The sequence below is a fragment of the Thioclava litoralis genome (genome assembly GCF_045278885.1).
Taxonomy (GTDB): domain Bacteria; phylum Pseudomonadota; class Alphaproteobacteria; order Rhodobacterales; family Rhodobacteraceae; genus Thioclava; species Thioclava litoralis.
This window is the reverse complement of the sequence record NZ_CP135445.1, coordinates 173015-382500: the sequence shown is the minus strand read 5'-3', so window position 1 is coordinate 382500 and position 209486 is coordinate 173015. Positions and strand designations below refer to the sequence as shown.

Sequence of the window (209486 nt, the reverse complement as noted above, 5' to 3'; positions counted from 1 at the left end):
GTCTGACGCCTGCCCGGTGCCGGAAGGTTAAAAGGAGGGGTGCAAGCTCTGAATTGAAGCCCCGGTAAACGGCGGCCGTAACTATAACGGTCCTAAGGTAGCGAAATTCCTTGTCGGGTAAGTTCCGACCTGCACGAATGGCGTAACGATCTCCCCGCTGTCTCAAACGTGGACTCAGCGAAATTGAACTGTGTGTCAAGATGCACACTACCCGCGGTTAGACGGAAAGACCCCATGAACCTTTACTACAGCTTCACACTGGCATCAGGATTGTGATGTGCAGGATAGGTGGTAGCCTTTGAAACCAGAACGCCAGTTCCGGTGGAGGCATCCTTGAGATACCACCCTTCGCACTCTTGATGTCTAACCGCGGTCCGTTATCCGGATCCGGGACCCTGTGTGGCGGGTAGTTTGACTGGGGCGGTCGCCTCCCAAAGAGTAACGGAGGCGCGCGAAGGTGGGCTCAGACCGGTCGGAAATCGGTCGTTGAGTGCAATGGCAAAAGCCTGCCTGACTGCGAGACTGACAAGTCGAGCAGAGACGAAAGTCGGCCATAGTGATCCGGTGGTCCCAAGTGGGAGGGCCATCGCTCAACGGATAAAAGGTACTCTGGGGATAACAGGCTGATGGTGCCCAAGAGTCCATATCGACGGCACCGTTTGGCACCTCGATGTCGGCTCATCTCATCCTGGGGCTGGAGCAGGTCCCAAGGGTACGGCTGTTCGCCGTTTAAAGAGGTACGTGAGCTGGGTTTAGAACGTCGTGAGACAGTTCGGTCCCTATCTGCCGTGGGTGTAGGATACTTGAGAAGAGTTGCCCCTAGTACGAGAGGACCGGGGTGAACGGACCACTGGTGGACCAGTTATCGTGCCAACGGTAGTGCTGGGTAGCTATGTCCGGACAGGATAACCGCTGAAAGCATCTAAGCGGGAAGCCCCCTTCAAAACTAGGTATCCCTTGAGGGCCGTGGAAGACCACCACGTCGATAGGCTGGAGATGTAAGTGCAGCAATGCATTCAGTTGACCAGTACTAATTGCCCGATTGGCTTGATTTGATCCAGTAGTAGACAGACACTCCTGCAGATCAAAATCATGCATACAATTTGACTTGGACGCTCTTTATTCGGTTTGGTGGTCATAGCGCTGGCTATACACCCGGTCCCATTCCGAACCCGGCCGTTAAGGGCCAACACGCCAATGGTACTGCGTCTCAAGACGTGGGAGAGTAGGTCACCGCCAAACCTAATAAAGAGCGTCATTCATCTCTATAACGATAACACCCCCCAAATCAGACACAAAATAACGCGGGATGGAGCAGCCCGGTAGCTCGTCAGGCTCATAACCTGAAGGTCGTAGGTTCAAATCCTACTCCCGCAACCAGCTTTAGCGAACAAGCCGCGCCCGAAAGAGCTGCGGCTTTTTTGTTATCTGCAAAACTCAACATCTCCAACAACTTGCCCGATACGTCCAGCTCATGAGGCTTCTGTTCTTTGTCCCAAGTGACAACAACGCGGTCGATCAAGCCATGCAGTTCATCCGCCGCAGGCCCCGAAACTGTATCATCCATCAGGATCGAAGACAGGTTGTCGACATAACGCCGATAGTGGGCAGGGAGGTCCGGTGGCAGTGTTACCGGTACGGGTACAAGGCTGTCGCGCGCGGTGCGTAGCGTTTTGAGATCCTTAGCCGCGCTGTCGAGTGCGTCGGCGATGGATTCCGAGTATCTGCCGTTCTTAACTGCCATGAGCAGGTTTGCGTGCTCTCTCTCCAGATCCTTGATCTTCCTGTCATGTGCCTTCAGCGCTTCGCGGGCCTCTTTCTGGCCCTTATGCAGGTGCGCTTCGAACTGTGTCGCAAAGCGCGCATAGGCTTCATCCTGCATTAGTCCATGCCGCAATCCGCTGAGCAGCGCCGCGGCCGCAGAAGATTCCTTGACGCCGGGCATGCCGGTGCAGACGGCCGCGCCCTTCTCCTTGGCGTTGGCACAGTAGTAGCGACGCCGTTCGCCTTTACCGGCAACGGTCATATTGCCCCCGCATTGGCCGCAAGTGAGCAAGCCGGACAGCAGATACTTCCGCCGACGCGCAGCCTGCGCAGCACCGGCCCCGCGTTTGCCTGTCGCTTCCGCCTTGGTGCGACTGTTGTCGATCAGGTCTTGCTGTCCCTTCACGCGCTCCCAGAGATCTTGCTCGATGATCCGCAGATCGGGCTGTTCGGTAATGATCCATTCCTCACGCGGGTTCGGTTTGGACGCACGCCGACCTGTCTCCGGATGCTTGTGATAGCTGAGCCGGTTCCAGACCTGATGGCCGATGTAGAGTTCGTTGTTCAGGATGCCGGTGCTGCGGGACCGGTTGCCATAGATGGTATTGGTCTTCCAATGGCCGCTCCCTGCGCCGCTTCCACGCGGGGAAGGGATGCCACGGAGATTTAAGTTCGCTGCGATCTCGCGTGGGGACTTGCCTGAGGCATAGTGCTCGAAAATCTCGCGGACAATCGCCGCTTCAGACGGGACGATTTCCATCACGCTGCCGGTACCTTTGCCGTCAACCTCCGGTAGGGGGACGGAGCGGTAGCCATATGCGCGACCCCCGGTATTCTTGCCCGCCTCGACGCGACCTTGTTCGCCATCGGTAGCTTTCCGGATCGGGAAGCGGAAAGTTACGATGTCGCCGGGCGAAATATGGTCCTGCCAGGCAGACGTTATCGTCAGCGGCAAGTTTGGATTGTCGAACATTGTCGGGTCCTTTTGATATTGTTGGGATACCGACGCGCCAACCTCCCTTCCTCTTTCTCGGCCGGGATCGTCTGTCATGCGCGTCACAAAGCGCGCGCATGACTGAGGAGCCTGGCCCTGCCTCCTATGCCTGATGATCTACGGGTATGTGCAGCCAGAGCGCGGAGATGGGTTCGGGAAGAGAGGCGCTACGCTCTTCCCGGGAGCGGGGGAGGTTCGGAGGCGAGCGCGGAGCGGCCCTCCGTGAACTGGGGGTCTCGGGGAAGTGTGGAACGTCACCCCGAGCCCGTCGGGCAGACGCCAGAAGGGGTGCAGGGGATCGTGGCGAACATTCCCCTGCCTTGGGAGTCCAGAGGGGCAGGGCGTCCTCAGGTCCGGCTGAAGGCCCCGGGCGGGTTCGGGAGGGCTGTATCGACCCACTGAAATCCTGCTCATGCTACAATGGAGAACGTAGCCATGAGTAAGACGATGGAAGACAGCATCAAACGGTGGACGGCGAAGCGAAAGACGGCGCTCGTCATCGAGATCATTCAAGGCAAGACCACCGTGTCGGAAGCGAGCCGGTCGTTCGACCTCACACCCTCCGAGATCGAGGGCTGGGTCGATGATGCCAAGCGCGGCATGGAGAACTCGCTGCGGGCCAACCCCCTCGACATCCGCGAGCAATACGAGAAGCAGCTCCGGGACCTTCAGGAGGCCTACGGCGAGGCGATGCTGGAGCTGCGGGCGCGAAAAAAGCTCCAGGCCCTGTTGGATGCGCAGGACGGGAATTGATCCGTCGCATTCAGCAGGGCCTCCTGGCAGAGGGCGTCGTGGTGTCGATCACAAAGCTCTGCGCTTGGTTCGGCATTCCGAGGCGGACGGTCTATTACAAGCCGGTGAAAGCCGCGCCGAAGGTCGATCCCCGCTTCGCCGAGCCGATCAAGAAGATGATCGAGGAGGAACCGTCCTTCGGTTATCGCACGGTCGCCTGGCTCCTGGGCTTCAACAAGAACACGGTGCAGCGGATCTTTCAGATCAAGGGCTGGCAGGTTCGCAAGCGCGCCGTGGGCATGCGCCCCCGTATTCAGGCCGTGCCGTCGGTTGCCGCGGCGCCGAACGAACGTTGGTCAACCGATCTTGCCCGCATCTGGACCGGCAAGGACGGCTGGGCCTCTCTGGCGTTGGTGATCGATTGCCACACCCGCGAGCTGTTGGGCTGGCACCTGTCAAAATCCGGCAAGGCCACGACCGCCAGCGCTGCCTTGGAGCATGCCTTGATCGCCAGGTTCGGCACTCTGGGCAAGGTCGAGGAGGCGTTCCTTCTACGCTCGGACAATGGTTTGGTCTTCACCAGCCACCACTTCACGAAGATTGTCCGCAGCTACGGGCTGAAGCAGGAGTTCATCACGCCACACTGCCCGCAACAGAACGGCATGGTTGAACGCTTCATCCGGACATTGAAGGAGCAATGCGTGCATCGAAATCGTTTCGACAGCATCCAGCACGCGATGCGCGTCATCGGTGACTGGATTGCCTTCTACAACGACCGCCGCCCTCATCAGGCTCTTGCCATGCGCACGCCTGCCGAGGCATTCAGATTAGCGGCTTAACCTGAGCAGATTCAGCTGGGTCGATACAGGGCGGAGCACATCCCGAGCGGCGCGCAAGCGCCGCCGGGGTTCGGGGGCTGTGCCCCCGACGAACGCGTAGCTGGAGCAAGGACCGAAGGGACGATGCGCCAGCTACTTAGTGAGTAAAGATAAAAGGGAGTAGGAAAGAGTTGAGTGAAGTAATGAGATACTAACCAAGCCCGAGGCCTATCAGTTGCTCTGGTAGGAGTCGTGAATACGGATTAACGCCACATTTTGTAGAACTTGGCGGTATTGCAGATAGGTGTCGTCTTTACCGTAAACACACTTATACCACTCCGCTATGCCACGTAGCCGATCTTTATTTTGGTCTGCCCAGTGGACATTTCGTGATGCTTTGAAAAATAGCGAGCGATAAATTCGTCGTTGTCTACCTGGAATTTTAGGGCTGTCGCCGTGCGTCAATAGCCCTAAAGTCGTTCTCGGCACACCCTTCGCATAATACTTAGTTTTGTCGCCATTCGCGGTGAAGCCAGCGTCTGTAATTATTTTTTGAGCAAAAGTCGTAAGCTTGGGGTGATTGAAATTCTTATGTTTATAAAAGAAAATATCGTCACTGTAACGAAGGTACTTCATTTCCCATGTGCGGGCTAAGGCCTTCATACCAACGTCCATACCACGTACGATTAGATTTGATATTACAGGGCTCGTTGGTGCGCCCTGTGCAATGCGGTCATTTACTGTGGTGAGGCGTGCCAAAATGTATGCTGCTGCTGGTGTAAAACCGAAGGATTTGAAAAGCCCAAGCACCCTCTTAAAGCTAATGGTGGGAAAGAAGTTTTCGATGTCGAGCTTCAGGACTGCTTTTCCGGAGCAGAACTCCCGTGCCGCCGTTATGATTGATCGAGATGAAACGTACGAATGCACACAATCATCGAAAACGTGCTCAGACAGAATCTTTCTATAGATAGCTTTTTGAACGCCTTTTAATTCAGTTCGCGGGATCTCAAGTGTTCTGAATTGCGTTGGATCAGATCTCTTCGGGATTTCGATGCTAACATAGAAATTTTCCGGCGCCTCTACGAGATAATAGAGATGCTGCGGCGCGAAGCCCAGAAAATCAGCAGTTGACTGAAGATCTTTGCATTCGGCCGCAGCATTCATTCCTACTTCTTCTCAATTTCGATGTCTGGCAATGAATCTAAAAGAGAGGAGTCTCTTTTCGACTTCATTGGCAGACAGGCTTCTGCGTACTTCGCGTGCCCGCAACGATAACATTGCGTCCCCCGGAGGGGTTGCTAGGAATAACTGCACCATCTTTTATTTATTGCAGTATGTCAAGTGCTTAACATAGTCTCGACCTCAGTTTGCTTAATGCTGTGGTGCTAAAGGGGCTTAAGATTTCGTCTCTAAACCCCTCAATTGCTCGGTAACGCCCCGAGTTGACTTTTTCGATTTTTCTTTTGTCTAAAAGACGATGTAGCGCTTTACTAAGTTGGTCAGGATGTAGGCCTGACAATAGCAACAACTCCGCGTAACGAGGTCTGTCGGCTGCCAGAATTGCTATCAGCGAAGCCGCTTCATGATAATCTTCTCGGATGGAACGAATGTAAGCAGGATATTGTCCTACAATTATCTCTGGAAGGTTCGTTTTGCCATCTCGCTTTATCTCGCTCAATCGTGTTTTCTTTAAGTAATCGGCTTTATGTTTGTACTGCGCATATTTGTAGAAAGTGAGAGGATAGCGCACCTTGCTCAGCATTTCTGATTTATTCTCAGCGTCAAAATAAATTACGCTATTGGGGTTGATCTTAGAAAGTAGGCTCAACGGGCCACGCGCAATGTAGCTCTCAGCTCTATAAAATCGACTCGATAAAAGAACGATTAGCCGTTCCCTGATTGCCGGTATCTGGGTGAATGTACCCAGCTCTGCAATTGACCCAGGGGATTCAAGTATAAGCAATGTGAAATCCACATCGAGCGCAAATTGAACTTCCAATGTTTGAAGGTCTAAGGCCTTGTTTCGATAGCTAAATTGGCTTTCAATCTCTTCGCCATAGATTGCTTTGACCTTCGGCACAGACTGGAGGGTTTCTCTTGCTTGTTCTCTCACTGCAATGCCGTTCGAAGAATATCCCGGACCACAAACAAAGACGCGCGAGTTAACATTTTGAGCATCAATTTTGAGGAGGTCCGGTTGAATAATCACGTTACACCTTTGACCATCATCTGCAAATCGTTTGCACATCTCGTTGGCCCATTTGCGATGATAAAGACATGAGAATATGATTAGGTCAATGGATTGATACTACTCAGCTTTTGTTTCTGTGGAATGCTTCCTTTGAGCGCCGATACGAATATTTCACCATGAAATCGCGTTCGAACCCAATTCCTGACCTCCACCATCAAGGAGGTCAAAAATGGATGGATCACCCTTAGCAAAATACCCTGTGGTGCTGCGCTTTAAAGGGATGTTTCCCCACCAGCTCGGTAAGTTCCAGATGCATGGTCGCCGTGAGGGTGGCGACCTTGGGCATATCGATATGGGCCGCTTTGATCCCAACCGGCCGCCGTTGATCGGTGGCGTAGATTGGCTTGAGAAGGCGCATACCGAGGTTGAATGGATGCGCGCCGAAAACTTTGCCAACGAACTGGCATCGCTCGAAAAACGCAGACGCAAGGCCGACGTCATCAGGCGGACGAGCGAGGGCCCCAAGAACCCTTGGCGCGCATCGAAGCACGGGCCAATGCGTGAGGTGATCTTGACCGCAAACAAAAAATTCTTCGGCGACGGTCTGGAGGATTTTTTTGGCGAAACCTCTAACGTGGATAGCTTTCGTGAGCTTGCGGTCAGTTGGTTAAAGGAAAACTTCGGTGAAGACTGCATCCATGCGCGAGATGACCTCGACGAAGAAGCCTACCATATCGACAGCGAGACACCAACCGGTGCGATCATCGCAACCACAAAAAACCTGCGTATTGGCTCGAACTATCCATCGTCAGCCAGCAACACACCTGTAGAGATCGCAGCGGCTATGGCCGCATCGCGCTGGATGACCGATGACGAGCTGGTTCTGATGTATGGACGCATCCAGATCGCGCTGGCGCAAGACGGCATTGGAGTTTGAAATTAAGGTATGGCTACGCCTATACCTTGCAGCTTTGTGAACTGCTCATTTGTCTTGCTCCCAGGATCTTGATGGGCTTCTTGTTCCCCACTCGGCTTGATAGACAACTTACGAGCTTCCGAGTTAGGCCGAAAATATCGCGAATAACGAACCGTTTTTCTTCCAAAAACATCAACCCAACTTGTTCGAAAATCTATACGAAGTGTTCCAGCGGAAGCCACTTTGTATAAATGATGGCAATTGCCCTGACGGCTAGCAGTCGGATTTAAGATGGAGAACCTGTGATTGACCCAGGAGAAGCTAGCAACATCGTCGTAGCTTCCTGGAAACACAGAGGTTTCAACTGTAACTCATGAGGCTGGAGTTCCACCATAATTCTTGACTAGAAATGATAGCGCTCCACCTGCGTCGATGGCCGGTTCCTCAATTCCGATATAGGCTCGTAGTTGATCCATCCCTGCTCGCCGTGTCCATTCGAATGTTCTGTTTGTCAGTATATATGTGCGAACCACCAGTAAGGTCCCTATCAAGGAGAGGACACTCCCGCCGATAGCGACCCATAGTGAATAAGTGGCAAGTATTAGGTTCTGCTCGGCTCGTCCTTCGGCTCGATCATCACGAGCTTTAGCTTCACGATCCTCCAAAACTAAGATCGGCAGGTGTGGCGGAAGTTCTTCAGAACGCATTTGACCGTCAATCGGCCGCTCGATGGCTTCTTTTGCTTGCAAACTTCCGCCGTATGTTACCAAAAATGCCGCTGCGATCACGACCGTTAGAAGACGCATTATCAATTTCCCATGCCGACAGACCAATCTGTGTAATGTCACCGTCGGAAGCGTGGTCGTCAATTTCCTTATAGAAATTCGGCAAATTGCAGGGACCGTTCGAATTTCTAGATCAAATTATTATCATGTCGTTCGTTGACTATTGAAGCAGGTATGAACACCGCAATTCAGAAAATCGTTTGCTGAAGAAATCCGTGTCCCAGACTGAAAAAGTCCGTGTCGCGCTACAGTCGGGCAAAAGGATTTGGCCGAGCGAACTCAAACGCGAGGCGACCAGGCGCCTTCGGGAAGTCGAAGACTTGAATGCCGAAGTGGCGGCACAAACGGCGCGCACTGTAGAATTTCTGCATGAACAGTACAGCCCGAAATCTGAAACGGTAAAAGCAAAAAGACGTCAAGGGGCTATGCGTGCTGATGATCAACGTGTGGAAAGCGACCCCGCCTTGTCCAGACGTCTCAAGAGTTATGCCGTCGTTCCGCCGCCGAACCTCGTCACAGGAATGGTCGTGGCGCGAAGAATTGGGATGACCTGGAGCGCGTCGTAGTCCCGATGGAGTTTCCAGAGACGTGTCCATGTGGCTGCGGCGGGACAGTTAGAAATTACGATATTGACGAGAAACGTGAGGTAGTACCCGCAAAGTTCTATATCGCAGTTCGCAAGTATCCTCGCTATCGCTGCCGAAAAGACGACGTCACCGTCGGCACTCTGTACAAGCCTACGCTAATGCCTGGCGTGACCTGCGGAACAAGCATGCTGGCTTACTTGGTGACCATGCGCTACGGATGGGGCATGCCCATGTATCGGATTGAAAACATGCTCAATCATAGCGGCATCACCTATCATCGCGCGACTATGTGCAAGCAGATAGGCCGACTTGCCGCCGAACTTGGGCATGTAACATCTGAACTCCAACGCCATACTTTGGATGATGCGTCCCGCATCTTCTTCGACGAGACGGTGTTGAAAATACTACGCCCGGGTGAGGGAAAGACTGGGCAATCCTATATGTATGCGGCTCATCGCGACGATAGCTCATTTGGCGGCAAAGCGTCATCACGTTCAGCGGAGAAGTCGTCAATCTGACGCTCCCAGCCAACTACCCTCTGAACGATCTGGTCGTTCTTATCCAGACGCTGGAGCGCGGATAGATGTTTGTGCCTGCTGGGAACTTAAAAATCTATCTCGCCAGCCAGCCTGTCGACTTCCGGAAAGGAATGGATGGTCTCGCAGGGATTATACAGGCGGAATTCGACCTCGATCCCTTCTCGGGCGCAATCTTCGTCTTCCGTTCGAAACGCAGCGATCGTCTCAAATTGATCGTCTGGGACGGTACAGGGCTTGTGTTGGTGAAGGCGGTTTTGGACGTGGCCCGCTCACGGGGCTTCCGCGAGCCTTCGACGATGTGCTGCCAAGCGATAGGGGCTTTCTGTTGGGCGACGGTAAGGGAGTCCGTGTGCAGGCTGACCCAAATACTCTTGCGCTCTTCCACGCCCTCATAGCGGCGCGGCACGCGCTTGTGCAGGTGGTAAGTGCTGCCCCGCTTCATGATGGTCATGGCCGTTTCCCCGCTGGTGGTGTGTGCGGATTGTGCGGCGAAATGTGTTGCAAAAAAAGGAAAAATGACGGACCACGCTCAGGGCGTTGCGATCTAACATCTTGTTTTTATTGGGTAACTTTCCAAAGCAAGGCGGGTTTTGGTGGCGGAGACGAAGGGATTCGAACCCTCGATACCGTTCCCGGTATACTCCCTTAGCAGGGGAGCGCCTTCGACCACTCGGCCACGTCTCCGTTGACCCGTATAGCCGACCAACTCTCGGATATACAAGAGCAAATTTTAGATTTTGGACAAAAAGACAAAAGCGCCTTCAAGCCTCTGAAAATGCCGAAAAACACCCAGATTTACGGTACTTTTAGTCAGGATCTGATCGTCGCCTTAAGGCTGTATTTTGCGCGGAATTTATCCCCACGGAGATCAATCGCGCAATAGGTCCTCGGTTCTTTGCTCATGGATCTGAAAAACTCCGCCAGAATTCGCCGCTTCTATTTCTGAGACGTCCAGAACGATCCCACCTCCTTGTCAGCGCAAAGGAGGTCTTATGAAGCACTCGGATTCACGCAGCGGCGAATGTGCCGCACGTCACAAAAAAGAGGCCGCAATAGAAACTGCGAAGCTTTTACGTAGCTATGCCCGCGCCTTATCGCGTCACACGCTTAGAAGCTTCACACAAGAGGAGTTACGTCAACGCTGGCGGCTTGGCCCTGACACCGTGCGCGCAATTCTCGCTTCGGTATACCCAAACGTCAGCACTCTGCCGAAGTCTTTCGAGCTCCTTGAAGTTCTATCGATCGACGGCGTCAATGATGCGATCAGGGAATGGGTCGACACAACAGATCTTGGTCGTGCCATTTTTTGCGCTGACCTTCTGACGATGGATGAATGGCGAGAGACCGTCATTCGAGAGACGAAGCTTGATGCCTCCCATTATTACCGTGCGCTCAAAACGGGGAAGCATCCTTCTATTCGCTTAGGCAAATCTTATCGCTTTCGTCCCGCGCACGCTGTCCACGAAAGGAAAAATCAAAAATGACTCGAGGCGACAATACCGACATTCAATGCGCCCGATCCACTCAAGAAAAGTTATAAAAATTCGATACTTAACTCAAAGAAATGACGCTTATGGATACCGGTCATGGTTCAATGGTCCGGCAGCCCCGTTGAGTTAAAATACGCAACAATCGCCGATTTGACTGCACTTTCTGCATATCTGCCCTGAGGGTCGGCCCTTCTTCATCACTTGCTTTCGATAGAAGAAAGGACGTCCCTATGCTTGAAACCCATCAGTCATGTAATACGCCGCTAACACCGCAAATCCTATTCGCAAACTGGAATGCCGGTCTTTATAACGCGTGTTGGGCAACCTCGGTCCAGCCACGTAAAGTTGCGGCATTGTGCAAGGCCGCGGCAGTTTTTCGTTGGGCCGGAAATATAACTGATAATGCGGACTCTCTTGCTTCAATTGATGAGCTTCGATATTTTGCCGATCAATACTATACGACAGAACCGTTACCAGCACGGTGCAAGCTGAAATCTTCCAAGCACGCCCAGAAGTGGCTCAATGAGTATATTTCCGTGTTACGCGTTGGAGTGACGAGGCGCACGCTCAATACCCTTCCCCAAGTTTGTCGGACGATTGGAAGACTCTCTTTGACCATCTGAGTGGACGGACGTCCGGCGTCACGATCCTTGCGAATCCTGAACTAAGACTTGTCTTGGATTGCCCGTAGCTTTGTGACACCGCAGGGCTTAGGATATGCTCGGCGCGGGAATCCCGATCGAGAAGGTCGCACAGGTGATCGGCCGCTCGAACGTGTCGGGTCTATGGGCGCTTCGTGCCGAACCAGATGCAAGATGCCGTTGCGGCGCTAGATTTCATGAACCTTCGGCGCGGATAGTCCTCTGATTTTTGACGGATCCGACGATTTTGGGTTCACGGAACTTTGGAAAGCTTCGTTGAATGCGTCATATAATCATGTAAGTGATTGTTTTATATGGTGGGCGGTGAGGGACTCGAACCCCCGACATCTTCGGTGTAAACGAAGCGCTCTACCAACTGAGCTAACCGCCCGCCTGAAGGTGCTTCTACCGACAGTTTCTTTGCACCGCAAGAGCATTATGTCGTAAAATATCTGAATTTCCGGAATAGGTTTCAGGGGGCATACCCGATAGAACGTCAGTCGCAGCCCCGCAGACCAACCGACCCAACCCCATATTTTTAAAGGGACTCTTCGGCAGGCAAGCCAGCGGATCAACCGCCCTCCTTGGCACAAAAGACCGGATGGCGCGGGGCGCGCATCGGATCTGGCAGGTGGGCGGGACATCATGCGCGCCTGCATATGGAACCCCCCGCCTTCCGGAGGGACGGCGGGGGGTTCCGGTACGCTATGCCGCGCAGACAGGGGGTCAGGCCGCCTGCGTTTTCAGCTCGGCTTCCGAAGAAATCAGGAACTGATCGATGAAGTTACGGATGTCCTCGACAGGAGCATCCAGCAGTTCAAGCACCTTGCCGGTCTCCGACCATTCGCTGGCGATCAGATCGGGGCTGTCTTGCAAAGATTGCCCGTAGCTCGGCACGATATCACGCAGCTTGGCCTGCCATGCGGCGCTGGAGACACGCTCGGGGAAGACCTGATCCAGCAGCTTGAGCATGATCGGAGCGGCCGTGGACGCGCCCGGAGATGCGCCAAGAAGCGCCGCAATCGAGCGGTCCTCACAGGCTACGATCTCTGTGCCGAGTTTCAGCTGACCACCGTTTTTCGGGTCTTTCTTGATGATCTGCACACGCTGACCCGCCTGCCACAGGCGCCAGTCCTCATCACGGGCTTGCGGGAAATAAGCACGCAGGGCTTTCATCCGGTCTTTCTCCGACAGCATCAGCTGACCGGCCAGATATTCGACCAGATTGAAGTTATGCACACCCACCTGCATCATCGGCACAAGGTTGCGCCGCGTAATCGAGGACGGCAGATCCCACAGCGACCCCTCCTTCAGGAACTTGGTCGAGAAGGTCGCAAACGGACCGAACAACAGCATGTCCTTGCCATCAATCACCCGACGGTCGAGATGGGGCACCGACATCGGCGGGGCACCGGTCGAGGCTTTGCCATAGACCTTGACGTTATGCTTGTTCACCACGTCGGGGTTTTCGCACACAAGGAAGGACCCGCCAACGGGGAACCCTGCGTATTCGCGGGCCTCGGGAATGCCGGACATCTGCAACAGCGGCAGCGCACCGCCCCCAGCCCCGAGGAAGACGAACTTCGCATCGACGATCTGCTTGTCGCCCCCATGCGAATTGGTGCACACAACGCGCCAGCCACCCTCTTTGCGACGGCGGATGCCGGTCACGGTGCGGCCCGTATTCAGTTGGAAGCGCGGACTGCTTTCAAGGAAGCGAATATATTGGCGGGTAATTTCACCATAATCGACATCGGTCCCTTGCGGGGCCCATGTGGCCGCCACTTTTTCGTCGGGGTTCAACCCCTCGCCCATGAGCGGTGCCCATTTGGAAATTTCCGCATGATCGGTCGAGAATTTCATGCCGGCAAAAAGCGGGCTCCGCACCAGCGCCTCATAACGCTTGCGTAGGAAATTCACGTTTTTCTCGCCCCAGACAAAGCTCATATGGGGGGTGCGGTTGATAAAGGAGCGCGGATTGGTCAACACGCCCTGCCGCACCTGATGGGCCCAGAACTGGCGCGAAATCTGGAACTGCTCGTTAATCGACAGCGCCTTCTCGATATTGATCGTGCCGTCTTCGGCTTCAGGCGTATAGTTGAGCTCGCACAGCGCCGAGTGGCCCGTGCCGGCATTGTTCCAGCCGTTCGAGCTTTCCGACGCGACCTCATCCAGCCGTTCGGTCAGCTCGATTGTCCATTCCGGTTCCAGCTCATGCAACAGCACACCCAAAGTTGCGCTCATGATGCCGCCACCAACAAGGAGTACGTCGACCGAACGGTCTGCGGTTTTGTTTTTGAAATCCATGATAACCGCCCCCTTCGCGGATCCGATGGGGCGAAACTATGAATTTGGCGAAAGGATGCAACCGCCGCGTTGCAGCATAAGCGGCCCGAGAATTCCTGAACAAAATTGTGAGGAAACGCAAAGTCTTACGGCTAAAGCTATGTTTGGGAAGCATTTTACTTTGCAAAAGCAGCATCGCAAGTTGGATCTGAGATATGCGTTTCACGCCTTATCTGCAAATCCGCTATGCATCAGGCGGGCAGCTCTTGCCCGTTATGGGGTCTGCGTCAGCTTGTCGCAGCCCGTGATGCTATCGCTAACTGACCGGACTCGTTTCATCTGGTCATAAAAACTAACCACCGAGCCAGGGTCACAAACGAATCATTCAGGGCCACAAAGATGGAAGTCGCCGTTCCACCTTTCAATGACACAGATTGTCGCATGCAATTGCATACCGAAACGGAGAGCACAATGGACGACGTGCCATTTTGTGTAGAACCGTCGCCTTCAGCCGAGCAAGACCTCGGTCACGCCGCGCTTCGTCGAACCGCTTGACGCGATATGGGAGACAATGTGGCCTTGACGTAAAAGACGAGGCCCCGCCAAGCGCCGTCATGCCACGGTATGCAACAGGCAGCTCGGCTATACAGGTCAACGGAGACGTGGCCGAGTGGTCGAAGGCGTTCTCCTGCTAAGGGAAAGTCAATTTTCTCAAAAATGTCATAAAATCAGTTAAATATGAATGTCATAAAATCAGTTAAATATGAGAATGGCGCGCGGCGCTTACACCACATTGCCCGCGCGCCATTTCCGCGCATCTTCCGGTGCATTCGATACACGCAAGAGGATGCATGGAAGATAACGGATTTCGTGAAGGGGCTGGGCGCGACGCAGGCGTTTTACACGATGCTTGCAGGGCATTCGTGCGGGGCGACAATGGTGGCGCGCGGCTTGGGGCTTAATACGCATGCGGCTGAATTCGACAAGAGCAAGGAAATCAATCTGGCACGCGCGGATCTGCGTGGCGGCCCGGCGCTGCGGTCTGGACGCCGCGTGGGGCTAGTCGGTTCAGCATGTCGTCTAGTCTTCGTCAAAATGTCACCAGCCCCACAGGTAAAACCCCACAGACGGCGTGTACTTTGTAGCAATTCTCTGCACGGCCTTGCAATAAATTAACCATTTAATATGCTGATTTTACTGAATTTATATCATGCGCTGTAAAACAATTCGTTCCGGAGATGGGGCCGATCTGCGTTGCAGGCAGGTCAACGCCCCGCGCGGTGGCGGGGCGATTCTTGATTGCGGTTACCCCATCAGGGCCTTGCGCAGCATGTTTCCGGCAAGCACCAGCACGGTCAGCGAAAAGACCAGCCGCAAGCGTTGGGGGCTTAGCCGGTGCGCCAGTCGCACGCCGAAGGGCACCGCAATCAGCGAGGTGACCATGATCATTGCGACGGCGGGCAGGTTGACATAGCCGACTGTGCCGGGGGGCTTGCCGGTCAGGTGCCAGCCCGTCAGCAGATAGGCGATGAAGCCGGGGATCGAGATCAGTAATCCGAAGCCGGGCGAGGTGCCGACCGCACGATGGGGCGGCACATTATAGGCGGTCAGCAGCGGCACGGTAAAACTGCCGCCGCCAATTCCCATCAGGGCCGAGAAAAAGCCGATAAGGCTGCCATAAAGCGCGGCAAGGCGACGTCCGGGCAGGCTGTCGGACAGGCGCCAGCTTTTCTTGCCCAGCAGCATATACAGGCCCAGACAGACGCCGATACCGCCAAAGATCACTTGCAGTTCATGGCTGCGCAGGCTGGCAGCGGCCAGCACGCCTAGCACCGATCCTATCGCGATGAAGGGCCCCCAACTGCGGATCAGCGCGAGGCTGACAGCGCCGCGCTGGTGATGGGCGGTGACCGATCGCAGCGAGGTGACGATGATGGTGCCTGTCGATGTGGCCACGCAGATCTGCATCAGCTGTTCGGGCGCATAGCCCAGCCCCTGAAAGACGTAATAGAATGCGGGCACCAGAATGATGCCACCCCCCACGCCAAGCAGGCCGGAGATCAGTCCGGCAACAAGCCCTGCGACACCGATCACAAGAACAAAAATCAGAATATCCATTTCAGGTCGGGGCCTTCGCGGTCAGGGGGACAGGCGCACCCTGTTCGGCCAGATCGGAGAATAGCCCCGTCATGCCGATAAGGGCCTGTCGTGAAAGGGATTTCAGCACATGCTCATTGGGCGCATGCTGGTTGCATCCCGCATAGGAATGGGGCACCCAGATCGTGGGCAGCCCCAAAGCGTCGGAAAAACAGTCATTGGGGAGAGAGCCGCCCAGATTGGGCAGGATATGCACGGCTTCGCCCGTGCTGCGGCCGAGGGACTCTGCGGCAAAGCGCACCCAGGGATGGTCCGGGTCCAGACGCGTGGCGGTAAAGCTGCCATGGTCGGTGTGCCGGATGGTGACCTTGTCGAAGCCTTGCGCATCCAGATAGCGGCGCAGGGCGGGCAGGATCTCGCGGGCCTCGGTTCCCACCACATAGCGCAGCTGGCAGGTGGCCCGTGCCTCTCCTGAAATCGCGTTCAGCGGGGCCTCCGGCACGCCCGACACCATCGCCAGCACGGCGAAACTGTTCCAACCGAAGACACGCTCGGCCATGCTCAGGTTTTCCTCGCCCCAATCGGGATCAAGGGGGAAGCCCGACTCTACCGGCGGGAGGGCCGCCAGAACCTCGCGCAGGCGCGGGGTCAGGCTGTCGGGGCGCCATTCCGGCACACGGATCTGGCCGCGCGCATCGGTGATACTGGCCAGAGCATGGGCCAGATAGATCGCGGGGTCAGCCAGAAGCCCGCCGAAATTGCCCGAGTGATGGGCCCCCTCGCGCAGCGCGACGACCAGCTCGAACATGATCGCGCCGCGCGCGCCGGTAAAGATGGTGGGCGCTTTGGGGGACAGGCGCGGCCCGTCCGAGGCAATCAGCACATCGGCGGCCAGCAGCGCCTGATTATCCTCACAAAACTGCCGCAGTCCCGGCGAGCCGGTTTCTTCGCCGGTCTCGATCAGCACTTTCGCGTTGAACCCCAGCCGCCCTTGTGTGGCGATCACCGCCTCCAGCGCGCGGAGATTGATCAGGTGTTGGGCCTTGTTATCGGCGGCACCGCGCCCATAAAGCCGGTCCCCCTCCTCGATAAGGGTGAAAGGGGCAAGCCCGTCGCGCCACTGGTCTTCCTGCGCCCGCACCACATCGGCATGCCCATAGATCAGCACGGTCGGCAAGGCGGGGTCTTCACGGCGACAGGCCACCAGAAACGGCCCCGCCTCGGGATCGGGGTTGGCATGGATCGTTGTCGTGAAGCCCATTTCCGTCAGCATCGGTTGCATGGCCTCGTGCAGATAGGCATGCAGATGGGGCCTGCCGCGCGGGGTCTGGCTTTCGGTCGGGCGGGCCACCAGTCCGGCCAGATCGCGCTGGAATGTCCCGTTGTCGAAATAGGCGCTGATCCGGGTTATGGCGGCGTGGCCGAGTGTCATGAACTGCCTCCTTCGTCGGTCGCGGGCCTGCCGCTGCAAGGCGGACAAGGGGGTCTTCTGCCGGAGGGGGCCACGGCCATACGCCTGGCATCCGGTCCTTCACCGCAGAGCATAGGCGAAAGCCGCAGGCTTGGCCAAGGCCGGAACGGGCCGGATTGCCCGAAAGCGCGGTCACAGGCCCGTGTGCCGGAACACAGGCTGGATGCTGCGGCGGCGCGTGCTCTGCGGGGCCGTCCGGAAAAGGGTTTGCAGGCCGCGCCCGAGGGGGCCGCCTGCAGACAGGGCTTGCCTAGAACGTATAGGAGAAGATCGCCTTGAAGGTCTGGTTGCGGACATTGCCGCGGAAGCCGTCATAGCGCACATAGGCAAGGTTGAAGAACAGGTCCTTGCCGATCTGCCGTCCCAGCCCGACGGAGCTGTAATAGAAGTTCTGCTCGTTCGAGTAGCTGTCAAAACTATTGACGAATTCATGCTTGAGACCGAATTCAAGCTGCGGCGACCATGCGCCCGGACCGTAGACGGGCTTTTCGAAACGCAGCGTGGCCATGCCTTCGCTGTAATGGATTTTCTGTTTGTCGACCTTGGTGCCGAGGCTGTTGATGGAGGAGGAATTGGTCAGCTCTTCGATGGCAAAACCCAGACGCGGATGCATCAGCCAGCCTGCAGGCAGAAAGCCGATCTCGGCATCGGAATAGGTGCCCACAAGATCGCTTTGCCAATAGGTCAGGGCGGTGTGCTGGCGGTCGGTCAGCGTGGCAAAGCCCAGCGGGATTTCGCTGCGTGCGTTGCCCCATTGCGCGACAAAGCGGTTGGCCAGCGCCCAGTGATCGTTCATCTTGTAAAGCAGGTCACCCCGAATGCCGCCCCAAGGGTTGTTGATCTTGCCGTCATTCTGCTTGAGATTGGTATGGGCATATTGCGCGATCGCGCCAATGCCCCATGTCAGGTTGTCGCTGGGCATATTGAGATATTCGACAGTCAGCGTGCCGATCCCGCCGCTGGCATAGGCCAGATCGGGCGAGGCCGAGAAGCCGTTCAACGACAGGTTCGTATAGACCATCGCGTGATCGCTGATACCCACCAGCGCCGAAATCGGGACCTCGGCCGTCGAGATATTGTCCCGATAACCGGACAGGACGCCGGAATTCTCGGCCTGATTGAAATGCAGCATGCCGTTATTGATCTTGTCCTGCGTGATGCCGAAGATCTCGTTGCTGCTCCAGATCGTCAGCAATCCGGCATGGCCGAAGCTGCGCTGGAAACGGGATGTGATGGCCGAGCGTTCCGTTTGTGCTCCTGTTGTCCGGCCATCCGGCATATCGGCGAAAACGGGGGCGGCTGTCATCAGGCCGATTCCCGTGGCGACTGCTGTCAGAACAGTAAGTGCTTTCATTATTTCCTCCCTGATAGTGACGATGGTCTGGCCGCTCTCCTCCCCGAGGCGACCGGTTTGCGGACATGACCCGACGCGCCCGCAAAAGCTGTTTGCGGGGATAGGGGCGGGTCAGGTTGTCGTTCTGGCGTCTGGCGTCTGGCGTTAGCGGGTGCTCTCCGCGCTGTTGCGGTAGCGCGCGGCAAGCTGGCGCAGGGCATGGGCAAAAACGGTGACATCAATGCCTACGCCCACAAAACGTGCCCCCGCCTGCGTGCAGGCTTGGATGAATTCGGGATCGGTGCTCAGGACACCTGCGGCCTTGCCGGACCGGTTGATCCGTTCAAGCGCCTCCAGCACGGCCTGCCGGACTTGGGGATGGCCCGGATTGCCCAGATGCCCCATATCCGCCGCCAGATCGGACGGGCCGATAAAGACGGCATCCAGCCCTTCGATCTGCAAGATGTCATCCAGCGCGGCCAGTCCCGCGCGGCTTTCGACCTGCACGATCAGGCAGATCTGCGCATCCGCCGTGTTCAGGTAGTCAGGGATCTCGGCAAAGCGCGAGGCCCGCGCCAGCGCGGAGCCAACCCCGCGCAGCCCGTTGGGGGGATAGTGGCAGGCCGCCAAGGCGCGTTGTGCCTGCGCCGCGGATTCGATCATCGGCACCAGCAGGGTCTGCGCGCCGATATCCAGCGCCTGTTTGATCTTGGCGGGATTGTCATCGGGCAGGCGCAGCACGATATCGCTTGGCCCGTTCTGCAGCACACCGATCTGGGCCGAAAGCGAGCGGATGTCATTGGGCGCATGTTCGCCATCCAGCAAAAGCCAGTCGAACCGCGCGGTCGCGGCGATCTCGGCCAGATAGGGGTCGGCCAGACCCAGCCACAGGCCATGCGTGGTCTCGCCGGCTGCCAGACGCTGTTTGAGACGGTTCACAGGGGCAGGCATATCAGCTCTCCGCAAAGGTTAGGTCGACATGGCCGAAGGGGCCGAAATCGGCATGGAAACAACTGCCCGGCGGAGCCTCTATCGGGCGGATGAAGCTGCCCGACAGAAGGATGTCTCCCGCGGCGACCCCTTGGCCGTACTGTGCCAGACGCCGCACAAGCCAGACGATCCCTGCAACCGGATCATCCAGAACCCCCGCGCCAAGGCCGGTTTCCTCGACAATGCCATCGCGTCGCACGATGGCCCCGATCCAGCGCAGGTCGATGCTCTGCGGGGCGTGCCGTGCCGTGCCCAGCACGATGCCCGCATTGGCGGCATTGTCGGATACCGTGTCATGGATCTTGCGCGAGACGCCCGTGACCGGATCTGCGCGCAGGATGCGGGTGTCCAGAATTTCAAGCGCCGGTGCCACGAAATCGGTCGCGGCCAGCACATCGGCCCGCGTGACATCGGCCCCCGCCAGCGGAGCGTTCAGGACAAAGGCGATCTCGGCTTCGATCCGTGGCTGGATGAAGCGGCCCAGTGGAATGGTCGCGCCGCTGGGAAAGGCCATATCGCTGAGCAAGACACCGGAATCGGGGGTGTCGATATTCAGCGCCTGCTGCATCGCGCGCGAGGTCAGGCCGATTTTCCAGCCGATCACCTCCAGCCCTGCCGCCCGTTTATGTGCGATCAGGGCGGCCTGCACCGCATAGGCGTCATCCAGCGTCATCTGCGGATATTGCTGCGACAGGAGGCCGGTCTGCTGTCTGCGGCGCTCGGCCTCGAACAGGGCGGCGGCGGCGGCGGCGATCTCGGCGTGGCTCAGGGTCAGGGTCATTCGTCAGCCACTCCGTTGGACAGGGTGCCGATGCCTTCGGCGGTGATGTCGATCCTGTCCCCCGGTGTCAGCCAGATGGGCGGATCATGGCGCGCCCCCGCCCCTGTGGGGGTGCCGGTGACGATGATGTCGCCGGGCCGCAATGTGGTGAAGGTCGAGATATAGGCGATCTGTTCGGCCACCGGAAACAGCATCCGCCCCGTGCGGTCAGACTGGCGCAGCTCGCCATTCACGCGGGTTTCCAAGGCGATATCAAGGATCTGCGCGGGGTCGGTAAAGGGTACAAGCCACGGCCCCATTGCCCCCGAACGGTCCCAGTTCTTGCCCTGCGTGACGTTGAATTTCGCATGGCGCACCCAGTCGCGGATCGTGCCCTCGTTGCAGAGGGTCAACGCGGCGATATGGGAAAGCGCCTGATCCCTTGCGATGCGCCGCCCTTCCTTGCCGATGACAATCGCGATCTCGCCTTCGTAATCCAGCTGTGCGCTCTCGGGCGGGCGGATCAGGTTTTCTCCTTGCCCGACAAAGCTTTGCACGAAGCGTGGGAAAAGCGACATATGTGGCGGTGCCTCTTTGCCATCCTTATATTCGGCGTTGCGGTCGGGGAAGTTGACCCCGACACAAAGGATCTTGCCGGGATCGGGGATCGGCACCGTATAGCGGAACAGGCCCGCCTTATGGCTGGCGGTGCGGCCTTGCGCGGCGGTCAGGATGTCGGGCAGGGCCTGCGCGGCAATCACGTCGCGCAGGGTGCGATATTGCGGGAATTCCGGCGACAGGGCCAGAACGCCATCCTCTCGCGCGACACCCCAGAAGGCGGTGCCCTGCGCGGTGAATGAGACCAGATTCATAGGGGATCTCCGAAACAGGAAAGGATAGGACAGACGGGCAGCAGGGCGGCCCGTTCAGAAGCGGTGCTGCGGTGGCGCGGGCAGGGGCTGGCCCTGTGTCAGCGGGAGGCCCGCTGCCGGTGGGCGGCCAGAAGGGCCTTGCCGTAGTCATTGCCATTGGGGATGCGGCTGATGACATGGATATGGAATTTGGCGGGGGCTTCATTGCCGAGCCACATGCCGGAATGATGGTCGAATTCCAGCATCACGACCGGCGAGTGGATATGGTAGTAGAACGGGTCGTCGGGGCCATGCCCGCCGATCCAGCTGAAATACGTCCGGTCGAGATGGGCCTCGATTTGTTGCAGGCGGGCCTTGCGCGGACCATCCGGCCAATGGATGTGGAAGGTTTCGCACAGATCCATCAGGGCCTGCCGCTGCGCGGGGTCGAACTCTGCGGCGCAGACGCCCTCCAGTGGCACGATCCTGTTGTCCTGAAAAGCTCCGCCCAGATGCCGCTGGTCGGCAAAGTTGAAACGCCATTGCGGCAGGGCGGGATCTTCCATCTCCTTGTAAAGCGTAGCGCGCTCCTGAAGGGGCGGCGGCAGGCTGCGCATCAGGGCCAGCCCCTGCGCCTCTTCCTCCTTGAACATGCAAAACGTCTCGCCGCTGCGCAGCACGACCTCATTGGGTTCGGTGCCCATGAAGGTGGGGGAAATCACCATCTGCCGTCCCAGAATGAAGACGTTGAAGCCGACATGATGGCCGTAGATATGCCAGCCCCACGGCTCTGTTACGGACGGGGTGCCGAAAATCTCGAAATGATAGGACCACTCGTTCATGATCGTCGTCAGATCATAAAGCTCGCCCAGAAAAAGATTCGCCTTCATCAGACGCCGGATCTTCTGGAATCCCCGCGCCGAGGTGCAGGCCGCCAGCAGATCCCAGAAACAGTCGCGCGAGGCGGGGCCGAGATGTTCCAGCCGGACGCCTTCGGTGTTGAACACCAGTTCGGGATTATACCAGCCGCGCCAGTTGCGATGGTCGATCGGCTTCATGGCGGCGGCCTTTTCCTGCGGGCGCAGCGTGGCCAGTAGCGCCTCCATTGCCGAAACCGCAAGCGCCACGTCGAACCCTTCATCCGCGAGGTCGAACAGGCCCGTCTCTGCGGTGCCGTCATGGGTGACACCGATATAGGGGGCATCCTGTAGCCGTGCCCATTCCTCTTTCAGCGCAATGGCTTGCGGGGTGGCTAGAACCGGCTGGGAATAGGTGACAGGGTCGAGGCCATGCGATTTCCCGACCCGATCATAGCTTTCGGGCAGAATATAGGCGCGATAGTCTTGTGCAGTCATTTGGTCCTCTCCGCTGCTCCTCGCCGTCTATCAGGGCCAGCCCTGAGGGCCTGCGCAAGCGGCATGGGGGGAATCTTCCATATTCCGGAAAATCTCGGATCTGTGACAAAATAGATTTTGACAAAAATATATATTTTATGGTGAGCTTCCTCATGAACGCAGGACCGGAGGGCGGCAGGATGGCCATCAGCAAGACCGCGGCGCTTTATAGCGACCTCAAGGAAGAGCTGCTGAATGGTGGCTACGCGCCGGGATCGAAGCTTGCGATCGACTCCCTTGCGACGAATTTCGAGGTCAGCCCCAGCGCGGTGCGCGAGGCCCTGTCGCGACTGACATCGGACTGGCTGGTGCAGGCGATGCCGCAGCGCGGCTTCACCGTGGCACCGGTCTCGCGCGAGGATCTGATCGACCTGACGGCTGTGCGGATCGATATCGAGGCGCGCTGTGTGCGGCGGGCCATTGCGGTGGGCGATCTGGATTGGGAGGCGCGGATCTTGGCGACATGGCACTGCCTGTCGAAGACCGGTGCCTCTGCCGAGGGGCGGGCGCATGCCGACTGGCCGCGTCTGCATGCGCAATTCCATGATGATCTGGTCTCGGCCTGTGACAGCCTGTGGTGGTTGCGGTTGCGCGACCAGCTTTACGTGCAGGCCGAGAGGTATCGCCGCATCCTGCTGCCCCATGCGCGGCAGGACCGCGATACCGAAACCGAGCATCGCCAGATCATGGAGCTGGTGCTGGAGCGCAAGGCCGAGGAGGCGGCCGAGGCTCTGGGGGCACATCTGCATCGCACGGCGCAGGATCTGCTGGATGCGGGGCTGGTCTGAACCGGACAGGGATACCGAATGCATATGCCGGGTGGAGACGGCAAAGGAGGAGGACAGAATGGGCTATCAAGAAACAGGGGGCGTGCTGCGCAACGAGGTGACCGGCACGCAAAGCATCCGGCGCAGTTTCGCCATCATGCGGATGCTGGCGGGGGGCGATCATGACGGGGAGAAGCTTGTCGATATTGCGGGCTCGCTCAAGCTGTCGCATCCGACGGCGCATCGCATCCTAAAGGCGCTGGAAAAGGAAGGCGTTGTCGAGCGGGCGGGGGGCACGTCGCGTTACCGGTTGGGGGCAGAGGCCGCATGGCTCGGGGTGGCCCCGTTCAACCGCTGCCCGATCACCCGCATCTCTTCGCCTGTTCTGGACGAACTGGCGCAGCTGACCAAGGATTCGATCTTCCTGTCGGTGCCATCGCATAATGATGCGGTTTATGCCGACCGCCGTTTCGGCAGCTGGCCCGTGCAGGCGCGCGGGGTGCATGTGGGCGCACGGCGTCCGCTGGGGGTCAGCGTGGCGGGACGGGTCATGATGGCCTATCTGGGCGAGGCCCGCGCCACCGAAGTGTTTCAGGAAAACCTTGAACGCTATGCCGAATGGAACTGCCCCGAGGCCCTGATCCTTGACGGGATCACGCGCGCGCGCGAACAGGGGTATCTGGTCGAGGACAGCCTGACGGGTCGCGGGCGGCGGGCGCTTGCGGTGCCGGTGCGCGATATCGGCGGGCGGGCCATCGGGGCGCTCTGTGTCATTGCGCCTGCGGCACGGCTGGGGGCGGAACGGGTCAACCGGCTGTGGCCCGCCTTGCGCGAGGCCAGCCGCAAGGTCAGCGCCTCGCTCTTCGAGACCCGTCTGGCGGGATGAGCCATGTGCTGCTCCGGCACCGGTCTGGCCGGTTTCGGGGCAGGGTATTCCGGCATGTGAACAGAACGCCCCGCAGCGCTTGCCCGAACCCTTTCCGGAACGAATGCTCGGTTCATACGAGCGCGGGGTTGCCCCGCCGTCCAGAGGAGGAAAGCATGCATATTCCGGACCCAGTTCTGACCCCGCCTTTCAATATCACCCGCTCAAGCCATGTGGTGCTGAGCGTGCGTGACCTCGAGGCCAGCCGGACATTCTACACCGATCTGGTGGGGCTGGTGGTCAGTGATGCCGATAGCGAAACGGTCTGGCTGCGCGGGCGCGAGGAGAACGCGCATCATTCGCTGGTGCTGCGCAAGGGCGAGACCCCGAACTGTCAGCGGCTCGGGTTCCGCGTGCAGACCGAAGACGACATCCACAAGGCCGAAGCCTATTTCAACAGCATCGGCACCGAGGCAAAGCTGGTCGATGTGCCGTATCAGGGCAAGACATTGCAGTTTCGCGATGCGATCGGGATGCCCGTCGAGCTGACCGCCTCCATGCCGATCCGCGAGCGCATGTTTATGGCCTATGACCAGTATCGCGGGGCGTCCGCGCAGCGCATCGACCATTGGCAGATTCAGGCACAGGATGTGCGGAAGGCGTTCGACTTCTGGCACCCTCTGGGCTTCCGGACCTCGGAATATACCTATTCGGACGGGGCGCAGGGGCAGGTGGACCTGTGGGGGGTCTGGATGCAGCGCAAGGGTAATCCGCATGATCAGGTTTTCACCAACGGGCCGGGGCCGCGCCTGCACCATTTCGCCTATCTGCTGCGCGATACCGCCGATCTGATGCATGCCTGTGATGTGGCGGGGGCCTTGGGGCTGGGCCGCAGACTGGAGCGCGGCCCGGGCCGTCACGGGATTTCCGGCGCGATGTTCTTGTATTTCCGCGATCCTGACGGCCACCGCATCGAATTGTTCAACACCCATTACCAGCATATCGATCTGGAACCGCCTGTGGCATGGAGCCTCGATAACCCCAAACGGGCCGATCAATGGGGCATGCCCGCACGGGCGAAATGGTTCAACGAGGCGACCGTTTTTGAAGGTGCGGCGCCGGTCGAGCCGGATCTGTCGGTCGAAGCTCCGACACTCGAGCGTTTTCTGGAACTGACCAGCTAGGGCCCTGTCCTGCCTGACCCGTTTCATGGACATGACCGCCGGAGCCCGAGGCTCCGGCGGTCGGCGATGTGAAGGGCGGATATTCGGCCTAGAGGGATTTGGCCATATGGGCATGGATCGAATTGGTCTTCCATGACCCTTCGGGATCGGCCTGATCGACATAGAAGGTGATGCCCAGACCACGCCGCGCACTTTCGGCCTCGAAATGGGCGACGACAATCTCGTAGGCCTTGGAAAAGAAGGCCTTGCGGATATCGGCGGGGCGGCCTGCGCCGATCCGGCACATCACGTTGACAAACGCATGTTCGGGATTGCCATCGGCAATCACATAGCGCGTCACCGGCCAGGCCCGCACCCGCACGCCACCTGTGGGGAAGACCTCCGGCGCGGTGCGGAAATGCGCGGCGATCTTGTGCAGGAGCGCGTCGATCTGGCCGCTTTCTTCGAGATTGCTGGAATATTCGATAATGCAATGCGGCATGGCTATGTCCTGACTTGCCAGAGAAAAGGGTAGGGTTTTCGTAGTCTTGCGCGGCGCGGCGGGAGATCAATCCCTGCGCGCGGTTGTGTTCATCATGTGGAGCCTCTTCGTGTGAGCGCCGCCGATTTCGCCTGCGGTTTCGCAATGTGAACAAAACCTGTCGTCCTGCTTGCCCCCATCGCCCTGCCACGGGCCAATGGGCGCACCCCGAACCACAGGAGCCGCCCGATGACCGCCAGAGATCTTGCCTATAGCCTTGCCGGAACCACCATGTCGGGCCGGTTTGTCTGCGGGGACAGCCCCTTGCCCCGACCGGCGCTGCTACTGGTGCACGGCGCCCACGGTCTGGACCGGTTCATGCTGGACACCGCTGTGAGGCTGGCAGATCTGGGCTTTGCCGTGCTGGCGGTGGATCTGTGGGGCGGGCGGGCCCTGCCGGAGGGGCCGCAGCAGATCGAGGCCCGCATCGGAGCCTGCCTTGCCGATCGGGCCGCATGGATGGCGCGGCTGGAGGCGGCCCGTCAGGCGCTGGCGGCCCAGCCGGAGGCCGATGCCACGCGGATCGGGATGTTGGGATATTGTTTCGGCGGCAGTAGCGCGCTGGAATTCATCCGCACGGGCGGGGCTGTGCGCTGTGTGGCAAGCTTCCATGCAGGGCTGGATCTGGTCGCGAATGACTGGTCTGCGGCCTCGGCGGGGCGTGTCCTGCTGTGCACCGGCAGCGATGACCCGATGGCGCAGAGCACGGACCTGCAGCGTCTGACGGCGGCCATGTCGGCGGCGGCGGTCCCGTGGGAGGCCGATATCTATGGCGGGGCGCGTCATGCCTTCACCGAACCCGATGCCCCCGGTCGTCCGCCCTTTGCCAGATACGATGCCTATGCCGACCAGCGTTCATGGGCGGCGATGGCGGATTTCTTCACTCATTGTCTCGCTTGAGGATAGCTATATGGAACTTGGATTACAGGGCCGCAGCGCGTTTGTATGCGCCTCGTCACAGGGGTTGGGGCTGGCCTGTGCCACCGCCCTCGCGCGCGAGGGGGCGCGGGTGACGATCAATGGTCGCACCGAAGGCAAATTGCAGCGCGCGGTCGCGACGCTGCAGGCCGCGCATCCCGATGCGGTGGTGGGGTATATCGTTGCCGATCTGAACAGCGCGCAGGGCCGCGAAACCATCCTGAAGACCCTGCCCGAGGTCGATATTCTGGTGACCAATAACGAAGGCCCGAAACCCGGCGGTCTGGAGGAGTGGACCGAGGAGGCACTTCTGGGCGCGATGGAGATGAATATGATCCCTGCCGTGCAGCTGATGCGGCAGTATATTCCCGGGATGCGGGCGCGCAAATTCGGGCGGATCGTCAATATCACTTCGGCGATGGTCAAAAGCCCGCGCTATTTCATGGGGCTGTCAACAGCGGCCCGCACCGCGCTGACAGCGATTTCGAAGGCCATCGCGCGCGAGGTGGTGGCGGATAACGTCACCATCAACAACCTGATGCCGGAAAAGATCGACACCCCGCGGCAGGACGCGGTGGCGGCGCATTTTGCCAAGACCGAGGGGCTGACCCGTGACGAGGTGCGCGCCCGCACGATTGCGACCATTGCCGCCAAGCGCTTCGGGCAGGCCAGCGAATTCGGTGATGCCTGCGCCTTCCTGTGTTCGGCGCAGGCGGGCTATATCTCGGGGCAGAACCTGCAACTGGATGGCGGCACGTATGAGGGGCTGATCTGATGGCGCGGCTGTCTCATGACACCGCGCTCGCGCAGGCCCTTCTGGCGTTCGAGGCGCGGCGCTGTAACGCGCTGGTGTCGGCGGATGCGGCCGAATTGCACGCGCTTTTGCATCCCGATCTGGTGCATGTGCATTCAACGGGGATGGTGCATGACAAGGCCGCGTTCATGGCGCATGTCGCGCGTATGGGCGGCTTTGTCGAGATCGAGCGGGGCGAGATCGAGCTGCGCCAGACAGGAACGGATGCGGCGGCGGGGGCCATTATCAGCGGCCCGACCCGCAATCGCGTCCGGCGTCTTGATACAGGGAAAACCGTTGATCTGATTGGCTTTAGTACGGTTGTCGCGACCCTCGGGGAGGAGGGGTGGCAAGTGCTTTTGTCGCAGCTCACCTTGACGGGCTAGGCCCGATATCCAGCCGCGTTCCGCAATATGAAATATCTCAGAAGTAACATTGGCGGAAGGCGCAAGGGCACGACAGACTACCTTTAGAGGGCGCCGCAAGCGCAGAGAGGACTGCCGGTCGGGAGAGATCCGGACCAAGCTTGCACCGCCCGTCTTCATCTTGGGAGGGGACTTTATGTCGACTGTGATCACGTCGCCGTTCGGGCGCGTTCTGATCGTCTACGGGCTTGGTGTAGCTGCCGCGATGTGCGTCAGCGAAGCTGTGACCGAACTGGGAAAGATTGCACAGGAATTCCATCCGGGCTCGCATTCGACAATCGGTTTCATCATGTCGATGCCGTCGCTTGTCGTGGCCCTTGGGGCATTGCTGGCGGGCTATCTGGTGGACCGTCTGGGAGACCGCCGCGTGCTGTATGCCGGTGTGGTCGTGATGATCCTTGGCGATGCCTGCGCGATTGCGGTGCCGTCGCTGGGACTTTTGCTGGCGGCCCGTGCGCTGACCGGTGTGGGATATGTCCTGACGGCGGTCGCCGCGATCACCGCGCTGATCCGCCTGACCAAGGGCCACCAGCGGACGATGGCGCTGGCGCTCTGGTCGACATTCGTGCCGATGAGTTTCCTGCTGCCGTTCCTGTCGGCAGGGCTGGCCGCCGAACTGGGCACCTGGCGCGCGGCTTTCGGCTTCCATATCGCGCTGATGCTGGGGCTTCTGGTGCTGGCGGTGCTGGCAATCCCGCGCCGCACCGAGGGCGAACGCGCTGTGCGCAGCCGTGGTGTCGGCAAGGTGCTGCGCGCACCGATGGTCTATCTGCTGGGGATTTCCTTCGCAGGGGACTCCTTCCTGCAAACCGGTGTTCTGGCCACGCTCGGCCATTATCTGGCGGCGAAATACAATCAGCCGGAAGTGGCGGTGGCGCACTGGAATGCGGTCTCGATGGTGGTCAATGCGCTGGCCTGCCTCAGCGTGGGCCTGCTGCTCCGGCGGGGCGTGTCCAGCCGCGCGGTGACCACGCTCGGCATCCTGATCACCGGCATTCCGGGGGCGCTGCTATACGGCACGGATCTGGGCTTCATGAATTCCATCTATGCGGTCTGGGGGCTGATGTTCGGCTCGGGGCTGCTGGTCGGGATGTGGACGCTGGTTCCCTATACCGCGCCGTCTCCTGAAACCAACGGTGCCACCAGCGGCCTTGTGACCCAGTTCACCCTGCTTGGTGTGTTGCTTGGCCCGCCGGCCTATTTCGCCGCACAGGCCGCAGGGGCCGGCGTCACGGTGGCCGTCTTCCTTGGTGCGCTGGTTGTCTGTGCACTGCGCTATCCGGTCTGCCGTCTGGCCGATCACGCTCCGAAGACCTCTGCGGCCCGTGCCGTTGTCGTCGAAGCCACTCATTGAACGCTTGGTCACCGCACCAAGCCCCCGAAAGGAGAACCCTATGCTTGATATCGCCATCATCGGCGCAGGCCCCGGCGGCCTTGCCACAGCCCTCCGCCTTGAACAGAAAGGCTTCCGTCCGAAAATCTACGAGGCCGTGCCCGATCTGCAACCGCTCGGCGTAGGCGTCGACATCAAGGTCTATGGCACCAAGGAACTGACCGAGATGGGACTTCTGGAACGGTTTCAGGAGATCTCGGTCGAGGCGACGGAATCGATTTTCTATACCGGCCACGGTCAGGAGATCTTCGGCGAGAAATGCGGCAAGCATATCGGCTATGATCACGAACAACGCTTCGTCCATCGCGGGACGCTGCAGTTTCTGCTGCGCGAGGCGGTGATCGAACGTCTGGGCCCCGATGCGATTGTCTATGGCGCGAGGTTGCAGACCTTCGAGCAGGACGAGACCGGCGTCACGCTGCATTTCGCCGAGGCCGAAGGGGTGCCGCAGACCGTACGTGCCGATGTCATGCTGGGGATTGACGGGATCCATTCGGCGGTGCGCAAGCAGCTTTTGCCCGCCTCCACCCGCACCCATTATTCCGGCATCGCGATGTATCGCGGGGTGACGGTGATGCCCGCCTATCGCGATGGCGGCACGATCTTGCATATCGGGGACCCGATCCGGCAGGGCAGCCTGATTGTCTATCCGATCCGCAACGATGTGGATGGCCAGGGCAATGTGCTGGTCAACTGGGTCTGCGAACAGCGCGGCAAGCCCAAAGGGGTCGAGGATTGGTCGGTGCGCGTCAGCCCCGACGAGATCGCCCATGTGTTCGATGACGTGAAGCTGGATTTCTTGGATGTGGGCAAAATGATCCGCGAGGCCCGCGAGATCTATATCTACCCGCTGATCGACAATGATCCGCTGGAGCAATGGTCCTTCGGGCGGGTGTCTCTGGTGGGGGATGCAGCCCACGCCATGTATCCGCGCGGCGGCAACGGGGTCTGTCAGGCGCTGGTCGATGCCCGCGTCATTTCCGAGAAACTGCACGAGATCGACGATCCGGTTGCGGCCCTTCAGGCCTATCAGGACGCCCGTCTGGAGGGGGTCAACCGTCTGGTCATCGCCAATCGCGGCGAAGGCCCCGAGGTGATCCGCCGGCTGGTGGAAGAGAAATCCGGCGGGCAGCCCTTCGACGATATCGACACGGTCATTCCCCGTGCCGAAGTCGAGGCGCTGTTCATGGAATACCACCGCATGGCCGGGATGAAACGTCCCGACGATGCCCAAAAGGCCGCGTTCAAGGCCGTCTTCACCGAAGAAACCATGAAGAAAACGGCATTTGCCGAAGACATCCGCTGAGTGAGTAGGAAAGAGAGACTGAAAATGGTTACGAAACCGCGCGTCATTGACGCAAATATGCACTGGCTCCCCGATACGCTGTTTACCGATGACGACCTGCGCGAGAAAATGATGCGCTGTATCCCGCGGCAGAACAATATCCACGTCAAGATGGTGCCGATCGAGGGCAAGAACCTCAACCAGATCATCATTGAAGAGCCGAAGGGCTTTGTGAATATCAACTACGCCGAAGGGCAGTATAATATCGAAAGCCAGCTTGAGGATATGGACCGCGCGGGGATCGACCATGCCGTGTTCCGTATTCCGGTCTGGCAGGAGTGGCTGGATCTGGAATGCTCCAAGCGCATCAATGACGGTCTGGCCGAATATGTCAGCCGTTCGAACGGGCGGTTCACCGCGCTGGCGGTCTGCCCGCCTTGGGGCGACAAGACCATGATCGACGAGGTCGAGCGCTGCATCGACCAGCTCGGCTTCAAGGGCGTGCAGCTTGCCTGCAAATACGGCGACATCTATCTGGATGACGAGGCCTTCTACCCCTATTTCGAATTCCTCAACGACCGGAAGATCCCCGCCGTTGTCCACCATACACCGCTGCCGGTGGATTATGACTCGATCCTGTCATTCAACAACCAGCGTCGCCAATATGGCCGTTGCATCGCGCAGGGCACGGCGGTCGGGCGTGAATTGTTCTCGGGGCTGTTCGATCGTTTCCCGAACCTGCGGCTGAGCCATTCGATGCTGGGCGGCGGCTTCTTTGCCTTCGTCGATATGTTGGTGCCCAAGCCCAAACATGCCTATGGCGATGCGGTGGACCGCTTCGACACCGGCAATTCCAACCTGCGCGAAAAGCTCAGGAACAACCTGTTCTTCGATATTTCCGGCCCGCCGCAATGGGGCAAGAAACAGCTTGAATGCGCGGTCGAGGTGCTGGGCGAGGACAATATCCTTTACGGTGCCTCCTATCCGATCCGTAAGGACTGGTTCTTTGACGGTGTGCCAACGGTCGAAGCGCTCGATATTTCGGACAGCGCGAAAGAGAAGATCTTCTCGAAAAATGCCGAGACGCTGTTCGGGCTGTAAGCCCGCAGGTTCGGGTGGCCGGAGCTTGTCCGGCCGCCCTTTGTGAAAAACGATGTAGAACAAGGCGATATCAATGAAACTTGCCCGCTTCACCGAAGCGTCGCGCACCCGGATCGGCAAGGTGCTTGGCGACGAGATCTTGGATCTGACCCCTGTGCTGGGCGAAGGGGCCTCGATGCGCCGCGTGCTGGCCGATCTCGATGCCCTGCGCCCCGCTCTGGAGGCGCTGGAAGGGCCGCGTTATGCGCTGGCCGATATCCGGCTGGAAGTTCCGGTGCCGGACCCGCAGAAATTCATGGCGATCGGCATGAATTATGCCAAACATGCCCAAGAGGCCGCAAAGGCCGGTATCCCGACCCCGACCAGCCAGTTCTGGTTCAACAAGCAGGTCTCGTGCCTGAATGCGCCCTTTGATCCGGTGGTCAAGCCGGACGCCTCGGAGAAGGTCGATTACGAAATCGAACTGGGCGTGGTGATCGGGAAGGCCTGCCGTCATGTCGCGCGCGCGGATGCGCGGTCGGTGATTGCGGGATATGTGATCGTCAATGATGTTTCCGCGCGGGACTGGCTGCCCAAATCGCCCACCTTCACCTTGGGCAAATCCTTTGACACGCATGGGCCGGTGGGGCCGTGGATCACGACCGATGACGAGATCCCCGATCCTTTGGATCTGGCCATGAAACTGTGGGTCAATGGCGAATTGCGCCAGAATGACCGGACCAGCGATATGATCTACGACATCTATGACCAGATTGCCTATCTGAGCACGGTTATGACGCTGCAGCCGGGTGATATTCTGGCCAGCGGAACGCCCAGCGGCATCGGTGCGCCCAGCGGGCGGTTCCTGCAACCGGGCGACCGGATGGAGTTGGAGATCGAGCGGTTGGGCCGGATTGCGGCGGAGGTCATCGCAGAGACGGCCTGACCGAAAGGCGCTCGGTATTTGGCCGGAGGCTTGTGGCACCCGTGCTGCGGCGTCCGGTCAATGGCGGCACCTTGGCCCGAGGTTGCCGCCACCCTGTTATGCCGGATCGGCGAGGGCGAAACCCTGCTATGGCCCCTCCCGAGACCGGCGCAGTGCTTTGTGCCGCGGGATTTGCCTCTCCCATGTGGCACAGGTTCAGGGGCGGGTGGCCTTTACGCTTCTGGACGGGGGGCGCATGATCGCATAAGCCAAGGGGGCATCCTGCGATTTGCGGCCCTTCTCGGCGCGTCGGGCCGGTCCCGCAGATCGGCTGGTGCCCGCAAAGACGTTTCGATTGGAACGCTCCGGCGGCTCTCGCCGGACGGGGTACGCGGAACGTCCTGCGGTCAGGCAATAAGAAAAGACGATGAGGCAAATCAATGCGTGGTCACACCTTTCTCAAAGTAATGGCGCTTGCGCTGCTGGCAGGCTGCACCGGCATGGGGTCGGGGGGTGTTGTGGTTAAAGGAGCAGGGCCGGACGAGCTTTTGAAGCTGCGTGCGGGGCCGGGCCTTGGCTACAATATCATCATGGGCCTGCCCAATGGCACCCAGTTGAAAAAGCATGAATGCGTCACCGAGGTCGGGCAGCTCTGGTGCCATGTCTCGCTGGTGAATGCGCCGCAAGTCATGGGCTATGTCTCTGCCGATTATCTGGCGATCCGCTGATCCGGCCCCGCCGCCATAGGCCGGAGCGGTGTCTCCGGCCCGAGCGGGCGGCTGAGACGGCATGGGTGCGCGCGAACGGTGCGCGATCAGCCCAGAAAAAGCGGCAGGAAATCCGATAAGGTGGCCGATTGTTCCCGATCGCTGCGCCAGATTGCATGGATCGGCGTGCTGTAGCGGAAAAGTTCCGGCAGCAGTTCGTGGCTGCGCCCGTGCAGATGCCGCTGGCAGTGAACGGGCAGGAACCCGATATAGATCCCGCTTTGGATCAGCCCCATCACCGCCTCGGTCTGATAGGCGGTGCTGCCTTGCGGAAAGGCCAGTTTGCGCTGACGCAGCAGATCGCTTTCGAAATAGCCGCGATAGACCAGTGCATGTGCGCGGATCTCGCGCTCTGACAGCGGCGCGCCCCGATCCAGCGCCTGCGCCAGCGGATGGTCCCCGCCGCAAAATAGCCCCACCGGTTCATCGTAAAGCGGGTGGCATTGCAGCCCCGGTGTCCGGTGGTAATCCGGCACGACCCCAAGATGCAGGCGGCCATCCAGCACCCCGCGCTCGATTTCGGCGGGTGTGCCGACCGTGATATTCACGGTCAGGCCGGGCGCATCGGCGCGACAGGTCTTGATGGCCCCAAGCAGCGGATTGGCCTCGTCGGTCAGCGCAAAATCCATCAGGCCGATTTCCAGCCGTCCCACCAGACGGTTTCCCATCGCGGCGATATTGGCGCTGAAGTCATCGGCGGATTTCAGGAAGCGGTCCACATAGTCCAGCACCTGCCGCCCCGCCTGTGTCAGGCTGAACCCCGCCCGTCCCCGATGGCACAGCCGCAACCCAAGCCGCGTTTCCAGATCCGCGATCTGGCGCGAGATCGTCGAGCGCCCGACCCCTAGTTCGGTCTGGGCTGCCGACAGGCCGCCACATTCGATCACCGTGCGGAAGACGCGCATCAGCCGGATGTCGACATCACTGATCTGCCCCGAAAAGACCTTGCGTCGCCGTGCCATGAGTTCTCCTGCGCAATGACGTGCATGAATATGCAACTTATGTTTGATTCTTGCAAGTTTAAGAAACTTTTGCCGCCGCTAGGATAGGCCGCATAAAGACAGTTTGCCGGAATGGACCCATGTGGAATGACGAAAAACTTGCAAAGCTGCGCCAGCAGTTCTGCAATACGAATGGCGGCGAGATGGTCGATCCGGATTTCCGCCGGATTGCGGCGCAAATCTTTGATCCGCAGGGGCGCCGCACCGCGCCCTATGCCGGCCTGCCGACCTTGCTGGATGCCCCCGCACGGGCGGATGGAAGCGCCGAGGGGCTTCAGGTCGCGCTTTACGGGATGCCGATGGATCTGGGCGTGACCAATCGCAATGGCGCACGTTTCGGTCCGCGCGCGCTGCGCGCGATCGAGCGGATAGGCCCCTATAACGATGCGCTGGTCTGCGCGCCCGTGCATGAGATGGCGGTGGCCGATATCGGGGATGTGCCCTTCCGCAGCCGCTTCGACCTGACGCGGAGCCATGAGGATATCGAGGCATTCGTGGCGGGGATTGTCGCGTCGGGGGCCTTGCCGCTGGGGGTCGGGGGGGATCACTCGGTCAGCCTGCCGGTCTTGCGGGCCATCGGGCGGGAACGCCCTGTGGGGATGATCCATATCGATGCGCATTGCGATACGGGCGGGGCCTATGAGGGCGAGAAGTTCCATCATGGCGGCCCGTTCCGCAATGCCGTCCTGGAAGGGGTTCTGGACCCGGAGCGGACCATCCAGATCGGTATTCGCGGGGCGGCGGGATATATCTGGGAATTCTCGACCCTGTCGGGCATGACGGTCATTCCCGCACAGGAAATCACCGAGGCATCGCTACCCGACATCATCGCCCGTGCCCGTGCGGTGATCGGCACCGGCCCGACTTATCTGAGTTTCGACATCGACAGTCTCGATCCGGCATTCGCCCCCGGAACAGGGACGCCGGAGGTTGGTGGCCTGACCCCGCGCGAAGTGCTGCGTCTGCTGCGGGGCCTCAAGGGGGCCAATATCGTCGGTGCGGATGTCGTCGAGGTGGCTCCGGCCTATGACAGCACCACGAATACCGCGCAGAACGCGGCCCAGATGCTGTTCGAGATCCTCAGCCTCATGCAGTTTTCTCCGTCACTTCCCAAAGGATAATCATGTTTCCTCCGATTACACGTCTTGAGCCCGGCCCCCGCATGAGCGAGGCCGTCATTTACAACGGTCTGGTCTGGCTGGCGGGGCAGGTGGGCGAAGGGGCCACAGTGGCCGCCCAGACCGCTGATATGCTGGCCCGTGTCGAGACCCTGCTCGGGCAGTCGGGCAGCTCGAAATCCCGCATTCTGTCAGCCCAGATCTGGTTGGCGGATATGGCCGATTTTGCCGATATGAATGCGGTCTGGGATGCTTGGATCGACCCCGAGCATCCGCCCGCACGCGCCTGCGCCGAGGCACGACTGGCGACAGAGGAGTATCGCGTCGAGATCCTGATCCTTGCGGCGCAGGGCGACGATGCGGCGGCATAACCGCGAAGCGATAGTGTGAAGACACGCAACAGCCGCAAGATGACTTGCGGCTGTTGTCCTGATGGCGCGCGCCGCCATCGCCTGGACTTGGAACGCCCGAAGCATAAGAAAGCGTCGCGCTCCGGCGGTGCCATCCCGCAGCGCGCGTCGGGGATGGGCGCATGGGCAGTTTTTGCGCATTTTGCAACCAAGGAGGGAAATGCCGTTCCGGAAATATCGCATTTGGGTATGGAAGGGCATGGGCAAGCCGTGGCAGAATGGTTAATGTCGGGGCTGTTATTTGTGCTCCCGAGCATATTGTTGAACTCTTCCCGCCCACGTTGTCCATTTTAACGGATCCCACAGGTTTCATGGCCCATCTTGACACGACTTCTTCGCTTGCGATCCGTTTGGCGCGGGTGCTCTGTATCACCCTGATGATCGGGATCCATTTCGCACCGGGGATCAATACGCTTCTTGCCCTGCCGCTGACGCGGCTCGAGCATGGGCTGATCTGGTTGGTGCTGGATGAATTCGGCCGTGCCAGCGTGCCGCTGCTCAGTATCGTTTCGGGGTTTCTGGTCACGCAGGCGATGTCCTCGGGCCGCGCCCGCACCAAGATCCTGCGTTCCAAACTGGCGCGGCTGGGCATTCCGCTGCTGTTCTGGTGTTCTGTCAGTTTCGTCCTGCTTCTGGCCTATAGCCCTGCGGCTTTACAAGCGGCTCTGGCACAGACAGACTGGCTGCAACGCATCAGCTGGTTCACCGCCCTGACCGAGATGCCCGCCAATACACCCTTGTATTTCCTGCGCGATCTTCTGGTCTGCAATGTTGTCTTGCTGGCGCTTTGGCCCTTGGGCAAACATGCGCCGGCCTTGCTTCTGGGGGTGCTTCTGGCGGTCTACGTGGCCGCATGGGGAGTGAATAACCTGCATCTGCCGATGCTGCCGATCTTCATCAAATCCCGCATCTTCATTTTCTTTCTCTTTGGCGTCGCGATCTCGCTATTTGCCAAGGCCCCGCCGCGTCCTGCATTCTGGCTGATCGGGATCGTCTATGCGGCACATCTTCTGGATCTGTGGACGGGGCGCAGCTATCTGCCGCAAACCCTGAGCGACATTCTGCACCGTCTGGCGATTTCGATGCTGATGTGGCGGGTCTGCCTATCGCTGGCCACGAAACCTGCCGTGTCGCATCTGCTGGGACGGTGCGAGCCTTACATGTTCTTCATGTTCTGCTCGCATTGGATCGTGACGATCCTTTATATGCGACTTCTCGACCATCTCGGGATCACCGATAATGACCGTGTGTTCCTGTTCCTATTCTTGCTGAATTATCCGCTGTCTTTTGTGACCGCATGGCTGCTGCAACATATGGCACGGCATGTGCCGGTGGCACGGCTTCTGATGACGGGCAAGGGGCCCTCCAGACATCGCCCGACCGTTCTGGCACATACCGCCCCCGCCTCTGGCACGTCCGAACAGGAGCTTCCCTCGCGCTGACGTGGCGGCACACGCGGCCTGTCCCGTTCGTCGGGGAGCGCGCAGGTGATTCAACTTATGGTTTTGTGGTGGGGGCTGTCATTCGGGCACTGCCCGCCTGTTGGGCATCACGCGGCGGATCTTGGCGCATCGGGGCCGTTCTATAAGCAAAACGGCACCGAAAGCGGCTGCAAACCCCGCAAATACCATTTTACCCTACGGTTTTTTCATCCTCTTTCGGGCGAGTGCTCTTGGCATTTCTCGCAAGGTGGGGTTTCTTGGCCAAAAGCCTGAGTTTATCCAAGGACTTTCTCATGACTGTCTTTTCCCGTCAAAAGATCACTCCCGTTATTCTAGCGGGAGGGTCGGGGACGCGGCTGTGGCCGCTATCACGTAAATCCTACCCCAAGCAATTCGTGCCACTGGTCGGGGAAGAAACCCTGTTCCAGTCTTCCGCAAAGCGGATGGTCGGTGCGGTCGGGACTATGGATTTCGCAGCGCCCGTGGTGCTGACCAATTCCGATTTCCGTTTTATCGTGACCGAGCAGCTTGCCGAGGCAGGCATTGATCCGGGCGCGATCATGATCGAGCCCGAGGGGCGCAATACCGCCCCCGCCGTGCTGGCGGCGGCGCTTCATGCGCAGGCCAAGGACCCGCAGGCGATCCTGCTGGTCTCGCCCTCCGATCACGTCATCCCCGACGGGGACAGCTTCCGCGCCGCCGTCGAGGCGGGGCTTGCGGCGGTTGCGCAGGGCAATCTGGTGACCTTCGGCATCACGCCCGACCGCCCCGAAACCGGCTATGGGTATCTGGAGCTGACCGGCACGCCATCCGGCACCGATCCTGTCGCGCTCAAGCGCTTTGTCGAAAAGCCCGATGCCGCCCGCGCCGCCGAGATGCTGGCCGCAGGCACCTATCTGTGGAATGCGGGCATCTTCCTGTTCCGCGCGGCGGATATCATTGCCGCTTTCGAAACCCATGCCCCCGATCTGATCCCGCCGGTACAGGCGTCGGTGACCGAGGCGCAGCCCGATCTGGGCTTCCTGCGGCTGGACCCGACCGCTTGGGCGGGGGCCAAGGATATTTCCATCGACTATGCGGTGATGGAAAAAGCCGGAAACCTATCGGTCGTGCCGTTCTCGGCGGGCTGGTCGGATCTGGGCGGCTGGGATGCCGTCTGGCGCGAAGGGGCGCGCGACGAGAACGGGGTCGGGCTCTCGGGGGCGGCCACCGCGATCGACTGCGAGGACAGCTTGCTGCGTTCCGATAGCGACCGTCTGGAAGTCGTGGGCATCGGCCTGAAGAACATCATGGCGGTCGCGATGAATGACGCCGTGCTGGTGGCCGATATGAGCTGCGCGCAGGATGTGAAAAAGGCGGTGGATGCGCTCAAGGCCAAGAAATCGCAGCAGGCGACGCATTTCCCGAAAGACCATCGCCCGTGGGGCTGGTTCGAAAGCCTTGTGGTGGGTGCGCGTTTTCAGGTGAAGCGTATCCATGTCCATCCGGGGGCGGCGCTCAGCCTGCAAAGCCATTTCCACCGCTCCGAGCACTGGATCGTGGTCGAAGGCACCGCGCGGGTGACGATTGATGACGAAGTGACCCTCGTCACCGAGAACCAGTCGGTCTATATCCCCTTGGGATCGGTGCACCGTATGGAAAACCCGGGCAAGGTGCCGATGGTGTTGATCGAGGTGCAGACCGGCTCGTATGTCGGCGAGGATGATATTGTGCGCTACGAGGATATTTATTCCCGCGGGCAGGGTGAAAAAGGATAATCCGGATGAAAATTGTTGTTGCTGGCCTTGGGTATGTAGGCCTGTCGAATGCTGTGCTTCTGGCGCAGAACAACGCGGTGGTGGCAGTCGATGTGGATGCCCGCCGCGTGGAGATGGTCAATAACAAGAAATCCCCGATCGAGGATCGCGAGCTGGAAGACTATCTGGCCAACAAGGATCTGGATCTGGTGGCCACGACCGAGGCAGGTCCGGCCTATGAGGGGGCGGATTATGTGATCATCGCGACGCCCACCAATTATGACACCAAGTCGAACTATTTCGATACCTCTTCGGTGAATTCGGTGATCAAGCAGGTGATCGCGGTCAACAAGACGGCGACCATCGTGGTGAAATCCACGATTCCGGTGGGCTATGTGCAGGATATCCGCGAGGAGCTGGACACCCAGCAGGTGATCTTCTCGCCGGAATTCCTGCGGGAGGGCCGCGCGCTTTACGACAATCTCTACCCCTCGCGGATCATCGTGGGCGAAGAGAGCGAGCGCGCCAAGATCTTCGCGGACCTGCTGCTGGGCGGCGCGATCAAGAAGGACGTGCCGGTCATGTTCACCGGTCCGACCGAGGCCGAGGCGATCAAGCTTTTCGCCAATACCTATCTTGCGATGCGCGTGGCCTATTTCAACGAGCTTGACAGCTATGCGATGGCGGGGGGCATGGACAGCCGCCAGATCATCGAAGGCATCGGTCTCGACCCGCGGATCGGCAGCCATTACAACAACCCCTCCTTCGGCTATGGCGGCTATTGCCTGCCGAAAGACACCAAGCAGCTTCTGGCCAATTACAATCAGGTGCCACAGAACCTGATCCGCGCCATCGTGGATGCCAACCGCACGCGCAAGGACTTCCTGTCGGACCAGATCCTGATGCGCGGCCCGAAAGTCGTGGGTATCTACCGTCTGGTGATGAAGGCGGGTTCGGACAATTTCCGCCAGTCCTCGATCCAGGGCATCATGAAGCGGCTGAAGGCCAAGGGCGTCGAGGTCATCGTCTATGAGCCCGTGCTGAACGAGCCCGAGTTCTACCGTTCGCGCGTCGTCAATGATCTGGCGGCCTTCAAACGCGAGGCGGATGTGATCGTGGCCAACCGGATCACGGATGATATCAGCGATGTCGAGGCCAAGATCTTCACGCGCGATCTCTTCCACGCGGATTAAGGAACGAGGATGGCACCCGCTTTTGGTACGTCAGGCCTGCGTGGCCTTGTGACGGAGCTGACGCCCGAGCTTGTGGCGTCCTATATCGAAGCGTTTCTTGTGGCCTGTCCGCAGGGACGCGCGCTTTATGTCGGGCGTGACCTGCGCCCGTCCTCGCCCGAGATTGCCGCCGCCGTCATTGCTGCCGCACAGGCGGTGGGCATGGATACGGTGGATTGCGGGGCGCAGCCCACGCCGTCTCTGGCGATGGCCTCGATGGCGGCGGGCTGTGCCGCCGTGATGGTCACTGGCAGCCATATTCCGGCAGATCGCAACGGGCTGAAATTCTACATCCCCGAAGGCGAGATTTCCAAAGCCGACGAGGCCGCGATCAAGGCAGCCCGCGCGGCGGGGCACAAGCCGCAGGGCAGCGGCGGGCAGGCGCGTCCGGCCCCCGATGCCGGTGCCGCCTATATCGCGCGCTATGTGCAGGGCTTCGGCGCGCAGGCGCTGGCGGGGCTGCGCGTCGGTGTTTACCGGCATTCCTCGGTGGCGCGCGATGTCATGGAGGCCGTGATGGCGGGGCTGGGGGCCGAGATCGTGCCGCTTGCCAACTCCGATGTCTTCATTCCCGTCGATACCGAGGCCGTGGACCCCGGGACCCGCCACCAGTTGGCGCAATGGTGCAGCGAGTACGGGCTGGATGCGGTGATCTCGACCGATGGCGATGCCGACCGCCCGATGCTGACCGACGCGGCGGGCAATGTCGTGTCGGGCGATATTCTGGGCGTTCTGAGCGCGCGCTATCTGGGCGCCGAGGTGATCGTCACGCCTGTGTCGTCGAATGACATGGTGCGCCAGATCCCCGAATTCCGTCACGTGCATCTGACCAAGATCGGCTCGCCCTTCGTGATTGCGGGCATGGAGGCCGCACGTGATCGGGACCCGCAGGCGAAAATATGTGGTTTTGAAGCCAATGGTGGCTTCCTTCTGGGGTTCGAGGCACAGCAGCGCCAGCCGCTTGCGCCGCTGATGACGCGTGACAGCCTGTTGCCGATCGTGGTGCCGTTGATTGCCGCGCGTGCGGCGGGCCTGTCGCTGGCGGCGCTGGTTGCGGCGCTGCCGCCCTGTTTTACCGCCGCAGACCGCTTGCAGGATATCGACCGTGACAAGGCGGGGGCATTCCTGAGCCGGTTGAGCACCGATATGCAGGCGCGGGCCGCCTTCTTCGCGCCCGAAGGCCCGATTGCCGATATCGACCTGACTGACGGGCTTCGGGTGAATTTCACCTCGGGCGCTGTCGTGCATCTGCGGCCCTCGGGGAATGCGCCCGAATTCCGCATCTATGCCCAGGCCGGAACCGCCCAAGCGGCGCAGGATCTGGTGCCTTCGGTTATGGAACGCGTATCCGCCCATATGGGCTGATGATGGAAAACGCAAAAAAGGGGGTCATGCCGTCGCGGCATGGCCCTTTTTTTATTGGTTTTTGCGTAATATCTACTCGGTTGCGGCGCGCAACCTGAGGATGCAAAAGACATATCCACATTGCAGAAAATACGCGCATAGTTTGGATTAATTGTCGCGATCCGCCCAATAATCGCCACGAACATGACGCGGCTTTAGCGCCGCGCGCATGCAGCCTGTTCTCACGTAGACGTATCTCCACCGGTGCGCCTGCGTCTCACGGATTTTGAAACCACTCCTTGTTCCGAGACCAGAAAGGGCCTGCCCGATGACGAGCTATTCGACCATTTCCGCGACCGGAAATGATAATCCGACACTGGCTTTCAATTTGTCGCGTATCACCGATTGGAATTCTGCCTCGCAGTTTCTCGATCAGATGAAGATGATGCGGCAATGGCTTGTCCATGAAGACGGTGTCTGGGGTGGAGGTAGCCTGTCTGAGGCGATCGAGGCCGGTATTTTCGACGAGAACGGCTGGCCTACGGAAATTCCCGAAGGGGTGGACGGGATCGGTACGGTGTTCGACTGGACCACCTCCTCGACGGCGGATGCGGCCCTGGCCGAGCAACGGGCCGGCGTCTATATCGTGGAATACGAGGGCGAGGGGACGCTGAAACTTCAGGGCGATGTGACGATCCTGTCGAACGAGGATGGCAAGATCGTCTTCGAGAATGTGTCCGGAAACAGCTGGACCCTGACCATCACCGAGACCGACCCCGAAGGCACGGGCGATTACATCCGTGATGTCACTGTGGTGGCCGAGGAGAATTATGATCTGTTTCAGGCAGGGGCGGTCTATAACCCCGACTGGATCAACCTGATCGACAACGCCCGCCAGTTGCGCTTCATGGACTGGCTCAACACCAACAGCTCGACGGCGGTCACGGTGGAGGATCTCAAGATTTCCACCGACGAGCGCGGGCTGACCACCGATGCCTCGCTGGAGGATATGGTGCGGCTGGCCAATGAGGTCGGGGCGGACCCGTGGTTTTCCATCCCCTATCTGGCGGATGAGAGCTATATCCGCGCCTTTGCGGAATATGTGCGCGACAATCTCGATCCGGATCTGGTGGTGCGGGTGGAATATTCGAACGAGGCCTGGAACACCGATTACGCCGTCAATGCGTGGCTGGCCGAGCAGGCCCTGTCCGAATGGGGGCTGACCGGGCAGGAAGCCAAGGATGCCTATTATGTGAAGATGGCCAGTCAGGTGGCGCAGATCTGGGAGGAGGTCTTTGGCGAGGAGGCCGATGACCGTCTGGTCAATGTGCTGTCCGGTCAGGCCAATAACACATGGCGCACGGCCCGCTTGCTGGAGGCCTCGGCCTGGGCCGAGAACGAGCCGGATGCCTATGTCGATCCGTCCGAGCTGTTCGAGGAATTCGCGATCACCAATTACTTCGGCACCAACCCGCTGCAGACCACTGCGGGGCGCACCGCGGTGCTGGATTTGCTGCAGACGCAGGGCACGCAGGCGGCGATCGATTATATCGTCGCGCTGACGATGGACCCGTCACAAAGCTATTCGATCCCGACGCTGGCAGCGGCTTGGGCCAAGCAGGCCGAGCTTGCCCATGATGCGGGGCTGGAACTTGTGGCCTATGAGGGCGGGCAGCATCTGTTCAGCTGGTTCTCGACCACGGGGCTGAGCGCCGACGAGCGGACCCTCCTGATCGATTTCATGGCCGAACTGGTGCGCACGCCGGAAATGGCCGAGATGTATCAGACCGCGTTCGACCTGTGGTCCGCCGTGTCCGACGGGCCCTTCATGCAGTATCAGGAAGCCTCGACGGTGACGGCCTATGGCTCTTGGGGGCTTTATGCCAACCTCTCCGACAGCAATGAACGCGCCGATCTGCTGACCGAGCTGAACGAGATCAGTGATACATGGTGGGAAGCCACCGGCGGCACGCAATATCTGCAGGGGATCGTGGCCCGCGGCACCGCCGAGGATGACATTCTGATCGGCACCGATCAGGAGGATTACCTGATTGGCGGCGATGGCGATGACACATTTGTGGGCGGCGCGGGCAATGACGGCATCAATGGCGGGGAAGGCACGGACCGTCTGATCCTGTCGGGGAACTTTGCCGATTACACCATCACCGCCGAGGGCGATGGCGTCTATCTGGTCGAGGGGGCCGACGGGCTGGACTACATCCGCGATGTCGAGGAATTGCAGTTCGACGATACTGTCGTGGGTCTGGATGTCGAGATTGCCGCCGCAGAGCCGGATCTGGTGGCTGCAGCGCTTGTCGAGGAGGCCGGATCGACCGCAGTCAACGAACCGCTGGCTGACGAGACCGAAGTGGTGGCCACGGAAAATATTCTGGATCTGTCGGATCTCACCGAAGGGCAGTCGATCAGCGCGATCAACCGCTATAGCGCGCTTGGCAAGGAATTGGGGTTGCAGGATTCGCAGAACTATTTCTACGCCGAAAGGGGCAGTACCGCGACGGTGGACGGGCAGGAATTCGGGATCAGCTACTGGACGACCAATGAAAACAGCCTTGATTCCGGCAAGGTGGCCCTGACCAGCAGCGCGTTGATCACCGCGCAGATGCTGGGGGATGTGGCTTTGGATGTGGATCAGGTCATCGGTTCGCAGGGGGCGGATAGTTTCAACATGCGCAGTGCCGATGATGTGGTCTATGGCGGGGCGGGCAACGACACGATCAACACGTCCGACGGCAATGACTTTGTGGATGGCGGCGCTGATAACGACTGGATACAGGGCGGCGGGGGCAATGACACCCTGTTGGGCGGCGACGGTGCCGACGGTCTGGTGGGCGGCACGGGCGATGATCTGCTGACCGGCGGTGCGGGGGTGGACCAGTTCATCTTCGATCAGGGCACGGGGCAGGATACCATCACCGATTTCACCGATGAGGATATCCTGATCCTGCGCGATTTCATGGAAGGCGTTTCCGATCTTGCCTCGGCTCTGAGCGAGACGGATGAGGGGCTTTTGCTGAGCAACGGCACGGATTCGATCCTGTTTGCGGGATGCAGCCTCGAAGATGCCGACTGGATTTTCGAATAGCGCGAAGAGGGCGGCTTTGCGCCGTGCTCCGACCGGATCAGGCGGTCTTATCAAGGGCGATCAACGGCAGGTGAGGGTGCGGGAAACCGCACCCTTTGCGCGTTTACAATCGCGCGGACGCGTGGAAAGCTGTGACCTTTGCAGGCGGGGAGGCAAGCGGTCTTGTTGCCCTGCCGACCGGTCCTATGTGCTTTTTGTTTGTTGCTCTTTCGCTCTGCTTTCTGGAATGCCCCATGATCCTGTCGCGCCTTTCCTTGTCCGGTTTTTCCCGTATGCCCCGTCTGCCTGATGGCGGGCGGGTCTGGTATGGCCTCCGGCATCTGGCGCTCGGGGCCGTTTCGCTGGGCGGGCTGCTGGCGGGCGGCGTTCTGGCGGGGAGTGTTCTGGCGGGGGCGGTCCATGCCGGACCGGAGATCACGGTAAGCCCGCAGGTGCTGCAGCAGGATCTGCACCCCTTTACCGCGACGGTGGGCGATTTCGGCAATGGCGCGGATCTGGCACCGATGGGGTTCGAACCCACGATCTACCGCACCATGTTAACGGCAACACAGGATGCCACGGATCGGGTGAGTGCGGACCCCGCCAAGATTTCGGCCAATGGCCTCCTGCGTGACGGGGCGCTGGACGGGGCCGAGCTTGAAGTGCTGCGGATCGAGAACGGCCAGTTCCGCTCGGTGCGGCTGGGGCATGTGGCGCAGGGCGGGTTCCATGCCAGCGGGTTCCTGCCGCTGGCGGAGGGACGGATGCTGCGCGGCACGCAGACCAGTGTGCAACTGGATCTGGGACAGGACGCCCGTCCCGGATCGGCGCGATATTTCCGGCTGCGTGCGGTGGATGCGGCGGGGCGCCTGTCGGAGCCGTCCAATGTCGCGGTGGTGAATGTGCCCAAAACCGCAGGCAAGGCACCGCGTCCCCAACTGGCCAAGGCGGACCTGCGCATGGATCATGCGTCACGGCTTTCGGCACCGCGTCTGGCGGCGCGGCTGACCGCCTCCGGTCTGGCGCAGCTCAGCTGGGCGGCCCAGAGCGGCGCGACAGGCTATGTGGTCGAAAGCTCGGACACGGCCCCCGAGGCCCAGAAGGGCTATGCGCTGGTCTTTGACAAGGCAGGGGCCTCGGTGAAGGCCGGAGACCTGGTGATCGTGCGTGCCAATCTTGCGGGGCGCGGGCGCGATGCGCTTGTCACCGATGCCGAATGGACCTCTTGGCCTGCTCGTCGCCTGCTTGCGCCAAACGGGATCGGGCGGGCCTTATGGGAGGGCCGCCAGCCGTGGTCTCTGCGCATGTGGGATGGCAAGCAGCCCGCCGGTATGGCGGCAGGCGCTGGCGGCCAGAGCTATCTGCACCTTGATCTTGCGGGCGGCAAAACCGCTTTGGGCAATTACAACCATTCCGGTGCGGGGCAGGCGTTCTATCCGGTGCTCAACCCCGAAAAGACCTATCGCGCCGAAGTCTGGATGCGTGCCGATCCGGGGGTGAAGGCGCGATTTGTCCTGCAGGGGCCGCTGGCCAAGCTGGGCGTGACGGGCCTGCCCGCCGCATTGCAGATCAAGGATGGCTGGACGCGCTATAGCGTCGAGTTCCGCCCCGACCGCATCTATCAGGGCGATAAGCCCGGCGCGATCCAGCTGGAACTTTCGGGGCAGGGGGCTGTCGATCTGGACAATCTGCGGATCTATGCCACCGATGCGGGTTTTCTGGACTGGAGCCCCGAAGATCTGGCGCGTCTGAAGCTGTCGGGCATGTCGGATCTGCGCACCCATGCTTTGGTGCGCACGGGGCGCGATAGCTATGATCTGGCGCAACTGACCAATACCGGCGGGTCCAGCAATCTGCCCGGAACGGCGACACTGGACCAGAGCCTCAAGGGGATTGCGGCGGCGGGCATGTCGCCCTGGCTCCAGATCGAACCGCATCTGTCCCGCGCGGAATGGCTGGGGCTGGCGGAATATCTGGCAGGGCCGGAGGGCGCGGGCCCGATGGCAGACAAGCGCGCAGCCCAAGGCCATCCGGCCCCGTGGACCGACAGTTTCCCGCATATCCGGCTGGAATTGGGCAATGAGACATGGAACCGGCTTTTTGCGCCCTGGACCTTTCCGAAGATGCGCGATGCCACAACCGGTGCGCAGTATTCCAATGGCGATGTCTACGGGCTTTATCAGGAATATGTGCTGTCCATCCTGCGCCAGAGCCCCTATTGGGCCGCGCTGGAACCCGAGCTGATCCCTGTGCTGGGCGGGTTCAATGGCAGCGATTACGGGCCGGATGCCGCCGCGCATTCGCCGCATAGCGCCGAGCTGACCCATGCCGAATATATCGGCGGTTGGGATCAGGGCGAGGGCGTGGTCCGCCCGAATGATGCCAATTTCGCGACCATTCTCAGTTTCGGGCCACAGATGGGGGGGCCGAATGCGCAGCGCTACGGGAAGGATCTGCGCCAGCTGGACCGCGGACGGAAACGGCCCTTGGCTCTGGGGACCTATGAGGCCGGGCCGGGCTATACGATCAACGGGCTGAACGGGCGGAAGGTCAGTGCCGATCAGGCCGCCCAGCAGGAACTGGCGATGAAAGGGGTGGTGGCGGGCACTGCGACGCTGGATGCGTTTCTGCTGCAGGCTGCGGATGGCTATAAGGTGCAGAATTTCTTCACCTTCGGCGAAGGGCGCACATGGTCGTCACATGCGCGCTGGGATCATGGCGGGCAGGCCTATCCGTCATGGGACTGGCTGGCCCTGATCAACCGGCTGGTGCTGGAGGGGCCGGAGGCCGGGGGGGCGCAGATGCTGGAGGTGCGTGGCACGGACCTGCCCCGCATGGATATCCCCAAAATGGCGCGGCGGGCCGCACGTGAGGATGTGCCGATGGTCGGGGCCTATGCGCTGCGCCGCGGGTCGCGTCTGGTGGTGGTGGTGACCTCGCGCCTGCTGCCGCAGATTCCGAAAGGTCAGGATGGCCATCTGGCCCTGACGGTGGATCTGCCCGCAGGCACCGGCCCCAAGGTGACGCGCTACCGGATGGAGGGTGGATATCGGGCCAGCAACTATCTGGCCCCCGAGGCGAAGCTGGTGGCGGAGCCACAACCGGACCTTGTTTCCGACAAAAGCGGAAAATTGAGGCTGAATATCGCCGATCTACCACCGGCAGAGGCTTTTGTTTACGTATTTGACGCTGCGCAAGGGTGATCGGGCGCGCGGCAGGCCTTGTCCCCGCCGTGAAAGCGGATGAAAAGCTTACCAAGATTTCAGAACGGCAGCCCCCGGAAATTGCGGGGACCATGAAAAGGAATATCCATGCGCGGCAAAATCGGAGAGCTCATCCGGGGCGATAGCGTCAAGGCGCGGTCGATGCGGTCTTCGGCTTTTGTGGTTGTCGGGTTCGGCGGGCAGAATGTGCTGCGGCTTGGCTCGAACCTGATCCTGACGCGGCTTCTCTATCCGGAAGCGTTCGGCCTTATGGCGTTGGTGCAGGTGTTCCTGACCGGCCTGCAGATGTTTTCCGATCTGGGGATCAACGCCTCGATCATCCAGAACAAACGCGGGGAAGAACCCGAGTTCCTGAACACCGCCTGGACCGTGCAGATCCTGCGCGGGGTGCTGCTTTGGGCCATTGCCTGCACTCTGGCATGGCCTGCCGCCCAGCTTTACCACGAGCCGCGCCTGATGGAGCTGATGCCGGTCGCGGCCCTGACGGCGGTGATCACGGGCTTCACCACCACCAAGATCGCCGTGGCCAACCGGAACCTGCAGATTGGTGTGCAGGTGATGACCGAGCTGGCCGCGCAATTTGCAGGGCTGATCGTGACGGTCGTGCTGACGTTCATCTGGCGCGATGTCTGGGCGCTGGTGATTGGCGGGGTCTGCGCCGCGGTGTTCAAGGTCTCGGCGCAGCATGTCATGCTCAAGGGCCCTGCGAACCGCTTCCATTGGGACAAACCCGCCGCGCAGGAGCTGATCCGTTTCGGCAAGTTCATCTTTCTCAGCTCGATTGCCGGTTTCATCGTCAACCAGAGCGACCGTGCCATTCTGGGGGCGCATATTCCGCTGGGCGATCTGGGGATCTACACGATTGCCTATACGGTGGCCAGCATCCCGCTTCTGCTGGCGCAGCAGGCGGGCGGCAAGGTGATCTTTCCGCTCTATCGCCGTTTTCCGATGGATCAATCCGCAGAGAACCGCCGCAAGGTCCATCGGGCGCGGCGGCTGACACGGCTGTTCACGCTCTGTCTGGCCTGCGCGATCTCGTTGGGCGGGGTCGGGCTGATCGGCGTGATGTATGACGAGCGATATATCAAGGCCGGTCCGATCGTGGTGCTGATGGGGTTCTCTATGGCGGCACAGATCTCTGTGTCGATGTATGACGGGGCCTATCTGTCGAAAGGCGACAGCCGCAACCACTTCTTCCTGACCTCGCTGTCTGCCGCGCTGCAACTGGTGTTTTTGCTGGTGGGCGTGGCGTGGTTCGGCCTGCTGGGGGCGATCTTCGCGCCGGTCGGCGTGGTGCTGTGCGTCTATCCGTTTCGCGCCAAGCTTCTGCGGCGCTATCAGGCATGGGACCCGATCGGTGATATCGGTGCGCTGGCCTTGGGATGGGCGATCACCGCTTTGGCGACGTGGTATTGGTGGGGGTCTGTCGGGCCGTTCATCCGGCAGGTGCTGGCGGCTGCGGGCTGGGCGATCGCTGCCTGAGCGTGAGGCGGGCGCCGTTTGCGGGCCTTCCGGCATTTGGACACAACGAGCCTTCTTGCCCCGTCATGGCGGGCAGGAGGGCGGTTTGCACATCGCGCGGTCTTCGGGCAGGGTGCTTGTGCAGAGTTTTCGCAAACGCCCTCCGGACCTGCCAGAGGCGTATGGGACTGCCTATGAAAAAGCCCGAACGCGCCGTTTGTCCTGCGCGTTCGGGCTTGTGTTTTTGGGGAGCGCGTGGCCTCCGGCGATGACCGGAGGCCCGCAGACCCGTTAGCGTTTGCGGCGGATCACACCGATCAGAGCCGCCAGAAGCAGCACCAGAACAAGCACGGCCCCGCCCAGCAACCAAGGTGTGGCGCGCAGCAGCCAAGGCGTGGGACCACCGGCTTTCATCTGGGCCACATCCTGTGCGGTAACGCTGAGATCCTTGTTGCCGAAGCTGGTCAGGACATAGTTCGAGACCGCCGCGATCTGCGGATCGCTGAGCGTGTCGCCAAAGGCGGGCATCGAGACGGTATAGCCATTGGTCTCGCGATGGATGCCATTGGCCACGGCCATCACAAGATTGGCCGCCGACAGCCCGCCCGTTGCCGAATTGGTACTCAGCGAGGGGTAGAACTGGTCTGCGGTGCCTGCGCCGTCCAGCTGGTGGCAGCTCGAGCAGGCGCCCGCATAGATCTCGGCTCCGTCGGTCGAGCTGCCATCGGCCATAGCCCGCGGCGCGTGATCGATGGGCGCATCAAAGGCCATCATCTGCACATCTGCCGCCTTGGTCACGCCATAAGAGGGAATGGTCTGGCCCTCGGCATGGATGGCCGGCACGGTTTTCAGATAGCCCGCAATCGCCTCGAGATCGGCATCCGAAAGGTGACGGAAGCTTTTCCCGACGGCTTCGGCCATTGCGCCGCCCGCCTGTGCCTTGCCATGTGCGGCCCCGCTGCGCAGGTAGGACACGATCTCGTCCTTGCTCCAGCCGCCGATCCCCGAGATCTTGTCGGAGGTGATATTGGGGGCGTGCCAGCCATTCAGATCCGCCCCGCCCAGATAGGCCGAAGAGGTCTCGCCCATCAGCAGGTTGCGCGGGGTATGGCAGGTCTGGCAGTGCCCCAGCACATTGACCAGATAGGCCCCGCGCCCCTCGGCACCCGGTGCGACATCGGCGGCCTGTGCCGGTGTGCCGCCGGCAAACATCAGGTTCCAGCCCGCCATCAGCCAGCGCTGGTCATAGGGGAAGCCAAGCTGTGTCTGCTGCGCAGGCGCGACATCAACCGGCTGCACCTGTTGCATCAGATAGCTGTAGAGCGCGTGCACATCCGCATCGGTCATGCCCGCATAGGCGGTATAGGGCATGGCCGGATAGAGATGCCCGTCCGGCGCGACGCCCTGACGCAGCGCCTTGGCAAACTGCTCTTCGGACCAGTTGCCGATCCCGAACTCTTTCGAGGGCGTGATATTGGAGGCGATGATCGCTCCCATCGGAGAGGCGATCGCATAGCCGCCCGCCATATCCTTGCCACCCGGTGCGGTGTGACAGGCAGCGCAATCGGCTGCGGTCGCGATATAGCGACCCTGCGCGATCAGATCGCCCTCCGGTGACAGAAGCGCCTCCGTGCCCAACGTGCTGTCGTCGGCAATCCGCTGTACCAGATCGGGCGCGGCGTCCGGACCGCCGGTATAAAGACCGTCGGCTGCGGCGGGCAGCGCCCCTGCCAGAACAAGGGGCAGAACAAGACTGTAACGCATGATCAGATCTCCCGCGCGATGATGTCGGCCGAACGCAGCGCCAGTGCGACGCCGGGCAGGGTCGGGTTGATGACACCCGAGGCCGGAATGACGCCGGTCGTGGCCATGAAGAGGTTCGGGTGATCCCATGTGCGGCATTCGTGGTTCACGACCGAGTCCTTCGGGTCGTCGCCCATGATGACGGTGCCCATGATATGGTCGCGGTTCTGGAACCCGGTATCATCCTCGATGACCTCGCCATTCATGATGCGGACGAAATCGGCGAAGTTCTCCTTGGCCTTGACCGCGCCCGCCTTGACGTAATCATCCACGTCATAATGCACGCTCAGTCCCGGAATGCCCAAAGCATCCTTCTTCTGCGACGGTGTCACGCGGTTTTCCGGATGCGGCAGCATCTCGAACACGGTCGAGACATCCACCCAACGTGCGGCCATGTCGCGGATACGCTCGTCCAGCTCCGGCCCGACGACCCCTTGCTTGAGAAGGCGCTCGGCAATGGCGCGGTTGGGCACGGTATTGGTCAGCGCATGTTTGACGGCGGAATGCTCGCGGCGGAAATCGCCGTCGCGCAGGTTGAAAATGCCGCCTTGTTGCACCTGACCGCGGCCCGGCCAGAGCTGTTCATCGGCGAGGAATTGCAGCCCCATGCCGCTATGGTCCATCAGGTTGCGCCCGACCTGATCCGAGCTGTTGGCCACATCCGACAGCAGCAGCAGCTTCGGCGTTTCCAGACCGTGGCAGGCAATGATGAAATACTTGGCCGTCAGGCGCACGTCATCGCCCTTGGACGAGCGGTAATGCACCGCCGCAATCTTGCCGCCCTCGCCTTTTTCCAGCTTGTAGGCGGTGGCATCGGTCAGGATCTTGGCCCCGGCCTTCTGTGCATGGCGAGCATGGACATCGCCCGAATACATCGCCCCGATGGGGCAGACGGGCATGCAGTTATTGTTGCCCGAACAGGCCGGACGCCCGTCCCACGGCTGGTTGGTGCGGCCATTGGGCTCATGCAGGAAGTTATAGCCTTCGGCTCCGATCCGCGCCTTCAGACGCTGGAAGTAATAGGTTTCGGCCTCGGGCGGCACCGGATAGGGTTTCGAGCGGGGCGGGTAGGCGCTATCGCCCCCGCGGCCCGACTGGTCCTCGGTATCGGAACCGGCCACACCCAGATTGTATTCGGCCTTGGTATACCACGGCTCCAGCTCGTCATAGTCCATCGGCCAGTCGCGGCCCACGCCATAGAGCGTCTTCAGCTTCATGTCATTGGGGATATAGCGCCATGTGGCCGCCGCCCAGTGCCATGTGGTGCCGCCCACCAGCTTGAGCATACCGGGCTTGAATTCGAAGCTGCCGGTGTTTTCAAGATAGTCCCCGTCAAAGGAGGTATGCGCCCAAGGGGCGTTCGGATAGGGGTCGTTATGGTTGCCTTTGCGCGGCGAGGCGCGGAAATTCTCGACCACTTTCCAGCGCGGGATCCATTCGCCGGCCTCCAGCATGATCACGGATTTGCCGCGACTTGCGAGTTCATATGCCGCATTGCTGCCTAGAGCACCGGAGCCGACGACGATAACGTCGGCGTCAAATTCAGTTGCCATTTGGGTTGCTTTCGAAAACTTGTTACTTGCCGGTCATGAAGGCGGGCGGGTTTTTCCAGTAATTGGAATGGCCGCGCGACCAGCTGGGGATCACCGTTGCATCGCGGGTGGGCTCGTACATCAGAGCTTCCGCATAGGATACGAACTGGGCATCGTCTTTGGTGGTGTTCATCGACGGGGTTCCGGTATAGCCCAGATACCATGCAGAGATGATCTTCATTGCCACCGGACGCAGCGCCGGATTGGCCTCAGCAAAGCTGTTGAACTGCCGCATATCCGAAAAACCGGCGGCCTCGATGGCCTGTGCAAGCTCGGCGGCCTGGGCGGCGAAAGCGTCATCGTCTTGCGACAACGCGGCAAGGGCGCGCGCGCCCACCACAGGCGACAGGGTCTCGCGGCCGGTCAGCAGTTGCGACAGGCGGGTAAACCCGTCTGCATCAAGCGGCTGTGTCACCGCAGCCCCGACCGCCGCCGGCATTGCCGCAGCGGCCAGCATGGCGGTTGCGCTTCCCAGAAGACGCCTGCGCGTCAGACGACCGGAAGCCGCCCCATCGGCCTCGTGTCCTGTCCTCTCATACAATGAGGAAATCATGAGTGTACCTTTCTCGTTTGGGTCAGGTTTCGCGTCTGTTGGCGCCGCGGCCCTTGCAGGATCTGCCCGATGCCATCCGCGTTCAGGAGATCACGCGTGCGCGCGAAAGACGTGAAAAACCTTGCCTTGCCTGCTGATTGTAGTGATTTTGCGCTAACATCAAGGGTGTTATTGGCTAGCTTATTGTATCTTTGCTTAAGATATCAAAACGCATCCCGAGTGCGAAAGATACGGGATGGATCACGCTTTGATCGCGCTATTTTGTGTCGCGCCATTTGCGGCCTGCGGGGAATTGCACAGCAGATGGGCACCTTTTCCGAGGCCTTACAGGTCCTGTCGCTACCGGCGGGGCTGATTCACCCGCACAGAAAAAGGCGCGGCACCGGTCGTGTTCCGGTGCCGCGCCCTGGTTCGGAACGAACAGGCCGCCGTTATTGCCCGAACATCGAATTGGGCACGATCAGGGCGATCTGCGGGAACAGGATGATCAGCAAAAGCCCCAGCACCATCGCCATCAGGAACGGCGTGACCCCCTTGAAAACGGTGGCCATCGGTACATCGGTTGCCACCCCCTTGACCACAAAGACGTTCAGCCCGACCGGCGGGGTGATCATCCCCATTTCGATCACGATCACCGCCACGACCCCGAACCAGACCGGATCGAACCCGAGCTGGACGATGACCGGAAAGACGATCGGAATGGTGACCACCAGCATCGACAGCCCGTCCAGAAACATGCCCAGCACGATATAGCCCAGCAGGATCAGCGCCAGCGTGCCATAGGGGCCGATCTCCATCGATACCAGCGCATGGCCCAGCGTTTCGGGGATATGGGTGACCGCCAGAAACGGGTTGAGGACATTGGCCCCGATCACGACCATATAGAGCATGGCCGATGTCTTCAGTGTCTCGAAGAGGGCATCGCGGAAGGTGCGCAGGCTGATGGCCCGCATCACGAAGGCCAGCAGGGTCACCAGCCCCGCTCCGATGGCAGAGGCCTCGACCGGCGTGAAGATCCCCGCATAGATCCCGCCAATGGAGATGCCGATGATCGACAGAAGCGGCATCGCCCGCCCCAGCAGGGCCAGACGCCGTGTCAGCGGCACCCGAGCGCCGCGCGGGCCGGTTTCGGGGGAGAGTGTCGCGATGATGGCAATCGTGCCGATGAAAAGGCCCATCAGCAGCAGTCCCGGCAAGATTCCCGCCATGAACAGGCGGCCAATGGATTCTTCCGTCAGGATGGCATAGAGCACGAAGCCGGTCGAGGGCGGGATCAGGAAGCCCAGCGTGCCGCCTGCGGCGATGGACCCCGTCGAGAGCGCATCGCCATAGCCCAGCCGTTTCATCTCCGGCAGCGCCACTTTGCCGATGGTCACCGCCGTGGCCACAGATGAGCCCGACACCGCCGAGAACACCGCGCAGCCCAGCACCGAGGCCGAGGCCAGACCGCCCCTGAACCGCCCGACCCATGCGAAGGCCGCATCATACAAGGCGCGCGAGAATCCGGCGACCGAGGAGATATTGCCCAGTAAGATGAACATGGGCACCACGATCAGGTTATAATTGGTCACCGCCGAATAGGTCTCGGTCAGGGTGACGGCACCTGCCGTGCGGCTGCCCTCAAGCTGCCATAGCCCGAAATAGCCCACGATCAGCATGGCGAACGCTACCGGAGTGCGGAAGATCATCAGCAGGAAGAGCCCGCCAATGCCCAGCAGGCCAACAGAGAGATCGGTCATGCGCGCACCTTTTCAATCATAATAACAATGGCTTGCAGGGCCATCACCACGATACACAGCGCCACGCCCGCCGCGATGATCGCGTAGAACGGCCAAAGCGGCAGGCCCAGCATATTGGTGGTGTCTTCGTAGTCCCACGCATCCACCGCCTTGGCGATGGCCCGTGTGCACAGGATATACAGCACGAAAGACGACAGCACGCGCGAGACGATATCGCCCAGAAAGCGCCCCCATGCGCCGATGACCCCGTCCAGCACATCCACGCTGACATGGCCCGAATAGGAGGTGCAATAGGGCAGGGCCAACATGACCACCGCCGCCGAGGCCAGTTGCACCACCTCATTGATGCCAAGGATGGGGGCATTGAAGACATAGCGTGCAAACACCCCCACAAAGACCAGTCCCAGCACCACCATCAGGAAGGCCCCTGCCAAGGTCACCAGAACCAGATTGGCGCGGTCGAAGATCTGTAGCCAGAGCGGGCGAGATACAGGTTCCATCACGGTTACTGCGCCGAAAGCACGTCAACGATATGCTGGGCGTCCTTGCCCTCTTCTTTCGCGATGGTTTTCACCAGCCCGTCCGACAGCCTGTCAAAGGCGGACGCTTCCTCGGGGGTGAGATGGATCACCTGCTTGCCGGGCAGGGCGGCGAAATCCGCGATCCCCTTGCTGGCAACGGCAAGCTGGCTGTCATGGCCGTTCTTCGCCGCCTCCAGCCCTGCCGCATCGATGGCCTTCTGGTCGGCCTCGCTGAGATCGGCATAGGCGTCGCGGTTCATCAGGATAAAGAAGGGCGAGATGGTCGTTTCCATGCCCATCGTGATGTAATTCGTGACCTCGGACAGCTTGAAGGCATTGATCCCCGTGCCATCGATCATCGCCCCGTCAATCACGCCGGTCTGCAGGCTGTTATAGATTTCGGACACCGGCATCGAGACCGGCGTGCCCCCCCATGCCTCGACCAGTCGGCCGGTATTGCGCGACGGCACGCGGATCTTCAGCCCTTTCAGATCTGCAGGGCTATGAACGGGCTTTTTCACGGTGAACAGGATGTTTTCGGCATTGGACCACAGCGCCACCAGATGCGCGCGCCGGTATTCCTTGGCGAACAGGTCGAGATGGGCGCTCAGCTCCTGCGTGCCGGTCTTCTCGTCCAGCAGTCCGGGCAGTTCGGCGGTCAGCGTCAGCGGGAATTGCGAGGCGGTATAGCCCGGAAGCGAGACCGCGAATTCCGCCACCCCGTCCACGACACGGCCATATTGCTCGGCAGGGCCTGCCCCCAGTTCGCCGCCGGAATACAGCTTGACGGTCACATCGCCCTTGGTGGCCTGCGCCACCTGATCGGCAAAGGGTTGGAAGGTCGATGCCACATAAGGATGCCCTGCAGGCATAAAATTGGCAAATTTCATTTCGTCGGCCTGTGCGGTGACGGCCAGTCCGGATCCCATCATCAGACCCAGCAAGAGATTAGCGGCTTTCATGTCATCCTCCCCTTGGTGTAGCGGGCTCCCCCCGCGCTACTTCGCCCTGAAAGATCACATTTTAAATCGGGGCTCTACCAATCAGAAGAAAGCGCCCCTTCATAAATTTACGCTATAACGCCTCGGCAGAGGCCTGCCGGATCTCTTCCATGATCAGGCTTTGCGCAGGCGTCGGCATCCAGTCACGGCGATAGGTCAACCCGATGGCGCGGGTGGAATGGGGCACCGCGAAAGGCAGCACCGCCACCAGCTTGCGGTCGATATCGGCGCGGGCCTGCAGATGCGAGACACAGGACAGCACATCGGAAATTTCCATCATCTCGCGCATCAGGATGACAGAGCCCGTTTCGATAATGCTGTCGGGCAGCGCCAGACCCGCCGCATGGAACATCGCGTCGAACTGGGTGCGCGTCGGGGTGCCGGTGCGGGTGACCAGCCAGTGTTGCTGGCGCAGCACCTCCAGAGACAACGGGCGGTACAAGAGCGGATGGTGATGGCCCGCCAGCAGCACCAGATCATCGTCGAACACCCTTTCCTGCACCACATCCTCGATGGGGGCGGGACTGCGCAGCGCACCGATCAGGAAGTCCAGATCGCCCCGCCGCAACTGGCCCAGAAGCTCGTCATACGTGCCTTCGATAATGCGGATCCGCAGATTCGGGCGTTTTTCGCGAAACCGCGCCAGCACCTTCGGCATCGGGTGCGACCGCGCCAGTGGCATCGCTCCGATGGTGATCTCCCCGACTTCGCGCCCCACCAGATCACCCAGTTCCGACACCGCCTGATCCAGTTCGGCAAAGCTCAGCCGCGCGATCCGTGCCAGCATGGCGCAGGCGCGGGTTGGCACGATGCCGAACGCACTGCGCTGGAAAAGCGCCTTGCCCGCCTCGCGTTCCAACTGGGTCACGGCCCGATGCACCGTCGGCTGGGCAATGCCAAGCTGGCGGGCCGCCAAGGAGAAATTCTGCGCCTCCGAGGTGGCAATAAGCGCCAGAAGCTGCGCCCGCGTCGCGGTGAGTGGCAGGCGGGGGGCGATCTCGTTCAGCGCCCCGTCCAGCATGTCCAGCGCGCGTTTGCCGCGCCGCGCCAGCAGTGCCCCCGCTTCGGTCAGGAAAAACCCCTGTGACGTGCGCCGGAACAGCGGCAGTTCGGCCTCGGCTTCCAGTTTGGCAATCGCCTGTGTCACGGCGGGTTGCGACACAAGGCAAAGCTCTGCCGCCCGCGTCACCGAGCCCGTTTCGGCCACCGCATGAAAGACGCGCAAATGGCGCAGATTGGAGCCCAGCATTGCCCTTACCCTTTATGTGCCAACCCTTCTAGCACAGCGGTGCTGCGGGATTCGAGACCATCTTTGCCCGCGCCCAGCCCCAGTGACCCGACGGTCCTTTGCCACCGCGTGACGGCCTGCGCCATGTCGTTGGGCAGCCCCAGATCGGCCAGCGTCTTGGCGACCTCTTCCATCTCGGCGGCGCGGCGTGTGCCATGCACCATCATGCGTTCCAGATTGTAATTGCCCCGTGCGGCCCAATCCGTATCGGGGTCGGAAGCCTGCAACGAGGCGATCACCGCATCGGTCAGATTGGCGCGGCGGGCCGCCAGCAGACATTCGGCACTGAGCGCCTCCATACCCTTGATCATCACCGAGCGGATCATCTTTACAGAAGACGCCGCGCCGATTTCGGGGCCTGCCAGCGTGGCACGCATATCCAGCGCCTGAAGATAGGGCAGGGCGGATGCCGCATGCGGGCCGGACACCAGCAGCGGCACATGATGCAGTTTCGGATAGACAGGTGCCATCACCGCCACATCCACATAGCGCCCGCCCGCCGCTTGCACATAGCCCGCCGCCTGTGTCTTGCTGCTGGGCGCGCAGGAATTGCAGTCAAGCCACAGCGCCTCAGGGCGCAGGAAGGGCGCATAGTCGCGCGCGGCATGGACAGCCTGATCGGCGGTCACCAGCGACAGCACGATCTGTGCGCCGGAAAGGGCGGCCTCGGGACTGTCCTGCGCGGTGACAGAGAGCGCCGCCGCCCGCTCCAGAACCGTGGCGCGCTCTGCGCCGCCCATCTTCCGGTCATAGCAGCCCAAGTCAAAGCCTCGCGGGGCGTTCCAGCCCTTGGCAAAGGCTTGGGCGGCCTCTCCGAACCCGATCAATGTTAGCTGTGTCATCCTGTCATGGCCCCTTGCAAACTCGTGTGAATTTTGGGCCGATCGGTGCGTATTTCAAAGCGGTTATAGCGCGTTCTTATGGGTTGGCGAATGTTTCTGAATTGCCTCCGCTGCCGGTTTTCCGGAAGTTTGCGGCAACAGGTTTCGGGGATCTCGGAGGAAAGAATGTCAGATCGTAAAACGGCGCTGGTGATCAGCGCGCATGCGGCGGATTTCGTGTGGCGCTGCGGCGGGGCCATCGCGCTGCATGCCGCGCTTGGCTATGACGTGACGGTGGCCTGCCTGTCATTCGGAGAGCGGGGAGAAAGCGCGCGGCTTTGGAAAGAGGGCAAATCGCTTGACGAGGTGAAGGCGATCCGCCGTGACGAGGCCGAGAAAGCCGCCGCGGTTCTGGGCGTGGCCGATCTGCACTGTTTCGATCTGGGGGATTACCCGCTGGAGCTTGACCGCGAGGACAAATTCCGTCTGGTCGACCTGATCCGCAAGGTGCAGCCGAAATTCATGCTCAGCCATAGCCAGTATGACCCCTATAATACCGACCATATGTATACCACCCGCATCGCGCTTGAGGCGCGGATGGTGGCGCAGGCTTGGGGGCATAATCCGGGCGAGAAGGTGCTGGGCGCGCCGCAGCTATACCTGTTCGAGCCGCATCAGACCGAGCAGATGGGCTGGAAACCCGATACGTTCCTCGACATCACATCGGTCTGGGACAAGAAGCGGGCGGCGATGGAATGCATGAACGGGCAGGTCCATCTGTGGGAATATTACACCCGCGTGGCCCAACAGCGCGCCAACCATTTCAAGCGCAATTCCGGTGGTATGTCGGGAGGGCGTGATTGCCAGTATGGCGAGGGGTTCCAGTCGGTTTTCCCGCGCACTGTCGACGAATTGTAAGAGAGGCGGCCCTCGGGCCGTTTCGGGAGGAGACTATCATGAGCCATCCGGCAACCAATCCAAGCTTCGACATTGCCCATCTCGGCCATGTCGAGATGCTCACCGACAAATTCGACGAGAGCCTCGATTTTTTCACCCGCGTCTACGGGCTCAAGCTTTCGGCGCAGGACGGGAACTCGGCCTATCTGCGGGCATGGGATGATTACGAATTCTGCACGCTCAAACTGACCAGATCCGATGTCACGGGTGTGGCCCATATCGGCTATCGCGCCTCTTCGCCCGAGGCGCTGGAGCGTCGGGTTGCGGCCATCGAGGCCTCGGATTTCAAGGTGATCGGCTGGAATGAAGGGGACCTGTCGCACGGGCGGGCGTTCCGTTTCGAGGATCCGTTCGGGCATGTGTTCGAAATCTATTACGATACCAACTGGTATACCGCGCCGGATGCGGCAGAACGGGCCGCGCTGAAGAATACCGCGTCGTCCTTTACCGGCGCTGCCCCGCGGCGTCTTGACCACCTCAACCTGCTGGCCGAAGACGTGACCGAATTCCGCCGCTTCATGACCACCTGTCTGGGCGCGCGGGTGACCGAACAGATCCAGCTGGATAACGGTCGGCTGGGGGGCTGCTGGTTCACCGTCAACAACAAGACCTATGATCTTGCCTGCACGGAAGAACATGGCGGCGGCACGGGACGGCTGCATCATGTGACCTATGCCACCGACCAGCGCGAGGACATCCTGCGCGCCGCCGACATCTTCCTGCAAAACGACATCCATATCGAAACCGGCCCGCATAAGCATGCGGTTCAGGGCACGTTCTTCCTGTATGTCTGGGAACCTGCGGGCAACCGCGTCGAGCTGGCCAATTCCGGCGCGCGGCTCATTCTGGCCCCCGACTGGGAGACCGTCACCTGGACCGAGACAGAGCGCAAGAAGGGGCAGGCCTGGGGCTTGAAGACCATCGAGAGCTTCCATCTGCATGGCACCCCGCCGGTCCGGAAAGCCTGAAAGAAGGAGAGAATGATGCCTGTGGTAGTCCAAGATATCCAACGCGCCGATCCCGATGTGATCGCGGCTCTTGCGCAGGCCGGTGTGGCCACCGTCCATGAGGCGCAGGGGCGGACCGGTTGTCTGCAAAGCTATATGCGCCCGATCTATTCGGGGGCGAAGATTGCCGGATCGGCCGTGACCATTTCCGCCGCGCCGGGCGATAACTGGATGGTGCATGTGGCCATCGAACAGCTCCAGCCCGGCGATATTCTGGTGCTGGCCCCGACCTCGCCCTGCGATAACGGCTATTTCGGTGATCTGCTGGCAACCTCGGCGCAGGCGCGCGGCTGTCGCGGGTTGATCATCGATGCGGGGGTGCGTGACATCGCGGATCTCAAGGCGATGGATTTTCCGGTCTGGTCGAAGGCGATCTCGGCGCAAGGCACGGTGAAAGAGACGCTGGGATCGGTGAATGTTCCGGTGGTCTGCGCGGGGCAGTGCATCGAGGCGGGAGATGTGATCTGCGCCGACGATGATGGTGTGGTGGTGGTCAAGCGGGCGCAGGCCGCGCAGGTGATGGCCAACGCCACGGCACGGCTTGCCGCCGAAGAGGCCAAGCGCCAGCGGCTTGCCGCCGGAGAATTGGGGCTGGATATCTATGACATGCGCCCGCGTCTGAAGGAAAAGGGCCTGCGCTATGTCTGAGCCGCAGATCGGCGGGTCCGGCGGCGGCGGGGCGTCCGAGGGGATCGCTTGTCTGTGGATGCGCGGCGGGACGTCGAAAGGGGCGTATTTCCGTGCCAGCGATCTGCCCGCAGACAGGCAGGCGCGCGATGCGCTTTTGCTGCGGATCATGGGGTCGCCCGATCCGCGCCAGATTGACGGGATCGGTGGGGCCGATCCGCTGACCTCCAAGGTGGCGATCCTTTCGCCGCCCAGTCGCGACGATGCCGATATCGACTACCTTTTCCTGCAGGTCTTTGTCGATCAGGCGCTGGTGTCGGATGCGCAGGCCTGTGGCAATATTCTGGCCGGTGTCGGGCCTGCGGCGCTGGAGCTGGGGCTTGTTGCCGCGCAGGAGGGCGAGACATCGCTGCGGATCCATATGCGCAATACCGGCGAGATTGCCGAGGCCACGGTGCAGACACCGCAAGGGCGGGTCAGCTATCGGGGCACGACCGCGATTGACGGTGTGCCCGGTACGGCGGCACCGGTGCGGTTGCTGTTTTCCAATCTGGCGGGGTCGATGTGCGGTCACCTGTTTCCCACCGGCCAGCCGCGCGATTGGGTGGATGGCATAGCGATGACCCTGATCGATTATGGCATGCCGGTCGCGCTTGTCGCCGCGCAGGATCTGGGGCTGACAGGGCAGGAAAGCCGCGAGACGCTGGAAGGGGACATGCCCCTGCGCGCAAGGCTCGAGGCCCTGCGGCTGCAGGTGGGGCCTTTGATGGGGCTTGGCGATGTGTCCGAGAAATCCGTGCCGAAAATGACCATTCTCAGTGCCGCACAAGAGGACGGGGTGATTGCGACGCGCAGTTTCATTCCCCATCGCTGTCATGCTTCTATCGGGGTTTTCGCCGCGATCAGTGTGGCCTCGGCCTGCACGATTGAAGGCACGGTGGCCGCGCCTCTTGCGCGGCTGCCAGAGGGCGAGACCTTCCGCATAGAGCATCCGACGGGGGCGGCCGATATTGTCCTGCGCACCGATGGCGCGGGCTATCCCGTGGCCGCAGGATCTGTGCGCACGGCGCGCAAGCTGTTTGCGGGGCAGGTTTTCGCCGACTGATCCCTGCGCGGGGATGGACATTCTGATGCGGGGCGGGGCGGGCAGGCCCGTCCCGTTCTATCGTGCCGCAGTGGCCACGCGACGCGGTGCGAAGGGCATACCGATCCCCAGACAGAGGAAGCGCGACACGCGCGACTGCAGGATCACCTGATGCAACAGGATCGGGCCGGTCAGGCCGCATAGAAGCGAGACCGGATAGATCCAGTGTCGGTCAAGAGCGGGCAGGAGATGCTGCATCGCCAAGGTTGCTGCCGCGGTGAAAAAGACGTGGAACAGGTAGATGGTAAAGGACTTGTCGCCGATCCATGCCAGAAACCGGATATGGACCCGCAGCACCAGAAAGGACAGGGCGGCTGTCAGCCCGACCAGCACCGACAGGCTGCGCCGGATCTCGGACTGCCACGGGCCCAGAAGCTGGAAGGCGCATAGCGCCCCCCACAGAACCAGTGCCCCCAGCCAGAGACCGGCAAGCACACGCGGCCAGCCGCGATCCGACAGCCCCGCCAGTGCCGGTTTCAGGCGCTGCGCAACGATATGCCCGCCCATGAAGAACGGCGCCAGATAGGCAGCACGCGGGAAGGAAAAGATCTGGAACCCGTCCAGCCGCCCCGAGATGAAGATGGCCGCCCCGAGGGCGCCGATCAGCGCGGCATTGCGCACCGACACCGCTTTGGGGTCGCGGGCGAAGGCGTCGGGCCTGATTTGCGCATAAAGCCAGTTGAGCGCCAGAAGTAGCACCATCAGCGTGAAGGTCGCCTGCAGGAACCAGAAATGCGCATAGGGCAGGAAAAGAGTATCGACCCAGGGCATCTGCACCCGTCCGGTGGCATCGCCAATCACCCAGAACAGGCCGCCGACAAAGATCATCGGCACCAGCAGGCGGCGCATCTTGCTGGTCAGCACCTGCCCCCAGCTTTTGCGCGCACTCAGCACGGCGGTGAAGACATAGCCCGAGATGAAGCTGAACAGCGGCATCCGCATATCCGCCAGCATCAGTTGCAGCCGGAACAGCCAGTCGGTGCCGGGAACCTCCAGCCCGACCTGCGGGGTCGCGCCGACCACATGGTAGGATACCAGCGCCAGACAGGTCAGTCCCCGCATGGTTTCCACATGCGTTTCGCGTTTCTGTGGTCCTGTCATCGCGGTGCCTTTCTGACCCGGAAAGAAGGGGAGCGCGCCCCGTTTGAGCGCCCCGTTTGTGCGAGCTGTTCGAGCGGGCGGCCTGTGGCGGCCGGCCAGAGGCTTTCGGTCGCGGCGCCAGGGCGGCTAGGTGGCTAGATGGCGGGAACCGGCGTGGAGTGCCGCGCCTCAGACGGCGGCGCGCGCATCCCAGACCGGTGCCTGTGCCGCATCGATTTCGGCAATCGCCGCATCCTTGCCCTTGACCAGTGCGCGGCGCTGGTAAGACCGGATGAAGGCGCGCAACTCGGGGTCGGGGAGCTGCTCCTTGCCCTGAAGGGCGGCACGCACATATCCCCACCACGAGGCAAGCCCGCCGGTGACATAGGGGGGGTGCGCCATGCGGAAAATGCAGCTTGCGGTGAAGAACCAGAAGCTCGACCCCATGAAATACTGGCCATAGCCGTGGCGCATCCGTCCCGTATAGACCGACTTCTGCGACGACCCCATCGGGCGCAGATGCTCGAAAGACAGCGCCTCGTCGTCAAAGGCGCGGGCCTGCCAGCCAAGCTGGCGGGATTTGTGGCAATCGATCGCATCCCACATCACTTCGCGCACGAAGCCGCCGATCTCGCGGAAACATTGCACACGGTAGAATTTGGTCATGCCGACCGACATTTCCGAGCCGCATTTCTCCGAGACCTTGGCCCCGTTCCACATGAACCACGGCTTGCCCGAGCACGACCCTAGACGCGGATTGGCCTCCATCTTGTCCATCAGGATCGCGAAATATCCGCTGGGCATTTCCAGATCGAGGTCGAATTTGCAGATATAGTCGAATGCGCCCATATCGATCTGGTCAAGGCCGAAATAGAAGGCTTCGATCACGCCCGGACCCACAGCGCGCGCGCCGCGATTGGGTTTGGGAACCACGCGGATCCAGTCATGCCGAGCGGCATATTCGGCAAGGATCTGCGGGGTGTCATCTGTCGAACCGTCATCGACGATCAGCCAGAGGGCGGGGTGTTCGGTTTGCGCGACAACACTGTCCAGCGTGCGGCGCATATATTGCGCCTCGTCACGGCAGGGGGTGATCAGTGCATAGCGACGACCTGAGTGGGGCATGAAAGGTTCCGTGCTGAAATTGAAGCGGCTTTGGTGCAGTTTGACCCTTTGGCGCGCCCATGACAAGAGACCTCACACGATTGTCGCTGCGTCGCGGCACAACCTTGACGATTATCCGCTTACATGCTTGTCAACTGCGCAGCAAAAGGCCAAAACAGGGTTAAATTTATTCCTTATCGTGGATATTCAATGACCCGTCGCTATCTTTTCTGGAGCCCGGACATCACAAAAGCTGCAGGCGGGGTCGCGGTGATCTATGATCTGGTGGCGCTGTTGCGACGCAATGGGCTGGATTGCGCGCTGTTGCATAACAGCCCGTCCGGCTGCTATCCCGACCATCCGCAGGATCTACCCAAATTCTGGACCGGCGCATTCGACCGTATCTATGGCCGTTACCAGCCGCGCCGCAGCCGTCTGGGATATTATCTCAAGACGCGCCGCCGGGTGCGCCTTGCCGGCCCCAATCCGCGTTACGTGGCGCGGCCGGAGGATGTGATCGTGATGCCAGAGCTCTTTCTGGCCGAGGCGCTGGAGGCGTTCCCCGGCCAGACACTGTGCATTCTGGTGCAGAACCCGTTCCTGCTGATGGAAAGCTATCAGCGCGCGGTCGAGCGCGGCCTTGATCCGGCGCGCTCGGTGCGGGCCTATCTGAGCACCTCCGAGGTCTGCCATACCCATCTCGACCTGATCGAGGCCGAGACGGTGCTGAAATTTCCGGTCAGCATGAAGCCCGAAGAGATCGGTTTCGTGCCGATGCCCGACAAGGAGCGGCTGATCACCTATATGCCGCGCAAGCGTCCCGAAGAGGCGCGCCAGATCGTCGAGATGCTGGAAAAACGCGGCAAGCTACAGGGCTACCGGCTGGAAGCGATTGATGGCATCCCGCGCGCACAGGTGATCGACAAGTTGCGCAAAAGCCGCTTTTTCATCTCGCTCATGCGGCGCGAAAGCCTTGGCTTTCCGGCGGCGGAAGCGATGGCTGCGGGGGCGGTGGCCATTGGCTATGACGGGCTGGGGGCTGCGGAATATTTCGACCGGAGCACCGGCTTCCCGATCCCCGAAGGCGATTTCGCGGGCATGGTGCTGACGGTCGAGCAACAAATTGCCGCTTTCGAGGAGAACCCGAAGGTTTTCGATGTGCTTTGCGCCCGCGCCTGTGCCAGAATCCACGAGCGGTATTCGCAAACCTATTTCGAAACCAATGCCCTGCGTGTGTGGCGCGAACTCGACGCAATCCTGTAGCCCGCGCGCCATCTCTCCCTAAATTCCTTCTGAAAACCGTTTTCAGGATCTCCCATGCCCCTTCCTTCCTGCCTGTCCAAAGCTCTCAAATCCGCGCGGTTCACCGCGAAATGGCTGCGTTCGGAGCTGCCTTATGCGCCGGGGCTTGAACTTTACGCCCGCCATATCGACCGCCATAACCGCCATCTGACCGCGCAGATGATGTTCAATGCCCCCGAGGCGACACCGGCATATTACGCCCCCTATCGCGGACGGGCGATCCCGAAGATCATCTGGATGTATTGGGCACAGGGGATCGAGGCCGCCCCCCCCGTCGTGCAGCGCTGCATTGCCCAGTGGCGGGCAATGAACCCGGGCTGGGATCTGCGCGTGCTGACGCGTGAGACGGTCGGCGAATGGGTCGATTTGTCCGATATCGATGACAGCCTCGCGTTCCGTCTGCATGCCAATGCGCTCCGGCTGCGCCTGCTGGCCCGCTATGGCGGGCTTTGGGCCGATGTGACCACCTATTGCCACCGCCCGCTGGATGAATGGATGCCGCTTCTGGGCGGGCAGACCGGCTTTTTCACCTTTGGTGGCCCCTATCATGACCGCTGGGTGGATAACTGGTTTATCGCCGCCCATCCCGAAAACCCGCTGATCCAGCGCTGGTGTGCCGATTACGATGCCTATGTGACCCGCCTGCGCCATACGCCGCGCAAGTATTTCATGATGATCTACACCTTCCAATGGGCGATGATCCGCAATGCGAAGCTGCGCCATGCATTTCGTGCCGCCGGAAGCCTGCCCGCCGTGCCCGCCTATTATCTGATGGCCGCGCTGGAGGGGAATGCGACGCTCGATCCCTTCCTTGCCGCGCAGGAATGTGGCTTTCCGGTCAGCAAGCTCAGTCACCGCTCCAGCCTTGACCCGCAGGGGCTGGTCGACCGGCTGGAGGCACTTCTTGCCGAGGCACAGCCCGTGCTGGCCGCCCCACGATCCGCCCTTCCGGCGCAATAGCCCGTGCGGCGCGCCTGTCGTTCCCGCCGCTCTTAGGGGCTGCTCCTAAGCGCCGTTCCGAGGGACGGCACGGTTTGCCCGCGCGGCTTGCCGAAACCACAAAGGGCGGCCCCTCACGGGACCGCCCTTTTCTGGTGGTGCAGGGGGGCGTGCCCCCCTATCCCAAAGCCTATTTGGCGGCGGCCTTGGGGGCCGGAGCCTCTTCGGGGCTTTCGGCATAGCCTGCGCCCGCGCCGATGGCGATCTGCAAGGTCGCCCATTCCTGTGCCGCGCTATTGGCCGCCGAGGCTGCCGAGATCCGTGCCGATGCTTCGGAACGGTCGGTATCCAGCAGGTCAAGCAGGGTCATGCCGCCATTGCGATAGGTGGTGCGCCCCAGTTCCAGAGCTTTGGAATAGGATTGCGCCGCGCGGTTAAGCTGTGCGGCCTGCGCGCGGTACTGACGCAGGTTGGACTGCGCAACCTGCACATCTTCCACCGCCGAGGTGATGGCCGAGCGATAGTCGATCTCGGCCTGTTTGGCGGCGGAGACCTGCGCATCGCGGGCGGCGCGCAGGGACCCCTGATTGAAGATGGCCTGGGTGATGGTGGGGCCGAAGCTCCAGCTGGTGGATTTGCTGGTGCCCGACACGGTGCCCGAGAGGCTGAGCGAGGGGTAAAGGGCTGCCGTATCCACGCCGACGGTGGCCACTTCCTGATGCAGCACCGCTTCGTAATAGCGGATATCGGGACGGTTGCGCAGCAGGTCCGCCGGAACGCCGGTGGCGCTGTCGGTCGGAATCCGCAACGGGGCGGCCCCTTTTTCCATCCGGTCCATCAACGGGCCTGCGGGCACGTTCAGCAAGGTCGCGATGGCAAAAACCTTGGCGCGGAATTGCGCAAGGTAGTTGGGCAGATCGGCCTTGGCCGATTCCAGCGCGGCTTCGGCTTCGGCCTGTTCCAGCGTGGTCGCGGCACCGGCATTCACCTCCTGCTGGGTAATGTTGAACGTATCCTGACGGGTCGCGATGGTTTTGCGCGTCAGCTCCAGCGCCTGCTGGTAATAGCGCGCATCGGCATAATCGGCGACCAGCTCGGCCAGCCATGCCAGACGCTCGGTGCCGACATTGGCCTGGCTGGCTGCCAGATTGGCCTTGGCCGCCTCGCGTTCGCGGCGCAATCCGCCAAACAGGTCGAGCACGAAATCCGCATCCAGCGTGCCGGTGGCATTGTCCCAGCCGGACCCGCCCCCTTTGGTGACGCCCGAGCGGGTCTTGGACCCGCTGGCCGACCCGCTGAGCGCCTCGTTCACGCCGGTCTGGCGAAGCTGGGCGCGTGCCTGACGGATGCGCTCTTGCGCCTGCAGGATGTCGAGGCTCTGTTTCATCCCCGTTTCGACCAGCTCGTTGAGCAGCGGGTCACGATAATCGCGCCACCATGCACGATAGGCCACCTGCGCCAGCGGGCTGGTGTCCCCGCCCACGAATTGGGTGGTGACAGGCACGGCGGGCGTTTTGTAATCCGGCCCGACCGCACATCCCGCGAGAACCATTAGCGGAACCAGTTTCATAAAGCGCATCATGCATTCTCCTTGCGGCCTGCGCCGGATTTTCTGTCAACAAGACGACGGACCGCCACATACAATACCGGAACCATCAGGATACCGAAGACAGCCGAGAAGAGGATCCCGCCCAACATGCCGATCCCGATGGAGTTCTGCGCATTTGCACCTGTGCCGCTGGCAATGGCAAGGGGCAGAACCCCCAGCCCGAAGGCAAAGGTGGTCATCAGGATCGGGCGCAGACGCATCCGCGCGGCCGTTTTCACCGCCTCGAACAGGCCCAGCCCCTCGGCGCGGAGTGTCTCGGCGAATTCCACGATCAGGATGGCATTACGCGCCGCCAGACCGATGGTCGTCAGCATCCCGACCTTGAAGTAGACGTCATTCGACTGCCCGAAGACCAGAGCCGCGATCAGCGCCCCGAGCAGGCCGATCGGCACGGCCAGCATCACCGCGAAGGGCACCGACCAGCTTTCATAGAGCGCCGCCAGCGCAAGGAAGACGACCACTGCCGAAAGCGTATACAGGATCGGTTCCTGATTGCCCGAGAGCTGTTCCTGATAGGACAGGCCGACCCAGGCGCTCTGGTAATTGCCATCCATGCTATCGACGATTTTCTCCATTTCGGCCATCGCATCCCCGGACGAGACGCCCGATGCCGGAGAACCCTGCAATTCGATCGCGTTGACGCCGCCATAACGGGCGATCTTGGTATAGGTCTGCCCCCAGCTTTGCGACGAGAAGGCCGACATCGGAACCATTTCGTCATCGCTGTTACGCATATACCATTTCTTGATATCGCCCGGCTGCATCCGGTATGCCTGATCGCCCATCACCCGCACGTCGCGCAGTTTGCCGTTCAGCGTGAAGTCGTTGACATAGCTGCCCGCGAAGATGGTCGAGAGGTTGGAGTTGATATCCGAGATCGTCAGCCCCATCGACTGCGCCTTGGCCGCATCCAGATTGATCGCAAGCTGCGTTTTGGAATTGGCCTCATAGCCGCGGATGGCGGTTGCCTTGCCCGATTCCTGCGCTTTCTGGGCCACCTTGGCGGCCGTCTCGCGCAGCTTGTCGAGCCCTTCGTTGCCTTGGTCGATCAGATACATCTCGAACCCGTCAGACGAGCCCATCCCGTGGATCGGCGGCGGTTGCAGGAAGAAGACCTGCCCGTAACGCCCCGAGCCGAAGAACATATTGGCTTTCATCGCGATGGAGGCTGCCGTGATGCCCTTGCGGTCTTCCAGATCCGACAGCTTGACGAACATCATCGCATTGTTCTGGCCGGACCCCGAGAAGCCGAAGCCGATCGCCGCAAACACGCTTTTGGTCGCGTCGGGGTAGTTCTGCTTCATGAAGTCGGTGATGGCCGTAACGCTTTGCTGGGTCTGCGCCCGCGTCGCGTTCTGCGGCAGCGAGATCGACGCCATCAGCACACCCTGATCCTCGGTCGGTACGAAGCTCGAGGGCAGGCGGGAATAGACGCCATAAATGCCCACGCCAACCGCCACCACCACGACCAGCATCCGGAACGGACGGCGGATCAGGCGGATGACCGTGCCGGTATAGCCGGAATTGACGCGGTCCATGCCTTTGTTGAACTTGCGCGCGGGCCAGATCTTGGGCTTGTCATGCGAGGGTTTCAGCAGGCTTGCACACATGGCCGGCGTCAGGATCAGGGCCACCAGCAACGACAGCACCATTGCCGAAATGATGGTCACCGAGAACTGCCGGTAGATCACACCGGTCGAGCCGGACATGAAGGCCATCGGCAGGAATACCGAAGACAGCACCACCACGATCCCCACCAGCGCGGTCGAGATTTCCTTCATGGATTTCTCGGTCGCCTCGACAGGGCCCAGCTTTTCTTCTTCCATCACCCGTTCGACGTTTTCCACCACAACGATGGCGTCATCCACCAATAGCCCGATGGCCAGCACAAGGGCGAACATCGTCAATGTGTTGATCGACATCCCCGTGGCGGCAAGCACGGCGAATGTGCCCAGCAGAACCACCGGCACCGCGATACAGGGGATAATGGTCGCCCGCCAGCTTTGCAGAAAGACCATGATCACCACGAAGACCAGCACGATGGCCTCGAAGAGGGTGTGATAGATCTGGTGGATGGATTCCTGAATGAACGGGGTCGTGTCATAGGGATAGACCAGCGTCACGCCTTCGGGCAGTGACTTGGCCAGCTTGTCAAGCGCGGTATGGACGCGCTCGGAGGTCTCGACGGCATTGGCACCGTTTTGCAGGTTGACGCCGAAACCGGTGGCGTTCTTGCCGTTATACTGGCCCAGCACCGAGTAATCGTCATCGGCCAGCTCGACCGTAGCGACATCGCCCAGATAGACCGAAGAGCCGTCATCATTGGTTTTCAGCAGGATCTTGCGGAAATCATCCACCGTCGAAAGCTGGCTTTGGGCCTTCAGCGAGATGGTGACTTCCTGCCCGTTCTTGCTTGGCAGATCGCCCAGCGACCCGACCGTGACATTGGTGTTCTGTTCCGAAACGGCATCGGTGACATCCGAAGGGGTCAGCGAGTATTTGTAAAGCTTTGCCGGATCGAGCCAGATGCGCATGGCATATTCCGACCCGAAGACCTGAATCGAGCCGACGCCTTCCAGACGCTGGACGGTATCTTCCATCTGGTTCGAGAAGAGATCCCCCAACTCGACATTGCTGCGCTTGTTATCGTCGGAGACAAGCGCGCCCACCAGCAGGATCGAACTGGTGGAGCGGGTGACCGAGACCCCCGTCTGGGTCACGGCTGTAGGCAGGGAACTCTCGACCAGCTGTAACTTGTTCTGCACCTGCACCTGCGCCATATCGGCGTCGGTGCTGGAGTTGAAGACAAGCGAGATCTGCGAACTGCCCTGCGAGGAGTTCGAGGTCATGTAAAGCAGACCATCCAGCCCCGTCATGCCGTCCTCAATGACGGATGTCACCGAATTGGCCACGATCTGGGCGGAGGCTCCGGTATAGGTGGCCTGAATCCGCACCGTGGTCGGCGAGACTTCGGGATATTGCGAAATCGCAAGCGAGTTCAGCCCGAAGACACCCGCGATCATCAGGACAATCGCAAGCACCCAAGCAAAGACGGGCCGGTGAATGAAGAACTGTGCCATCGGATCAGTCCGCCGTTGCTGCGCTCTCGGCGCTGTCCTGAGAGGCGGCGTCGGTGGCGACATCCTGCGTGGTGCCGTCGTCGGCAATCTTCACCTGCACGGCCTTCACTGTGGCACCGTCCTGCAGGGTTTTCTGCCCGTCCACGATCACTTTCACCCCGTCCTCAAGGCCGGAGGTCACGATCCACGCGGTATCGGTGCTGCCTTCGGTCGGCACGCTGACCTGTTTGGCCTTGCCGTCCGCATCGACCACGAAGAAGCTCAGATTGCCATTGGTATCATGCTCGCCTGCGCGCTGGGGCACCAGAAAGGCCTTGAGCGAGCCGAGCTGCACATTCCCGCGTAGGAACATGCCCGGCAGGATGATATGGTCGGGATTGTCGAAGCGGAAGCGCACCGTGACCGAACCGGTGGTGGTGGACACCGTCGGAGACGGGGTGACCAGCTCGCCAGTCGCTTTATAGGTCTCGCCGTTTTCAAGCACCAGATTGGCCTGCAACTTGTCGGAAAGCTGCAATTCGCCGTTCTTGACCTTGGAGCGGAGCGACAGGATATCGGCGGCAGGTTCCAGCAATTCGACATCGATCGGATCAAGCGTCGTGACCGTGGTCAGGGCGGTGTCCTGCCCCGAGGTCACAAGGTCGCCGGTCGAGACATCGGCCACATCCACCACCCCGTCAATCGGCGAACGGATCGTGGTCCAACCAAGCTCGATCTTGGCATATTTCAGCGCCGCTTGCGCCGATTGCAGCGTCGCTTTTGCCGATGCCAGATCCGAGCGGGCGGTTTCCACATCGGCTGCGGTATAGCCCGACCCCTCAAGCTTGGCGGCACGGTCATAGGCGGCCTGTTTGACAGGCAGATCGGCTTCGGCTTCGGCCACTGTCGCCTCATCCGCCTCGACCGTGGCCTGATAGCTGGCATCGTCCAGCTGGAACAGCGGATCGCCGGTTTTCACCTCTGCCCCGGGTTTATAGAGCTTTTGCATGATCACCCCGTCCACGCGCGGACGGATATCGGCCTGTTCAAAGGCCACGGCGCGGCCCGGAAGCTCGATGGTCTGCGGAACGTCGCTTGGATGCAGCACGACATACCCGACTTCGGCATTCGGCTGTTGGTAGGCCTGTGCAAAGGCGATCCCTGTGGTGCCCAGCCCCATCGCCGGTGCAAGGAAGGCCGCCACCAGAGGCATGCGTAATTTTGTGTTCATCATATCCGCTCGTTTCTATCGTTCCGCTGTCACTCGCTCTTGACGATGGCCTGGCGACGAAGTCTATGGTCAATTCTTGCAGAGTGTGCAAAATTTGCCGAAAGTGTAAATATCTGGCGCGATAACGAGCGCTTGATTTTTGAAAATATTTCGGCCCGATGCACGTAAAAACAGCAAGGGTCAGGTGTTCTGATACGCGGCCAGGGCTTCCTATAAAGCGGGATGTGCCGACTTGCTCAGGGGAGAGGCATGAGTGATTTGAGATCGCGCCGTAAGGCGGAAATGGCGCAGGTGATTCAGCAGGCGACGATCGATCTCTCGCGGGATTACGGCTTTGACGCCATTACGACCGAAATGATCAGCCAGCAGGCGGGAATCAGTGCGCGGACGTTTTTCAACTACTACGCCAACAAGGAAGCCGCGCTTTTCGGGCAGGTTCCGTTTCTGACGGACGAGATCTGCCGCACACTTGTTCCGGGCAGCGGGTTTTTGGCGGACGATCTCTACCAGCTTTTGCGGGCCATGATGATGCGGGCGGTGCCGCGCAAGGCCGAACTGGCGATCATCGTCCCTGCCTTGCAGACGCAGCCGAAGGTGCTGAAGGTCTATATGGCCGAGCGGGCTGCCATGAGCGAGAGGCTGGCCCAGATGCTGGAGGACCGCCTGCCCGAATCCACCCAGCTTTTCCGCGCGGTGCTTGCGGAGATGCTGATGAGCGCCTCTTGGAACGGGATCATGGCGTGGCTGGAAAACAGGGTCACATCCGACATGGCCCTGGAACAGGGCTGGCGCGCCATCTGTGAAATCGCCCAGCTGTTTGTCGGCCCCGAGGCCCCGGGTCCGTCCTCCCCCTGACGCGCCCCTCGGGGCTGTTCTTCGGGTCAAAGGGGGTGCGGGCCGTGGAGACCATGCCGGCCCATGCCAGAGGTCGGGGCGGCAGGTCGGGCTGTCCGGTGCCCGACCCAAGATGCAACCGGTCCTAGAACCTGTTTGCGGGGATCTTGAAATAGCGATGCCCGTCGGCTTCCGGCTCGGGCAGGCGACCGCCACGCAGATTGACCTGAAGGGCATGCAGCATCTGCTTGGGCAGGCTCAGCGTGGCATCCCGTTTTTCACGCAATGCGATATATTCCGCACGGCTGCGTCCGCCGCCAATATGGATATTCTCGGCTTTCTGCTGCGCCACGGTGCTTTCCCATGCCGGTTCCTCGCGGGTTTTGGTGCCGTAATCATGGCCCACAAAGATCCGCGTCTCGTCGGGCAGGGCAAGGATGGCCTGCAGGCTGTCCCATAGCTCTGCCGCCGAACCGCCGGGAAAATCCGCGCGCGAGGTGCCTGCATCGGGCTGCATGAACGTGTCATGCACGAAAGCCGCATCACCGATCACATAGGTGATCGAGCCAAGCGTGTGGCCGGGCGAGAGCATCACCTTGACCGGCAGCCGGCCCAGCGTGAATTCCTCGCCATCGGCCAGAAGCCTGTCATACAGCGTGGCAGGGTCCAGCGTCTGGGGCGGGAGGTGATAGATTTCGGTCCAGATTTTCGCGATATCGGTGCATTTCTCGCCGATCCAATGCGGGCAACCGGTGCGTTCGGCCAGCAGGCGGCCTGCGGTGAGGTGGTCGGCATGGGGGTGCGTGTCAAGGATCAGCTTCAGATCGGCCTCATGGTCCCTGACCAGCGCCAGCGCATGATCCGCCGATTCTGTGCCGCTGCGCGCGGCGGTGACATCGAATTCCTGCACCACATCAATCAGGGCGCTGGCACGGGTGTCAGGGTCGATCACCAGATACTGGCACGATCCTGAAACCGGTTCGTAAAATCCGACCACGACCGGCGAGCCGGACCCACGGGAGGGGCTGATTTTGGTAAGCATGACAGATCTCCTTTCCAGCCGGATCACAACGCGGTCCAGCTTTTCCATAACATATAGGCCGCGACGACAAAAATCAGGCCCGCAAAGACGGTGGTCAGGGTGCCTTTGCCCGAAAGTTTCCGCGCAAGGCCCGTGCCGGCGATCCCGCCCAGAAACCCGCCTGCGATGAAGGTCGCGGCGATTCCCCATGCCACCAGCCCCGAAAACGCGTAATTTAGCGCGGTGGTCAGGCCGAAAGCGGTCACGGCCACAAGGCTTGTGCCCACGGCATTGAGGGTGGGCATTCTGGTCGAGGCCATTAGCCCGGGCACGATCAGAAACCCGCCTCCAATCCCGAACACCCCTGAAAAGGCCCCCGTTCCAAAGCCGAAACCGGCGACTTTGCCTGCATTCTCGCGGCCGCATTGCGCCCCCGGAATGCCCTCGGCATGGCGGTTTTTCAGCATCAACACTCCCACGACCACCATGACCAGCGCGAACAGGAACAGCAGGTGCTGGCCGTTGATGGCCTTGCCCAGCGTCGATCCGCCGAAAGCCCCGATGATCCCCGCACCGGCATAGATCGCCCCGCAGCGCCATTTGACGGTATGGGCGCGGGCATGCAGCGCCAGATTGCTGGCGGCATTCACGGCCACCGCAAGCGCCGAGGTGCCGATGGCGACATGCGGGCTGGCCACCCCCACCACATAGACCATCAACGGCACGGCCAGAATGGAGCCGCCGCCGCCCACGAGGCCTAACGTCAGCCCGACCAGCCCGCCCGAAAGCGCGCCAAGAGAGTAGTGCAGGGTATCATACATCGGGTCGGTCCTTTATTCGGGTAGGCAGATCTGGCCACGCAGCGCGAGGCGGAGGGTGTTCCACAGCAGGAGGATCACGGTCAGGCTCAGCAGGGCCAGACCCGCATGGCCCAAGCTCTGGTGGAAGACCGATCCCGTCATGGCCGCAAAGCGGAAACTCGCCGTGGTCAGCGCCGCCAGCGGGAAAGACAGCGCCCAGAACGAGATCGAGAAGGGCAGGCGCAGCAGGCCCGGCAGTTGGAACAGCACGAGCGCCGCGAAGAGATAGGCGACATTCAGCAAGATCCGCGCCAGCGCATCGGGGTTGGGGCCGGTCAGCAGCAGCCATGACAGGAAGGCCATCGCGGGCGGCGCGATCAGGATCACCAATGTGGGGCGCAGCTTGCCCGGCAAGGGCGCATGGAAAATCAGCCGGTTGATGACCAAGGTGGTGAGGATGATCCAGAAGGTCAGCCCTGCGGCAAAGAAATACCAGCTGGCTTCGATATGGCCCAGCGGCACCCCTGCCAGCGGCACCACCAGATTGCCCACCGCCGGAATGAACCACGCCGGTGACAGGCTTTCGGGACCGAAGGGACGCGCCGAGATCCAAGCCGAGATGATCACCAGCGTCAGGCCGAATTGCGCCGCAGCCCCCAGCATCCACAGGATATTGGCCAGGCTCGGGGCATATTCCAGCACCAGACGCGCCAATAGCAGGCCCGAAATGGCGATGGCCGGAAAGAATGCCAGCCGCACGGGGTGGTTCCATTCGGCTTTCAACGCCTGTGGCTGGCGCAGGGCCTTGGCCACAAACAGCGTGGCCAGAAGCCCGAAGACAGCGCAGGCCAGCCCGAAGACCATATGCGATGCCATCATCGCTCCGGCCGAACGCAGCGCCAGCGCATAGCCCATAAGCCCCATCGTCATGCCGAACAGGCTGACCGGAAAATGTGCCAGCCAGCCGGAGCTTTCGGGGGGGAGTGCGGCGGGGCCCGCCGACGGGGTCTGCGCGGCCCCCAGCGAGGAGGCGGGGGAGGGGGCTGCAAACCGGACAGGATGATCAGGGCGCATGGAAGGGCTCCTTGGGCGCGGCGCACGCGGCGGGGTCGTGAGGGTGGCTCGGGGTCCGGCATAAGACCCTTTGCGGGGCCGCGACGGTGACATTGTCACGCGCGGCCCTCACGGGGGCGTGAGATGTCACCCTTGTGGATGGCGGGCCACACGGATCGCCTCGGTCAGGGCGGCTTTGTCCAGCGCGCCGGGATAGATCATGCGCCCCGCCACAAAACCCGGTGTGCCGAACAAACCCAAACCGCTGGCCTGCCGGTCATTGCGCGCCAGTACGGCGTCGATCTTCTGGCGGGCGCTCTGATAGCCCGCCTGCGCCTTCGGCACGGAAACGCCCGCCGCGTTCAGGGTTTTGTCGACCTGTGCATCGCTCAACCGTCCTTTGGTGGCCATCAGGGCTTCAAGGGCGGTGGCATAGGCGCCGTTTTCCTGCGCGCCCAGCACCAGCCGTGCAGCCCGCAGCGAGACCGGCCCGAAGACCGGCCAGTCCTTCATGACAACCCGCAAACCGCGATCTTCGGCCATCACCTCTTCCAGAACGGGGTGGTTCTTTTTACAGAAGGGGCATTGGTAATCGAAAAACTCCACCAGAGTGACATCGCCCTGCGGGTTGCCCAAAGCGGGGGCATCGGGGTCGTGGAAGACCATCTGCGGGTCAAGCGCCCCTGTTTCGGCTTCGGCCTTGGCGGCGGCGGGCAGGACCATTGCGGCCCCTGACAGGATCAGGAAATTTCGACGGTCGATCATAGGGCGGCTCCTTTGCTGGGGATCGGATCTTGGGGATGGTGCGGCAGGGGCGTGCCGGGCGGGACGGTGCCCTTGCCGCTTTCGGCCTGCGAGAGCACCACGACATGGGTGCCCGATTTGACCCGTGCGGCCAGATCGACGATGTCTTGGTTCCAAAGCCGGATGCAGCCCGCCGAGGTCGCCTCGCCAATGCTCCACGGCTGCATGGTGCCGTGGATGCGGTAGAAGGTGTCGCGATTGCCCTTGTGCAGATAGAGCGCCCGCGCCCCGAGCGGGTTTTCCAGCCCGCCCTCCAGCCCGTCTTTGACCGGCCCGTAAAGCTGGGGGTTATCGTTGATCATGTTCTGGGTGGGCCGCCAGCTGGGCCAGTCGCGCTGATAGGGGATATGCGCCTCACCGGTGAAACCGCGCCCTTCCTCGCCCACGGCCACGGTATAACGCAGGGCGCGGTTGTTCTTTTGCACGAAGTAAAGTTTGCGCGCCCACGGGTCGACGATGATCGTGCCGGGCGCCTCCTCCGTCCAGTAATCGACCTCCTGACGGGCTTTCTCGGCGGAAAGATATTTCGGGTCCACCGCAGGGATGACGCGCGTGCCATCCTGCTCGGCCCCGTATTTCGCAAGGACATCGGCAGGCACCGCAGGGGCGGGCGGTGTGGCGGAGGGGTCCGGTCTGGGCGCACAAGCGGCCAGAAAGGCGATACAGATCAGGGCAAGCCCTGTAGGGGATCGGGTCATCTTGGGATCTTTCATTTGAAAAAGGGGGGATCAGGCGCAGGCCTGTGCCGTTGGGGCCCGGGCGGGGGCCACTAGGAGGGATGCGCCGCGAGTGCGCTGTGCAGTTGGTCTGCGGTGATCTCGCCCAGCAGCCGCGTCTCGCCCTCGGGGGTGACAAAAATCATGGTCGGCGGGCCGATCACCGCAAGCTGCGTCATCAGGGCCTGACGGTTCTGGTCAAGGTGGCTGACATCCACGACCAGCCGCTGCCAGTTCTGCAGGGCGTGACGAATGGCTGGGTCGGTCAGAACCTTGCGGTCGATGGTCCGGCAGGATGTGCACCAGTCGGCGGTGACATAGATCAGCGTCGGAAGACGGGTCTGCCGGGCGTGGGCCAGCGCGGCGTCCAATGCCTCCGGCGTGCCAATCGCCTGAAACGCCGCCGCCGCGTCTTCGGTCAAGGGCCTTTCGGTCCGGCCCTGTAGCGCGGCCAGCGGTTGCAGGGGGTCCGTGCCGCCCAGTGCGGCCCCGACCCCCTGCAGCGCACCGCCGCAAAGGGCGATGGCCGCCAGCGCATTGCCCATGCCGGCGCCGCGGCCCAGCAGGCTGCCGCCAAGGCCCAGCAGAAGCACCGCCCAAAGCGCAAGCGTCAGTGGACCGGGCAGGATGCGCCCCAGCAACCAGATCGCGAGGGCCAGAAACAGCAGCCCCATCGCGCGGTTGACCAGCCCCGTCCACGGGCCCATTCTCGGCAGGATACTGGCCCCGAACAGCCCGACGGCCAGAAGCGGCATGCCTTGCCCGAGCCCCAGCGCAAAGAGCGCCCCCATGCCAAGCACGACATCCCCGCTTTGCGCGATATAGAGCAGGGCTCCCGCCAAAGGGGCGGTGACACAGGGGCCGATGATCAGGGCCGACGAGAACCCCAGCAGGGCCGCGCGGGCCGGAGATCCCGGTCGTGGCGCGATCTGCCCGACCCGTGCGGCCAGTGCCTGCGGCATTTGCATGGTGAACAGACCGAAGCTGCCCAAGCCCAGCAACACAAAGACCCCCGCCATCAGCCCGACCGCCAGCGGTTGTTGGAGCAGGATCTGCAGATTGGCCCCCGAAACGGCCGCCACGGCGCCGATCAGCGCAAAGGCCAGTGCCATTGCCAGCACATAGACCGTGGCAAGGCCCAATCCGCGCCGCGGCGTGATACCCTGTATGCGGGTGCCGATCATGGCTGCGACAATCGGCACCATCGGCAGCACGCAGGGGGTAAAGGCCAAAGCCAGCCCGAAGCCGAAAAACGCGACCACCACCCAGAGCGCGCCGCCCGACTGCCCCAAAGAGGCCACCAGCCCCGAGGCTTCTTTCGCCGGAATGCCGGTCTGCGCAGTGTCTGCCAATGCAGGGGCTGTGGGCGGAAGGACTGCCTGCGGGGTTTCTGTTTGGAGCGGCCCTGTCGGGGGGGAGGCCGAGGCTGCGGGCGGAACCACCTGACGCGCCTGCGGCGGATAGCATAGCCCTGCTTCCTCGCAGCCCTGCCAACTGAGGGTTGCGGTATGATTGACTGGGGCGAAAACGACGCGGGCATGGTTCTGCCAGATCTCGACCTGCCCGAAATTCGGGTCCTGCTTGCTTTGGGTCGGGCTGGCCTCCACCCGAGGCGCATCAGGGCTTAGCGTCAGCCTGTCCCCATAAAGGTAATAGCCTTTGGCGATGTCCATCGTGACAATCAGCCTGTCCCCCTGCCAGCGGGTTTGCACCCCGAACGCCTGATCGGGGGGCAGGGGCTGGGCGCGCGGGGTCAGGCTGTGCCGCAGATCCGGCTGGGCAGAAGCGGCGGTGCCAAGTGCGACAGTCAGCGTCAGGGCAATGGCCAGAAGGGACGGAGTGTGTTTCATAAGGGGCAGACAGGAAATCCACCTTAAGTCAGTCTTAAGGTTGGTGCCGCCCCTGACGCCAAAGGAGACATCATGCGCTTACTTGTGGTTGAAGATGATCATGTGCTGGCCGACGGGCTTGTGGCAGGGCTGAGGATCGCGGGGTTTACGGTGGATCAGGTCGCCACGCTGGAGGATGCGCGCCATGCGCTGGCCGGCATTGCCTATGCCGCGCTTGTGCTGGATCTGATGCTGCCGGACGGTAGCGGGCTGGATCTGGTGGCCGAACAGCGCAGGCGGCACAATCAGGTGCCGATCCTGCTATTGACCGCCCGCGATCAGGTGGCCGACCGCGTGGCAGGGCTGGATTGCGGGGCGGATGACTATCTGGGCAAACCTTTCGAGCTTGACGAACTGGCCGCGCGGTTGCGTGCGCTGATGCGCCGCTCGGACGGGCGGGCCGAAGCGCAACTGCAGGTGCAGGGGCTCTGTCTCTTTCCGGCCGAGCGGCGTGCGGTCTATCTGGACCGCGAGCTGTCCCTGTCGCGGCGCGAATATGCGGTCTTGCTGGCGCTGGCCGAACGCCCCGGGCGGGTGCTGGCGAAATCCGATCTGGAGGACCGGCTTTATGGTTGGGGGGAAGAGATCGAGAGCAACGCAGTCGAGGTGCATATCCATCATCTGCGCGCCAAGCTCGGGCGCGGGTTCATCGAAACCCTGCGCGGCATCGGTTACCGTATTCGCCCCGAGGAGGGCCGGTCATGTCGATAAAGCTCCGGTTGTTCCTGATCCTCACGGCCTCGACGCTGATCGTCTGGTTCTCGGCGGTGGTCTGGATCGAACATGTCACCCGTGCGCAGGTGGAAAAGGTGCTGGACGCGCGGTTGATGGAAGCGGCGCGGATGGTGGCCTCTTTGGTCGAGAGCAGCGATATGCGCAGGGGTGACAGCGCTCAGACGGCGGGGGCACTGTCGAGGGGGGCACAGGCGGCGGGGGGACAGGCGGCGGGGGCACTCCTGACGGGAGCGGGGTATACGCAGCAGCAATTCTGCCAGATCTGGTCGCTGAGCGGGCAGATGATCGGACGCTCGGAAGATGCGCCGGACGGGCGGCTTCTGTCCTTTGACCAGACCGGCTTTCACGATGTGACCAGTCAGGGCAAGGCGTTGCGGGTCTATGCGATCGTCAATCCCGATCTGCGGGTGCAGGTGACGGTAGGCGATAGCCTCGAGATGCGGGACCGGCTGGTGCATGGCGTGGTGGAAGGTCTGGCCCTGCCTGCCTTGGTTGTGCTGCCCCTGATGGGCGGGCTGATCTGGTGGTCGACAGGGCGTGGGCTAAAACCGCTGGAACGTCTGGCCAAGGCGCTGGGGCACCGTCATATCGATGATGCGGGCCAGATCCCGCAGCAACCCGCCACGCCGCGCGAAATCCGTCCGGTGATTGCCGCGCTGAACGATCTTCTGGCACGGCTCCATCGGGCGCGACGGCGCGAGAAGGATTTTGTCAGCTATGCCGCGCATGAGATGAAGACCCCCTTGGCGGGGCTGAAGATGCAGGCCTATGTCGCGCGCCATGCCCCTGACGAGGCCGCGCGGCTTCATGCGCTGCAGGCGATCGAGTATTCGGTGACCCGCACGGACCGGATGGTGCGGCAACTTCTGGATCTCGCGCAGATCGAGAACCGCCCGCTGGAACCCGCAGCACTGGATCTGGCGGCACTGGCGCGCGAGCAGATGATCTCGCTGACCGATATGGCGGATGCGAAAGGGGTGGGCTACGCCTTGGAGGCGCCCGAGCGGCCGATGATCCGCAGTGATGCTGTCCTGCTGGGGCTGGCCATCCGCAATCTGGTGGAAAACGCGATTCATGCCACAGCCGCCGGGGGGCAGATCGGCGTGGAGGTCTGCCTGCGGCCCGAGGGGGTTGAACTGGCCGTCTATGATGGCGGGCCGGGGCTGCCGCCGGAGCTGGCCGGAAGGATTGGCGAGAAATTCCTGCGCCCGTCCGCTGCTGGCGGATTGGGCAGCGGGCTGGGGCTGGCCATCACATCGGATGCCCTCGCGCTTCTGGGCTGTCGTCTGGTCTGCGCGCAGACGGCGCGGGGCCATAAGATGAGCTTCCTGCTGCCGCCCGTCCACTCCGGCGTCGGCCTCTGACCTCGGGTTTTGATCTCAGGCTCTGGATGTGGCGCGGGCGGCAAGGACCATGCCGCAGAATACCAGCGCCAACCCCGTCAGGAACAGAAGTGACAGCCGGTTTGCCAGCAGCAGCACCGACGCCGCAATGCCGATCAGCGGCACACCCAGCGTGACATTCGACATGGCGAATGCCGAGATGCGGCGGCCATAATCTGCCGCGATCACAAAGCACAAAGAGGTGGCGACAGGGCCGATAAAGACCAGCATCCCGACCAGAGACAGGCTCCAGCGGATCTGGCGGGGTGGGCCCTCAAGCCAGAAGGCCCCAAGACCAAGGCAGAGCGCCGCCAGCGCCATCTGCCACGGCGCAAGGGCCAGCGGGCTGCTGTGCCAGCGGTGACGGCGGATATGCACGATGACCCCCGACCAGCAGATCGCCCCGATCAGCAGGAAGCCCGCCCCCATGAAGGCATCGGGCTGCGTCCAGTCGGTTTCCAGCGGCGAACAGACCAGCGCGATGCCCGAAAGGCCAAGCCCCAAAGCGACAAGCTGGGCGCGGCTCGGGCGCTGGCGCAACATCACAGCGCCCAGAAACACGGTCCAGAGCGGGGTGGTATAGGCCAGCAGCACCGCATGGCTGGTATCGGTCACCGTCATGGCGATCATCCCGAGACCGGTGAACACGGTCATCTGCAACAGGGCGATGCTGAGCACGATCGGCAGGTCGGCGCGTTTGGGCCATGTGATCGCGCCCCGCACGGCCGGCACCGCAAACAGGCATAGGGCGGCAGAGCCGAAGCGGAATGTCGCCAGCCAGAGCGGCGGGATCTCTTGCAATGCCATCTGGGTCGCGGGCCAGCTGAGCCCCCAAAGCAGCACCATCATCCCCAGAGCGCCCCCCGTGCGCGACAGATCGGAGGGTGGAAACAGGCGAAGGGCTGGGGAACTGAGCATGGGATATCCGGTGTGACTGGTTCGGCCCATCTTTTCGTATCATCGCGGGTGAAGCTGTTCTTTCTTGCTGCGGAATGGCGGTTTATAGGTATATCTCACCGCTTATCTGCCAATGAGGGAAAAATTGAACCGCAAGCCCGAAGATCTGGATATGGCCAGCCTGCGCATTCTCGAGGCGCTGCAACAGAATGCGGAACTCAGCACGGCCGAGTTGGCCGCCCATGCACATCTGTCTGCCTCGCCCTGCTGGCGGCGGGTGGCCGATATGCGCGAGAAAGGGGTGATCCGTGGGTCGGTCGCATTGGTTGATCCGGTGAGCCTTGGCTTGCTGGTCAATGTGTTCGTGCATGTGACGCTGGAAAAGCAGGAGAAAAAGACGCTCAAGACCTTTACCGATGCCATCCGGAACCGGCCCGAGATCATGGAATGCTATCTGATGACCGGTTCCGAGGATTTCATGCTGCGCGTCGTGGTCGAGGATCTGTTGCGCTATCAGGATCTGGTGATGAATTTTCTTACCCAGATCCCCGGTGTGGCCAATATCCGCTCCAGCTTCGCGCTGGATCAGGTGAAATACACCACCGCGCTACCGACCAATCACCTGAAGACCTGAGCGTTATTGTGCAGCCAGTTGCGGCTCTGGTTCCGGTTGGGGGCGGCGCACCCATGCCGAATAGTCACCGCCCTCCGGCAGGGCACGGGCACGGGCGCTGATCTCGGCACTGGCGCGGCGGGCCTGCATCGAAGGGGCGGGGTCCAGCACGCCCAGACGGTCGAGATATTCGGGCAGGCGTCCCGAGAAAATCAGATCGCTGCCCAACGGCAGGTCGGCATCCAGCGTCTTGGCCAGCCGGTAGACGGTTGTCGTGCAGTTTGCGGTGATCGTATTGTAAAAGGCAGGCTTTTCCTCAAGCTGTTGCGCCAGGTCGATATAGGACAGGAACAGCGTGCGGCGTTGTGCAGCGGTCAGGTTCACAGGATAGAGGCTGACCGTTTCCTGCCGGTAATTCGTGCGCAGCTTGACGATATCCTCTTCGGTGGCGGCAATCAGCACCATTTCGAACTGCCGGAAGAACCCGCCCAGCTCATTGAAACTTTCACCGGCCTCGCGGCGGATTTCGACAGAGAAGGCGACCTCGCGCCCGTCGGCAAAGCCGAAACTGACGATGAGATGGGCGATATCGGGATTGTCCCAGACCGATGTCAGCATATCCACCCGTTCAAGCTGGGTCAGGTCATATTCCTGCGTGATCCAGCGCGGTGTCGCGGTGTCGCGGGTTTTCCAGTCGAAATCGCGGATATTGGCCAGTTGGACCAGATCGCCGTTGCGGCGGGCGATCACCCCGCGCGATACCTCCGGAGCCCAGTCGCGGTCCTGACGGGGCAGGATCGTGCTATACCATCCGGCCATGATGCAGGCCGCGGCCAGAAAACCGGCATAGGCCCAGCGTTTGCGCCATAGGCGCAGCCCCCAGAGACCGCAGGCGGCCCCGCCCAGAAGACAGAGCGCGGCCACCCGCAGCGGTCCGTCCAGATGGAACCAAAGGGCGCAGGCGCTCCAGCCGGTGGCAGCCAGAAGAACAAGGCTGAAACAGATGATACGAAAGGTTTTGAGAAAGAGGGTCATGGGAACCACCATCGGCTGGAGCAAGCCACCAGCCCGTTGACGGGCCGGCAGCTATCGGGATCAATCGTGTTGCGAGCTTTCGGACAGCAGGCGCTCGGTGCGGGCATCCTCGAGCTTGTTATAGATCCGGTCGGCTTCTTCCTTGTCGCGCAGGGCTTTGGTGATCGAGGCGGTCGAATAGACCAGCATGATGGCCGCCATGCTATAGAACCCTTTCGCGGCAAAGCTGGCCTCAAGAGAGTAAATCCCGCCAGCCATCATGATCGCGGCCAGAGCGAAGTTGAAATAGGTGAAGTAGTTCCAGGCTTTCGAAGCATGCGGGATGTAATTGTTCATGGGTCTGTTCCTTCGGTAATAAGGGTTATTGGGCTTTGGCTTTCAGGCGGTCAAGGACCGCCGAGGCCGAGGATTTCTGGGCAGGGCCACAGCCTGCGGCGGCCAGCCTGTCGCGGGTGCTTTCGGCCTCGTTGGGCAGCGACAGCGCGGCAAGGGCGGTTTCGGTGCTTTCGGTCAGGGACTGGCGGTCCTGCAGACGCTTCAGCGTCGCTTCGGCTTCGGCGATCGAGGAGACCACACCGGCAGGGGCCGCGCCACGCAGGCGTTGGGTGCGGTCGGTGGCCTCGGCCAGTTGCTTGCCGCGTTGCAGGGCGCGCAGGCGCTGTTCCGCAAGCGACATCTCTTCCCGCAATTTCCGGATCTGCGCGGTATAGGTCGCAATCGCCTGCTGGCTGACGGCGCGCTCCTCTTCAAGCTGGGCAATCACCTCGGCGGCCTCTTGCGCCAGATCCAGCTTGTCTTGGGCCAAAGCCGCACAGGCACGGGTTTCCAGATCGGCCAGTTGCGCTTCGATCCGTTCGGCATTCGTTTTCTCGCGCTCGGCATAGGCCATCGTCACTGCCACAGAGCGCTTGGCGGCCTCCAGCCCTTGGGTCGCATCGCGCAACTGCTGGCGCAGGATGGACATGGCATTGGCATCGCTCAGGGCTTCGGCCGCATCATGGCTGCGGGCGCGAACGAGCGTGCTGATAAATTTGAACATCGAAGACCTCGTTTCTTTCTTATCTGACGCGGGGTGCGCCGTGGGGCGCGTTGACTTGCATTCGTTTTTCGTTATGAACGCTGTTCATGAGGACTGTTTACGAGAGTCGTGAACGATGTTCAAGTCCTTTTGTGAACGATGTTCAAAAAAATTCGAGGACCTATGAACAAAGACGCAAAACGTGAAGATCTGAAGCAGCGCCTGATCACAGCCGCCGAAGACCAGATCAGGGAGCATGGTCTGGGCGGGCTGAAGGCACGGGCCGTAACCGCACAGGCGGGATGTGCTTTGGGGGCGCTATATAATGCGGTGGAAGATCTCGACATGCTCGTGCTGCACGTCAACTCCAAGACGCTGGCGCGTCTGGGGCAGGAGCTTGCGCAGGCGGTGCGGCCCGATATGACGGCCAAAGCGGCCCTTCTGGCTCTGGCGCATGCCTATGTGGCTTTTGCTACGCAGAATGAACGGCTGTGGATTGCGCTGTTCGAGCATCGTCTGCCCGAGGGGCGCGACATCCCCGACTGGCACAAACAGGACCACGAGCAGTTGATCGCGCAGATCAACGGCCCGCTGTCGCAACTGGTGCCGGGACTGAGCGGCGATCAGCTCTCCATGCGTGGGCGCACCCTTTTTGCAGCAGTGCAGGGGGTGGTGCATCTGTCGTTCAAGGGGCGGTTCGTCGGCGTCCCGCGCGAGCATCTGCAATCCGAAGTGGCGGCTTTGGTGACCGCGCTGGTCGGGTAGGGCGTCTTTCCGGCCCCTGCATTTTGTGGCCCCGGCATCCTGTGCGCCCGTTCCGGCGGGCGCGCCTCTAGCCTGCTACATGGGTCAGCAGCAGCGAGCTTTCCGAGTTGATCACCCCGGGCACCTCGCGAATCGCACGCAGCACCTTGTCGAAGGACACAAGGGTGTCGGTGCGGATATCCACCACCAGATCCCATGCCCCGTTGGTTGACCATACGGTGCTGACGCCGTTGATCCGCGAGAGCGTATGCACAACCTGCCGCGACATGCGGCCTTGCAGCTCGACCATCGTGATGGCGCGCACCCCGCCTTCCACATCCACATCGGTTTCAATGGTAAAACGGCGGATGCGCCCGCTGGCCTTGAGGCTGTCAAGCCGCGCCTTCACCGTGGTGCGCGACAATCCGGTGACCTGCGCAAGCTCGGTAACCGACATGCGTGCATTGTCGCGAAGGGCGGAGATCAGCGCGTGGTCGCTGGCCGAAATATCCGCCCCGAGGATGTCACCATTTTTTCGTAAACTCGTCATTATGCCCATCAGTATTTTCAAAATGATCAGATATACTTTCTATATGGTCAATTTAATTGTCAAATAAGATATTTTCCTGTGCATGATTTACAAAAGATTTGACGAAGAGGGGACGAGACAATGTCCAGAACCTGCGCCATCCTTGGCGCGCCGATTGAAACAGGCGCATCGCAGCGCGGTTGTCTGATGGGGCCTGCAAGCCTGCGGACTGCCGAAATTGATTCCGAGCTACGCGCGCTTGGTTGGGATGTGACGGATCTGGGCGATGTCACCATTGCGCCGGTCGCACCGCAGACCCATGCCAATCCGGCGCTGCACCATCTGGCCGAGACCTCGGCATGGATTACGGCCCTGCAGAAAGCGGCATTCGAAGCAGGCAAAACCTGTGATGTTCCGATCTTTCTGGGCGGCGACCACTCGATGGCGGCAGGCACCGTGCCGGCTATGGCGCGTCGTGCCGCCGATGAAGGGCGTCCGCTGTTCGTGCTCTGGCTGGATGCGCATCCCGACATGCATACGCTGGCAACCACCGAAAGCGGCAACCTGCATGGGACGCCTGCGGCCTATTTCACGGCGCAGGAAGATTGCGAGGCCTATCCGGCTTTGGGCCATGCCGTTGATCCCGCCAATATCTGCATGATGGGGATCCGCTCTGTCGATCAGGCCGAGCGTGAGCGCATCAAGAAGATCGGTCTGGAAGTGCATGACATGCGCGCCATCGACGAAACCGGTGTGCTGCCGCCGCTGCAGGCCTTCCTTGAACGGGTGAAGGCGGCCAATGGTATGCTGCACCTGTCTTTCGATGTCGATTTCCTCGACCCGTCGATCGCACCGGCGGTCGGCACCACCGTGCCCGGTGGCGCCACCTTCCGCGAAGCGCATCTGATCATGGAAACGCTTTGCGACAGCGGGCTTGTGACCTCGCTCGATCTGGTCGAGCTGAACCCGTTCCTCGACGAACGCGGCCGGACGGCCGTGCTGCTATGTGATCTCACGGCGAGCCTGTTCGGCCGCCGCGTAATGGACCGTATGACAAGGAGTTTTGGCTGATGACACTCGCGCCTTCCGCATTGGCCTATGTGCCGTTCGTTTCCGTAGAAAATATGATGGGCCTCGTGAACCACATCGGAATCGAAGATTTTCTGAAAGAACTGGCCGTCTATATTGAAGAAGACTTCAAGCGCTGGCCGGAATTCGACAAGACCCCGCGCGTGGCATCGCATGTGCCCGGCGGTGTGATCGAACTGATGCCGACGGCAGACAAGTCGCTTTACGGCTTCAAATATGTCAACGGCCACCCCAAGAACACCAAAACCGGCCACCAGACCGTGACCGCATTCGGCGTTCTGTCGGAAGTCACGACGGGCTATCCGGTGCTGCTGACCGAAATGACGGTGCTGACCGCGCTGCGCACGGCGGCCACCTCGGCTCTGGTGGCAACCTATCTGGCCCCCAAAAACGCCTCGGTGATGGCGATGATCGGCAATGGCGCGCAATGCGAGTTCCAGGCGATGGCGTTCCGCGCGCTCTGCGGGATCAATACGCTTCGCCTGTATGACATCGATTCGAAAGCGACCGAAAAAGCGCAGCGCAACCTTGTGGCGCGCGGCTTCGAGGTGGTGACCTGCCGTTCGGCGCAGGAAGCTGTGGAAGGCGCGCATGTCATCACGACCTGCACCGCAGACAAACAATATGCCACGATCCTGACCGACAACATGGTCGGCGCGGGTCAGCATATCAACGCCATCGGCGGCGATTGCCCCGGCAAGACGGAACTGCATCGCGACATCCTGCTGCGGTCCGACATCTTTGTGGAATATCCCGAGCAAACGCGCATCGAGGGCGAGATCCAGGCCTTGGATGACGATTATCCGGTGACCGAGCTGTGGCAGGTCATGCGCGGCGAGATCCCCGGCCGTCGCGATGCGAAACAGCTGACGCTGTTCGATAGCGTGGGCTTTGCCATCGAGGATTTCTCGGCGCTGCGTTACGTGCGCGACAAGGTTGCGGGCACCGCGTTCTCCGAGCGCCTCGACATGCTGGCAGACCCCGATGATCCGCGTGATCTGTTCGGCATGGTCACGCGCGCCGAAGTGGCCCCCGCGAACTGAGCCTGCGCGCCCCGCACCCGCATCAGGGCGACATCCTGTGCATGCGGTGAGGGGCGAAAGCGTTCACAACCTGCGTTGTCGCCTGAAATTTCCGGCTGCAACGCCCCGAAAAGGGCTGGAGGATTCCATCCTCGGGTCCTAAACCACAACAGCCCCGCAATAGGGGCGTCAGACAGGGGCCCGCCTTTCGGGCCTAGACAGGGAATTAGTCGATGATGCCAGACCTGCCCGAAGGGGCGCGCCTTCCCAAATTGTGGGAAGCGGTGTTCTCCTTGCTTTCGCTTACCGTCGGAATCGGTGTTTCAATCGTGCTCTACGGGCTCGACCCGCAAGTGCCCATGTTGCTGGGGGTCATTGCCGCCAGCCTGATCGGGGTGCGGGCAGGGTTCAAATGGCATGATATCGAACAGGGCATGGTCCGTGGCATCTCGAATGCCCTGCCCGCAATCATGATTTTGCTGGTCGTGGGGATCTTGATCGGCGTCTGGATCCTTGCCGGTGTGGTGCCGACGCTGATCTATTACGGGCTGACGGTGCTGTCGCCCAGCGTCTTCCTGCCCGCGACACTGGTGATCTGCTCGATCTCGTCACTGGCCACCGGTTCCAGCTGGGGCACGGCAGGGACCATCGGCGTGGCACTGATGGGGGTCGGGGCCGGTCTGGGCTTCCCGCTGCCCATCGTTGCAGGGGCCGTCCTGTCGGGGGCCTATTTCGGGGACAAGATGTCGCCGCTGTCCGATACCACCAATCTGGCTCCGGCGATGGCGGGCACCGACCTGTTCACCCATATCCGCCATATGACCTACACCACCGGCGTCACCATCACCCTGACGCTGCTGATCGAGATCGGTCTGGGCCTGCATTACAGCGCGACCGCCGTCGACCTGACCCGTATCCAGACCATTCTCAGCACGCTTGAACAGAACTTCACCATCTCGCCGATCCTGCTTCTGCCGCCGGTGCTGGTGATGCTGGTCAGCTATCGCAAACTGCCCGCCATTCCGGGGATTACGGTCGGGATTCTGGCCGGTGCCCTGTGCGGTGTCATTTTCCAGGGCGCGGATTTCGCGCATCTGATGACGGTCTCGTTCAACGGGTTCAGCGCAAGCACGGGGGTCGAGGATGTTGACAGCCTTCTCTCGCGCGGCGGGATGCAAAGCATGCTGTATACCGTGTCGATCATCCTCGTTGCGATGATGTTTGGGGGCGTGATGGAACGTACCGGCCAGATCCGTGTCGTGGCGCTGCATATCCTGTCGCGGGCGAAATCGACCGGTTCGCTGATCCTGTCCACCGTTCTGACCGCAGTCGGCGCCAATCTGGTGCTCTGTGACCAGTATATGTCGATCGTGATCAGTGGCCGCAGCTATGCCGATGCCTACCGTGCCCGTGGGCTGGCACCGCAGAACCTGTCGCGCGCCATCGAGGATAGCGGCACGGTTACCTCGGTTCTGGTGCCGTGGAACTCCTGCGGGGCCTATCAGGCGACCACGCTGGGCGTTGCGACGCTGGCCTATCTGCCCTTCACCTTCTTCTGCTGGCTCTCGCCGCTGGTGACGGTGCTGTTTGGCTATATGGGCTGGACCATCACCCCGCTTGCCAAGGACGAGGCCGAGCCCGTTGCTGCCGAGGGCGCCGAGCCCGTGGCCGAGGAAGCCTGAGCAAGCCACGATCCGGTCAAACGGACGCAGAACAGGCGGGGATCTCCCCGCCTGTTCTCATTTGGGTTACTCTCATTCGGGCGGCGGGAGGCCCGAGCCCCCTGCCTGAAGAGATAGGGCCCTTGCCGCACACCCGAGGCCCGTCACCGGAAGGGGCGGATATAAAATTGCGGGCCCCGCTTCCGGCAGGGCCCGCAACTCGGGGAAAGGCAGGGAAGGCGGGCGGTCTAGCCCTGTGTGGTGATAAAGCTGCGCTGTTGATAGGCCTGCAATCCGGCTGGTCCCAATTCGCGCCCGATGCCGCTGGCGCGGAAGCCGCCCCACTGGCTTTGCGGCAGGATGATCTGTGGCGCGTTGACCCAGATATGGCCTGCGGCGATCTGGCTGGCTATCCGCTGGCCGCGCGCCGCGTCGGCGGTCACCACCGTCGCGGCCAACCCGAATTCCGTATCATTGGCCAGCGCGATGGCCTCATGCTCCGATGCGGCCTGCCGGACAGACAGGATCGGCCCGAAGAGTTCCGCACGCCAGAGGAAGCTGTCTGTCGGCACATCCGCATAAACCGTCGGCGCGACGAATTGTCCGGCCAGATCCGTGCGCGCGGCACCGCCAGTCAGACATCGCGCGCCTTCGGCCTTGGCGCGGGCGAAATGCTCCAGCACATGGCGGTATTGCGGCGCAGTGGTGATCGGCCCCATCTGTGCCCCGTCCGGCGCGCCAAGGCGGCGCGCCCGCGCGCCCTCGACCACGGCATCAATCAGATCCGGCGCGATCGGAGCCTCGACGATCAGCCGCGAGGTGGCCGAACACATCTGGCCCGCATTCATGAAGATCCCGTCCAGCACCAGCTCTGCCGCCCGCGCCGGATCGGCATCGGCCATGACCACAATCGGGGATTTGCCACCCAGCTCAAGCGAGACCGGCACGATCCTGCGCGCGGCGGCTTCCATCACCTGCGCGCCCACGGGGTTCGAGCCGGTAAACGACAGTTTGGCAATCTGCGGATGGTCGCAAAGCGCCTGCCCGACCTCGGCAAAGCCCGTGAGAATGTTCAGCACACCGGCGGGCAGGCCCATTTCGGCCGCGATATCGCCATAGACCAGTTCGGCCAGCGGTGTCATCTCCGAGAGCTTCAGCACCACGCTACAGCCCGCAGCCAGCGCCGGGGCAATTTTCCATGCGCTTGTCACCAGAGGGAAATTCCACGGCACGATAAGCCCGACCGGCCCCACAGCATGGGCAAGCCCCCGCCCCGTCAGCCCGTCCTCCGACAGATCCTGCACAGGGGCGGGACTGTCCAGCGCGCGCGCCAGTCCCGCGTAATAGTCAAAGCAGGCCGCCGCATCGGCCAGATCCAGCTCGGCCTCGGCGCGCGGTTTGCCATTATTGCGCATCTGCAACGCCACAAGCGCCGCATGGCGCGCCCGCAACCCTTGGGCAAAGCCCTCCAGAACCTGCGCCCGCGCAGCCCCTGTCAGAGACCGCCATGCGGGAAATGCCCGCGCGGCGGCGGCGCAGGCCATGCCGGTCTGGTCACGATCAGCGGCACCGATACGGGCAAAGATCTCGGAGGTCGCGGGGTCCATCACCGCGATCCGTGCCTCGGCATGGCCTTCATGCCAGAGGCCATCAATGAAAAGCGGGCGGGGCCGGTGGGTAAGGTCGGTCATGCGTTATCGGTCTTTCGGGAAAAGGACGGGCGGCCCTGTGGCATCGCATCTGCCACAGGGCCGCGCTTCGGGGTCAGCGGCGCGCGGGCAGGGCGCAGAGCATCTCGTAGAGCAGATTGGCCGCAATCACGGCGGTGTTGCCCGAGGGGTCATAGGGCGGCGAGACCTCGACCAGATCGCAGCCCACAAGATTGAGCCCCGCACATCCACGCACGATTTCGTAGGCCTGCCATGTCGACAGACCGCCCGGCTCGACAGTGCCCGTGCCCGGTGCGAAGGCCGGATCGAGACTGTCGATATCGAAGGACAGATAGACCGGCGCATCGCCCACGCGGGCGCGCACCTCTTCCATCAGGGGCTTGAGGGACTGGTACCAGCACTCTTCGGCCTGCACCACGCGCCAGCCCTGCTGGCGGCCCCAGTCGAAATCATCCGCCGCATAGCCTGTCGCCCTGAGCCCGATCTGGGTCACGCGGTCATTCAGCAGGCAGCCGTCTTCCCATGCGCGGCGGAACGGGCAGCCATGCGCCACCGTTTCGCCGAACATGTCCTCGTTGGTGTCCGAATGGGCATCCACATGGATCAGCGCAACCGGCCCGTGTTTCTTGCGCATCGCGCGCAGGATCGGCCATGTCAGCGTATGATCGCCGCCCAGGGTCAGCGGAATGGTGTCATGGGACAGGATCTCGTCATAGAAGCTTTCGATAATCCCGATGGATTTCTTCAGATCGAATGTATTGATCGGGACATCCCCGATATCGGCCACCTGCATCCGTTCGAAAGGGGCCGCCCCCGTGGCCATGTTATAGGGGCGGATCATCCGGCTTTCATCGCGGATCTGGCGCGGGCCGAAACGGGTGCCCGCGCGGTTCGAGGCGCCGATATCCATCGGGATTCCCACGAAACAGGCGTCCAGACCCTTGGCGCTGTCCTGAGCGGGCAGCCGCATCATCGTGGCCGGTCCGCCAAAGCGCGGCATCGTGTTGCCTCCCAGCGGCTGGTTGAACGCAGAAGAATTAGTCATGACGTGGTCCTTTACGGTCGGAAATACTGCGATAGCCGCCTTTGCCTGCCGGAATGACCCAAAGCACCGAAAGCAGGAGGTGGCAGAGGAAGGCGGCCATGAAGGCGGGGATCGAGGCCGAAAACGCGGTGAACACAGCGTTGCCGACAAGGGCATAGGGGTCGAAAAGCGCGGCATAGGTGGCAATCCCTGCGGCCAGAGCGACCAGCGGTGCAGGGTTGATGCCCGCCCAGAAGTGATAGCGCCCCTGCGGCCCTGTGGTATAAAGCGCCTCCAGATCGACCCATTGCCGCCGCAGGATATAGTAATCGGCAATGACAATGCCGATGGCCGAGATCAGCACGGCCTGTGTCCATGCGACAAAGACGAAGAAGCGGTCATAAAGCTCGCTGGCGGTGAACAGGATCAGCAGCGCGCAGATGGCGAACATGGCCCCCGTCAGGGCGGTCCAGCCGATCCGCTGGGTCCAGCTGCCCAGATGCTGGGTAAAGGTCTGCGCGCCCGAGAAGACGAAGCTCGACATGCTGGTGAGGTTGGCGAAGGCCAGAAAGGCCAGCAGGACCGCCCCCACGGCAGGGCCGACAATCGGCAGCATCCACACGGTCGGGTCGCTATCGCCCATCACCAGCGCCGCCGTCAGCCCCACCATCTGCGCCAGCACCGCTACCGGCACCAACCCGATGAAACTGCCCCAAGTGGCGCTGCGCTGGGTTCTGGCACCGCGGGCGATATTGCCCACCGCGCACCACCAGCCCGCACCGGCGGCAATATTGAGTTCGATGGCCAGCATCAGGTTGGTGGCGTGGCTTGCGGCGGGGTCGATGGGGGCTGCGGCCACGATTTCGGCCCAGCTATGCTGTGTGAAGATCATCGCGAACAGGATCGCGCTCATCACGATCAGGCCCGGTGCCACAAAGCGGTTGAGAAGCCGCACGGCCTTGTCGCCCTTGGCCACGATCAGCCATGCAAAGGCCAGAGCCGCAAAGGCAAAGCCGGTGATCACGGTGGTGTTGCCGCTCAGATCGGTGCCGCCGATATAGCTGATCACCTGTGTCGAGGCGCGTCCGAACATCAGCGCCAGAATGGTGGTCCAGCCCAGAATGAAGGGCGCGATCAGACCGATGGCCAGCACCAGCACACCGATTGCGCCGTAAATGGCCCGCTGCATCACGAAATGCTCGGTGCCCCATTTGCAGGTCATGATCGCCGAGGCCATCATCATCACGACCGCGCCGAGGATATTGCCCACGAGCATTGTCCAGAGCCCGTCATAGAAGCCGACAAAAAGGGCGGTCACACCGCCAAAGAGAAAAGCCCATGTGGCGATGGCCAGCCCGCTCTGGACCCAGACGAAATCCAGAAGGCCCCAGCTGCGGTCTTCGGCCAGCACCGGAAGACAGTCGCGCATCGCCCCGTGATGGGCGTCGGGCAGGGCAGAGCGGGACGGGAGGGAAGATGCCGATGTCATGCGCGCCTCCCTTACAGAACCAGCGCCGCCAGAAGGGCGAGGGCGGTGATCGCGAAAAGGACGAGCCAATCGGCTTTGGGCAGCGGGCGCAGGGCGGGGTCGGTTGCGGCCTCTTGCTGTTTGCGCTCAAGCCGATAGCTCAGCTCGGCCCGCATCTCGGGGGAAAGTTTCATACCATTATCCTGTTGCATGATGATGTCTTGACCGCAAAGCGGCGCATCATCTTTGTCATTGAGAGCTTCGGGCTATCAGCTCTGCCGACAGGGGGCTATCATTTGCGGACGAAAGAATTCATAGATAAACATCAATGCTTATTTTCGGGGGTCCGATGCTAACTGACCTGACAGGGGCAGATTTACGCGCTTTGCACGTATTTCAGACGATTTGTGCATGCGGAAGCTTTGCCGCGGCTGAACGAAAGTTAGATGTCCGGCAATCCACCATCAGTGTGCAGATCGCCAATCTGGAGCGCCGTCTGGGGTTCCGGCTGTGCGACAGGGGGCCCGGCGGGCTGCGCCTGACCGAGCGGGGGCGCACCCTTCTGGAGGCCAGCGCGCGGCTTAATCTGGCGGTGGAAAGCTTCACCCAGACGGCCGCGGCGCTGACCAACAAGACCGTGGGCACATTGCGGCTGGGGCTGATGGACCATCTGTCGAACACGCCCAGTTTTTCGGTTTCGAGACTGCTGCGCGGCTTTCACGAGCTTGCGCCCGAGGTCAATTTGCAGGTGGTGCAGGATATCCAGTCGGTGCTGGTGGACCAGATCCTGAATAAAAGTCTCGATATGGCCATCGGGGCGTTTCCGGCGTCGGATGCACAATATGACCGCCTGCCGCTTTATAAAGAGCGCCAGTTTATCCATTGCGGCCCGCTCCACCCGTTTTTCAAGGATGCGCCGCAGGACTATGATGCCGAGACGTTGGAAGCGCAGCGATGGGTGCGCCGGAGCTACCGGCTGGACCCCGAAGCGGGTTTCCCGCTGGCCTTGGGGCCTGCCGCCGCCACGGCAGCCAATCTGGAAGCGGTGGGGGTGATCCTGAGTGCGCTGCCGGTGCTGGGCTATCTGCCCTCGCATGCAGCGGCCTCTTTCGTGACCCGCAACGAGATCCGGCGCGTGACGGATAACTATTCGGTCACCTTCGAGGTCTCGCTGATCTCGCGGGCTGGACAGCGCGACACCGCCGCGATGCGCCATCTGCGCGATCTGGCCGTGCAGGCCAAGAAACGGCGTTGAGGCCGCGCGGGGCAGGGGCCGTGGCCTCCGCCCCGCGGGTTTGCCGTAAAGCCGTGAAGGGTCAGCCGTTGAGGCGGTCCAGAATACGCACCCAGGACCGGATGCCCTTATGGAAGCTTGTCACGTCGTATTTCTCGTTCGGGCTGTGAATGGCGTCATCCTCATTGGCAAAGCCGATCAGCATCGCATCCATGCCGAGGATATCCTTGAAATAGCCCGCAATCGGAATGGACCCGCCCATGCCGGTGATCACCGCCTCGCGGTCCCATTCATCGGTCAGCGCAAGACGCGCTTTCTCGAATTCGGGGCGGGAGGTGTCCATGAAGGCGGCTTTCGCCCCGTCAAGGCTGCTATCCCAGTGAATTTCGGCATCCTGCGGCACGCGCGCTTCCAGATGCGCGCGCAGTTTCGCCCGTACATCGACGGGGTCCATATCCCCCACCAGACGGCAGGTGATCTTGCAATGGGCCTCGGCGGGGATCACGGTTTTCGAGCCCGCGCCCTGATAGCCGCCCCACAGGCCGTTGATTTCGACCGTCGGGCGCGACCATTGCTGCTCGAGCGTCGAATACCCCTCTTCGCCATGCGCTTTCGTCATGCCGACACCGCCCAGATAGGCGGCCTCGTCAAAACCGCAGGTCTTCCACATGGCGAGTTGCTCTGCCGGAACCTCGGAGACACCCTCATAGAACCCGTCCACCGCGACACGGCCCGTCTCGTCATGCAGCGAGGCGATCAGCTTCGAGATTTCGCGCAGCGGATTGAGCGCAGGCCCGCCATAAAAGCCCGAATGCAGGTCGATGCGCGGACCTTTCAGCGTGAATTCTTCTTTCAGCATCCCGCGCAGACTGCCTGCGATTGTCGGCACCCCCGGGGACACCATGCCGGTGTCGCAGATCAGCGCCAGATCGGCTGTCAGTTCGGCGGCATTGTCTTTCATGAAAGGCACAAGCGAGGGCGACCCCGATTCTTCCTCGCCTTCAAAGAAAATTGTAATATTGCCGGGCAGGGTGCCAGTGGCCGCTTTATAGGCGCGGCAGGCCTCGATGAAGGTCATCAACTGGCCCTTGTCATCCGACGCCCCACGGCCACGGATCACTTTGCCCTTGGCGGTATCCTCGATCTGCGGCTCGAAGGGCGGCGTGTTCCACAGGGCCAGCGGGTCGACGGGCTGCACGTCGTAATGGCCGTAAAACAGCAGATGCGGGCCTGCGCCCTCATGGCGGGCGACAACCATCGGATGGCCTGTGGTGGGGCGGATTTCTGCCTTGAAGCCAATAGATTGAAGATCCTTCACCAGCCATTCCGCCGCCTTGGCGACCTCGGGCTTATAGGCCGGATCGGTGGAAATCGACTGGATGCGCAAAAGCTCCATCAGGCGGTTCATGGCATTGTCGAGATCGGCATCGACTTGGTTCAGGACAGCATCCACAGACATCACATACTCCTTGTTTGGGCCGACCCTAGCAGCGTGTGCGGCACTGTCCAGCGCCGCCCGCCCAGGCGGGCGCAAAGCACGGGCATGGCGGCTTTGCCATATATGCATAGGCTGCGACCATAGGTGCATTTGAAATCATTCTAAAATTGCGTATTTAAAGAGCAGCCTTTGAAAACACGCATCTGTAATTTGACCTTTGTCAATGTAAGGCGTGCTAAAGAGGCCTAACGCTGACCCAGCGAACGGATGCAAGGACAGAACCCATGAATTACGATCAGGCTTTGGACACAGCGATCAACCGGCTTCACGAAGAAGGCCGCTATCGCGTCTTTATCGACCTTGAACGCGAAAAGGGGGCCTATCCGAAAGCCACATGGACGAAAGATGATGGCACGAAGCACGAGATTACGATCTGGTGCGGCAACGACTATCTGGGCATGGGGCAGCATCCGGTGGTTCTGGAAGCCATGCACGAGGCGCTTGACGCGACAGGGGCCGGTTCGGGCGGCACGCGCAACATCTCGGGCACGACCGTCTATCACAAACGTCTCGAAGCCGAGCTGGCGGATCTGCATGACAAGGAAGCCGCGCTGGTCTTTTCGTCGGCCTATATCGCTAATGACGGCACGCTCTCGACGCTGCGCAGCCTCTTTCCCGGTCTGATCATCTATTCGGACGAGCTGAACCACGCCTCCATGATCGAGGGCATCCGCCGCAATGGCGGGGCCAAGCGGATCTTCCGTCACAATGATCTGGCCCATCTGCGCGAGCTTCTGGCCGCCGATGATCCGGCAGCGCCCAAGCTGATTGCCTTCGAGTCGGTCTATTCGATGGATGGCGATTTCGGGCCGATCAAGGAAATCTGTGATCTGGCACAAGAGTTCAACGCGCTGACCTATCTGGACGAGGTGCATGCCGTGGGCATGTATGGCCCGCGCGGGGCAGGCTATGCCGAGGCGATCGGCGAGACCCGCATTGACATTTTCAACGGCACGCTGGGCAAGGCCTTCGGTGTGTTTGGCGGCTATATCGCGGCCTCGGCGAAAATGGTGGATGCGATCCGGTCCTATGCGCCGGGCTTCATCTTCACAACTTCGCTACCTCCGGTTGTGGCGGCAGGGGCTGCGGCGTCGATCGCTTTCCTGAAGACGGCAGAGGGGCAGGCCCTGCGTGACAAACAGCAAGAGCACGCACGTATCCTGAAAACCCGCCTTAAGGCGATGGGGCTTCCCTTCATTGACCGTGGCAGCCATATCGTTCCGGTTCATGTCGGAAATCCCAAGCATTGTAAGGCGTTGTCGGATATGCTGCTGGAAGAATTCGGCGTTTACGTCCAGCCGATCAACTATCCGACCGTGCCGCGCGGCACCGAGCGGCTGCGCTTCACGCCCTCGCCCGTGCACTCGCTCAAGGAGATCGACGGGCTGGTGCGGGCGCTGGATAGCCTCTGGTCGCGCTGTGAGCTAAATCGCGCCGAAATGGCGGGTTGACCGATAACTAGCGGTGTAAACCTCTCTAGCCTGTGATAACTTTGCGATAACCAGTTCGGAGTAAACCGAATCGGACCACTCGAGTGCGATAGGGGCAGTATAGCAATGATCGGGCGAAGGACTTCTCCTTCGACGCAGGAGGATGTCGGGCTGAGAGGCTTTGAGGACTATGATCTGCGTCTTGGCGATCTGATGCGTGGCGAGCGCGCCACGCTTTCAAAATCGCTGCTTGATGTCCAACGCGAGTTGCGCATCAGGGCGGCCTATATTGCGGCGATCGAGAGCTGCGACATTTCCGCCTTCGATGCGCCCTCTTTCATCTCCGGCTATGTGCGTTCCTACGCGCGCTATCTCAACCTCGATCCCGAATGGGCGTTCGAGAGGTTCTGCCTTGAATCGGGCTTTGTGCCGACCCACGGCATGGCCCCGCAGGCATCGGCCCCTAAAACCCAAGCTAGCTCTGCGGCAAAGCCCGTCAATGCTCTGGGCAATCCCAATGCGGTCTTTATTCCGAAAACCGACAGCCTCTGGTCGCGGATCGAGCCGCGGGCCATCGGCTCGCTGCTTGTGCTGGCGCTCTTGGCAGGCGGAATCGGGTATGGCGGCTGGTCTGTTCTGCAAGAGGTGCAGCGCGTCAACCTGACGCCGGTGGACCAGCAGCCCAATGTCGTGGCCGAGCTGGACCCGCTTTCTTCGGTCGATACCCAAGCGGCGGATCCCGTCAAAAGCGCGGATGCGGATACCGGTGGCGACAGTCTGGACCGGCTGTTCCGTCCGGCAACGCTTGACACGCCGGTGCTGATTGCCCGCGACGGGCCGATTGCCGCGATCGATCCCAATAAAACCGGCGTGCTGTCCGGCGAGACCCAGACCGCGTCTGTCGATCAGGGGCAGGCCTCGACCCCTCCCAACACCGAATCCGCCATCAATCAGGCCATCGCGCAGGCGATGGGGCAGGGACAGGCGCAGCCTGCTCCTGAAAACGCGCCGGGCAATGCGGTGCGGGTGACGGCGGCCAATGCGGCGGATGTGGAAATTCTGGCTGTGCGGCCCTCATGGGTGCGGGTGCGCGCCGCTGACGGGTCGATCCTGCTGGAAAAAGTCATGAATGCAGGCGAGCGTTTCACGCTGCCCAAACTGGCAGAGCCACCGACCCTGCGCACCGGCGAATCCGGCGCGATCTATTTTGCGGTCAATGGTGTGGCGCATGGGCCGGTGGGCGCGCGCGGGGCGGTGACCAAGAATATCACGCTCAGCCCTGATGCGCTGTCGCAACGTTTCGCCGTGGCCGATCCGCAGAAAGATGCGGCGCTGACCAGCATGTTTGCGGTGGCCGATGCAGGGCAGGTGATCGGCGAGCCGAAACCGGCCACCGAATAAACACGCCAGATAAACACGTCAGGCGATCAATCCTTCTCGACAGCCGTTGCCCTTGTGCGACGGCTGTTTTACTTTGCCCCCGACATGTCCGAAGGAGTCTCCAATGTCCCTGAACCCGGTTCGTCCGTGGCGCAGCGTCGAACGCCGCAAATCCCGTCAGATCATGGTTGGCAATGTGCCGGTCGGTGGGGATGCGCCGATTTCCGTGCAGACCATGACCAATACGGATACATCGGATGTGAAGGCCACTCTGGACCAGATTATCCGCGCCGCCGATGTGGGCGCCGATATCGTGCGGGTGTCCACCCCCGATCAGGCCTCGACGCAGGCCCTGCGCGAGATCTGCCGCGAAAGCCCCGTGCCGATCGTGGCAGATATCCATTTCCACTATAAACGCGCCATCGAGGCCGCCGAAGCCGGTGCCGCCTGCCTGCGGATCAATCCGGGCAATATCGGCGATGCTTCGCGTGTGAAAGAGGTGGTGAAGGCCGCCAAGGATCATGGCTGTTCCATCCGCATTGGCGTGAATGCGGGGTCTTTGGAAAAGCACCTGCTTGAGAAATATGGCGAGCCTTGCCCCGATGCGATGGTGGAATCCGGTCTGGACCATATCAAGCTGTTGCAGGACAACGACTTCCACGAGTTCAAGATTTCCTGCAAGGCCTCGGATGTCTTCCTGTCGGCGGCGGCCTATCAGGCGCTGGCCGAGGTCACCGATGCCCCGATCCACCTTGGCATCACCGAAGCGGGCGGGTTGACCGCAGGCACGGTGAAATCGGCCATCGGTCTGGGCAACCTTCTGTGGATGGGCATTGGCGACACGCTGCGCGTCAGCCTGTCGGCAGATCCGGTCGAAGAGGTCAAAGTCGGCTTCGAGATCCTGAAGTCCCTCGGCCTGCGCACCCGTGGCGTGCAGATCATTTCCTGCCCCTCCTGCGCGCGTCAGGGTTTTAACGTGATCAAGACCGTCGAAACGCTGGAAAAGCGGCTTGAACATATCAAGACGCCGATGTCGCTGTCGATCATCGGCTGCGTGGTGAATGGTCCTGGCGAGGCGCTGATGACCGATCTGGGCTTTACCGGCGGCGGGGCGGGGTCGGGCATGATCTATATGGCGGGCAAGCAAAGCCACAAGATGTCCAATGACCAGATGATCGACCATATCGTTGAGCTGGTCGAGGAACGGGCCGAGAAGCTTGAAGCCGAGAAAAGCGCGGAAGAAAGCACCGCTGCGGAATAAGGGAAGGGGGCGCGCAAGGCGCCCTTTTTCATAAGCCCCGTTTCGTTACAGGGCCCGTTTCAAAGCCAGAAATAGGTTACGACCAGCAGAGCGGCGGCCAGCCCCAGTGCAACCAGCGTGAAGCGGCGATTGAGATCGAAGGGGATGCGGGCGGCAGGCACGGCAAGCTGGCGTCCGGTGATGATCGACATGGCCGAGATTGGCGAGGCCGAAATTGCCAGCGCCCAAGCAAGGCACAGGCTCAGCCCCAGTGCCAGCGGATGGGCCGCGCCAATCGGGCCTGCGCCCAGCAACTGCGCGATCATCACGACAACCACCGAATGCGGGATCAGCAGCGCCGCCGCCAGCGGCACCAAAAACAGGCAGCCCAAGATCGGCACAAGCGCGGGAACACCCTCACCGCCAAGGCCCGCCCCCCACCCCAGAAGCGCAAAGCCGACCGTGACCCCCGCGCCGATCACCGCCGCCGCCAGAAAGATCGTGGCTTCATTGGCCATAGAGGCCGAGGCCTTGCCCAGACCGCCCAACGGGTCGCTGTTTTTCATCGCGGCGCGGATCTCGGGTTCGACAAATGGCCAGCTCCATGACAGGATCGGCAGCACCACGCAGGCCGCCACCAGGAAGCTGATCTCCAGCAAACGGTGCAGGACCAACGTCACGATGATCAGGCCCAGCACCACCGACAAGATAACCGCCAGCGCCCGCCCGCCTGCAAGATCGGTGCTCCGGTCTGGATCGGGGCTGTGATCGGCCGCCGTTTCTTTACGCAAAGCCCAGAGCGTGCCGCATGTGATCACAAAGGCCGACGCCAGCGCCAGAAGCAGGAACGCCACGGGATCGAGCGTCGGAATGGCCGTGGTGACAATGGCAAAGCCGACGCCAATCGGGTTCCAGATGGTCGACAGAACCGTGCCGCGCAAGGCACATAGGGTCATCACGCGGGTATTGATCGGCGGACGCCCCTGTTCTGTGGCATGGCGCGCGTGGTTTTCCGCGATATCGGACATCATTCCGATCGTGCCGATATTGAACAGTACCGAAAGACCCTGCGCCCCAAAGGTCACCGCACCGGCCCGCCGGTTGGCCGAGGCGGCAAACAGCCGCGCCGCCGCCTGTGCGACAAGGCGCGAGGCCCTAACAGGCGCGCGGATCAACCCGAGCGAGGTCAGAAAGGCCGAAAACGCGGTGCCTTGGAACAGGGCGGTCTGCATATGCGGCAGCGCCTCGGGCCGGAGCAGCGCAATGGCCAAGGCCACCAGCACGGAAAGCAGCGCGAAAATCTGCGCCATACGCTGCACCGAGCCAAGCCGCAAAAGGGCCAGCACCACAGCGGCAGCCGCGGCCAGCCATGTCAGGGCACCAAACCCGGCCCAGATATGCGCACCAATCTGGCCGGTGACCAGACCGGCGATCATCACCACCGCCAGAATGCCGCAAAGACGGTCGAGATGCAGCCCGTAGGCGGAAGATGTAAAGAGCATAAAAATCCGGTGCGTTTTGCGTTTGTACCGTTATGCCAGCCTCTGCCACAGGGACAATCGTTGCAAATTGCATAGCTCCCTGCACCCTGACGCAAGGCTCGGACCGGGGCTCGCTCTGGGGCTAGGGCTGGGGAGCTTCGGCTTGCGGCCCCAAAGACGGCAGATTGGGACGGCTGCCGCTGATCAGGGTCAGCAGATCGGTGGCTGTGGCGATGGCATTGGCGCGTGGCGGAACGGCCACATAAACGGGCTCCCAGTCAGGGTCGAATTTCTGCTTGAAATCCCGAAGCCCCTCGAAATTGTAGAAATGCCCGCCATGACGGTAGATAAAGGCACCAAGCTGGCTGCTCAGCCGCGCGCCACGACGGTTTTCCAGCCCCGAAAGCGGCGCATTGCCCAAGCTGAAGCTCTGGTAGCCAAGCGCCTTGAAATGCAGCAGAAGCTCGGTGAACAGGAATTCCATCACCCCCGAAGCGCGTTCGGGAAGATGGCGCATCAGGTCAATGGTGGCGCGGCTCTGCGTCTGCGTGGTCCACAGATTGGCAAAGGCCACGATGGCGTCGTGTTTGTAGATCAGCGCAACGGGCGTCTGTTGCAGATAGGCCTCGCTGAAATAGCCGACGGAAAAGCCTTTTTCGGCACCGGCTTTAACCGCAAGCCACGCCTGTGAAATCTGCCGCAGCTCTTGCAAAAGCGCGGCACTATGCGGCGGCTGGACGACCTCCATGCGCAGACCGTCGCGCAGGGCGCGGGCATGGGTGGTGCGCAGGCGCTTGCGCGCGCTGCCTTCAAGGCTGAACCTGTCAAGCGGCACCACCGCCTCTTCTCCCAGCTTGTGCAGGGCCAGCCCCATATCGATCCACAGATGCGCCGAGGTGGCGGGCACGTCGTAGAAAAGAGGGCGGGCTCCGGCGGCTTGGGCGGCATCATGGAACGACCAGACCAGCCCCGAGGCCTCTTGCCTGTCCCCCACCGGCTCATGCAAGGCCACCCAGCTTCCGCCCTGAATGCGATACATCAGGAAGCTGTTGCCGCTTGGCGAGAACAGCAGCGCCTTATCGCCACTCAGGGCGATATTGGCCTTCGGGTCATCCTGCCGCGCGATAATGGCTGCGGCGCGCTGCATTTCCTCGGCACTTGCGGGGGCGGCATGCAGATTGCCCGGACGCAGGGCATAGCGCAGCAAAAGCAGGGTCATCACCAGAAAGCCCACCAAGGCCGCGCGCAAGGCACGGGGGGCGGCCTTATCGGTGGCGAATTGCCACCACAGGTCGCTGTTATAGGGCACCGCCTTATGCACAAAGAACAGGGTCGCCAGAATGGTCAGGGCAAGGCAGACCATCAGCATGAACCAGCGCAGCCCCAGCACATTGCGGGTCAGGCGGGTCATCCGGTAGAATTCACCACGCGCCGATTGCAGGATCAGCGAAGCGACCAGCAGCATAAGCGCGGTCGGATAGTCGAACCCATGTGCCAGACTGGCCACCATGCCAACCGCCAATGCGACCTGTGTCAGCCACCATGCGCCCGAAACCCGCCGCAACAGCCCATGCGCCAGCACGACAAGGCAAGCCCCGATGGCGCTTGACACCAAGGCCCCGCTTTCCAGAAACACCAGCGGCACGACATCACTGAGGCCATCGGCCATCGGGGCGGATGGCGGCAGCAGCGGCAGGATCATCAGCGCCGCCCCAAGGACGAAGGTCATGGCCGACATTGCCAGAGGGGCCAATGCGCTGATCGCCTGAAACGCGGGGGCCAGCAGATCGGCGCGGCCCGCAATCATCTTGCGGCTGGCCAGACGCACTTCCCCCAATGCCATCAGGATCATGGCAAGCGCGAATGGCAGGATATAATAGATCAGGCGGTACAGCAGCAAACCGGCGGCAATTTCCTGCGCGGGCACATTATGCGGCAGGGCCGCCACGATGATCGTCTCGAAGACCCCGACCCCGCCGGGCACATGCGACAGCACCCCCGCCATCACGGCCGCCGAGAAGACCGCAAGGAAGGTGGCGAACCCCAGCTGGTCGGCGGGCAGCAGGATATAGAGCGTCGCAGCCGACAGGATCGTTTCGGCCGCGGTAAAGAAGAACTGCCCGACAGACAGCGCCGGTCCCGGCATCTGCAACGAGATGCCGCGCAGGGTCAGGCTGGATTTACGGATGGACATCACCGCCAGCACGCCACAGCTTAGCACGACAATTCCGATCGCGGCCCAGCGGATCAGATGCGGCGATACCGAAATCACCGCCCCCAGCGCATGGGGGTGCCATGCCAGCGCGCCAAGCCCGATCAGCGTGGCTCCGATACCGAACGACAACGAGCAGAAAAGGGAGATCCCCGCAATATCAAAGGCGGAAAGCCCCATCGCCGAATAGATACGATAGCGCACGGCACCGCCGGTCACCGGTCCGGCCCCGACCGTATTGCCGATGGAATATCCGAGAAAACTGCCGGTCAGCACCACCGCCAGCGGCAGCTTCTTGCCGATGAACCGCAGGGCCGACCAGTCATAGCCCGCCAGCGCCGCATAGCCGCCACAGGTGCAAAGCACGGCCAGCACGACATCATGAAACGGCGTTGCACGGATCAGCCGGACGACCTCGACCATACTGACATGGGCCATCAGCCGATACAGGGCAAAAGCCCCGAGGCCGAATAGCACTGCGGTAACAAGATACGGGACCGCCCCGCGCAGCCTAGTTGAGATCATAGGCCTATGCCTTCAGATAGTGTGTCGCCAAATTTTATTGGCACGAAATCTTGTCCGGGATCAATGCCGGAGTTGGTTTGACTTTTGTTACATAACCACGGTTATCGCATTTTTATTCGGCAACCGCCGCAAGGGATCTTACCGCGCCTGTGTCAGCCGCGCGACCTCGACCAAGGCCGTATGGGCGCTGCAACCCTGCCCAAGTTTCGAGGTGCCGACATCTTTCGTCAGCACATTCGGATTGCCATCGGCATCGGCGGCACTGCCGGGGTCGCCATGCCACGCTCCGGTCGGCAAAGCGGTGACACCGCGCAGGATATCCGGCGTCACCCGTGCCCGCGCATGGCAGGCACCGCGGCTGTTGAAAACGCGCACCAGATCCCGATCGGCAATCCCGCGTGCCGCGGCATCCTCGGGATGGATCATCAACGCCACGGGGCGCGCGTCCTCGCTATCGGCCAGCGCGCATTCCAACTGGCTGTGCAGCTTGTCACCGGGCTGCGGCGACACAAGATGCAGGGGCGTCTGCGCTGTTGCCGTGCCCAGCCATTCCGAGGGAGGAAGCCAGACCGGATGACCGGGGCAATCGGCATAACCGAAGCCCTCGATCGTGTCCGAGAAAATCTCGATCCTGCCCGAGGGCGTCCCCAAGGGGCTGGCCTCGGGATCGGCGCGGAAACGGGCGAAAAACGTTGTGTCCGGCCCCTCGGTCGCAAGAGGCAGACGCACCCAGTTGCGGGCTTTCAACGTGGCCAGATCGGGCAGATCCAGACCTTGCGCCTGTGCCGTCTGGTGGAACTCCGCATACAGATCGGCAATCCATGCCGCCGCCATGCGCCCCTCGCTGAAACGTTCTGCCGCCCCAAGCCGTTCTGCCAGCCCGCAGAAAATCGCGTAATCATCGCGTGCCTCACCCACCGCCGGAATAAGCTGGGGCATGTAGAACAGGTAGTCATCCATTGACGAGCGCCCGATATCCTCGCGCTCGTAGGGGGTCGTTGCCGGAAACACGATATCGGCGCGCTTGGCCGTAGCGGTCCACCAAGGTTCGTTCACGATAATGGTTTCGGGGCGCTGCCATGCCTCGTGCAAGGCGTTCAGATCCTGATGATGGTGATAGGGATTTCCTCCCGCCCAGTAGATCAGCCGGATATCGGGATAGCAGGGCTGCTGGCCGTTAAAGTCATAGCGCGCCCCCGGAAAACGCAGCATATCGGCCATGCGCGCCACCGGAATGACGGTTTTCACCGGATTGTCCAGCTGCGGCAGGGTCATACCCTGCAGCGCCCGAAACGATTTCCCGACCCCGCCAATCGCGCCGTACCCATAGCCGACCCCACCACCGGGCAGGCCGATCTGGCCCAGCATCGCGGCCAGCACGGCGGACATCCAATAGGGCTGCTCGCCATGTTCCCCGCGTTGCAGCGACCATGCCACGGTGATCAACGTGCGGGTGCGGGCCATGCGCCGCGCCAAAATCCGGATCTGCTGCGGATCGGCCCCGCACAGCACCGCCGCCCATTCGGGGTCTTTCGGGCAGCCGTCGCTTTCGCCCATAAGATAGGACCGGAAGCGGTCGAACCCCGTGCAGTAGCGGGCCAGAAACGCCTCGTCCGCCAGCCCTTCCTGCACCAGCACATAGGCCAGTGCCAGCATAAGCGCGGTGTCCGATCCGGGACGGAGCGCCAGCCAGTCGCAGCCCTCGGGGGCATCGCCGCGCTGCGGCCCGATATTGAGGCAATAGATCCCCTTGGCGCGGAACCGCTCCAGCCAGCTTGCGGTGTCGTGCCGGGTGATGCCCCCCATGCTGACCTGCGCATTCTTGGAATTTATCCCGCCAAACATCACCAGCGTTTCGGTGTGATCATGCAGGGTCTGCCAGCTTTGCTGATGCTGGTAGAGCAGGCTGATGAAATCGGTGCCGAAGACATGCGGCATGATCGATTGCGCGCAGCCCGTGGAGTAGCTGCCGAACGAGGCCACATAGCCGCCGATACTATTGAGGAAACGGTGCACCTGACTTTGTGCATGGTGGAAACGGCCCGCCGAACTCCAGCCATAGGAGCCGCCAAAGATCGCCTCGTTCCCGTAGGTCTTGCGAATGCGGTCGATGTCCTGCGCGGCAATGTCCAGCGCCTCGTCCCAAGGCAGTTCGACAAAACTGTCCTCGCCGCGCCGGCCCTGCCGCCCGTTCAGCCAGCCCTTGCGGATGGACGGGCGGGCGATCCGGCTGTCGTGATGCACTGCGGCAGGCACGGCGGCAGGAATGGCCGACGGGGCAGGATCTTCGGAGAACGGACGGGCAGAGAGAATGCGCCCGCCCTCCGTTTCAACCTCGAAGGCCCCCCAATGGCTGGAGGTGACCCTGATCTGCCGTTTTCCGTCTTGCGTCATGATCTTGTGACCCCTGCCCGATCCGCTTTGGCCGCAGGATGGGCCGATCCGTGTCAAAGGTCCAGTACCGCCTTATGGGCACCTTCCCCGTTGACGGCATCCGCAATCCGGTGACGGGTCGTATGCGGTGACGGGCCCCAATAAAGCGGCAGGCATGCGGCAAGCCCCGCGCTCAATCGCCATAGACGATCATCGAGATGAATTTGACCCTGTCACAGCGCAATTCGGCCGGACCATGTTCGACCTCGCCCGAAAAGGTCAGCGCATCGCCTGCGGTCAGGGTAAAACGCTGCGTGCCGAACTGGTAATCCATCTCCCCCTCAAGCATATAGATGAACTCCGTGCCCGGATGGGCAAAGCGGGGATAGCTCTCGCTGTCCTTGTCCATCTCGATGAGGAACGGCTCGAAAGATTTCTGCGGCCCGCGATTATAGGAAAGCAGCCGGTAGGTATGGCCATGTCGGGTGCCGCTGCGCACGACCTCCAGCTGGTCGGCGGCACGGATCAGCTGTGCCGCGCCCTTCTTGTTCTCGACCTCGGCAAACAGCATGGCAATCGACTGGCCCAACGCGCCGCAGATCCGCTCGAGCGCATCAAGGCTGGCACTGGCCTGACCGTTCTCGATCCGGCTCAGCATGGCCGCCGACATTTCGGCCCCCGCTGCCACATCCGCCAGCGTCAGCTTCAGCGCCAGACGTTTGCGCCGGATGGCCGTGCCGATGCGCTGGTCGATCGGCACATGCGCCTGAGCGGTCAGATGGTCCGGGGCGGGGTCGACAGACGCAGGCGCGCGCGTCTTGGCGGATTTCGGCATCGGGATGTCCTACAGGGTCGCTTGGTAGAACTTTGGCGCATCGGTGTGGAAATGGAAAGCCTCCGGCCGCTTTACGCCAGAAAGGCCATATCGAACGGGGCCACGTCAGACGTGGCCCCGCGACACTCGTACTCAGGGCACTCACATAGGATGTGTCGATGCGGCCTTATAGGCATGACGCTCGTGGCGCCAGCCAAGGATGACGGCAATCAACACGCAAAGGTAGGTCGCAACCAGCCACGGCATCTCTGTGCTGCCATAGCCTGCAAAGATCGGGCCGGTCACACCGTCCCAGGATTTTGCAACAAAGGGGGCTTCCATAGGCTATCTCCCGTTGGGAAAGGTTATTCGGCGGGCGAAACCGCGCCATGCAGCGCTTCGGGATAGGCCTCGACCGGCACTTTGGTCTTGTCCAGACCGGTGATTTCGGCTTCGGCAGGCACACGGAGCTGGCCCATGATTTTCAGCAACCACGACACCCCATAGCCCGGCACAAAGCCAAGAAGCGCCATGACCACCGCCCCGACCAACTGGCCGGTGAAGCTGGTTTCAATGACATCCGGTCCGGAGAGCGCCGGATAGCCCTGTGCGGCAAGCCCCACGGCAAGAAGCCCCCACATGCCCAGACAGCCATGCAACGCGAAGGCGCCCACCGCATCGTCAATGCCGCGCCGTTCGACGAAAGACGCGATGAACGGCATCGCCACCGCACCGGCAAACCCGATCACGAAGGCCATCGGCGGATACCACAGGTCGATCCCCGCCGCGCAGGAGATGATCCCGCCAAGCGCGCCCGACATCATCCAGAACGGATCACGGGTGATCATCCAGGCCCCGATAATGCCGCCGGCCATGCCCATCAGCGTGTTGAAGGTCATCCCCGAAAGGGTCATCGGCGTGCCATAGATCGACGCCGCCTGCGTCACCGACCACGACCACGATTCCCCCGGCACGATCACACAGCCCATCAGGAAGCCCCAGAAGCCCGCGATAATCAGCATCAGGCCGATCAGCGTCATCGGCATCGAATGGCCGGGAATGGCATTGGCCGAGCCGTCGGGGTTGAACTTGCCGATCCGCGGACCGAGATTCATCGTCACCCCCAAGGTGAAGAACCCCGCGATCATATGCACGACGCCTGCGGCTCCGAAATCGTGATAGCCGAATTTGGTCACCAGCCAGCCATCCGCATGCCAGCCCCAAGCGGCGGCCAGGATCCACACGAAAGCGCCCAGAATGGTGGCCAGAACGACAAACCCCGTCAGGCGGATCCGTTCGATCAGTGCCCCCGACAGGATCGAGGCGGTGGTGGCCGCAAACAGCACGAAGGCGCCCCAGAACACGCCCGAGGACCGGTCGTCGAGATTGGGCCCCATATTGGGCGACCACGGCGCGGCCACCTCGTTGGCATAGGCCAGACCGGATGCGCCGGTCGGCCCCGCCGAAAGGTCGAGACCCGTCGGGAACGCCCAATAGACCCACCAGCCGATGAAATAGAAAAACGGCACGATCAGCGCGAAGGCCAGAATGTTCTTGATCCCAGAGGCCAGCGCGTTTTTAGACCGCGATGCCCCCATCTCGTAGGCCAGAAATCCCGCATGGATCAGCACCATCAGCGGGATCGTCAGAAAATAGAATGTCTCGGAGAAGGTGGTGCCGGTTCCGTCGGCCTTTGCCTTCAACTCGGCAACAGTTGCCGCCAGATTTGCTAGGTCCTGTTCCACGTCCAAAGCTCCCTGTTTGTGTGGAAGTAGTCTTGGGGAAGTCTTCTTGGGCCGGTGCGGGACCGGCCATGTCTAGGCATAGCGGGTAATTTGCATATGACGCAAATAACTTGCCTATTTTGCAAAAAATACATTGGTCGCATGAAAATTCAGCGCCAAATCCCCGCCCTTGCCGGAATCTGCCGCACCCCGTGCGGGGGATGTCCATGCGCGCCGCTACTCGCGCTACTACTCGGGCGGATTGGCCCGCGGCGGAATTTCGGCTAGAGCTGTCACAGACCGCACGGAGACCCGCTTATGACCATATTTGTTGATGCCGATGCCTGCCCCGTGAAAGCCGAGGTGGAACGGGTGGGCACGCGCCATAAGGTGCCGATGAAGATCGTCTCGAATGGTGGCATCCGGCCATCGCAAAACCCGTTGGTGGACACGATCATGGTGGATGCCGGCCCTGATGTGGCCGACAAATGGATCGCCGAACGTGCGGCGGCGGGCGATATCGTCATCACCAATGATATTCCGCTGGCGGCGAAATGCGTGGCCGCAGGGGCGCAGGTGTTGCGCCATGATGGCGATGCCCTGACCGAGAACAATGTCGGGCAGGCGCTGGCGATGCGCGACCTGATGACCGATATGCGTGCCGCCGACCCGTTCTTGCAGGGCCGCAACAAAGGCTTCACCAAAGCCGATCGGTCCCGCTTTCTGGACGCGCTGGAACGGGCCGTGCGCAAGGCGCGCGCCTAGGCGGCCTCAGGCCAATGCCGCCGGTCCGGCTGTGTTGGCCGTTTGCTACAGCCCCCCCCCCTGTCACCCCAACCCGAAAGAGGCGCGATGTTTTCCTGGTTCGAGCGGCGTATCGATCCCTATCCGGCAGAGCTGCCGCAGATGCCACCCGAAAGGTTCTGGCCCTTCATGCGCCATTACAGTCGTGGTGCCCTGCCTTGGCTGGCGCTGTTGGGGGTGACCTCCGGCGCGATCGCCTTGGTGGAGGTCTCGCTTTATGGCTGGCTGGGGGATCTGGTGGACCGGCTGGCCGACACCCCGCGCGAGACGTTCTGGGCCGAGAATTGGGCACGGCTGGCCCTGATGGCGCTGGGGCTGTTGGTGCTTTTGCCGGGGCTGAACCTGCTGGGCGGTCTGCTGATGCACCAGACCCTGCTGGGGAACTTCCCCCAAAGGGTGCGCTGGCTGGCCTATCGCTATCTGCTGCGCCAGTCGGTCGGGTATTTTCAGGATGAGTTCGCAGGCCGCATCGCGCAGCGCCTGATGCAGACAGCCCTTGGCGTGCGCGAAGTGGCGATGAAGCTGATGGATGTGGGCAGCTATGTCGTCATCTATTTCCTCGGCGCTTTGGCGCTGGCCGCCCATCAGGACTGGCGGCTGGCCCTGCCCTTTGCGCTCTGGGCGCTGGGATACGCCCTCATGCTGTCGAGGATCGTGCCGCGTCTGGGGCGTGTGGCACAGCAACAGGCCGATGCACGTGCGGCCATGACAGGGCGCATGGTCGACAGCTATACCAATATCGCCACCGTCAAGCTGTTTTCCCATTCCGACCGCGAAGAGCGCTGGATGCGGGAGGGAATGAACGGCTTCCTCGACACGGTTTACCGTCAGATGCGGCTGGCACAGGTTCAGGATATCACCCTCAGCCTGCTGAATGTCTGGCTGGTGGCCTCGGTCACGGGGGTGGGGCTCTGGCTCTGGACCGAGGGCACACTGGCCGTGGGCGCAGTCGCGATTGCGGTGCCGCTGGCGCTGCGGCTCAATAATATGGCCCATTGGATCATGTGGGAATTCTCGGCCCTCTTCGAGAATATCGGCACCGTGCGCGACGGGATCTCCAGCCTTGCGCTGCCGCGCGCGGTGCAGGACAGGCCGGATGCCAAGCCGCTGCAGGTCACCGCAGGGGCCGTACAGTTTGATCATGTGACCTTCCGCTACGGGCAGGACGCAGGGGGGCAGAACGCAGGGGAACAGGAGGACAGGGCGCGCCCGCTGGCGGTGCTGGACGACCTGGACCTGACCATCCGCGCGGGCGAGAAAGTCGGGCTGGTGGGACGGTCCGGTGCGGGCAAATCCACGCTGATCAACCTGCTTTTGCGTTTTCATGATATCTCCGAGGGGCGGATCACCATTGACGGGCAGGATGTGGCACAGGTGACGCAAGAAAGCCTGCGCGCCGCAATCGGGGTGGTCACGCAGGACAGCACTCTCCTGCATCGCTCGGTGCGCGAGAATGTCACCTATGGCAGGCCCGACGCCTCCGAAGAGGACATCGCCCACGCTTTGCGAATGGCCGAGGCCGATCGTTTCGTGCCGCGCCTGTCGGATGCGCAGGGGCGCAAGGGGCTTGCGGCCCATGTGGGGGAACGCGGCGTGAAACTGTCCGGCGGCCAGCGCCAGCGCATTGCCATTGCACGGGTCGCCTTGAAGGACGCGCCGATCCTGATCCTTGACGAGGCCACCAGCGCGCTGGACAGCGAGGTGGAAGCCGCGATCCAGTCCCGTCTGGATCTGTTGATGCAGGGCAAGACGGTGATCGCGATTGCCCATCGGCTATCGACCATCGCTGCGATGGACCGGCTTGTGGTCATGGATCAGGGGCGCATTGTGGAACAGGGCAGCCATGCCGATCTATTGGCGCGGAACGGTCTTTATGCCCGTCTCTGGGCGCGGCAATCGGGCGGGTTTCTGGCCAGCGGGATGTGATCGGGCCACCCGATCCCGGCACGCCCCAGCCAAAGGTAGCCCTTCTTCGGGCTTGCCTCACCGGATTCTTTTGTTATGTTATACTATAACGTAAAATCCGAGGCTATTATGACCCATGATCTGCTGGACCGCCTGAGCACCGAAGACCCAGAGGCCCGTTATCTGGCACAAGGCATCTTGCAGGGCAGCACCGCGAACGTGCTGCGCAGCCTCAAGGCGCCGGGGGTCGGGGCCAGCCTCTGGCAGCGTCGCCTGCCGGCGGGTCTGCTGGACTGGCTGGACCACCTGCCGGCCGCGCGCCTGCCCGCCCTGCGCGCCGAATGTCTTGCGCTGCGCGATGTGACGCGGGTGCTGGAGCGCAGCTTTGCCGACGCCCGCACGCCGGACGGGCCGGAACGACGCGCGTTTCAGGCGGATATCGAATATCTGGTGGGGGTGTTTGTCGATATTTTCCCCGTCACACGGCTGAACCTGCGCCTTGATGTCATCGAAAACGACGCCTGCCGCCGGTTTCATATCGACCGGTTACAAGCGCGGATGCTGTGCACCTATCGCGGCGAGGCAACGCAATTCGCGCTGGCGTCCGGCACGCAAGGGACCGCCACCGACATCATGGCCCAGCTTGGCACGGGCGATGTCGGGCTGATGCGCGGCACGCTCTGGCCCGGACAGGAAGGCTCCGGCGTCTTGCACCGCTCCCCACCGATTTCCGGCACGGGCCAGACGCGGCTTTTGCTGGTCATCGACCCTTGGGAAGAACGCCCCACCCGGTTCCACTGAGGTCACACAGCCCCACGGCGGGGAGATCAAGGGTCGGGGCGTCAGGCCCCGATCACCAAGGCATCCGACGGGTGGAGCGCAAGGCTGACCCGCTCGCCCACCTGAGGCGGGGCCGCGCGGGTGGTATTGAACAGATCCACCGCCAGCACCTCGCCGCCCAGATCGACGCGCAACCGAATGACCGATCCCAGAAAATCCACATCCAGAATGGTGCCTGCCAGCGCGGCCTCGCCCGCATTGAAATCGGCCGGTCCCACACGCAGCATCTCGGGGCGCAGCCCCAGCGTCACCTCGGAGCCCGTTACCTCGCGGTAGAGCCAGATCTCGTTCCCGCCGATTTTCACATGACCCGACGGCCCGTCGATCACCTGCGCCTGCACGGTGGTCAGCGTGCCCACAAAGCCCGCCACAAAGCGGGTGGCGGGGGTGTTGTAGATCTCGAAGGGCGTGCCGATCTGGTCGGCGATGCCCTGATGCATGACCACGATCCGGTCCGACATCGACAGCGCCTCTTCCTGATCATGGGTCACGAAAATGGTGGTGATGCCCAGCTCTTTCTGGATGGCGCGGATCTCGTTGCGCAGGGACACCCGCACCTTGGCATCAAGCGCCGAAAGCGGTTCATCCAGCAACAGGACCTGCGGCTTGGGCGCCAGGGCCCGCGCCAAAGCCACCCGCTGCTGTTGGCCGCCAGAAAGCTGGTAGGGATAGCGCTCGCCCATTTCGGGCAGGCCGATAAGCGAAAGCATCTCGGCCACGCGCGGCGCGATCTCGCGGGCGGGCACGCCCTGCACCTTCAGGCCAAAGCCCACATTCTGCGCCACCGTCAGGTTGGGAAACAGCGCATAGGCCTGAAACACCATGCCGATATTGCGCTGGTTGGGCTTGAGAGACGACACCTCGCGCCCGTCGATGGTGATCGAACCCGCCGAGGGCGTTTCAAACCCCGCAACCATGCGCAAGACGGTCGTCTTGCCACAGCCCGAAGGCCCGAGAAGCGAGATGAACTCGCCCTTCTCGATATCGAGATTGAAGTCTTTGACGACGCGGGTCGCGCCGAAGCTTTTCTCCAGATGGGAAATCGTCAGGAAACTCATCGACCCGCCTTGGTATGGTTTGTGAAACGTGTGACCAGCTGGATCAGCCCCATGCAGGCCCAAGTGATGACAAAGGCGATGGTCGCCAATGCAAAGGGCTCATAGGCTTTATTGGCGCCCATAAGCTGCAGATAGGGCCCGAAGGCCGGACGGTTCAGAAGAGCCGCCATCGTGAACTCGCCCATGACAATGGCGAAGGTCACAAACGAGCCCGAGAGCACCGCCACCAGCACATTGGGCAGGATGATCTGCCCGATGATGCGCACCCAGCCCGCGCCAAGCGATTGCGCGGCCTCGGTCAGCGTGGCCACATCGATGCTGCGCAGCCCCGTATCGACGGCGCGGTACATATAGGGCAGCGACAGCGTGGCATAGCCCATGACCAGAAGGAAATTGGTGCCCAAAGTGGTGCCGGTCAGCGGCAGCCAGCTTGATGTATTATAAAGCCGGATATAGCCGAACACGGTGACGATTGCCGGAATAACCAGCGGCATCAATGTGATGAACTCGATCAGCGGGCGCAGGCGCGGCAGTTTGAGCTGCACCCAGAACGCCGTGGGCACCACCAGCAGGATGCCGAAGAGGATGGTCAGAAGCGCCATCAGCACCGAATAGCTGAAGGTCTGGCGGAATTGCGGGTCCGAGAGCACGGCGGCATAGGCGTCGAAACTATAGACGCCGCGCCGCATCGAGAGCGAGAACTCGACCATCCCCCAGAGCGGCAGGATAAAGTAGAGAAGGCCGAGGATCATAATGGCCCATGAGGCTGCCTTGGTCATTTGAGCCACCTCTCGGAACGCATGCGCAGCACGATATAGATCACATTGGCCAGCCCCGTGACGAGGATCATCCCGAAGGCCATCGCATAGCCCAAATGCGGGTCGCCCAGCACATCGCCACGGATCTGCGCGAAGAGCATGATCGGCACGATATTGAGCGAGGAGCCGGTGAGCGCGATGGCGGTGGCCACAGCCCCAAAGGCATTGGCAAAGAGCAGCGCGAAAGTGCCAAGGATCGTCGGGAAGAGGATCGGCAGCGCCACGATGCGCCAGTATTGCGCCCCTGTCGCGCCAAGGCAGGAAGCCGCCTCGCGCCATTCGCGTTTCAGGCCATCAAGGGCGGGGGTAATGATCAGGATCATCAGCGGGATCTGAAAGAAGAGATAGGTAATCGTCAGGCCCCAGAAGCTGAGGATGTTGAACCCCATCGCGCGCAGATTGATGCCGAATTCATGGCGCAGGAACATGGTCACAAGGCCCAGCGGCCCGAGAGTAGCCAGAAAGGCGAAAGCCAGCGGCACACCGGCAAAGTTCGAGGCCACGCCCGAGAAGGTCAGAAGCGGCGCGCGGATCGCCTTGGGCAAGCCACCCAGCACCATCCCCGCCGCCATCAGGAAGCCCACCAGACAGCCGATGCCCGAGGAGGCCAGCGAGATCTTGATCGAGATCCAGTAGGAGTTGAGGATTGTGGGCGTAAACAGCCCCGCAAGGTTTGACAGGGTGAAGCTGCCATCGGGCCGCTGGAAGGCACCGATGACGATCTTCATCGTCGGCAGGGCCAGAAACAGCACGATAAAGGCGATAAAGGGCAAAAGCCCCAGCCATGTCAGGCGGATCCGGCGTTTGGCAGGAGAGTGGTCGGCCACAGGTTTTCCGATTTCGAAACAGGTGGATGCCCCCGCGCTACAGGTACAGGGGCATCACAGATCAATGCTTACTGGACGTTGGAGCCAACGACGCTATCCCAGCCGCCCACCACGGCGTCCTTATTGCCCGCCTGTTCGTCAAGGGTCGGGAAATAGGCCTTTTCATAGGCTTCTGCGGGGGGCAGCGCATCCAGAAGCTCTTGCGGCACCTTGCCCGCCTTCGACATCGCGTTGAAGCGCGCGGGGTGGCAATAGCCCTTCAGCCAGAGGTTCTGCCCCTCGTCCGAATAAAGATATTCCATCCAGAGCTTGGCGGCATTCGGGTGCGGTGCATGGGCCGAAATCCCCTGCACATAAACGCCCGCCAGAACGCCCGATTTCGGCACCACAACATCAACCGGCGGGTTGCCGTTGAGCGTGTCGCGCGCAGCGAGGGCGTTATAGTCCCACATGATGGTGATCGGGGTTGCCCCCTGTGCCAGCGTGCCCGCCTTGCCGATAACGGGGACGAAATTGCCCGCCTCGTTCATCTTCTTGAAGAACTCGAGCCCCTTCTCGCCCGCGTCCTTACCGGCAGCACCGCCCTCGGCCATACCGGCCGCCAGAACCGACAGGATCGCCTGGTTCGAGGCACGCGGGTCACCCGCCAACGCCACCGAGCCCGCATAATCGGAGTTCAGCAGATCGGACCAGTCCTCGGGGTTGGTGTCGATGAGGTCCTTGTTGATCATGAAGGACATGACGCCGTAGTAATCGCCATACCAGTAGCCGTCGGCATCCTTGATCGTGTCGGGGATCTCGTCCCAGGTCGAGACCTTATAGGGCTGCAACAGCCCCTCGTCCTTGGCCTGCGGACCAAAAGACAGCCCCACATCCAGCACATCGGGGGCCTGCGGGCCGGTATTGCCCTTATTGGCGCGCACAGCTTCCAGCTCGTCCGCAGAGCCCGCATCGGGGTTCAGCTCGTTCACTTCAATTTCGGGATATTTCGCCTTGAAGCCCGCAATCACGTCACCATAGCCACACCAGCTATGCGGCAGGGCGATGGTGGTCAGCATACCTTCTTTCTTGGCGGCAGCTTCCAGCTCGGTCAGGTCCTGCGCATGGACCAGCGCGGTGCTGGCCAGCAGGGTTGCCGCAAACATTGCGGACTTTTGCATCACTCGTTTCAAAGTCGTTCTCCCCGAAGTCGGTCGTGGCGTGGGTTTGCCCCCGCCGCGTTTAAGCGCCGTTTTTGACGTCTAGATGACAGTTCTTATCCCTGCACGCTGCCACGGATAACAAATAACGAGAAAGAGAAGATTGTCCCTTTTCTACGAGAAGTTAGGCATTCTTTCGCAGGCAGGGGAAGACTGCCCAAGATTTGATCGCTGTTCAATGCCAAGCTGGCGGGCTACGGACATAAAAAAGCGGGCCATTGGCCCGCTCTCGTGGTTGTGATAGAGCCGCCGTCAGCCTTCGGCTTTTTCATAGGCGTTGATGATCTTCGCGACCAAGTGATGGCGCACCACATCCTTCGAGGTGAAGTAATTGAAGGAAATCCCTTCGACCCCGTCCAGAATACGCTCGGCATCGGCAAGCCCCGAGGGCATCCCCCGCGGCAGGTCGACCTGAGAACGGTCGCCGGTGATCACCATGCGCGACCCCTGCCCCAGACGGGTCAGGAACATCTTCATCTGCATGGTGGTGGCGTTCTGCGCCTCGTCCAGCACCACAAAGGCATTCGATAGCGTGCGACCGCGCATGAAGGCCAGAGGCGCGATCTCGATGCGCTTGTCTTCCATCAGCTTCGCGAGTTGCTTTTGCGGCAGGAAGTCGTTCAGCGCGTCATAAAGCGGCTGCATATAAGGGTCGACCTTGTCCTTCATATCGCCGGGTAGAAAGCCCAGACGCTCGCCCGCCTCCACGGCCGGACGCGACAGCAGGATCTTGTCGACCTCGCCCGAGATCAGCATGGTCACACCCACAGCCACCGCCAGATAGGTCTTGCCGGTCCCTGCGGGGCCAATGCCAAAGGCCATCTCGTTCTCGAACAGGTTGCGCACATAGGCTTTCTGCGCCTCGGTACGGGGTTCGACCTGTTTCTTGCGGGTGCGGATTTCATATTGCCCTTTGGCGAACATCTCGAGCTGGTCTTCGAAGCTCGTGGTCCCCCCCAGCTCGGTGGCGCGCAGCGCGGCATCGATATCGCCGGTTTCAATGGGTTTCTGGGCTTCCAGCCGCTGGTATAAGTGCTGCACAACCGCAGCCGCCTGGGCTTGGGCCTCTGGTGCACCCACGACGGCAAGCTGGTTGCCACGTCGGAGGATATGCACCGATAAGGCCTGTTCGATCCGTGCGAGATTGCGGTCAAACTCGCCGCAAAGATCGATCAGAAGTTTATTATCAGGAAACTCGAGAAGTGTCTCGCGGGCATCCTGAGAGCTGGGCGGGGGGGTTATCGCACTGAAGCCCAAATACATCCTCCTGGCTGGATTCCTAGTAAATATGGTGCCCCCAAGATGTGTGTTGCGCAAGTCTTGCTTTTTGTCTGCAACGATCCATGCCGCGAGATTTCATCAATCTGAGACAAAAAAGAACCGCACGACAGGCGTGCGGTTCAAGAATTGCGCGCCGGACCCCGAAAGTTCCGGCAAAGTCATACAGAATCAGTAGCCCGGCGTCGGGTCGGGAATATCCGAGCCCGATTTGAACGGACCGACAGCCGTGGCGGCAGGACCAGCCCCCGAGCAGATCGGCTTGCCGTAATCATCAAGCCGCGCCGAGAGATAGCCCTCGACACCATCATCGATGATCCAGTGGTCACAGCCTTCCGGATCGATCCAGATACCGGCTTTCAACTGGCTGAGATCTTTCGACCCCCAACCGCGGTCACGGCTTTTGTCCGGACCGACGGCGGTACAGGCGCCCATTGCCCCAACCAGCCCCAGCAACACGAGTGTCTTTATGGCAGTCATGATACCGGCCCCTTATTTCACACAGATGATTTCAACGCGGCGGTTCTGCGCCATGCCTTCGCGGGTGGCATTGGTCGCGCGCGGCTGGCGCTCGCCATACCAGTTCACGGCCAGCACCGGCGCCCCGACCTCGCGGGCGACACCCGCCACGGCTTCGGCGCGGCGCTTTGAAAGCTTCATGTTATACTCGTCAGAGGCGCGGCTGTCGGTATGCCCCGTAATGATGAAGCTGCGCGCCTGCGCGGTGCGGAAGAAGTTGCGCAGATATTCACGCCCCGCAACCGAGATCGCAGAACGGTCGGTGGCAAACAGCGTATCGGTCGGAATGATACCGCAGACATTGCGGTGGCAGACCGGACGCCCGTCGCGGGTGATGCGGTTGTCCATATACCCTTCGGCACCGTCATCCATGACCCAGTGCTCGCAGCCATCGGGGTCGATCCAGATGCCGGGAATATATTTTTCGGCGCGCGTCTGCTGCGCCTGTGCCGGGGCAAAGCCAATGGCGAAAACCATGCCAGCCGCCAGGGCAAAGCCGGCCACCGGCTTCATTTTTTGCAAGAGAGTGCTGATCACCGTCTCGTCCCCCTAAATGCCATCCCGAGCGGCATTTTCCATGCAGCGGGCGGCAAAATGTCCAACTCACGGCAGATTAGCAAAAAAGTGACGCAATGGAAGGGTAAAGACGCAAGATGTAGTAGTGATTATGGAAACAAGTCCCCAAAAAACCACGGATTGTTTCTATTTTGGCGGATTCGCATGGTTTTTACGTGATCCGCCAAAACCGGTTTATCAGATCAGCTCTCCGGCAAGCGAATTGGGGCCCGACGCCGTAATGCGGACCCGTGCCAATGTACCGGGGCGGATATTTTCACCTTTAACGTGAACCGCTTGCAGATAATCCGACTTGCCGACCCATTGGCCCTCCTGACGGCCCGGCTTTTCGAACAGCACGAAACATTCGCGCCCGACCATCGCCTCTTGGGTGGCGCGCTGCTGCTGGGTGATCAGCGCCTGCAGACGTTGCAGACGCTCATCGGCCACCTCGGCAGGCACGGCATCGGTGCGATCTGCCGCAGGCGTGCCCGGACGGGCGGAATATTTGAACGAATAGGCCGCGCCATAGCCCACCTTGCGCACCAGCTCCATCGTATCCTCGAAATCCTGATCGGTCTCGCCGGGGAAGCCCACGATGAAATCGCCCGAAAGCACCAGATCGGGGCGGGCGGCACGGATACGTTCGATCAGGCGGATATATTCCGCCGCCGTATGCTTGCGGTTCATCGCCTTCAGAATACGGTCGGAGCCCGATTGCACCGGCAGATGCAGATAGGGCATCAGCTTGGGTTCATCCCCATGCGCGGCGATCAGATCGTCTTCCATGTCGTTGGGATGCGAGGTGGTATAGCGGATCCGGTCCAGCCCCTCGATCTTGGCCAATTCGCGCACCAGACGCGCCAGAGACCAGGTGCCCTCCTCGCCCTCGCCGTGATAGGCGTTGACGTTCTGACCCAAGAGGGTGATCTCGCGCACGCCCTTCTCGACCAGCTTGCGCGCCTCGCCCAAGATGCGGGCCACAGGGCGCGAGACCTCGGCCCCGCGGGTATAGGGCACCACGCAGAAGGCGCAGAACTTGTCGCAGCCTTCCTGCACCGTCAGAAAGGCGGTGGGGCGCGCCTGCACGGGGCGCTCGGGAAGATGTTCGAATTTATCCTCGACGGGGAAATCGGTATCCACCGGCTTCTCGCCGCGATCCACCGCGCGGGTCATCGCGGGCAGCTTGTGATAGCTTTGCGAGCCCACCACCATATCCACCAGCGGCATGCGGCGGCGGATCTCTTCGCCCTCGGCCTGCGCCACACAGCCCGCCACCCCGATCTTCAGGTTCGGATTGGCCTCTTTGAGCGGACGCAGGCGGCCCAGCTCGTGATAGACCTTCTCGGCGGCCTTCTCGCGGATGTGGCAGGTGTTCAACAGCACCATATCGGCCTCTTCGGGGCTGTCGGTCAGGACATAGCCCTCGCCGCCCATCGCCTCGGCCATACGCTCGCTGTCATAGACGTTCATCTGGCAGCCGTAGGTCTTGATATGCAGCTTCTTCAGCACCGGAACGGCGGGCGTCTCAACGGTATCAAGCTTGGAATCGGGCATCAGAGAAACCTCCTGGCGGACAGATTGGGGGCGGATGTGGCGGATCGGCAGCCTGCCCGATACCGGAGATTGCCCTATGGAGCAAGCATCGCCCGTCAAGCTGCGGCCAAAAGTGATGTTTTCACAGACCAGAAAGGCAATGACAGGTGGTGCAAGAATGCCCCGCGCCGCAGGCTCGGGCGATCACGCTCTTGTAATCACCTGCCTCTTGGGGAAATCTGGCGCAAAAGACCGGACGCTCCATGCTATTTTCTTCTCTTGATGATCTTGCCAGCAAGGGCCAGTCCCTGTTTGCCAAAGGGCCGGTGGCCTTGATTCTTGTCGAGGACGAGGTCGAGCTGGACAGCACGCTGGCCCATCATCTGAACTGTGGCTTCCGAGAGGTGATCGCCTTCATGCCGCAGGCCCTGCCCCTGCCCGAAGGGTTCGAGGCGCGGGTTCACAGGGTCGATTACGACACCCATGAACCGGGTGCGACGGTGGCGGCGGTCAATCTGGCCATCAGCCTGACCCCGCCCAAGGTCTGGTTGTATTATTGCTATAACGCCGAATATCTCTTCTATCCGTTCAGCGAGACCCGCCGCGTGGGCGAAATGCTGGCCTTCCATACCGAAGAGCGGCGCCCCGCGATGCTGACCTATGTGATCGACCTTTATACCGCCGATCTGGAGGCCAATCCCAATGGCGTCAACCGCGAGGATGCGATGCTGGACCGCGCGGGCTATTACGCGCTGGCACGGCTCGACCCCGAAAACCACAATCACCCCAAGGAGCGGCAGCTCGATTTCTTTGGCGGGTTGCGCTGGCGCTTCGAGGAACATGTGCGCGAGAACCGTCGCAAGATCGACCGCATCGGCCTGTTCTCGGCGGCACAGGGGCTGACGCTGCGTGCCGATCACACCTTCAGCGACGAGGAATACAACACCTATTCCTGCCCGTGGCATCATAACCTGACCGGCGCGATCCTGTCCTTCCGCGCGGCCAAGGCGCTGAAAACCAATCCCGGTTCGTCCTGGGCCATTCAGGATTTCCGCTGGTATAATGCCGAGCCCTTCCAGTGGAACTCGCAGCAGCTTCTCGATCTGGGGCTGATCGAACCGGGCCAGTGGTTCTAGGCGCATCGGAACCGCTTGCCCGAAATGATAAGCTAGGTCATGCTGACCCTCCCCATGCGAGGACGCCTGATGACCGATGCCGTTTCTTCCCCCCGCGACGCGCGCGCAGGCATCGGCCTGTTCCTGATTGCGGCCCTGCTGTTCTTCTGTGCGATGTCGGGCACCACCCTGCCGACGCCGCTTTACACGCTTTACCGGCAGCAGATGGATCTGTCGCAGGCGATGATCACCGTGATCTTTGCGGTCTATGCGGGCGGGGTGATTGCCGCATTGGTGCTGACGGGGCGCTGGTCCGACCAGATCGGGCGCAAACCGATGCTTTATGCCGGTGTCGGTCTTTCGGTGGCAAGCGATCTGGTCTTCTGTCTGGCAGGGCCGCTCTGGCTGGTTCTGCTGGCGCGGATGATCTCGGGGCTGTCGGCGGGGATCTTTGCCTCGACGGCCACCGCAACCGTCATGGACCTTGCGCCGCCCCGCCATGTGAAGCTGGGCGTGCTGGTCGCGACCGCCGCCAATATGGGCGGGCTCGGCGCGGGCCCGTTGCTGGCCGGAGCCGCCGCCCTGCTGATGCCTTTGCCCTTGCTGACACCCTATCTGCTGCATCTGGCGCTGATCTGTCTGGCTGCGCTCTGTTTCCGCCATGTGCCCGAACGCGTCACGAAAGCGGCCCGTCCGGACTGGTCGCCACAATCGCTCGCACTCCCCCCCGAAGTGCGCCGCGCCTTCCTGCCCGCCGCGATTGCCGCCGTGGCGGGGTTCATGGTGTTCGGCTTCTACTCGGCCGTCATTCCCGGATTTCTGGGGCAGATCATGGGCTATCACAGCCCGCTTCTGATCGGCTTCGTCGCGGGGTTCATTTTCCTTGCCTCGACCCTCGGGCAGGCCTTGGTCGGCCATATCGGCGCAGGCTGGCGCGGGCCACTGGGCTGTCTGGTGCTGGGCGCGGGCACGACGATCATGGCCTTCGCCTTCCAGATGCAGAGCCTGCCGCTGCTCCTTCTGGCCACGCTGGTCGCCGGTCTCGGGCATGGCCTCGCCTTCCGCTCCGGTCTGGCGGCCATCGGAGCGGCGGCACCGGACACCGACCGCGCCGGAGTGATCTCGCTGTATTTCGTGGTGAGCTATCTGGCGATCTCGGTGCCCGTGGTAATTTTCGGCCTGCTGACACTGGCCTTGCCGCTGGCACCGCTGGCAACGGGTTTTGCCATTCTGGCAACCGCCCTCTGCCTGCTCGCGCTGAGTTTACTGATCCGCCATCGCTAACAGCCACATGGGCCGGTCCGGCCCGACGGAAGCCCCTGCCCGTTCCGTTCGGAAAAGACGGCCTTTGTCTGACAAAGGCCGGATGTCGAAGCATATAGGATTAGCGCATGAAACAGTCGGGTGTTCTCCCCTTTGGCACCGTGGCTCTGGCCGCGCTTCTGGCCTGCGGGCCGGTCGTCAGCACACAGGCCCTAGCCCAGACCAAGCCGCCGGCCAGAGAGGCAAACGAACCGCCCCGCCCGCCGAGCCTGAAAGAGATGGACCGCAACCATGACGGACGGGTCACGGTAAAGGAATTCGACATGTTCATGGCCGAACATGCCCCCCGTCCCGATGGCCCGCCGCCTTCCAAATCCGGCCATGCGGCTCCCAAGGGCGCGGCCCCCAAAGGCAAGGCCGACCATCCCCGACCGCCCAGCGGCGCAGAGCTGGACCGCAACCACGATGGCATCATCTCGAAAAAGGAATTCAAAGCCTTTCTTGCGAAGATGACACCCCCCAAGCCGCAACGCTGATCCCGCCGCGCCGTGACAGACGGCGCGCAACGGAAGGCGGGCCCGCATTCTGCTCTGGCACGGTGCGGGCCGCAGCCCTGGGCACGGTGCGGGCAGCGGCCCTGCGCCCCCACATCCCCCGCGCGTCTCTCAAAAAGACCCCGCGACAGGCCGCCGCGGGGTTTATGCCGCTGGGGAAGGTGCTTCGCTCACGCAAACATATGCGCACCGATATAGCTGCCCTCGGGCGGGGCGGGCGGCACGAAGAACACGCCCGATGCGATATGCGAGATATATTCGTTCAGCGCATCCGACGCCCCCAGACGGGTCTGTAGCGTCTCGAACGCATGCGGATCATTCTGGTAGGACAGGAACAACAACCCCGCATCCAGCATGCCCAGACTGTTGATCCCGTCGGTATAGTTATACCCGCGCCGCAGGATCTTCAGCCCGTTATGATGCTCATGCGCCGCAAGACGCATATGTGCATTGGCCGGAATCACGGGCCCATGCGGCCCCTGTGCCTTGAAATCGGGCGTATCGAATTCATGCGTGCCCGTCAGCGGCGCTCCCGACACCTTGAAACGGCCAAAGACCTCGTTCTGGTCATCCACGCGGTCGGTATCCCAGCTTTCGATGAACATCCGGATTTTACGCACAACCTGATAGCTGCCCCCCGCCCCCCAGCCGGGATTGTCGGACCACACGAATTTCGCGCGGTCCTGCTCGGTGACGATATTGCGGGTGCCATCCCGAAACCCCAGAAGATTGCGCGGTGTGCTCTGCCCGACCCCTGCCGAAGCCCGACCGAACCCCATGATCGCCCAGCGAGTGGCCGCCGTTCCGGTGGATTTGGCCAGCCGTGCCAGCACCCGCACCGCATGATAGGCCACCTGCGGATCATCCGCACAGGCCTGTAGCGAAAGATCGCCCCCCGAAATCTCGGGCAAAAGCGCGTCTCCGGGCAGATGTTTGAGCGGGCGCAAGGCTTTGGGACGGAAGGCCTGCAATCCCAGCCTGTCATCGAACACCCCCGGCCCCAAGCCCACGGTCACACTCAGCGAGGCCGGCGCCAGATCCAGCGCCTCGCCCGTATCCAGCGCACCGGCATTGGGCCGCCCCGGATCGACCTTGCTGATCGGCTCGCCCTTCATCATCTGGGCGATCGAGGCCGACCAGCGGGCCAGCAATATCTGCAAATCGCGCGGGTCGGTCGATGTCAGGTCGAAGGTCATATAGACGATATGGCGCTGCGGCGGTGTCGCGATGCCCGCCTGCGGCCCCGGCCCGTAAAACGGATAGGCATGGGTCAGGTCTATCTGGTCTGTGGGCGGGTCTTGGGGGGCATCGCCCGCTTGCGCGGCGGACACCAGCGCGGGGGCGGCAAAAGGTGAAAGCGCCGCGCCGAACAGAAGGCCACGGCGGCGGGAATCGGGGATGTCCATGATGTCTCCTTTGCAAGTCAGGCTGGGAGAAGGCGGTCTGACAGATGTCTCACGGGGCGGGCCGGCACAAGGCCACCCGCCCCCAGATGCGTCTTAGCCTGCGGTCGCGACCTTCTCGGCCACACGCGACAGCGGTTCCTGCAACGACTGGATGGCTTTGCTGAGCTTGACCTTATCCGACGCTTTCAGCTCTTGCGTATACAGCACATACCCACCGGGCACCGAATTGTCGCGATACTGGTCCAGCAGGGCGCGGACCTTGGCAAATTCATCGCTGACACGCGCGGTCAGATCGGGGTCGATCTGCTCCATACCCGGTTGCAGATAGGCAAAGGCCTGTTCCGCCCCTTCCACATTGCCCGCGAAATCGGCCAGATCGATATGGCTATAGGCTTCTTCCTCGCCGCTGATCTTGCTGCTCTGGACCTCTTCCAGCAAGTCTGCAGCCCCGTTGGCCAGATCCTCGGGCCAGAAATCGAGGCTGGGGGCAAGCTTGTCCAGCAGCGTGACATTCTTCACCAGATCCGCCGCAAGCGTTTTGGTGTCATCGGTAATGGCGCCACGTTCGAACAGATCGCGCTCGATCGCGTGATAGCCCGACCAGCCCACAGCGGGGTCTTCATTCGAGGCCCGCATATCGATGAGGTAATCGAGATTGCCGTGGTTGTCCGTGGCATCGAACCCGTCCATCACGAACCCGTCCACATCGGATTCGATCCGCTCGTAAAACGGGCGGGCCCGCGCATAATCGATCTTGGCGGCCTCAAGATTTCCGGCATCGATATCGGTTTTGAGTTTGGTCACCGCAACCAGCATCGCATCAACGGTCTCGTTGACATAGGCATTGTAGTCTTTGGTGCCCTTTGCCAGCAGTTCGGAGGCGCTGCCTTGCGGGCGCTGTGCCAACTGGCCCTTGACGCTGAAGGCCACCTTCTGCTCTGCCGCGCCGGGGCAGTAGATCTCGTAATCGCCGCCGCCAAGGGTCACGGTAAAGGACACGGGCGGCAGACCGGGGGCGAGGTTCTCTTTTTCACCGATGATGCGATTGCCGGACAGAAGCTCGACTTCGGTCAGGGCTGTGGCTGTCTGGTTGGTGACGGTGAACGTGACCGGACCCGCAACGGCTTCCTTGGCGCTCAGGGCGCAGGTGCCGCCATTATCGCCGGTCAGGGTGATGGCAACCTGTGCGGCACCAGCATCGTTTTTCTGTGCCGTCTGTGCGTAAGCCGTGCTGGCGGCCAGCGTTGCGACAAGCGGAAGGACAAGAGAGGACGGGCGGGAAAACGGCATTACGGCATTCCTTTTGCTGCGGGTTCGGCGCGTGCGCCGGCTGTAGAGTGGAAAGATTCGGGAGAAAGGCGGCGGCGCTGACGTGCACCGCGCAACGCGCAGGCAAGCGCCGCCGCCAGAAGAACAAGCGGAAATTGGCGGCACCAGAACTGCCATTCCTGCAAGGCCGCCGCGAAATCGCGATAGGCGGCTTTGGCTTGGGTCGTGTAGGTTTCGGGGATGGCCCAGCGGGCGGGGCCGATGGCCTTTTGCACGGCGTCCGGCACCTCGCGCACACGCAGGCTGCGCGGGGTCTGGAGCCCGCCGCCCGACAGGGTGACGCTGACGCTGCTACGGGCCTGCGCGGCCACGACAGCCCCCTGCCCGCTTGTGGCCTGTGCCTGGATATCGGCCTGCCATTGTGCCGCATAGGGTCCGGGATAGCGCGTGGGGTTCAACCCGATCGGCCTGCGCCCGCCATTCAGTGCCACCAGATCGGCAAAGCTGACGCTATCAGGGGCTGTCGGGATCGCTAGGGTCGCGGCGTAATCGCCCATATTCAGCGCCTGCCCGTTATGGCTGGCATCTTGACTGCGGATCGGGGCAAGGCGCAGCTCGGCCGTACCGAAACGGGCCAGAAGATCGGCATGGGCAAGGCGCAACTCACCGGACATATCGCCCTGTATCGTTGTAAGCGGTGCGGTCTGGCGCAGACGGGCCCGCGGTTGCGGCGTCAGCAGAAGCCCGACCCCGACCAGCGCCAGAACCGCCCCCGCACCAAGTTTGAGACGCGCCGCGGTCCGGGGTGCAAGCGGACGCGATTTGGGCCAGTAGACCATCAGCGCCACCGGACCCAGATAGGCCAGCCAGCCCAGCACCTCGATCAGACGCGGATCGGCAGGGATACCCAGAACGCCGGTCATCAACGCCGCCCGCACCGTGCCCGGCTGCACCAGCCAAGACAGGTTGACGACAAGCTGCTGGCCCGCATTGATCCAACCCGCCTCATGCGCGGTGCGCAGCGCGGTCACGCACAGCCCCGCCGCCACCAATAGCAGGAATGCCCCCGTCACACGGAAAAACCGCGACAGGTTCAGGCGTACTCCGCCGGCATAGATGCCCCAGCCGATGGCCACCGCCAGACCCAGCCCGATCACCGCCCCGCAGGCGGCCCAGAATGTGGATTGTGCTGCAGAAAAGGTTGCCAGAAAGAAGACGGCAGTTTCGAACCCCTCTTTCAGCACGGCCAGAAAGGCCATCAGCGCAAGGGCGAAGGCCCGCCGCCCGCCAAGGGCTGCCGCAGCCTCGCTTTCCAGACTGCTGCGCATATCGCGGCCATGCTTGTCCATCCACAAGATCATGCCGGTCACGAAGACAATCGCCACCGCCCCGATGACGGTTTCCAGCGCCTCCTGTCGGGCCTGCGGCAGGCTCTGTTCCAGATGGTTCAGCCCGAGCCCTACCGCCAGTGACAGCACGAGTGCGGCAATAACGCCGGTCCACATCGCCCCCAAGCCCACCCCGTTGCGACGCAGGAAAGCCGCGATGATCCCCACGATCAGCGAGGCCTCAAGCCCTTCACGCAGCGCGATTACCAAGGTTGCCAACATCGACCAGACCTTTCGACTTGGCCGGAAGGACGGGTCTGGGCCGTCAGACACATCCCTCCTGCGAGATACCGGATTGGCCCTGAATTCCTGACCAATTTACTTACCAATGGCTTCTGCGCCCTTGGCAAAGGCCTGTCAAAACACGCTCGCGTGAAGATGACCCCAGGAAATTTCCGCCGGTAAAGCCGCCTGCACCCCAAATAAAAAATCCCCCGCCATCGATGGATGGCAGGGGGTTTCGTTTGTCTGGCAATGGCTTAGCGCAGGATGCGGCCGATCCGTGCGATCCCTTCGTCGATCTGGGCGTCGGTCGCGCAGGAATAGCTGAGCCGCAGGGTGTTCTGGCCCGAGCCATCGGCAAAGAACGCCCCGCCCGGGACGAAGGCGACTTTTTCATCGCGTACCGCTTTCGCCAGCAGATCGGCCCCGTCGAGTTTGGGGTCGAAGGTCAGCCAGATGAACATGCCCCCTTCGGGACGGGTGAAGCTGACCGATGCCGGCATTTCGCGCTCGAGCGCGGCCAGCATCCGGTCGCGACGGCTGGCATAGACCGCCTTGATCTTGGCCACATGCTCGTGGAAGATCGCGCGCGCCACATGGTTCGTCACGATCTGGTTGAGGGTCGGCGAATGCAGGTCGGCGGCCTGTTTCATCAGCACCAGACGGTCGATCACCGGCTTTGCCGCCACAACCCAACCCACGCGCAGACCGGGCGCCAGCGTCTTCGAGAAAGACCCGCAATAGATGGTGCGGGTGTTCTCGATACCGCCCTTGCGTTCGATGTCCAGCGCAAGGATCGGCGGGATCGCCTCGCCATCGAAACGCAGGTTCTGATAGGCGCCATCCTCGATGATCGCGCAATCCAGCGCCTCGGCCTGATCCAGCAGACGCTCGCGCCCGTCACGGGGCAGGGTCTCGCCCGTCGGGTTGGCAAAATCTGCCGAGAGATAGGCAAATTTTACCGCGCCGCCGGCGGCCTTGGCCTCCGTCTTCAGGGTCTCGGGGTCGATATTCGACATCGGATCCAGCGGGATATAACGCGGCTCATAGGCGTTGAACGCTCCCAAAGCGCCCAGATAGGTCGGGCGCATCACGGCGGCGGTATCGTTTTCGGTCAGGAACAGCTTGCCCAGATAATCCAGCGCCTGCTGCGAACCGGAGGTGATCATGATATTGTCAACGGCACAGGGCACGCCGATCTTTTCCATCTCGCCCACAAGCCATTCGCGCAGCGGGCGATAGCCTTCGGAGACCGAATATTGCAACGCCGCATGGCCGTTATTATCGGCCATCGTGGCGGCAAAAGCGTCGGAATAGGCTTGCGACGGGAACAGATCGGGGTCGGGAATACCGCCCGCGAAAGAGATGATATCGGGCTGGTCGAGAAGTTTCAGCAGCTCACGGATCTCCGAGGCTTTCATCCGGCCCGCGCGGCGTGCGAGCACTTTCGTCCAGTCCATTTTTCGTCTCCTGCGTCTCGTCTGGCGGATCACGCCCTTGCGTGGCCGCGTGAAATAGAATGCCCAAAGGGCCTGAACGCAGCGTTAGCGCCTAACGGAAGCCTTCGCAAGGCGGGCAGCCGTGATCTGGCGCACAGAAAACCTGCGCCTCAGTCATAAAAACGAGAGCAATATTTCGAATGCGGCACTGTGGGCGCACAAAAATTTCTGCGCCCACAGTTTTAGGCGTTAGCCTTCGGTCGGTTCGGGGATGTAAAGCGCCCCGCCCTCGCGGAATTTCTCGGCCATCTTGCCCATGCCCTCCTGCCGCTGGGCCTCGGCGCGGATGTCATGGCTGATCTTCATGGAGCAGAATTTCGGCCCGCACATCGAACAGAAATGCGCCACCTTATGCGCCTGCGCGGGCATGGTCTCGTCATGCATCTCGCGCGCGGTATCGGGGTCGAGCCCGATGTTGAACTGATCTTCCCAGCGGAATTCAAACCGCGCACGGCTGATCGCGTCATCGCGGCGCTGCGCCCCCGGATGGCCCTTGGCAAGATCGGCGGCATGGGCGGCCAGCTTATAGGTGATCACCCCCGTCTTCACATCGTCGCGGTCGGGCAGGCCAAGGTGTTCCTTGGGCGTCACATAGCACAGCATCGCCGTGCCGAACCAACCGATCATCGCAGCACCAATGGCCGAGGTGATATGGTCATAGCCCGGCGCGATATCGGTGGTCAGCGGTCCAAGCGTGTAGAAGGGCGCCTCGTGGCAGTGCTTGAGCTGCTCGTCCATATTGGCCTTGATCTTGTGCATGGCCACATGGCCCGGCCCTTCGATCATCACCTGACAATCCTTGGCCCATGCGATCTTGGTCAGCTCGCCCAAGGTGCGCAGCTCGGCAAATTGCGCCTCGTCATTGGCATCGGCAATCGAGCCCGGACGCAGGCCGTCCCCCAGCGAGAAGCTGACATCATAGCGGCGGCAGATGTCGCAGATCTCGTCGAAATGCTCGTAAAGGAAGCTTTCGCGGTGATGATGCAGGCACCATTTCGCCATGATCGACCCACCGCGCGACACAATCCCCGTGACGCGTTTGGCGGTCATCGGGATCATATGCAGACGCACGCCCGCATGGATGGTGAAGTAATCGACCCCCTGCTCTGCCTGTTCGATCAGCGTGTCGCGGAAGATCTCCCATGTCAGATCCTCGGCCACGCCGCCGACCTTTTCCAGCGCCTGATACAGCGGCACCGTGCCGATCGGCACTGGCGCGTTGCGGATGATCCAGTCGCGGATATTGTGGATATTGCGCCCCGTCGAGAGGTCCATCACCGTGTCCCCGCCCCAGCGGATCGCCCAGACCATTTTCTCGACTTCCTCTTCCATCGAGGAGGTCACTGCCGAATTGCCGATATTGGCGTTGATCTTCACCTTGAAGTTGCGCCCGATGATCATCGGCTCAAGCTCGCGGTGGTTGATATTGGCGGGGATGATCGCGCGGCCTTCCGCGATTTCCTGACGCACGAATTCCGGCGTCACCAGATCGGGGAGGTTCGCGCCCATCGGGTCACCATCGCGGGTATAGGCGGCCATACGGCCCTCATTCTCGCGGATGGCGACGAATTCCATCTCGGGGGTGATCACCCCTGCCCGCGCATAGGCGAGCTGCGTCACGGCGCGGTCACCAATCGCGCGCAGCGGCGGACGCTGCACGGGGAACGGCGCCACGAGGCGGTCGCCCTTGGCAAAGCCGTTATCGGCATCGGTGATGGCGCGGCCCTCATATTCCTCGATCTCGCCGCGCGCCTGCAGCCAGCCGCCACGGGTCTCGGGCAGGCCCTTGGTAATGTCGATCTCGGCCAGCGGGTCGGTATAGGGGCCCGAGCTGTCATAGACGCACAGCGCCTCCTCGTTCGAGATCTCGATCTCGCGCATGGGCACGCGCAGCGCGTGGATCTGGCCTTCCTTATGCACCTTGCGCGAGCCGATCAGCGCGCCGGTGGTAATCGTCGGGACGATATCTTTCATGTCGGTCTCCTCTTTCGAAAAGACCCAACCAAAAACTGCGAGGGAATAGGCCACTGCGGGCCGCAAGGGCCAAAGCGGCCCGAAAGGACCGCCCATAGGATATGGAATGCGGAATTGCCCTTCGGTCTTCCTACGCCAGCATCAACTGGGTCAGGTTCAAAGGGTCGCGTCACCGGAATTGCTTCCAATCAGCCTCTCAGTCCCTTAGGCGGGACTCCCCTGACAGGGCCGGAGATTTGCCGAAATAAGATGCGCCGTCAATGGCTATTCACAGATTGGCGCTGTGCAAGGCTGGCCAAAACCGCTCAGGCAGCGCCCGCCGCCGCAACGAAGTCTTTGATAAGAGACGCCTCTTTCACTCCGGGCGCGGACTCGACACCCGAAGACACATCCAGCTGATTGGCCCCTGTGCGCGCAATCGCCAAGGCGACATTCTCGGGGGTCAGCCCGCCCGCCAGCATCCACGGCTTGGACCATTTGCGTCCCGCAATCAGCGTCCAGTCGAACGACAGCCCGTTACCGCCGGGCAAAGCGGCCCCTTTCGGGGCTTTGGCATCCACAAGGATCTGGTCGGCCACGGCCTCATAGGCGGGGATCGCCTCTAGGTCCGAAGGCTCGGCCACGCCCAGGGCCTTCATCACCGGCAGACCATAGCGGGCACGTATCTCGGCCACACGCTCGGGCGTTTCCTTGCCGTGAAGCTGGAGCATATCAAGGGGAACTTGCGCCGTGATGGCATCAAGCTCGGCATCCGTTGCATTGACCACCAGCGCGACCTTGGCCACGCCCAGCGGCACCATCAACGCCAGCTCGCGCGCCTGAGCAATCGTCACATTGCGCGGCGACTTCGGGAAGAAGACAAAACCAGCATAGGCCGCACCACTCCGGGATACGGCCTCGACATGGGCGGGCTTGCTAAGACCGCAGATTTTGACGCGGGGGGCCATAGAGGATCAGCGGGCCGAGGGCGCGCGCTCCAGAACCGCCAGAACATCATCCTGCGGGCCTTCATGGCGCTGCTTGAGATGCCCCAGCTCACGCTCCAGCGCCTTGGCCTTACGGGCCTCTTGTGCGCCGCGCGAGCGGATGCGGTATTCCCGCGCCCATTCCCACACGAAGCCGATCAAGAGCCCCAGCAGAACGCCCGCCATGATCGCCACAAACAACGGCACCTGTAACGACCAGCCAAATCCCAGCACCCCTGCCGTTTCTTCCGGCAGCAGACGCAGCGTGACGATCTGCGTGTTCGACAGAGCGATGACGATAAGAACGACCGCAAGGATCGCAAGGATGGCGTAACGCAGGGCGCGGATCATGTTTATTCTTCCTCCACCCCGTTCAGACGGTCGCGCAGCAGCTTGCCGGTCTTGAAGAACGGGACATGTTTCTCGTTGACATCAACGGAATCGCCAGTGCGCGGGTTCCGTCCCGTGCGTGCATCCCGTTTCTTGACGGAAAAGGCACCGAAACCGCGCAGCTCGACCCGGTCTCCACGGGCCATCGCTTCGATGATCTCCTCGAAAATCGTATTCACGATCTTCTCGACATCGCGTTGGAAGAGATGCGGATTATCTTCGGCAATTTTTGCGATCAGCTCGGACCGGATCATGTAAGAATTCCCCCTGCGAGAATTGGCGGTGCTGTTCTGACTATAGGCAGAATTTTCGGCATGACAAACAGCAAAGCACTGTAATAACTACCTGATTAGCGATCAAGCGGCCTTGCGCGCGAAAATTTACCTGTCTTCCCTTCCCCAAATGCCTTTTCCTTGGGCAAAATCTGCACATGTGAAGCTTTTATAAATAAAAACCCCGCCCGGTACAACCGGACGGGGTAAAGATCTGAAACCAGATCCGGAGAGGAGGATTACTCCTCGCCCTTCAGAGCTGCGCCGAGGATATCGCCCAGCGATGCGCCCGAATCGGACGAACCGTACTGTTCCACGGCTTCTTTCTCTTCTGCGATCTCGCGCGCTTTGATCGAGACGCCCAGACGACGGGTTTTCGAGTCGACATTGGTCACGCGCACATCGACGTGATCGCCAACTTGGAAACGCTCGGGGCGCTGGTCAGCGCGGTCACGTGCGAGGTCCGAACGACGGATGAAGGACTTCATGCCGTTATATTCGACTTCGATGCCGCCATCTTCGATCGCGGTCACGTTCACGGTGATCACCGAACCACGCTTCACGCCGTCAACTGCGTCGGAGAAGGTGTCTGCGTCCAGAGCTTTGATCGAGAGCGAGATACGCTCTTTCTCGATGTCCACTTCGGTGACAACGGCCGAAACCATATCGCCTTTGCGGTAGTTCTGGATCGCGTCTTCGCCGCGCTGTTCCCACGACAGGTCAGACAGGTGAACCATGCCGTCGATGTCGTTGTCGAGGCCGATGAACAGACCGAATTCGGTGATGTTCTTGACTTCGCCTTCGATCTGGGTGCCGACCGGATGGGTCTCTGCGAAGACTTCCCACGGGTTACGCATGGTTTGCTTGAGGCCAAGCGAAACGCGGCGCTTCTGGGTGTCGATTTCCAGAACCATGACGTCGACTTCCTGGCTCGTCGAAACGATTTTGCCGGGGTGGACGTTTTTCTTGGTCCAGGACATTTCGGACACGTGAACCAGACCTTCGACGCCTGCTTCCAGCTCGACGAATGCACCGTAGTCGGTGATGTTGGTCACGCGGCCCGAGTGCACCGAACCCAGCGGGAACTTCGCTTCGACCGAATCCCACGGATCCGCTTGCAGCTGCTTCATGCCCAGCGAGATGCGGTGGGTGTCTTTGTTGATCTTGACAACCTGGACCTTCACGGTCTCGCCGATCGTCAGGATCTCGGACGGGTGGTTCACACGGCGCCATGCCATGTCGGTGACGTGCAGCAGGCCGTCAACGCCGCCCAGATCAACGAAGGCACCGTATTCGGTGATGTTCTTGACCACGCCTTCGACAACCTGACCTTCGGTGAGGTTCGCGATGACTTCGGCACGCTGTTCAGCACGCGACTCTTCGAGGATCGCACGACGCGACACAACGATGTTGCCACGGCGACGGTCCATTTTCAGGATTTGGAAGGGCTGCTTCAGACCCATCAGCGGGCCGGCATCGCGCACGGGGCGCACATCGACCTGAGAGCCCGGAAGGAACGCAACTGCGCCGCCCAGATCCACGGTGAAACCGCCTTTGACGCGACCGAAGATAGCGCCTTCGACGCGCTCTTCTTTTGCGTAAGCTGCTTCGAGACGGTCCCAAGCTGCTTCGCGGCGAGCCTTGTCGCGCGAGATAACAGCTTCACCACGTGCGTTTTCAACGCGATCGAGGAAGACTTCGACTTCGTCGCCGACTTCGATCTGCGGAGCTTCGCCCGGGTTTGCGAATTCTTTAAGATCAACGCGGCCTTCCATTTTGTAGCCGACGTCGATGATGGCTTGGCCCGCTTCGATCGCGATGACCTTACCTTTAACAACCGAACCTTCGTTCGGGGTGTCGATTTCGAGGCTTTCGTTAAGAAGCGCTTCGAATTCGTCCATGGATGCGTTATGCGACATGCGTTTAGAGTTTCCTTTACAGATTTATTCAGGCCTGATGGTTGGCTCCACCGGTCTTGTCGTTGGATAGTCAAAAAGGGGCGCGACAGACTCGCCCCCCAGTTCGGACGCGCCCATATAAGCGCATTTTCCTTTTCAGGCAAGCCTGAATACGGCCCGCAGCCCTGTCCGCCCTAGCCTTTCAGCGCGGTTTCGATATCACGGCGCATCGCCTCGGACATCGGCGCATCGGAGGCGCGATAGGTGCGCAGCACCTCGCCACCGCGTCCCAGCAGCACTTTATTGAAATTCCAGTCCGGTTCGAAGTGATACCGGTCGCGCAGCCAGGCATAGAAAGGATGCGCCTTGGTGCCGGTGATCGCGGTAATCTGCGCCATCGGCATATCCTCGATCCCGAAGGCCATCACGCAATAGCGGCGCACCTCCTCATTGGTCGGAAGCTCCTGGCGGAAATCATCCGAGGGCACCGCCAGCACCGTGAAGCCCTGATCGGCATAGCGGTCCAGAAGCTCCTGCATTTCCTCGAACTGGCCCGCATAGCCGCAACGGGAGGCGGTATTCACCACCAGAACGACCTTGTCCGACCAATCCGCAAGGCGGAAATTCTGCCCCTCGATCCCCTGAAATGTCACATCCGGCATCGGACTGCGCGAACTGGCGGAAACGGCGGCACCCGTAGCACTGAGAGCGAAGCCGATCAGCATGAAAAGCCCGATAACGCCGTAAACAACTTTGCGCATAATCCGATCTCCTTCGTCATCTAACGCAAAAGCTCACGCATGGTTCACCTCTATGTGAAAATTATTTCACTCGCAGATGCGTTTGTAACGCCTCAAATGTGATGCTCCGTCGCATTCGGCTGTTTCCCGCTTATCGGGCGCATGCGGGAGCGGGCGACGACCGGCCTTGAACCGCGTTCGTGCAGGGCGATAGCGTGGACAGATGGCGACAGGACAGCGGCTGTCGGGGGTGGCCAGATCCGGCACCCACCCCTCCTTGCACGAGATCCCCGCGACCGCGAAATCAAGCGGTTCAGCCGGTTGCTGGACAAGGGTCCGCACCCAGCACAAGCGCGCCGCTGGCAGAGGAGGACAGCTCGATATAGACATCCCGTTCCGAAGGGGTCTTCACGATCAACGGAAAGCTGCGCGGCAGATCGCTATGATAGGCCATCAACCCCTCGGGGGTCTCGGGCGCCTCGGCACGAAGGGGCGATGCAAGCAGACAAAGAAGGAGGATCAGGCGCATATGGGCAGGATGACCCAAGTGCCATATGCTGGCAATCCGGCCTAGCTGTCTCGGCGTTTACCTGCTGACCATAGCTTGTGACAAAAGCCCCAAAGCAGACCCGTCAGGATAGCCAGCGCGACCGTCACTCCTAGAATGGCCAAGAAGAAGGTCAGAGGATCAGGGTCTTCAGGCCCGAAGACCAGCACGAGCACCACCGCCGCAATCAGCTGCGCCCAGTTTAACAAATTTTCGGCTACAGCCTTGGCGAGCCATTTAAGACAATTTTTCATCGACGAGCCCCGCCAAAGCCTGCAACCTTGGCCCTCCGACGCTAACCGCGCTTGGCCTCGATCAGGGCGATGGCTTGGGCGATGGCGTCCTCGATGCTTAGATCGGAGGTGTCCAGCAGATGCGCGTCCGGCGCAGGGCGCAGCGGCGCATCCGTGCGGTTCATGTCGCGCTCGTCGCGCTCGATGACCTCGGCCAGAACCTGCGCCTCATCCCCGCCGACCTCCAGCCAGCGACGATGGGCGCGCACCTCGGGCGAGGCCGTCACAAACAGCTTCACCTGCGCGCGCGGGCAGATCACCGTGCCAATGTCGCGCCCGTCCAGCACAGCGCCCTCGGGGCTTTCGGCAAAGCGGCGCTGAAAATCGACCAGAGCCACCCGCACCGTCGGCAGCGCCGCCACCCGCGAGGCCGCCTGCCCCGCGCCCAGAGTGCGCAGGTCCGAACGTTGCAGATCCTCGGGCACCAGCCCTTCGGCGGCGCGGAACGGGTCCTGCCCCTCGGCCACTTTCGCGCCCACGGCACGGTACAAAAGCCCCGTATCCAGATGGGCAAAGCCGAAATGCGCGGACACGGCCTTGGAGATCGTGCCTTTACCGGCGGCGGCGGGGCCATCAATGGCGACGGTAAAGCTCATATCAGTCCCGCGTGATCTTGGCGCCAAGGCCATTGAGAAGCGGCTCGAAGATCGGGAAAGAGGTCGCAATCGGCGAGCCATCATCCACCGAAACCGGCTTTTGCGCGGCCAAGCCAAGGATCATGAAGCTCATGGCGATGCGGTGGTCCAGATGGGTTGCAGCCACCCCGCCACCCGGCACGCCATCTTGGCCCATGCCGTGGACGATCAGCGTGTCTTCATCTTCCTCGATCGTGATACCATTGGCCTCAAGCCCGCGTGCCATCGCGTCGATCCGGTCGCTTTCCTTCACGCGCAGCTCATGCACGCCCTTCATCACGGTCTTGCCCGTCGCAAAGGCTGCCACGACCGAGAGCACCGGATATTCGTCGATCATCGAGGCCGCACGGTCTTCCGGCACCTCGATGCCATGTAGCGCCGAGTGACGCACACGCAGATCGGCCACAGGCTCGCCGCCCTCTTCGCGCTCGTTCAGGAACTCGATATCGCCGCCCATCTCCTTGAGCGTGATGAACAGCCCGTTGCGGGTCGGGTTCTGGCTGACACCGGGCACCGTGATATCGGATCCCGGCACGATCAGCGCCGCACAGACGGGAAAGGCCGCCGAAGACGGGTCACGCGGCACGGCCACGGTTTGCGCCACCAGCTCGGGGCGGCCCTGCAGGGTGATCTTATGGCCCTCGTTCGTGTCTTCCACGGTCACGTCTGCGCCAAAGCCGCGCAGCATGCGTTCGGTATGGTCACGGGTGGCGACCTTCTCGATGACCACCGTCTGTCCGGGCGCATTCAGCCCCGCCAGAAGCACCGCCGATTTCACCTGCGCCGAGGCCATGGGCGTGGTGTAGGTCACAGGCGCGGGATCGGCCGCCCCCACCACCGTCATCGGCAGACGCCCGCCCTGACGGCCATAGGCCTTGGCCCCGAACAGAGCGATCGGGTCGGTCACACGGCCCATCGGGCGTTTGCGCAAAGAGCCATCGCCCGTGAAGGTCGCGGTGATATCCGAGGTCGCCATACAGCCCATGATCAGCCGCACACCCGTGCCCGAGTTGCCACAATCAATCACCTGCTCGGGCTCGGCAAAGCCGCCAACCCCCACGCCCTGCACCGACCATTCGCCCGGCCCGTGCTGGGTCACGGTCGCCCCGAAAGCCCGCATCGCCTTGGCGGTATCCAGCACATCCTCGCCTTCCAGCAGGCCGGTGATTTTGGTCTCGCCCACAGACAGTGCCCCAAGGATCAGCGCGCGATGGCTGATCGACTTGTCACCGGGCACCTCGGCCACACCAGAAAGCGGCCCGCATTTCTGCGAACTCATACGGATCGGATCACCATGGCCGGACATATGGACCTCCCTTGTCTTGTCGCCTCTCTGCTAGCGCATGACAAGGCGGCAGGCAACGGGTTTGGGGCTTATGCCTCGGGCTTGCGATAGGTCAGGTAATGCGGCTTGCGGCCCTCACGCAGAGCCTTCTGCTCATAGCGCGTCGACAGCCAGTCATCCCAAGGCGTGTCCCAATCGCCCGAGACTTCCTGCGGATCGTCATAATCAAAAGCCGCGGGCACCTCGAATTGCGGGATAAAGCCCGCCTTCGGGACCTCTTGCACTGCCTGACGGACATAGTCACAGATATCGGTGGCAATGCGGAATTCGGACCCGGGGGCCAGCGCCTCGAACAAAGGCACCAGATGTTCCTGCGTCACGAAACGGCGGCGGTGATGGCGGGTCTTGGGCCACGGATCGGGATAGTTGAGGAAGGCTTTCGAGATACTGCCTGCGGGCAGGATATCCATCACATCGCGCGCATCGCCGGGATGGACCGCGACATTCTGCACCGCCATCCGCCGGATCTTGCCCAAAAGCATCGCAACGCCGTTGATATAGGGCTCGCAGCCGATGATCTCGACCTCAGGATAGGTCTCGGCCATATGGATCATATGCTCGCCGCCCCCGAAGCCCACCTCAAGCCAGACCGGCTTGCCCTTGAAACGGGTGGCCATGTCGATGGGCGTGCGCTCGGGGTTCACATCCCAATCCACCGCCCCCGGAGACAGAGCCTCGAGGTCTTCATCCAGATAATCCTTCTGGGCCTTGTTCAGCGTCGGTCCGTGGCGGCGACCATAGAAGTTGCGCCAGCCGCGTTCGGGGTGATCCGGGGTTTTGATATCATCGCTCATGCCCGCGCGCATAGCCAATGCCATGCCCTCTGGTCAAGGCCCATCATGCGCCAGCCGCTGCGACCACGGCCTTGGCGATGGCGGCAACAATGCCGTAGAGCGCGGCGCAGAAGAGCACACCGAAGACAATCGCCATGACACATTCCAGAAAACGGGACGGCAGGCTATTGCGTGTGCTTGCGCGCAAAGCCTGTAGATCGAGACCCGAAGGCTGCGTGACTGCCCACTCTGCCTGATAAAGCCCCTTCGAGATATCATCCTCCAAGCAGAAGGCCAGCTCTGCCCGTCTGAGCGTTTGCATATATTCCGGTGCAGCGCCCATCTTGAGCTTCGGGTGACCAGCTGAACACATACTATCCGTGAAAAACAGCCACGGCCGATGGGCCTGCACAAAACGAAACATATCGGCGGCAGGCGCAAAGCCTATGCGTTCGCCCATCGCAAACCACAGATCAGCGGCTTCCTCGGCCTCTGGCGAACCGATGTCGCATTTAAGATCGAAGGCACTGAAAGCTGGTGCCCACTGCGCCATGACCCATTGCGCAGGCCAGTTCATCCGGTTCAGGTCGATCCTCTCGCACCACGCTAAAAGCCCAGCCAGCTCCGCCCGAAACCGTAAATACGAGATGCCAGCTCCGCTACGCCCCGCCTCGAACTGCGCCGCAAAAAGAGCCAGAATTTCGGCGCCTCGTTCTGGGAAACGTGCCATAAACTGGTTCAGAAAGTCGCGCCCCTCGCCGCGTTGCCATAGATATGGTGAGGGCTGCTTTATCCGTTTCCAACCGAAAACCTGACACAGCATATCCGGCAGCGATCTACGTGGTTCTTCTTCGAGAACGGTCCGTATCCTTTTGGCATAGATAGCAACAATGGCCTTCCTTTTGGGGACCTCTGTGACGCGCCCCCTTGCCAGTTCCGACGGGCAAAGGAAGACGTCGGAGAAAGACGGCACCTGTAGACACGCCAGAAGCAAATCAATGCCAACGCGGTCCGTATCCAAGATTGACTGGCTGATTTCGACGATATCGTCGGGGTAGCCACCATGCGCATAGGCCATGCGCCATCTGTATATATTCTCCCGATATATTATACGATCCGCGTCTAGCCGATACGTGAAATGGGCATCGAAATACGGACGATTGGCATGTGCAAGTTCGATGAGCGTTTCAGACATGGTGTGTCCATTCAACGGCATGTTATCACGATGACAACGCATTCCTCCAAGGTTTACGAATATCGCAGCGGCTATAAACACGCGGCAGCCGATGGGCATGGGGCAGGTCCCATACGCACAAACCTGCCATGCGTAAAACAGGAATATGGTGGCGTATCCTCATGCCATAATCGAGGCCAGAATGACTTTGGCGACCATCGCGACAATCCCGTAGAGCGTGCCACAGACGACCGCCAGCATAAGCAGGATGATCAGCAAGTCGGTTGGCTTCAGACTGGTCTGGTTCGAGCCATCATTCGCTGCCCGGTTTTCGAGCGGCGGCATGGCTTGGGGATTTCTGGCCGCTGGGACTATCCGTGCCGCCTGAAGATCCTCAACCGTCGGCGTGCCGATGATCAACCGCGCAAGCGCCAGACCTCTCTCTACCTGCGGATCAAGACCAAAGGCCAGCTCCGCCCGTTTTAGAAGAAGAGCATATTGGCGTGCAGTGCCGCTTTTCAGCCGAAGGGGAGTATTGAAGGCCATTTTGTTATTTAGAAGAAGGTCGGAGCGATCTTCCTTAATATAGTGAAGCACCTGTTCCGCCGCTTCGAAACCGATATTCTCCGCCAGTTCAAACCACAGGCTGGGAGTTTCCCCGCTTTCGACCGGCCCAAGCTCTGTTTCGACACATTTCGAAATGAACTTGAAGCGCCACTGCTGAAGCACCCATTGGGACGGCCAGTGATAATGATTGAGTTCGATCCTCTGGCACCAATCCGCAAAGGCAATCACTTCGGCGCGCCATTTGCAGGGAAAAGCTCGATGAATTCACGTTGCAAGGCCCAGAGCGGCATCGTATCGTCCAGCTTGACCATTTCGACTGGCGTCCAGCTAAACACCGCAGAGAGCATATCGTTCAACGACTGCTCAGGCGTCCTTTGAAGCGCCGACACCATCCGGTCCAGAAATGGCGCAAGCGCACGCAGCTCTTTGTCGGCGCTGCACCATTGGCGATCATCCCTCGGGTCAATGCCAAACCTGACAAGCCTTGCGAATTCAGGCACCTGTAGACAAGCGGCCAAAAGATCCACCCCGCGCGCGCCGAAAGGCGCGATACGCGCGATGAACTCGGGCTCTATCTGCGGATGCGCGACCGTTTGATACGTCGGTCGCGCTTCACTGAAAAGCTGACTGACACGAGATCTGTCTTTTTCAAATCCAGCGTCCCTGTAGAGATCGAAATACGCGCGATTCTGCTCCAGAACCTCTTCCAAGGGTTTTTGCCGGATCACTTTGATCTCCTTAGAACGCCAGCAAAAATACGCCAGCCGCCACAAGGCAGAGCACCGCGAACCCCAGCATGAACGCCATGCCCATGCCACCCGCAGCAGGCTGCACGGCACGAGGGGTCGGTTTTGCAGCGACTTTATGGACCTCGGCGCGGGTGTAGCTGGTCTGGGCGGGGCGGGGCTGGCTGCTGAGCACGGCTTGCGCCTTGGCAAGGCCCTCCTCTTGGGTGTCGGCGCCGCGATAGGCTGTAACGGCGGCCTCGAAGGCTATGCGATAGGCCTCGGCATGCTCGGCCTGCAAAGGCATCTGCCCGTGCTCCAAAGGGGCCTCGGGGGCGAAGAGCCAAGGCATCGTCGTCTTCACCATGCCGAAAATCTCGCGCGCGGGGCGGATGCCAATCTCTGCGGCGCGCTCGTACCACAGCGCGACAACCGCATCATGCGCATCGGGTTTTGGCAGCACCGGCCCGACCCAGACATCCAGCAGGCTATATTCCCACAAGGCAGCGGGCCAATAGCCCAGAATATCGTCCTCTTCGATCCGCATTGCCTCGCACAGCACCGCCAGCCCGATCATCTCAAGCCGGAGCCACGCCTGAACCGCCATAGAGGTTGCGGAATCCTCGATAGGCGCGCCGTCCGGATCTTCTGCGCTTTGAAACAACGCACCTAAAAAGTAATCCAGCGCTTCGCCGCCGTGCTCGGGAAACAGGGCACGGAATTCCTCGCACAGCCGATCAACTTCGGGCGGCCATTCGGGATTTTTATACGTATCAATATAAAAATCATCATCGGGGGCCGGCCAACCGCACATATTGGCGAGCATCTTGTCGAGGTCGCCCTCTCTATCCGCCTCCAACGCATGGGCCATCGACCCGAGATAGCGGTCCTTGAAAACCGATGTGAGCTTTTTGACCTCTTTCGCACTGGCCGGATGCGGGCCGACCAATGCCTCGGCGGGGCGGCCCAGAGGAAACAGGAAGGCAAAATCGGGCACCGCCTGTAAAAAAGCCGCCAGAAGGGCTGCGGCCTTCTGGCCTTCGGACCGGAAATTCTTTGCGAAATCAATTTCCAAGGGCGTATAGCGCATGGCGGCCCCTGCCGGATCGGGGCTGTTCAGAAGCTGGCGCAGAAGAGCCTCGGTTTCCGTACGGAAATGCGGATCGGGTAGCGCGAAACAATGGCGGTTCGCGGCTAAAAGCGCGTTCAATGAGGTCATGAGATCACCAGTTCACGGACAGAAGCGCCAGCGCCAGGGCGAGGCAGCCTACGGCCAGCAGGGCCAGCCAGATAAGGCGGGGGGAGGAGCGATCCGGTCTGGACCGCGCCGCCGGTGTTGGGGGCACGGAAACCGGATCGGCCTCCAGTTCGGCCACAGGTTCGGGATGCGGCAGGGCGTCTATCGCGGCAAAGGCCCGATCAAACGCCTCCTCCTCGGGGCGCGAGGGATCATAGGCAGCAAAGGCCTCCTCGAGCGCCATATGATAAACGTCCGCGTCATGCACCACCAGATGGGCAACGTGCTCGGACGAGACCTGCATTTCGGCACAATAGGGCCGCGTCTCGACCAGATGCCACAGGATGAAATGGGCCGCAGGCAGGCCCGCCTCCGGCACCTTGCGGAACCATAGACCGGACACATCGTCGGGCAGATCCATCCTGCCAGACGACGAACGCGGCCAGAATTGCAAAAGGGCCCAAGGCCTCTGATGCACGATCCAATAGCCCGGAAGATCGCAGTTTTCCGCCTCGTATGCTTCGTATAGCAGGGCAAAATCGGCCAGTTCGAGCCGAAGCCACGCAAGCGCGGCATCTTCCACCTCGACATCCAGCACCAGATCAATCGCAATCTCGTCCGGCAGCTGGTTGAAGAACTGGCTGAGAGCCTCGCCGCCGTGACGCGGGAAGCGGGCAATAAACTGCTCGGCCAGAGGTTTGATGCGCTCGGGCGCGAATTCAAGCGGATCTGTCTGCGGCCGCTGCGGCCAGTCGAACAGATCGCAAAGAAGCCAGTTCAGATCAGGTGCAGGCTCGAGCGACAACAGATGCGCGAGCGGTTCGGCCAGACAAGCCTCGAAATCCGCAAGGAAGCTTTCCGCGGTATCGCTCTCGATCTCGGGCATGTCGGGGTATCGCCCCGCCCGAAACAGCATCGCGCAGACTTCATCGGTCATAATCACAGCAGACAGCAACGCGACCGCCCGCTCGCCATAGCGGTGGTAGCGGTGATGGAGTTCCAGTTCGAAGGCGGAATACCGGCCCTTGCTGGCTGCGGGAGAGCTGTCTGCAAACAGGGTCCGTAGCCGCTGTTCGTCCTCCAGACGCCGTTTTTGCGCGGACATGTCCTCCTTCGGGAAAAACGGCGTCCGCATGGCTTCCATCAACTTGGTCAAATCGTTGATCATGTAATCATCCTAATAAAAACGCGCCCCACATTGGAGGCGCGTTTTATTAGCGTCTTTTCCGACCAAAGATCAAACCGCCTTCTTGAGCGCCTCGACAAGGTCCGTTTTTTCCCAGCTGAAACCGCCATCGGCTTCGGGCGCGCGGCCGAAATGACCATAGGCTGCCGTGCGGGCATAGATCGGTTTGCACAGATCCAGATGGGTGCGGATGCCCAGAGGCGTCAGGTCCATACATTGCACCAGCGCCTGTTCAATCACCTCGTCCGGCACCTGACCGGTGCCGAAAGTGTCCACATAGACCGAAAGCGGCTTGGCCACACCGATCGCATAGCTCAGCTGGATGGTGCATTTGCGCGCAAGCCCGGCCGCCACCACGTTTTTCGCCAGATAGCGCGCGGCATAGGCCGCCGAACGGTCCACCTTGGTCGGGTCTTTCCCCGAGAAGGCACCGCCCCCATGCGGGGCCGCGCCGCCATAGGTATCCACGATGATCTTGCGCCCTGTCAGACCCGCATCCCCATCGGGGCCCCCGATCACGAAGGTACCGGTCGGGTTGACCCACCATTCGGTCTCGGGCGAGATCCAGCCCTCGGGCAGAACTTCGCGGATATAGGGTTCGACGATGGCACGGATATCATCCGAGCTCTGGCTTTCGCTTGCATGCTGCGTCGACAGCACGATCGAGGTCACCCCGACCGGTTTGCCGTTTTCATAGCGCACCGAGAGTTGGGATTTGGCATCGGGCCGCAGGGTCGGCTCAGCACCGGATTTGCGGGCCTCCGCCAGACGGCGCAGAATCGCGTGGCTGTAATGGATGGGCGCCGGCATCAGCTCGGGGGTCTCGTCGACCGCATGGCCGAACATGATCCCCTGATCGCCCGCGCCATCCTTATCCACGCCCTGCGCGATATGCGCCGATTGCGGATGCAGGAAATTGGCGACCTTCAAAGTGGCCCAATGGAACTCGTCTTGTTCATAGCCGATGTCTTTTACGCAATCGCGCACAAGACCATCAACCTTTTCCATATAAAGCGCCAGTTTGGCTTTGTCGGTCAGCCCGACCTCGCCGCCAACAACAACCTGATTGGTGGTGGCGAAGGTTTCGCAAGCGACCCGCGCGTTTTTCTCTTCCGAGAGAAACGCATCCAGAATGGCGTCGGAAATGCGATCACATACCTTGTCCGGGTGGCCTTCGGAGACCGACTCGGAGGTGAAAATATAGTTCTTACGTGTCATGAAAGACGTGCTCCGTTGGTTATATCCCCACCACGCCAGGAAGCCGTTGTGATGGTTCGATACCGTTGCCTAGACCTCTGCGCGGGGCCGGTCAACGATAATTAGCCCAAAACCCCTTAAGAGAAGTAAAGCCACAAGCATCGCCGTGATGCTGGGCCAATCCCCCAGACGGGCATAAACCGTTACGGGCAAGGCCTTAGGCACGGCAACATCCAGATGCCCCTCGCGGTTCATACCGATACGCTCCCGCAGGCGCCCATAGGGGTCGATCAGCCCCGAAATGCCGGTATTGGCCGCGCGCACCACCGGCAACCCGAATTCGATCGCGCGCATCTGGGACAGACTCAGATGCTGGCGCGGCCCCGACAGCTGGCCAAACCACGCATCATTGGTGATCTGCATGATCCAGTCGGGCCGTTCGGGCGCATGGCGGATATCCTGCGGGAACACCGCCTCGTAGCAGATCAGCGGTTGCACCTGCCCTGCCGGTCCGAGATCAAGCACGGTTTCGGCGCGCCCTGCCGAATAGCCATTGCCCTCTTGCGCGGCAAAGGCGCTGATCCCCAGCTTCGCCAATGCATCCCCGAAGGGGATATATTCCCCGAACGGCACCAGATGCACCTTGTCGTAAAGCGCGGTGATCCTTGCCTGCCCGTCCAGCACAGCAAGGGAATTGTAATAACGGTCCCCGTCACTGCGCTGGATCCCCAGCGCAATCGGCACCCCCTTGCCCGATTGCGCCACCATCTCCAGACCATCGCCGGGCCAGTTGAGCAAGAAGGGCACCGAGGTCTCGGGCCAGACGATCAGATCCAGCGGCGTCTTGGCGGGAGCCGAGGACTCGTCCAGCAGGCGCTGGAAGAACAGGGCGCGATATTTTGGCAGCCATTTCAGCTTCTGCTCAGCATTGGGTTGGACAATGCGGATTTCGGCGGGACGGGCGGGATAGTCGACAGGGGTGGCCAGTCGCGCCTGCCCCCAGCCCCAGATCGCCGCCGCGCCCAACCACAGACACAGCCCCGCGCCCAAGCCCCCTTTGCGGCCCGGGAAAGACAGCGTGACCGCCAGCAGCAAGGTGACACAGCTCAGCCCCAGTTGCCCTGTCAGAGAGGCCAGTTGCGCCACCGGCGTTCCGATCCAGATATGGCCGAACAGCACCCAGGGAAAGCCGGTGAACGCGTAGCTGCGGATCGCATCGGTCAGCCCCAGCCCCAGCGCAATCCCCAAAGCCCGTGTCACCGGCCCATGCCCAAGCCGCGCCCCCAGACCGGCCCCCGCCGCCCAGAACGCCCCGAACCCCGCCCCCATCAGCGCCAGCGCGAAAGGGGCCATCCAGCCGAAAACCTCGGGCTCGACAAAGAACGGCTCGGTGATCCAGTACATCGTCACACAGGTATGGCCGACCCCCGCCATGAAGGCGGCCCAAGCGACATGGGCGGGGCGCTGGCGCGACAGAAAGCGCAGCAGCAGCCCCAAAGCGAGGATTGCCACCGGCCACAGGCTCACAGGAACCTGCCCCAGACCGATGCCACAACCGGCCAGAAAAGCCAGACCCAACACGTTCCAGACCGGTCGGGCCGGAGATCTCATGAAACCGAAAATACGCAAGAAATCCTGACCTTACCTGCCGATCTTAATCCAGCACATTCACTCTGCCGGAGCCACTCCGGGCAGGCGCACACGCAGACGTTTGATGCGGCGCGGGTCGGCATCGAGCACTTCGAATTCGACCCCGCTTTCGGCCACGATCACTTCGCCCCGTGCCGGAACACGCCCGATCTGCATGAAGACCAGCCCCCCCAGACTGTCAATCTCCTGCTCTTCTTCCGGATCGGCCAGCACATGCCCGATCTCGGCCTCGAAATCGCTGAGCGGCGCACGGGCCAGCACGACCCATTGGCCGGGCTTTTCCTGCCGCCACATTCCGCCTTCGACCTCGTCATGTTCGTCCTCGATCTCGCCAATGACCTGTTCGATCAGATCCTCCAGCGTAAGAAGGCCGTCCACCCCGCCATATTCGTCGATCACCAGAGCCATATGGATGCGCTGCACCTGCATCTTCTGCAAAAGCACCCCGATCGGCATCGAGGGCGGCACATAAAGCAGCGGGCGCATCAGATCCTGCATCACCACATGATCGGGCTGATGGTCGTTGAACCCGTATTGCAAGGCAAGATCCTTGAGGTGGATCAGGCCAAGAGGCTGGTCCAATGTCTCGTGGAAAACCGGCAGGCGGGAATAACCATGTTCGCGGAAAACAGCGACCAGTTCTGCGGGCGGGATATCGTCCGGAACGGCCACGATTTCGACTTTGGGAATGGCAATATCGCCGACACGCATGCGGCGCAGATTGCCCAAGCCAAGCGGGGCGTGTTGCGGTGTTTGCGCAGGTTCGTCATACACCGCGTCTTCGACCGCGGCAGAGCCCCCGAACAAACGTCCAAGAAAACCCCGCGATCGGGGTTCGGAATTTTCTCCCGGTTCCTCTTCGGAAACCGGGCTTTCGGCGGAGAGAGCTCCGTCAGCGGCCTGTCCCATTCGTCCTTTCCAAAATTACACCGCGCCTGGCGGCCTCAAAATTCATATGGGTTTGCGATACCCTGCTTTTCAAGGATGCGGATTTCCAGCGCTTCCATCAAGACCGCATCTGCATCCCTCACGTGATCGTAGCCCAAAAGATGCAATAACCCGTGAATAATCAGATGAAGAACGTGATCTTGCGCGGATTTCTGCTGTTCTGTGGCTTCACGGATGCAGGTTTCATAGGCCAGAGCCAGATCTCCCAGCGCAATCGTGCCGAACATATCGGGCTCCGGCACCTGTGGCACATCGCCCTCGGTTTCGGCCCCCCGTTCTTCGGCAGGCCAGCTCAGCACATTGGTGGCCTTGTCCTTTGCCCTGAATTCCGCATTCAGTTCCTTGATGCGGGCATCATCGCAGCCCAGCACCGACAGCTCGCAAAGGTCAGCCTCAAGACCAAGCGCCGCGCATACGGCCTCTGTCGCCTTTTCACAAAGCGCCTCAAGCCCGAGCTCCGCCCAGCGGGAATCGTCAATATCAATATCGATCTGCATTCCCGTTCGCTACAATGCGCCCCCCTGTCCGGCAAGAGGCTTCCGCAGTGGCTCACCAAAATGCGTCCTCAGGCCCGCCGCAATCCGTAACCGGCAGGCGGGCCCAAAGCTCAGAGCCGGAACCCCCTCACATGCGCTGGCATCTCGACCCCCGACAGATTGCGCGGATCGGGTTCGGGGGCCCCCACCACGCTGCGCACCGGAAGGACGCCCGCCCAGATCGGCAGCTCGTAATCGGCATCCTCGTCCTTCGGACCGCCGCTCCGCGTCTTCGCGCTGCCCTCGGCGATCTCCAGCCCCAGCACCATCGTCGCCTTCAGATCCTGCGCATGATCGGGGCGCAGGGTGCCATAACGGCCCGGAAAGAGCGTATCGACAAAACGCCCCAGTTTCGCGTGCTTCTCGGCAGGGTCTTCCACCTTGAACGCCCGCCCGTATAGCGTGACCGAACGCGAATTGACCGAATGGTGCATCCCCGAGCGCGCCAGCACGAACCCGTCCAGAATGGCGACGCTCAGACACACGTCGGCATCGCGGGAATGGCGCAGCGCACGGCTGGCAGAGGAGCCGTGCCAGTAGACATGATTGCCCTCGCGCCATTGCAGCGTGGGCGTAACAAAGGGTTTTCCATCAATTACATAGCCGACGCTGCACATCGGCTGCGCGTCAAGGATGGCATAAATGGCCTCGCGGTCGAAACAGCCGCGCTCATGGCTGCGGCGAAGGCGGGTGCGCTCGGTGACGGGCAGGGTATCTGACATGGGAAGGGATCCGAAATTGAACTTGCCGCCTCAGGTCTGGCGGCATATTGGTATTTTATAAATGGCCAATTCCGGTAAATCATATCAGTCCAATCTGGACAGCGCCCTGTTTGCACTGCTGCTGGACCCTGCGGCCGCCGAAAGCCTGCAGGCCCAGCTTCTGGACGGGCTACGGCGCAAGATCCTGTCCTCCAACGCCTTTTGCGGCGTCAGGCTTCCGGCAAGCCGCGTTCTGGCGGCCGAATTATCGGTCTCGCGTACGACAGTGCAGATTGTCTATGACCAGTTGATTTCCGAGGGCTATCTGGTCACCAGACAGGGGGCAGGCACATTTGTCGCGCAGGAACTGCCGCATCTGTCACGGGTGGCCAGCGTGCCGCGTCACCCGCCCGCACCGGTCGCCCGCTGGCGGCCCTTTCAAAGCGCCCTGCCCGATCCGGCCCTGATGCCCCATGCCCAATGGGCGCGTCATCTGGACCGCGCCTGGCGCGCGCCCTCGGCCGATCTGCTGGCCCGCCCCGACCCGCTGGGGTGGTATCCGCTGCGCGCTGCAATCGCCGATCACCTTCTGGCATGGCGTCAGCTTGCCTGCGACCCGCAGCAGGTGGTGATCACCTCGGGGGCGCGCGACGCCTTCGAGATCATCTTCCGCGCGCTTTTGCCGCCCACAACCACCGTGGCCATCGAAGATCCCTGCTGGCCGAAAATGGCACGCACCCTGATGTCGTGCGGAGCGCGCGCCCATCCGGTCCGCATCGGCCCCGAGGGGCTGGACCCCGCGCAGATCCCCGCCCGCGCCAGAGCCGCGATAGTGACGCCTTCGCGCCATTATCCGACGGGCCGCAGCATGCCCCTGTCCAGCCGGCTGGCGCTTCTGGAATGGGCCGGTCGCTCCGGCGGGGTGGTGATCGAGGATGATTATGACAGCGAATTCCGCTATCGTGGCCAGCCGCTGCCGGCATTGGCGGGGCTCGACCGGCTGGAGAATGTCCTGTATCTGGGCAGCTTCTCGAAACTGCTCAGCGCCGCCCTGCGGATCGGCTATATGGTGGTGCCCCAGCGCATGCTGCCGCAGATCGCGGCCTATTTCGACGCGGTCGGAGGGCAGACCTCGCTGACCCCGCAGCCCGCGCTCGCCAGTTTCATGGAGAGCGGTGAATTCGCGCTGCATCTGCGCCGGATGCGACGGGTCTACGCGCGCCGGCAGGCCTATCTGCTTTCGGCGATGGCACCGGCGCAGGGGTTTGTAGAGCTCGCGCCCGATGCGGGCGGGATGCATCTTTGCGCGGGGCTCGGACCAAAGCTGCAAGGGCGGGTCAGCGACCGCGAGATCAGTGCCGAGGCCGCCAGGGCAGGGCTATGCGTGGCCGCCCTCTCCGATCATTGCAGCCTGCCGCACGGACCAGAAGCCCTGCTTCTGGGCTATGCGGGGTTTGACGAGGATACGCTTGGGGACGCGGCTCGCCGCCTCTGCGCGCTTCTGGCCCGCATGGGATGAGCGGATGGCCTTGTGTTCTACCAAAGGCGAAAACCCGCCCGTGACCTGCCAGAGTTTTGCCTTGAACCCGCGGGCATCTTTCGCAATTGTACCGCACAACTCTTCTGGCTTTTGTATCCATGACTTTACTCTATGATCCGGGGCTTACCCCGTTTTTGATTGCCGCAGGCCTTGTGGTGGCCCTTCTCCTGCTTGAGGTGGTGATGCTTCTCACCGGCCTGTCGACAACGGGTGACAGCGGCGATCTGGCTTTGGATATGGAGGCCGATGCCGACCTGATCGGACTGAGCGCCCCCGAAATTGCCGCCGAGCTTGATCTACCTACCGAGGTCGCGGTCCAGATCGAAGGCGCGTTTGACGGCCATTCGCCTGCCGCCCTGGAGGCCACACCCTCTGCGGGCGGTATCATGACCGATATGCTGGGGCTGAACAAACTGCCGCTCACAATCTGGCTCACCCTGTTCTGCGCGCTCTTCGCGGGGCTCGGGCTGGCGGTCCAGACCGGCCTGTGGCAGATCGTTGGGCAGGCCATGCCGCGCCTTCTGGCCGTGCCGGTGATCGCGGTTCCGGCCCTGGCGCTGACGCGGGGGCTGTCATCGGTCATCGCCCATCTGCTGCCACGCGACGAAACCAGCGCGATCTCGGAGCGCAGTCTGGGGCGGCGGCGCGGTGTCGTCACGGTGGGCGAGGCACGGCGCGGCAGCCCCGCGCAGGTGCGGGTGACAGACAGTTTCGGCAACACCCATTATGCCATGCTGGAACCGCTATCGGAAAGCGATGTCATCGCGCAAGGCACCGAGGTGCTGGTTCTGAAACTTCCGGGCGGCGATCTGCGTCTGGTACCTATTGCGTAAAATTCCGGCAGAGCTTTCTGCCGTCAAAGTTTGTAAGAGACGGGAAATGTTTAAATGACTCTCATTCTAGGTGTAGCGATCCCTGTGCTACTGATCGTGGTGGCCTTTCTGGTGATCGCGATGATTTTCTCACGGATGTATAATCGTTCGACCCGCGAGGTCAGCCTTGTGAAAACCGGCACGGGCGGGCGCAAGGTCATCATCGACGGCGGCACGCTGGTCATTCCGGTGCTGCATGAAGTGACGCGGATCAATATGCGCACCACCCGTCTGGAAGTGCGTCGTGACGGCAATTCCGCGCTGATCACCAAAGACCGGATGCGGGTCGATGTGGGCGTGGAATTCTACGTCACCGTTCAGGCCACCGAAGAGGGCATCGCGCGCGCGGCCCAGACGCTGGGCGACCGCACCTTTGACGAACGCGCCCTGCGCGAGATGGTGGAAGGCAAGCTGGTCGATGGTCTGCGCGCTGTGGCCGCCAAGATGGATCTGGATGATCTACATGAGAACCGCGCCAATTTCGTGCAGCAGGTGCAGCAGACGGTTACCGAGGATCTGCGCAAGAACGGCCTTGAACTGGAATCCGTCTCGCTGACCGCGCTGGACCAGACCCCGCTGAGCGGGCTTGACGAGAATAACGTCTTCAACGCCGAAGGGATGAAGAACCAGGCCGAGCGCATCGCCCAAAGCCGCAAACAGCGCGCCGCCATCGAGGCGGATGCCGAGGTCGCCGTGGCCCGCTCGCGTCAGGAGGCGGAGGTCAAACGCTATGAGGTCGAGCGCGAGCAGGAAGAGGCCCGTGTTGCCCAGCGTGTGAAGATGGAAGAGCTGGCCGCCCGCGAAGAGGCCGAGAAAGCCCGCCAGCACGAAGAGGCCGAGATGGCCGCGCAACAGGCCCGTATCGCCCGTGAAAAGGCCATCGAAGTGGCCGAGCAGGACCGCCAGATTGCCGTCTCCGAGAAATCCGAGGCCGAAAGCCAGGCCCGCGCCCGTGCCGATCTGGCCAAAGCCGAGGCCATCAAGGCGACCGAGGCGATCGAGACCGAGCGCCGCGTGGCCGAGGGTGAGCGTCAGAAGCGCCTGACCATTCTTGCCGCGCAGGAAGAGGCCGAGCGTCAGGCAACCTCGATCCGTGTGGCCGCCAAGGCCGAACGCGAGGCCGCCGATGACCGCGCCGCCGCCATGCGCGAACTGGCGCAGGCCGAGGCCGACCAGATCACCATCCGCGCCGAAGCCGCCAAGAAAGAGGCTCTGGCCGAGGCCGAGGGGATGCGCGCGCGCAAGCTGGCCGAGGCCGAAGGCACCCGCGCATTGGCCGAGGCCGAGAACGGTCTGTCTGAGGCGATTGTCGAATACCGTCTGGCGCAGGCGCGTCTGGAGGCGATGCCGAAGATCGTGGCCGAGATGGTCAAACCCGCCGAGAAGATCGGCGGCATCACCATCCATAAGGTCGATGGTCTGGGCAATGCGTCCACGGCGGCCGAAGGGGCCAAGGCCTCGGGCGGTGACGGGCTGGTCAATCAGGCCTTTGACGAGATGCGCAAGATGGCTTTCCAGCTTCCGGCGCTGGACAGCATCGGCAAGCAGGTCGGGCTGAATATGGAAAAGGGCATGAGCGGGCTGTTCGACGAGGTGATGCCCAAACCTTCTGCCCCGCCCGAGGCCAGCGCGGCAGCCCCTGCCGCACAACCGGCGCAAGACGTCTGAGACCTCTCCGCGCGAGCCCCCCTGACGGGCTCGCGTTTTTCGTGTGGCCACCGTCCGGACGGAAGCCGCGCTCGACAGGCCAGTTCGGGACGCGCCTTATCCCCTGCGGCATTTTGCACCCTCCGTCACAGTCTCCGGCAGGTAAAAACCGTTTTGCTCTGCCCCACCTGCCCGCTATAGATGCCCCCATGATGCAGTCCGGCCGATCTTCTCCGCCCCGCGCCCCAGGAGGCCGCTCCGCATGTTCTGCGGGGGCGGGCGTCTGGCTGCTGCGTCTGTGCCTGCTCTGCGCGCTGTTTCTCTCGGGGATCGTACCGCAGGGCATGATGCGCAACCCCGATGCGGAAGGCACGACGCTTGTGCTGTGCACCGGCGAAGGCCCCAAAGAACTGGTGATGCTGCCTGACGGCTCGGTCAAAGACCCCGATGCCCCCGCGCCGCAACGCCATAAGGTCTCGACCTGCCTTGCCGTGTCGCTGTCTCTGGCTGCGGTGCAGGCCGTGCCGGAATTGATGTTCAGCACCGCCGAATTCAGCCGTTATCGTCCCGACCCTGCCCCCGCGCCGCCTGTGATACTGCGCCTGTATGCGCCGGTCCAGCCGCGCGCACCACCGCGCGCCGCCTGATCGCGGAAGGCCGTACTGCGCGGCATTCCGCTGTCTTCTGGCACCGCCGTTTCGGGTCTGCGGCCCTGCGGCAGATTTTGGCATGCGGATCTGCGGGTCTGCGCAACAGGTTTGGAACTCAATATGAAAACGACTTTCTTTGCGGCGGTTGCCGCACTTGCCCTCTGCCCGCTGGTGGCGCAGGCCGACATCACCGTGACCGATCTCGACGGGCGTGAAATCCATCTGGAACATGTGCCCGAACGTGTCGCATTGGGGTTTTACTACGAGGATTATCTGGCGGTTGCCGGTGCGGGCGCAGCCGATAAGATCGTCGCTCTGTCGCGCGCGCCCTGGGCCGATTGGCGCCCGAACCAATGGGCGGCCTATACCGCAAGGTTTCCGGCCCTCGAACAGGTGCCGGATTTCGGCAATGCCGATGATAACACCCTGTCGGCCGAGGCGCTGATTGCCACCCGCCCCGATGTGGCGATCCTGTCAAGCTGGCAGACCGCCGCCTTGGGGCAGGCCGGAGTGGCACAGATCGAAGCGGCAGGCATTCCGGTGGTGGCGCTGGATTACAACGCCCAGACATTGGAGCGCCATGTCCTTTCGACCCGTGTTCTCGGGGCTGTCATGGGCCAGCCCGAACGTGCCGAGAGGCTTGTGCATCTTTACAAGACGAAAACCCGCGACACGCTGGCGCGCATTGCCACAGCAGGCCCGTCGCATAAGAAGATCTATGTGGAACTGGCCCAGAAAGGCCCGGAAACCATTGGCAATTCCTATGGCTCCGGCATGTGGGCGGGGGTGATCGATCTGGTGGGCGGCCAGAATATCGCCAAAGGGCAGATCGAGAATTGGGGGCCGCTTTCGCCCGAATATGTCCTTGCCCAGCAACCGGATGTGATCTTGCTGGCAGGGTCGGAATGGCGCAATGCGCCGCAGGCGGTCAGCTTGGGTTTCGGCGCACAGGAGGCTTTGGCCCAGACCCGTCTGGCGGCCTATCTCACCCGCCCCGGCTGGTCCGACCTGCCCGCAGTGCGCCAGCATGAGGTGTATGGCATCTATCACGGCGGCAACCGCACCCTGTCGGATTTCGTCTATGCGCGGGCCCTTGCCAAAGCCCTCTATCCGAAACTGTTTGCCGATATCGACCCTGCCGAGGAGCTGCGCGCCTATTATCATGACTGGATGCCGATCGAGGCGCAGGGCACCTTCATCACGAAGATGCCATGACCAGCGCGGCAACAACTGTCTGGCGGGCATGGGAAATCCGTGCCCGCAAGCGCCGCCTCGCACTGGGGCTTGCCTGTGTTGTGCTGGGGCTTCTGGTGCTGGCGGATCTGGGCACCGGCCCCTCGGGTATGGGGCCTGCCAAATTGTGGCAGACCCTGCTGGACGGGCCGGACGGGGCCGACAGGGCGTCGGCGGTGATCCTGTTCCAGATCCGGCTGCCGCAAACCGTGCTGGCGCTGATCGTGGGTGCGGCCTTGGGGATTTCGGGGCTGATGATGCAGACCATCCTCGCCAATCCGCTGGCCTCGCCCTTCACGCTAGGGTTCTCGGCAGCCTCGGGGTTCGGCGCGGCGCTGGCCATCCTGTTCGGCACCCGCCTTGCCCTGCCGGTGCCGCCTTGGCTGCTGACACCGGCCTGCGCCTTTCTGGCGACACTCGGCGCTACGGCAATGATCTGGGCCGTCGCGCGGCTCAAGGGGTCCAAACCGGAGCTCCTCGTGCTGGCGGGGATTGCGGTGCTGTTCTTCTTCCAGTCGATGCTGTCTCTTGTGCAGTTCATGGCCTCGCCGGAGGTCTTGCAGCAAATCGTGTTCTGGCTGTTCGGGTCGTTGCTGAAGGCGAATTGGACGGCGGTGAAAGTCTCGGGCTGTATCGTACTGCTATGCCTGCCCTTTATCGCCAGAGACACATGGGCGCTGACCACGCTGCGCATGGGTGAGGCCAATGCCGAAAGTCTGGGGCTGGACACCGATGCCTTGCGGCGACGGGTCTTCCTGCTGACCGCAGCACTCACCGCCGCCGCCGTGGCATTTACCGGCACCATCGGCTTTGTCGGCCTGATCGCGCCGCATGTGGCGCGGGCAATGGTGGGCGAGGATCACCGCTTCGGGCTGCCATTGGCCGCCGTGATCGGCGCACTGATCCTGTGTTCGGCATCGGTGGCCGCCAAGCTTCTGTCCAGCGGTGCCGCCATTCCGGTGGGCATCGTCACCGCCATTGCCGGCATTCCGATGCTGGCCGTGGTGATCCTGCGTCACGGAGATCGCGGATGCTGAATGCAAGCCTCGAGCAACAAACCCGCGGGCGACGCACCATTCTGGCCCCGATGCGTTTCAGCCTGCCCTGCGGTCGCCTGACCGCCGTTCTCGGCCCGAATGGCGCGGGCAAATCCACGTTGCTACAGGCGCTTTCGCGGGGCAAGGCCGCGGGGGCGCAGATCCTTGACGGGCGCAGGCAGCTTGGCCCGCGCGACATCTGCTACCTGCCGCAGGCCTTTGCGGTGGTCTCCGAACTCAGCGTGCTGGACTGCGTCATTCTGGGACAGCGCGAACGGCTGGGGCTGCGGGTGCCGCAACAGGCGGTCACACAGGCCCGCAGCCTTCTTGATCGTCTGGGGCTGGGGGATCTGGCAACGCGGGCGATGTCGGCACTCTCGGGCGGGCAGCAACAGCGGGTCCTGCTGGCGCAGCGGCTGTTTCGGGGCGGACGGGTGATGGCGCTTGACGAGCCGACATCGGCGCTTGATCTGCACCACCAGCTGGCGGTTCTGGGCTATCTGCGCGATTTCGCCGAACGCACCGGCACTGCCGTGGTGCTGTCGCTACACGATCTGAACCTTGCCGCGCGGTTTTGCACCCATGCCCTTCTTCTGGCCGAAGGGCGTCTGATCTGCGAAGAGACGCCGGAACGGGCGCTGAACGCGCCCGCGATCCGCCGGTTCTGGAAAGTCGCACCGGAATGGCTGCGCGACAGCGAGAACAATGCGGTGTTCGTGCCGCATATGCTGACGCATCGCTGAGCGCCCGAAAGACAGTCCCCGCCGCAACCGGATGACGGCTGCGGCGGGGAGATCCTGTCAGATATCGAAATTGCTGGGCAAAATCACGACATCGCGGATGGTGACCGTGCGCGGACGGCTCAGCATGAACAGGATCGCCTCGGCGATATCCGACGGCTCGATCAGCGCGCCGTTTTCCTTGGCCTTGCGCAGGTTTTCCTCGGGCCAGTCGGCCAGCAGGGCCGAAACCACCGGACCGGGCGAGACCGAGCCCACACGGATGCCATGTTTGTTCAGCTGGCGTCGCATGGTCTGGACAAAGCTGGTCATCGCCCATTTCGAGGCCGAATAGACCGGCTCCCACGGCACAGCCGTATGCCCTGCCACCGACGATGTGACGATGATATCGCCACAGCCCTGCGCGATCATCTGCGGGATCACGTTATGAACGTTCTTCATGACCGCGTTCACATTCAGATTGAGCATGCGGTCAATCGCAGCGGGGTCCGTGACTTCGACCAGATCGCCGCCGATATAGCTGCCCGCATTGCAGTGCAGAATATCGATCCGCCCCGCCAGTTCCATCACGCCCGACAGAAGCGAGGCACAGCTTTCGGGGTCCAGCAGGTCGATGACCAGCGGCAGGGCTTTCTCGCCCAGCTTTTCGGTCACGGCCTTCAATGCGGCACCGTCACGGTCCACAAAGACCACCGTAGCGCCTGCCTCCAGCATCATCTGCGCACTGGCAAGACCGATCCCCGAGGCCGCACCCGTCACTGCGGCGACCTTGCCGCTTAGTTCATTGCTCATCTTCATCTCCTCCACGTTTTTCCCTTTCCGCCCCGATCGGGACGCGGATCAAGCGGTGTTGGCACAAGCCCCGTGCCTGTGCAAATGACAAAGCCCCGCGCGGCGCCCGTTTGCGCGCCTCGCAGCGGGCAGGCCTCAGACGGCACAGGCCGTATGATAGCTGTGGATCACCTCTTCGACCCGCCAGAGAAGCAGGGCCTCGGGGTCGAGCGGCCTGTCGGCAAAAGCTGTCGCGGCAGGCAGGTGCTGCCACATCAGCGGCAACGGCACGACCTGCCCCTGCAGCGCCTCGAGAAGGGCGGCAACAGCGGCCTGTGCCTGCGGCTCGGCCCAGTAATAGCGGATACGATCCGACAGCGAATAATGCCGCAAGACACCCTGCTCGGCCGCATTGCCGCCGTAATGACGCGCCCAGTTCGCGGGTTTTTCCAGCATCAGCGCCTCAAGTGCCACTTTCAGAGGCCGCGCGCCATAGTCGGGCAGCAGATCCGAGGCGATCAGATCCAGCGCATATAGCGCCTCGCGCAGCGCAAAGGTCAGCTCCGGCCCGACTTTCAGGATGGCAAAGCCGTCCTGCACCAGTTGTGCCAAGGGCGCGGTCCCCTGATAATCGGTCGAATGGGCCTCGAAAACCAGCCCGTCCAGCGCCGGCAGGACATCGATCAGCGGCCTCGCCGGTGCGGGGTCATAGGCGATGACGTTATGATTGCCAAATTCCACCCCCGGCTGCACCACAATCGCGATCACGCGCGACAGGGCCGCGTCCAGACCACGGGCGGCGAAGATTTCGCGGTGGACGGCCAAGGTCGTCTTGGCCGCGTCGGGCGCGGTGGGGGTGATGGCCTCCAGCGCGTGATCGGCACCACCGGGAGGCGGAACCTCCGTGCCGATCACATAAAGGGGCATCGGCCCCGCCGCACCCGACGCGGTTCTTTCGGCCACAGCCGCCAGACGCGCGGCCCGATCCGCCGTCTGATGGTCATCCAGCGCGACGGGTTCGCCGCGACAGCCCATAGAGGCGTCCAGATGGATCTTGCGGAAGCCCGCCTCCACATAGGCCGCTACCATCTTCTCGGCTTCGGCCATCGCGGCTTCCGCGTCTTGGTCGCGCCACGGATTGGGGCCAAGATGGTCCCCCCCCAACAGGATCAGATCCTCGGGGCAGTTTTCCTCGGCGGCGATCCGGTAGACCATTTCGGCGAAATCCGCCGGTGTCATACCGGTATAGCCGCCAAGATGATTGACCTGATTGCAGGTCGCCTCAATGAGAACCGTCGCCCGTGTCCGCGCGCCATGACGCAGGGCCGCGCGCAGAACAACAGGATGGGCCGAACAGATCGAGCTTATTCCGACCGGATGTCCCGCCGCCCGCGACGGGGCCAGATCTTGCAACATGACATTCATGATGCTCTCCTTTGGGTGGTTGCGATAAAGGCATCCAGCTCCTCGCGGGTGCCTGCGCCCTCCATCGGGCCGCGCAGAGTGGCATTGCGCGCACCTGCGGCACAGCCATAGTCAAGCGCACTCTCCACAGGCTGGCCGAGCCTGCGGCAGGTCAGATAGGCCCCACCGAAACAGTCGCCCGCCCCTGTGGGATCGACCGCATCGACCACGAAAGACGGCGCATCGATGCGGCGGCCATCGGACAGGAAGCAGCTTGCCCCTGCCTCGCCGCGTTTGAGCACGATCTCCTTGATGCCCCGCGCGAACAGGGCGGCAAGAGCGGCTTCCTCTCCGGCCACGCCCGCCGCATCTTCCAGCTCCTCGCCCGAGGGCAGAAGCAGGTCGGCCTGCCCCACCAGCCACAGGAAGCGTTCGCGCGTTTCGACGTCCTGTGTCAGCTCTTTGCGCAGGTTCGGGTCGAGCGACAGGGTGCCACCGCGCGCCTTGACCTGCGCCAGCACCTGCCGGATCACCTCCCACGCGCCGGAAATCGACAGGGCCGACCCCATGACATGCAGATGTCCCGCCCGCGCGGCCAGCGCCGCAACCGCAGGCGTCCAGCCGAAACGCGCCGCAGCCGAGCGTTCGATATTGAAAACGAAATCGCGCGATCCATCCTCGCGATACCGCACGAAGGCACTGCCCGTGGGATAATCGGGATCGATCGCGATCCCCGAGACATCGACGCCATCGCGGACCAGCCGGTCGATATTGACCTGACCGAAATCATCGCGACCGACCGCGCCGATCATTGCGGCCTGCCCGCCGATACGCCCGCACTGGTCGATGAAAATCGCCGGTGCGCCACTGGGAAACGGGCCGATCAGCGGCAGGGCGTTGCGAAACCCCTCCCCCGGCATGGTCGCCACGATTTCCACCAATATCTCGCCGATACAAAGGGTCGGCCCCAAAGCATCGGGCGCAAGATGAGAATTGTTCATCGCATAGCTCCTCCTGTGCGAAGAACGGGCAAGGCCCGAAGCCCCTGCCCTGTTCCGACGGTCCCGACGGCCTTACGCCGTGATATTGACCTCGCGCTTGCGCTGCGCCTCGGCCCAACGTTGCTCGATGAACTGCTTGGCATGCGCGGCCAGCGGATTGTTATCGGTCCACGTATCGCGCCAGATCCCGCAGGTGCGCGACAGGCTCTCGTCGACGATTGCGCTGGAGAAGCTTTCGAACACGATATCGCGGTCGTAGTTGATATCGACAAGGGCGCTGAAGATCGACGCGAAGTCGATCGTGCCGGTGCCGAGGAAACCGCGATAGTTCTCGTTGAAATGGTAATAGGTGCATTTGTCACCCGCCATGCGGATCGCGGCAGCGGGGTCGGCTTCCTCGATATTGGCGTGGAAGGAATCCAGATGCAGGAACACGTCATCGCGGCCCGTATCCTTGATGAACTGCAGACCCTGTGCCGTGGTATTGAGAAGGTTCGATTCAAAGCGGTTGACCACTTCAAGCGCGATCTCGACACCGCAATCCTTGGCGATCTCGGCAGTGGCCGCGATGGACTCGGCGCTATGCATCCAGCCGGTGCGGGTCGGCATGCTGTCATATTTGCCATGCATCGAGTAAAGGATACCACCCAGACGGATGCCACCGATATCGCGCACCGCCTTGACCGCATCGGACAGAAGCTGACGGCCTTTGGCCACAACCGCCTTGTCGTCACTGGAGACATCTGCCGCCGCAGGCAGACCCATCGTCACCACGATATCGACATCCAGCGCCTTCGCCTTCCGGGCCAACCGGTCCAGATCGAAGAGTTCGGGGCGCAGATAGGCGAATTCGATCATGCGGTAGCCATGCTCGGCTGTCTTATCAAGCGCCATTTCCAGCCCTTCTTGGGTCTGGCCGTTGGTCCATACGAAAGAGTGGATACCAAGTCGTCTCATGTTCAGTGCCTCCCTGAATCACATGTCAGAACAGGTTGTGCCTCTTTTTGTTTCTTCTAGCAACAAATAAGAAAGAGGATCGGAAAATTTTTGCCAGAAACCTGGTATATGCGCTTTCTAAAGATCAGGCAGCACGACGCATATGCCGGTTTTGTTGCAAACGGCATATGCATGTTTTCCGCAAGGCGATACGTTTACCGGATCGCTTTACCGTTTTCGTCGAAGCGGTGGATGTTATGCTCTTGGGGGGTGAGCCAGACGGTGTCGCCGGCATGGACATCGACCTCGCCCGAGACGCGGACGTTGAACTGGCCGATGCCTTCGACCTGCACATGGGCATAGGTGTCCGAACCAAGGTGCTCGGAGACGCCAACCAGACCCTCGATCGCACCGTCGACCGGCGTGGTCGAGAGATCGATATGCTCGGGGCGGATGCCGATGGCATGGGCCCCGCGGGCCGCGGCGCGCTCGCCTTCGATGAAGTTCATCTTGGGGCTGCCGATGAAGCCCGCAACGAAGCGGTTATCGGGGTTGCGGTAGAGATCGAGCGGGCTGCCCACCTGCTCGATGCGGCCTGCGCGCAGCACCACGATCTTGTCGGCCATGGTCATCGCCTCGACCTGATCATGGGTCACATAGATCATGGTGGTCTTGAGCTTCTGATGCAGCTCCGAGATCTCGAGGCGCATGTTCACCCGCAACGCCGCGTCAAGGTTCGAGAGCGGCTCGTCAAACAGGAAGGCGGCCGGTTCGCGCACAATGGCACGCCCGATCGCCACCCGCTGGCGCTGGCCGCCCGAAAGCTGGCCGGGCTTGCGGTGCAGGTAATCGGTGAGGTTGAGCGCCTCGGCCGCCGAGGCGATGCGGCGCTCCTGCTCGTCGGTGGGTACACCGGCCATCTTCATCGGGAAGGCGATGTTTTTCTTGACCGACATATGCGGATAGAGCGCGTAGCTCTGGAACACCATCGCGAGGCCGCGCTTGGCGGGGGGGGCCTCGGTGGCATCCGTGCCGTCGATCATGATCTGCCCGCCCGAAAGATCCTCGAGCCCCGCGATCAGACGCAGCAGGGTGGATTTGCCGCAGCCCGACGGGCCCACGAAGACCACGAATTCGCCGTCCTTGATATCCAGATCCAGCGGCGGAATGACTTCGACTTCGCCAAAGGTCTTGCGCACGCCCTTCAGAGTGATTTGTCCCATGACTTATGTCCTTATTTCACCGCGCCGAAGGTCAGGCCGCGGACAAGTTGTTTCTGGCTGAACCAGCCCATGATCAGGATCGGCGCGATGGCCATGATCGAGGCGGCAGAGAGTTTTGCGTAGAAAAGCCCCTCGGGCGAGGAATAGGAGGCGATGAACTGCGTCAGCGGCGCGGCTTTGGAAGCCGTGAGGTTGAGCGTCCAGAAGGCCTCGTTCCAGGCGAGGATGATGTTGAGCAGCACCGTCGAGGCCATGCCCGGGACCGCCATCGGCGTCAGCACGTAAAGCACCTCTTCCTTCAGCCCCGCGCCATCCATGCGCGCCGCCTCCAGGATCTCGCCGGGGATCTCCTTGAAATAGGTGAACAGCATCCAGACGATGATCGGCAGGTTGATCAGCGTCAGCACGACGACCAGACCGATGCGGCTGTCCAGCAGCCCCAGATCGCGGAAGATCAGGTAGATCGGCACCAGAACCCCCACCGGCGGCAGCATCTTGGTGGACAGCATCCACATCAGGATATCCTTGGTCCGACGGCCCGGCACAAAGGCCATCGCCCAGGCGGCGGGCACCGCGATGATCAGCGCCAGCAGGGTCGAACCGACCGAGATGATGACCGAATTCATGAAGAATAGCGGGTAGTTCGAGCGTTCGAGCACGGTATGGTAGCTTTCCAGCGTCCAGCCCGAGAAGAGCACCTTGAGCGGCGAGGCGATCGCATTCCCTTCCGTCTTGAACGACAGGATGAAGATCCACAGGATCGGGAAGAAGATCGCAATGCCCACAGCCCAGGCAAGCACGGTGGTCAGCGCCTTGCGGCGGGGAGTGACGATACGGGACATCTCAGGCCTCCAGATTCTTGCCGATCATCCGCATCAGGAAGATCGCAACGATATTGGCCAGAATGATCGCGATGACACCGCCCGCCGAGCCGCCGCCGACATCGAATTGCAGCAGCGACTGCACATAGATCATATAGGTCAGGTTGGTCGAGGCCACGCCCGGACCGCCATTGGTGGTCACCAGGATCTCGGCAAAGATCGACAGCAGGAAGATGGTCTGGATCAGGATCACCACGGTGATCGCCCGCGACAGGTGCGGCAGCATGATGTAGAAAAACCGCGCCAGTTTCGAGGCCCCGTCCATTTCGGCCGCTTCCAGCTGTTCCTGATCAAGCGATTGCAGGGCCGTCAGCAGGATCAGCGTCGCAAAGGGCAGCCATTGCCACGAGACGATCCCGATGATCGAGGCCAGCGGCGCCTGAGCCAGAAAATCATAGGCCGGAAGCCCGAAGAGATGCGCGATATGCGCAAACAGCCCGTTGACCGGATTGAGGAACATGTTCTTCCACACCAGCGCCGAGACGGTGGGCATCACGAAGAACGGCGCGATCACCAGAATGCGCACGATCCCCTGCCCGAAGAAGGGCTGGTCCAGCAGCAGCGCCAGAAGAATGCCCCCCACGATGGTGATCGCCAGAACCCCCACCACCAGTAACACGGTGTTAAGCAGCGCCGTGATAAAGGCAGGATCCGTGACAAAGAACTCGTAATTGAGGAAGCCTGTCCATTCTTCCATGCCGGGCATGAGAAGGTTGTATCGCAGGAAGGAGAAGTAGAGCGTCATCGCCAGAGGGACGATCATCCAGCCGAGAAGAAGAATAACGGCAGGAGAAATCATCAACCTCGCAGCGGCGCGGGAATGCTTCGTGGCCATCTTAGCGCATCCTTCCTACAAGGATGCGCCAGTGCCGCGCGGGATAGAAGCAAGATCTTATATCGCGCCGGTCGCGACACCCGAAATGCCGACGGCAAGGGGCGTAGGCTGTCATGGCGGCAGTCCTCCTCAGGCTTATCTGTCTGAAAGAGGGGCCGACGATTCCTGCATGCCGCGCCGACCGACAAGATGCCACGCATCTGTCGCTCCGGCCTTCCCCCCTCGCGAATTCCTCCATTCGCGGGACGTAGCATGACTATATTTGCATCTTTTAGCAACAAATATTTTTCTGCTAAAAAACGTTCCGTTTCAACTGTCTAGCAAAATGGCCGGGCGCTCTTCGGCATTTGTGAAGATCGCCTTATGCATCATACAGGCCGCCCCGAATGCAGATCCGGCCATCGCCTTGTCATTCAGATGAATCGCCGGAACCGGAAAGTCCTCGCCCTGCAGATCGCGAATATGGGCCAGCACGCGCGCCGCAATCAGTGGATAGAGCAAGGCCAGCGATCCCCCCAGCACCACCTGATTGGGATCGATCAACCGGCTGGCCTGCACGATCGCCCAAGCCAGACCGCGCGCCCAGTCCTCTGCGATCTCCACGGCGCGGGGCACCCTGTCGCGCACCTCCTGCTCCAATGTCGCAAGATCCGCCTCTGCCAGCCCCGAAACCTCTCGGAAGCGGCGCAGAACCGCAGCGCGCCCGATCGTTTGCTCCAGGTTCAACGCACTGTCAGGCATATGCAAATGGCCGATCTCGCCCGCCAGCCCATGCCCACCCCGCAGCAACTCTCCCTCGACCAGAAGGCCGCCGCCAATCCCCGCTTCGAGGAGCAGAAACAAGGTGACACCGCTGGCCGCATCGGGGGTAGAATAGGACGTGCCGATGGCAAATGCATTGGCGTCATTTTCGACGGCCACCGGAATTGTCTTTGGAAAACATTCCGGAAGGCTGGACAGCGCCAATTCCCGCAGGTCGACATTTTCCCATTTCAGCAGGGCCGCCGAGCGGACCTTGCGGCTGTCGCCTTCGGTGGTCAGCTGTGCCGGAACCGAGATCCCCACCCCCGCACAGCGCTCCATCAGAGCCGGATCGAAATCTTCAAGTAATTGCGCGATCGACTGGCGCACCGCATCTGCCGGACCAACCCTGTCCCCCTCGAACGGCTCTGTCCGGCAGTGGCGCAGCGCGCCGGTGAAATCGACCTGCACCGTTGTGATATGCTCGACACCAATCTCGACCCCCAGAACCCAAAGCGCCTCGGGGATCAGCTCCAGCAAGATCCCCGGACGCCCGGCCTGCGCGCGCGGCTCTGCCGTGGCGGTGGCGCGGACCTCGCGGACAAGCCCCCGCGCGATCATGTCACCAATGATCTTGCCCGAAGAGGACCGGTTCAGGCCCATGAGCCGTGCCAGATCCGCGCGACTCATCGAGCGGTGCTCGTGCAAGGCCTGCAAGGCCCCCAGAATATTGGTCTGACGGATTCGCTTCGGAGAGCTGGATATTTGTTGCATCATCAGTTCCCCTTTAAAGAGATATGCATAATTTGAGTTATGAATAGCATTCACTCACCGCTCATAGCGACAAAAGTCAAGAATTTCAGTCATATTTTTAAATCACACCAGACGTTATTTTTTATTTGCGTCAAAAAGCAACAAACAATAGCGTAAAGAGGCGAACAACGACCCGACAGTCTGATCCGGAGGAGCCTTGGGCCGCATATAGCCTGCTATATGCCAGCCCGAAGCGGATCACCTGTCACGATATATCAGGGAGGATATTACCAATGACCCTTCGCATGCCCCATCTCGGGCTTGTTACAACCGCGCTCGTCCTTCTGGGGGCCGGCATGGCCTCTGCCGAAGAAACGATCACCATTGCCACCGTCAATAACGCCGATGTCACGCGTATGCAGCGGCTGACCGGCGTCTTCAACAAAGAACACCCCGATATCCACATCAACTGGGTGGTCCTCGAGGAAAACCTCCTGCGCCAGCGCGTCACACAGGATATCGCCACCAATGGCGGCCAGTTCGATGTGGTGACCATCGGCAATTACGAGGTGCCGATCTGGGCCAAGCAGGGATGGCTGAAGCCGCTGGACGACCTTCCGGCAAGCTATGATGTCAATGACCTGATCCCGTCGGTTGCGGCCAGCGCCTCCTACGAGGACAAGCTCTACGGGCTGCCCTTCTATGCGGAATCCTCGATCACGATGTATCGCACCGATCTGGCGAAGAAAGCGGGCGTCACCATCCCCGAAAAGCCGACATGGGCCGAAATCACCGCGGCGGCAAAGGCGATGAACGATCCGTCGGCAGGGGTCTACGGCATCTGTCTGCGCGGCAAACCGGGCTGGGGGATCAACACGTCCTTCCTGACCTCCATGACCAATTCCTATGGCGGACGCTGGTTCGATATGGACTGGAAACCGCAATTCGACAGCCCCGAATGGAAAGAGGCTTTGGATAAATATCTGGAGCTGATGAAAAACTACGGCCCGCCCGGCGCCGTGGGCAATGAATTCAACGACAATCTCGCGCTGTTCGAAACCGGCAAATGCGCCATCTGGATCGATGCCAGCGTCGGTGCTTCGGTGATCACCGATCCGAAAGAGGCGAAATTCGCGAAGGATGTCGGTTTTGCGCGCTTCCCGCATAAAGACGGCGTGGACAATTACGGCAGCTGGCTCTGGGCGTGGACCCTGTCGGTTCCGGCAAGCTCCAAACACGCACAGGCCGCCGAAACCTTTATCAGCTGGGTCACGTCGAAGGACTACACCGATCTGGTAGCCCGCGAGGATGGCTGGGGCCATGCTCCGCCCGGCACCCGCCAGTCGCTTTATGCCAATCCCGAATACCGCAAATCCGCACCTTTCGCGGATGTGACGCTGGACTCGATCAAAGCGGTCGATGTCAAACATCCCTCGGTGCAGGACGTGCCCTATCTTGGCACGCAATGGGTCGGTATCCCCGAGTTCCAGGGCATCGGCACGGCGGTTGGTCAGGTCTTCTCTTCGGCGCTGTCCGGCCAGATCACGGCAGAACAGGCGCTGTCGCAGGCCCAGACCTTGACCGAACGCGAGATGAAACGCGCAGGCTACTAAACCCCTCTAGATCGAAGGCCCCCGCCAGCCGGTGCGGGGCCTTTGTTCCCACACAGCCCGTCACACGGGTTTTTGCGCCGAACGAGCCACCAGCCCCGCCAGCAGGATCTCCAGCCGGTCAAGGATCTCTTCGGCCTGCAGGTGGCGATCCACGGGGACAGTGGGGCGGCGTTTGGGCAACAGCACCCCGAACACCAGATCCAGCATCATCCCTGCCACCCGCTCGGGCTGCGCCTGCGCCACCCGTCCGGTCTGCATCTCGTCTTTCAGCCAGACCACAAGCGTTTCGCGAAACTGCAGGATCCGGCCGTCGTAAAGCAGCGCGTTCAGCGTGGGCAGCATCAAACTTTCGCGATGGATCAATGCCATAAGCGTATCTCTTTCGTCAGCATGGCGCGCGTCAAGATCCAGCCGGAACACCCGCCGCAGCAGGTCGCGCAATGGCAGGGTCTCTCCGTCAGGGCGGGGCAGACCAAGGATCAGATGGCGGCGGGACTCGATCGTGGCGGCAAAAAGCGCCTGTTTATCAGAGAATTGCTTGTAAAGATCGCGCTTCGACATGCCCGCCTGCCGCGCGATATCGGACATGGTGGCACGGGCAAACCCCTTATCGATAAACGCTGACATGGCCGCCGCAAGGATCTGCTCCTGTCGGGCCTCGTCCGAACGTTTCTTGGGACGCCCGCGCGAGGCTGTTTTGGCCTTCGCCCCATCCTCGCCGCCCATTGACATCGTTTCTATGTCCCTCATTTAAGGAACCGACCAGGTTCCGGTTTATTCAGGTGGTAGCCGGTCGGCCTGACACGGTTTGGAAAGGACCCAGCATGACGACACGTCGTAACTTTCTTATCGGCCTTGGTGCAAGCGGCCTTGTCACCAGCCTTTCGCTTCCGGCTCTGGCCGGCACTCCCGCCCCGCTTAAAGCCATTGCGATCACGAAAGTCTATGGTGACGGTCTGCGATTTGTCGCCATCGCGCTGGAATATCCGCAAAGCCTCAGCGCCGATATGATCAAGGCATCGGACTTCTCCGTCGAGGGGCGCAATATTACCGATGTGTTCCCCGCCACGGCCGCAGATCCGGACAGCCGCAGCCAGAGCGGCAAGTTCCTCATCATCGCGCTGTCCCCCGATGATGCGGCCGCCCGCCTGAAACAGGAAGACCAACCCCAAGCCATGCCTGTGGCGGCCTCCCAGACCGACGGGGCAGCCGCCGCGGGCAAGAAGCCGCACTGGTCGGCAGGCGACCCCAATGACAGCGGCGTCACATGGGCCACACCGCAGGCCACCATTGCCACGCCCGAAGGGGATGTCACGACCTCTGGCGTCGTCAATCTGGTTCTGGATGCGTTCGAACAACGGGTCTGGAACGACCCCGAGACAGGCGATAGCCTGCCCTATAACCTGTTCACCCCCAAAGACTATGACCCCGCCAAGACCTATCCTCTGGTCAATTTCATGCCCGATGCAGGGGCCACCAGCACCGATCCGCTGATGACGCTGAAACAGGGGTTGGGGGCCATCAGCTGGGCCTCGCCGGAAGATCAGGCGGCACGGCCTGCCTTTGTGCTGGCCCCGCAATATGCGGAAATCATCGCGGATGATGACAACCGGACGTCGTCCATGCTGGAGACCACGCTCAATCTGATCAAGGCTTTGGGCGAGGAATTCCCGATCGACCCTGCGCGGCGCTACACAACGGGGCAGTCCGGCGGTGGCATGCTGTCCATGGCGATGAATATCAAATATCCCGATTTCTTCGCGGCAAGTTTCCTTGTTGCCTGTCAGTGGGGGCCGGAGCTTGTTGCCCCTATGGCGCAGAACCGGCTGTTTATCGTGACCTCGCAAGATGACCCGGGCGCGTTCCCCGGCCAGAATGCCGACACAGAAGCCCTGGAAGCCGCAGGGGCGCATGTGGCCCGTGCCATCTGGGATGGCCGCTGGGATGACGACCAGTTCCAGTTCGCCTTCGATGCGCTGATCGCGCAGGGGGCACGGATCAATTATGTCAGCTTTGCCAAAGGCACCGTCATTCCCGCAACCGATAACGGGCAGGGCGCCGCCGGTCATCGCAACACATGGCGCCTGGCCTATTCCATCGCGCCGATCCGCGCATGGATCATGCGCACCGATATATGAGGCCGAACATGAAAGCTTTCGCGATTGATCCCCCCTCCCGCATGCTGGTGCGCGTGCTGGTGCCGGTCTTCGTCCCCGTGCTGGTCAGCCTGGCCACCCCTGCTCTGGCCGATATGCGCACGCCCTCGGATCCGACCATGCGCGCGGCCAAAACCGCAACGGATCAGGGAGATCTGGCGCAGGCGGTGACGCTGTATAAAGAGGCCGCAGATCAGGGACAGGCCAGTGCCGCAAGCGAGCTGGCCCGCCTGTATCTGGAGGGCGGGACCGGCCTGACCCCCGATTATGCAGCCGCCGCAGACTGGGCGGAACGCGCTGCACAGGGCGGGGATAGCCGTGGCTATCTCTATCTTGGCAAGATCTATATGGACGGGTTGGGCGTGCCCGTGGACACCGCCAAAGCCAAGGACTATTTCCACAAGGGCGAGGCAGCCGGTGACATGAAAGCTCCGCGTTATCTGGGGCTTATCGCCAAGGCTGAAGGCGATGACAAAACCGCCGCCACATGGTTTGCGGAAGCGGCCGAGGCAGGGGATATCACCAGCCAGTTCTATCTCGGGCAGGCCTATGAAACGGGCGCAGGTGTCCCGCAAGACTACACGCAGGCGCTTTACTGGTATCGGAAATCCGCCGCACGCGATGATCTGATCGGCTCCGATGGCATGGTCGGAGAAGCGGGGCTTTACGCACGCGGACTGGGTGTGGCGCAAGATCCGGCACGGGCCAAGGCGCTTTACACGAAGGCTGCGGCCTTCGGCAACCCCAAGGCGCAGGCCGCACTGGCGGCCCTGCCCGACGCCGCAAGCGCCCCCTGAAAAGGACGATCCTCCCGCAGGGCCGGCAATGCCCTGCGGGAGGAGACCCGCTCTTCCTGTCACCAACACTCAGCCCAGCGTCACCCCACGCGCGCCCAGACGTGCCACCGAACGCTCATAGACCGCCTGCAACCCTGCCTGATCCAGCGCCTGCCCTTGGAACAGGATCGCCTCGGCAATATCATAGGCATCCGCAAATCCGGCATAGCGCAGCGGCCCCAGCCCGATTGTGGCAATGGTGGCAATGTCACGGGTCTGCGTATCGCTTTTGAACACCGCCCCGCCCGAAGACCCACGGAAATAGCTCTTGCCCGTGGGAGACACGGTCATGGCGACAAAACTCCACCCTTCGGTCACAAGCGGCGATGCCGCCTCGGCAACGATGGCATCATTGGCCCCCGCAGTCTTGGCGTTGAAATACAGCGCCCCGCCATTCTCGAACATGCCCCAGCCGTGATTGCCCGTCCCGGGGCCGGACAGCGAGCCGCCCAGAATGCCCTGACCACTGGCCCCGCTTGTCGCCCGTAACGCCAGACAGAGCGTGAAGCTCTCCGCATCCAGAACCGGTGTCTCGACGCCGCCATTATCACCCTGCATGGTGGTGATGTGGCTTTGCGACACGGATGCGGGGGCTGTCAGAAGCGGGTTTGCGCCCGCGATATCGCTGTGGCCGGGATTGTCTGCGCCAAAAAGGTAATGCGCTGTGGCCGCCGTCTCCAGCAGCAGGCTCTGCTGTGCGACACCGATCGTGATCCCGCGCGCCGCCAGACGGGCGGTCGAGCGTGCCGCCAACGCCTCCAGTTCGGCCTCGGACAGCGCACGGTCATAGACCAGAAACTCCGCCACATCGACCGCATCGCTGATACCCGTATAATAGCGCGACCCGATCGCGATGGCTTTCCCCGTAGGCGTTGCCCGCGCGATGGCCTGCGTGGCAAATTGCGCAGCGGTCCCATCATGCAGATAGGCCGACATGCTGGCCGCATCAAGCACCATTGCCACAAAGTTCCAGCCGTTCTCGACAAAAGGCGTCGGCGTGGCCAGCGGCATGAGGGTATTGCCGCCCGCATCGTTCTTCTGGTTGAGATACAGCGCCGAGGCCGCCCCATTGTCAAACAGCCCCGCCCCGTTGAACCCCTCGCCCAAGCTGGTGTTGGACCCGAGAGTGCCGAAATAGACGGTAGAAGGATCGCTTGACGGGTTGCGGATCACAGCACACAGCGTCATCTGCGCCGTCTCGGTCAGCGGCGTTTTCAGCCCGCCCCCATCGCCCGTGCGGGTGCTGATATAGCCCTGCGCCCGCGCACCCGGTGTTTCGCTCAGCGCATTGGCGCCCCGCAAATCGGTATCGGCCACATTATCCTCCCCAAAGAGATAATGCGCCACAGCATCGGCCTCGGCTTCGGCAACCAGCGTGATCTGATGGCTCTGCGCGCGGGTCAGGGCCTGCGCATAGCGGGCACCCAGCACACGGCTCGAGGCCGCGTCCAGATGGATGCCATCCGTCTTCAGCATGAGATCCGAGGCGTCGACATAGGCGCTATAGGACCGCCGGTTGGGCAGATCCGCATGGATCGCGGCAATCTGCGACAGATAGGGCCAGCCGCTGCCCACCGCCGAGGAGAACCCGCCCACGATGACCGGCGTGCTGGCCTCCATCACGGTGATCTCGCTTTGCAACCCCGCCAGCATGGCATCAAAGCGGGCCTCATAGGCGGTGGCCGCCGCCGCAGCCTGCGCATCGCTTTCGCCCTGATGCCACAAAACCCCCGCCAGCACGCATTCGGGATGTGCCGCAAAAAGCGCATTGGTATCGGCCACCGTCGCCGCATAAAGATCATCGCCGGGATTCCAGCGATTATCGACAAAGCCGGTATTGCCCACCGCCCGCGGCACCAGCACAAGCGGCTCGCGCGGGTTTGCCGCCATATAGGCGCGGGCAAAGGTCACCGCAGGGCCGAAAACCTCGCCATTCGACAACCACGGGTCATCGAAATCCAGCTCGGACGTCTCCTCGACCAGAGCCAGTTCCCCCGCCCTTGTCCATTGGCGCACCCCCGCAGGGAACCGCCCGAGCCCGTCATAGAGATTGCGCCCGACCATATTGGATTGCCCCAACAGCAGGAACACAGGCACCTGCTGCGCCGAGAGAACACGCGGCGGTCCCAACGCGACGACCCGCACTTCCTGATGGGCCGCGACCGGAAGGGTCAAGGGCAGGGTGGTTTCCTCGGTCCAGCTGCCGCCCCCATCGACCGACCAGCGGAACCCCAGCCCCGCCCCGCCGACCGTCACCGTGCCATCCCCGTTGCGGCGCAACGACACGCCCGCGCCGCCCGACATAAATCCAGATCCGATCCCGATCATCAGTACAGCCCCACCATCTCGGTGGCAGTGGTGCCGCTGGCCCAGACGCGGCGGATACGCAACCCGTGAATGCCCCCCGCCGCAATATTGGAGAATGTCACGGTCTGACCACCGGCCAGCGTCACCCGTAGATCCCCGCCCTGCCCCAGATAGATACCGCGTGTGACCTGCGCCAGATCCGCGTCGTCATCGGGCGCGATCGCAAATCCGTTCAGCGCCGGTCCGGTCAGGCTTGTAATTCCGTGATAGTCGTCCGCCATGAAAGCCTCCTGCGTGGAAATCCGGTTCAGGATCAGAGGGGCGGCTGAACAAAGCGTAAGACCACCGCACGTTGCGCCGCGGAGCCGCAAATCATCCGCTCAACTAGAGACATGGGCGCATCCTGCGCGACAGGGCACAATGCCCGCGAAGACGTTGGAAAAAGTCTTTCATCATGAAAAATCGGCAGCTATCGGGCCGAACCGCGTGCCTTGCAGGAAGCCGATGCCCACAGATGACCTGAGGAAATATCGTCGTAGCAGGATGGTCAAGGCAGGCGCAGCGGACCGCCCATGCACGGGATGACCCCGAATCTTCCGAAGGACGACATGATTTCCTTGCCCGAAGGTGAAGCCGAACATGCGACCTTGGTATTATTGTCGCGCCAGTGCCGATATGCAGAAATCATCAGACGGGAGCCTTATGGGAGGAGACATCATGGCTTGGAAGAAACCTGTCCTGCGCGAGATCGATTGCGGCATGGAAATCAACATGTACGGCCCGGATTCCGGGGATGAAGGCGGCGTTCTGTTCTAAATCCGCCTGAACGCTGGGGCCTGCACCATGTCGATCAAGCTACGCATCCTCGGTGCGGCAGCCGGTGGCGGCTTGCCCCAATGGAACTGCGGTTGTGATAATTGCAATGCGGCACGTGAAGGCCGCATTGCGCCACAGACGCAAAGCTCGGTCGCGGTCAGCGGGAACGGGCGGGATTGGGCGGTGCTGAATGCCTCTCCCGACATCCGTACGCAGCTGGCGGCCACACCCGAACTGCATCCGACAGGGCTGCGGGAGCTGCCATTGCGCTCGGTTCTGGTGACCAATGGCGATATCGATCATGTGGCGGGCCTGCTGGTCTTGCGCGAAAGCCAGCCTTTCACGCTTTTCGCCACAGCCGATATTCACGGAACGCTGGCCGCCAATCCGGTCTTTGATGCTTTGCGCGCCGATTGTGTGACGCGGACCGCCGTGCGGCTTGACCAGCCTTTCGACCTGGCCCCAGACCTAAGCGCCACACTCTTCGCCGTGCCGGGGAAAGTGCCGCTTTATCTGGAAGGCGCAGAGGTCGAGACCGGCCTTCTGGGCGAACAGACCGTCGGGGTCGAGCTGCGTGCGGGCGGCAGGCGCGCCTATTACATTCCCGGTTGCGCCCATGTGCCCGACTGGCTGGCCACAAAGCTGGCAGGGGCGGATCTGGTGATGTTCGACGGCACCTTATGGACCGATAACGAGATGATCGCGGCGGGGCTCAGCCAGAAAACCGGCCAGCGCATGGGGCATATCTCCATCTCGGGGCCACAGGGCAGCATGGCGCAGCTTGCCCGCCTGAATATCGCGAAAAAGATTTTCGTCCATATGAATAACAGCAATCCCGTGCTGGACCCCGCCTCGCCCCAGACCGCCATCGCTCAGGCGCAGGGCTGGATCATCGGACGGGACGGGATGGAGGTGTCCTTATGACCCAGACACGCGAAGAGTTCGAAGCCCGCCTGCGCCAGATCGGGGCCGAACGCTATCATGACAAACATCCCTTTCACGACCTGCTGCATGGGGGCCGCTGCACCCCCGATCAGGTGCGGGCATGGGTGATCAACCGCTATTACTACCAGCACACGATCCCGATGAAGGATGCCGCGTTCATGAGCCGTGTCGAAGATCCTGCCCTGCGCCGCGCTTGGCGCTCGCGCATCGAAGATCATGACGGGCATGGCGAAAACGAGGGAGGGATTGAACGCTGGCTGCGTCTGGCCGATGCCGTCGGCCTCGACCGCGCCTATGTCGCCGCGCGGGAAGGGGTGCTTCCGGCGACCCGCTTCGCCTGCGACGCCTATCTGCGCTTTGTGCGGGACAAGACCCTGCTGGAGGCGGTGGCCTCTTCACTCACCGAACTTTTTGCCCCGAAAATTCATGCCAACAGGATCGAAGGGCTTCTGCAACATTATGATTTTGCGGATGAGCGCGCCCTGTCCTATTTCAAGCGCCGCCTGTCCGAGGCCCCGAAAGACGTGGCCTTCGGGCTGCAATGGGTGCTGGACCATGCCGACACGCAGGAAAAACAGGATGCGGCGGCGGCGGCGCTGGAGTTCAAGACGGATGTGCTCTGGGCGCAGCTGGACGCGCTTTATTCGGCCTATGTCACGCCTGCGCGCATCCCCCCCGGCGGCTGGCAGCCCGGCACATATCTGCGGGCGGTGGCGGCATGATCGCGGCGACGGCCGTGCCGGTGATCCCGCGCGGTGTGCGCCTGCACCGTGACCGCGTGCGCGACCGCTGGGTCCTGCTGGCACCGGAAAAAACCATTGCCTTGGACGAGATCGGCCATGCCATCCTGACCGAGATCGACAACCACACAGATTTCGCAACCCTTGTCGGGCGGCTGGCCACGAAATACGATGCGCCAGAAGACGAAATCGCACCGGATGTGGCGGGGTTCATCTCCACGCTTGCCGCGCGCCGTATTCTGGAGGTTGCATGAGCCAGATCCCGCCCCCGATGGCCATGCTGGCCGAACTGACCCATCGGTGCCCGCTTTCCTGCCCCTATTGTTCCAACCCGCTGGAACTGACCGCGAAAGACCGCGAGCTTGCGACAGAGGACTGGCTGCGTGTCTTCCACGAGGCCGCAGATCTGGGCGTCTTGCAACTGCATCTCTCCGGTGGAGAACCCGCCGCGCGGCGGGATCTGGCCGATCTGGTTGCAGGGGCGCGGGCAGCGGGGCTTTATACCAACCTCATCACCTCGGGGATCGGCCTGACCGAAGCGCGGCTGACCGCGCTCGCAGAGGCCGGGCTGGACCATGTGCAGCTCTCGTTGCAGGGAATGGATGCCGCCACGGCCGACAGGATCGGTGGTTATCGCGGCGGGTTCGACCGCAAGATGCAGACGGCAGAATGGATCGGTGCGCTTGGCCTGCCGCTCACGCTGAACTGCGTCTTGCATCGTCAGAACCTGCACCAGCTGCCCCGTGCCCTGGAGATGGCCGTCGAACTGGGCGCGCGCCGGATCGAGGTGGCCATCGTGCAGTTCTATGGCTGGGCCATGCGCAACCGTGCCCCTCTCATGCCCACCCGCGAACAGGCCCGCGAGGCAGAGCGCCTTGTCCGCGAGGCGCGCATCAGGCTGAAAGGCACGCTGGTTGTGGATTTCGTACCCGCCGATTACCACGGTGACTTCCCGAAACGCTGCATGAATGGCTGGGGCTCTGTCGGGCTGAACATCACGCCGGAGGGCACCGTTCTGCCATGTCATGCGGCCCAGACCCTGACCCATCTGACCTTCCAGTCGGTCAGGGACCATGGGCTGCGGGAGATCTGGTATGACAGCCCCGCCTTCAACGCCTATCGCGGCACCGAATGGATGCAGGAGCCCTGCCGGTCCTGTGAACACAAGCTCAAGGATCTCGGTGGCTGCCGGTGTCAGGCGCTGGCCATCGCCGGAGATGCGGCCGCCGCAGACCCTGTCTGCCAGAAATCTCCGGCCCATGCACAGATGCAGGCCCTCGCGGAACAGTATTCCACACAGGCTCCCTCACCGGCTTCCTCACGGGCCGCAGGCATGGCAGACCACACCGATCTGGTCTTTCGCGAAAACGCGGCCAGCTTCACGGCATCCTGACGCGCCCCGAGGCGATCGGTCTGCGCGCACGCGGCCCCGAACGCCTTCGGGAAACGCAAAAAGGCACGACATGCAGAAGGCCTGCCGTGCCTTGGATGCGCCGCAGCGCGTCAGAGCCTCAGCTCATCCACTGGCCACCATCGACATTATAGGTTTGCGAGACGATGTAATTCGCCTCTTCGGAGGCCAGAAACACCGCCATTCCCGACAGATCCGACGGTTCGGCATAGCGGCCTGCGGGCACACCGGCCTCGACCTCGGCCTTTTTCTGGCCAAGCGGCTTGCCCTCCAGCTTGGCAAACATCGCATCCACATGCGCCCAATGTTCGCCATTCACCACACCGGGGGCGATGGCGTTGACATTGATCCCGTGCTTGATGAGGTTCAGCCCTGCCGATTGCGTCATCGAGATCACCGCCGCCTTGGTCGAACAATAGACCAGCACCAGCGGCTCGCCACGGCGTCCCGCCTGCGAGGCCATGTTGATGATCTTGCCACCATGCCCCTGCGCGATCATCTGCTTTGCCGCCGCCTGCATGGTGAACAGCGTCCCCGCGACATTGACGGCATAAAGCTTGTCATAGCTTGCGCGGGTAATATCAACCGTTTCCGCCGCATCGAACAGCGCGGCATTGTTGATCAGGATATCCAGCTTGCCCGCCGTCGCCACGACAGCGGCAATCGCGGCGTCAATACTGTCCTGCGAGGTCACATCCAGCTCGACCGCATAGGCCTGCGGCCCCAGCTCGGCGGCGGTCGCTTCGGCGGCGGCCAGATTGATATCGGCAATCGCCACCCTTGCGCCTTCGCGGATATAGGCTTCGGCAAAGCCCCGCCCGATGCCGCGCGCCGAGCCGGTGATCAGGGCGGATTTGCCCTCGAGTCGTTTCATAGATGATCCTCCAAACGGGCCCAAACCGCCCCTTGGCGGCCAGTTTTATGCGACCGCCAGAAAATGGCAACATGGCGCGGGCCCCTGCCGTGAAGGCAGCTAGAGCGAGGAGAGAACCCGCGGCCTCGGCACCTGCCCCGTCAGGCGGTGATAGAGATGGGTAAAGGTCGCCGCCCCGAGCACCGGCACCACCAGATTGACCACCGGAATGGTCAACACCACGGCCATCAGCGCGCCGGTCATCCAGACCGTCCAGCGATGCTTGAGATACAGCGCCTGCACCTGTTCCTTGCGCAGACGGCGCGCCGCCGCCATCTGGAAATATTCCCGCCCGAGCAGATAGCCGTTCAGCCCGAAAAACAGCAGCGGTGCAAAGGGCAGAATGAAGAAATAGACCGTGAAAGCGACAAGGTTCGCCACGATCACCACGCCCAGAAAGCGCAAACTATCGGCGATGGTCTCGGCCAGCGTGAATTTGCGGATCTGCGGCAGGTCGGGGTAATGGGCCTCTTCGACCAGCGCCGCCACATCCTCCAGAAAGAGGCCGGTAAACGCCGAGGCAACGGGGATCATCAGGAAGATCGACAGCACCAGCATCAGCCCGATGGTGGCCAGCGACGCGACATCATTGACGAAGCCGATCTGGTAATGGGTGAAAGGCAAGGTGAAATGGTCGGGGGTGATCGCCCCCACAACCCATGTGAACAGCACCGTGACAAGCACCAGCAGCCCGACCGAAAGCCCGACGCCCAGCCCTAGCACTTTCAAGGCGCCGGGCCGGAACACATCTTCCACAGCATGGCGGATCGACGAAAAGATCATGGGCTGGCCCTTACTCGGTCACATAGCTGGTGATGCGCGCCAGATCGGGGCGCGGGCGGTCAACGGGCGTAACGCCCTCGGTGCCGATATGGACAAAGCCCGCCACCCATTCCCCGTCTGCCAGCCCCAGCACATCGCGCCCGAAAGCCGCATTATGCGCAGCCCAGCCCGACAGCCAGCTTGCCCCCCACCCCGACGCCAGCGCGGCGCAGAGCAGCCCGTAACAGACAGCCCCTGCCGACAGGGTCTGTTCGATCTGCGGAATCTTGGCACTGTCAACGGGGGCGCTGATCACGGCCACGCAAAGATGGCTGTCCCCGAACTGCTTGGCCGCCTTTTCGACGTCAACGGGGGCAAGACCTTCGGCCTGTGCAGCCGCCGTCGCGGCCTTGGCCAGACGTTCAAGCGCCGCACGACGCAATACGATAAAGCGCCAAGGCTCCAGCTTGCCATGATCGGGCGAACGCGCCGCGATCTCCAGCATCGGCTGCAATGCCGCGTCATCGGGCACCGGCGCCACAAGCGTCTTGGCCGGACGCGAGCGGCGGGTTTTCAGAAACTCCAGCACTTGCGGATGCATGATTGCCGGATTGATTGCTGCCTCTTGCACGCTCATTGTCGGGCCTCCTGTCCATCATCCGCCCAGATATCGGGGGCTTTGTCCCCGAATTCAACCGCTTCATTTATCGGCGCCACAACAACACGCCCCGCCAGCAAGGCCCCTGCGAAGGGCGAAAACGCATAGCAGCGGTTGCGCTGCTTCACGGCTTCGTGCTCTATGGTGAACAGCACGTCTGGCAATGAAGGTTGAACCTTGTGAAAAACCACCCGTCCGCATGGCGCAGCGCGATCACGGCTGCCCTTCTTTGTGGGGCCTGTCTGCCGGCGCGGGCACAGGACAGTCGCGACCTGCATTTCACCCAGCCTCCGGCCGCATCGCTGAACATGTACGGGGTGCCCGGCGGAATCGACATGCCATCCGCCGAGATGCTGCCCGACGGCCAGACCGCATTCAGCTATTCCTATACCAGTGGCATCTCGCGCTATAACCTGACCTTTCAAGCCTTCTCGTGGCTCTCGGCCACCTTCCGCTATAGCGGGATCAAGGATCTCGATCTTTACGGGTTCGACACCTATTACGACCGCAGCTTCGATCTGCGCCTGCGCCTGCTGAAAGAGGGGCATTACACGCCCCAGATCACGCTGGGGCTACAGGATTTCGCCGGAACCGGCCTGAATGCCTCGGAATATATCGTCGCGGGGAAAAGCTTTGCCACGCCCGGCTTCGGCCCGAATAACGAAGGCCGCCTGCATGTCAGCGCGGGGCTTGGCTGGGGGCGGCTCGGGTCTTTCGGGGCGATCACCTCGACCGGCGACCGTCCGTCCTATGACAGCAACAGCCGCGGCGGCAAACTGTCGACCGATCAGTGGTTCCGTGGCGATGTCGCCCCTTTTGCGGGGCTGGAATGGGACAGCGGCGCGAATTGGAGCGTGAAGGCCGAATATTCCTCGGACCGCTATGAAACCGAAACAGAGGCCTCGGATGTGTTCGAGCGCAAGAGCGCCTTCAATTTCGGGGCCGAGTATCAGGTCTCGGACCAGCTACGCGTCGGGGCCTATTATCTTTACGGCTCGATCGTGGGGGTGAATGCGCAACTCCAGCTCAATCCGCGCCATGCCATCACCCCGATTGCCGTGGCCGCCCCCGATCCGGTGCCGCCGCGCCGCCAATGGGCCGATGCCAGCGATTGGGATCCCTCCTGGGTCCAGAGCGAGGCGGTGCATGACGAAATCTACACCGATCTGAAAGCGGCGCTTGCCAAAGACGGCCTGATCCTTGAATCGGTGACGCTGCATCTGCGCAGCGCCGAGCTGCGCTACCGCAATACCCGCCATCAGGCCGAAACGCTGGCTGTGGGGCGGGTTGCACGGGCACTGGCGCGCTATCTGCCTGCGACGGTTGAGGAATTCCACATCGTTCCGATGGTGGACGGGATGGCGGGCTCGGCGTTCAACATTGACCGCAGTACGCTGGAGAACACCGAATATCTTCCCGACGCAACCGACGCGCTTTGGGCCAAGGCCCGCATCACGGATGCCCCTGCCCTTGCCGCACAGGCACGCCGGAACGAGGATCTCTACCCGAAATTCTCGTGGTCGCTGACCCCCTATACCAAGCCCGGCTATTTCGACCCTTCCAAACCGTTCCGGCTGGATGTCGGGGCGCAGCTCGGCGCCAGCTGGCAATTCGCACAGGGCTGGACGCTGGCGGGCACGCTGCGCCAGCGCGCTTGGGGCAATATCAAGGACGGGCGCGGCTCGGATTCGGTGCTGCCGCATGTGCGCACCGACCAGACCGAATATGCGAAATATGACAGCACGGTGCAGAACCTCTATCTGCAGCATAACTGGAAACTGGCCCCCGATCTTTACGCCCGTGCCAGCGCGGGCCTGTTTGAACAGATGTATGGCGGGGTCTCGGGCGAAGTGCTGTGGAAACAGGCCGACAATCCCCTCGGGCTGGGGGTCGAGCTGAACTATGCCAAGCAACGCGACTATGACCAGCTTCTGGGCTTCCGCGATTATGACGTGGTGACCGGCCATGTCTCGGCCTATTACCGCTTTGACGACTATCTGCTGGAGGTCGATGCCGGGCGCTATCTGGCCGGCGATTATGGCGCGACCCTGTCGATTGACCGCATCTTCGACAATGGCTGGTCCGTGGGTGGTTTTGTGACCGTGACCGATGTCTCGTCCGACGACTTCGGCGAGGGGTCTTTTGACAAGGGTATCCGCTTCAGCATTCCGATCGACTGGCTGACGGGGGATGCCAATCGCAGCAACTATGGCCTGACCATCCGTCCGGTCCAGCGCGATGGCGGTCAGCGGCTCGATGTGCCCGGACGGCTTTACAACTCTGTTCGTGGCAAGGATGCAACGAGCTTGACACAACAGAAGGCAGGGTTCTGGCAATGAAGTTCTCCGCTCTCCTACCGGTCGTGTTGCTGGCCGCCCTTGCCGCCTGCTCGGGCGGGGTCGAGGTCCCCAAAGGCGAAGAGGTGATCGGCAAGAGCCTGATGACCGCCCTGAAACAGTCGCGCCAGCCTGCCCCGCCGCAGCTTTCGCGCGCCCAGCTTGCACAGGTCGGCCTGCCGGTCATGGAGGTCACCCCCGACCGGACCGGCCTGACAGGCTATGTCACCCCCGCTACGCGGCAGAGTGATTCGCTGCCCGGAACCGTGGTGACATGGCAAAGCTCCGACAAAGCGACCTTTACTTTTCGGAATGGTGTGTTGATTGCGTCACGCGGGCTGGGCTTCGATCTGCTCTCGGCCTCCGCGCCGATCGGCGCACAGGGCCGGATGGGTCCGGCACATGGCGGCGAACGCCACTACGTCATCCGCGCCGACGACTATTCCGAAATCCGCCTGACGCTACAATGCACCTTGACGGCACAACCAGACGAGACGGTTGAAATTCTTGGTGAAAATCACGCCACGCGTCACCTTGAGGAACGCTGCACATCGCCCGAGGGTGGGCGGATCGTCAATGATTACTGGCTGGGCAAGGCGGATGGGGCGCTCTGGCAGTCCCGCCAATGGGGCGGGCCGCGGCTTGGCTATGTCCGCTTCCGGCAGATTATCCGCTGAAAGACCGGGCAATAGGACACAGGCATTTTCTGCATGAGCGAAAAAACGCGCGCCGCTGCACAAGAAAAATTGAAAGTGACCCTAAGCCTGCTACCCTAATCGTGATTGCTGTCCAAACTGGAGTGTACCCATGAAAAAAGTTCTCGCCGCTCTCGCGCTGTTGACTGCCGCTTCCACCGCACATGCTCAAGGCGCAGACAGCCTTGCCGGTCCGACCAGCCTGCCGGGCGTGGGCGCTGGTGCCTATATTGCGGGCGGCCTGGTTCTGGCCGTTGCTGTCGGGATCGCTGTGGCTGAAGACGACTCGTCCTCGACCACCACCACGACCAACTGATCCCCCTGCCGGCAAACCCGCCTGCTTTTCAGACGCAAGCCCGGCCTTTTGGCCGGGCTTTTGCGTGAGCTTTTGCATGGGCCTTCCTCACAGACCTTCCTCACAGACCTTGCTGAAGGCGCCTTGCTGAAAGTGCCTTCCAAAACGACCTTCCACAATCGGGCTTTGCAAAAACAGGCCAACGACACCTTTGCGATACCCGCCCTGCGCGGGTTGAAGCCACGCGGACCCCATGTTCTAACCTGAAACAGGAGGAGGCCCGGCAGCGGAAACGCGCCGGAGCAAGAGGAGAGTAGAATGTCGAATTTGCAGCACAAGCCGTTCGGAACACGCGGCAAGGTCCATGACATCACACCGGCTTCGGCAGGGTGGCGCTATGTGGGGTTCTCGCTTTACCGGCTGAAAGCGGGCGACCGCGCGCATGAGGCGACAGGGTCCAACGAAGTGATCCTTGTCATGGTCGAGGGCCGCGCTGCGGTGAGCGGCGCAGGGAAGGACTGGGGGGTTCTGGGCGAGCGGATGGATGTCTTCGAGAAGACCCCGCCGCATTGCCTCTATCTGCCCAATGGCAGCGATTGGGAGGCCGTCGCTCAGACCGATTGCACCATCGCCGTCTGTCAGGCACCGGGCAAGGGCGGCCATGAAGCACGCCGGATCGGGCCGGACAACATCACCCTCACCCAACGCGGGGAAGGGTCCAACAGCCGGTTCATCAACAATATCGCGATGGAGGCCGAACCGTATTGTGACAGCCTGCTGGTGACCGAGGTCTTCACCCCTGCGGGCAACTGGTCGTCCTATCCCAGCCACCGCCATGACGAGGATGACTTCCCCCGCATCACCTATCTCGAAGAGACCTATTATCACCGGCTCAATCCGGCGCAGGGCTGGGGGGTGCAGCGCGTCTATACCGATGACGGCACACTGGACGAGGTGATGGCGGTCAGGGATGGCGATGTGGTCTGTGTGCCGCGCGGACACCATCCCTGCGGTGCGCCGCACGGGTTCGAGATGTATTATCTCAACGTCATGGCAGGCCCCCGCCGCAACTGGCGCTTCGTCCCCGCGCCAGAGGTCGAGCATCTGTTTTAAACGACGGGTATGAACGACGGGCCCATAGGGGCCTGAAACACAGCTCCGCGCCCTGCGCGGACCACGCCGCCACACCCTGCCTGTGGCGGCGTGGTCCGGCCCATTACCGCGCCTTGTGACGGGGCGGCAAACAATCGGCTTGATGGTTATGGCGAATACAGGGATACATATTCAGCCGCATTCAGGCCGGAAAGACTGTATAGATGACTGACTTTATTGTTTTAGGCGCAGGAATGGTGGGCGTCGGATCGGCCCTTGCCCTGCAGGCACGCGGACATGAGGTATGCCTGATCGACCGTCAGGCCCCCGGCCTGGAGACGAGCCACGGCAATGCGGGCGTCATCCAGTCCGAAGCGGTCGAACCCTATGCCATCCCCCGCGATCTGGCGACATTGTGGAGCTATGCCAGCGGGCAAAGCAATGATGTCGTCTGGCATCTCGGACATGTGCTGCCGATGCTGCCGAACCTGTGGCGCTATTTCCGTGCCTCGGCTCCGGCCGCGCATAAGCGCGCAGCGGCCAGCTATGTCGAGCTGATCCGGCGCGCGCTGTTCGACCATGCGCCGCTGATCTCTGCCTCGGGCGCGGAACCGCTGATCCGGCGCAGCGGAATGGGCGAACTGTATCGCAGCCCCAAGGCGCTGGAGGCGGCACAGGCCCATGCCACAAGGATCGAGGCGGAATATGGCATCCCCTTCGAAACCCATAGCCGCGCCGAGCTTCAGGCCGCCGAACCCGCCCTGACCGGCGAGGTCGCGGGTATGGTGCTCTGGACCAGCCCGTGGAGCAGCATGGACCCGGGCGCGCTGACCCGCGCCTATGCCGACCTCTTCGTGGAACGCGGCGGGCAGATCGTCACCGGCGAGGCCATGACCCTGACCCGAGAGCCTGCGCAGGGCTGGTCGGTCATGACCTCCGACGGCAAGATCCATGCCGAACAGGCGGTAGTGTCCCTGGGGCCGTGGTCGCCTGCGCTGCTGGCGCGGTTCGGGCGGCGGGTTCCGATGATCCTCAAACGCGGCTATCACGGGCATTACCGGACCGCCCAGACCCTGAGCCGCCCCTATGTGGATGTCGATAGCGGCATCGTGCTGAGTTCGATGACGCGCGGGCTGCGCATCACCACCGGCGCCGAGCTGACCGCCGCCTCGGCCCCGCGCTGCCTCAGGCAGCTGGAACGCGGCCGTCAGGCGGCGGGTGAGTTGATGGAGATCGGCGAGGCCGTTCCCGACAGCCTGTGGCACGGGCACCGCCCCTGCCTTGCGGGCATGTTGCCGATGGTCGGGCCGGTCGCCGGAGAGGCGGGGCTATGGCTCAATACCGGCCACGGCCATCAGGGCTTCACCCTTGGACCGACCACAGGCGAGATTCTGGCCCAGATCGTTGAGGGGCGGCAGGATGCGTTGACTCAGGCGCTTGCACCGCAATTCTTGTAAGATCCTGCCGGTTTCCGGCGCTTGCGGCAAGAATCCGGCGCGTTTTCTGCGTTCCGGCGGCGGGATGCTTGCGTTCACCCTAGGGGCGCGATAGCTGGAACACAGATCAAGCCGCGCAAAGGAGAGTCAGGTGAGCGATAAGGACCGGGTCAGAGATGGCCAGTCGATCAGTCGGGCGGTCTTCGTTCTGCGCGTGGTAGCGGACAATCCGGGAGCCAGTCTGGGCGAAATCGCCAAAGCCACAGGGCTGGCGCGATCGACCGTGCAAAGACTGGTCGCCGCCCTGCATGCCGAGGGGCTTCTGGCCAAGACGGCAGGCCATCAGGGCGTTTCGCTGGGCATGGAACTGGCGCGTCTCGGGGCGAAGGTCCAGATCGACATCCGCCAGCTTCTGCGCCCGCTGATGGAAGACCTGCATCGCGAGGTGGGCGAGAATATCGACCTCACCCTGTTTGATCATGGCAAGGCTATCGTGATCGAACAGCTGGCCGCGCATGAAGGCATCCGCGTGCTGTCCTATGTCGGGCGCGAACACCCCATCCACTCCAGCGCCAATGGCAAGGCGCATCTGTCCCAGATGGGCCGCGAAAGCGCCCTTGCCCGTCTGGGCGCGGCTCCCGAGCGCTTTACCGAACACACGCTGACCGATCCGCAAGCCATTCTGGACCAGGTCGGCACCCAGGCGCAGTCGGGACTGTTTCTGGATAACGAGGAATTCTCGGAACAGACCTGCGCCATCGCGATCACCCTGCCGGTGATCAACGGCCAGAACCTCGCCTTGGGCGTGGCGATGCCGAAATTCCGTTTTGAACGCCATGCCGCTGCCGTCAAGGCGGCGCTTCTGCTGTTCCGCAAGCGGGTGCAGGACGCCTTCGGCGCCACCGTCTGAACACCCACCCCGATCCACTGTATTGCCAAGCGGTCCCCCAGAGCCTCGTGCCCTGCGGGGCTGCCCTGCGCCCTGCGCGCACCCTGCGGGGCCCAAAATCCTTCCGCCGCGCCGCCGCCCCCGCATAGGGCAAAAGGCCCTTTTTTGTCGCGAATTCTTCGCAACTTACCGAGATTCAAGGCAGCACCAGGCCCCGTTCCGCGTCCCCACCGGCGCGGAGAAATTTGATCTATCTCAAAAACTGTCGCTTGACATCACTTCGCGATTTTACCACATTGCGATACAGTGCACCACATTACGGTGCAGAGCCGTTGAGGAGCGGCCCATATATAGCATCTGGGAGGATCACCTATGCTTTTGGCAGCCAAGATTTTGCTGACCGTATCGACGCTGGGCTACAGCGCGATTCCCTTCGCGTTCGACACCAATAAAACCCATTGGTTCAACCATTCCTGGACCTCGCATGCGCGCTTCCACTGCGTCTGGCAGGTGATGTCCTATGTGTATATCGGGCTTGTCTCGCTGTATCTGATCTGGACCGCAGGCGATGACAGCTGGCGGCTTTGGGTGCCCGCCATTCTGGCCCTTTGCGCCTATGGCGGCTTCTGGACAGCGGTTTTCCTGCGCAAGCGCCTTCAGCTTTCGCTGGTGGACGAGGTGAACGGTGTCACCCCCTTCATGCTGCCCATTCTGGGCGAATGCGATGCGAATGTGACGCTGTTCTCGTCTGCAGTCCTGCTGCTGGGATCGGCCTCTGCCGTGCTGGCGGTGGCGACCTTCCCCAGCGTGTAAGGGCGCGGCCCAAGACTCTCCCGTGCGATCGGCGCTCCCCCCGCCGGTCCGCACCTGTCGGGCGCGGGGGCTGTCCCCAGATTGGCCAGCCCCCCGCCCTGCAACAGCGCCGATCCGCACCAGACAGCGGCCCCTATGGCAGACACAAAAATGCGCGCGGTCCTTGGCAAGACCGCGCGCATCGCGTTTTCAAACCGGCAGAACCTATCTGGGCATCTTGAAGAAATCCGCAATCTTCTCGCCAAAGCGGTCCGAGCTGAGCGGGACATCCAGACGCTGATAGGCGCGTTCTGCAATCTCGGGCGGCAGGACCGCCTGACGGGCTTCGAGGAGATCGCTCAGGAAGCTCGGGCTGAATTCGGGATGCGGCTGGACGCTCAGGGCTTTCGTACCATAGGCCAGCATCGCATTGGCACAGAAGTCGGATTGCCCGATCACATGCGCCTCGGGCGGCGGCACCACGACCTGGTCCTGATGCCAGGCCATCATCATCTGCTTGCTGCCATCTTCCATCCGGTATTCGGTGGCCCCGACGGACCAGCCGCCCGCGAATTTCTCGACCTTGCCCCCAAGGGCCTGCGCCAGAATCTGGTGCCCGAAACACACACCCACAATCGGCACTTGCGCCGCATAGGCCGCACGCAGAAAGGCCTCGAGCGGGGCGATCCAGGGGTGATCCTCATAGACCCCGAATTTGGACCCCGTGATCAGCCAGCCATCCGCATCATGCACCGAGTGCGGCAGTTCGCCATCCAGAACGCGCCATGTCGCGAAGCTGAAGCCCTTGCCTGCCAAGAGCCGCTTGAACAGGTCATCATAATCGCCGTGAATAGGCTTCAGCTCATCAGGCGAGGTGCCCGTCTGCAAAATTCCGATTTTCATGGCCACTCCTTTGAAACTCACTGCCAGAAAGACCAGAGGCGGAGACCTGCCCGCGCAGCCCTCCGCCCCATTCGTGTCAGGCCATCACGTAGCCCAGCACGAGAAAGACGCCCACCGTGACAACCGCGCCGAACAACGCATAGGGGAATTGCGTGAAGGCGTGGGAAATGGGTGAGCATCCTGCCCCTTGCGCGGCAAGCACGGTCGAGTCACTGAAGAAACACGCGTGGCTGCCGAAGGAAGATGCGGAAAGGAGCGCGCCGATCACCAGCGCCATATTGGCATGGATGCCCTGTGCAACCGGTGCGACAATCGGAATGGCGATGATGAACACGCCCCAGCTCGATGCGGTGCCAAACACCACCAGAGCCAGCGAGACAAAGACCAGCGCGGGCAGAAGTTCCTTGCTCATCAAGGGGGTCAGCGACTCGATGACATATTGCGTCATGCCCAGAGCGTCATTGATATCCTTGAGCAGGAAGCCCGCGATCACCGTCGACAACGGATAGAGCATGACCTTGAAACCGTCGAAGATGGCTTCCATCTGGCGCTCGAAGCTTAGCAGGCCCTGCAGGTAATACAGTCCGACCGTGGCCACCAGCGTCAGCAGCACGCCGCGCAGAAGGTCGATTTCGTAATAGATCGTCGCCACAACCAGCAGCACCATCGGGAAGAGGAAGTTGAACATGCCGACGCCATTGCTCATCTTCTTGCCGTCATAGATCACGGCCTCGATTTCGGTGCCCTGAAAATCGGGCGGGATCGGCTGTCCGGCCTTGGCACGGGCTTCGGCTTTTTTCATCGGGCCGAAATCCTTGATGACGCCGAAAGCCACCAGAAACACGAGAATCAGCGCGACCCATGCATAGATCATGAAAGGGATCGCCGAGAGATAGAGCGACAGGCCCTTGCCGCTTGCGGCAATCCCGTTTTCTTCCAGCAGCCCCGCAAAGAACACCGCCCAAGTCGAGACCGGCACGATGACGCACATCGGCGCTGCGGTGGAATCGATGATATAGGCCAGCTTCTCGCGCGAGACCTTGTAATGGTCGGTCAGCTTCTTGACCGAGGACGAGACGGCCAGACAGTTCAGATAGTCATCGATAAATACGATCACCCCGATCATGGCCGTCACCACCAGTGACTGGCGCTGGGATTTGATCTTGGTGCGCAGCCATGACGAGAAGCTGCCAAGACAGCCCGAATGCTCCAGCAGCGCGATCAGCCCGCCCATCAAGCCGCAGACCAGAATGATCCAGACGATGGTCTCGCTGCCCATCACGCTGGAAAGCCGGTCTGAGAAATGCGCGATCAGATCGCCCCCGCCCAGCATGATCAGGCCGGCAAAGCCGCCAATGATCAGCGCCTCGAAGGGACGGCGCGTGACAATGGCCATGACAAGAACCAGCAGCGTGGGCAAAAGGCTCAGCGCGCCCCAGGACGTGTCAGGGGTATGGGTGACGTAGAGATAATAGAAAAAGGCAATCACCGCGAGCACACTGGCAAGAACCCATGCCGCTTTCGGATGATTACGATACGCAAGAATGGTGCGCGTCATTTGTTCCATGGTTAGTTCCTCTCTGGCCCTTTGTTTTTGTTGCGGCACGCGTCGGGCAGTGGCGTGCCGCTTTGGGGTGTCGGCCCCTTCGGGGCGCGAGGGTTGAAAAACGAGGTAACGGACGGTGGTCAGATACCCAGACGATCGCGCAGCGCATACCACCACGCGCCCATGACCGTGTAAGGCACGCGGAAGGTCCGCCCGCCGGGGAACGGAATCCACGGGATTTTGGCAAAGGTATCAAAGCGCGACAGATCGGCATCCACGGCCTCGGACAGGATCCGCCCGAACAGATGCGCGCCAGTGACCCCGTGACCGGAATAGCCATGTGCGAAATAGGTATTGCTACCGATCCGGCCCATCTGCGGCACGCGCGAGAAAGACAGTGCGAAATTGCCCGACCAGCGGTAATCGATCTTCACATTGGACAGCTGCGGGAAGACCTTCTTGAGGTTCGGCACGATCTTGGCCTCGATATCCGCCGGATCGGTGCCGCCATAGACAAGCCCGCCGCCAAAAATCAGCCGCTTATCCCCCGAAAGGCGGAAGTAATCGAGGATATAGCGGATATCTTCGATACATTCGTCCCCCGGCAGGATTTCCTGCGCCAGTGCCTCGCCCAGAGGTTCGGTGGCGATCATCTGCGTCGAGACCGGCATCACCCGCCATTCCAGCGTCGGCACCACCTTCCCCAGATAGGCATTGCCACACAGGATCAGTGTCTTGCAGGTCAGGCTGCCTTTGGCGGTGCGCACGACGGGCCGCGCGGCCTCGGTATCGACCGAGGTTACCGGCGAATGCTCGTAGATCACGCCACCATTCTGTTCGAATGCCGCAGCCTCTCCCAACGCCAGATTGAGCGGATGCATATGCCCGCCGGTATGGTCGATCATCCCGCCGGAGAACACATCCGAACCGATTTTCTCGCGCAGCTGCGCTTTGCTCAGGATTTCCTGATTATGATGGCCATAGCTCTCCCAAAGCGCCTTGCGCTCTTCGAGTTCGCGCATATGCGCGGCGGTATAGCCCGCAAAGATATTGCCGTTTTTCAGATCGCAACGGATGTCATAAGTGGCAATCCGGTCCCGGATGATCTCCTGCCCCTCCTGCACGAGCCCCGCCACGAAAGAGGCCGTATCGCGGCCATAGCGCCGTTCGATGGTCTGCAAGGAGGCGTTCAGACCGTTCACGATCTGCCCGCCATTGCGCCCCGAGGCCCCCCAGCCGACCTGCGCGCCCTCGACAATCGCCACACGATGGCCCTTCTCGGCCAGAAACAGCCCCGCCGACAGCCCGCTATATCCCGCACCGACAATACAGATATCGATATCCTGATCGCCGGTCAGTTGCGGGCGACGGGGCGACGGGTTGGCCGAGGCAGCATAATAGCTGCCGGTGTGCTGGCCCGCGCCAGCATAGGAAGCGGTCATCGCATTCATCAGACGGTCTCCAGATAGGTGTGATATTCGAAATCGGTCACGCGGCGGTTGAACACACGCAATTCCTGCGTCTTGCAGGCCGTCAGCATACGCTGAAGCTGCGGGTTGTAGATCGCGGGCACATGCGCCCCGACCTTGAAGGCCTCGATTGCAGAGGCCCAGTCCAGCGGCAGATGCGGCAGATCCTGATCATAGGCATTGCCGGTAATCGGGGCGGCGGGGTCCCATTTGCCCTCGATCCCCATCAGGGCCCCGCCCAGAATGCTGGCCAGCACCAGATAGGGGTTGGCATCCGCACCGGCAACGCGATGTTCGATCCGGCGTGCCTTGTGGCTTCCGCCCGGAATACGCACCGCGACCGTGCGGTTTTCATAGCCCCATGCAATGGCGGAAGGCGCGTGCGACCCCGGCGCCAGACGGCGATAGGAATTTTCGTGCGGCGCAAAGGTCAATGTGCATTCGGCCATCGTATGCAAAAGCCCCGCCACCGCATGCCAGAGCAGATCCGTGCCCTGCGGCCCGCCATCGTCAAACACATTGCGACCGTCTTTGTCGATCAGCGAGAAATGGACATGGAAGCCGCTGCCCGACAGCGCACCATAGGGCTTGGCCATGAAGGTCGCCGCAAGGCCGTGCTTGCGGGCTACACCCCGCACCGTCTGCTTGAACAAGATCGCATCATCGGCGGCGCGCAGCGGGTCGGGGACATGCATCATATTGATTTCAAACTGTCCCGCGCCATTTTCGGAAATCGCCGCATCGGCGGGAATGCCCTGCTCGCGACAGGCATCGAAAACATCGCTGAGAAAATTATCGAAATGCAGCAGTTCATCGACGGAATAGACATCATCGGAGTGAAGCTGCTTGCCCGAAACCGGCGAATTCGGAGGTTCCGGCAGATCGGGTTCGGGATTGACGAGGTAGAATTCCAGCTCGGTCGCGACAACGGGGGTCAGGCCAAGCGCGGCGAAACGGCGGGTGATCTCTTCAAGGGCGCGCCGTGGATCCGCCGGAAAGGGATCGCCATTCGCGCAGGAAAGCGTCATCGGGGCAAGGATGGCGGGCGGATCGGCCCATGTCATCGGTAACAGCCCGCGCTCGATCATGCCACCGCGTCCGATGGCCTCGCGGGAGGGGAAAAGCGGATCTTGCTGCGCGATCTCCTCCCCCCAGACATCCACCCCCAAAGCCGCAAGAGGTATCCGCAATCCGGCATCGCAGAGCTTGCCGATCTGCGCCACAGGAACGCGCGTTCCGCGCAGCATCCCGTTCAGATCGCAGACCGTCACAAGGGCGCTTTCGATCTCCGGATGGTCTTGCAACCACAGATTCGCATCCTGTCGTTCCATCGCTCCCCCCCAAATGCGATACTGATTCGAAAAATGTGATATCATTTTTCTGACTTGTATCTTCTTTTCACTTCCAGTCAACTGACACGGTGGTGACATAACATTTCAAGGCACGGAAAAGCGTAGCGCTTAATGAGCAAGACAAGCGACCTGAACCTCCCCGATATCAAAGCAGCCCCCGGATTGACCGTGCAGGAATATGCGTATCTGCGCTTGCGCAATGCCATCATGCTGGGCGCGATTGCTCCGGGAACCAACCTGACCATACGCGGTCTGGCCTCCTATCTGGATCTGAGCCCGACCCCTGTGCGCGAGGCGATCCGGCGGCTCAGCTCGGAGAATGCGCTCGAGGTTCTCAACAATCGCCGCCTGTCGATCCCGCATATGAAAGCGGGGCGTTTCGAAGAGCTGATCCAACTCCGGATCACCTTGGAAACCCACGCGGCCGAACGTGCCCTTCCCTATTTTTCTGACGTCATTATCAACGACTTGACCAGAATGGACGATGAAATGGATCAGGCCGTTCTGGAGCATCGCACGGAAGATCTGACCCAGTTGAACCATGATTTCCACCGCCGCCTCTATGCCGCCAACCCCAATTCCCAAGCGATCCCGCTGATTGAAAGTGTGTGGTTGCAATTAGGGCCGTTCCAGCGGCAGGTGGTGCGCGAGGTAAAGCAATATTACAGCGTGGACCGCCATAAAGAGATCCTGAATGCCTTGCGCCAGCGGGACCCGATGGCGCTTGTGGTGGCCATCGAGAATGATATCCGCGACGGGATTGTGCGCTCGGGTCGCGAGAAGCTACAAAAAGAGGCGCAGCGCACCCAGCCGCTTTTGCACTAAACCGCGCCGCCCGTATCGGGATCACCATGTTTGACCCGAAACCGCAGCCATGAGCAGCGGATATAATGATATTGCTTTCTAAAAAATGTGATACTATTTTTGAAAATGTAATACCAATTTCAACATGGGGGTCTTCAGATGGCACTCAAAACGCATCAGGACTGGCTTGATGCCCGTCAGAATCTGACGATCCGTGCACAGGCGCTGATTGACGGGAAATTTGTGGCGGCGTCTTCGGGGCGCAGCTTTGCCTCGGTCTCGCCGGTTGATGGCAGCACCCTCGCGCAGGTCGCGGATTGCGGTCAGGAAGATGTCGATCTGGCCGTCGCGGCAGCACGACGCGCCTTCGAGGATGGCCGCTGGTCCAAGCGCGCGCCTGCCGAACGCAAGGCCGTGCTGTGCCGTCTGGGCGATCTGGTCCGCGCCCATCGCGACGAACTGGCCCTGCTGGAAACGCTGGACATGGGCAAGCCGATTGCCGACAGCACCTCGATTGATGTGCGCGCGGTGGCGAATTGCTTTGCATGGTATGGCGAGGCGATCGACAAGATCTATGACGAGATCGCCCCCACCCCTTCGGACACGCTGGCGCTGGTCAGCCGCGAGCCTCTGGGCGTGGTTGCTGCGGTTGTGCCGTGGAATTTCCCGATGCTCATGGCCAGCTGGAAAGTCGCGCCTGCATTGGCGGCAGGCAATTCGGTTGTGCTGAAACCATCGGAAAACTCGTCGCTCTCTGCGCTCCGGCTGGCCGAACTGGCACTGGAAGCGGGTGTGCCGCCCGGCGTGTTCAACGTGGTGACCGGCTGGGGTCCGGAAACGGGCAAGGCGCTGGGGCTGCATATGGATGTGGACGGGCTGTTCTTTACCGGCTCGACTGCGGTCGGGCGCTTCTATATGGAATATGCCGCGCGTTCGAACCTGAAAAAGATCGGGCTGGAACTGGGCGGCAAAAGCCCCAACATCATCCTGTCAAGCTATCACGACATCCGCCACGCCGCCGAAACCTCGGCCAATTCCGCCTTCTTCAACCAAGGGGAAATGTGCACCTGCCCCAGCCGCCTGATCGTCGAGGAAAGCGTTCATGACGAGGTGGTCGATGTGCTTCTTGCGCAAAGCAAAGCCTTCGCCCCCGGTCATCCGCTTGATCCGGCAACCCGTTTTGGTGCGATGGTGGACGAACGCCACACGACGCGCGTTCTGGGCTTCGTCGATATCGCGCAGGAAGACGGCGCGACCCTTGCAACGGGGGGCAAACGTGTCTGCATGGACAGCGGAGGCTGCTATCTGGAACCCACGATCTTCGACCATGTGCGCAATGACATGCGAATCGCGCAGGAAGAGGTCTTCGGGCCGGTGCTGTCGGTCATCACCGTCAAGGATGTGGACGAGGCACTCCGCGTGGCCAATGACACGCCCTTCGGGCTGGCCTCCTCGATCTGGACGGATGACCTGAGCACCGCCCATCGCGCCGCGAAGGAATTGCGGGCCGGTCTGACCTATGTGAACTGCTATGACTGCGACGACATGACCGTGCCGTTCGGCGGCTTCAAGGAAAGCGGGATCGGGCGGGACAAGTCCTTGCATGCGCTCGATAAATATACCGAGCTCAAGACCACATGGATCAAGTTGTCGAAGTAATCGCAAGGCCCCGTCCTTGCGCCGACTGACCAACTTGGACTGACCGGCTTGGACTGACCGGCTTGGGGCGCAGGGCCTTTCGGTATGGCCCGGAACACGCCAACGGACAAAGACCGGAAATTGAAAACGGGGCGCCTGCTGGGCGCCCCGTTCCTGTTGCAATCGATCCCTATGGCGCGGGTCAGCGCAAGGCGCTGACATCCTTGGCGCTGACAGGATCGGCAGAATTGCCCCATGCGCTGCGCAAGAAGCTGGCCAGTGCCGCAACATCGTCATCGGACAGGCGGTCGGCAAATCCGGGCATTTTCAGTTCTGCCGGTCGCTGCGCGGTCGACGGTATGGCCGCGCCATGCAGAATAGTGTCCACCAGCCCGTTCGACTGTTTCGCCGTCACAGTGGCATTGCCTGCCAGAGCCGGGAAGATCCCCGCCGCCCCCTTACCATCGGCAAAATGGCAGGCCGCGCAATTATCCATGAACAGGCGCGCACCCAAAGGCTGGTTCTCGGGCGTCAACAACAGCTTGCGCGTGGCGTCATCCAGACCGGCTTTCAGCGCTGCCGGTCGTGCCACAGCCGCTTTCGGGGCCGCCTCGCCGGTCACCACCACGGGCTGGTATGCAGCGATCGACCGCAAATAGGCGACCATCGCGGCGCGGTCTTCCTCGCTGAGATATTGCAGCGAATCGCGGATCGCCAGCGCCATCTCGCCCGAGACCCCCGCATGGGCATTGCGCCCCGAAGCAAGGAACAGGTCCAGATCGGCCGCCGACCACGATTTGATCGTCGCATCGGCGCTGCGCAGATCGGGGGCGGTCCAGCCATCGATCACACCGCCCGACAGGAAATCGGGATCGGAGGCGTCCGTGCCATTCTGCGCGAAGGCCAGATTGCGCGGACTATGGCAGGCCGCACAATGGCCCGGCCCTTCCACCAGATAGGCCCCCCGCGCGATCTGCGCATCCTGCGAGGGCGGCACGAAACCGACCTTCGGAAGCCCCACCCATTTCCATGCGCGAATGCCCCAACGCTGGTTGAAGGGGAAGCTTAACGCCGTCGCCTGCACCTTGTTCTCGACCGGTTCCAGCGTGTCATGGAAATAGGTATAGAGCGCCTCTATATCGGCCTCGGACAGTTTGCGATAATTGTCGTAAGGCATGGCCGGATAAAGGTTTTCGCCATGTTTGCCGATGCCGTCCACCAAGGCGGCACGGAACTCGTCCAGTGTCCAGTCGCCAATCCCCGTCGCCTTATCGGGGGTGATATTGGAGGCATAGATCGTGCCGAAGGGGCTGGCGATCGCGCGCCCGCCCGCATAGGGCGTGCCGCCTTCCGCCGTGTGGCAGGCCGCGCAATCGGCAACACGCGCCACATATTCGCCGGTCTTGTCCTGATGCGCGGGCAACCATTGCGCATCGAAAGACAGGTCCTTCGCCGAACTGCGGTGCTGGGGCACCAGAATCATGGCGGCGATCACAATGATCGCGGCAATGGCCAGCCACATGATGAGGCGTAGAAACTTAAGCATCTTTCATCCTCCTCACATCAAAGGCCGCGGATTGGGCAGATAGTCCTTGCGGAGGTGATCCACCGCCCAATAGGCCAACCCGCCGACCGCTCCGGTGGGGTTGTATTGCAGGTTCTGCGGGAAGGCCGAGGCCCCCATCACGAAGACATTGTGGCAGTCCCAGCTTTGCAGGTAGCGGTTGATCGCAGAAGTCTTGGGATCGGTGCCCATGATCACGCCACCGGTATTATGCGTCGTCTGGTACGGACGCACATCATATTGCGCCCCCGCCTCCTTGTAGGAGGATTTCATCATATCGGGATTGAGGCTCTGGGCGATGGGCTCGATCTTCGATTTCATGAACTGTGTCATGCGGATATCGTTGTCCTGCCAGTTATAGGTCATCCGCATCAGCGGGCGCCCGTGACGGTCTTTATAGGTCGGGTCCAGATCCAGATAGACATCGCGATAGGCCATATTCGACCCGTGCGAGGCAATCGACATCGAATGGCCGTACCATTCCTGCGTCGCCGCCTTCCATTCCGCCCCCCAGCTTGGCGTTCCCTGCGGCAGGGACATCTGCTGGATCGGGCGACCGCCGGTATGCCCGCCGGTGATATAGCTCCCACCGATAAAGCCTTCCTTGGCAAAATCGATCTGGCCGATAGAATAATCATCCAGCGAATAGCCAACCGATCCCGTGCCGATAAAGGGGTCGAAATTATGCTCTTTGAAGAACAGGCTCGTGCCGCCGGTCACCTGATAGGCATAGTTCTTGCCCACCACCCCCTCGCCCGTTACCGGATCGTAAGGCTGGCCGATGCCCGAAAGCAGCATCAGATGCACGTTATGCAGCGAAAAGGCCGCCACGATCACCAGATCTGCGGGCTGGAAGACCTCCTCACCGGCTTTTTCGTCCCAATAGGTGACGCCGGTTGCGGTCTTGCCATCTTCGGCCTTCTCGATCTTCAGAACTTCGGAATTGACCCGATATTCGAAATTCGGCATCCGCTTGAGAGCCCCCAGAACGCATGTCTGCGGCGAGGATTTCGAATAGTTCAGACAGCCGAACCGTTCACAGAAGCCGCAATAATTGCACGGACCAAGCTGCATGCCATATTCGTTCACATAGGCCGCAGAGGCGTTGGCCGACGGGCGCGGGAAGGGATGCAGCCCCTGCGCGCGGGCGGCCTGCGCGAACATCTCGCCATCAAGGTTCTGCACCAGCGGCGGCAGCGGGTAATCGGTCGAGCGCGGGGCCTCGAACGGATTGCCGCCCTCAATGATATTGCCGTTGATATTGCCCGCCTTGCCGGAAATCCCCGCCATATTCTCGAAACGCGTCAGATAGGGCTCCATCTCTTCGGCGGTCACACCCCAATCCTGAATGGTCATGCCCTCGGGGATGGTCTGCGCGCCGAAGGTCTCCTCGACATAGGATTTCAGCCGCCATTCCACCTCTTGCGGACGCCATGTCTGGCCGTTCCAGTGGATCCCCGCACCGCCCACACCATCCCCGGGCAGGAAAGAGCCCAGATGCCGGTAGGGCAAGGCGGTCTCTTGCAGCGTGCGCCGGATGGTCAGCGTCGATTTGGCCGGTTTTTGCATGAATTTGTAGCGGATGCCGTATTTCAGCTCGTCCGCCACATCGGGATATTTGAAATCGGGCACGGTATCGCGGTCCTCGCCGCGTTCCAGTGCCAGCACATCCAGCCCTTCCTTGCACAGTTCTATCGAAAGGATCGAACCGGTCCAGCCAAGCCCGATCACAACAACGTCTTTTTTGGGTGCCTGACGTGTCATGGATTACCCCCTCTCGCCTTTGATCGACACCGGCCCGAGCGGATAGGGCTGGTCGCGCATCTCCACCCATTCGGTGTAGGACGCCCGCGCGCCGGGAAAGCCGATATGCTTCCAGCCCGCCATCTTGTAATTGCCGCCATACATCGGATCGGCAAAGAACCCCTCTTTGGTATTGCTCAGCAAAATGGTGAAGAAGTCACGCAGCTCGGGGGGAAGGATCTCGGCGCGCCCGCCTCCGGTGCCGTCTCCTTTGTTGTTTTGCAAGGCGGTCAGGGCGGCATCCTGATCGGCAGAAGACAGCTCAACGAAAGACGCGCCGAATTGGGCCCGACACCATGTGTCGAATTCCGGAATGGCCTTGCGATAGACCTGAGCCGGGGTCAGGGGCGTCTGCCAGCCCAGCAGCGGATCGGCGGCCGCATCATGCGGGCCGTCCATATACCAGTCATCGGCATTGCCATACTCACCGGCAAGCTGCCGGTCGATGAACACCGGCACCCGCGCCTCGATCGCGCCGGGAGCCGCCTCGTCACCGGGGATCAGCCGTGCGCAGGCCGCCATCAGGAACGACCATTCCGCCGCCGTCAGATAAACGGGTTCGTACTGGTCAAGCGGCGGAGCGTCCTTGGTCTGGGCGGCAGCTGGGTTGGTCACCTGGCTTAGGGCGAAACCCGCAGCGCCCGCTTTCAAAAACCCGCGTCGCGTCGCGGCGAAAGAGGAACTGGGCATCGGATACCTTTCTGACAATAGGTTGGGTCTTATGTGGCGCGCCCTGCAACATGGCGCATTTCCCGTCAGAAGCTGCGACAAATTGTCTGGCTAAGGCTGGTTTTAGGGCATGTTCACAGTTTGAAAAGCAAAATTGATCGGTTTTGTGGGAAAATTTCTGTGTTTCGAGGCAATCCCTTAGCGCCGGTCGCACATGGTAGCCGCCCGTTTTGCCCGCCCGTCCGGCGGAAATGTGCCGCAAGGTAACAAACGTCTATGCCCGCGCCCCGCCCGCACGAAAATACAGGCGGCGCACGCGGGGGCCCAGGCATCCGGCCTCTGCTGGCGGGTGGAAAACCGCGCAAGTTCAGCCGCTAACGCTATTTCCTGCATCAACCATGCAGGATACGCATTAGACTTTACCTCCGGCCACGCGCTTGGTGGCGCAACCGGTGCCCGCTCAGGGCATCGCGCTTCTCACAGGGACCGGACCAGACGCATGTCGGATCAAAAATTCTTCGCCAATATCGAACGTTTCATCGCCAACGCGACGCCGCATCTTGCCTTGCCCGAAGGGCTGGACGAGCGGATCACACAATGCAATTCCACCTATGCGGTGCGCTTCGGGGTGAAATTGCGGGGCCGGATCTACAGCTTCGAGGGCTGGCGCTCGGTCCATAGCGAACATATCGAACCGGCCAAAGGCGGCATCCGCTATGCGCCCGACGCGAATATGGACGAGGTCGAGGCGCTGGCCGCGCTCATGAGCCTTAAATGCGCGCTGGTCAATGTGCCCTTCGGCGGCTCCAAGGGTGCCTTGCGCATCAACCCCTCCGACTGGAGCGAGGACGAGCTGGAGCGCATCACCCGCCGCTTCACACAGGAACTGGCGCGCCGCGACCTGATCCATCCCGGTCGCAACGTTCCCGCCCCCGACATGGGCACCAGCGAACGCGAAATGGCATGGATCGCCGATGAATACCGCAAGACCGGCCGTGCCGATGCCATGAATGTCAATGCCTGCGTAACCGGCAAACCCGTGGCGCGTGGCGGCATCGAAGGCCGTGTCGAGGCGACGGGCCGTGGGGTGCAATATGCCGTGCGCGCCTATCTCGCCCATCCCGAAATGCCCGCCGTTTCGGGCCAGAAAACCGTCGAGGGCCTAAGCGTTGTCGTACAGGGCTTCGGCAATGTGGGCTATCACGCGGCAAAATTCCTTGCCGAGGACGGTGCTAAGATCGTCGGGATCGTCGAGCATGACGCGGCCATTTTCACCGCCGAAGGTCTGGATGTCGAGGCCGTGGCCGCCCATCGCCGCGCGACCGGTTCGATCGGCGGGTTTGCCGGTGCCGAAACCGTGCCAAGCGCCGAAGGCCTGACCCATATGGCCGCCGATATCCTGATCCCCGCCGCCAAAGAAGCCGCCATCACCGAGGCGAATTGCGAAGACGTCAACTACAAGCTGATCGTCGAGGCCGCGAACGGGCCGGTGACCGCTGCCGCCGAAGACTGCCTTGGTCGCCGTGGCATCCATATCCTGCCCGATCTCTTCGTCAATGCGGGCGGGGTTGTGGTAAGCTATTTCGAATGGGTCAAAAATATCACCCATATCCCCTTCGGCCTGATGGAACGCCGCCAGAAAATCGCGAACGGGCTGTCGATGGTGAATGCGCTCGAGCAGGTCTCAGGTCACACTCTGGCCGAGGAACTGCGCGCCAGCATCGCCCGCGACACGCAGGAAATCGACCTTGTGCGCTCGGGTCTGGAAGAGATCATGACCCGCGCCTTCAACGAGATCGCCACCCAGAAACAGGCCTTGCCCGACGCAAATCTGCGCACTGCCGCCTATGCCGTTTCCATTGCCCGAATTGCGGATTATTATCGCGCGATCGGACTGTAACGGGTGCACTGAATGGATATGCGTTGGCTGGAGGATTTCCTCGCGCTTGTCGAAATGCGGAATTTCACCCGTGCGGCAGAATTCCGCAATGTTTCGCAGGCCGCCTTCAGCCGGCGCATACAATCGCTGGAGCACTGGGTCGGCTCCGCCCTGATCGTCAAGGGGGCGGTGCCCGTGCGCCTGACCGAGGCGGGCGAGCAGTTCCGCGAGGATGCCGCCGCCTCTGTCGAGCGCCTACTGGGGGCGCGTTCCAAGATCCGCTGCAACCAGTTCGAGCTGATGTCACAGGTGCGTATCGCCACGCCCAACTGTCTGGCACGGTCGGATTTCAAGCGCGTGCTGCAGATGCTGCGCGGGCGGGTCAAATCCTCTTTCTCGGTGATTGTGGGCAATACACAGGATGTGACGGCCCGCTATATGGCCGGAGATGCCGATATCCTGCTGTGCCATGACAATCTGGCCCTGCCCAGCCCCGTGCATTCGGACGCACAGGAGCGGCTTGTCGTGCGCCGCGACCGCTTCATGCCCTATGCCGTGCTGAACGAGGATAAACGCGCCGCCTTCGGCTTTCCGGGCAATGCGCGCCATCCTTTCCCGCTGATTTCCTATTCGCACAAGGCCTATTTCATGCGCCTGTTCGAACATGTCCTTGAACGCGCGCCCGCCCTGCCCGCCTACAAGATCACCGTGCAATGCGACATGTCCGACGTGCTCAAGGAGATCATCATGGAGGGGCATGGCGTCGGCTGGTTGCCCGCCTCTGCGGTGGATGCCTCGGCCGCGCAGGTCATCGGGCCGATTGGCGGGCCGGAATGGGCGCTGGATGTCGAGATCTGCGCCTATCGCCCGCGCCGCGATCTTGCGCCGGAAATCGAGGCGCTTTGGGATGCGCTCAGACAGGAGGTCGGAAGTGACCGTTGACGCTCAGGCCCTACAGGCTTTTCTGGACAGGCTGACCGCCGATATCCACGCCCGCCACGATTGGGGCGAAGTGGCCAATTACATCCCCGAACTGGCCAAGGTCGATCCGGCGCAATTCGCCGTGTCGATTGCGCTGGCCGATGGCCGCCTGCTGCATGCGGGCGCCAGTGCGCGCCGCTTCTCGATCCAGAGCGTCTCGAAGGTCTTCACGCTGGCCTGCGTTCTGGGGCGGCATGGCGAACAGATCTGGACCCGCGTGGGCCGCGAACCCTCGGGGACGCGCTTCGATTCCATCCTGCTGCTGGAGCAGGAGAAAGGCCGCCCGCGCAACCCGTTCATCAATGCGGGCGCGCTGGTGACCACCGATGCCCTGCTGACAGGGCGTGCGCCGCGCGAAGCCCTGAGCGAAGTGCTGGCCTTCCTGCGCGAGGCCGCGGAAGAGGATGACATCCATATCGACCCCGCAGTGGCCCTCTCGGAGGAACGGACCGGGTTTCGCAATATCGCATTAGCCAACTACCTGAAATCCTTCGACAACCTGCAAAACGCGCCCGAGCTGACACTGGGCACCTATTTCCATCAATGCGCCATAGAGATGACCACAGACCAACTGGCACGCGCAGGCCGGATCATTGCACAACTGCCCGGGGTCTCGCCGCTGCTGACCGCCGAAAAGGCGCGGCGGCTCAATGCTCTGATGATGACCTGCGGCCATTATGACGGGTCGGGCGATTTCGCGTTCCGTGTCGGCCTGCCAGGGAAAAGCGGCGTGGGCGGCGGCATTCTGGTGATCGCCCCCGGCGTCGCCTCGATTGCCGTCTGGTCGCCCGGCCTCAATCTTTACGGCAATTCCCATATGGGCACATATGCCGCAGAACAGATCGCGAAATTCACCGGCTGGTCCGTCTTCGGCTAAAAGCCCCCCCACAGGCCAAGGCCGCAGGGCGGAAAATCGGTCTGCACAGGGGGCCTGCGCTGCGTAGTTAACTGAATAGTCACCCTATTCCCGTTCTATTCATCTCACCTTTCGCGTCGCTTTGACCCGAGGGGCCGACCTCAAGGGGACAGGCGGAATTCGGGATGGCCAATGCAACACTGACCGGCAATAGCGGGGCCAATGGCGCCACGCTGACAAACGCCGCCGATGGCAGCGGCAAGCCCTCCCAGAACCAGTCCGATGTCACATTGCAGACCTCCAGCGCGACGGTGACCGGCACCGGTCGTTTCTATGACGTCAATTTTCTTGGCGGCAATGACACGCTTGTGGCCACCAACATGCCTTGGGTGCATCCCGATAGCGGATCGACCATCGGGTTTGACAATATCAACATGGGCACCGGCAATGACCTTGTCGAACTGCATCGCAGCGCCTTTTACGACACGCTCGATATGGGCGATGGCGATGACACGCTGATCCTCGACAATTCCGGTGGCCGCGATGTCGTCATGGGCGCGGGCAATGACCGTGTGCAGCTCGATATGTCGCAAGCCGGTGCCGCCTCGGAAGAGGAACTGGCCCAGAAAGTCGGACAGGCCGCGATTGATCTGGATGGCGGCACGGGGTCGGATACGCTCAATCTGGTGGGAGACTGGACGCTGACACTGGCGGCGGGCAGCATCACGCTCGACACCAATAATGACGGCATTGGCGACAGCGTCACCAATGTATTGCGCTCGGATCAATACGGGCAGGTGCTTGGCATGCCCACGGTGCTGTCGGGCACCGTGCGCTGGGGCGACACGATCACCCTCAGCAATGGCGACACGGTTCTGGCCGAGGCGACATTCTCGAATTTCGAGGCGCTGGAGGCGGTATGTTTCGCCGCGGGCACCCGCATCGCCACACCGCAGGGAGAGATCGCCGTGGAGCAGCTTCGCGAAGGCGATCTGGTGACTACCCGCAACGGGCCGCGCCCGATCCGCTGGATCGGCAAAAGGCGGCTGGACCTGATCGACATGATGACAAACCCCAAGCTCCTGCCGATCCGCATCCCCGCCGGAGCCTTCGGCACAGGCCGTCCGCATAGCGACCTGCGCGTGTCGCCGCAGCACCGGCTGGCCGTCCGGTCAAAGATTGCCGAGCGGATCTTCGGCACGCCCGAAGTTCTGGTTCCCGCCAAGCTGCTGGTGGGCGTGGGCGATATCCATATCGAGGGCGAGACACAGGAGATCCGGTATTACCACTTCATGCTGGATCACCATGCGGTGGTCATGGCCGAGGGCATGGAGGCCGAAACGCTTTATCCCGGCCTCCATGCGCTCAACTTCCTGACACCGGACGGGCGCGCCGAAGTCCTGTCTCTCTTTCCCCAACTGGCAGATCCCGGACATCAGGCCGTTCCCGCGCTGCCCCTCGTGAAAAACCGCGAGGCGCGGGCGCTGGTCGAACGGCATCGGCGCAATGCCAAACCCCTCTGGTCATGAGATGAACCAGAAGGTAACCTTATGAAACCACACACAGGACCGGTCGGGCACCATCTGCGAGGTACAGCCATTGGAAAGCAGCCTTTCCGAAGAAGAGCGCGGCAAAGTCCGTATCGTTTTGGGCGAGGATGTCGCCGATGTCCCGCATGTGTTGCCGCTGGTACGGCAGATGCACAAGGAAAGCCTGTTTTCCGATCTGCCCTTCGACCAGCCGCAATTCGACCAGATCATCGGCTTCATCCGCGACAATCCCGGCTATAACGGTGCGCTCTATGTCGAATATGACGGCGAGCCGGTGGCCTTTGCCTATTACGTCTTCCGCCCCTTCATGGGCAGCCGGAAATCATGGGTCACGGTGATGCATACGCTCTATCTGCGGGCCGATATCCGGTCGACAGCCGTCGGCAGCTATATCTGGCAGCGCATCATGATGGCCGTGCGTGGCTGGTCGGCCCCGCGCGGGTCGAAAGGGGTGATGTTCAACGTCACCTCCGGCATCGCGGTCGAAGAAACCGATACGGTGCTGCGCTCTGGTGGGGCCACCCATCTGGGCGGCAACTATTTCATGCGGATCTGACATGAAGGCGGCCCGATGAATTGTGACCATGACAACGCGCCCATCGTGGCGGGAATCGGACTGCGCCTGCCCGGCGCGCGTGGTCTGGCCGCCGCATGGTCCGTGCTCTCCGAGGGGCGCTGCACCGTCACAACCGTTTCCGCGCGCAGCTTCGATCCGGCCTTCTACCACGATCCGGCGCAGGGCCGTCGCGGCAAGACCTATTCGCTGGCCGCAGGACAACTGGACAACCTCTACCATTTCGATGCCGCCTTCTTCGGCATCAGCCCGCGCGAGGCCGCCGAAATGGACCCCCAGCAACGCCAGATGCTGGTTGCGACATGGGAAGCGGTAGAGGATGCGGGCCTTGACATGGCCGATCTGTCGGGGCCGCGCACCGGCGTGTTTATCGGGTCTTCCATCGTCGAGAACCTCTCGTCCTACTACTATGACACCGCGCGCGGCGGCTCGACCTTCACACTTGGCAATACGCTGGCCATCATCGCCAACCGGATCTCGGCCCGTTTCGATTTCGGCGGCCCGAGTCAGGTCATCGATACCGCCTGTTCCTCCGGCCTGACGGCGCTGGACACCGCCACAAAGGCGCTGTCGCGGGGGGATCTGGATATCGCCATTGTCGGCGGCGTGCATGTGCTGCGCGCACCGGGCGGCTTTGTCGGCTTTTCCCAGGCGCGGATGCTCAGCCCCAGCGGGCGCTGCAGGGCCTTTGATGCGGGCGCGGATGGCTATGTCCGTTCGGAAGCGGCGATCGCACTGGTCCTTCTGCGGCCCGAAATCGCGGCCCGCCTGCACGCACGGCACAGGGGGCGCATCCTTGCAACCGGCGTCAATACCGATGGCGGGGCCTCGCCGCTTCTGGTGCCCTCCAGCGACCGTCAGGAGACATTGATCCGCTCGGTGCTGGACCAGGCGGGGCGGCCCCCCGAAGACCTTGCCTTCTACGAGGCACATGGCACCGGCACACAGGTCGGCGACCCTGCCGAGGCGCACTCCATCGGTCAGGCGGTCGCATCGCTCAGGCGGGCTCCGCTGCTGATCGGCTCGGCCAAGAGCAATTTCGGCCATACCGAGCCCGCCTCCGGTCTGGTCGGGCTGGTCAAGGCCTTGCTGGCCATGCAGCACAGGATTCTGCCCGCATCGCTGCATTTCAACACGCCGAACCCGAATATCGATTTCGACGGTCTCAATCTGGCGGTGGCCGCAACGCCAATGCCCTTGCCGGAGGGCCCCCTGCTGGCGGGGGTCAACGCGTTCGGCTTTGGTGGCACCAATGCCGTTGCCCTGATCGAGGGCGGGACACAAGCCACGCCTGCCCGCCGTTTCGTGCCGGTGTCATCGGGGACGCCTTGGCTGTGCCTGTCTGCCGCCTCGCCCGACAGCCTCGCAAAGCTTGCGGGGCACTGGTCGGCCCGACTGGACGCCAGCCCGCACGCCCGCGAGGCCCTTGCCGCCGCCGCCACGCGCCGCACCGCCCTGCCGCACCGGCTGGCGTTGCGCTGCGATGAAACCGCCAGCGCGCGGCTGCGCGACATCGCCCTTGGTCAGGCCGCAGCCCTTGGCGGGCGCGCGGCCTTCGAGCGCCCGCAGACCGTCTTTGCCTTTCCTGGCAACGGGGCGCAGATCATGGGGATGGGGCAGGACGCCTATCGCCATGATGCCCGTTTCCGCGACGGATTCGACCAGATCGCTGCGGCCTTTGCACAGGAAGGGATCGACGCTCTGGCCGAGCAACTCTTTGCCGCAGATCTCGACCGGCGTCTGGCCAGCCCGCTGGTGGCCCAGCCGCTGCTGGTGGCCTGTCAGGTGGCACAGGCGCAAAGCCTTATGGCCGCAGGGCTGCGCCCCGATGCGGTGATCGGCCATTCGGTGGGCGAACTCTCGGCGCTGACGGTTGCGGGATGCCTCACGCCCCAAGGTCTGGCGCGGGTTGTCGCCTCACGCTCGCGCCGGTTCGAGGCGCTGCGCGGCAGCGGCGGCATGGCCGCGCTGGCCCTGTCCGAGGCCGAGGCCAGCCGTGCCATTGCCGGATTGGGGGCGCCGCTGCTGGCCCTTGCCGCCGTCAATGCCCCGCGCTCGGTCACGGTCTCGGGGCCGCAGAAGGCGCTGGAACAACTGGCAAAGGTCAGTATCGGCGGCAAACGGATTGCCATGATGCCGCTCGGGGTCGAGGTGCCCTACCATTCCCCCGCCGTCGCACCGCTGCGCGCCGCGTTCATGGCCGACATCGCGGGGCTGCAGCTTGCCGCGCCGACCTGCCGGATTGCGGGATCGGCCTTGGGGCGCCTTCTGGAGACGCAGGATCTGACCGCCGACTATCTGTGGCGCAATGCACGGGATACCGTGCGGTTTTCCGATGCGCTGAAAAGCCTGTGTGCCGAAGCGCCCGCCGTGGTGGTCGAACTCTCGCCCCGTCGCCTGCTGGCGGCCAATATCCGCGATCTGGCACGGCTTGAGGGGCAGCCGCTCAGCTATTGCGCGGCGACACCCGCGCAGGGCACAGAACCTGCCGAGGCCACCGTCCTGCGCTGCTGGTGCCACGGCGCGCGCATCGACCGCACGCAGCTTTCGGGCCTCCCCGAGGCCCCCCCGCCCGATCTGCCGCTTTACCCGTGGCAGGAGGTGGAACATGCCACGCAGCTTTCGCCGGACGGCTATGACGCTTGGGGGGAGGCCGGACAGAGGCATTTCGCCGGACGCAGGCCGGACCGCGAACTGCCGGTCTGGACAACCGAAATCACCCCGACCGCCCCCGAATGGCTGGCCGATCACCGGATCGGCGGGGCGCAGGTGCTGCCCGCTGCGGCGCTGGTCGAGCTGGCCCTGTCTGCCGCGCAGGAAACATGGCCCGAGACGCCGCTGACGCTGTCGGGGTTCGATCTGCTGCACCCTGCCGATATCGCGGGCGAGGGCCTCCGCCTGCGCACCAAGCTGCTGGATGGCGGGCGTGTCGGGATCGACATGCGCCCACGGCTTGCAAAAACCGACTGGACGCCGCTCGCGCGTGGCACCTTGCGCCCCGACGCGATTGCCCCGCCGCCGCGTCGGGACACCCCCACCCACGAGAGCATCCCCACCGAGGCGCTTTATACGGCACTGGCGGCGCAGGGGCTGCATTATGGTCCGGCTTTCCGGCGGCTGGGCCGGATCTGGGCCGAGGAGGCCGGTGGTCTGGGCGCGACCCTTACGGGAGACCCGCCAGCGGGACAGTTCCTTTTGGACCCGACGGCGCTGGATGCCGCGTTCCACCTTCTGGCCCCCTATGCCGGACAGGTGGCTCTTGCGGGGGATACACCGCCTGCACTGGCCAAGGCCCTTGCGGCGGGTGCGGCGCTTTTGCCCACCCGTATCGGGCGGCTGACCCTCTGGCCCGGGGCCGGACCCGCGGCCACTGTGCGGCTTGTTCCGGGGCGGCTATGGCCGCGCGGACTGGAGGCGTCCTTCACACTTGAAACCGCTGACGGCCGGACACTGGCGGCGCTGGACGCGGTGGAGTTCACCCTTGCGCGGCCCGATGCCTTACCGATCGCCCCCGCCTTATGGCACAGAAGCGCCGTCCGGCTGCGCCCGCCAGAACAGCCGGTCACAGGCCCCGAAAGCTGGCATGAACCCAAGGCCGCGCTGGCCCGTCTGGGCTATGGCACGCCCCCGCCCCGCGCCGAAACGGACCTGTCCGATGCCGGAACCGTGCTGCGCCTGCACCCAGATCGCGCCAGCGACCTGCAACTGGCCATGCTTCAGGCCCGCGGGATGGACCAGCCCGATATCCGCCGCCACTCCGCGGCAACGCGCGCCTGCTGGCAGACAGCAGAGCGGCTGCTCGACGATCTGCTCGGGCAATGGCCCGCAGAAGAACGTTGCGCCTTGCTGCTGGTCGGATTGCCCCCCGGCTGGCTTGTCACCCGTCTTGCCGCCGATCCGCGCCTTGACGACCTCAGGCTGTCCCATCCTGACGAGACGGCGCGTGAAAGCCTGCGCCGCCTGTTGCCTGCGGCCTGCACGCCCCTGCTGTGCGATTCTCCCGAGGCAGGGATGTTCGACATCATGGTGACGGCCCTGCCCCATAGCCCGCCTCTCCTGACACCGCTGGCCGCAGGTGGCATTTGCGTCGCGCTCTCCACCGAGCCGGTCTGCGGGCCCCCGCCCGACGGGCGCGATCAACACGGGGCGACGCCACCGGTCGCACCGCCACCGACCGAGCCGCTGTTTTACGATGGAACAGGCCCCGTGCCGGTGACCATTTCCGCCTGCC

Annotated in this window: 184 protein-coding genes, 3 tRNA genes, 2 rRNA genes, 2 pseudogenes and 2 riboswitches (2 of these 193 running past the window's edge); of the genes and pseudogenes, 84 read left to right on the top strand and 107 right to left on the bottom strand. The window is 61.8% G+C overall.

From position 1 onward, the window contains the following. The 3 genes from RPE78_RS17565 to RPE78_RS17555 all read left to right on the top strand — a co-directional run. Positions 1-1055, top strand: a 23S ribosomal RNA gene (locus RPE78_RS17565); it begins 1776 nt to the left of the window's first position. 72 nt (positions 1056-1127) lie between these two features. Further along, positions 1128-1242: ribosomal RNA gene (gene rrf / locus RPE78_RS17560) — 5S ribosomal RNA — on the top strand. A gap of 61 nt (positions 1243-1303) precedes the next feature. Next, a tRNA-Met gene (locus tag RPE78_RS17555) sits at positions 1304-1380 on the top strand. Here the strand turns inward: RPE78_RS17555 and RPE78_RS17550 are convergent. Beyond that, positions 1337-2524, bottom strand: coding sequence for a recombinase family protein (locus RPE78_RS17550; RefSeq protein WP_353963186.1), 1188 nt, complete (start codon positions 2522-2524; stop codon positions 1337-1339). The two genes, RPE78_RS17555 and RPE78_RS17550, sit on opposite strands and share 44 nt — an antisense overlap. A gap of 669 nt (positions 2525-3193) precedes the next feature. Here RPE78_RS17550 and RPE78_RS17545 point away from each other — a divergent pair. Then, entirely contained in the window at positions 3194-3511 is a 318-nt protein-coding gene (locus RPE78_RS17545; RefSeq protein WP_330628101.1) for a DUF1153 domain-containing protein, read from the top strand. Then, the gene (locus tag RPE78_RS17540; RefSeq protein WP_330628037.1) at positions 3508-4329 is read left to right on the top strand and encodes an IS3 family transposase; all 822 of its coding nucleotides are present in this window, start codon (positions 3508-3510) and stop codon (positions 4327-4329) included. The genes RPE78_RS17545 and RPE78_RS17540 overlap by 4 nt, the downstream gene beginning before the upstream one ends. Before the next feature lie 210 nt (positions 4330-4539). On the opposite strand, the gene RPE78_RS17535 is transcribed toward RPE78_RS17540, so the two are convergent. Next, entirely contained in the window at positions 4540-5472 is a 933-nt protein-coding gene (locus RPE78_RS17535; RefSeq protein WP_330629384.1) for a reverse transcriptase domain-containing protein, read from the bottom strand. Positions 5473-5653: 181 nt separating this feature from the next. After that, complete coding sequence (locus RPE78_RS17530) at positions 5654-6517, bottom strand: retron St85 family effector protein (protein ID WP_406721709.1); 864 nt, start codon at positions 6515-6517, stop codon at positions 5654-5656. A gap of 211 nt (positions 6518-6728) precedes the next feature. Here RPE78_RS17530 and RPE78_RS17525 point away from each other — a divergent pair, with 211 nt between their 5' ends. Beyond that, the gene (locus RPE78_RS17525) at positions 6729-7436 is read left to right on the top strand and encodes a hypothetical protein (RefSeq protein WP_330629382.1); all 708 of its coding nucleotides are present in this window, start codon (positions 6729-6731) and stop codon (positions 7434-7436) included. Positions 7437-7786: 350 nt separating this feature from the next. On the opposite strand, the gene RPE78_RS17520 is transcribed toward RPE78_RS17525, so the two are convergent. Continuing rightward, positions 7787-8221 (bottom strand): hypothetical protein, encoded by a 435-nt coding sequence (locus RPE78_RS17520; RefSeq protein WP_330629380.1) that lies wholly within the window; start codon positions 8219-8221, stop codon positions 7787-7789. A gap of 179 nt (positions 8222-8400) precedes the next feature. On the opposite strand from RPE78_RS17520, the gene RPE78_RS17515 reads away from it, so the two are divergent. From RPE78_RS17515 to tnpB, 3 genes and pseudogenes are all read left to right on the top strand, one after another. After that, positions 8401-8766 (top strand): hypothetical protein, encoded by a 366-nt coding sequence (locus RPE78_RS17515; protein ID WP_330629379.1) that lies wholly within the window; start codon positions 8401-8403, stop codon positions 8764-8766. Positions 8767-8771: 5 nt separating this feature from the next. After that, positions 8772-9305, top strand: a complete 534-nt coding sequence (locus tag RPE78_RS17510) for a transposase (RefSeq protein ID WP_330629378.1) — start codon at positions 8772-8774, stop codon at positions 9303-9305. A 65-nt stretch (positions 9306-9370) separates the two neighbouring features. Beyond that, positions 9371-9577 (top strand): annotated as a pseudogene (tnpB, locus tag RPE78_RS17505) (IS66 family insertion sequence element accessory protein TnpB); the annotation flags it as partial. A gap of 59 nt (positions 9578-9636) precedes the next feature. On the opposite strand, the pseudogene RPE78_RS17500 reads toward tnpB, so the two are convergent. Together RPE78_RS17500 and RPE78_RS17495 are read right to left on the bottom strand one after the other, a co-directional pair. Next, positions 9637-9768 (bottom strand): annotated as a pseudogene (locus RPE78_RS17500) (DUF6538 domain-containing protein); the annotation flags it as partial. A gap of 152 nt (positions 9769-9920) precedes the next feature. Then, positions 9921-10010 (bottom strand) — tRNA-Ser (locus RPE78_RS17495). 308 nt (positions 10011-10318) lie between these two features. Between RPE78_RS17495 and RPE78_RS17490 the strand changes: the two genes are divergently transcribed. Continuing rightward, positions 10319-10810 carry a hypothetical protein gene (locus RPE78_RS17490; protein ID WP_330629376.1) on the top strand — a complete coding sequence of 164 codons (492 nt, stop codon included), beginning with the start codon at positions 10319-10321 and terminating at the stop codon, positions 10808-10810. 962 nt (positions 10811-11772) lie between these two features. Here RPE78_RS17490 and RPE78_RS17485 read toward each other — a convergent pair. The 9 genes from RPE78_RS17485 to RPE78_RS17445 all read right to left on the bottom strand — a co-directional run bounded on the left by RPE78_RS17485 (position 11773) and on the right by RPE78_RS17445 (position 22600). Then, a tRNA-Val gene (locus RPE78_RS17485) sits at positions 11773-11848 on the bottom strand. A gap of 335 nt (positions 11849-12183) precedes the next feature. Beyond that, positions 12184-13764, bottom strand: coding sequence for a malate dehydrogenase (quinone) (mqo, locus tag RPE78_RS17480; RefSeq protein ID WP_330629374.1), 1581 nt, complete (start codon positions 13762-13764; stop codon positions 12184-12186). 1284 nt (positions 13765-15048) lie between these two features. Next, positions 15049-15861: a sulfite exporter TauE/SafE family protein gene (locus tag RPE78_RS17475; RefSeq protein WP_330629372.1), complete on the bottom strand. Its 813-nt coding sequence runs from the start codon at positions 15859-15861 to the stop codon at positions 15049-15051. A gap of 1 nt (position 15862) precedes the next feature. Next, entirely contained in the window at positions 15863-17272 is a 1410-nt protein-coding gene (locus RPE78_RS17470; RefSeq protein ID WP_330629371.1) for a M20 family metallopeptidase, read from the bottom strand. 289 nt (positions 17273-17561) lie between these two features. Beyond that, positions 17562-18665, bottom strand: a complete 1104-nt coding sequence (locus tag RPE78_RS17465) for a hypothetical protein (protein WP_330629370.1) — start codon at positions 18663-18665, stop codon at positions 17562-17564. A gap of 144 nt (positions 18666-18809) precedes the next feature. Then, positions 18810-19595, bottom strand: coding sequence for an HpcH/HpaI aldolase/citrate lyase family protein (locus RPE78_RS17460; protein ID WP_330629369.1), 786 nt, complete (start codon positions 19593-19595; stop codon positions 18810-18812). Between the two features lies 1 nt (position 19596). Next, positions 19597-20415 (bottom strand): 2-oxo-hept-4-ene-1,7-dioate hydratase, encoded by an 819-nt coding sequence (hpaH, locus tag RPE78_RS17455; protein ID WP_330629368.1) that lies wholly within the window; start codon positions 20413-20415, stop codon positions 19597-19599. Continuing rightward, on the bottom strand, positions 20412-21266 hold the full coding sequence (locus RPE78_RS17450) for a fumarylacetoacetate hydrolase family protein (RefSeq protein WP_330629367.1): 855 nt from the start codon (positions 21264-21266) through the stop codon (positions 20412-20414). Before RPE78_RS17450 ends, hpaH begins: the two co-directional genes overlap by 4 nt. A gap of 98 nt (positions 21267-21364) precedes the next feature. Beyond that, positions 21365-22600, bottom strand: coding sequence for a DUF3500 domain-containing protein (locus RPE78_RS17445; protein ID WP_330629366.1), 1236 nt, complete (start codon positions 22598-22600; stop codon positions 21365-21367). Between the two features lie 179 nt (positions 22601-22779). Here RPE78_RS17445 and RPE78_RS17440 point away from each other — a divergent pair, with 179 nt between their 5' ends. From RPE78_RS17440 to hpaD, 3 genes are all read left to right on the top strand, one after another. Next, on the top strand, positions 22780-23427 hold the full coding sequence (locus RPE78_RS17440) for a GntR family transcriptional regulator (protein ID WP_330629364.1): 648 nt from the start codon (positions 22780-22782) through the stop codon (positions 23425-23427). Positions 23428-23485: 58 nt separating this feature from the next. Then, the gene (locus tag RPE78_RS17435; protein WP_330629363.1) at positions 23486-24292 is read left to right on the top strand and encodes an IclR family transcriptional regulator; all 807 of its coding nucleotides are present in this window, start codon (positions 23486-23488) and stop codon (positions 24290-24292) included. Between the two features lie 155 nt (positions 24293-24447). Then, positions 24448-25455, top strand: a complete 1008-nt coding sequence (gene hpaD / locus RPE78_RS17430; protein WP_330629362.1) for a 3,4-dihydroxyphenylacetate 2,3-dioxygenase — start codon at positions 24448-24450, stop codon at positions 25453-25455. 88 nt (positions 25456-25543) lie between these two features. Here hpaD and RPE78_RS17425 read toward each other — a convergent pair whose 3' ends face one another. After that, entirely contained in the window at positions 25544-25936 is a 393-nt protein-coding gene (locus RPE78_RS17425; protein ID WP_330629361.1) for a hypothetical protein, read from the bottom strand. A gap of 228 nt (positions 25937-26164) precedes the next feature. Here RPE78_RS17425 and RPE78_RS17420 point away from each other — a divergent pair, with 228 nt between their 5' ends. The 8 genes from RPE78_RS17420 (at position 26165) to RPE78_RS17385 (ending at position 33522) form a co-directional block, all read left to right on the top strand. Beyond that, the gene (locus RPE78_RS17420; RefSeq protein ID WP_330629360.1) at positions 26165-26875 is read left to right on the top strand and encodes a dienelactone hydrolase family protein; all 711 of its coding nucleotides are present in this window, start codon (positions 26165-26167) and stop codon (positions 26873-26875) included. Positions 26876-26885: 10 nt separating this feature from the next. Further along, complete coding sequence (locus RPE78_RS17415) at positions 26886-27668, top strand: SDR family oxidoreductase (protein WP_330629359.1); 783 nt, start codon at positions 26886-26888, stop codon at positions 27666-27668. Then, positions 27668-28072, top strand: coding sequence for a nuclear transport factor 2 family protein (locus tag RPE78_RS17410; RefSeq protein ID WP_330629358.1), 405 nt, complete (start codon positions 27668-27670; stop codon positions 28070-28072). The genes RPE78_RS17415 and RPE78_RS17410 overlap by 1 nt, the downstream gene beginning before the upstream one ends. A 175-nt stretch (positions 28073-28247) precedes the next feature. Continuing rightward, complete coding sequence (locus RPE78_RS17405) at positions 28248-29465, top strand: MFS transporter (protein WP_330629357.1); 1218 nt, start codon at positions 28248-28250, stop codon at positions 29463-29465. A 40-nt stretch (positions 29466-29505) separates the two neighbouring features. Next, on the top strand, positions 29506-30810 hold the full coding sequence (locus tag RPE78_RS17400) for an FAD-dependent monooxygenase (protein WP_330629356.1): 1305 nt from the start codon (positions 29506-29508) through the stop codon (positions 30808-30810). 24 nt (positions 30811-30834) lie between these two features. After that, positions 30835-31890: an amidohydrolase family protein gene (locus tag RPE78_RS17395; RefSeq protein ID WP_339109895.1), complete on the top strand. Its 1056-nt coding sequence runs from the start codon at positions 30835-30837 to the stop codon at positions 31888-31890. A 73-nt stretch (positions 31891-31963) separates the two neighbouring features. Then, positions 31964-32815 (top strand): fumarylacetoacetate hydrolase family protein, encoded by an 852-nt coding sequence (locus RPE78_RS17390; protein WP_330629354.1) that lies wholly within the window; start codon positions 31964-31966, stop codon positions 32813-32815. Positions 32816-33234: 419 nt separating this feature from the next. Then, positions 33235-33522 (top strand): SH3 domain-containing protein, encoded by a 288-nt coding sequence (locus tag RPE78_RS17385; RefSeq protein ID WP_330629352.1) that lies wholly within the window; start codon positions 33235-33237, stop codon positions 33520-33522. Between the two features lie 86 nt (positions 33523-33608). On the opposite strand, the gene RPE78_RS17380 is transcribed toward RPE78_RS17385, so the two are convergent. After that, positions 33609-34523, bottom strand: a complete 915-nt coding sequence (locus tag RPE78_RS17380; RefSeq protein WP_330629351.1) for a LysR family transcriptional regulator — start codon at positions 34521-34523, stop codon at positions 33609-33611. Between the two features lie 119 nt (positions 34524-34642). On the opposite strand from RPE78_RS17380, the gene speB (RPE78_RS17375) reads away from it, so the two are divergent. The 9 genes from speB (RPE78_RS17375) to RPE78_RS17335 all read left to right on the top strand — a co-directional run bounded on the left by speB (RPE78_RS17375) (position 34643) and on the right by RPE78_RS17335 (position 49632). Further along, positions 34643-35683 carry an agmatinase gene (gene speB / locus RPE78_RS17375; RefSeq protein WP_330629350.1) on the top strand — a complete coding sequence of 347 codons (1041 nt, stop codon included), beginning with the start codon at positions 34643-34645 and terminating at the stop codon, positions 35681-35683. Between the two features lie 2 nt (positions 35684-35685). Continuing rightward, positions 35686-36051, top strand: a complete 366-nt coding sequence (locus RPE78_RS17370) for a RidA family protein (RefSeq protein WP_330629349.1) — start codon at positions 35686-35688, stop codon at positions 36049-36051. Positions 36052-36401: 350 nt separating this feature from the next. Next, positions 36402-37532, top strand: coding sequence for an acyltransferase (locus RPE78_RS17365; RefSeq protein WP_330629348.1), 1131 nt, complete (start codon positions 36402-36404; stop codon positions 37530-37532). A gap of 293 nt (positions 37533-37825) precedes the next feature. After that, a complete protein-coding gene (locus RPE78_RS17360; RefSeq protein ID WP_330629347.1) occupies positions 37826-39289 on the top strand; it encodes a mannose-1-phosphate guanylyltransferase/mannose-6-phosphate isomerase in 1464 nt (487 codons plus the stop codon). Between the two features lie 5 nt (positions 39290-39294). Beyond that, positions 39295-40461, top strand: a complete 1167-nt coding sequence (locus tag RPE78_RS17355) for a nucleotide sugar dehydrogenase (RefSeq protein WP_330629346.1) — start codon at positions 39295-39297, stop codon at positions 40459-40461. Between the two features lie 9 nt (positions 40462-40470). Next, positions 40471-41865: a phosphomannomutase gene (locus RPE78_RS17350; RefSeq protein WP_330629345.1), complete on the top strand. Its 1395-nt coding sequence runs from the start codon at positions 40471-40473 to the stop codon at positions 41863-41865. Positions 41866-42172: 307 nt separating this feature from the next. Then, entirely contained in the window at positions 42173-44947 is a 2775-nt protein-coding gene (locus RPE78_RS17345; RefSeq protein WP_330629344.1) for a calcium-binding protein, read from the top strand. 272 nt (positions 44948-45219) lie between these two features. Further along, the gene (locus RPE78_RS17340) at positions 45220-48129 is read left to right on the top strand and encodes a hypothetical protein (protein ID WP_330629343.1); all 2910 of its coding nucleotides are present in this window, start codon (positions 45220-45222) and stop codon (positions 48127-48129) included. A gap of 108 nt (positions 48130-48237) precedes the next feature. Then, entirely contained in the window at positions 48238-49632 is a 1395-nt protein-coding gene (locus RPE78_RS17335) for an oligosaccharide flippase family protein (RefSeq protein WP_330629342.1), read from the top strand. Positions 49633-49902: 270 nt separating this feature from the next. Here RPE78_RS17335 and RPE78_RS17330 read toward each other — a convergent pair whose 3' ends face one another. The 8 genes from RPE78_RS17330 to RPE78_RS17295 form a co-directional block, all read right to left on the bottom strand. Then, positions 49903-51375 (bottom strand): cytochrome c, encoded by a 1473-nt coding sequence (locus RPE78_RS17330; RefSeq protein WP_330629341.1) that lies wholly within the window; start codon positions 51373-51375, stop codon positions 49903-49905. 2 nt (positions 51376-51377) lie between these two features. After that, positions 51378-52967 carry a GMC family oxidoreductase gene (locus RPE78_RS17325; RefSeq protein WP_330629340.1) on the bottom strand — a complete coding sequence of 530 codons (1590 nt, stop codon included), beginning with the start codon at positions 52965-52967 and terminating at the stop codon, positions 51378-51380. Between the two features lie 22 nt (positions 52968-52989). Next, entirely contained in the window at positions 52990-53559 is a 570-nt protein-coding gene (locus tag RPE78_RS17320) for a sugar dehydrogenase complex small subunit (protein ID WP_406721708.1), read from the bottom strand. A 431-nt stretch (positions 53560-53990) separates the two neighbouring features. Next, on the bottom strand, positions 53991-55298 hold the full coding sequence (locus tag RPE78_RS17315) for a TRAP transporter large permease (protein WP_330629338.1): 1308 nt from the start codon (positions 55296-55298) through the stop codon (positions 53991-53993). Further along, on the bottom strand, positions 55295-55798 hold the full coding sequence (locus RPE78_RS17310) for a TRAP transporter small permease (RefSeq protein ID WP_330629337.1): 504 nt from the start codon (positions 55796-55798) through the stop codon (positions 55295-55297). Before RPE78_RS17310 ends, RPE78_RS17315 begins: the two co-directional genes overlap by 4 nt. A gap of 5 nt (positions 55799-55803) precedes the next feature. Next, positions 55804-56781, bottom strand: a complete 978-nt coding sequence (locus RPE78_RS17305) for a TRAP transporter substrate-binding protein (RefSeq protein ID WP_330629336.1) — start codon at positions 56779-56781, stop codon at positions 55804-55806. Between the two features lie 112 nt (positions 56782-56893). Beyond that, on the bottom strand, positions 56894-58069 hold the full coding sequence (locus RPE78_RS17300) for a LysR family transcriptional regulator (RefSeq protein ID WP_330629335.1): 1176 nt from the start codon (positions 58067-58069) through the stop codon (positions 56894-56896). A 5-nt stretch (positions 58070-58074) separates the two neighbouring features. Beyond that, entirely contained in the window at positions 58075-58950 is an 876-nt protein-coding gene (locus RPE78_RS17295) for a DUF1932 domain-containing protein (RefSeq protein ID WP_330629334.1), read from the bottom strand. 165 nt (positions 58951-59115) lie between these two features. Between RPE78_RS17295 and RPE78_RS17290 the strand changes: the two genes are divergently transcribed. From RPE78_RS17290 to RPE78_RS17275, 4 genes are read left to right on the top strand one after another with little or no spacing between them, the layout of a single operon-like run. Further along, positions 59116-59847, top strand: coding sequence for a PIG-L deacetylase family protein (locus tag RPE78_RS17290; protein WP_330629333.1), 732 nt, complete (start codon positions 59116-59118; stop codon positions 59845-59847). A gap of 38 nt (positions 59848-59885) precedes the next feature. Then, complete coding sequence (locus RPE78_RS17285) at positions 59886-60854, top strand: VOC family protein (protein ID WP_330629332.1); 969 nt, start codon at positions 59886-59888, stop codon at positions 60852-60854. Between the two features lie 12 nt (positions 60855-60866). Then, positions 60867-61541 (top strand): 4-carboxy-4-hydroxy-2-oxoadipate aldolase/oxaloacetate decarboxylase, encoded by a 675-nt coding sequence (locus tag RPE78_RS17280; protein ID WP_330629331.1) that lies wholly within the window; start codon positions 60867-60869, stop codon positions 61539-61541. Continuing rightward, positions 61534-62625, top strand: a complete 1092-nt coding sequence (locus RPE78_RS17275; protein WP_330629330.1) for a 4-oxalomesaconate tautomerase — start codon at positions 61534-61536, stop codon at positions 62623-62625. The genes RPE78_RS17280 and RPE78_RS17275 overlap by 8 nt, the downstream gene beginning before the upstream one ends. 57 nt (positions 62626-62682) lie before the next feature. On the opposite strand, the gene RPE78_RS17270 is transcribed toward RPE78_RS17275, so the two are convergent. Both RPE78_RS17270 and RPE78_RS17265 read right to left on the bottom strand, forming a co-directional pair. Continuing rightward, positions 62683-63765: an acyltransferase gene (locus tag RPE78_RS17270; protein WP_330629329.1), complete on the bottom strand. Its 1083-nt coding sequence runs from the start codon at positions 63763-63765 to the stop codon at positions 62683-62685. Between the two features lie 168 nt (positions 63766-63933). Continuing rightward, entirely contained in the window at positions 63934-64869 is a 936-nt protein-coding gene (locus RPE78_RS17265) for a glycosyltransferase family A protein (RefSeq protein ID WP_330629328.1), read from the bottom strand. Between the two features lie 189 nt (positions 64870-65058). Between RPE78_RS17265 and RPE78_RS17260 the strand changes: the two genes are divergently transcribed. Continuing rightward, positions 65059-66111 (top strand): hypothetical protein, encoded by a 1053-nt coding sequence (locus tag RPE78_RS17260; protein WP_330629327.1) that lies wholly within the window; start codon positions 65059-65061, stop codon positions 66109-66111. 54 nt (positions 66112-66165) lie between these two features. Continuing rightward, positions 66166-67110, top strand: a complete 945-nt coding sequence (locus tag RPE78_RS17255; protein ID WP_330629326.1) for a capsular polysaccharide synthesis protein — start codon at positions 66166-66168, stop codon at positions 67108-67110. A gap of 169 nt (positions 67111-67279) precedes the next feature. Here the strand turns inward: RPE78_RS17255 and RPE78_RS17250 are convergent, their stop codons facing one another. From RPE78_RS17250 to RPE78_RS17240, 3 genes are read right to left on the bottom strand one after another with little or no spacing between them, the layout of a single operon-like run. After that, the gene (locus RPE78_RS17250; RefSeq protein WP_330629325.1) at positions 67280-68671 is read right to left on the bottom strand and encodes an efflux transporter outer membrane subunit; all 1392 of its coding nucleotides are present in this window, start codon (positions 68669-68671) and stop codon (positions 67280-67282) included. Continuing rightward, positions 68668-71778 (bottom strand): multidrug efflux RND transporter permease subunit, encoded by a 3111-nt coding sequence (locus tag RPE78_RS17245; protein ID WP_330629324.1) that lies wholly within the window; start codon positions 71776-71778, stop codon positions 68668-68670. Before RPE78_RS17245 ends, RPE78_RS17250 begins: the two co-directional genes overlap by 4 nt. Positions 71779-71782: 4 nt before the next feature. Next, the gene (locus RPE78_RS17240) at positions 71783-72991 is read right to left on the bottom strand and encodes an efflux RND transporter periplasmic adaptor subunit (protein WP_330629323.1); all 1209 of its coding nucleotides are present in this window, start codon (positions 72989-72991) and stop codon (positions 71783-71785) included. A gap of 246 nt (positions 72992-73237) precedes the next feature. Between RPE78_RS17240 and RPE78_RS17235 the strand changes: the two genes are divergently transcribed. Continuing rightward, positions 73238-73843 carry a TetR/AcrR family transcriptional regulator gene (locus RPE78_RS17235; protein WP_330629322.1) on the top strand — a complete coding sequence of 202 codons (606 nt, stop codon included), beginning with the start codon at positions 73238-73240 and terminating at the stop codon, positions 73841-73843. 124 nt (positions 73844-73967) lie between these two features. Here the strand turns inward: RPE78_RS17235 and RPE78_RS17230 are convergent, their stop codons facing one another. The 6 genes from RPE78_RS17230 to dsbD all read right to left on the bottom strand — a co-directional run bounded on the left by RPE78_RS17230 (position 73968) and on the right by dsbD (position 80066). Further along, positions 73968-74864: an MBL fold metallo-hydrolase gene (locus RPE78_RS17230; RefSeq protein WP_330629321.1), complete on the bottom strand. Its 897-nt coding sequence runs from the start codon at positions 74862-74864 to the stop codon at positions 73968-73970. A gap of 23 nt (positions 74865-74887) precedes the next feature. Next, positions 74888-75664: a sulfite exporter TauE/SafE family protein gene (locus RPE78_RS17225; RefSeq protein WP_330629320.1), complete on the bottom strand. Its 777-nt coding sequence runs from the start codon at positions 75662-75664 to the stop codon at positions 74888-74890. 12 nt (positions 75665-75676) lie between these two features. Continuing rightward, a complete protein-coding gene (locus RPE78_RS17220) occupies positions 75677-76717 on the bottom strand; it encodes an SLAC1 anion channel family protein (protein WP_330629319.1) in 1041 nt (346 codons plus the stop codon). A gap of 126 nt (positions 76718-76843) precedes the next feature. Continuing rightward, on the bottom strand, positions 76844-77461 hold the full coding sequence (locus RPE78_RS17215; RefSeq protein ID WP_330629318.1) for a DsbA family protein: 618 nt from the start codon (positions 77459-77461) through the stop codon (positions 76844-76846). Continuing rightward, positions 77458-78198, bottom strand: a complete 741-nt coding sequence (locus RPE78_RS17210; protein ID WP_330629317.1) for a L,D-transpeptidase — start codon at positions 78196-78198, stop codon at positions 77458-77460. Before RPE78_RS17210 ends, RPE78_RS17215 begins: the two co-directional genes overlap by 4 nt. Positions 78199-78269: 71 nt before the next feature. After that, positions 78270-80066, bottom strand: a complete 1797-nt coding sequence (gene dsbD, locus RPE78_RS17205) for a protein-disulfide reductase DsbD (protein WP_330629316.1) — start codon at positions 80064-80066, stop codon at positions 78270-78272. Positions 80067-80138: 72 nt separating this feature from the next. Here dsbD and RPE78_RS17200 point away from each other — a divergent pair, with 72 nt between their 5' ends. Continuing rightward, entirely contained in the window at positions 80139-80816 is a 678-nt protein-coding gene (locus RPE78_RS17200; RefSeq protein ID WP_330629315.1) for a response regulator transcription factor, read from the top strand. Further along, the gene (locus tag RPE78_RS17195; protein ID WP_330629313.1) at positions 80807-82204 is read left to right on the top strand and encodes an ATP-binding protein; all 1398 of its coding nucleotides are present in this window, start codon (positions 80807-80809) and stop codon (positions 82202-82204) included. Before RPE78_RS17200 ends, RPE78_RS17195 begins: the two co-directional genes overlap by 10 nt. A gap of 15 nt (positions 82205-82219) precedes the next feature. Here the strand turns inward: RPE78_RS17195 and RPE78_RS17190 are convergent, their stop codons facing one another. Further along, positions 82220-83140 (bottom strand): DMT family transporter, encoded by a 921-nt coding sequence (locus RPE78_RS17190; RefSeq protein ID WP_330629312.1) that lies wholly within the window; start codon positions 83138-83140, stop codon positions 82220-82222. 151 nt (positions 83141-83291) lie between these two features. Here RPE78_RS17190 and RPE78_RS17185 point away from each other — a divergent pair, with 151 nt between their 5' ends. Beyond that, positions 83292-83753 carry an Lrp/AsnC family transcriptional regulator gene (locus RPE78_RS17185; protein ID WP_330629634.1) on the top strand — a complete coding sequence of 154 codons (462 nt, stop codon included), beginning with the start codon at positions 83292-83294 and terminating at the stop codon, positions 83751-83753. Positions 83754-83756: 3 nt separating this feature from the next. Here the strand turns inward: RPE78_RS17185 and RPE78_RS17180 are convergent, their stop codons facing one another. The 3 genes from RPE78_RS17180 to RPE78_RS17170 are packed head-to-tail and all read right to left on the bottom strand — an operon-like array spanning position 83757 to position 85806. Continuing rightward, the gene (locus RPE78_RS17180) at positions 83757-84767 is read right to left on the bottom strand and encodes a DUF4105 domain-containing protein (RefSeq protein ID WP_330629311.1); all 1011 of its coding nucleotides are present in this window, start codon (positions 84765-84767) and stop codon (positions 83757-83759) included. 60 nt (positions 84768-84827) lie between these two features. Beyond that, positions 84828-85103 (bottom strand): YiaA/YiaB family inner membrane protein, encoded by a 276-nt coding sequence (locus tag RPE78_RS17175; RefSeq protein ID WP_330629310.1) that lies wholly within the window; start codon positions 85101-85103, stop codon positions 84828-84830. Positions 85104-85128: 25 nt separating this feature from the next. Next, positions 85129-85806 carry a PspA/IM30 family protein gene (locus RPE78_RS17170; RefSeq protein WP_330629309.1) on the bottom strand — a complete coding sequence of 226 codons (678 nt, stop codon included), beginning with the start codon at positions 85804-85806 and terminating at the stop codon, positions 85129-85131. 162 nt (positions 85807-85968) lie between these two features. Here RPE78_RS17170 and RPE78_RS17165 point away from each other — a divergent pair, with 162 nt between their 5' ends. Then, the gene (locus RPE78_RS17165) at positions 85969-86550 is read left to right on the top strand and encodes a TetR/AcrR family transcriptional regulator (RefSeq protein ID WP_330629308.1); all 582 of its coding nucleotides are present in this window, start codon (positions 85969-85971) and stop codon (positions 86548-86550) included. 67 nt (positions 86551-86617) lie between these two features. On the opposite strand, the gene RPE78_RS17160 is transcribed toward RPE78_RS17165, so the two are convergent. Continuing rightward, entirely contained in the window at positions 86618-87079 is a 462-nt protein-coding gene (locus RPE78_RS17160) for an Lrp/AsnC family transcriptional regulator (RefSeq protein WP_330629307.1), read from the bottom strand. Between the two features lie 120 nt (positions 87080-87199). Here RPE78_RS17160 and rocF point away from each other — a divergent pair, with 120 nt between their 5' ends. The 3 genes from rocF (at position 87200) to nhaC (ending at position 90851) form a co-directional block, all read left to right on the top strand. Further along, positions 87200-88129, top strand: coding sequence for an arginase (gene rocF / locus RPE78_RS17155; RefSeq protein WP_330629306.1), 930 nt, complete (start codon positions 87200-87202; stop codon positions 88127-88129). Next, on the top strand, positions 88129-89190 hold the full coding sequence (locus tag RPE78_RS17150; RefSeq protein ID WP_406721707.1) for an ornithine cyclodeaminase: 1062 nt from the start codon (positions 88129-88131) through the stop codon (positions 89188-89190). The genes rocF and RPE78_RS17150 overlap by 1 nt, the downstream gene beginning before the upstream one ends. 212 nt (positions 89191-89402) lie before the next feature. Further along, positions 89403-90851, top strand: a complete 1449-nt coding sequence (gene nhaC / locus RPE78_RS17145) for a Na+/H+ antiporter NhaC (protein ID WP_330629305.1) — start codon at positions 89403-89405, stop codon at positions 90849-90851. Between the two features lie 227 nt (positions 90852-91078). Here the strand turns inward: nhaC and RPE78_RS17140 are convergent, their stop codons facing one another. From RPE78_RS17140 to RPE78_RS17125, 4 genes are all read right to left on the bottom strand, one after another. Then, complete coding sequence (locus RPE78_RS17140; protein ID WP_330629304.1) at positions 91079-92521, bottom strand: aldehyde dehydrogenase family protein; 1443 nt, start codon at positions 92519-92521, stop codon at positions 91079-91081. A gap of 73 nt (positions 92522-92594) precedes the next feature. Continuing rightward, complete coding sequence (gene speB / locus RPE78_RS17135; protein ID WP_330629303.1) at positions 92595-93545, bottom strand: agmatinase; 951 nt, start codon at positions 93543-93545, stop codon at positions 92595-92597. Next, positions 93538-95013, bottom strand: a complete 1476-nt coding sequence (locus RPE78_RS17130; RefSeq protein WP_330629302.1) for a cytosine permease — start codon at positions 95011-95013, stop codon at positions 93538-93540. Before RPE78_RS17130 ends, speB (RPE78_RS17135) begins: the two co-directional genes overlap by 8 nt. An 11-nt stretch (positions 95014-95024) precedes the next feature. Next, positions 95025-95186 carry a hypothetical protein gene (locus RPE78_RS17125; protein ID WP_330629301.1) on the bottom strand — a complete coding sequence of 54 codons (162 nt, stop codon included), beginning with the start codon at positions 95184-95186 and terminating at the stop codon, positions 95025-95027. Between the two features lie 134 nt (positions 95187-95320). Here RPE78_RS17125 and RPE78_RS17120 point away from each other — a divergent pair, with 134 nt between their 5' ends. Next, on the top strand, positions 95321-96247 hold the full coding sequence (locus RPE78_RS17120; RefSeq protein ID WP_339109863.1) for a LysR family transcriptional regulator: 927 nt from the start codon (positions 95321-95323) through the stop codon (positions 96245-96247). 61 nt (positions 96248-96308) lie between these two features. Here RPE78_RS17120 and RPE78_RS17115 read toward each other — a convergent pair whose 3' ends face one another. After that, complete coding sequence (locus tag RPE78_RS17115) at positions 96309-97685, bottom strand: dipeptidase (RefSeq protein ID WP_330629299.1); 1377 nt, start codon at positions 97683-97685, stop codon at positions 96309-96311. Between the two features lie 263 nt (positions 97686-97948). On the opposite strand from RPE78_RS17115, the gene hemA reads away from it, so the two are divergent. From hemA to ispG, 3 genes are all read left to right on the top strand, one after another. Further along, positions 97949-99175 carry a 5-aminolevulinate synthase gene (hemA, locus tag RPE78_RS17110; RefSeq protein WP_330629298.1) on the top strand — a complete coding sequence of 409 codons (1227 nt, stop codon included), beginning with the start codon at positions 97949-97951 and terminating at the stop codon, positions 99173-99175. 105 nt (positions 99176-99280) lie between these two features. Next, entirely contained in the window at positions 99281-100555 is a 1275-nt protein-coding gene (locus RPE78_RS17105; RefSeq protein ID WP_330629297.1) for a RodZ domain-containing protein, read from the top strand. Positions 100556-100658: 103 nt separating this feature from the next. Next, positions 100659-101795, top strand: coding sequence for a flavodoxin-dependent (E)-4-hydroxy-3-methylbut-2-enyl-diphosphate synthase (ispG, locus tag RPE78_RS17100; RefSeq protein WP_330629296.1), 1137 nt, complete (start codon positions 100659-100661; stop codon positions 101793-101795). A 59-nt stretch (positions 101796-101854) separates the two neighbouring features. On the opposite strand, the gene RPE78_RS17095 is transcribed toward ispG, so the two are convergent. The 6 genes from RPE78_RS17095 to RPE78_RS17070 form a co-directional block, all read right to left on the bottom strand. Further along, positions 101855-103276, bottom strand: a complete 1422-nt coding sequence (locus tag RPE78_RS17095; RefSeq protein ID WP_330629295.1) for a hypothetical protein — start codon at positions 103274-103276, stop codon at positions 101855-101857. 121 nt (positions 103277-103397) lie between these two features. Beyond that, positions 103398-105992 carry a bifunctional lysylphosphatidylglycerol flippase/synthetase MprF gene (gene mprF, locus RPE78_RS17090; protein ID WP_330629294.1) on the bottom strand — a complete coding sequence of 865 codons (2595 nt, stop codon included), beginning with the start codon at positions 105990-105992 and terminating at the stop codon, positions 103398-103400. Positions 105993-106130: 138 nt separating this feature from the next. Continuing rightward, positions 106131-108386 (bottom strand): molybdopterin-dependent oxidoreductase, encoded by a 2256-nt coding sequence (locus tag RPE78_RS17085; RefSeq protein WP_330629293.1) that lies wholly within the window; start codon positions 108384-108386, stop codon positions 106131-106133. A gap of 172 nt (positions 108387-108558) precedes the next feature. Continuing rightward, positions 108559-109200: an XRE family transcriptional regulator gene (locus RPE78_RS17080; RefSeq protein ID WP_330629292.1), complete on the bottom strand. Its 642-nt coding sequence runs from the start codon at positions 109198-109200 to the stop codon at positions 108559-108561. A 141-nt stretch (positions 109201-109341) separates the two neighbouring features. Next, on the bottom strand, positions 109342-109521 hold the full coding sequence (locus tag RPE78_RS17075) for a hypothetical protein (RefSeq protein WP_330629291.1): 180 nt from the start codon (positions 109519-109521) through the stop codon (positions 109342-109344). Between the two features lie 23 nt (positions 109522-109544). After that, a complete protein-coding gene (locus tag RPE78_RS17070) occupies positions 109545-110924 on the bottom strand; it encodes an ammonium transporter (RefSeq protein ID WP_330629290.1) in 1380 nt (459 codons plus the stop codon). Between the two features lie 297 nt (positions 110925-111221). Here RPE78_RS17070 and RPE78_RS17065 point away from each other — a divergent pair, with 297 nt between their 5' ends. From RPE78_RS17065 to RPE78_RS17055, 3 genes are all read left to right on the top strand, one after another. Then, positions 111222-111668 carry a YaiI/YqxD family protein gene (locus RPE78_RS17065; protein WP_330629289.1) on the top strand — a complete coding sequence of 149 codons (447 nt, stop codon included), beginning with the start codon at positions 111222-111224 and terminating at the stop codon, positions 111666-111668. Positions 111669-111755: 87 nt separating this feature from the next. Continuing rightward, positions 111756-113633, top strand: a complete 1878-nt coding sequence (locus tag RPE78_RS17060; protein WP_330629288.1) for an ABC transporter ATP-binding protein — start codon at positions 111756-111758, stop codon at positions 113631-113633. 108 nt (positions 113634-113741) lie between these two features. After that, a complete protein-coding gene (locus RPE78_RS17055) occupies positions 113742-114413 on the top strand; it encodes a DUF1826 domain-containing protein (protein WP_330629287.1) in 672 nt (223 codons plus the stop codon). Between the two features lie 41 nt (positions 114414-114454). Here the strand turns inward: RPE78_RS17055 and RPE78_RS17050 are convergent, their stop codons facing one another. The 8 genes from RPE78_RS17050 to miaB form a co-directional block, all read right to left on the bottom strand. Beyond that, entirely contained in the window at positions 114455-115510 is a 1056-nt protein-coding gene (locus RPE78_RS17050; RefSeq protein WP_330629286.1) for an ABC transporter ATP-binding protein, read from the bottom strand. Beyond that, on the bottom strand, positions 115507-116289 hold the full coding sequence (locus tag RPE78_RS17045) for an ABC transporter permease (RefSeq protein ID WP_330629285.1): 783 nt from the start codon (positions 116287-116289) through the stop codon (positions 115507-115509). The genes RPE78_RS17050 and RPE78_RS17045 overlap by 4 nt, the downstream gene beginning before the upstream one ends. Beyond that, entirely contained in the window at positions 116286-117155 is an 870-nt protein-coding gene (locus RPE78_RS17040; protein WP_330629284.1) for an ABC transporter permease subunit, read from the bottom strand. The genes RPE78_RS17045 and RPE78_RS17040 overlap by 4 nt, the downstream gene beginning before the upstream one ends. 68 nt (positions 117156-117223) lie before the next feature. After that, positions 117224-118300 (bottom strand): ABC transporter substrate-binding protein, encoded by a 1077-nt coding sequence (locus RPE78_RS17035; RefSeq protein ID WP_330629283.1) that lies wholly within the window; start codon positions 118298-118300, stop codon positions 117224-117226. 306 nt (positions 118301-118606) lie between these two features. Beyond that, on the bottom strand, positions 118607-119617 hold the full coding sequence (locus RPE78_RS17030) for a PhoH family protein (RefSeq protein ID WP_330629282.1): 1011 nt from the start codon (positions 119615-119617) through the stop codon (positions 118607-118609). A 186-nt stretch (positions 119618-119803) separates the two neighbouring features. Continuing rightward, a complete protein-coding gene (locus RPE78_RS17025; RefSeq protein ID WP_330629281.1) occupies positions 119804-120112 on the bottom strand; it encodes a hypothetical protein in 309 nt (102 codons plus the stop codon). A gap of 12 nt (positions 120113-120124) precedes the next feature. After that, a complete protein-coding gene (locus RPE78_RS17020) occupies positions 120125-120628 on the bottom strand; it encodes an OmpA family protein (RefSeq protein ID WP_330629632.1) in 504 nt (167 codons plus the stop codon). Positions 120629-120904: 276 nt separating this feature from the next. Continuing rightward, the gene (gene miaB, locus RPE78_RS17015; protein ID WP_330629280.1) at positions 120905-122263 is read right to left on the bottom strand and encodes a tRNA (N6-isopentenyl adenosine(37)-C2)-methylthiotransferase MiaB; all 1359 of its coding nucleotides are present in this window, start codon (positions 122261-122263) and stop codon (positions 120905-120907) included. Between the two features lie 242 nt (positions 122264-122505). On the opposite strand from miaB, the gene RPE78_RS17010 reads away from it, so the two are divergent. The 3 genes from RPE78_RS17010 to RPE78_RS17000 all read left to right on the top strand — a co-directional run bounded on the left by RPE78_RS17010 (position 122506) and on the right by RPE78_RS17000 (position 125156). Then, the gene (locus tag RPE78_RS17010) at positions 122506-123378 is read left to right on the top strand and encodes a hypothetical protein (protein ID WP_330629279.1); all 873 of its coding nucleotides are present in this window, start codon (positions 122506-122508) and stop codon (positions 123376-123378) included. 69 nt (positions 123379-123447) lie between these two features. Beyond that, a complete protein-coding gene (locus RPE78_RS17005) occupies positions 123448-124641 on the top strand; it encodes an MFS transporter (protein WP_330629278.1) in 1194 nt (397 codons plus the stop codon). 107 nt (positions 124642-124748) lie between these two features. Continuing rightward, positions 124749-125156, top strand: a complete 408-nt coding sequence (locus tag RPE78_RS17000) for an EF-hand domain-containing protein (protein ID WP_330629277.1) — start codon at positions 124749-124751, stop codon at positions 125154-125156. Between the two features lie 188 nt (positions 125157-125344). Here the strand turns inward: RPE78_RS17000 and RPE78_RS16995 are convergent, their stop codons facing one another. The 25 genes from RPE78_RS16995 to RPE78_RS16875 form a co-directional block, all read right to left on the bottom strand. Continuing rightward, positions 125345-126580, bottom strand: coding sequence for a Dyp-type peroxidase (locus tag RPE78_RS16995; protein ID WP_330629276.1), 1236 nt, complete (start codon positions 126578-126580; stop codon positions 125345-125347). Between the two features lie 93 nt (positions 126581-126673). Continuing rightward, a complete protein-coding gene (gene efeO, locus RPE78_RS16990) occupies positions 126674-127870 on the bottom strand; it encodes an iron uptake system protein EfeO (RefSeq protein WP_330629275.1) in 1197 nt (398 codons plus the stop codon). Further along, positions 127870-129459 (bottom strand): iron uptake transporter permease EfeU, encoded by a 1590-nt coding sequence (gene efeU / locus RPE78_RS16985; RefSeq protein ID WP_330629274.1) that lies wholly within the window; start codon positions 129457-129459, stop codon positions 127870-127872. The genes efeO and efeU overlap by 1 nt, the downstream gene beginning before the upstream one ends. Before the next feature lie 257 nt (positions 129460-129716). Further along, positions 129717-130919 carry a PLP-dependent aminotransferase family protein gene (locus tag RPE78_RS16980; protein ID WP_330629273.1) on the bottom strand — a complete coding sequence of 401 codons (1203 nt, stop codon included), beginning with the start codon at positions 130917-130919 and terminating at the stop codon, positions 129717-129719. A 228-nt stretch (positions 130920-131147) separates the two neighbouring features. Next, a complete protein-coding gene (gene thiC, locus RPE78_RS16975) occupies positions 131148-132932 on the bottom strand; it encodes a phosphomethylpyrimidine synthase ThiC (RefSeq protein ID WP_330629271.1) in 1785 nt (594 codons plus the stop codon). 110 nt (positions 132933-133042) lie between these two features. After that, positions 133043-133163: riboswitch (TPP riboswitch) on the bottom strand. A 74-nt stretch (positions 133164-133237) separates the two neighbouring features. After that, positions 133238-133879 carry a phosphoribosylanthranilate isomerase gene (locus RPE78_RS16970; RefSeq protein WP_330629269.1) on the bottom strand — a complete coding sequence of 214 codons (642 nt, stop codon included), beginning with the start codon at positions 133877-133879 and terminating at the stop codon, positions 133238-133240. Positions 133880-133885: 6 nt separating this feature from the next. Beyond that, entirely contained in the window at positions 133886-134248 is a 363-nt protein-coding gene (locus RPE78_RS16965; protein ID WP_330629268.1) for a LapA family protein, read from the bottom strand. A 2-nt stretch (positions 134249-134250) separates the two neighbouring features. After that, positions 134251-134541 (bottom strand): integration host factor subunit beta, encoded by a 291-nt coding sequence (gene ihfB / locus RPE78_RS16960; RefSeq protein ID WP_330629267.1) that lies wholly within the window; start codon positions 134539-134541, stop codon positions 134251-134253. Positions 134542-134798: 257 nt separating this feature from the next. Continuing rightward, entirely contained in the window at positions 134799-136478 is a 1680-nt protein-coding gene (rpsA, locus tag RPE78_RS16955; protein ID WP_330629266.1) for a 30S ribosomal protein S1, read from the bottom strand. A 173-nt stretch (positions 136479-136651) separates the two neighbouring features. Beyond that, positions 136652-137218 (bottom strand): glutathione peroxidase, encoded by a 567-nt coding sequence (locus RPE78_RS16950; protein ID WP_330629265.1) that lies wholly within the window; start codon positions 137216-137218, stop codon positions 136652-136654. Positions 137219-137510: 292 nt separating this feature from the next. Continuing rightward, complete coding sequence (locus RPE78_RS16945; protein WP_330629264.1) at positions 137511-137726, bottom strand: hypothetical protein; 216 nt, start codon at positions 137724-137726, stop codon at positions 137511-137513. Positions 137727-137767: 41 nt separating this feature from the next. Beyond that, positions 137768-137998, bottom strand: a complete 231-nt coding sequence (locus RPE78_RS16940) for a hypothetical protein (RefSeq protein WP_330629263.1) — start codon at positions 137996-137998, stop codon at positions 137768-137770. A gap of 41 nt (positions 137999-138039) precedes the next feature. Further along, positions 138040-138633 (bottom strand): d(CMP) kinase, encoded by a 594-nt coding sequence (locus tag RPE78_RS16935; RefSeq protein ID WP_330629262.1) that lies wholly within the window; start codon positions 138631-138633, stop codon positions 138040-138042. Between the two features lies 1 nt (position 138634). After that, positions 138635-139978, bottom strand: a complete 1344-nt coding sequence (gene aroA, locus RPE78_RS16930; protein WP_330629260.1) for a 3-phosphoshikimate 1-carboxyvinyltransferase — start codon at positions 139976-139978, stop codon at positions 138635-138637. Between the two features lie 68 nt (positions 139979-140046). Next, positions 140047-140811, bottom strand: a complete 765-nt coding sequence (locus tag RPE78_RS16925; RefSeq protein ID WP_330629259.1) for a tRNA (guanine(46)-N(7))-methyltransferase TrmB — start codon at positions 140809-140811, stop codon at positions 140047-140049. A 43-nt stretch (positions 140812-140854) separates the two neighbouring features. Next, a complete protein-coding gene (locus tag RPE78_RS16920) occupies positions 140855-141868 on the bottom strand; it encodes a hypothetical protein (protein WP_330629257.1) in 1014 nt (337 codons plus the stop codon). Positions 141869-142144: 276 nt separating this feature from the next. Further along, complete coding sequence (locus RPE78_RS16915) at positions 142145-142759, bottom strand: hypothetical protein (protein ID WP_330629256.1); 615 nt, start codon at positions 142757-142759, stop codon at positions 142145-142147. Continuing rightward, entirely contained in the window at positions 142756-143259 is a 504-nt protein-coding gene (locus RPE78_RS16910; protein WP_330629255.1) for a hypothetical protein, read from the bottom strand. The genes RPE78_RS16915 and RPE78_RS16910 overlap by 4 nt, the downstream gene beginning before the upstream one ends. 10 nt (positions 143260-143269) lie before the next feature. Next, positions 143270-144475 (bottom strand): hypothetical protein, encoded by a 1206-nt coding sequence (locus tag RPE78_RS16905; protein WP_330629254.1) that lies wholly within the window; start codon positions 144473-144475, stop codon positions 143270-143272. Between the two features lie 4 nt (positions 144476-144479). Then, on the bottom strand, positions 144480-145661 hold the full coding sequence (locus RPE78_RS16900) for a hypothetical protein (protein WP_330629253.1): 1182 nt from the start codon (positions 145659-145661) through the stop codon (positions 144480-144482). A gap of 69 nt (positions 145662-145730) precedes the next feature. Further along, on the bottom strand, positions 145731-146897 hold the full coding sequence (gene metK / locus RPE78_RS16895) for a methionine adenosyltransferase (protein WP_330629252.1): 1167 nt from the start codon (positions 146895-146897) through the stop codon (positions 145731-145733). Positions 146898-146905: 8 nt separating this feature from the next. Then, positions 146906-146955, bottom strand: a riboswitch (SAM-SAH riboswitch). 11 nt (positions 146956-146966) lie between these two features. Beyond that, positions 146967-148505 (bottom strand): apolipoprotein N-acyltransferase, encoded by a 1539-nt coding sequence (gene lnt, locus RPE78_RS16890; RefSeq protein WP_330629251.1) that lies wholly within the window; start codon positions 148503-148505, stop codon positions 146967-146969. A 39-nt stretch (positions 148506-148544) separates the two neighbouring features. Further along, positions 148545-149435, bottom strand: a complete 891-nt coding sequence (locus RPE78_RS16885; protein WP_330629250.1) for a hemolysin family protein — start codon at positions 149433-149435, stop codon at positions 148545-148547. Positions 149436-149470: 35 nt separating this feature from the next. After that, entirely contained in the window at positions 149471-149971 is a 501-nt protein-coding gene (gene ybeY / locus RPE78_RS16880; RefSeq protein WP_330629249.1) for an rRNA maturation RNase YbeY, read from the bottom strand. A 110-nt stretch (positions 149972-150081) separates the two neighbouring features. After that, a complete protein-coding gene (locus tag RPE78_RS16875) occupies positions 150082-150732 on the bottom strand; it encodes a pyridoxamine 5'-phosphate oxidase family protein (protein ID WP_330629248.1) in 651 nt (216 codons plus the stop codon). A 61-nt stretch (positions 150733-150793) separates the two neighbouring features. Between RPE78_RS16875 and RPE78_RS16870 the strand changes: the two genes are divergently transcribed. The 7 genes from RPE78_RS16870 to RPE78_RS16840 all read left to right on the top strand — a co-directional run bounded on the left by RPE78_RS16870 (position 150794) and on the right by RPE78_RS16840 (position 158433). Further along, on the top strand, positions 150794-152230 hold the full coding sequence (locus RPE78_RS16870) for a PLP-dependent aminotransferase family protein (RefSeq protein ID WP_330629247.1): 1437 nt from the start codon (positions 150794-150796) through the stop codon (positions 152228-152230). A 119-nt stretch (positions 152231-152349) separates the two neighbouring features. Next, entirely contained in the window at positions 152350-153084 is a 735-nt protein-coding gene (locus tag RPE78_RS16865) for an OB-fold-containig protein (RefSeq protein ID WP_330629246.1), read from the top strand. A gap of 54 nt (positions 153085-153138) precedes the next feature. Next, entirely contained in the window at positions 153139-154791 is a 1653-nt protein-coding gene (locus RPE78_RS16860; protein ID WP_330629245.1) for a flotillin domain-containing protein, read from the top strand. A 188-nt stretch (positions 154792-154979) separates the two neighbouring features. Continuing rightward, positions 154980-155417: a DUF2946 family protein gene (locus tag RPE78_RS16855; protein WP_330629244.1), complete on the top strand. Its 438-nt coding sequence runs from the start codon at positions 154980-154982 to the stop codon at positions 155415-155417. Positions 155418-155540: 123 nt separating this feature from the next. Continuing rightward, positions 155541-156635, top strand: a complete 1095-nt coding sequence (locus tag RPE78_RS16850; protein ID WP_330629243.1) for an ABC transporter substrate-binding protein — start codon at positions 155541-155543, stop codon at positions 156633-156635. Continuing rightward, the gene (locus RPE78_RS16845) at positions 156632-157690 is read left to right on the top strand and encodes an iron ABC transporter permease (protein ID WP_330629242.1); all 1059 of its coding nucleotides are present in this window, start codon (positions 156632-156634) and stop codon (positions 157688-157690) included. Before RPE78_RS16850 ends, RPE78_RS16845 begins: the two co-directional genes overlap by 4 nt. Beyond that, entirely contained in the window at positions 157684-158433 is a 750-nt protein-coding gene (locus tag RPE78_RS16840) for an ABC transporter ATP-binding protein (RefSeq protein ID WP_330629241.1), read from the top strand. Before RPE78_RS16845 ends, RPE78_RS16840 begins: the two co-directional genes overlap by 7 nt. Before the next feature lie 57 nt (positions 158434-158490). Here RPE78_RS16840 and RPE78_RS16835 read toward each other — a convergent pair whose 3' ends face one another. The 8 genes from RPE78_RS16835 to RPE78_RS16800 all read right to left on the bottom strand — a co-directional run bounded on the left by RPE78_RS16835 (position 158491) and on the right by RPE78_RS16800 (position 166999). After that, on the bottom strand, positions 158491-159222 hold the full coding sequence (locus RPE78_RS16835) for an SDR family oxidoreductase (protein ID WP_330629240.1): 732 nt from the start codon (positions 159220-159222) through the stop codon (positions 158491-158493). A 135-nt stretch (positions 159223-159357) separates the two neighbouring features. Continuing rightward, entirely contained in the window at positions 159358-160626 is a 1269-nt protein-coding gene (locus RPE78_RS16830) for a D-tagatose-bisphosphate aldolase, class II, non-catalytic subunit (protein WP_330629239.1), read from the bottom strand. Continuing rightward, entirely contained in the window at positions 160623-161606 is a 984-nt protein-coding gene (locus tag RPE78_RS16825) for a sugar kinase (protein WP_330629238.1), read from the bottom strand. The genes RPE78_RS16830 and RPE78_RS16825 overlap by 4 nt, the downstream gene beginning before the upstream one ends. A gap of 72 nt (positions 161607-161678) precedes the next feature. Then, positions 161679-162563: a sugar phosphate isomerase/epimerase gene (locus RPE78_RS16820; protein ID WP_330629237.1), complete on the bottom strand. Its 885-nt coding sequence runs from the start codon at positions 162561-162563 to the stop codon at positions 161679-161681. Positions 162564-162757: 194 nt separating this feature from the next. Then, a complete protein-coding gene (locus RPE78_RS16815) occupies positions 162758-163765 on the bottom strand; it encodes an ABC transporter ATP-binding protein (RefSeq protein ID WP_330629236.1) in 1008 nt (335 codons plus the stop codon). An 11-nt stretch (positions 163766-163776) separates the two neighbouring features. After that, complete coding sequence (locus tag RPE78_RS16810; RefSeq protein WP_330629631.1) at positions 163777-164607, bottom strand: carbohydrate ABC transporter permease; 831 nt, start codon at positions 164605-164607, stop codon at positions 163777-163779. A 1-nt stretch (position 164608) separates the two neighbouring features. After that, positions 164609-165481: a sugar ABC transporter permease gene (locus tag RPE78_RS16805; RefSeq protein WP_330629630.1), complete on the bottom strand. Its 873-nt coding sequence runs from the start codon at positions 165479-165481 to the stop codon at positions 164609-164611. A gap of 309 nt (positions 165482-165790) precedes the next feature. Further along, positions 165791-166999, bottom strand: a complete 1209-nt coding sequence (locus RPE78_RS16800) for an ROK family transcriptional regulator (RefSeq protein WP_330629629.1) — start codon at positions 166997-166999, stop codon at positions 165791-165793. A 269-nt stretch (positions 167000-167268) separates the two neighbouring features. Between RPE78_RS16800 and RPE78_RS16795 the strand changes: the two genes are divergently transcribed. Next, on the top strand, positions 167269-168588 hold the full coding sequence (locus RPE78_RS16795; RefSeq protein WP_330629627.1) for a sugar ABC transporter substrate-binding protein: 1320 nt from the start codon (positions 167269-167271) through the stop codon (positions 168586-168588). 60 nt (positions 168589-168648) lie between these two features. On the opposite strand, the gene RPE78_RS16790 is transcribed toward RPE78_RS16795, so the two are convergent. Then, complete coding sequence (locus RPE78_RS16790) at positions 168649-169338, bottom strand: helix-turn-helix domain-containing protein (protein ID WP_330629626.1); 690 nt, start codon at positions 169336-169338, stop codon at positions 168649-168651. Between the two features lie 74 nt (positions 169339-169412). On the opposite strand from RPE78_RS16790, the gene RPE78_RS16785 reads away from it, so the two are divergent. Further along, positions 169413-170726, top strand: coding sequence for a hypothetical protein (locus RPE78_RS16785; protein ID WP_330629625.1), 1314 nt, complete (start codon positions 169413-169415; stop codon positions 170724-170726). A gap of 8 nt (positions 170727-170734) precedes the next feature. After that, positions 170735-171541 carry a tetratricopeptide repeat protein gene (locus RPE78_RS16780; RefSeq protein ID WP_330629624.1) on the top strand — a complete coding sequence of 269 codons (807 nt, stop codon included), beginning with the start codon at positions 170735-170737 and terminating at the stop codon, positions 171539-171541. 69 nt (positions 171542-171610) lie between these two features. Here RPE78_RS16780 and RPE78_RS16775 read toward each other — a convergent pair whose 3' ends face one another. Further along, entirely contained in the window at positions 171611-173908 is a 2298-nt protein-coding gene (locus tag RPE78_RS16775) for a sialate O-acetylesterase (protein WP_406721728.1), read from the bottom strand. Further along, positions 173908-174168, bottom strand: a complete 261-nt coding sequence (locus RPE78_RS16770; RefSeq protein WP_330629621.1) for a hypothetical protein — start codon at positions 174166-174168, stop codon at positions 173908-173910. The genes RPE78_RS16775 and RPE78_RS16770 overlap by 1 nt, the downstream gene beginning before the upstream one ends. 436 nt (positions 174169-174604) lie before the next feature. Here RPE78_RS16770 and pqqA point away from each other — a divergent pair, with 436 nt between their 5' ends. The 5 genes from pqqA to pqqE are packed head-to-tail and all read left to right on the top strand — an operon-like array spanning position 174605 to position 177781. Then, the gene (gene pqqA / locus RPE78_RS16765; RefSeq protein ID WP_330629620.1) at positions 174605-174703 is read left to right on the top strand and encodes a pyrroloquinoline quinone precursor peptide PqqA; all 99 of its coding nucleotides are present in this window, start codon (positions 174605-174607) and stop codon (positions 174701-174703) included. 27 nt (positions 174704-174730) lie between these two features. Further along, complete coding sequence (gene pqqB, locus RPE78_RS16760; protein ID WP_330629619.1) at positions 174731-175627, top strand: pyrroloquinoline quinone biosynthesis protein PqqB; 897 nt, start codon at positions 174731-174733, stop codon at positions 175625-175627. Then, positions 175624-176370, top strand: coding sequence for a pyrroloquinoline-quinone synthase PqqC (pqqC, locus tag RPE78_RS16755; protein WP_330629618.1), 747 nt, complete (start codon positions 175624-175626; stop codon positions 176368-176370). Before pqqB ends, pqqC begins: the two co-directional genes overlap by 4 nt. After that, entirely contained in the window at positions 176367-176642 is a 276-nt protein-coding gene (gene pqqD / locus RPE78_RS16750) for a pyrroloquinoline quinone biosynthesis peptide chaperone PqqD (RefSeq protein ID WP_330629617.1), read from the top strand. The genes pqqC and pqqD overlap by 4 nt, the downstream gene beginning before the upstream one ends. Next, entirely contained in the window at positions 176639-177781 is a 1143-nt protein-coding gene (pqqE, locus tag RPE78_RS16745) for a pyrroloquinoline quinone biosynthesis protein PqqE (RefSeq protein ID WP_330629616.1), read from the top strand. The genes pqqD and pqqE overlap by 4 nt, the downstream gene beginning before the upstream one ends. A 118-nt stretch (positions 177782-177899) precedes the next feature. On the opposite strand, the gene RPE78_RS16740 is transcribed toward pqqE, so the two are convergent. The 4 genes from RPE78_RS16740 to RPE78_RS16725 form a co-directional block, all read right to left on the bottom strand. Beyond that, a complete protein-coding gene (locus RPE78_RS16740; RefSeq protein WP_330629615.1) occupies positions 177900-178673 on the bottom strand; it encodes an L-iditol 2-dehydrogenase in 774 nt (257 codons plus the stop codon). Between the two features lie 99 nt (positions 178674-178772). Next, the gene (locus RPE78_RS16735) at positions 178773-179495 is read right to left on the bottom strand and encodes an EI24 domain-containing protein (protein WP_330629614.1); all 723 of its coding nucleotides are present in this window, start codon (positions 179493-179495) and stop codon (positions 178773-178775) included. 10 nt (positions 179496-179505) lie between these two features. Further along, complete coding sequence (locus RPE78_RS16730; RefSeq protein ID WP_330629613.1) at positions 179506-180111, bottom strand: nitroreductase; 606 nt, start codon at positions 180109-180111, stop codon at positions 179506-179508. Then, positions 180108-180296 carry a hypothetical protein gene (locus RPE78_RS16725; protein ID WP_406721727.1) on the bottom strand — a complete coding sequence of 63 codons (189 nt, stop codon included), beginning with the start codon at positions 180294-180296 and terminating at the stop codon, positions 180108-180110. The genes RPE78_RS16730 and RPE78_RS16725 overlap by 4 nt, the downstream gene beginning before the upstream one ends. A gap of 15 nt (positions 180297-180311) precedes the next feature. Here RPE78_RS16725 and RPE78_RS16720 point away from each other — a divergent pair, with 15 nt between their 5' ends. The 7 genes from RPE78_RS16720 to RPE78_RS16690 all read left to right on the top strand — a co-directional run bounded on the left by RPE78_RS16720 (position 180312) and on the right by RPE78_RS16690 (position 187688). Beyond that, complete coding sequence (locus RPE78_RS16720; protein WP_330629611.1) at positions 180312-182471, top strand: YjbH domain-containing protein; 2160 nt, start codon at positions 180312-180314, stop codon at positions 182469-182471. Beyond that, positions 182468-183145, top strand: coding sequence for a YjbF family lipoprotein (locus RPE78_RS16715; protein ID WP_330629610.1), 678 nt, complete (start codon positions 182468-182470; stop codon positions 183143-183145). The genes RPE78_RS16720 and RPE78_RS16715 overlap by 4 nt, the downstream gene beginning before the upstream one ends. Before the next feature lie 130 nt (positions 183146-183275). Continuing rightward, entirely contained in the window at positions 183276-183479 is a 204-nt protein-coding gene (locus tag RPE78_RS16710; RefSeq protein ID WP_330629609.1) for a hypothetical protein, read from the top strand. Between the two features lie 297 nt (positions 183480-183776). Then, complete coding sequence (iolB, locus tag RPE78_RS16705; RefSeq protein WP_330629608.1) at positions 183777-184571, top strand: 5-deoxy-glucuronate isomerase; 795 nt, start codon at positions 183777-183779, stop codon at positions 184569-184571. A gap of 203 nt (positions 184572-184774) precedes the next feature. Continuing rightward, entirely contained in the window at positions 184775-186007 is a 1233-nt protein-coding gene (locus tag RPE78_RS16700; protein ID WP_330629607.1) for an FAD-dependent oxidoreductase, read from the top strand. Between the two features lie 130 nt (positions 186008-186137). Continuing rightward, positions 186138-186896 (top strand): IclR family transcriptional regulator, encoded by a 759-nt coding sequence (locus RPE78_RS16695; RefSeq protein ID WP_330629606.1) that lies wholly within the window; start codon positions 186138-186140, stop codon positions 186894-186896. Positions 186897-187247: 351 nt separating this feature from the next. Continuing rightward, the gene (locus tag RPE78_RS16690) at positions 187248-187688 is read left to right on the top strand and encodes a hypothetical protein (protein ID WP_330629605.1); all 441 of its coding nucleotides are present in this window, start codon (positions 187248-187250) and stop codon (positions 187686-187688) included. A gap of 204 nt (positions 187689-187892) precedes the next feature. Here RPE78_RS16690 and RPE78_RS16685 read toward each other — a convergent pair whose 3' ends face one another. The 4 genes from RPE78_RS16685 to RPE78_RS16670 form a co-directional block, all read right to left on the bottom strand. Next, positions 187893-188570 (bottom strand): type 1 glutamine amidotransferase, encoded by a 678-nt coding sequence (locus RPE78_RS16685; RefSeq protein WP_330629604.1) that lies wholly within the window; start codon positions 188568-188570, stop codon positions 187893-187895. 76 nt (positions 188571-188646) lie between these two features. Further along, positions 188647-190137 (bottom strand): Na+/H+ antiporter NhaC family protein, encoded by a 1491-nt coding sequence (locus RPE78_RS16680; protein WP_330629603.1) that lies wholly within the window; start codon positions 190135-190137, stop codon positions 188647-188649. Between the two features lie 119 nt (positions 190138-190256). Beyond that, positions 190257-191567: an FAD-binding oxidoreductase gene (locus RPE78_RS16675; RefSeq protein ID WP_330629602.1), complete on the bottom strand. Its 1311-nt coding sequence runs from the start codon at positions 191565-191567 to the stop codon at positions 190257-190259. After that, positions 191567-192916 carry a glutamine synthetase family protein gene (locus tag RPE78_RS16670; protein ID WP_330629601.1) on the bottom strand — a complete coding sequence of 450 codons (1350 nt, stop codon included), beginning with the start codon at positions 192914-192916 and terminating at the stop codon, positions 191567-191569. Before RPE78_RS16670 ends, RPE78_RS16675 begins: the two co-directional genes overlap by 1 nt. 132 nt (positions 192917-193048) lie before the next feature. Between RPE78_RS16670 and RPE78_RS16665 the strand changes: the two genes are divergently transcribed. After that, complete coding sequence (locus RPE78_RS16665) at positions 193049-193762, top strand: GntR family transcriptional regulator (RefSeq protein WP_330629600.1); 714 nt, start codon at positions 193049-193051, stop codon at positions 193760-193762. A 138-nt stretch (positions 193763-193900) separates the two neighbouring features. Beyond that, a complete protein-coding gene (locus RPE78_RS16660; RefSeq protein ID WP_330629599.1) occupies positions 193901-195400 on the top strand; it encodes an aldehyde dehydrogenase in 1500 nt (499 codons plus the stop codon). A gap of 181 nt (positions 195401-195581) precedes the next feature. Here the strand turns inward: RPE78_RS16660 and RPE78_RS16655 are convergent, their stop codons facing one another. Genes RPE78_RS16655 through RPE78_RS16645 form a run of 3 tightly spaced genes read right to left on the bottom strand, consistent with a single transcriptional unit; the run spans position 195582 to position 199436 of the window. Further along, on the bottom strand, positions 195582-196925 hold the full coding sequence (locus RPE78_RS16655; RefSeq protein ID WP_330629598.1) for a c-type cytochrome: 1344 nt from the start codon (positions 196923-196925) through the stop codon (positions 195582-195584). A 12-nt stretch (positions 196926-196937) separates the two neighbouring features. Further along, positions 196938-198707: a GMC family oxidoreductase gene (locus RPE78_RS16650; protein WP_330629597.1), complete on the bottom strand. Its 1770-nt coding sequence runs from the start codon at positions 198705-198707 to the stop codon at positions 196938-196940. Positions 198708-198710: 3 nt separating this feature from the next. After that, positions 198711-199436, bottom strand: a complete 726-nt coding sequence (locus RPE78_RS16645; RefSeq protein WP_330629596.1) for a gluconate 2-dehydrogenase subunit 3 family protein — start codon at positions 199434-199436, stop codon at positions 198711-198713. Positions 199437-199914: 478 nt separating this feature from the next. Here RPE78_RS16645 and RPE78_RS16640 point away from each other — a divergent pair, with 478 nt between their 5' ends. From RPE78_RS16640 to RPE78_RS16615, 6 genes are all read left to right on the top strand, one after another. Then, positions 199915-201315, top strand: a complete 1401-nt coding sequence (locus RPE78_RS16640; protein WP_330629595.1) for a Glu/Leu/Phe/Val dehydrogenase — start codon at positions 199915-199917, stop codon at positions 201313-201315. A 12-nt stretch (positions 201316-201327) separates the two neighbouring features. Continuing rightward, positions 201328-202236: a LysR family transcriptional regulator gene (locus tag RPE78_RS16635; protein ID WP_339110047.1), complete on the top strand. Its 909-nt coding sequence runs from the start codon at positions 201328-201330 to the stop codon at positions 202234-202236. Then, the gene (locus RPE78_RS16630) at positions 202226-203152 is read left to right on the top strand and encodes a glutaminase (protein ID WP_330629593.1); all 927 of its coding nucleotides are present in this window, start codon (positions 202226-202228) and stop codon (positions 203150-203152) included. Before RPE78_RS16635 ends, RPE78_RS16630 begins: the two co-directional genes overlap by 11 nt. A gap of 164 nt (positions 203153-203316) precedes the next feature. After that, a complete protein-coding gene (locus RPE78_RS16625; protein ID WP_330629592.1) occupies positions 203317-204660 on the top strand; it encodes a Hint domain-containing protein in 1344 nt (447 codons plus the stop codon). Positions 204661-204730: 70 nt separating this feature from the next. Continuing rightward, positions 204731-205237, top strand: coding sequence for a GNAT family N-acetyltransferase (locus RPE78_RS16620; RefSeq protein WP_330629591.1), 507 nt, complete (start codon positions 204731-204733; stop codon positions 205235-205237). 15 nt (positions 205238-205252) lie between these two features. Further along, positions 205253-209486, top strand: the 5' portion of a protein-coding gene (locus RPE78_RS16615; protein ID WP_330629589.1) for an SDR family NAD(P)-dependent oxidoreductase. Its footprint extends 2618 nt past the window's final position; the window shows 4234 of its 6852 coding nt (coding positions 1-4234); its start codon is at positions 205253-205255; its stop codon lies off the right edge, out of view.

What these genes read in the sequence shown, in the direction of transcription:
- RPE78_RS16950 (WP_330629265.1), bottom strand. Translation starts at nt 137,218, where the DNA reads ATGCGCAAAGTTGTTTACGGCGTTATCGGGCTTTTCATGCTGATCGGC.
- RPE78_RS16735 (WP_330629614.1), bottom strand. Translation starts at nt 179,495, where the DNA reads ATGATCTTTTCGTCGATCCGCCATGCTGTGGAAGATGTGTTCCGGCCC.
- RPE78_RS16875 (WP_330629248.1), bottom strand. Translation starts at nt 150,732, where the DNA reads ATGTCAGATACCCTGCCCGTCACCGAGCGCACCCGCCTTCGCCGCAGC.
- RPE78_RS17295 (WP_330629334.1), bottom strand. Translation starts at nt 58,950, where the DNA reads ATGACACAGCTAACATTGATCGGGTTCGGAGAGGCCGCCCAAGCCTTT.
- RPE78_RS17150 (WP_406721707.1), top strand. Translation starts at nt 88,129, where the DNA reads ATGACACTCGCGCCTTCCGCATTGGCCTATGTGCCGTTCGTTTCCGTA.
- RPE78_RS16650 (WP_330629597.1), bottom strand. Translation starts at nt 198,707, where the DNA reads ATGACACGTCAGGCACCCAAAAAAGACGTTGTTGTGATCGGGCTTGGC.
- RPE78_RS16660 (WP_330629599.1), top strand. Translation starts at nt 193,901, where the DNA reads ATGGCACTCAAAACGCATCAGGACTGGCTTGATGCCCGTCAGAATCTG.
- ihfB (WP_330629267.1), bottom strand. Translation starts at nt 134,541, where the DNA reads ATGATCCGGTCCGAGCTGATCGCAAAAATTGCCGAAGATAATCCGCAT.
- RPE78_RS16625 (WP_330629592.1), top strand. Translation starts at nt 203,317, where the DNA reads ATGGCCAATGCAACACTGACCGGCAATAGCGGGGCCAATGGCGCCACG.
- RPE78_RS17255 (WP_330629326.1), top strand. Translation starts at nt 66,166, where the DNA reads ATGCCCCTTCCTTCCTGCCTGTCCAAAGCTCTCAAATCCGCGCGGTTC.
- hemA (WP_330629298.1), top strand. Translation starts at nt 97,949, where the DNA reads ATGAATTACGATCAGGCTTTGGACACAGCGATCAACCGGCTTCACGAA.
- RPE78_RS17160 (WP_330629307.1), bottom strand. Translation starts at nt 87,079, where the DNA reads ATGACGAGTTTACGAAAAAATGGTGACATCCTCGGGGCGGATATTTCG.
- RPE78_RS17185 (WP_330629634.1), top strand. Translation starts at nt 83,292, where the DNA reads ATGGCCAGCCTGCGCATTCTCGAGGCGCTGCAACAGAATGCGGAACTC.
- RPE78_RS16635 (WP_339110047.1), top strand. Translation starts at nt 201,328, where the DNA reads ATGGATATGCGTTGGCTGGAGGATTTCCTCGCGCTTGTCGAAATGCGG.
- RPE78_RS17105 (WP_330629297.1), top strand. Translation starts at nt 99,281, where the DNA reads ATGATCGGGCGAAGGACTTCTCCTTCGACGCAGGAGGATGTCGGGCTG.
- RPE78_RS17330 (WP_330629341.1), bottom strand. Translation starts at nt 51,375, where the DNA reads ATGCGTTACAGTCTTGTTCTGCCCCTTGTTCTGGCAGGGGCGCTGCCC.
- RPE78_RS16820 (WP_330629237.1), bottom strand. Translation starts at nt 162,563, where the DNA reads ATGAGACGACTTGGTATCCACTCTTTCGTATGGACCAACGGCCAGACC.
- RPE78_RS17355 (WP_330629346.1), top strand. Translation starts at nt 39,295, where the DNA reads ATGAAAATTGTTGTTGCTGGCCTTGGGTATGTAGGCCTGTCGAATGCT.
- aroA (WP_330629260.1), bottom strand. Translation starts at nt 139,978, where the DNA reads ATGTCCGGCCATGGTGATCCGATCCGTATGAGTTCGCAGAAATGCGGG.
- RPE78_RS16995 (WP_330629276.1), bottom strand. Translation starts at nt 126,580, where the DNA reads ATGGACATCCCCGATTCCCGCCGCCGTGGCCTTCTGTTCGGCGCGGCG.
- RPE78_RS16670 (WP_330629601.1), bottom strand. Translation starts at nt 192,916, where the DNA reads ATGGAACGACAGGATGCGAATCTGTGGTTGCAAGACCATCCGGAGATC.
- pqqA (WP_330629620.1), top strand. Translation starts at nt 174,605, where the DNA reads ATGGCTTGGAAGAAACCTGTCCTGCGCGAGATCGATTGCGGCATGGAA.
- RPE78_RS16645 (WP_330629596.1), bottom strand. Translation starts at nt 199,436, where the DNA reads ATGCCCAGTTCCTCTTTCGCCGCGACGCGACGCGGGTTTTTGAAAGCG.
- RPE78_RS17215 (WP_330629318.1), bottom strand. Translation starts at nt 77,461, where the DNA reads ATGATCGACCGTCGAAATTTCCTGATCCTGTCAGGGGCCGCAATGGTC.
- RPE78_RS17420 (WP_330629360.1), top strand. Translation starts at nt 26,165, where the DNA reads ATGACCGCCAGAGATCTTGCCTATAGCCTTGCCGGAACCACCATGTCG.
- RPE78_RS16730 (WP_330629613.1), bottom strand. Translation starts at nt 180,111, where the DNA reads ATGAGCGTGCAAGAGGCAGCAATCAATCCGGCAATCATGCATCCGCAA.
- RPE78_RS17035 (WP_330629283.1), bottom strand. Translation starts at nt 118,300, where the DNA reads ATGTTTGCGGCAACCCTGCTGGCCAGCACCGCGCTGGTCCATGCGCAG.
- RPE78_RS17045 (WP_330629285.1), bottom strand. Translation starts at nt 116,289, where the DNA reads ATGACCAAGGCAGCCTCATGGGCCATTATGATCCTCGGCCTTCTCTAC.
- RPE78_RS16980 (WP_330629273.1), bottom strand. Translation starts at nt 130,919, where the DNA reads ATGGACTGGACGAAAGTGCTCGCACGCCGCGCGGGCCGGATGAAAGCC.
- RPE78_RS17395 (WP_339109895.1), top strand. Translation starts at nt 30,835, where the DNA reads ATGGTTACGAAACCGCGCGTCATTGACGCAAATATGCACTGGCTCCCC.
- RPE78_RS17245 (WP_330629324.1), bottom strand. Translation starts at nt 71,778, where the DNA reads ATGGCACAGTTCTTCATTCACCGGCCCGTCTTTGCTTGGGTGCTTGCG.
- speB (WP_330629350.1), top strand. Translation starts at nt 34,643, where the DNA reads ATGTGGAATGACGAAAAACTTGCAAAGCTGCGCCAGCAGTTCTGCAAT.
- RPE78_RS17470 (WP_330629371.1), bottom strand. Translation starts at nt 17,272, where the DNA reads ATGACACTCGGCCACGCCGCCATAACCCGGATCAGCGCCTATTTCGAC.
- rocF (WP_330629306.1), top strand. Translation starts at nt 87,200, where the DNA reads ATGTCCAGAACCTGCGCCATCCTTGGCGCGCCGATTGAAACAGGCGCA.
- RPE78_RS16710 (WP_330629609.1), top strand. Translation starts at nt 183,276, where the DNA reads ATGAAAAAAGTTCTCGCCGCTCTCGCGCTGTTGACTGCCGCTTCCACC.
- RPE78_RS17175 (WP_330629310.1), bottom strand. Translation starts at nt 85,103, where the DNA reads ATGAACAATTACATCCCGCATGCTTCGAAAGCCTGGAACTACTTCACC.
- RPE78_RS17440 (WP_330629364.1), top strand. Translation starts at nt 22,780, where the DNA reads ATGGCCATCAGCAAGACCGCGGCGCTTTATAGCGACCTCAAGGAAGAG.
- RPE78_RS16855 (WP_330629244.1), top strand. Translation starts at nt 154,980, where the DNA reads ATGATGCAGTCCGGCCGATCTTCTCCGCCCCGCGCCCCAGGAGGCCGC.
- RPE78_RS17360 (WP_330629347.1), top strand. Translation starts at nt 37,826, where the DNA reads ATGACTGTCTTTTCCCGTCAAAAGATCACTCCCGTTATTCTAGCGGGA.
- miaB (WP_330629280.1), bottom strand. Translation starts at nt 122,263, where the DNA reads ATGCCCGATTCCAAGCTTGATACCGTTGAGACGCCCGCCGTTCCGGTG.
- RPE78_RS17435 (WP_330629363.1), top strand. Translation starts at nt 23,486, where the DNA reads ATGGGCTATCAAGAAACAGGGGGCGTGCTGCGCAACGAGGTGACCGGC.
- RPE78_RS16900 (WP_330629253.1), bottom strand. Translation starts at nt 145,661, where the DNA reads ATGATCAACGATTTGACCAAGTTGATGGAAGCCATGCGGACGCCGTTT.
- pqqD (WP_330629617.1), top strand. Translation starts at nt 176,367, where the DNA reads ATGATCGCGGCGACGGCCGTGCCGGTGATCCCGCGCGGTGTGCGCCTG.
- RPE78_RS16675 (WP_330629602.1), bottom strand. Translation starts at nt 191,567, where the DNA reads ATGAATGCGATGACCGCTTCCTATGCTGGCGCGGGCCAGCACACCGGC.
- RPE78_RS16885 (WP_330629250.1), bottom strand. Translation starts at nt 149,435, where the DNA reads ATGGGACAGGCCGCTGACGGAGCTCTCTCCGCCGAAAGCCCGGTTTCC.
- RPE78_RS17050 (WP_330629286.1), bottom strand. Translation starts at nt 115,510, where the DNA reads ATGAGTTTCCTGACGATTTCCCATCTGGAGAAAAGCTTCGGCGCGACC.
- RPE78_RS17350 (WP_330629345.1), top strand. Translation starts at nt 40,471, where the DNA reads ATGGCACCCGCTTTTGGTACGTCAGGCCTGCGTGGCCTTGTGACGGAG.
- RPE78_RS17170 (WP_330629309.1), bottom strand. Translation starts at nt 85,806, where the DNA reads ATGTTCAAATTTATCAGCACGCTCGTTCGCGCCCGCAGCCATGATGCG.
- RPE78_RS16970 (WP_330629269.1), bottom strand. Translation starts at nt 133,879, where the DNA reads ATGGCCCCCCGCGTCAAAATCTGCGGTCTTAGCAAGCCCGCCCATGTC.
- ybeY (WP_330629249.1), bottom strand. Translation starts at nt 149,971, where the DNA reads ATGCAGATCGATATTGATATTGACGATTCCCGCTGGGCGGAGCTCGGG.
- RPE78_RS17025 (WP_330629281.1), bottom strand. Translation starts at nt 120,112, where the DNA reads ATGACTGCCATAAAGACACTCGTGTTGCTGGGGCTGGTTGGGGCAATG.
- RPE78_RS17125 (WP_330629301.1), bottom strand. Translation starts at nt 95,186, where the DNA reads ATGAAACTTTCCCCCGAGATGCGGGCCGAGCTGAGCTATCGGCTTGAG.
- RPE78_RS16810 (WP_330629631.1), bottom strand. Translation starts at nt 164,607, where the DNA reads ATGTCCCGTATCGTCACTCCCCGCCGCAAGGCGCTGACCACCGTGCTT.
- RPE78_RS17065 (WP_330629289.1), top strand. Translation starts at nt 111,222, where the DNA reads ATGACCATATTTGTTGATGCCGATGCCTGCCCCGTGAAAGCCGAGGTG.
- hpaD (WP_330629362.1), top strand. Translation starts at nt 24,448, where the DNA reads ATGCATATTCCGGACCCAGTTCTGACCCCGCCTTTCAATATCACCCGC.
- efeU (WP_330629274.1), bottom strand. Translation starts at nt 129,459, where the DNA reads ATGTTGGCAACCTTGGTAATCGCGCTGCGTGAAGGGCTTGAGGCCTCG.
- RPE78_RS17525 (WP_330629382.1), top strand. Translation starts at nt 6,729, where the DNA reads ATGGATGGATCACCCTTAGCAAAATACCCTGTGGTGCTGCGCTTTAAA.
- RPE78_RS17490 (WP_330629376.1), top strand. Translation starts at nt 10,319, where the DNA reads ATGAAGCACTCGGATTCACGCAGCGGCGAATGTGCCGCACGTCACAAA.
- RPE78_RS16940 (WP_330629263.1), bottom strand. Translation starts at nt 137,998, where the DNA reads ATGAAAAATTGTCTTAAATGGCTCGCCAAGGCTGTAGCCGAAAATTTG.
- RPE78_RS16680 (WP_330629603.1), bottom strand. Translation starts at nt 190,137, where the DNA reads ATGGAACAAATGACGCGCACCATTCTTGCGTATCGTAATCATCCGAAA.
- RPE78_RS17280 (WP_330629331.1), top strand. Translation starts at nt 60,867, where the DNA reads ATGATGCCTGTGGTAGTCCAAGATATCCAACGCGCCGATCCCGATGTG.
- RPE78_RS16860 (WP_330629245.1), top strand. Translation starts at nt 153,139, where the DNA reads ATGACTCTCATTCTAGGTGTAGCGATCCCTGTGCTACTGATCGTGGTG.
- RPE78_RS16905 (WP_330629254.1), bottom strand. Translation starts at nt 144,475, where the DNA reads ATGACCTCATTGAACGCGCTTTTAGCCGCGAACCGCCATTGTTTCGCG.
- RPE78_RS17055 (WP_330629287.1), top strand. Translation starts at nt 113,742, where the DNA reads ATGACCCATGATCTGCTGGACCGCCTGAGCACCGAAGACCCAGAGGCC.
- efeO (WP_330629275.1), bottom strand. Translation starts at nt 127,870, where the DNA reads ATGCCGTTTTCCCGCCCGTCCTCTCTTGTCCTTCCGCTTGTCGCAACG.
- RPE78_RS16920 (WP_330629257.1), bottom strand. Translation starts at nt 141,868, where the DNA reads ATGGCCTATGCGCATGGTGGCTACCCCGACGATATCGTCGAAATCAGC.
- RPE78_RS16640 (WP_330629595.1), top strand. Translation starts at nt 199,915, where the DNA reads ATGTCGGATCAAAAATTCTTCGCCAATATCGAACGTTTCATCGCCAAC.
- RPE78_RS17075 (WP_330629291.1), bottom strand. Translation starts at nt 109,521, where the DNA reads ATGGAAGCCCCCTTTGTTGCAAAATCCTGGGACGGTGTGACCGGCCCG.
- RPE78_RS16800 (WP_330629629.1), bottom strand. Translation starts at nt 166,999, where the DNA reads ATGATGCAACAAATATCCAGCTCTCCGAAGCGAATCCGTCAGACCAAT.
- RPE78_RS17130 (WP_330629302.1), bottom strand. Translation starts at nt 95,013, where the DNA reads ATGACATCGGCATCTTCCCTCCCGTCCCGCTCTGCCCTGCCCGACGCC.
- RPE78_RS17085 (WP_330629293.1), bottom strand. Translation starts at nt 108,386, where the DNA reads ATGACGCAAGACGGAAAACGGCAGATCAGGGTCACCTCCAGCCATTGG.
- hpaH (WP_330629368.1), bottom strand. Translation starts at nt 20,415, where the DNA reads ATGACCCTGACCCTGAGCCACGCCGAGATCGCCGCCGCCGCCGCCGCC.
- RPE78_RS16835 (WP_330629240.1), bottom strand. Translation starts at nt 159,222, where the DNA reads ATGAGCAATGAACTAAGCGGCAAGGTCGCCGCAGTGACGGGTGCGGCC.
- RPE78_RS16715 (WP_330629610.1), top strand. Translation starts at nt 182,468, where the DNA reads ATGAAGTTCTCCGCTCTCCTACCGGTCGTGTTGCTGGCCGCCCTTGCC.
- mprF (WP_330629294.1), bottom strand. Translation starts at nt 105,992, where the DNA reads ATGATCTCAACTAGGCTGCGCGGGGCGGTCCCGTATCTTGTTACCGCA.
- RPE78_RS17020 (WP_330629632.1), bottom strand. Translation starts at nt 120,628, where the DNA reads ATGGTTTTCGCCATTGGCTTTGCCCCGGCACAGGCGCAGCAGACGCGC.
- RPE78_RS17275 (WP_330629330.1), top strand. Translation starts at nt 61,534, where the DNA reads ATGTCTGAGCCGCAGATCGGCGGGTCCGGCGGCGGCGGGGCGTCCGAG.
- RPE78_RS17210 (WP_330629317.1), bottom strand. Translation starts at nt 78,198, where the DNA reads ATGACCCGATCCCCTACAGGGCTTGCCCTGATCTGTATCGCCTTTCTG.
- RPE78_RS17000 (WP_330629277.1), top strand. Translation starts at nt 124,749, where the DNA reads ATGAAACAGTCGGGTGTTCTCCCCTTTGGCACCGTGGCTCTGGCCGCG.
- RPE78_RS16865 (WP_330629246.1), top strand. Translation starts at nt 152,350, where the DNA reads ATGACTTTACTCTATGATCCGGGGCTTACCCCGTTTTTGATTGCCGCA.
- RPE78_RS16780 (WP_330629624.1), top strand. Translation starts at nt 170,735, where the DNA reads ATGAAAGCTTTCGCGATTGATCCCCCCTCCCGCATGCTGGTGCGCGTG.
- RPE78_RS17445 (WP_330629366.1), bottom strand. Translation starts at nt 22,600, where the DNA reads ATGACTGCACAAGACTATCGCGCCTATATTCTGCCCGAAAGCTATGAT.
- RPE78_RS17415 (WP_330629359.1), top strand. Translation starts at nt 26,886, where the DNA reads ATGGAACTTGGATTACAGGGCCGCAGCGCGTTTGTATGCGCCTCGTCA.
- iolB (WP_330629608.1), top strand. Translation starts at nt 183,777, where the DNA reads ATGTCGAATTTGCAGCACAAGCCGTTCGGAACACGCGGCAAGGTCCAT.
- RPE78_RS17460 (WP_330629369.1), bottom strand. Translation starts at nt 19,595, where the DNA reads ATGCCTGCCCCTGTGAACCGTCTCAAACAGCGTCTGGCAGCCGGCGAG.
- RPE78_RS17180 (WP_330629311.1), bottom strand. Translation starts at nt 84,767, where the DNA reads ATGACCCTCTTTCTCAAAACCTTTCGTATCATCTGTTTCAGCCTTGTT.
- RPE78_RS17200 (WP_330629315.1), top strand. Translation starts at nt 80,139, where the DNA reads ATGCGCTTACTTGTGGTTGAAGATGATCATGTGCTGGCCGACGGGCTT.
- RPE78_RS16785 (WP_330629625.1), top strand. Translation starts at nt 169,413, where the DNA reads ATGACGACACGTCGTAACTTTCTTATCGGCCTTGGTGCAAGCGGCCTT.
- RPE78_RS17535 (WP_330629384.1), bottom strand. Translation starts at nt 5,472, where the DNA reads ATGAATGCTGCGGCCGAATGCAAAGATCTTCAGTCAACTGCTGATTTT.
- RPE78_RS17390 (WP_330629354.1), top strand. Translation starts at nt 31,964, where the DNA reads ATGAAACTTGCCCGCTTCACCGAAGCGTCGCGCACCCGGATCGGCAAG.
- RPE78_RS17220 (WP_330629319.1), bottom strand. Translation starts at nt 76,717, where the DNA reads ATGCGCCCTGATCATCCTGTCCGGTTTGCAGCCCCCTCCCCCGCCTCC.
- RPE78_RS16830 (WP_330629239.1), bottom strand. Translation starts at nt 160,626, where the DNA reads ATGAATGTCATGTTGCAAGATCTGGCCCCGTCGCGGGCGGCGGGACAT.
- RPE78_RS16770 (WP_330629621.1), bottom strand. Translation starts at nt 174,168, where the DNA reads ATGGCGGACGACTATCACGGAATTACAAGCCTGACCGGACCGGCGCTG.
- RPE78_RS16850 (WP_330629243.1), top strand. Translation starts at nt 155,541, where the DNA reads ATGAAAACGACTTTCTTTGCGGCGGTTGCCGCACTTGCCCTCTGCCCG.
- RPE78_RS17465 (WP_330629370.1), bottom strand. Translation starts at nt 18,665, where the DNA reads ATGAAAGCACTTACTGTTCTGACAGCAGTCGCCACGGGAATCGGCCTG.
- RPE78_RS16945 (WP_330629264.1), bottom strand. Translation starts at nt 137,726, where the DNA reads ATGCGCCTGATCCTCCTTCTTTGTCTGCTTGCATCGCCCCTTCGTGCC.
- RPE78_RS17425 (WP_330629361.1), bottom strand. Translation starts at nt 25,936, where the DNA reads ATGCCGCATTGCATTATCGAATATTCCAGCAATCTCGAAGAAAGCGGC.
- metK (WP_330629252.1), bottom strand. Translation starts at nt 146,897, where the DNA reads ATGACACGTAAGAACTATATTTTCACCTCCGAGTCGGTCTCCGAAGGC.
- RPE78_RS17320 (WP_406721708.1), bottom strand. Translation starts at nt 53,559, where the DNA reads ATGATTTCCTCATTGTATGAGAGGACAGGACACGAGGCCGATGGGGCG.
- RPE78_RS17450 (WP_330629367.1), bottom strand. Translation starts at nt 21,266, where the DNA reads ATGAATCTGGTCTCATTCACCGCGCAGGGCACCGCCTTCTGGGGTGTC.
- RPE78_RS16790 (WP_330629626.1), bottom strand. Translation starts at nt 169,338, where the DNA reads ATGAGGGACATAGAAACGATGTCAATGGGCGGCGAGGATGGGGCGAAG.
- RPE78_RS17140 (WP_330629304.1), bottom strand. Translation starts at nt 92,521, where the DNA reads ATGACCGACCTTACCCACCGGCCCCGCCCGCTTTTCATTGATGGCCTC.
- RPE78_RS17410 (WP_330629358.1), top strand. Translation starts at nt 27,668, where the DNA reads ATGGCGCGGCTGTCTCATGACACCGCGCTCGCGCAGGCCCTTCTGGCG.
- RPE78_RS16845 (WP_330629242.1), top strand. Translation starts at nt 156,632, where the DNA reads ATGACCAGCGCGGCAACAACTGTCTGGCGGGCATGGGAAATCCGTGCC.
- RPE78_RS17475 (WP_330629372.1), bottom strand. Translation starts at nt 15,861, where the DNA reads ATGGATATTCTGATTTTTGTTCTTGTGATCGGTGTCGCAGGGCTTGTT.
- RPE78_RS17270 (WP_330629329.1), bottom strand. Translation starts at nt 63,765, where the DNA reads ATGACAGGACCACAGAAACGCGAAACGCATGTGGAAACCATGCGGGGA.
- RPE78_RS17120 (WP_339109863.1), top strand. Translation starts at nt 95,321, where the DNA reads ATGCTTATTTTCGGGGGTCCGATGCTAACTGACCTGACAGGGGCAGAT.
- RPE78_RS16740 (WP_330629615.1), bottom strand. Translation starts at nt 178,673, where the DNA reads ATGAAACGACTCGAGGGCAAATCCGCCCTGATCACCGGCTCGGCGCGC.
- RPE78_RS16655 (WP_330629598.1), bottom strand. Translation starts at nt 196,925, where the DNA reads ATGCTTAAGTTTCTACGCCTCATCATGTGGCTGGCCATTGCCGCGATC.
- RPE78_RS17195 (WP_330629313.1), top strand. Translation starts at nt 80,807, where the DNA reads ATGTCGATAAAGCTCCGGTTGTTCCTGATCCTCACGGCCTCGACGCTG.
- RPE78_RS17550 (WP_353963186.1), bottom strand. Translation starts at nt 2,524, where the DNA reads ATGGAAATCGTCCCGTCTGAAGCGGCGATTGTCCGCGAGATTTTCGAG.
- RPE78_RS17260 (WP_330629327.1), top strand. Translation starts at nt 65,059, where the DNA reads ATGACCCGTCGCTATCTTTTCTGGAGCCCGGACATCACAAAAGCTGCA.
- RPE78_RS17545 (WP_330628101.1), top strand. Translation starts at nt 3,194, where the DNA reads ATGAGTAAGACGATGGAAGACAGCATCAAACGGTGGACGGCGAAGCGA.
- RPE78_RS16690 (WP_330629605.1), top strand. Translation starts at nt 187,248, where the DNA reads ATGCTTTTGGCAGCCAAGATTTTGCTGACCGTATCGACGCTGGGCTAC.
- RPE78_RS16870 (WP_330629247.1), top strand. Translation starts at nt 150,794, where the DNA reads ATGGCCAATTCCGGTAAATCATATCAGTCCAATCTGGACAGCGCCCTG.
- RPE78_RS17310 (WP_330629337.1), bottom strand. Translation starts at nt 55,798, where the DNA reads ATGGAACCTGTATCTCGCCCGCTCTGGCTACAGATCTTCGACCGCGCC.
- ispG (WP_330629296.1), top strand. Translation starts at nt 100,659, where the DNA reads ATGTCCCTGAACCCGGTTCGTCCGTGGCGCAGCGTCGAACGCCGCAAA.
- RPE78_RS17370 (WP_330629349.1), top strand. Translation starts at nt 35,686, where the DNA reads ATGTTTCCTCCGATTACACGTCTTGAGCCCGGCCCCCGCATGAGCGAG.
- RPE78_RS17325 (WP_330629340.1), bottom strand. Translation starts at nt 52,967, where the DNA reads ATGGCAACTGAATTTGACGCCGACGTTATCGTCGTCGGCTCCGGTGCT.
- RPE78_RS17165 (WP_330629308.1), top strand. Translation starts at nt 85,969, where the DNA reads ATGAACAAAGACGCAAAACGTGAAGATCTGAAGCAGCGCCTGATCACA.
- pqqE (WP_330629616.1), top strand. Translation starts at nt 176,639, where the DNA reads ATGAGCCAGATCCCGCCCCCGATGGCCATGCTGGCCGAACTGACCCAT.
- RPE78_RS17300 (WP_330629335.1), bottom strand. Translation starts at nt 58,069, where the DNA reads ATGCTGGGCTCCAATCTGCGCCATTTGCGCGTCTTTCATGCGGTGGCC.
- RPE78_RS17030 (WP_330629282.1), bottom strand. Translation starts at nt 119,617, where the DNA reads ATGTATTTGGGCTTCAGTGCGATAACCCCCCCGCCCAGCTCTCAGGAT.
- pqqB (WP_330629619.1), top strand. Translation starts at nt 174,731, where the DNA reads ATGTCGATCAAGCTACGCATCCTCGGTGCGGCAGCCGGTGGCGGCTTG.
- RPE78_RS16700 (WP_330629607.1), top strand. Translation starts at nt 184,775, where the DNA reads ATGACTGACTTTATTGTTTTAGGCGCAGGAATGGTGGGCGTCGGATCG.
- thiC (WP_330629271.1), bottom strand. Translation starts at nt 132,932, where the DNA reads ATGAAAGATATCGTCCCGACGATTACCACCGGCGCGCTGATCGGCTCG.
- RPE78_RS17080 (WP_330629292.1), bottom strand. Translation starts at nt 109,200, where the DNA reads ATGCCGAAATCCGCCAAGACGCGCGCGCCTGCGTCTGTCGACCCCGCC.
- RPE78_RS17060 (WP_330629288.1), top strand. Translation starts at nt 111,756, where the DNA reads ATGTTTTCCTGGTTCGAGCGGCGTATCGATCCCTATCCGGCAGAGCTG.
- RPE78_RS17005 (WP_330629278.1), top strand. Translation starts at nt 123,448, where the DNA reads ATGACCGATGCCGTTTCTTCCCCCCGCGACGCGCGCGCAGGCATCGGC.
- mqo (WP_330629374.1), bottom strand. Translation starts at nt 13,764, where the DNA reads ATGGATTTCAAAAACAAAACCGCAGACCGTTCGGTCGACGTACTCCTT.
- RPE78_RS16805 (WP_330629630.1), bottom strand. Translation starts at nt 165,481, where the DNA reads ATGGCCACGAAGCATTCCCGCGCCGCTGCGAGGTTGATGATTTCTCCT.
- RPE78_RS17250 (WP_330629325.1), bottom strand. Translation starts at nt 68,671, where the DNA reads ATGATGCGCTTTATGAAACTGGTTCCGCTAATGGTTCTCGCGGGATGT.
- pqqC (WP_330629618.1), top strand. Translation starts at nt 175,624, where the DNA reads ATGACCCAGACACGCGAAGAGTTCGAAGCCCGCCTGCGCCAGATCGGG.
- RPE78_RS17385 (WP_330629352.1), top strand. Translation starts at nt 33,235, where the DNA reads ATGCGTGGTCACACCTTTCTCAAAGTAATGGCGCTTGCGCTGCTGGCA.
- rpsA (WP_330629266.1), bottom strand. Translation starts at nt 136,478, where the DNA reads ATGTCGCATAACGCATCCATGGACGAATTCGAAGCGCTTCTTAACGAA.
- speB (WP_330629303.1), bottom strand. Translation starts at nt 93,545, where the DNA reads ATGACTAATTCTTCTGCGTTCAACCAGCCGCTGGGAGGCAACACGATG.
- RPE78_RS16935 (WP_330629262.1), bottom strand. Translation starts at nt 138,633, where the DNA reads ATGAGCTTTACCGTCGCCATTGATGGCCCCGCCGCCGCCGGTAAAGGC.
- RPE78_RS17235 (WP_330629322.1), top strand. Translation starts at nt 73,238, where the DNA reads ATGAGTGATTTGAGATCGCGCCGTAAGGCGGAAATGGCGCAGGTGATT.
- RPE78_RS16665 (WP_330629600.1), top strand. Translation starts at nt 193,049, where the DNA reads ATGAGCAAGACAAGCGACCTGAACCTCCCCGATATCAAAGCAGCCCCC.
- nhaC (WP_330629305.1), top strand. Translation starts at nt 89,403, where the DNA reads ATGATGCCAGACCTGCCCGAAGGGGCGCGCCTTCCCAAATTGTGGGAA.
- RPE78_RS16795 (WP_330629627.1), top strand. Translation starts at nt 167,269, where the DNA reads ATGACCCTTCGCATGCCCCATCTCGGGCTTGTTACAACCGCGCTCGTC.
- RPE78_RS17190 (WP_330629312.1), bottom strand. Translation starts at nt 83,140, where the DNA reads ATGCTCAGTTCCCCAGCCCTTCGCCTGTTTCCACCCTCCGATCTGTCG.
- RPE78_RS16685 (WP_330629604.1), bottom strand. Translation starts at nt 188,570, where the DNA reads ATGAAAATCGGAATTTTGCAGACGGGCACCTCGCCTGATGAGCTGAAG.
- RPE78_RS17365 (WP_330629348.1), top strand. Translation starts at nt 36,402, where the DNA reads ATGGCCCATCTTGACACGACTTCTTCGCTTGCGATCCGTTTGGCGCGG.
- RPE78_RS17405 (WP_330629357.1), top strand. Translation starts at nt 28,248, where the DNA reads ATGTCGACTGTGATCACGTCGCCGTTCGGGCGCGTTCTGATCGTCTAC.
- RPE78_RS17290 (WP_330629333.1), top strand. Translation starts at nt 59,116, where the DNA reads ATGTCAGATCGTAAAACGGCGCTGGTGATCAGCGCGCATGCGGCGGAT.
- RPE78_RS17340 (WP_330629343.1), top strand. Translation starts at nt 45,220, where the DNA reads ATGCCCCGTCTGCCTGATGGCGGGCGGGTCTGGTATGGCCTCCGGCAT.
- RPE78_RS17510 (WP_330629378.1), top strand. Translation starts at nt 8,772, where the DNA reads ATGGAGTTTCCAGAGACGTGTCCATGTGGCTGCGGCGGGACAGTTAGA.
- RPE78_RS17115 (WP_330629299.1), bottom strand. Translation starts at nt 97,685, where the DNA reads ATGTCTGTGGATGCTGTCCTGAACCAAGTCGATGCCGATCTCGACAAT.
- RPE78_RS17095 (WP_330629295.1), bottom strand. Translation starts at nt 103,276, where the DNA reads ATGCTCTTTACATCTTCCGCCTACGGGCTGCATCTCGACCGTCTTTGC.
- RPE78_RS17240 (WP_330629323.1), bottom strand. Translation starts at nt 72,991, where the DNA reads ATGATGAACACAAAATTACGCATGCCTCTGGTGGCGGCCTTCCTTGCA.
- RPE78_RS16925 (WP_330629259.1), bottom strand. Translation starts at nt 140,811, where the DNA reads ATGAGCGATGATATCAAAACCCCGGATCACCCCGAACGCGGCTGGCGC.
- RPE78_RS17400 (WP_330629356.1), top strand. Translation starts at nt 29,506, where the DNA reads ATGCTTGATATCGCCATCATCGGCGCAGGCCCCGGCGGCCTTGCCACA.
- RPE78_RS17335 (WP_330629342.1), top strand. Translation starts at nt 48,238, where the DNA reads ATGCGCGGCAAAATCGGAGAGCTCATCCGGGGCGATAGCGTCAAGGCG.
- RPE78_RS16775 (WP_406721728.1), bottom strand. Translation starts at nt 173,908, where the DNA reads ATGATCGGGATCGGATCTGGATTTATGTCGGGCGGCGCGGGCGTGTCG.
- RPE78_RS17520 (WP_330629380.1), bottom strand. Translation starts at nt 8,221, where the DNA reads ATGCGTCTTCTAACGGTCGTGATCGCAGCGGCATTTTTGGTAACATAC.
- RPE78_RS17345 (WP_330629344.1), top strand. Translation starts at nt 42,173, where the DNA reads ATGACGAGCTATTCGACCATTTCCGCGACCGGAAATGATAATCCGACA.
- RPE78_RS16815 (WP_330629236.1), bottom strand. Translation starts at nt 163,765, where the DNA reads ATGGGACAAATCACTCTGAAGGGCGTGCGCAAGACCTTTGGCGAAGTC.
- RPE78_RS17225 (WP_330629320.1), bottom strand. Translation starts at nt 75,664, where the DNA reads ATGTATGATACCCTGCACTACTCTCTTGGCGCGCTTTCGGGCGGGCTG.
- RPE78_RS17010 (WP_330629279.1), top strand. Translation starts at nt 122,506, where the DNA reads ATGCTATTTTCTTCTCTTGATGATCTTGCCAGCAAGGGCCAGTCCCTG.
- RPE78_RS17265 (WP_330629328.1), bottom strand. Translation starts at nt 64,869, where the DNA reads ATGCCCCACTCAGGTCGTCGCTATGCACTGATCACCCCCTGCCGTGAC.
- RPE78_RS17305 (WP_330629336.1), bottom strand. Translation starts at nt 56,781, where the DNA reads ATGAAAGCCGCTAATCTCTTGCTGGGTCTGATGATGGGATCCGGACTG.
- RPE78_RS17285 (WP_330629332.1), top strand. Translation starts at nt 59,886, where the DNA reads ATGAGCCATCCGGCAACCAATCCAAGCTTCGACATTGCCCATCTCGGC.
- RPE78_RS16840 (WP_330629241.1), top strand. Translation starts at nt 157,684, where the DNA reads ATGCTGAATGCAAGCCTCGAGCAACAAACCCGCGGGCGACGCACCATT.
- RPE78_RS17230 (WP_330629321.1), bottom strand. Translation starts at nt 74,864, where the DNA reads ATGCTTACCAAAATCAGCCCCTCCCGTGGGTCCGGCTCGCCGGTCGTG.
- RPE78_RS16965 (WP_330629268.1), bottom strand. Translation starts at nt 134,248, where the DNA reads ATGATCCGCGCCCTGCGTTACGCCATCCTTGCGATCCTTGCGGTCGTT.
- RPE78_RS17380 (WP_330629351.1), bottom strand. Translation starts at nt 34,523, where the DNA reads ATGGCACGGCGACGCAAGGTCTTTTCGGGGCAGATCAGTGATGTCGAC.
- dsbD (WP_330629316.1), bottom strand. Translation starts at nt 80,066, where the DNA reads ATGAAACACACTCCGTCCCTTCTGGCCATTGCCCTGACGCTGACTGTC.
- RPE78_RS16825 (WP_330629238.1), bottom strand. Translation starts at nt 161,606, where the DNA reads ATGAACAATTCTCATCTTGCGCCCGATGCTTTGGGGCCGACCCTTTGT.
- RPE78_RS17315 (WP_330629338.1), bottom strand. Translation starts at nt 55,298, where the DNA reads ATGACCGATCTCTCTGTTGGCCTGCTGGGCATTGGCGGGCTCTTCCTG.